Genomic DNA, 230,686 nt, shown 5'->3' with positions numbered 1-230,686 from the left:
CCTCACCTAATTCTGGCGTTAATGTCAGCAATTCAGATTACGATCCATTCGCATAAAAAAGCCCCCAGTTAAGGAGGCTCTTTAATGTGTGATTGTCTGGGTTATTCTTTGTCGCGGATAGCTTTATGTTTTTCACACTCAGCGCCATATTCACAGCATTCAGTGAACCCACCTTCAATCTCTTTATACCAGTAATGCTCACCATCGTGATTAGTGCTGTGCTTATCTGCTGCGAAACCAGCGTGCTTATCTTTTTCATCAGCAACTACAATGTTCGGAATTTTTCCTTGCTTAATTGCATCGTATAACTCGCAGATAGCATCCCAATCACGACCACCATTTGGGAAGTATTCCTGCATTACTGATATTGCTTCATCTTTTTTGTTGCTCATATTTTCACCTTTACATAGTTAAAAAAAAGCCCTCTGGAGTAGAGGGCAAACAGTCCTAAGGTAAAGCACGCTGTCGTGGTAACAATACCGAGAAAAAATGCAGTGGCATTGCATAACCAAAATGGTAGTTATAATTTTCAATATTGTCAAATAACATGTATTATTAATTTAATATGCAATATTGGTTAATTATAAAGGTGTGTCGATATGTGTAATCCATTTGGCAATACTCCAAAAATTACAACTCCTCCTGCTGTTCAGGCAGCACCTCAAGAACAAGATGCGGCAGTAACGGGTAGTCGTGATGATGAAATGCGTCGTCGCCGTGCAGCCGCAGGTCGTAAGTCTACGTTACTAACAGGTGCGCAAGGTGCGACAAGTTCAGCATCCACTAGCGGTAAAACCTTACTTGGTCAATAAGGGGTGACTATGTCAACGCCATTGAAAGAACAGCTACTGCAACAGCTTAATCAGTTGGAAACAGAGCGTAGCTCATTTGAACCGCATTGGCGTGAATTGTCAGATTTCACTCGTCCTCGTAGTACGCGCTTTACTGCATCTGATGTTAATCGAGGTGATCGCCGTAATAGTAAGATCATTGACCCTACGGCATCTTTAGCTTCATCGGTGCTTTCCAGTGGAATGATGTCGGGTATTACAAGTCCTGCTCGTCCTTGGTTTCGTTTAGCAACACCTGATCCTGATTTAATGGATTATGGCCCTGTAAAACTTTGGCTAGAAACCACAGAACAACGCATGAACGAAGTGTTCAATCGTTCTAACCTCTATCAGTCATTACCGTTGATGTATGGCGATTTAGGTACCTTTGGTACTGCTGCAATGGCAGTTGTTGAAGATAGCCAGCGTATTATCCGTACCGTTCATTTCCCTCTAGGTAGTTACTACATTGCGAATAGCCCAAGCCTGAGTGTTGATGTTTGCTATCGCAAATTTACGATGACAGTTCGCCAGTTGGTGATGGAGTTCGGGCTTGATAGCGTCAGCGATACTGTTAAATCAATGTGGAATTCAAGCCAGTACAGCCAATGGGTTGAAGTGGTTCATGCCGTATATGCAAACCTTGAACGACAAACAGGAAAGTTAGAGGCGAAGCATAAGCCTTTTAAATCCGTTTATCTTGAAGTGGCTGGCGATAACGAGAAAGTGTTACGTGAATCTGGCTATGATGAATTTCCTATTATGGCGCCACGTTGGGAAGTGAATGGTGAAGATGTTTACGGTTCATCTTGCCCTGGTATGTTAGCGTTAGGTGGTACTAAAGCGCTTCAATTAATGCAAAAACGTAAAGCGCAGATGATTGATAAGCTGACCAATCCACCTTTACAAGTACCTGCATCATTAAAAAACCAACGGGTAAATACCATACCCGGAGGCATTAACTATCTTGATGAAGCCAATCCCACTAATAAAATTCAAACGATTTTTGATGTTCAACCCGTAGCATTGAAAGCACTACTTGAAGATGTTCAAGATACCCGTCAACTGATTGATACCGCTTACTTTGTTGATTTATTCCGCATGATGCAAATGGTGAATACGCGCTCTATGCCGATTGAAGCCGTTGTTGAAATGCGTGAAGAGAAGCTATTGCAATTAGGGCCTGTTCTCCAGCGTCTTGATTCTGAGTTACTCGACAAGCTGATTAATCGCACTTTCTCAATCTTGGTAAACAAAAATTTACTTCCCGTTGCGCCTGATGAAATGCAGGGAATGGATCTAAAGGTTGAGTACATTTCTGTTATGGCTCAGGCACAGAAAGCGATTGGTGTTGGCAGTATCGAACGCTTTGCTGGCTTTGTTGGCAATCTGGCAAAAGTTAAGCCTGAAGCCCTTGATAAGCTTAATGCTGATGATGCTATTGATAATTATGCGTCTGCTATTGGTGTCTCTCCAACTATCGTTGCAACCAATGAGCAAGTACAAGCCATACGTCAACAACGACAAGCACAGCAACAACAAATGGCTCAGATGCAAATGGCGCAGTCCGCTATTGATGGTGCTAAAACGCTCAGTGATACCAATCTTGATAATGATAGTGCCTTGTCTGCTATGGCGGGTGGAGGTGCTCAATGACACATCCACTCGATGCGTATGAGGACGAGAGAATTGCTCGTACTGAATACGATATTCAACAAAAAAATAGGCAAGAGAAAGAACAACAACAGCTAAAAGAGGTTATGTCCACAGAAGCTGGGCGTGCTGTTATTTGGCGTTTGATTTCTGACTCTGGCGTATTTCGTAACTCTTTTTCTAACGATCCCTATGCAACTGCCTTTAGAGAGGGCGAGCGTAACTATGGGTTAAAAGTTTTCAATCAATTACACCAAGTTTGCCCTGAGCTTTATGCGCAAATGGCAAATGAAGCAGTTACACCAAGCGTTTAACCAAGATTTAAAGAATGGGAGAAACAGTCATGAACTTATGGCAGGAATTAATCATGCGTCGCTTGTATAACGAGCAACACAGCGAGGGAGGTGAAGGTGGTGGCGGTACTACAATGGAACCTACTCAAAAAACATCAGCAACAGATAAAAATGAACCACCAGCAAACAGTGATGATCCTAATAAAAACACTGAAAAAGAGGATGGTGGAGATCAGGGCAAGCCGATTGATAAGAAAAATGATGCCAATAAATCAGATATAGGTGCGCCTGAAAAGTATGAATTTAAAGCACAACAAGAAGGGCAAGAGCTTGATAAAGGTGCATTAGAAGTCTTTGAGCCGATTGCTCGCGAGCTGAATTTAAACAACGAACAAGCGCAAAAACTAGTTGATGTTTATGGCTCTAAAATCATGCCAGCGATTAATAAGCAACTTGCTGAAGGTTGGCAAAAACAGACAGAGCAATGGGCTGAAACTGTTAAAGCAGATAAAGAGCTTGGTTCCGCTGAATCTATCGGTGCGGCACAAAAAGCAATGGATAAGTTCGGTTCACCTGAACTGAAACAGTATTTAGAAGAGTCAGGACTAGGTAACCATCCTGAGCTTATTCGTATCTTTGCCGGTGTTGGCAAAGCAATGTCAGAGGACGGTCTTGTCGCTGGCAACAGTAACGGCAGTAAAAGTGCTGCTGATGTTTTATTTGGATAACAAAGAGGAAATAACATGCCTGCTTTAACTCTCGTTGATTGGGCTAAACGACAAGGCCCTGACAGCAAGCAAGCGAAGATCGTCGAATTGCTGAATCAGTCTAATGAAATTCTTGATGATATGGTTTTCGTTGAAGGTAACTTACCAACGGGTCACCGTACAACCGTTCGTACTGGTTTACCATCTGCAACATGGCGTTTGCTTAACTATGGTGTACCACCAAGCAAATCAACCACAGCACAGGTTACTGATGCGATTGGTATGCTTGAAACCTATTCTGAAGTTGATAAAGATCTTGCTAATTTGAACGGACAAAAGAATGAATTTCTATTGTCTGAATCAATTGCATTCTTAGAGTCAATGAATCAGCAAATGGCTGAAACAGTTATTTATGGTGATGCGACGGTTCATCCTCAGCGCTTTACGGGATTAGCTGCACGCTTTAACGATATGAAAGCAAAGAATGCAGTCAACATCATTGATGCTGGTGGTACTGGCAGTAACTTAACTTCTGTGTGGTTAGTGGTATGGGGTGAAAACACGGTTCACGGTATTTTCCCTAAAGGTTCTAAAGCAGGTTTAGAGCAAAACCATTTAGGCGAAGTTACTTTAGAAGATGAGAACAAAGGTAAATACCAAGGCTTTCGTACTCATTTCCAATGGAAAAATGGTATCTCAGTTCGTGACTGGCGTTATGTTGTCCGTATCGCCAATATTGATTTATCCAAAATTGGTAAAGATCCAGAAAAAGCGGACACACTCGATTTACCAGACTTGTTTATTCAAGCAATTGAGAAGATCCCTAACCTTTCTATGGGGCGTCCTGTTTTTTATTGTAACCAGCAAATCCGTAGCTGGATGCGTCGCCAAATTAAAAACAGCAAAAACGTCAATATTTCTATGGCAGAAGTTGCCGGTAAGAAAGTTGTTTCATTCGATGAAATTCCTGTTCGCCGTGTTGATGCCATCTTAACGACTGAAGATCAGGTGAAATAAGTTATTGCGGTGTCGTTTAACGGCTCCGCTAACTTTCATTTATTTGGAGATAGTCAAAATGATTTTAGATAAAGAAACGCTTTTTTCACTGGATCAGGCGGTTACTGCATCTGCTGTAAGTAAGCAAATTATCGACTTAACGCCAGTGCATGGCGCATTTCGTGATATCGGTATTGGTGAGCCATTAGAGCTGTTTGCACAAGTGACTGAACAGGCTAAAGCAGCAGGTGAAGCGACGGTTCAAATTAAGTTAGAAACCGCGACAGACGATAAATTCTCTGATGCTAAATCTATCTTTGAATCTGTGGCAATGCCAATTGCTGATTTAAATGCAGGTAAACGTATTGTGGCGAAGGTACCTCAAGGCGTTCTGAAGTACCTGCGCCTGCAATATGTTGTTGCAGAAGGTCCATTAACAGCGGGTAAGTTCACTGCGGGCATTAACCTAACTGTTGATGCTCATCCTATTTACGATGCTGTAACTCAATAAGGTGTGACATGTCACGATATAAGGTTTTAAAAAAATCATTTATCGCTGGGCGTCTACTTGAAATCGGTGAAGAGGTTGAGTACGACGGTATAGCTGGCGATAACTTAGCGTTAATTGGTGGCGCTGATGCTCGACTTAATACTCATAGTGTGGCTGATGGGGCTGGTGATAATACTGGTGAAGGCATAAGTAATATTGCTGTAAGCGGTTCTGGTGTGGCGATTGATTCAAGCCTAGATGCGCTTCGTGAGCAATATACCCAGCTATTTGGTAAAGCACCTCATCACAATATGGGCGCAGATAAAATGCGCACTGCAATAGATGAAAAGCGGAAAGAACTTGGGGTTTAACCCCCGATGATAAAGGGGGCGAAAGCCCCTTTTTTATTTTCTACTTGAGCCGAGAGATATCCGATGAAACTAATCAATCTAAAAACCAGCACAGAAACTTATGAAAATGCCAAAGGTGAAAAAGAAACTCGTGAAGAATATCCATACGGGCTACGTATTTCACTTGAAAACGACACAATAGAAAAGCTAGGTGTTTCTATTCCTGATGTTGGTGAAAGTATTGAGCTGTCTGCTGTTGCCAAAATACTGTCTAAATCTATTAATGAACGTGAAGGGAAGAAGTCAGTATATGTAGAGCTACAAATAACCGATCTGGCTCTAGGTGCAGGCGACACAAAATCAACGGCAGATGTTCTTTTCGATGGAGGTGAGTAATGGCCTCAGAAATTGAAATCTGCAATATTGCATTAAGTCGCATTGGTAATAGTCGTTCAATTAATAGCATGACCGAAGCCAGCAAAGAAGCCGTTCAATGCAACCTTCATTATGCGCAATGCCGTGATAGTGTGCTGGCCGATTTTCCTTGGAACTTTGCGACTAAAAAGGTGGCATTAGCCAATACAAATAATCCCCCACCTAATTGGGCGTATGCCTATCGCTATCCTAATGATTGTCTAAAAGCCATTGGTATTGTCGAACCTCATCAAAAGTACCGTAGACCAGATACAGCAATCCATTTTCATGTTGGTTCAGATGAGAATGGCACTGGTCGCTTAATTTTTACTGATCACCCTAGTGCATGGCTTGAGTATGTTGCACGTATTACTGACGTCAATATGTTTGATGCGTTATTTAAAGATGCCCTTGCATGGCGTTTAGCGGCTGAATTGGCTCGTCCATTGGCATCAAATGCGGGTATTGGTGGTGAGGCATTACAAATTTACCAAGGTGTTATTAAAAGTGCGGCCGCACATTCATTAAGTGAGTCAGCAGAGCCAACTGATTATATGGATGAATTCACACAAGCGAGGTTGTCATAATGCCATTTAGTCTTATTCAACCTAGTTTTTCAGGCGGTGAAATTGCACCAAGCCTATATGGTCGTGTTGATCTTGCGAAGTATTCAACTGCACTGCGCAAGTGCCATAACTTTATTGTTCGTCAATATGGTGGCGTTGAGAATAGACCAGGCACACGATTTATTGCTGAAACAAAGTATCAAAATAAGAAGTCTCGCCTTATTCCTTTCCAATTCAGCACCGTACAAACCTATGCGTTAGAGTTTGGTGATCGTTATATTCGCGTATTTAAAGATGGTGGTCAGGTTCTCTATGCTGATGGTGAACATAAAGGCGAAGTGTTTGAGTTAGAGACACCTTATAAAGAAGCTGATTTGTTTGATTTGAAGTATACGCAATCAGCCGATGTTATGACGATTGTTCATACTGATTATCCACCAATGGAGTTACAGCGTTACGATCATGATGATTGGAAGTTAGTCTCCGTTGAAACCAAGAACGGTCCATTTGAAGATATCAATACCGATAAGGTAATGAAAGTTTATGCCAGTGCAAGCACGGGGCAAATTACGTTAACGTCTACGCATGATATTTTTGGTACCGAGCAAATAGGTAAGCAGTTCTATTTAGAGCAACGTGATATTGATGCGGTTCCTGTATGGGAAACAGATAAAACAACCAACCTTAATGATCAACGCCGTGCTGACAGTAACTACTATCGTGCCAATAGTGGCGGTAAAACAGGAACACTAAGACCGTCTCACACGGAAGGAATGAGCTGGGATGGTTGGGGTGGTGATACAGGGATCCAGTGGGAATATCTGCATAGTGGTTTTGGTATCGTAAAAATTGAAACTGTAAGTGAAGATGGTAAAACAGCCACAGGAAAGGTGATCTCTTATATTCCATCCAATGCCGTTGGTGAAGACAACGCCAGCCATAAATGGGCGCGTGCAGTGTGGAATGATGTTGATGGTTATCCAAGCACTGTTGTTTATTATCAACAACGTTTATTCTTTGCTGGCTCTCGAGCCTACCCACAAACGATATGGGCCAGTCGTAGCGGTGACTATAAAGACTTTGGGCGCAACAATCCTATTCAAGATGATGATCGCATTATCTACACGTATGCAGGTCGTCAAGTTAATGAAATTCGCCATTTGATTGATGTAGGTTCGCTGGTGGCATTGACATCTGGCGGTGAATATCAAATCACAGGCGATCAGAACAAAGTACTTACACCTTCCAGTTTTTCAATGTCATCACAAGGTGCTAACGGTTCAAGTGATTTACCGCCAATCTCTGTTGCGAACATTGCGCTTTATATACAAGAGAAAGGTAGTGCTGTGCGTGATTTATCGTACTCCTTTGATGTTGATGGGTATCAAGGCACTGACTTAACTATGTTGGCAAATCACCTATTTCAACGTCACCGCATTGTTGATTGGTCGTTTACTACGGTTCCATATTCTATTGCATGGTGCATACGTGACGATGGGTTAATGCTGGCTTTAACCTATTTAAGAGAACAACAAGTTTTTGCATGGGCGCCACAATCGACAGAAGGGAAATTTGAGTCAACGTGTTCGATCAGTGAAGGCAATGAAGATTCAGCCTATTTTATTGTTCAGCGTACAGTAAACGGCAAACAGGTTCGGTATGTAGAGCGCTTGGCTAGCCGTTTATTTATTCGTACAGAAGATGCTTTCTTTGTGGATTCTGGCTTAAGTTATGACGGTAGAAATACTGATGATGTAAAAACAGCAACCATCACTGGCGGTTCGGGTGAGTGGAACTATCAAGAAAACTATCCATTAGTGATTTCAGGTGATCCGGTCTTTAGTGCTTCTGATATTGGTAGTGCCGTCAATATTCCTTATTTTGAAGATAATGAACACAAAGAGCTTCGCTGTAAGATTGTTCAATATGTATCTGCAAATCAAGTGGTTATTTCTGCTAATCGCAATATTCCACCAGCATTACAAAATACGCCCACTACTGAATGGAGCATTGCCCGCTATCTCTTTGCTGGCTTAAATCATCTTGAAGGTAAGACGGTTAATATTCTTTCTGACGCTAACGTTTCACCACAGGCTATTGTCACCAATGGTGCAGTGGAAATTGATACACCATCAGCCGTAGTACATATCGGACTACCTATTACCAGTGAATTAGAAACGCTTGATATCCATATCAATGGGCAAGAAACATTACTTGATAAGAAGAAACTTATTAAGGTTGCCAGCTTAATTGTAAATAGTAGTAGGGGTATTTGGGCTGGTACTGAAAAAGAACGGCTATATGAGTATCCTCAACGTCAATTCGAGTTTTACGACAATCCTGTTGATGATGCCACAGGCATTGTTGAAATTAATTTAGATGCAGATTGGAGCAAAAACGGACGTGTCTTTATTAGACAGGTTGATCCTTTACCGTTAGCGGTGCTCTCTGTTATTCCGCGTATTGATGCTGGTGGATTCTGATATGAAAAAACATCATGTACAAATTACTCCTGCCACTCATGAACATATTGTTCGTTTATTGCCACATGTAAGACAAGCTGATGTTGATGAGTTCTACGCTATGTCAATGCAAACACCTGAACAGGTATTACGGCATGGCTTATCTGTTTCTACTAAAGCTTATGCCGGCATTATTAATGATGAAGTCGTGACTATTTTTGGTGTTGCTTCTGGCTCATTACTTACTGGCTTAGGTGTCCCTTGGCTAGTGGGGACTGATTTATTAGAGCAACACCAGAAAGCCTTTCTACGGCGCTGTAAACCCATTTTAAAACAGATGTTAGGGCAATACCCAACACTGATGAATTATGTCGATGAACGTAATCATATTGCTAAGGCTTGGCTCCATTGGTTGGGGTTTCAGATTGAAGAAGCAAAGCCAGCAGGTTTACTTCAGTTACCTTTCCATCGTTTTACATTGAGGGCTAAATAATGTGTGAACCAACAACATTAGCGGCTGCAGTGATTGGTACTTCTGCATTGCAAGCATACGGACAATATACCGATGGTAAATTTCAAGCATCAGTGGCCAATCAAAACGCCAAAATTAATGAAGATGCTGCGCTTGATGCAATTAATAAAGGAAACGCTCAGGCACAAGAACAGCGTAGACGTACTCGCCAATTAGCCGGCACACAGGCGGCAACAATGTCAGCCAGTGGCATTGATTTAAGTACTGCAGGTGCTTTAGATATTTTGGGTGATACTGCTGCAATGGGTGAGCTTGATGCGTTAACTATGGTCAATAACGCTTCTCGTGAAGCGTATGGCTATCGTATGCAAGCTGAGAATGATCGCCTTAATGCAAAAATGGCAAGACGTTCAGGCAATATGGGTGCAATGACAACGTTATTAACAGCACCTATTCAAGCTTATGGCGCGTATCAGTTGGCTGGTGGTACATGGAGTCCATTCGGTGGTGGTGGCTCAGGTGCTGCGAAAGCTGGTAAGACATTTGCTAAAGCACCAAAAGGATTTTAATTATGCCAAAGGTTCCTACATACGATAATAGAACGGTTATGCCTGAGCAGTTACCAAATAATGGGTTTTCTGTTCAATCATCACCAGATGCTTTTGGCGCGGGCTTTGGTCGTGTTGGTGAGCAATATGTTGGTTTATTTGCAGAAGCAAAACAAAGAGCCAATGTTGCACTGGCGCAAGATGCCGCATTACAGCTACGACAGAAAGCCAACGAACTGATGACCGATCCACAAAATGGATTACTTTCTCAACAAGGTAAAAATGCGATTGGTAAAGCGTCTGAGTATGAGCAGTCATTTCGTGATTATGCTGGTGAAATATCATCAACATTACCTGACGATATTGTTCGACAAAGCTTTATGCAACAAGCGCAAGAAATGGGTGTTCAGTTTGCATCACAAGCGAATCGTCATGAGATGGGGCAAATCAAAGCTTATGAACAAGATCAGTTTCAATCAACGCTAACATTAAATGCAGAGTCTGCCGCATCAATGTACGGAGATAATCAGGCTTATATCTCTGCACATAAACAAGTGTTTCAGCAAATAGAAGAGTTTGGATTATCACACGGTTGGGGTGAAGAGCAGATCCTCGCCAAGAAACAAGAATTCAAAGTGGCAACTGCTCGTAAAGCGATTGAAAATCAACTCGGTGCTGATTATATGGGGTTCTTAGAACGAAATGGAGAACCTTCAAGCCTTGGTACTGTAAGTAGAGAACCAACCAATGATGCATCAAATAATAATACAAGAGGCGTTAGAAACAATAACCCCGGTAATATTCGACTATCTAGCAATAAATGGGTAGGGCAAACCGGTGATGATGGTGCATTTGCTAAGTTTGCCACACCTGAGCACGGAATTAGAGCATTAGGTAAAAATCTACTTTCTTATGCTCGACAAGGGTTTGTTACACCAGAGCAGATCATTAATCGTTGGGCGCCACCAGAAGATAATAATGATACTCAGGCATACATTGAGTATGTATCTGATTACCTCGGTGTTGCACCTAATCAGCCATTAGACTTAACGAATTTAGATACCTTAACGCATTTATCGACAGCGATAATGTATAAAGAGAATGGGCGTAACCGTGTTAATTACACTGATGAGCAGATAGCAACAGGCATACAGTCAGCACTTGGTTTTGTTGAGTTACAAGCGACATCTGAAGCACCAAAACTATTAACTGGATCTGCCGCTTTCGATGCCTTAGATGAAGCTGACCAAGCAAAATATTTACGACAAGCAGAACAGTTACGTAAGCAAAAACAAGGTGAGTTACAGCAACAATTCGGTACTCGTGTAGCTGACTCTTACGCAGCATGGGAAAGAGGACTTGATGCACCTAATGCGCCTACTCATGATGAGTTAATCTCTGCGTTTGGCTATGACAAAGGTTCTGCTATGTCTGCCGATATGCAAGAAGCTAAGCGTTATGCTGGTTTTATGTCAGCAGCTAAAGAGATGTCTCCACAAGCACAGCAGGCTTTGTTATCTCAAATCAGACCACAAACGGGCGAAGCAAACTACGAAAGCAAAATTCAACGTTGGGAGAAATTTGGTAAGTTCGTTGAAGGTAATATCAAGGAACAAGATAAGCAGTTTGCTGCTAACCGATTACAACTTTCAATACAAAATAACTTTCCGCTTGATCCTAATGATAAGAATAATCAGCAGGCAGCAGATGATTACTTTGAACAACATATTCAGCAGAGCTTTAATTTACGTGATGATAATAGCTTAAATGCCGTTGCTGAACTTACAGCAAGAACAGGGATTATCCCATCACAAGTTAAGTCTGTATTGAATATGGGGGCAACGTCTAAAGATCCTGAAGTTGTTCTTCCTATCGCGAAAATGTATGGGCAGATATTTGATAACAATCCGGCATCAGCGACTGATATTCCATCAAGCACAATGGCGTATTACTCAAAAGTATATAGTTTAAGTCGAGCTGGTATGCCTGATGAGAAAGCGGTAGAAACTGCATTTAAGACGACATTTGAACAAGATGAACGCACTAAGCAAATGATCGCTTCTCAAATCAGGGATAAAGGATATATCAAGGATAGAGATAAAGCAGCGCAATCTAATATCAATGATTTTTACCCTTGGTATAAACCATTTTCTTCACCAAGCGTTAGTAAGCCTGGTACTCAAAATGGCGCTTACTTACGTGACTATCAAACACTGTATGACGCTAACTTTGCTGAAACAGGCGGTGACGCAGAACTAGCCAAGAAAATGACCAACGCTCAAATTAAAAGAACGTGGGCGGTATCTAATATCAATGGCAGTGAAGAGGTTATGCGTTATGCACCCGAAGCCGTATACGGTATTAATGAATCAGGTGCTGGCAACTGGATCGCTGGACAATGGGAAGAAGAGAAAAAGCAATTAATGTCTAAGTCATTTGGTGGCGCTTCTTCTGGCACTGAAATCGTTATTGTCTCTGATGCAGTGACTCCCAGAGATTACAGCTACGGCATAATGATAAAACAAACCGGTAGTGATGATATCCCTATTTATCGCCCATACACGGGAGATAACGGTTTACCTATTCGCTTTAAACCAGAACAGTCATCATCACCAATGTATAAAGAGGTAATGGAAAAACGCCAGCAAAGCGTTAAGGAAGCTCAGGATAAAAGGGAACGAGAAGAAGCATTGGATAAATCGCGCTCAGAATTTGATGAACGTCGTCAAAGTATCCGTGAGCAATATAAAGAAGCTCACAATGAGCGAGTAAATAAATTCAATAATTATTTTTCTTGGGATAAAGACTGATGCCTATTTACGAACAACAACCTGATGATGTTTTATCTGCGGATATTAATGCTGTTCAGCAAACAGAACCTACTTATGGTGATAATGTTTCACCGTCTTGGTATGACCCTATTAATCCGCTTGATGATAGACGGCAAACTAAAGAATTACGTGATGCGGCGTTTCGTATCGATAACTCAGTGGGTAGCTTGATTGCTACTGCACCTTTTAATCAATTTGAAGATGTAGAAGGTTATAACCCATTTGAAGATGAATTAACGCTTTCAGGTTATGAAGACTATGCCGATGCCTTTATTCATTCAAACTCTCCTCAAGAAACCGCAGCAATAAAACAACGCATTGATCGTGAGAAGAACGACAGACAGCAATTAATGGATTCAGGCGGTGCCGGTATTGTGAGTAGCATAGCAATGGGGGTTATTGATCCAATTAATGTTGCTGCAATGATGATACCGGGTGGGGCAATAGTAAAAGGCGGTAGTGTTGGTGCAACCGCAGGTAAGTTTGCATTGGCAAATACTGCTGGTGGCGTAGCTTCTGAAATGGCATTACATAGTACCCAAGAAACACGAACATTAACTGAGAGTGCGATTAACGTTACGCTGGATGCCATGATCGGTGGAACCTTAGGTTCAGCTGCGCAATTAGTTAGAAATCGAGGTGAGTTAATTAATAAAGTTAGAAATGACATTATTGAGCCTCAACCAAGTAATAATCCACCAGCCAATCAATCTGGTGATCGAAGCATTGGTGCTGCGGAAGTTGCTAATACCACACTTGAACAAGAGACACTAAAAGGGCCCTCTTTTGTTAATAGAACAATGATGGTTAGCCCTGTTGGCCGTGTTGCTCAATCACCTTCTAAAACAGCGCGCCAAATTAACCAACAACTTACAGAAAATAACTTTACCTTTGCTAAAAATGAAGAAGGTATTGCGACATTTACCGCTGTTGAAACAAAAGTGAGAGGTTATGAAACACTTGTTTATAAGCAAGTAGAATCGACGAAAGATCACTTTAAACAGTATCGTCAATCTGGTGGCCGTGATATGAGCTATTACCAATTTAGTGAAGCTGTTGGTGACGCTATGCGCAATGGTGATACTCATGCGATACCACAAATTACAGAGGCGGCACGTTCTATTAGACCTATTGTCGAAGCAACCAAAGATAGAATGGTTGAATTAGGGATCTTACGTGAAGGTGTAAAGGTGACAACAGCACAAAGCTACTTCCCTCGTATTTATAAATTCGACAAAATTTTAAATGATCGTACTGAGTTTAAGAAAATCATTGCTGACTGGTTAGAAGAGATTAATCAAACCTCGATAAATAAAGCCAAAGGTAGTCTTGATCGTGCTGAAATTGGTATTGATAAAGCACGTAACGCTTCACCACAAGCTGAACGTTTAGGGCTTGAAATTAAAGAGGCTGAGAGTTGGTCAGGTAAAAAATCCTTGTTGATGGATGATATTAATAAATACCAAAAAATCATTAATGAAAAGAGTGCGGTAGAAGTTGAGTTAAATTCACTTTCTAATCTTGCTAAATTAAATAAAACACAAACAAGAAGACAAGCAACATTACAAAGAAAATTACAGCGTATTAATGATGCTGAGAATAAATTGCCTGCGTTACAACGTAGCGTAGATATTCTTGATAACCCTCGCAAGTTTAGAAATGAACATCGTCGTTTAACACGAACTGCGAATTCATTAACTCGTCATGACAGAATTAGACAATCGGCATTAAATCGCATGACACCTTTAGAGCGTGAAGAGTTAGATGCCGCAGCAGATGATATCGTTAATAAAATTATCGGGGCACCGTCAGGCATTGTACCCAGTGAACTGATCCCCGATGGGTTAGTTAAACGTGCTGGTTTTACAAAAGATAGAACCCTAAACATTCCTGATGAACGCATTAAAGACTATCTCGAATCAGATGTTAACTATGTAATGGAAAACTATATTCGCCAAGTCGCGCCTGAAATTGAACTCACGGCTAAATTTGGTCGTGTTGATATGGATAATCAAATCAAAGCGATTACAGAGGAATACAACCATCTTATTGCTGATGCAACCACACCTAAAGAACGTAGCCGATTAGAAGCGAGAAGAGAGGCTGATTTACGTGATATTCGTGCTATGCGTGATCGTCTATTAGGAACTTATGGCGCACCTAAAGATCCCTCTAGTTTCTTTGTTCGTGCCGGTCGTGTGGCTCGTCACGTTAACTTCTTACGTTTATTGGGTGGCATGACAATATCATCATTACCTGATATGGCTCGTCCGATTATGCAACACGGTTTACGTAGTGCGTTAAAACCATTGGGTAAGATGCTAACTGATATCGGTGCTATGCGTATTGCTAAAGCTGATTTACGTGAAATGGGTATTGGTCTTGAATATGTATTATCCAGTCGTTCTAAGGTGATTGCTGACCTTAATGATCCATATAGCAGACGTAGTTATTTAGAACGTGGGTTACAATGGTCATCACAGAAATTTGGCAACCTTACGTTGATGAATCAATACACCGATACTATGAAAATGTGGTCTGGTGTTATTACTCAATCTAAGGTACTTAGAGCGGCAAATACTTTAGATGCTGGTGGTACGCTAAGTAAACAAGAAATAAAGAAGCTGGCTCATATTGGTATCGATGAATCAATGCTAAAGCGTATAGCAGATCAGTTTAAGCGACACGGTGAAGACTTAGACGGCATGTTAACAGGACATAGCCACTTATGGGATGATCGTGTTGTGCGTGAAACTTTCCAAGCGGCAGTATTAAAAGACGTAAGAACCACGGTTATCACACCGGGCATTGGTGATACACCATTAATGATGAGCAGTGAACTAGGTAAGATAGTTATGCAGTTTAAAACCTTCTTCTTTGCTACTCACAATAGAGCGCTGGTCTCAGGCATACAATCGGGTGATGCATCATTTTATTATGGGGCATTACTTCAGGTAGCACTTGGATCCCTAGTCTATGTTCTCAAGGCCAAAATGGCAGGACGAGATATTAATACCGAACCGGCTAATTTAGTAAAAGAGGGTTTAGACTGGTCAGGAATGATGGGCTGGTTAGGTGAGCCTAACAACGTATTGGAAAACCTGAGCGGTGGTACTTATGGTATGAGTGCCATGTTTGGTGGTCCACCAGCATCACGTTATCAAAGTCGTAATGGGATTGGTGCCTTATTAGGTCCTACATTTGACCTTGGTGGTGATATTAAAAACATTACATCAGGTGTATTAAATGGTGAGTTTGATGATAGAGAAGTGCGATCTGTACGCAAACTATTACCTTTCCAAAACTTGTTTTATTTGTCACCATTATTAAATCAGGTTGAGGAGCAGATGAAGTAGAGAAAACGCCATGTGGAATAAAGATAAGTTATTAAAATTACAGAAAGATTATGATGATGCAATGCTTAATTATAATACAGCAAAATATATTCTTATTGTCTGTATTTTTGGTATGTTTATGAGTTTTCTATTTCCACATGGCGAAACCGTATTATTTGTTTTTGCGACAATAGGTTTATGTTTGTACTTTTTTCACTGCAAAGATAAGCTTAAAAAAGTAGAGCTGGTAATGGATGATGCTTGTAAAAGTCTTTTTGGTAAAAAATATAAAGAATCAAAAAGTGATTTTATTAACGAAATATATAAATAGCACCGCTTAAGCGGTGCATTGTTCTCATTTCTTTAATTCAGCTAAAATACATTCCACTAACGGTATTATATTTTTATTGCCTCTCATCTTTTGAACTATAAAGTTTCTCATTGCTATCAGTTCTACAAGCGGAGCTGATATATCATGACCATCTTCTCCCATCTTTGTTAAAAGCGCTTCAAGGTTTGATTTTGCAATTAACTTTTCAATCCCTTCATCGGTATTCACTACATCTGGATAGTTAGCTGGTGCAGGGTATTTATACTTCTTTTCCATTGCTAAAGTCCTTACTAATGAAAATAATTACGCAAGCTATAATAATGTAAATGTATTAAAATGTTCATCTAAATGGTTAATTTAATTTTCTATTTGATAACCATTATTGCAAATATGGATATATTTTGTAGTTAAACGTATCATATCCTCATCAACACCAGAGGAGATGAGCAATGACGGTATCTACTGAACTAAGCCATGAAGAGTATGTAGGTAATGGCGTAACAACGGATTTTGATTTCCGCTTCCGTATCTTTGAAAGCAAGCATTTGATTGTTGTGGTTGCTGACAGTGAGGGAAATGAAACAACATTAAAGAATGGTACTGATTACACTATTGTTGGAGCCGGTTCTTTTCATGGCGGCAAGGTGGTTTTAAATAAACCTTTAGCTCAAGGCTGGAAGATATTATTAGAACGTGATTTACCCGTTGTACAAGAAACTGACTTACGTAATCAGGGGAAATTCTTTGCAGAAGTACATGAAGATGCTTTTGATTATCTAACGATGTTAATTCAAAAAGCATTAGGTACTTTCTCGTTGAGTCTGCGTAAACCTACTTATTTATCGAACTATTACGATGCAAAAGGTAATCGTATTGCTAATTTGGCACCGCCAAAGTTAGGTACTGATAGTGCCAATAAAGACTATGTTGATAACAGTATTAAAGATATTGATAGTAAGACCTTAAGGGTAAAGGATAAGCCTATTAATGCGTTACCAAATACTGAACAACGCGCCAATAAAATTTTAGCGTTTGATGATAAAGGTCAACCAATAACAGTTTTACCTGAGAGTGGATCGGCTTCTGATGTGTTAATTGAATTAGCAAAACCCACAGGCTCCAAATTAATTGGATTTGGTCAAACAACAGTCGATGAAAAGTTAAAAGAAATCAAATCAGTAATAGATTATGGTGTGAAAGGTGATGGTAGTGATGAATCGTTAAAATTACAAGATGCAATTAATTCTGGTTCAGTTATTGTTCCTGATGGAATCAGAATTAGCGTTTCTGACATTACAATACCAAAAGGAACTATTTTTAAATTTGGTAAAAATTCAGAGTTGCACTGCATGGAAGTAGATAGCATTAAATTTGAGGCTGATAAAAAATATCTTGTAAATCCCAGTGATGTTGGTACTTCAACAGTAATAAAACTACAAGATGCTATACCTAATGACACTAAATTTATTAAAGTCTATCGTCCTTATAATCAATCACAAGCATGGTATGATCAATATTCAACCGACCCTAAAGAATTAGGCTACACTGCGGATATTTATCGTGTTGAGTCGATATCAGGTAATGACGTTACATTACGATCACAGCTTGAATTTACATTGGATAAATCTTCATTTGTTACATTAATTAATGGGAAAACAACAAAATTTTATAATGGACATATTACAAGTAAAGATAAAGGGAATTATATGTTTGCTCATTGGGGCATATCAGATGTTATTTGGTATGGAACTGAGTTTACATTCGGTAGTGGTGGAATTAGATTTAATAACTCAACTAATATTTACTGGTACTACTGTAAGTTTAATAATCCGGTGAAAGGTTATTCTATTTCACTGAATTATGGTACAACGGATTGTCTTGCTAGTAACTGTGTTTTTTATGGTGGTCTTGTATCAGATGCTCAATATGTAACATTTGCAGGTTGCCGTCGGATTAATAGTGTTAGAAACCATTATTATTTAGATAAAGATGAAACAACGTTATCTGGTTTCTATATTGGAGCTAAGTGCATTGATTGTAAATCTATTGATGACACGTTTAATAGCGGACGATATGGAGTATGCATTTATTATGGTGCGCAACATGCACAAGTGATAAGACCCTCTCTAATTAATCAGTCAGTTGCTGGTATACATGGCGAGCGAAGTCAATATTTCCATATTGAAGATCCATATATAAAGTTCTCTGCGTCGTTAGGTGTAAGCGATTTAACATGGGGTGCTATTGTTATTCGTGACTGTGATGAGTATGCAATAGATGCAGAAAAAATACCTATTTTAGCAAAAGAGAGAATGCTCAGTATTCATACAACAACTAGCCGTGGCCAAACAAAAAGTAATATTACTATTATGGTTAAAGGCACGGGTTCTGTTTCTATTAGTTCACTAATGGAAGATTCATACATCCGTATCAATACTGATTCTTATATTAGTATCTATCAAAATGAAGGTGTCATGAATCGGATTCATTTAGATAAATGCGTGGCTAAATATATTCAACTATGGCACATGTCGTACTCTATCATTTCAAAATGTCGAATTATTGGTGATGGAGCTACCACTGCAATCCAATTACAAGGTAATGAATCAAAATGGAACGAGTTTAAAGGAAATTACTTTGATAGGCATAGCAAAGGTATACAATTAGAAGCGACAAATATTGCAAAGTTCACTAATAGTATTCATGATGATAATATGTTTGTTAATGTAGAAACAAAAATAACTAACAAAGTATTATCTACTGATAGCCCTTTAGTGCCTTACACAATATCACGCATTCCGCAGATTGGATTTAAATTATATGTTACTGAACAGTACGACAGCTTCAATTTAGCTCGGTCTATACGTTATTTTAGGCATTCAGGAAAAAATTCAGGAAAAAAATCAGACTGGTTTAAAGTGACAATAGATGAAGTAATAATGTCAGATTAGATGGCATTATATTTTTATATAAGTAATTGTTAAGGCTACTAAAACTATTTAGTAGCCTTTTGATGATTTTTTATTATTTTGTTACATCATTAGCCGGTTGATCTTTCAAACTATTGAATTTAATCATTTCTTTCCAGTTAAAAACTTCAACATCATTATTGTTATTCATTTCTAATATATCAAAATATTCACTATCTTTTTTTGTTTTTATTCCTAATATATTTTCATATATATCTATGAAATTATAGGCACTTATATTTTTATTTATATTAACATGAGAGTTATCTGTTCTATTTATAATAAAAAATGGAACTTCATAATTTTGCTTAAATTTGGAACCGACAACTGGTGTTCCATCTTCTCTAATTTGAGTTCCATGATCTGAAAAGTAGACAATAGAGTAGTCTCTAGGATAATTATCAAGTGTTGATTTTATGTTTTCTATGAAGGAATCAAGCTTTGCAATAGTTGCTATATAACAATCTAAGTCCTCACTGTTACCATATTTAATTAGCGGGAATCCATGTAATCTATAACATGTTTGTGGATGAGAACCCATCATATGAATGAATATAACTTTTCTTTTTTTATTATCTTTCAATACAAGATTTAAAATATTAATTAATTCTAAATCATCTATATTCTTATCTCCATAGTCACCATCTTTTAAAAAATATGGATGTTTACTTCTTAGCGCTATTCTTGTAATTGGAGTATCATAGTAACCAGTAAATCCTTGATTTGATATCCAAAAGGTATCAAATCCAGCAGCATTCGCTAAAGTTACTACGTTGTCTTCTTCTTTTATATTTGAATGATCTACTTTAGCAAGAGTTCGTTGTAATGAATGAGATGTATTTGGTGCAGTGGATATATATCCATCAATGAAATATCCATTTGCTGATTCAAGGAACGGTGTATTTTTATGCTTAAAACCATATAATGACATAAAGTCTTTTCTTACACTTTCACCAATAATTACAATTAAATCTTTATCTTTATTTTCATCTTCATATATTTCCCATGATGGTTTTTTATTTAATGATTCTATAAAACTATCTTTATGTAAGTAATACTGTTTTATTGTTTTAGCTGTTTGTTTTGAAAATAAATAATATGGTGATGTGTAAATTAGCGGTGCTGATATTAATAATATGATAAATAGGTTTGAGTTTTTATTAAATTTGTAACAATTTATCAGGTTTAAAATTATTGATAAATAAAAAATAAAATAAATCAAAATATGTTCATATTTTATCCCAAGAATAAACTCATAAGCTTCCATTAGATTTGTTTCAAACAATGATGCTATATAACCTATATTGGGGAATCCATATATGAAACCAGTATAAAAATAAAATGATAGTATGAAAAGAGATACTGATGACAATATTATTGTCAATTTATTTTTGCTTGTTATATAAACTAATAATATTGAAATTATTAATTTCCAAGAAACTTCACTAAATCCCATGCCATAGTATGATATAACCGAAATTATTATTGATAAAGCTATTGTTATTATATTGTTTTTGTCTAAGATTCTATTTAACATTATTCATCCAGAATACAAAAAATAAAAATTATGTTTATATTTTCGCCAGCGCTTATTATTTTTTTATAAGCGTATAGCTCTACCCACTAATAATAGTAAATGCATTTTATTCATAAATTTAATATAAGGCAATGCATTAAGCAATTTAACTTATATTTAAAATGTTTTAGTTGTTATTATTACCATTGTTTATAATTTAATTTATTACTTATATTATTCTAAAAAGCATTTTTGTCTATCTTTATGGTTATGTAGTATCATGATTATTCATTAATCACTGGTACTACACTCATGCAAGAAGATGTCTACACAAAAGCTGGGATCGGCACTACTGCTTTTCTTGGTTACTTCGCAGGGCTTCCAGCAGAAGTTGTTATGGGTTCACTGTTGGGAGCCATCTTCTTTACCACTGCTGCTACTGAATATAGCTTTAAACGTAGATCGGTATTAGCTTTTCTAAGCTTCGTTTGTGGTCTTATATTCTTTAGCCCCGCAGCAACTATCTTTATTTCTGTTACTGGTCTTTTCGGTGTGAAACCGGAGCAATACGAAATCGAACATATCGATGCCGTAGGTGCTTTTGTTTCCGCTTTGCTTGTGGTTAAGTTAAGCGTAAAAGCATATGGAAGGGCTGATATACCGAAACAAGGAGGGCAACAATGAAATGCGAAACATTGCTCACTATTGTTAATGCCATCATCTGTACCGTCATATTTCTACGTGTGTTCTATTTTAAACGTGACGGCAGACAACACTGTAAAAAAGGTGGATGGTTAGCTTTCCTCATTCTTGCTTACTCTTCAAGCGTACCTATTCGCGCTTACTTCGATCCTAGTTATCACGCTGATATCTACAACATCTTTGCCAATATCCTGATCTGCACAACATTGATGGTCAGTAAAGGCAATGTCATCAAGTTTATAAAGGGGTGAATATGTCATTAGTTGATAAACAAAATACGTTTACAGGTATGGTTGCAAATCTGATCACCTTTGCTCAGCAGAAAGGATATAAATTGACGTTTGGTGAGGCTTATCGTACAGAAGAACAAGCTAAATTAAATGCAAAGAAAGGGTCCGGTATTAGCAACAGTCTTCACACTCAACGTTTAGCAGTTGATTTCAACCTATTTGATGCTAACGGCAAATACCTTACAGCCACCAGCGACTATAAAGAACTGGGTGAGTATTGGGAATCATTGGGCGGAAGTTGGGGCGGTCGTTTTAAAACTCGTCCTGACGGCAATCATTTTTCATTAGAGCACAATGGGGTTCGTTAATGAATAAAACCGTCATAGCGTTAATTGCTTTGGCTGTTTCCTTTACCGCTGGCTTTGTTGCTGGCGGTATTTATTTTGATAACCGATCAATGAATAAACAGATTGCAGGTAATCAATTAGATGAAAAGGATGTGGCCACAAATATTGAACTGCGTAAACACGCAGACAATGAGCAGCAGAATAGGTTGGAGATATATCATGACGCACAACAGCATGATACGATACGCACAGATGCTTTGCTTGATCGTGTTCTTAATCACTTTGACAGGATGCAGCTCTCAACCAGTACCACGCAAACAGAAGTTGCAAGTACCGATAACGCCAATACCTGCCGAGTTGAGAAAGCCAAAGCCAGTGAACTTTCTCGACAACTACGAGAAACACTTGAACGATATGGGCGTGAAGCTCAGCGTGCAGATGAAAATACCAGAACACTCAACCTTTGTATTTCAGAGCTGGGAGCAAAGGAAAAACTCCTCAATTCTTACCGATGAAAAAGTAGACAGATTTCATAATGACGGTATCGGTGACGGTGTTAGTGATATCTAATTTTAATATAATTAATATTTATCAGTGAGTTAAATCACTAGAATATAATTGAGTGGGAATAAAATACCTTTTATCAGCAATAGTTGATAAAGGTTAAAAAACCAATAGCCATCAGTAAGTTACTGGTGGCTTTTTTTCTAACATATGATTTTAATTGAAAAGACAATTAATAGTAGTTAACCATTAAATTTTTCAAATATTTTTTTTCTGTAATATTCCAAATACTCTTGATTCGGCGAAAAACTTTTTGGTTTGCAAAGTTTATCTCCTTTAATCAGGTCGGTAATTTTTTTCAATGATGGATCATTGTTTACTATTTCAGTAACTATAATTTTAAGCTGAGAGTCAAAAGTAATATAGCCTGCATCGAATAATTTATCGTGCATTACACAAAGAGAAATACCATTTGTGGGATCTAATCTAATATCTTTTCTGGTCGCCCATGGAATTATATGTGAACCAATCAATAATGTTTTTGTATTAATTCCGCAAACTGCACATTTGTTTCTATAATTATTTTTAACGGTATTGGAAAATACAATTTGTTTTGAACGACGGGTACTTTCACTTTTTATATCATCAACATAGTAGTTTTTAGTTTGAATATTTTGAAGTGCTTCTGTTGCAGCGTTATTATCATAATCAATTTTAATATCGTCTGTCGCTAGCTGCATTAAAGATACAAAATCTTCTTTAGCAATTTTGTTCATTCCATATTGGTTAAAAAAATTTCCCCACGATCCTTGTTGTTTTTTCTTGAAGTGCCAATTAAATTTTTCGAGTTCTTCAGGATGAATATTATTAATGAATGGATAAGGTTTAGTGATAGTTCCATTTACACTAGTTTTATCATTATTTTTTTACTAATATCTAGAGATGGAGTGATATCTTCTATTTTTCCTGCTCCAAAAAAATAAAATTTTCCTGTTTCGGAAGCTTTACCTGGACGGCGATATATAAATAAATCACCAGGTTTAACTAATCCAAATTTACTAGTTCTCTAGGAATACCTTACAAAATCTACATCATCGTGTACGGCACGACTACCTCTTGTATCCAAGATGAAAAAATTTGTATTCGGGTTATTTAACTCTGTACTATATAAATTTTTATAATTCATTTTTTAGCTTATTAATAAAAGATTAATATAGTTAACGTTACATTTATTAATAAATATTTTAACCATTTTGTATTCTTTATGTAAATAGTCGTTTTTATTGGTTCAGATAGTAAAACAATTCACATGGAAATATTTATTAAATAATGAATTATATTAAAAATAGACAAAATGAAATGAATTTTAAAATCTTGATCAAAATTAAAGTTTTAATTAATATTAACCATTTAAAAACAGATGCTTATAAAATATTTAGTATGAATTTAGTAAGTCTATATACTCATGCTTGTTTTTATTTATATTCTGTATAAATAATAAATAATAAATAATAAATAATAAATAATAAATAATAAATAATAAATAATAAATAATAAATAATAAATAAAAATAGATAGTTATTATTTAAAAATAATAACTTTACTTTTTTATCAGTTATCAGTTATCAGTTATCAGTTATCAGTTATCAGTTATCAGTTGTTAGTTATTAGTTGTTTTTTTATATGCAATTTTTAAATAAGCTCATAACACCAAACTGAAAATCTTTTCTTTATCACCTACAATTATTGATATCTCGTTAAAAAAATCAGTAAAGGAATTATAAATTTTATAAATATTACCATAACTATCAACACCTTGATAGGCATATTCTTGCATTTTATCCTCAGCATGGATGCCTGTGCGATCCCAATAATAAATGCCTTTTTGTTTACCTTGAGTAATTAAAAGATAAAAATTACCACCAGGGTCTTCACCAATTAAAAACGAATTTGAAATATGTGTAATTTCCTCTAAAAACTCGTTATTGATATGTTCTAAACAAAAATTGTCGTTTGTTATTTTTGAACCAAAGAGAACATCAAAAGCAATAAAACCATCATCAACTTTGTTACAAGGTAAATCACAATAATCAGGTGATGAGACCCTATAACCGTTGTAGTATGCTAAAAAAAGCTTGTAGTCATCGGGAAATGAGATTGAATAGGAAGACTCAAGAGCTTTAATTTCCAAGTAGCTTAACCCTGCTGTGTAAATGATAGGCATAATATATTGTTCGTTATTGAAAGATAAAAATATTCTGTACTAAGAAAATGTATATAGCATATTGAGTTAAAAGAAAATATTTATTTTTTCGTAACAAAAGAGCAATTAATAGATTGTAGAAAAACCATGATGAAAAATGCCATTTTATTCTTGTTGTATAAGCGATAATGAGTATGTTAAAAACCTAAGTTAATTAAAAAATAATAAAAATAGGAGATAAGGAAATCATGCATAATGAGATTTTAAAAAAGTTACCACAAATTGAACAAGAGTATCAGGTAAAACTACTCTATGTTGCAGAAAGTGGTAGTCGTGCTTGGGGTTTTGCATCAACAGATAGCGATTATGATGTTCGAGGTATCTTTATACAACCACGTAATGCTTATCTTTCAATAGATAAGCCTAAAGAGACATTTGAATGGATTGAAAATAGTTGGTTTGATGTTGGTGCATGGGATATTACTAAAGCGCTACATTTATTAAGAAAATCTAATTGTATCTTATTAGAATGGTTACAATCACCTATTGTTTATCAGCAATATCCCAATGTACAACAAGAGCTTTTTGAATTAGCCAAACTTTATTATCAGCCCAAAGTTATTGTACATCATTATCGAGGTATTGCGAAAACAACCGGAGAGATTACCAATAATACGATAAAACTAAAAAAGTGGTTTTATTTATTACGTTCACTTTTATCAGCATATTGGACAGTAAAAACAGGTGAAATACCACCAATGAAACTTAATAAGTTAATAAAAATCCTAACTGAAGAACAGCAGGTTAGAATTAATCAATTAGTTGAGTTTAAATCGGATAAAGACGAACATTTTACGTGGTTACCACCAGAAGATATGCAACAACTTATCAGCTTTTTATGGCAAGCAACAGATGTCAAATTTGCTAAAAGAGATGTACCTAGTAATGAAGTATTAAATAACTGGTTTAGGGATAAATTAAATGAAACTGACCATCGATGATATAAAGCCTTACCTGTTATTTGAGAGTATTTCTGGTAGCCGTTCACACAACCTTGCAACTGAAACCTCAGATACCGATATTAAAGGTGTATTCTATTTACCAAAGGATCTTTTCTATGGGTTAGATTATGTCCCACAAGTAAGTAACGAAAGCAATGATATCGTTTATTATGAATTAGGGCGCTTTGTTGAATTATTATGTGCTTCAAATCCGAATATTTTAGAGTTACTAAATTCACCAGAACAGGTTGTTATTTATAAACACCCATTAATTTCAAAACTAAAACCTGAATGGTTTTTATCTAAAGCTTGTGTACAAACTTTTGTACGTTATGCCCAAGGACAAATTAAAAAAGCACAAGGGTTAAATAAAAAGATAGTTAATCCTGTTGATAAACAATTAAAAACAATTTTAGACTTTTGCTACATTATTGAGCAAGGAAGATCAGTTCCAGTTAATGAGTGGTTAGCAATACATGATTGGCAACAAGAGCATATTGGGTTAGTTGATTTAACTCATGCTCAAGATCTTTATGCCGTTTATTATGATAAGTTAGGTCATTATCAAGGCATAATAAAAAAGGAAAAAGCAACAGATGTATTACTAAGCAGTATTCCTAAATCGGCAAAATTAGAGGCCTATCTAAGCTTTAATAAAGAAGGCTATAGTGCTTATTGTAAACAATATCATGAATATTGGCAGTGGGTAGAGTTACGCAATGAAGCCCGTTATCAACAAAATGTTGAGCATGGCCGTAGCTATGATAGTAAGAATATGATGCACACATTCAGATTGCTTTATATCGCCTTAGGTATTGCGCAAGAAGGAAACGTAAAAGTTTGGTGCGATAATCGAGATGAATTATTAAAAATAAAATCAGGAGTATTTAGTTACAAGGAATTACTTTTTCGTAGTGAAGAGCTTATTGAAAAAATTTATAAGGCTTTTGAAACAAGTAAATTACCTGAAGATATTAACTATAAAAAAGCAAAATTAGCATTAGTGAATATTAGAAAAATATTATATCAGGGATAAAAGAGAGAGAAGAATATTAAATAATTAAAATAAAATATTAAAAGGCATCTATAAAACAATTATCCCTTACGCAATGTAAGGGATAAACTGAGGTTATAAATAATTATCGTTAAATAAAAATCTGTCACTATTTATAAAACAGTAAGAGTATTTTGACGTATTATAAGTTATTGACAATATATGCAGGGTAAGCATCAGTCAATTTTAAATATCTACGTTTTTTCTCTGTAGAATTTCTAAAATCTTGCTTTAAGCAGACTTGTGTTGCATTTTTTAGCTCTAAAGGTAGGTTATCCGCTTCTGTAGGGGTAATAATGGATAAACGCACTTTCTTTTTAGACCGACTTAAATTGTAAGGTAAACCTAAAAGACGTCTTGCGACTCTGTTTGTTTTCACAACTCACTCCTTTTTTACATGTAATAGAGAGAAAGCTTAAATAGTATAGCAAAAAACAATAAGGATAAGATGTCGAGATATCTCATTAATTAGCATAAATAGCTATATACTATCTATAATAATTTAAAAACTTTAATTATGATTAAATATATTCTTCAAAAAAATAGTATGAAATAAAATTAAAGAAATTAGAATGTAACTATTAATAAAATTAAGTTGGGCTAAGTTTTTTTGTATAAATCTAGAGTTGAAAATCAGAAGTTATTTTTAATATTTTCGATAATTTACTTGTCTAAATATTTAGATGTTTCAGTTATTGATATTTACGAACGGTTATCATTTTTTATGATATTAGGGATAATTTAAATGAAAAAAGTAATTAACTTATTATTTAAAAGAATTGAGACCCCAATTAAGATAACTATCGAAACAATTTTCTATTGGTATTATAATAACGTCAGGTACATCATAGATATATAATAAGTGTATTGATAAGTGTGGGTTGCTTGGTTACTTCACTTAAAGTTACCATAAACACTTAATTATATTAACTAATTTTTTTATCTTAAAAATATATAGATTTCAAATTAAAAATTATATTGATACAAGCAGCGAGTTTTGTATTTATGCGTTGATATGCCATTTCTTTAGCAATTTTCTCATTGGGGAGAGTTAAATATACAATGATCATCGTTTAGTTCTCATCTATTCATCTATTTTTTACGAATATGATAAGTTTGATTCACTTTAAATGTTATCTAAATAAAACTTTTTAAAACTTAAAGCTATTTTTTTAATTTTTAACCAGATAAAAAAACATTTTCAAAAAAAACTTTCTCGTTATGAATTCTTTACGGCATTATTAAGAGCTTTTTACATATCGCAAAGCTCTCATGTAAAGAAAAATATGTTTTTGCCGATATTATTGGTAGTTTAATGAAATGTATCTATTTGTGTTATAAGAATTTATTTACTTAATAACATTCTTATCTTCAGTAGTATCACTAATATAAAATAAATTAATTAGTAACAACATTTATAAATAAATGTGGGGTTTAAAATGGAAAATAATTCGCTAAAAAATGCGAGTTTATTTGATAATGATCCCGTTCTCTATGCTGCATGGCTTTACTATCAGGACGGACTCAGTCAAAGTGAAGTTGCGAATATTATGGGCGTTTCTAGGGTAACTGTAGTGAAATATTTACATTTAGCCAGAGAAAAAGGGTTCGTAAATATTAGCTTAGATTCATCTGTATTTTCTACGATTGATTATGCGATCAGAATAAAAGCAAAATTTGATCTTAATAATGTGCTTATTTTACCAGATGAAGAAAAGAATAAACCGCAACAAACTTTAAATATGAATAGAGGAAGATTAGCAAAAGCAGGGGCAATGTATCTTTCTCAGTTAATTAATGATGATGATATTTTGGGCGTTGCTTGGGGAAGAACAATTTATAAGTTAGGGAATTACCTTCCACCCAAGTCATTGAAAAATATCACTGTATTACAAATGATTGGCGCAGTTGCACCGCAACCTGATTTTACAACGGCAGAAGCAGCAGCACTGATTGCAAATAAATTCTCAGGATGCAGTATTAATTTACATGTGCCAGCAGTTGTTTCTAGTGCGCGTTTAGCGATGGAATTGCAAGCAGAACCTATTATTCGTCGTAATTTTTCGGCTTTAAATCAATGTAATAAAGCATTATTTGTTGTGGGTAATACGCAAGATGATAATCCGTTAGTCACGACAGGGGTTTTAACAACGGCTGAAATGGCGCAATATCGTGATTTAGGAGCAGTAGGTGTTATCTGTGGTCGATTCTATGATGCACAAGGTAATCCGCTAGTGGCTGATGTTGATCTTCGTATCATGGGAATTAGCCTTGCGCAATTAAGACAAATACCACAGCGATTATTTTTAGCGGGAGGCATTGAGAATATTCAGGCAACAATAGGGGCAATAAAAGGAGGATATGCCACTGATATTGTTATTGATGAAGTAACCGCACTCGCACTATTAGAAATAGATAATTAATAATAAGATCCTCGTGAATACGAGGATCTGTTGATTGATTTCATCATTAGTCTTAGAAAATTAAATCGTATTACTGTTTATTTCACTAAGGCACTTTGCATAAGTTTAGTCCATAAATAAAGTAGTAAAATGATAAACCACTGACATTTTCATCTTTTTTTCTATGAGTAACTTGCCTTAATTTCTTACATCATTCATTATATAAAAAATTATATAACGAATGATTGGTTTAGAGGTTTTTATGGCACGCCGTATATTGGCTAGTTTAGGTATAGCTTTAGGATTATTTTGTCACAACACACTTGCAGCAGAATTACATCTCTATGCTGGCGCAGGATTAAAACAACCTGTAGAGCAGGTTGTTAATGTATTTGAAAAAGAAACGGGTAATAAAGTAATCATTGAGTATGGTGGCTCAGGACAAATATTAACGCGTTTTAATTTAACTAAACAAGGCGATCTATTTTTCCCTGGTTCACAAGATTATGTAGAAAAATTAGATAAAGAAGGACAAGTTGTTAATCAATATTCCATTGTTCGTCACATTCCTGTTATTGCTGTTCGCAAAGATAAAGTAGGTGATATAAAAACGATAGAAGATCTTGCTAATAGTTCTTTAAAATTGGGAATGGGTGATGCTAAAGCCATTGCTTTAGGTCAAAGTGGCGAACAACTTATTGATGCATCTGGTCAAGGTGATAAATTACGAGGAAAAGTAATTGTTCGTACCGCGACTATTAAACAATTATTGATGTATTTGTTAAACGGTGAAGTTGATGCCGCTATCATTGGTTATGCAGATGCAATGAAAAATCAAGACAAACTCGTTTTATTACCTGTTCCTGAAGGCAGCCCTGAAGAAATTGCGACATTAGCAGTATTAAAAACGTCAACAAATCCGCAAGAGGCGCAGCTATTAGCTGATTACTTTACAAGGGCAGAGGGTATCAAGGCTTTTACTGATTATGGTTTTCTCCCTATTATTTCGAAACCATAGATTTTTTTCTCACATAAATTGTGTTTTTTCGCCACCAGCTTACTGGTGGCTTTTTTCATTTATACTGCATAATAATTTTAAGGAACGCGAGTGTTTCGTTGGGCATTAATTCCTCTTTTTTTATTGTTTTTTTTGATTTTAGGATCTTTGGTCGCGTTAATTTGCCAACTCTCTTATGAACAATTGAGAGAGGTTATTTTTGATCCTGAATTTCATTTCGCAATTGGAATGTCATTAAGTACGGCATTAATGTCATTATGTTTAGCTATTTTTTTGGGGGTTCCTGCTGCGTGGGCAATGGCACGTATTTCATTTAAAGGACGACGTTTTGTTGATGTATTATTAGATTTACCTTTAGTGACACCACCATTGGTTATAGGTATAGGATTATTATTGTTGTTAGGGAATCAAGGACCTTTCACATCGATTTTTCCCCAATTAGCTCGCTCTTTATTTTCGCCGTTAGGTATTATTATTGCGCAAACTTATGTTGCTAGTGCAATTATTATGCGTAATAGCTTATCTGCATTTAAAGCAGTTGATCCCGCTTATATTCAAACGGCTCAAAATTTAGGATTAACGCCAACAAAAACATTTCTTTTAATTGAAATTCCACTTTGCTGGCCAGCGTTAATGAGTGGGAGTATTGTTGCTTTTTCTCGAGCATTAGGTGAGTTTGGTGCCACCTTAATGTTAGCAGGAGCCACTCGATTAAAAACAGAAACATTGCCTATGGCAATTTATTTAAATATTGCCAGTGGTGATTTCTCATTAGCAATAGGCTGTGCTTTGGTACTTATTGCCATAGCAATTACATTACTGTTTGCTTTGCATCGCTTACAACGTGAAAGGAAATCCTGATGTTAGAAATTAACTCACTTACAACGGGAATTTTAAATAATATTTCTTTGAATGTGATAAAAGGGGAATGCTTAGGTGTTAGTGGAACTTCAGGTAGTGGTAAAACAACATTATTAAATGCAATAGCAGGCTATACCAACTATTTTGGTGATATTATTCTTGATAATAAAAATATTAATCAGCAGCCAGTGTGGTTACGCTCTTGCCGTTATTTGAATCAACGGCTTTATCTATTTCCATTTATGACAGTAGCTCAAAATCTTTGGCTAGCACAATATGGTGCGAAACAAAAACGTAATAAAGATAGAGAGATTGAGATATTAGAACAAATGGGGATTGCTCATCTTTCTGCACGTTATCCTAATCAGATATCAGGTGGCGAACAACAAAGAGTTGCGTTGGCAAGGGCGCTTATTAGCCAACCCAAACTATTATTACTAGATGAGCCATTTTCAAGTCTGGATTGGGAAACTCGTTATCAGCTTTGGGATATCATCATCGCCTTAAAAACAAAGGAGATGACGATGATTATGGTAACTCATGAACCTCGTGAAATAGAGGCTTTAGCTGATAAAACGATTTTATTGTCAAAAGGACAAATTATTAGTTAAAACTAAAAGGCTAAAATAGACAGCTGATAGAGTATCACCACGCCATCACTGACCAGTGAATAATACGACCCATGATTTTTACTGAGTCAGTTTCTGCAGTTTCATCTGGAAATTCATCTTTGTTATAACTACGAATAATCAGTTTTCCACCAGGTTGGCGATAGAGTAGTTTTATTCTAAATAAAGCATCTTGTTCAATGGCATAGATGCCGCCATCAACAATACGTGTATTGCCTGTGTCTACAGTGACAGTTGAACCATTTGGAATAACGGGGGACATGCTATCGCCATAAACAGAAAAACAGATAACATTTTGAGATGATGCGCCATAACGACGTAATGTGCTTTTTGAAAATCTCAATTTATATCCATTATGATCTTCATTAGTACAGCAACCGTCGCCCGCGGCTAACTCAATACTTTTAAAGTAGGGAATTTCAACTTCATCAGCACTTAATGGAGTATTACTATCCCATTCACTGACTGGGTGCCATTCATTTTCAGGTGGAATTTCTGATATAGATTCATGTTCATCTTCGCCGTTTAATAGCCAAGCTAAATCGCAATTTAATGCTTTAGCTAATTCAGGTAAAAAACGAGGACGTTTAGTTTTTCCACTTTCTAATTGCTCAATGGATTGCTGGGTAGTACCCGCAAGTAGAGCAAGTTCAGATTGTGTTAAAGCTAATGCAATGCGTTTGTCTTTGGTGCGTTTCGCAATAGACATGGTGACTCCTAATACGTGTCCTTACATATTTAAGTACAAGCAGTATATCGTAAAAAGAAAACAATTTAAATTGTATTTTATAGTAATGCTAAAATTAGGATAAAATATATTACTGCGCTCGAAAAACATCATCAGCACTATTAGGTGGAGATTTTAACGGGTTTTCGTCGGTAACTTCAGGATCTCGCAGGACTTGCCCACAAAAAATATAGAGATCAGGTCTTTTCTTTTTTAAGTAATTAAGCCGAGTAGTGCATTCATCTTTAGTATAAATCGTTTCTGTAACAGGGATCGCATCACAAGAATCATGCCCACAAGGACTAACAAGTAAAACATAACCGACCAGCATGAGCTGTGAAGTAAACATAAAATGCCCTTTCATGTTTCGCCATTCAAAATCAGATGAATAGATTACCTATTCGCGATAAAAAATGCAGTTTCTATTTATCTTAAATAACATTAATGATGCAAAAAGTCGTATGTGATCACAAATTTTCTAGTGTTTATTTGTATTTTAGCTGAATGTGTTATAGATAAGTTTATAAAAAATCGAGAAATAAAGCCAGTGTAGTCGCTTAAAAAACAAATAGACTTGTTTTTAATACCTTTTAAAATAGATGAATTGTTATATTATAAATAATAATTTATGTTTTTATTTCTTTTATTATATTGCTGATTCTTTCTTACGTTTAAATAGAAGTTTTAATATTTAAAACATTAACTATTACTATTAAACTAAAATATTATTAAATAATATTTCATATGTATTAAAAATATTTATTGTTTTTAGTCTATAAAATAGATAGTGGTCGTTAAATAAACAGTAGATTTTATTGGTAAAAAGTAAGATTTCTTAATTGTTTGATTTTTAATATAATGCAAACGTATTTTTTTATTAAATTAAAAGTAATTGGATTATTTAAAATAGGAAATACTCATTTTATGATTGGTTGTTCAATGTATTCTAACGGAATTTTAGCTAAGTGATGAAAAGAAATTTTAATTTAAGTTTAAAATAAAAATAATCCATGACTGTTTCTATTCTTATCAAGTATAATTCTGTGGCAGAAAAGAAAAGCTTACTTTTCTACACTTCTACACAGAAAAATTTCAACTAGGCTATAAATAACATAATGCTATTATAAATAGTGTGTTATACAAAATCATTTGGTCAAATTATATATTTAAGGTGATGGTGAATTATGTTTAAAAAGATGATGAGTTTCTTGTTTCTAGCTGTTGCGTTAATGACGTTATCTGCATGTGGCGATAAAACAGATGAAGCAGGGCAAGCAGCAGTTGCATTTGTTGAAGCGGTTGCAGCAGGAGATGGCGATAAAGCTGTTTCATTAATGTACTTTGGTGACTTAGAAAAAGACCCTATGGCAGAGCAAATCACTGGTAAATTTAAAATGATCATTACCGAAGCAGGTAAGCAAATTAAAGAACAGGGTGGTTTAACTAAAGTTGAAGTCGTTAAAGTCGCATATTCAGAAGATAAAAATAGTGCTGTTGTCACATTAAAAACAGTACTTAAAAATGGCGAAGAAAAAACTGAAGACCAACAAATGATTAAGATTGATGGCAAATGGAAAGTTGCTGTTAAGTGATTATTCGCATATTTTTTTCTTTAGCTTTATTTTTAGCGAGCGCAAATAATGCGCTCGCTTTGCCTTATGAATTAAAAAGTGGTGATTTAGTTTTTCGTGATGGTGATGAGGTTATTAGCGATATTATTAAACAAGTAGATAACAGTGGTTTTAGTCACGTAGGAATGTTGTGGATCACTGAAGATGGTATTCAAGTAATACATTCAACACCAAGTGAACATCCTAATATAAAAGACGGTGTCACCATTGATAGTCTTGAGTTTTTTACTAGTAGAGCTAAACCTAATTCTGTTCGATTTTATCAAGTTAAAGGGGATGATGTAGCAAGAGATAAAGCGTTGCATATTGCTTTAAATCGTGTCGGTGAAAATTTTAGTATTTATCCTGAACAAGGTGTTTATTGCACAGAATTAGTCGCTGATGCATGGTTAAAAGCAGGTATTTCTATTTCAACAGGTACGAAAATATTAAATATACCTTTTATTTCAGATAGGCCGCTTATTTTCCCTGATAATCTGATTAATGCTGAAAATGTTGTTCTTTATTCAGACTGATTTTTACTAATCATGGTTCCCACCTTCTAGCACTATAAAAATTAAGAACTAAAAAGTGGGTTTTCTATTGGAATACTTAACCTTTGCCACCTTGGAAAGATGGGTAAAGCGTCATTCCACCATCAATAAAAATTGTCTGGCCTGTAATATAGGCCGATTGCTCTGATGCTAACCAAGCTGCAACATTTGCTACCACTTCAGGTTCCGCTGCGTATTTCATTGGGATCATCTCTTCCAATTCTTTACGTAGTTCATCATCTGCCATTTTTTCTTTATTAATTGGCGTATTGATTGCGCCAGGACCAATAGAATTAATTCTAATACCATGACTCGCATATTCAAGAGCGAGAGATTGTGTCAACATTCTAACGCCACCTTTGCTGGCTGCATAACTAGCAAAAGTAGGCCAAGGAATAATTTCATGAACAGAAGACATATTAATGATATTGCCTTGAATTTTATTTTCTACAAAATATCTTAGAGCAGAGCGAGCCGTAAGAAAATAGCTAGTTAAATTCACATTGATAATTTTATGCCAGTCAGCTAAATCGACAGCATGGGAGGGGGTCTGGGTTTCAATTCCGGCATTATTAATAAGAAGATCAAGTTTACCAAAATGATTTATTGCACAATAAATAAAATTATGTGCGATATCTTCATCACTAATATCACCACCAAAGATAATAGCTTTACCTAAACCTAATTTATTTAAATCATCAGCAAGAGCGTTTGCTTCTTCTTCATCAGAATGATAATTAATTACGACATTCATCCCTTCAGCGACTAATCGTGACACAACGGCAGCACCAATACCTCTTGATGATCCCGTAACGACAGCTACTTTTCCTTGAAGATCGTTGTACATATTTCCTCCGATATTCGATTAAAAAATTAAGTGAAAAGTAATATAAGTAATAAATAGAATTATTTATCTAGCACTCTATTAATCTTATGGTTAATATAGCCACTTATTTATTTTTTCACCTCTTCTTATTGTAGGTTGTTATTATGTAATACGCATTAAGGCACTGATGGAATAGTGCAGATTACAGACGAGTTTACTTGCTGAATAGCTATTTTAGTTTGGCAGGATTTCTGTTACTTAATGAGTAAAAAATAATGAACAATCAATCACAAAAATACGATAGAACGTATCACTATCCTTTTTCACCAGGCACAACGAATGATGATCGTATTAATTCGCAATGGTGGCAGGATATCTGCAATATAAAAACACTTATCCATACAGAAAAACTGGATGGAGAAAATAATTGTTTAAATCAAGCCGGGGTATTTGCTCGCTCTCATGCAACACCAACACAATCAGCATGGACGACACAACTACGCCAACGTTGGCAATTAATAAAGAATGATTTAGGGGATATCGATATCTTCGGTGAAAACCTTTATGCCATTCATTCTATTGAATATACATCTTTAGAAGAATATTTTTATGTGTTTGCGGTGCGCTGTAAAGATAAATGGCTGAGTTGGGAAGAAGTGCAATTTTATGCTGCACTGTTTGATTTTCCTACCGTTCCAGAAATTACGTTGCCCGATTGTAGCGATAAAAATAAATTTGAACAGATGATCGTTTCACAAGCAACCCAGCCAAGCTTTTTTCAGTCTCAAGATGTATCAACAAAAAAAGCGAGTCCAATGGAAGGTATTGTTACCCGAGATGCTCAATCTTTTGCATTAAATGAATTTTCTCATCGGGTGTTTAAGTATGTGAGAAAAGATCATGTTAAAACTGATGTGCATTGGAAAAAAAATTGGCAAAGAGCTCCCTTAAGTTGGGAAAAAGCACAGGAGTCTCGATGATGCTTCATAAAAAATTACATACCGAAATGTCATGGGATGAACTATGTGGCTTATATAGTGAAATAAGTGATATGGCAGGAGTCGTGCAAGATCCCATTCATCATGCTGAAGGCGATGTTGCTATTCATACTCAGCGTGTTATTGCGTCAGTAAAGTTATTGCCTGAGTACAGCTTATTATCAGAACGTGAACAACAAATTTTATGGATTGCGGCGCTGTTGCATGATGTAGAAAAACGATCTACTACACGAGAAGACGTGGGGCGAATTATTTCACCAGGTCATGCCCGTAAAGGTGAATTAACAACACGTCGCTTTCTTTATGAAAAAGTACCAGTTAATTTTATCGATAGAGAACATATTGCGGCATTAGTACGTTATCACGGATTACCTTTATGGGTAATGGATAAGCAGGATCCTAAAAAAGCATTATTATCTGCGTCATTACGCGTTGATTGTTATTTATTAGCACTATTAGCAAAAGCGGATGTATTAGGCCGAGATTGTGAAGATAAGCAAGCTCTATTCGATAAAATAGATTTGTTCTCACTTTATTGTGAAGAGCTAGAATGTTGGCGTAAACCTGCTTTTTTTCCTTCTGAACGAGCATGTTTTCATTATTTTTATACTGAAAATAGTACTGATTGTAATTATGAACCGTATCCTGAAAAAGGAAGTGAAGTCACTATACTTTGCGGACTACCAGGCATGGGAAAAGATACTTTTATTCAGCAGTATTGTGCAGATCGTCCGATAGTTAGTTTAGACGCACTACGCAGACAGCATAATATTAAGCCTGATAATCGAGATGCTAATGGTTGGATCGCTCAGTTAGCAAAAGAGCAAGCAAAGGAATATCTACGTCAGCATAAATCTTTTGTTTGGAATGCGACAAATATAACTCGACAAATGCGAGATCAGCTGATTTCACTGTTTTATCGCTATCAAGCTAAAATTACTTTGGTTTATATTGAAGTGCCTTATATACAGTGGCAAAAACAGAATAACGCAAGAGTTGAGTCAGTTCCTATAAAAGTAATGGAAAGAATGTTAACTAAGCTAGAAGTTCCATCTCCAGAGGAAGCCCATAAAGTTATTTATTGGGTTAATGGTCAATCACAAACGCTACTGTAATAGTTTAAAACCAAGTAACAAGAAAGATAAAATTAAAAAAAGGCTACTTTGTAAGTACAAAATAGCCTTTTAATTATTGGCCTACGAATATGAGAATTTTTACTTCTTAGGCTGGTGAATAATATCAAAATAAACGTTTTTATCGTCCGAATTTGGATAAATTCGATAAGTATATTCATCATTTTTAACTGTGATATTTTCGACACCACGTGTAAATAACACTTTTCCTTCAGTATCTTTCGCAGTTAATGTCCGGGTTTTACCATCTGATGATATTGCCCAATCACCTTGCATTTTTTGTTTGCCTTCAGGTGTAAACATAATAAATGTACCATTAGGATAATACTCTGCTAAACCAAAATAGTTGCTTACTTGAGCATTATCAGCTGAAACTTTGTTTCCTTTTTCATCAATAGCGTCTGTAGTCACCCAGACTTTTTCTATCATAATTTTCTCATAGTCATTTAATTCTTTTTGACTTTGAATAGCGCCTTTAGTCTGCAGTGTTGTAGTATTGGTTTGATTTTCAACTTTTACATCATTGGCAAAAAGAGAAAAACTAGCACTTAATAATGAGATTGCGATGAGTGATTTTATTTTCATTGATATATCCTTATGCAAGTTAAATTGTCATTTTTATCAAATAGCTTTGAATTTTGATTTACCTAAACTTAGCCATTAAATCGGGTAAGTACTAGAAAAGATGTATGTCAAAATGTTTCTAGTGAAAAGGATATTTGACAAAATGTAATGGTGATAAATTTCAATTATTTCACGATAACTACTATAATAGACCATTATATAGGTTGTTGTGGTTATTATATCTACCATTTAATTTATTGATGAGATAAGTCATTGCTACTGAAAGTTTATTATTGTGCTATAGATAGACTGACAATTTACAAAAGTATGCCAAAGCTTGACTTATTAGTTGGTTATATCGACAAAGAATAACCTCAAATAATTTTAGAAGTCGAGTAAAACAACGTTGAAAATAATAAAAAAGGATAAATTTTAGTCAATTCTGTTAAATTGCAGCAACATTGAATGTTATCTAGATCACAAAAATGAAATGCAAAATTTGTGTGTGTTTTATCCTTTTCTTTTGTATTACTTAACTAATGATCTCATTTTCTTTCGACGTTATCGTTTTCTTTTGGTTTTAATCATAAATCCCCCTATATTAATGATAAATTTTATTTAATAAATTTATTAAAAAGATTAATGCTTTGCTCGATTCAATAGCGCTGTCTATTATTTAAGCATGGCGACAGCTATTTAAATGATAGGAAGAAATTATTTTTCCTAAGTGATTAGGTATTAAGATATTTTTAATGAGTTAATTATATTTTTAAAAAAAATCAAAAATAAAAATGAAATATATGATATTAAATTTACTAATGATAATCCAAAGAGTAAATTTTTATTTTCATAATTTGTATTTATAAATATGAATTAAACTCATAATTTTATTTATTAAATAATCTTATCAAAACCATTGCTTATTTCTGTTTATTTTTGTTTTTTATTTTTGTATTTCTGCTTTTTTTTGCTTTTAATAAATAACATATGATTGTAATCACAATCCCATAACAACTATTAAATTAAAGTTGTTGCCATAGAGGTAACATTAAATGAAAGCAGAACGTCATAAAAAAATTATTAATTTGATCAAAGGTAATGGTGCCGTAAAAGTTTCTGTTTTAGCTAAAGAACTTAATGTTACCAAAGAAACTATTCGGTCAGATTTAAATACTCTTTCTGATAAAGGAATTATAAAAAGATGTCACGGAGGCGCTTTTATCGAATTTGAAACCTTAGATAAGGTTGCCAAGAAAGAAATTATACAATTTTTAGAATGTAATGACCAAATTGATAAAATTGATTTAGCAGGTAAAACTGCAATAAATAAGGTGTGTGTACTGGGATCATTTAATGTTGATATGATTAGTTATCTACCTAGATTGCCAGAAGCCGGGGAATCCTTATTATCCAATAAATTTATCTTCTCACCAGGAGGTAAAGGGTGTAACCAAGCTCTAGCTGCCAGTTATGCTGATGCTCAGGTGCATTTTATAACAAAAATCGGCACGGACCAGTTCAGTGATTATGCTGTGAATTTTATATCGTCATCAAGAATAAAAACATCAACGATATATCAAACAGAAAATTTTCAAACAGGAACAGCCTCTATTTTTGTATCAGAAGAGAGTGGGGAAAATATAATTTCTATTTACTCAGGTTCTAATATGGATATTTCTTCTGATGAAGTAAAAATACAGAAAGATAAAATTATTGACGCGGATATTATCTTATTACAATTGGAAACAAATATTGAGGCATTGAAAGAGATTATTTCTATAGGAAATGAAAATAATATTCCAATTATTCTTAATCCAGCGCCTTATAATAAAATTGTTCATAAATTACTTCCAATGGTGGATGTATTAACCCCCAATGAAACAGAAGCTAGTTTATTATCTGGTATCGAAGTATTGGATTTAGAATCTGCAAAAAATGCTGCAGTTTCTATTTATCAAAAAGGCGTAAATAAAGTTGTTATTACGCTGGGTAGTAAAGGTTCGTTAGCTTATGACGGATACAAGTATATTTACTCGCCGGCATACCCGGCCGTAGTAAAAAATACGGCAGGCGCTGGTGATGCTTTTAATGGTGCGCTGGCTGCCTCATTGGCAAAAGGAAAGCAGTTTTCTTATGCGTTACGCTATGCATCAGCTTTTTCATCGTTAGCTGTTGAGACGAGTAATGCTTCAGAAATGCCTGAAGATATTAATGTCATGCATCGCATCAATCAAACAACATATTCACAGATTGTTACGCAATCCCCTGAATAAATATGCTTTTGAAAGAGGAATAAAAATGAAAATTTTATTTATTGGTGAGTCATGGCACATTCATATGATTCACTCTAAAGGCTACGATAGCTTCACTTCCAGCAAATATGAAGAAGGTTCAACGTTTTTACTGAGCTGTTTAAGAGAAAAAGGCGTTGAAGTTGATTATATGCCAGCTCATACAGTGCAAATCGCATTCCCTAAAACAGCAGAAGAATTAGCTCAATATGATGTCATTGTTATCAGTGATATTGGTGCAAATACATTCCTTTTGCAAAACGATACTTTCTATAACATGAAAGTGATCCCAAATGCGTTAGGTTTAATAAAAGAGTTTGTTGTTAATGGTGGTGGCTTATTAATGATTGGTGGTTACCTGTCATTTATGGGTATTGAAGCAAAAGCAAACTATAAAAACACATTACTTGCAGAAGTTCTGCCTGTAGAAATGCTTGATGGTGATGATCGCGTTGAGGCACCAGAGGGTGTATTTGCAAGCGCTGTTAATGCAGAACACGCTTCTGTAAAAGGCTTTGCTCAATGGCCGATGTTCCTTGGTTATAACAAAGTCTCAGCTAAAGAAAATACTGAAACGGTATTAAATATTGGCGAAGATCCACTGCTGGTATTTGGTCAATTTGAGAAAGGTAAAACCGGTTGCTTTATGAGCGATTGTTCGCCGCACTGGGGTAGTAAAGAGTTTTTAGCATGGCCTCATTATGCTGATATGTGGGTCAATATTCTTAAGCAAATCGCACGTTAATCTGACTAAGAATAACAGTAATAAAAGTAGAAAAGCGCAGAGCTGCAACTCTGCGCTAATAAAAAACCGATTACTTGAAAAATAAAAAAAGAAATCACTCATAGCCCATAATCCCAAAGGAACATCTTATGAGTACAAAAAAATTATCAACACCATTTCTAATGTTAGCGACGGTATTAGCCGGTATGCTATCACCAATGCAGTCAGCGGTGAATGGTCAGCTAGGGCATGTTTTAAAAGATGGTAACGCGAGTGCAGTTATCTCTTTTGCTAGTGGTTTAGTCGTGATGTTTTTTATTATTATGTCAAAAAAACAATATCGCCAGCAATTTGCTTCTATTCCAACTTTAATTAAAACGCGCAAAATTCCATTATGGAACTGGTTTGCTGGATTATGTGGTGCAATGGTTGTGTTTTCAGAAGGTGCTTCAGCCAGCGCATTAGGAATTGCTACCTTCCAAACAGCATTAATATCCGCACTATTATTATCAGGTTTATTATGTGACCGTTTTGGTGTAGGTGTTGATGAGAAAAAATACTTTACCCCATACCGCGTTTTAGGTGCTGTATTAGCTGTTGTCGCGACTTTATTTGTAGTTTCGCCACAATGGCATTCAACATCTTTCATCTATTTAGCCATTCTTCCTTTCCTTGCAGGCTTATTAGCAGGTTGGCAGCCAGCCGGTAACTCGAAAGTTGCTGAAGCAACCGGCTCTATGATGGTTTCGATTACTTGGAACTTTATTGTTGGCTTTACTGTTTTAACCATCGCATTGATTGTACGTATGGCGTTAGGTCATATCACGGTTGAATTACCAGCAACTTGGTGGATGTATTTAGGTGGTCCATTAGGCTTAATGTCTATCGCATTAATGGCTATTTTAGTTCGTGGTTTAGGTTTATTGATGTTAGGTGTTGCATCAACAGCAGGTCAATTATTAGGTTCTGTTTTAATCGATACATTATTACCATCATTAGGTAACACGGTTTATTTGGTAACTATTATCGGTACATTATTTGCTTTAGTTGGTGCGATAGTGACGACTATTCCTGAGTTCAGATCTGCTAAGACAGTTAAAAACGTAGGAGCTTAATAATGAAAGGTTATATTCAAACGGTAACAGGTCCTGTTAAGAAAGAAGAAATGGGGCTGACATTGCCTCATGAACATCTCTTTAATGATCTTTCTGGTGTTGTGGATAAACCTTTTTATGAGTTTTCGCATGTGTTAGTTGATAAAAAAGTGAGTGCGGATATTCAGTGGGGACTTAAATACGATCCATATTGTTGTTGCGATAATATGGATAAAAAACCAATTGAAGATGTCATTTTTGAATTAAATAATTTTAAAGAATTAGGTGGACGAACGATAGTTGATGCAACAGGTTCTTCATCTATTGGCCGTGATATTAGAAAACTAAGAGAAGTTGCAGAATTAACGGGTATCAATGTTGTGGCATCTTCAGGCCTTTATATTGAAAAATTTGAAGGTCAGCGCCTTGCTGATGATATTGAAGCAATGGCAAAAATGATTGATGATGAATTAAATATTGGCATTGATGGCACTGATATTCGTGCAGGAATGATTGGTGAAATTGGCGTTTCTCCATTCTTTACTGACGGTGAGAAAAATAGTTTACGTGCTGCGGCACTTGCACAAAATAATAATCCTCATGCTTCTATGAATATTCATATGCCAGGTTGGCAGCGTCGTGGTGATGAGGTTCTAGATATTCTATTAACTGAAATGGGTTGTGATCCTGCTAAGATTTCATTAGCTCATTCAGATCCATCAGGTAAAGATATCGATTATCAATGCAAGATGTTAGATCGCGGTGTATGGCTTGAATTTGATATGATTGGATTAGATATATCGTTCCCGAAAGAGGGGGCCGCACCAAGTGTAATGGATACCGTCAATGCAGTTGCGACACTCATTGAAAGAGGTTATGGCCACCAAATTGTATTAAGTCATGATGTTTTCTTAAAACAAATGTGGGCAAAAAATGGCGGAAATGGCTGGGGTTTTGTTCCTAATGTATTCCTGTCATTATTAGCCCAGCGTGGTATCGAAAAATCAATTATCGATAAGCTTTGTGTTGAAAATCCAGCAAATTTATTAGCGTAAATTGTATTGAGTGTAAAGAGTAAAAAAGTAGGAATATCCCTTGATATTATTTTAGCGGCCCCGATTAAGGCGCCGCTTTTTTTGTATTGTCTTATTAAGATAATATGGAAACAATATGCATTAAAGGGTAGCAATTAACGTAAATGATAATTTTGGATATAGCGTAAAGAGTGTGTAGATCCATTAATGACTAAAGAGTGAGTTTGTATATAATCGGATTGCTCACAAACACCAGATAAAAAGTCGCCTGGAGTAATTGCAGTTGCTGCAAACATTACATCTTGATTACGAACTAATGTTTCTAATGGCAATTTAATATTTACGTCAGTACCCATTTTATGGCAACGAGTAATTTCATTGATTGCCATCTGTCTATTTTCTGCATTATTTCCCTTGGCGATATCTCGAGTAATTAAGCGAGCTTGCATATCACCTCCTAATGCTTTAGCAATAGCAGCACTAATCACTCCCTCAGGTGCGCCACCAATACCGTACATTACATCAATGCTATTATTTGGCATTGTGGCATATAAAGAAGCTAAAACATCACCATCAGCTAATGTAATAACGTTAATTCCTTTTAAGCGCAGATTATTAATAATCTCGTGATGACGGGGCTTATCTAAAATAGCGAGTGATAATTGATGTAATGGCTTACGCAATGTTTGAGCAATGGCATCAAGATTATATTCAAGTGAGCGATCAAGATCGATAATACCGGCAGCTTGCTTTCCTACTACGAGTTTTTCCATGTACATATCTGGGGCTTGTAAAAAACTTCCTTGATATCCTGCTGCTAAAATAGCGAGTGAATTATTTTCACCGGTTGCGACCATACGCGTGCCATCAATAGGATCTACAGCAATTTCTATTTTTTCACCTTTACCATTGCCGACTTGCTCGCCAATATAAAGCATAGGTGCTTCATCAATTTCACCTTCGCCGATAACAATTTCGCCATTAATATTTAGATTATTAAGACGTTCACGCATTGCAGCGACAGCGGCGGCATCGGCAGCGTTTTTATTTTGCTTTCCTACCCAAGGCATTGCAGCAATTGCAGCGGCTTCAGTGACAGAAGCAATAGCATTAGTTAATTCATCGTTTAGTTTCATATTATTAGTGAGTTTTAATGTATCAAGAGAAGCTTAAAAGAGGAGTACGATCATACACTTTTTTTAGAAATGGTGTGTTAGGTTTAAATCAATTGTTATTGAACTTCACTATTTCGGAATAAACTAAGATGAATCAATTAAATTTCAAGTATAACTAGAGCTAAAAGGTTTAATACGTTTGAGCTTTATGGAAAAAAAGGATTGAGGCTATGTGGGAGACGCTAACATTAATTGTTGGTATAGGTGTGATATTTGTCGTGCTATCGCTATATTGGCAATATCAATCTTATATAAATACTAATTCTCTGCTTTATAAATTAAAGGCTTTAGAGAAAACAGTACTTGAACAACAAGAAAAAATACTGAGATTTATTGCAGATGATAATAAAACTGAGAAAAAAACAGAAACTAAGTCTCAAGCAACAACTGTTGAGAATACGTTGTTATCACCTGAATTAGATAAATCAATTATAACTTCGACACCAATAAAAGATAATGCATATTCTGATAGTCATAAATCTCCTATTCATCATGATGTGCAATCTGCAAAACTAGAACAGACGATATATCCAACGTCAGTACCTATTGAGCAATTAGCCAGTAATGAATTAAAAGATGAGTTTAAAAATGAGCAGAAAGAAATTGATGATTACCAACATGCGGTAGCAGCTGTTGAGGAAAAAACATTTGATAAAGTTTCTCCAAATGAAGCAATAAAAGAGATATCTTCTCAGCCAATAGCTGAAAATAAACAAGCTGTGCCAAAAGAAGTGATAATAGCTTCTCAGAGTGCCGCCGCTAAAGAAGAGACTTCACAATATACTCCGAAAACATTAACAAGTCGTTTCTCTCGTCACTATAAAAAAGAGCAAATACTTTCTCCTCAACAACAAATGTCTCAACGCGAAGCCTCTGACGTTGAGGTTTCTCAAAATACGACAACAGTTGCGATAGAGAATATTAAAAGCACAGTTAATCTTAATCATGGGAATGGCAATAAAGCGAGTGTCAAAAAACAGCAAAAAAGTATTACTGAACTTATTTGGCAATGGGTTATTACAGGAAATCCATTAGCTAAAATAGGGATGTTATTGTTGTTCTTTGGATTATCTTATTTGCTGAAGTACAGTATTGAAAACGAGCTTATTTCTGCATCTACGCGTTTAATGATGGCGGGTGGAGGGTGCCTGACTTTATTAGGTATTGGCTGGTGGTTAAGAAAGAAAAACCTTATTTATGCCTTGATATTACAAGGTGGCGGTATCGGTGGTTTATATATTACTATCTTTGCAGCAACTAAAATTTATGACTTTATTCCTATTGGCTTTGCATTAGGGATAATGATATTTATTTGTTTAGTTAGTGTTGCGTTAGCCGTTATTCATCGAGCTATTAGTTTAGCTATTCTCGCTTCATTAGGTGGTTATTTAGCACCTGTTTTACTTTCTACAGGCAGTGGAAACTACGTTGCCTTGTTTAGCTATTATCTTATTTTATCTATTGGCATTCTTATTATTAGCCATTGGCAAGTATGGCGTTTATTAAACTTGATTGGTTTTATATTTACTTTTGGTATTGGCGTGATGTGGGCAATACCAAATTATAGTCATGCCGATTATCTGCCTTGCCAGCTTTTCCTTATTGCAAACTGGTTTATTTTTGGTGTAGCAACAGAGCTTTCAACATTAAAAAATAAGCTAAAATTAAATATTCCATTTGATGCTACTTTGTTATTTGGTACACCGCTTGTTGGTTTTATATTCCAGCATAAATTAGCTTCAGCGTGGCCATATGGTATTGCTATTGCATCATCATTATATGCATTGGCTTATTTTGCTTTAACTTGGTTTACTCTTAAGCGTTATTGTGAAGAGGGTAAATTACTTTCTATTGCGTTCTTTATGTTATCCGCAACATTTGCCACATTGGCCGTTCCGTTTGCATTCTCAGCAGAATGGACATCCATTGTTTGGTCAATTGAAGGTGTAATGATTTTGGCTTTTTCTGTACTACAACAGCAAAAAAAGCCAGCCTTTGCAGGTACAGCTTTAATCGCTATTTCGTTTGTTATATTACTCAATATGAGAATTTACCAATTTAGCGAATGGATAATGTTAATTGTGCAAGTAGTGGTTATTTTTGCTGCAGCTATACTTTGGTTCCGCGCACAATTTACCAAAATTGATAATAAAACAGTTGGTTTTACAGTTTTATTTATTGGCGCAATAAGTTGGATATATAGCGTATTACTTTTAGTTGAAAATGGTCAATATTGGTTAATACCACATGTTAATCTGCTGGCTTTTGCTTTAATTATTATTAGTTGTTGGGCAATGTTTTTTGCTGGTAAAAAGTCACAATTTTCTGAATTGGCAAGTTGTTCAGTTTTATTATGGCCAACGTCAGCACTATTAATGCTGGTTTATTTATCTAAAGCAGATCCTTTAATTGATGGATGGCTAAGTTGCATACTTTGGATCGCCATGTTTGCGAGTGGATTCTATTTGCTTAAATTGAATACACTATTACCAAATCAACGTCTTAATAAACAAATTATTCATGGTTTACATCTTGGTTTTATTGGATTGTTTTTATTAACTGAGATGCTGTGGTTAATTAGAACTTATTACTTATTGATAAGTTTACATTTTACAGCCGCTATTTTTGTCACTAGTTTATTTATTGTATTAAGCTATATATTAAGTACTAAAGTTACTTGGTCAAAACCCTATCAATATGTTTATCAGGCAATGACTATTCCTATTTTAGGTTTGCTCGTATTGCTGTTAATTATGGCAAATTTAAATAGTGGTAATACATTAGGAATGAAATTTATACCATTGCTTAATTTAATGGATGTTATGGGGATTATTGGGTTATGGATCACTTATAAATTTATCTGCCAATTAAAACAGCAGCCAAAATATGAAGAAATATTTCAAACCTATCAGCATGTTATTGCTTATTTTATACCAATTGCCGTATTCTGGTGGGCAAATGGTATTTTATTGAGGGGCTTAGTATTCGTTACTGATATTGAGTGGAATTATTATTTAATTCTTAACTCTAAGGTTATTCAGACTGTATTAGCTATTGTTTGGACTATAACTGCTTTAGTTATGATGGTGACTGCAACCCGTAAAAAATTACGCTCACAGTGGTTTGTGGGAGGAGTATTACTTGCTGTAGTTATTGCGAAGTTATTCTTAATTGACATTACGTTAGGTAGCGGTTTATTAAGAGCTCTTGCTTTTATTGGTGTTGCATTACTTATTCTACTAATTGGTTACTTTTCGCCATTACCACCGAAAAGGCAGCTTGATAATATTAATATGCAAAAATAATACTGCTATTTATATTTTATAAGCTAATATTCAATAAGTTTTTAATTTAACAGTGGCATTCATCATCATAATTGATGAGTGCTGTTGTTATTTTAAATTATATTCTTATATTATATTTATAGATATTCTTTGTTGTTATTTGTTGGTTTTTTTAAGTGCTCAAATCAGGTTATAATAAAAAAGAGTAGCTGGTTGCTGATAATTACAATATTATGCAATTCAATTAATTGACTTGGTTTTTATTAAGAGGGAATTATATTGATTAATACACTACTAATAAGTCAAGTTGAAATATTTAGCTTGGGAATAAAAACATTACTTTGTCAGATTAATAAAATTAATATTCGTAAAGTTATGACTGATGAAAAAGAGGCTTTTCGTTATTGCCGTCAGTTTTCTATTAATCTCATTATTATTTATTCAATTCCTTCTATTTCATTAATTGATACCATAAAACGTATTAAACGTTTTTCACCAACAATTAAAATTATTGTGATTGCACCTAACACAGATTCTATTTTATCAATATCACTTCTTGAGTTAGGTATTGAAGGTTTTGTGGTACTTAGTACCTCTTGCGACAATATTACGCAGGCCATCAGGCAAGTGTGTTCTGGGCAACGTTATATTAGCCAAGAGTTAGCAATGAAAATTGCCTTAACTAAATTACAAACAAATCAAAATCCATTGCATCACCTTTCTGACAGAGAATTACAAATTATGTCTATGATTATTAGAGGAAGAAAGATAGCTCAAATTGCAGATGAACTTAATCTTAATGCAAAAACAGTAAATAGCTATCGTTACCGAATGTTTAGTAAACTTAAAATCTCAGGTGATGTAGAATTAACTCATATCGCTGTACGTTATGGATTAATTCAGATAGAGAGTCATTTAGAAAGTGGAAGACAAATTTGATGCTAAAGCATTCTTAAGCCAAGTAACAGATAGACCTGGTGTTTATCGGATGTACGATGTATCAGAAACGGTGATTTATGTCGGAAAAGCAAAAGATCTTAAAAAAAGACTTTCTAGCTATTTTCGTACACAAGTCAATAGTCGCAAAACAGAAGCATTAGTGAAATGTATTGCTAATATTGATGTCACTATTACACACACTGAAACCGAAGCGCTTTTACTTGAGCATAGTTATATTCAGCGTTATCAGCCACGTTATAATGTTTTACTACGGGATGATAAATCTTATCCTTATATTTATTTAAGTGGAGATAAACATCCTAGGCTAGCCAGTTATCGAGGCGCAAAACATGCCAAGGGCGAGTATTTTGGGCCTTTTCCAAACTCTTTCGCCGTAAGAGAAACATTGGCATTAATGCAAAAGCTATTTCCTATTCGCCAGTGTGAAGACAGTGTTTATCGCAATCGCTCTCGCCCATGTTTGCAATATCAAATTGGCCGTTGCTTAGCTCCTTGCGTAAAAGGTTATGTGACGGATGAAGAGTATGCACAGCAAGTTAATTATGTCCGTTTATTTCTCTCTGGTGATGATTCGCAAGTGATTGATGGATTGGTAAAGCGAATGGAGCAAGCAAGCCAAGATTTGCGTTTTGAAGAAGCCGCGCGAATTAGAGATCAAATTCAAGCGGTTAGGCAAGTAACCGAAAAGCAATTTGTTGCTAATATTGGTGAAGATCTTGATGTGATTAGTGTGGCTTTTAATGGTGCTATAGCTTGTGTTTATGTCCTTTTTTTTCGCCAAGGCAAAGTATTAGGTAGTCGAAGCTATTTTCCTAAAGTACCCGCCAACACTACACTTGATGAAGTGGTTCAAACTTTTATTGGTCAGTTTTATTTGCAAGGTAGTGCTATTCGCACACTTCCAAGTGAAATATTGCTAGATTTTAATCTTGAAGATAAAGCAATACTTTCTGAATCTATTTCTTCTATTGCAGGGAGAAAGATTCAAATACAAACCAAGCCTCGTGGTGATAGAGCGCGGTATTTAAAACTTGCACGTACAAATGCGGCTACAGCATTAGCATCAAAACAAGTAGAACAATCAACAATTCAACAACGTTATGACGCATTAATGTCACTTCTTGGCATGAATGAGATAAAACGAATGGAATGTTTTGATATTAGTCACACTATGGGAGAACAAACTGTGGCTTCATGTGTAGTATTTGACATGAATGGCCCATTAAAATCGGAATATAGACGCTATAATATTAGTGGTATTACTCCTGGTGATGATTATGCAGCGATGAATCAGGTTCTTACCCGCCGTTATGGAAAGTCATTAGAAGAAGATAAAGTACCTGATATTATTTTTATTGATGGTGGCAAAGGGCAGTTAGCTCAAGCAATAGATGTATTTAATTCCCTTGATGTTACTTGGGATAAGTCGCATCCTAAATTGATAGGTGTGGCTAAAGGCAGTGATCGTAAAGCAGGGTTAGAAACGTTGTTCTTTGTTCCTGAAGGTGAAGGAATGGCATTACCTTCAGACTCTCCTGCATTACATTTGATTCAACATATTCGTGATGAGTCGCATCGTCACGCAATAACTGGGCACCGTCAACGTAGGGCTAAAGTAAAAAATACCAGTTCATTAGAATCTATTGAAGGTGTTGGGCCAAAACGTCGACAAATGTTATTGAAGTATATGGGGGGTTTACAAGCTTTACGTGATGCCAGCATTGAAGAAATTGCGAAAGTCCCCACAATTTCGACAGCGTTAGCAGAAAAAATTTTTAATGCGTTGAAACACTAAGTGTATTGATGCACCATACTAATAACTCTCACTTTTCTAGGTCGTGTAGAACGCTATGCAACTAAATATCCCAACTTGGCTGACTTTGTTTCGTGTTGTTTTAATCCCATTTTTTGTTTTGGTATTTTACTTGCCATTTCAAGATGCCCCTATGATATGCGCTATTATTTTTATGGTAGCGGCAGCAACAGACTGGTTCGATGGTTTTTTAGCACGCAGATTGAAACAAACGACACGATTTGGTGCTTTTCTTGACCCAGTCGCAGATAAAGTAATGGTTGCGACGGCATTAGTCCTAATAACTGAGCATTACCATTCATGGTGGATTACATTACCTGCCGCAACTATGATTGCGCGTGAAATTATTATCTCTTCATTAAGAGAATGGATGGCTGAATTAGGAAAACGTAATAGTGTTGCTGTTTCTTGGATCGGAAAAGTGAAGACTACCGCACAAATGGGGTCGTTAGTTGTGTTATTATGGCGACCGACTATTGAAGCCGAGTGGTTTGGATTTGCTTTGTTATATGTTGCAACCGTCCTTACTTTTTGGTCAATGTTTCAATATTTGAGCGCTGCGTGGTCAGATTTGCGCGAAGCTTGATCGAAATGACTGAAAATTCACCGAACAGTCAAAAAGATGCAAATATAGTGTTGACTCGATACAGGAAATCAGTAGAATGCAACGCATCGAAAGGCACAACGGTTTACAGAAATAAATAAGTAAATCAGCTAGTTCGGTAAAGCGGGAATAGCTCAGTTGGTAGAGCACAACCTTGCCAAGGTTGGGGTCGCGAGTTCGAGTCTCGTTTCCCGCTCCAATCTCTTAGAGATTGAGAAGTTGAGGCGCGTTGGCAGAGTGGTCATGCAGCGGATTGCAAATCCGTGTACCTCGGTTCGATTCCGGGACGCGCCTCCATGAAATGCCCAGGTGGTGAAATCGGTAGACACAAGGGATTTAAAATCCCTCGGCCATTAGGCTGTGCGGGTTCAAGTCCCGCCCTGGGCACCATCTTTAATGTTAAGTTAAAGTATGGTGTAAAAGAAAGACCATCAACGATGGCATTGGGAAGCAGTTAAGTCGTCCTTACCAGTAAACTTTTAGCAATAAAATTTACGGACGCACCACAGAATTTAGCCCAGGTGGTGAAATCGGTAGACACAAGGGATTTAAAATCCCTCGGCCATTAGGCTGTGCGGGTTCAAGTCCCGCCCTGGGCACCATATAAAAAGAAGCGGACCTCAATGAGGTCCGTTTTTTTGCAAATAGATTAAGATAAAGAATTACAGTGCTTTTTTACTCGAAACGCGAATAGCTAGTAAAATTTATACCGATAAGTGCTGTTTCACTCGTCGGTATAGATAAAGTCAGATCGTTACCTTAGGTAGATTTAAAAGCACGCTTCTAAAATTTCCAGTACGTCTTTATCTGTTAATTTTTTATAGCCTTTCCCAATAATTGTTGTTGATTTTGCAATTTTAGGTAGCATTTCTTTTGTGGCGCCAAGCTCTTGTAGTGATGTTACAATGCCACATTCGTTAGTGAAGTGCTCTAATGCTGCGATACCTTCAAGTGCAATTTGATCTGAGTTTTTTCCTTCCGCAGAGATGCCCCATACTTGGGTTGCAAATCGTACAAATTTCTCAATACCAAATTTATAAACCAATCGGTAATAAGGCAATGATATTGCTGCAAGCCCCATGCCATGAGCGCAATCAGTATAAGCACCTAATTGGTGTTCAATCATATGAACTTGCCAATCTTGAGTTTTTGATAATCCAGTCATTGTGTTAAGTGCTAATGTTGCATTCCACATTAGATTGCTTCTTGCTTCATAATCATTCGGTTTTTTAAGGGCAATACGCAAATTATCAATAGAAGATTTTAATAAGCCTTCTATTAAATAATCCGTTGTATTCGCGCCTTGGTCAGAAAAGTATTGTTCCATTAAATGAGACATCGTATCAAAAACGCCACTAACCATCTGATACTGAGAAACAGTAAAAGTATATTCTGGGTTTAAGATAGAGAATTTAGGAAAAACTTTAGCTGGAAATGCACGACCTACTTTATATTTGCTCTCTTCGTGAGTGATCACGGAGCCACCATTCATCTCTGAGCCTGTGCCAACCATTGTAAGAATAGAAGCTACTGGTACTATTTTGTTAGTGATTTCTTGATGTTCAACCCAATATTTTTGGAAAGGATCTTGTCCTTCACAATAGGCAGAAACAGAAACGCCTTTAGCGCAGTCAATAACAGAACCACCGCCAACAGCCAAAATCAGGCTTACATTATGCTCACGAACTAGTTTGACACCTTCCATCATTTTTTCATAAGTTGGGTTTGGCATTACACCGGATAATTCAATAACTTTTTTCCCAGCCTTTGCAAGTATTGTTATTACTTCATCATAAAGGCCGTTAGATTTTATAGCGTTACGACCATACATTAGCAGAACGGTATCACCATATTGTGTTAATTCATCATTCAAATTGGTGAGGGAGTTTTTGCCGAAATGTATGGTTGTAGGATTGTAATAAGTGAAATCGAGTTGCATGGTTATACCTCATTTCAAAAGAGAATTTTGCCTCTATAAATAGAGAGACATTTATTGTTGAGGTAAATGCTATCGTTTTAATCGACAAGAATGAATGTCTGATCTTCTCTGTCTCTTGCCTATTTTTCCAAAAATAAAAATGGCAAGAGAGGTTGTTATCGCTAAAGAGTAAAAGAATTTTATAACGAATAAGTAAATTGAGGTTTATTTATAGTGTATTTGATTTTCTCAGCATTTTTATATCTTTAGCAGGAGGAGCTCCAAATAATCGGCAGTATTCACGACTAAATTGTGATGGGCTCTCATACCCAACTCGAAAAGTGGTATTAATCGCTGCTAAATTTTCCGTTAACATTAAACGGCGAGCTTCACTTAATCGTAATTTCTTTTGAAATTGCAGGGGAGTCATCGACGTCATAGTCCGAAAATGTGTATAAAATGCCGATTTGCTCATTCCAGAACATGTTGCTAATTCGCCAATATTTAATGGCTTAATAAAATTATTTTTTAGCCACTCTATCGCTTTAGATATTTGGTGGCTATGGCTTCCTGCGGTTACCATTTGATTTAAACGTGAGCCTTGTTCTGTAAGAAGAAGTCGATAAAAAATCTCTCGTTTAATTCCTTGGGCAAGGATTTTAATACTATCAGGATCTTCGAGCAGATCCATTAAACGAATAAAGGCATTAAGTAATGGTTCTGATAATTCTCCAACGGCAATTCCTTTTTGTGCATTTTTCTGAACACTGAACGATAATTCACCATCTACAATGAGTTGCGAAATTTCTTGTAGATCTAAATCCATAATAAGGCCAAGGAAAGGTTTATTTTTACTCGCCTGTAAAATATTAGAGATAACGGGTAAATCAACAGAAGAAATTAAGAAATGGTTGGCATCATAAATAAAACTCTCTTCACCTAATATAACTCGCTTTTCACCTTGAGCAATCAAGCAAATACTCGATTGATGTGTATGACTGGTGATAGGTGTTGGTGAAGTCCAATGAGTGAGTTTTAGCCCAGGTATATCTGTCTCAAGTAAATTGGTGTTTTGAGTCCATTTTTCAATTTGTTTGGCGAGTGTTTTTGTCGCTGATGCCATTGATTCTGAGCTATTCATTTTTGCTCCATTGTCACTGCCTATTAATGCCAGTATTTGATATTTAAACTAAACTCACTTTGGTATTTTTTGTATTTGATATTAGTTGTAATAAAAGATCATCTGATTATTAGTATTAATAAGATGATCTATATTACTACTAACAAGATGCTGTTAGTTATTCAATATCAGATTGTGGTTTATTTTGAGACTTTGAATGAATGACATGTTCTCGTAATCTAATAAAACGAGTTAGTACATCTTCAACAGTAAGAAGTTCTACATTATTTTCAGGCGCTTCAAGAACTTCATTAGCAATATGCCAAGGTCCCCAAAATTCAGCTTCGCTATTACCAAACATTGCTACCGTTGGTACTCCCACTCCAACTGATATATGTAATGCACCGCCATCACTCGTTAACATTTGGTCACACAGAGACATCCCCGCCATTAATTCGCGAAGATTTTGAGTGGGTACCGGTGTAATAGGAATATCTTTACATTGTTCTAAAATAAATACTGCTTTTTCATCATCACCAGGATGCTGCTTATTATCACTACTACCAGGTGACCAAAAGAGTAAAATCTGACACTTTTCACGTTGTGTGAGTAGATGAGCTAAAGCGATAAATTTTTCTGCTTGCCAACGTTGTTGTGGCTTGCGAGAGCTGATTTGTAGTCCATAAATAGGAATATCATTAGGAATACTTATTCGTTGTCGAATAGTATCAATTTCTTCCTTTTTCACATATAACTTAAGTGGACCAGGTTTACTGTATATACCAAGAGGATGAGCTAATTGACAAAAAAGCTCAGCGATATGGCCTTTGTTTGCAGGGGTAGGTATAGGGTCAGTTACTGATGAAGGCGTGTCATCACCGATAGCAATAATACGCTTAGCACCTGATAATTTTGCCCATTGTAATGCTCTTTTAGCCCAATGATCTCTCGCAATAATAGCGATATCATAGTGTTGTCTACGCATAGCTAGAATAATTTTTAGACGACTAAAAATAAGTTTTAATGCTGATTGGCCTGATTTTTTATGATGTAACTTACTGTAAATATGAACATTTCCTACAGCAGGATTACCTTCTAAAATTGCTTGATTATAAGAATTTACGAGAAGATCGATTTTTGTATCGTATTTTTGGGCAAGGGCATCTATCAGAGGCGTTGTTAGTATTAAGTCTCCGATGTTATCTCTTTGTATTATTAATATCTTTGGCATATTCAAATCTGTTTATATTTAAAATTAGTGAAGTTTGTTGCGGTGATTGATGATAACGGCAATAAACATATGTAATAATTATGATTATAAACGATTCGATAAGTAGAGGCATCTCTATCAATAGATTTGTGTCATTTATTAGGAGATAGCTAGGTCGTGGATGTGATGTGTGCTTTTATTTTGAATCACAGGGTTAGTTTAGGTGAAATTAATTCATAGGATTAAGAGCCATACAATCATGATGGCTCTTAGAGATTAAAAAAATTTAGTAATAAACTTCGAACTGAAATGGCTTATCTACGCAACTTACCATTAATGTACAATAGATGATCACGCTGCTTTTTGAAGCCTCATGTTTTTTTAGTATTGGCTTAAATTCATTTTTTATATTATTAATCGCCGATTTTTGCCGCTCTTCATTATTTTTTCCTTTTATACTCATTACTCCAGTAAATGTAGTTTCATTGATATGTGATTTTATCCACCCCCTTACTTTAGCTATATCGTGACGTACCTTATCGGCTTTATCTCCATCGGTAGGAGCACCATATTTGGCAATAACGGAGTAAGTCAGTAAAAAACTATTCGCCATATATTTTCCTTAATGTATGTTGATATAGTAAAATGAACAAATTAGCTATAAGCCTTATTTACGGTAGATAATTATAAAGGTGTGAGAGATAAAATAAATACAACTAAGATAAAACCAGATTAACTGCAAGGAAATAGAATTTATAACAATATGAATGTAATAATTATTTGTTATTATAATAATGGAGGGTAAAGAATAGGCTGTAATATATTAATAAGTTAAAATTTAAATAAATAATATTTTCTATTTTTAGTAGAAGTGTAGGCCATATTATAATCATATAGCCTACTTATATTAATTATTTTTTGATGTGTTTTTTTTCTAACCATTTTTGCATTTGCTCAATTTCAGGCCCTTGAGCATCAATAATAGCCTGAGCTAGCTTACGCATTTCTGGATCTGTACCATATTTTAATTCAATTTTAGCCATATCAATAGCGCCAAAATGGTGAGCGATCATACCATCAGCAAAAGCGATATCTGCGTTATCTGTATTCATGCCTTTTGCCATGTCAGCATGCATTTTATTCATCGATTCATTTAGTTCTTTATGCATAGGAGAATTGCTTTGTGGCATATCCATATTCATATGCGAAGAATTAGCCATTGCGTTAAAAGAGAACGCACTCATTAAAATTATCGCAGTAGGTAAAATCTTTTTCATAACAGTTTCCTTAATTTTTATGTGGAAGTGTTATAACTTTAAAGATTACCCTAAGGGGAAGGTCAATGTTGTTTCTATAAGTTTAAAGTTCTTTACTTTTGATGACGGATCAATTTTTCAATAAAGTAATGATAACTATTCCCATTAAATGCTTTTTATTATAAGGTGTATTTATAATGCAACTTAATGATTAGCAAATGGTGGGTAGCATGAGTAATCAAACAAAAGTTAGTACAACAATAGAACAAGCAGTGCCTAAAGCAGGGCATACTTTTTTAGCAAGCTTGGGTAAAACACGTTTAAGACCTGGTGGAATAGAAGCTTCAGAGTGGTTAATTAACCAAGCCCAATTTACATCATCACACCATGTATTAGAAATTGCGTGCAATATGGCGACAACAGCTATTGAAATAGCAGGTAAATATGGTTGCCAAATTGTTGCTGTTGATATGGATGATCAGGCTTTAGCTAATGCAAAACATAATATCGATAATGCACAATTAACGCATTTGATCCAGCTAACCAAAGCCAATGCGTTTTCACTTCCTTTTCCTGATGAAACCTTTGATGTTGTTATTAATGAAGCAATGCTAACGATGTATGGTGATAAAGCAAAATCTAAATTAGTACAAGAATACTTTAGAGTATTAAAACCAGGAGGACTTTTATTAACGCATGATATTATGAAGAGCAATGATGAAGTGGATAAAAAAAACTTAGTGGGTGTTGTGCAATCAAATGTAGCCCCTATGTTTAAACAGGAATGGCACGATTTATTTATTGATGTCGGATTCTCTGTAGTAGAAATGAAATTTGGTGCTATGAGCTTGCTTTCGCCAATAGGATTGCTTCGAGACGAAGGCTTATTAACAACGGCAAAAATTATTAAAAATGGACTTAAAAATAAGTCAAATCGTACACGATTTTTATCAATGTTTAAATTTTTTAGATCAAATCGTAAAAACTTAAATTATATTGCTTGTTGTTCTAAAAAATAGTACTTACTTTTTCAAAAATTGAATTTACCTTTAAGTGGCATGTTATATAAAATATTTTAATGTGCCATTTTTATTTATATTATTAATCAAAATGTTATTTTTATCTCTGATGTTTAAGTTAAATAAACTGTATAACAGCGTAATAAAATGTAAAAAATAAAAAGAATCGTAATTCAAATTGAATCACACTTATTTTAATTATATATAACTATATAGCTAATAAGTCTTGTGGAGTAAATGATGAAAAAAATACTGATTATTGCAGGAGGAATGTTGTCGTTAACAATTATACTCGCAATCTTGGTTGCTATTCTTATAGTCACTTTTATAAAAGAGGAAGGGGCCGGAGTTTGGCAGGACAGCCGTGATATAATTCAACGTCAATCAGTGCCAATAACTCAAGTTATCTCTTCGGCTCAAAAGCACAGTGATAGTTTGGTTAATTATTATCAATCATTAGATAACTCTGAAAATTGTCAGCAATTAGCCGCTAAGTTAAGTTCGATAGAAGCTGCTCTTGCAAATGGTAGCTTAGTATTACCCAGAGCTTCTATTGCGCAAATTTTTTCTATTAAAAATCGCCTTAATGGTGTTTCTACATCCGCTAAAAATCTTTCCTGTGAGCAGGCGACTAAAGTAATTGATACATTAAGTTAGTAATCTTCTCTTTTGCTTTATTCTTTTATTCTAAACTCTCTTTTATTTACCTTAATTTCGTTTGTTTGCTGTTTTTTATAAAATATAACCAAATGAATATACTGCTATTTTTTTATAATTAAGAGGGTTATTAAGTTAAACTACTTTCTTTCAATTATTTATTAAATATCTCATTTTTATTTCCTTAAGTACTATCCAAGTTAAAAAGAAGTTATTGATAGGATTTAAAATTATTACATTGATATGCTAAAATTGATTGCTGATCCGTTTTAGCAATATAATTTCGTGAAAATTTGGCTTATTTTTTGTTTTATCAGGATAACTAAATCGTTATCTGATTAGTATTGATTAGAGATAAAGCTACTTAACTAGCCACACGAATATTTATATAAAAAAGCGTAAGTCATTTATCTCTACCACTTTTAAAAAAAGCGTTAATTAACTATGAATATCACTACATCAAATATTAATGAGGTCAGTCGTCAAACCGCGTGGATTAGGGTGATTATTTTATCATTTGCGGCTTTTGTTTTTAATACGACAGAATTTGTTCCCGTTGCATTGTTAAGTGATATTTCTGAAAGTTTTGCAATGGTACCTGCTCAAACTGGATTAATGATCACTATTTATGCTTGGGTTGTGGCTTTAATGTCACTACCACTTATGTTAGCCACGAGTAAAGTTGAACGGCGTAAGCTACTGATTATTTTATTCGCTGTTTTTATCGTTAGTCATATTTTGTCAGGGCTTGCGTGGGATTTTAAATCTCTGATTGTTGGCCGTATCGGTGTTGCTTTTTCTCATGCCGTCTTTTGGTCAATTACAGCTTCATTAGCGATTAGAGTGGCACCTCATGGTAAAAGGGCACAAGCACTAGGATTATTAGCAACAGGTACTGCATTGGCGACAGTGTTAGGTCTACCAATTGGCCGTGTTATTGGTCAATGGTTAGGATGGCGTGCAACATTTATGGGAATTGGTCTCTTGGCGTTAATTACCATGCTCGCGTTAATGCGCTATTTACCCTTATTACCTAGTGAGCATTCTGGTTCATTAAAAAGTGTTCCTGTGTTGTTAAAACGCGGACCATTAATGGGAATATTTTTGCTAACGGTTATTGCTGTAACCGCCCATTTTACCGCTTATAGCTATATAGAACCTTTTGTTGTGGATGTTGCTCATTTAGCGCCAAATTTTGCCACTTTAGTCTTATTGATTTTTGGCGGTGCAGGTATTATCGGTAGTGTTTTATTTAGTCGTTATAGTGCCAAAATGCCAACGTCATTTTTATTTTTCGCTTTGATATTATTAACCTTTTGCTTAGCTTTATTAATGATGAGTAGTCAGAATATCAATACGTTTATTATTTTGGTTATCTTTTGGGGTATCGGTTTTATGTGTATTGGTCTTGGATTACAAGTAAAAGTTATTGATTTAGCTCCCGATGCAACAGATGTCGCAATGTCCATTTATTCTGGTATTTTTAATATTGGAATAGGCGCAGGAGCCTTATTAGGTAATCAAGTTACCCTTCATGTGGGTATGACAAATATTGGTTACGCAGGAACACTATTGAGCATTATTGCGGTAATTTGGTGTGGGTTTATCTTCACTCGTTATCGTATTTCAATGGGTGGTGCACCTCGTAAGAAAAATCAAATTCATCAACATTAAATAAAAAATTATTAAGATAAAGGGCATTTATTTAAAATAAAAAGTGCCCTTTTTTATTTTTATTGGTTTAATGTCATCACTTTAGCTTGTGATAGAATTCACAAAATTGAATGTGTATAAGGTTAAGGCTAAAAAATGAATGGATTTACTTACCTAATGCTGGCAATTATATCTGAGGTTATTGCGACAACGATGCTAAAAGCATCAGATGGTTTTAGTCGTTTGTATCCATCTATTGTTGTCGTTATCGGTTATTGTTTTTCTTTTTGGGCGCTTTCTCAAGTGGTAAGAGTTATGCCGTTAGGTATTGCTTATGCAATATGGAGCGGATTAGGTATTGTATTGGTTTCAGTTGCCGCTATTTTTCTTTATCAACAAAAACTAGACTTACCTGCTATTGTTGGTATGGCATTAATTATTGCGGGTGTATTAGTGATAAATTTACTGTCTAAAAGTGCTTCCCATTAATAAAAACAAAATGAGTAAGTAGGGTATTTTTGATGCAAAAGAAATTTAAAGTTGCGTGTTATTTGATGATGTTTACAGGCTTTGCTTTTCTTGCAGGATGCAGTAGCTCAGTAGATAAACCTAATACCGCGGTACATACTATAAGTAAAAGCAGAACCATTCCAACAACAAGTATTGATATTCCATTAGATGAATCAGCTAAAGCGACTTGCGTATTCTCTGGTGGTATACCTTCTTTAAACTATGAATTACATGGTGGGCAAACACCTGTTTGCCAATTCACCAATGGTAAGCGTTGTAGCGAACAAGCCTTAATTGATGGTGTTTGTATTCCTGGTTAATGATATATTTTTATTAGTTAAATTATTGATGAATAAAAAAAGCGCCTTAGTATAAAACGAAAGGCGCTTTTTTATTTTCTATTTAATAAAAACAATCGCTATTTAGATGAGTTAATGAAATATCATCAAATTAGCATTAATCGTCTTTTGATGCTGTTACTTGGCTTATTAATACTAATAAACCGACTGCAAAATAAGCAGAAAAAATAAATAACATCCATTGTGGCATTTCTAGGGATAAAAATTGCCATTGGCTAACGGAACAATCACCCGTTGCTTGGAATACCGCGGGGAACCAATCTTGTAATGCAAACCAAGAGGGTAAAGTAACGAAAAAATCGCAGGTAGCAAAAGGAGATGGATTAAGAATAAGTTGAGTATGCTCCCAAGCTAGCGCAATACCTCGATATGCAGAGTAAATCCATAAGAATCCACCTGCGATGCGCATTAATGCAAGCTTAGGATTTGCTATACCAATAAATGCAGCAGCAACGATACCTAAGACAGCAATACGTTGGTAAACGCACATAACACAAGGCATTAATTCCATTCCGTATTGAAAATATAAAGCTGTAGCTTCAAGACCAATTGCTGTTAATGCCAGTAGTAGCCAAGAGAAGCGGCTTTGTGACCAGTGACGAAGAGACGCCAGCATAATAATATCCATTTAAATATTGAGATAGTTCTATTTTGCCTAAAACGTAATGGTAAAAAAAGATGAAACTTCTTATTTCACAAATATTTACATTGGAACCTGTTTTAATAAAAAAAATAGGGCTTTTATAAAATAAAAGCCCTATTAATGTAGTGATTATGTATATTCTTTGTTACGGGATCGCAATCAAACCCAGTTCATAAAGCCAGTGGGTTGTAGGAACCAGCCAGAATTCAACCGCGAGCAAACCTAGTAGCGTCATCACAATCGTATATGGCAGAGCCATAATAACCATTCGTCCATAAGATAAGCGAATGAGTGGTGATAAAGCCGAGGTTAATAAGAACAAGAATGCCGCTTGGCCATTAGGCGTTGCAACCGAAGGTAAATTGGTCCCAGTATTGATAGCAACGCCAATATGTTCATATTGTGTTTGGCTAATCAATCCATTTTGTAACGCGGTTAACGCTTCACTAATGTAAACCGTTCCTACAAATACGTTATCTGAAATGGCAGAAAGTAAACCATTAAACAAATAGAACAGTGATAACTGTGATGATTCAGAGGCCTGTAGAACGAATTGAATAATTGGCCCAAAGAGTTGTTGATCAATAATAACCGCAACAATAGAGAAAAAGACGGTTAATAAGGCAGTAAATGGCAGTGCCTCTTCAAACGCTTTACCTAATGCATGTTCCTCTGTAACACCACAAAATGCGGTCGCTAGAATAATTACGGATAAACCGATAATACCAACTTCAGCTAAATGTAATGCTAGCGCTACAATTAACCAAACACCAATCAGTGCTTGAATAATCAGTTGCGCTTTTTCTTGAGAAGTGCGTTTTTCACTGTTTTTCTTATCATATTCAGTGAGAACTTTACGAACTAAATCGGGTAATTCAGCGCCATAACCAAATAGTTTAAAGCGCTCAACGAAATAACAAACGGCTAAACCCGCAAAAAAGACAGGAATAGTAACGGGGGACATTCTAATAAAGAATGTCACAAAATCCCATTCTAGATGTTTTGCGATAATTAGGTTTTGTGGCTCACCAACCATTGTCATTACGCCACCTAATGCAGTACCTATCCCAGCATGCATCATTAAGCTGCGTAAGAACGCACGGAATTGTTCTAAAGTCTGTTTTTTTTCTGTGGTATCAATAAAACCATCATTATTAAGATCAGCACCAGACTGGTTTGATGCAAAATTATGATAAATAGAGTAGAACCCTAAAGAAACACTGATAACAACAGCGATGACAGTTAAGGCATCTAAGAAGGCAGATAAAAATGCACTTGCAAAGCAAAAGGCGATAGAGAGTAATCGCTTAGAGCGAATAGATAATAGCAATTTAGTAAAAGCAAAAAGCAATAATTGCTTCATAAAATAAATACCAGCAACCATAAAGACAAGTAATAAAATAACTTCAAGGTTATTGGCAATCTCATGACCAATTTGTTTTGGGCTAGTCATACCAATAATGACAGCCTCAATTGCAAGTAATCCCCCTGGTTGTAGTGGATAGCATTTTAAGGCCATGGCAAGGGTGAAGATAAATTCAATCACCAGTAGCCAGCCTGCAACAAAGGGGTCTACAAAGAAAAAGAGAAGTGGATTAATAATTAAAAAAGTAATAATAGCAAGCTTATACCAATCGGGAGAGCTACCCATAAAATTCTTTAGTAATGCCTGTCTTATACTCATATCCATTATGTTTTTTATCCTCCAAATAGAGATTTTAAGCACTAGTTTTGTGCAATCGAACCATAATACGCGTTAAGTGCTGTGAAATTAAGCGCATTTGTAATAATAAATTGATAGAACAACATCATGTTTTATGATGCCACTCACTATTTAATGATGGTTGAGCTATATCAAAATTACGCATTCTGATATTATATTTTTCATTATTAGCAGAAAAAACGCGTCGGAAGAAATAAAAATATGGTTATTAAGGCCCAAAGCCCCGCAGGTTTCGCGGAAGAATATATAGTTGAAAGCATTTGGAACAATCGTTTTCCACCCGGATCTATTCTACCAGCAGAACGCGAACTTTCCGAACTCATCGGCGTGACAAGAACGACTCTTAGAGAAGTTTTACAGCGTCTTGCTCGTGATGGTTGGTTAACTATTCAACATGGTAAGCCTACGAAAGTAAACAACTTCTGGGAAACGTCAGGACTTAATATTCTTGAAACTGTTGCTCGCCTTGATCACGATAGAGTACCGCAACTTATTGATAATTTACTTGCTGTAAGGACGAATATTTCAGCTATTTTTATTCGTACAGCATTTAAAAATAATCCTGAAAAATGTGTTGAAGTATTAACTCATGAGCTGTCAATTGAAAACAGTGCTGATGAGTTCAGTGAATTAGATTACAACATTTTTCGTGGTTTAGCTTTTGCGTCAGGAAATCCAATCTATGGCCTGATCCTAAACGGATTAAAAGGGCTTTATACTCGAGTTGGGCGCTATTATTTTTCCAATATTCAAGCTAAAGAGCTGGCATTGTCGTTTTATAAAAAACTAGCGCTGTTATGTACTCAAAAAGATGTTGAGCATGTAATGGATTGTGTTCGCCAATACGGTAAAGACAGCGGAATTATCTGGCAAAGTTTGCAATCACCCGAGCCAAGTGATTTGGCAGAAATAAAGCGTTAATTTATTTTTCTAAGTAAATAATTAGTTATAAAAACCAGCTAACATATCAGATGATTGTGCTGGTTTTTTTATTCCTTTTTGCTCAATTTACTCTCCTCTTTTTTATTGTCTCTTTTTTAGACTGTTCTTCTTATTGATTTTTTTAGCAAAAAAAACAGCAAAACAGCTCTTGTTTTGAAGTTATATATCAACTTATGCACATTTATTGGATTTTTATAAAAAAACATCTTAATGGCTAATTACATTTTATTGTATTTATTACTGATGATAAAAATTGTTAAATTTATCTCAGGAATACTTTATATTTTTATCTATTTGATTTTTAAGTAATATTAATAAGTTGAAAAATTAATTTGCTTCGCAAATGCTTATTAAATGTGATTTAACTCTAAAATTTACGTTTTTCTTACTCTAGATGATTATTCTATATTGGCTTTTTGTGTATAGAATATTATTCTTATGTTATATCAATGTAAATTATTGGAGTCTTGCCATGAAAGTGCTTATCTTAGGTGGCGGCGTTATCGGTGTAACCAGTGCGTGGTACCTTGTACAGCAAGGACACGAAGTTATTGTTATTGATAGACAAAATAGTGCTGCAGAAGAAACAAGTGCTGGCAATGCAGGACAAATTTCACCAGGCTATGCAACGCCTTGGGGAGCGCCGGGTATTCCCCTGAAAGCAGTAAAATGGATGTTTCAAAAACATGCACCTTTAGCAATTAGACCAGATGGTTCGCTTTTTCAACTGCGTTGGATGTGGCAAATGTTGCGTAATTGTGATGCTTCACATTATGTAATGAATAAAAGCCGCATGGTGAGAATTGCTGAATATAGCCGTGATTGCATTCGCCAATTACGTCAAGATACAGGCATTGAATATGAAGGGCGGCAAGGTGGGACGCTGCAACTTTTTCGTAATCAGCAACAATTTGATAATGCAGCCAATGATATCGCGGTATTAAAACAAGAAGGTGTTGCCTATGAGTTGTTAACCGCAGAACAACTTAAATTAGCTGAACCCGCTCTTGAACATGTCAGTTACAAATTAACTGGTGGTTTGCGTTTACCTAATGATGAGACAGGGGATTGTCAAATATTCACCAAAAAACTAGCTCAAATGGCACAAGATGCGGGTGTTACTTTTTTATTTAATAAACAAATTAAACATTTACTGTTTGATGGTGATAAAGTATCGGGCGTTCAATGTCATGATGGTTTGCTAACTGCCGATCACTATGTGGTTGCAATGGGATCTTATTCAACTGAACTTCTAAAAGATAAAGTCTCTATTCCGGTTTACCCCCTTAAAGGTTATTCACTGACGATGCCGATAATTGATGCTTCCAGAGCACCAATGTCCACTATTTTAGATGAAACTTATAAAATCGCAGTGACACGTTTTGATGATCGCATTCGCGTTGGTGGCATGGCTGAAGTGGTCGGTTTTAATTTAAATGTTTTAAAATCACGCTGTGAAACGCTGAAAATGGTGGTGCAAGATTTGTATGAGGGGGGTGGTGATATTGAGCAAGCCTCGTTTTGGACAGGATTAAGACCCATGACACCCGATGGTACGCCGATAGTTGGCCCTACAGCGTATCGCAATTTATCGTTAAATACGGGGCATGGCACATTGGGGTGGACAATGGCATGTGGTTCAGGACAACTGTTAGCCGATTTAATTTCAGGAAATAAACCTGCAATTGCAGCTGATGACTTATCTGTTTTCCGTTATATCGATGGTTTTAATACCAAATTGCTTCGTCCAGGGCAAAAGCTTGACGCTGCTTATTAATTGAGGAAATTCCATGTCTAGACCCGCAAAAGTCACCATTAACCTAGATGCACTGAGCCATAACCTTGCTGTTATTAAAGCAAGGGCAACAGGCAGTAAAGTTTGGTCTGTGGTAAAAGCAGATGCTTATGGACATGGTTTATCTTGTGTATGGCCAGCGCTGAGTCACACTGATGGTTTTGCATTAATTGAATTAGACAAAGCCATTATGTTAAGGGAACAAGGTTGGGTTGGCCCCATTTTATTGTTAGAAGGTTTTTTTAAGCCTGAAGATGTCTATTTACTTGAACGTTATTCTCTTACAACGACCGTGCATTCTGATTGGCAATTCGATGCTATTGAAAAAGCGCAGTTAGATAGACCTATTAATATCTATCTTAAGCTTAATAGTGGAATGAATAGACTGGGATATCGCCCCGAGCACTATCCGCAAGCATTGGCGCGTGCTAAAAACATAAATAATATTGGCTCTGTTATTCAAATGTCACATTTTGCGAATGCTGATACAGGGCTGAATATGGATGCGCAAAAAACGGTAATAAACCAAACGATGGTAAATAGTTTACCGCGTTGTTTAGCCAATTCAGCTGCAACGTTATTTAACCCAGAAACACATCAAGATTGGATCCGTCCTGGTATTATTCTTTATGGGGTATCACCTTCCGGTGTTTGGCAAGATATTGCCGATTTTGATTTACAACCTGTAATGACCTTTAATAGCGAAATATTAGCAGTACAAAATGTTAAACAGGGTGAGCAAATTGGTTATGGTAGCCGATTTACTGCAACGCGCGATATGCGAGTAGGTGTGGTCGCGTGTGGTTATGCTGATGGTTATCCAAGACATGCACCTGATGGTACTCCGATTATGGTAAATGGTCATAAAACACAATTAGTAGGGCGTATATCAATGGATATGTTAACTATTGATGTAACCGATTACCCTGATGTTGTTTACGGAAGTCAAGTAGAGCTGTGGGGGGATCAATTACCTGTCGATGAAGTCGCAACGGCCTGCGGGACTATTGGCTACGAATTATTGTGTGCAATTGCGCCAAGAGTCGCTGTTGAAGTCATGATTAATTTACCTAATTCCACTTTTTCTGATCTAAATGAAAGTTGTTGATAATCACTAAACTAGAATAGGATTAAATTTATTTTGATTTGGTGAACCTATGAGTAACGGCATTGCATTACGTGTGAAGGGCAAAGTTCAAGGGGTTGGTTTTCGTCCATTTGTTTGGCAATTAGCTCATCGCTTTGGTTTACTAGGGCAAGTGAGTAACGATAGTTTGGGTGTATTGATTCATTTAACATTATCTCCTCAAACTAAAGCTTTTATTGAAGCGCTTAACGCAGAATGCCCGCCACTTGCACGTATCGAACGTATAGAGCAAACACCTTATCATTGGGAACAACAGCCTACCGACTTTATTATTGTAAAAAGCGGTGGGGGAGAGATGGATACACAAGTCGTGCCAGATGCAACAACTTGTACGGCGTGTATTAACGAGTTATTCGATCCTGCAAATCGTCGTTTTCATTATCCTTTTATCAACTGCACCCACTGTGGGCCGCGTTTTACTATCATCAAAAAAATGCCTTATGATAGGCCCTTTACTTCAATGTCTGATTTTCCGTTTTGTCCTGAATGTAAGCACGAATATGAAGATCCTGCGGATAGACGTTTTCATGCACAGCCTAATGCATGCCCTGTTTGTGGTCCTCTTATTTGGCTCACTGATACTAAAGGGGCCAAATTAGCAATAAAAGAGTCCGCGTTAGTGCAAGCTTGTGAAGCGTTACTTGCTGGGAAAATTGTTGCAGTTAAAGGCATTGGTGGTTTTCATTTGGTTTGTGATGCGCGTAATAATGAAAGCGTTGCATTATTACGAAAACGTAAACATCGACCCGCAAAACCATTAGCAGTGATGATAACGGATATCGAGCAAATTAAAGAAGATAAACAAGATCCGAATTTTCGCTTGGCTGCAATTAAAGCATTACAAAGTACTGCTGCTCCTATTGTGCTTATTCCTAAATCGGTAGCGCCTACTTTAAGTGAATTAATTGCACCGGGATTGACGGAGATTGGTGTCATGCTTGCGGCTAATCCACTGCAACATCTTTTATCGCGTCAGACAAATATACCACTTGTTATGACATCGGGTAATGCTTCTGGACATACACCCGCGTTATCTAATGAAGATGCGTTATCTCAATTGGGGGATATTGCTGACTTATTTCTAATGCATAACAGAGATATTATACAAAGAGCTGATGATTCATTAGTCCGTATTGAAGATAAGCAGTGTGTGATGATCCGTCGATCACGCGGTTATGTTCCTGATGCGATAGCTTTACCAGAGACCTTTACATCACAACCCTCCATTTTGGCGATGGGCGGGGATCTTAAAAATGTGTTTTGCTTGTTACGACAACATCAGGCGATTATGGGGCCTCATTTAGGTGATCTAGATGATTTAAGTGTTCGACAACAGTTAATTAAGTCATTGGCACTTTTTCAGCAGATTTATCGTTTTACGCCAAAAGCTATTGCAATTGATGCTCACCCTAGCTATATCAGCCATCAATTGGGTAAGCAATTTGCTCAAGAGCAACATATCCCTGTAATTGAAGTTTCACATCATCATGCACATATTGTTTCTTGTTTGGCTGAGCATGGTCATACACACCAACAAGGTGCTGTTATCGGCATTGCGCTTGATGGTTTAGGATATGGACAAGATAATACATTGTGGGGCGGTGAATGCTTGCTGGTGGATTATCAAAAATCAGAACGCCTTGGTGGTTTACCTGCAGTTGCTATGCCTGGTGGTAATTTGGCATCGACTCAACCTTGGCGAAATTGGTTAGCGCATTTATCTGCATTTACGCCAGACTGGCAACGCAGTGCAATAACTCAGTTTATTCCACTACAAGAATTACAGTTATTAAATAAAGCGATAACACGAGGGATTAATTCACCAAAAGCATCTTCTTGTGGGCGATTATTTGATGCAGTTTCAGCATCATTGGGATTATCACCCAAGGTAATTAGTTGGGAAGGAGAGGCCGCGTGTTATTTAGAAACTGCTGCGTTACAGTGTAACGAAAATAAGTATATCGACTTAATTGAAAAATACAGTGATTTAATGCCACTGAAAAACAACGTTGTTGATTTGTCTGTTTTTTGGTCGTCATGGGAATGTTTAGAATTAAATGTAAATGAAAAAGCTTGGTTATTTCATTATTTATTAGCGGAAAGTTTAGGCAATATCGTGTTGCAGGCTGCTGATAAGCATAATATAAATACAGTTGTTCTTTCTGGCGGTGTATTTAATAATCGACTACTTAAACAGATGTTTAAGAAAAAATTAAATAATAAAAATGTATTAACATCTAGACTATTACCTATCGGCGATGGTGGCATCGCATTAGGACAAGCACTAATTGCAACTCATTTAGTTCAGAAATTAGAATAGATACAGGTAGAATATGCCATATCGTAGCTAATGCGCGTTAAAATATGGCTTTGGTTACTACTTTATTAAATACAATATGGAAAATCATCGTGAGTAAGAAGACTATTATTTCTTTAGCCATTATCGCAGGATTAAGTGCACCAACAGCATTTGCTGGTGAGTGGTCTATTGGTGGCTCAGTGTTAGCTCAAGTAACACCTTATAAGGGCGTGAAATCGAAAGATTATTTATTACCTGTTCCAATGGTTAATTATGAATCTGAGAATTTCTATTTCGCTACATTAGCCGCAGGTTACTATTTATGGAATGCACCGAAAGATAAACTTTCTGTCGATCTTCATTATTACCCACAAGCATTTAAACCGGGTGATAGTGATGATGCTCAAATGAAAAAATTAGATCGTCGCCGCGATACGTTGATGGGTGGATTTACCTATAAACACCAAGAAGATTGGGGTAGTTTAAGAGCAATTATTTCTGCCGATTTATTAGGCAAAAGTGACGGTGTTATTGCTGATGCCGCTTATTTATATCCATTTAAAGCAGGTAATTGGTCATTACAACCAGGTTTGGGTGTTGTTTGGGATAGTAAGAAACAAAATCAATATGCTTATGGTGTCAAGCACAGTGAATCTCAACGTAGTGGTTTAGCTGAATATAACCCAAGTGACAGCTGGAGACCTTATGTTGAGCTGTCTGCTAACTATAAAATGACTGATAGCTGGAATTTCTTTGCGATGGGGCGTGTTGATCATCTATCAAGTGAAGTGAAAGATAGCCCAATGGTAAATAAATCCGTTACTGCGATAGTGTGGACTGGCGTCACTTATAAATTCTAATTGCTATCAATATTGCTGTATTGCCTATATGGATAAAAGCTTCGGGTATCAACCGAAGCTTTTTTGTTTTTAATGAATCGTAATATTGATTATTTTTTATTGAATACTTGACTATATTCATATAAAAAAATCTTATTTAATTTATTTCTTATATCTATTCATCCTCCGCTTAATTTTGTATTGACTATTCGTTATCATAAGCATTATTAAACAAATAAGGATGGTGTCGTGAAACAATTGTTTTTAATTTTATTATTGGGAGGGATCCCTTTTACCGTTATATCTGAAGAAAAACTCAGAACAGGATTTGAAATGGTAAATAAAATCAAAGGCAATATATGCCAAGACTCGCGCGATAAAGAACGCTGTGAAAAACAGGTCGTAATTGCAGCAAAGTTAAGCTATATGGAAGGTATAAAAAGTAAATATTGCGCGGTGAATCGAGATACAGCAGAAATAAAAGATGATCCTAAGATTATCGAAAATTGTAAAAAAGCCAGTACTTTTATTGAAGATATGGAAAATACATTGAAATAGAGTGTCAAATAGTGATTTGATTTTGCATGTTAAAAGCTTCGGGTATCAACCGAAGCTTTTTTGTTTTTAATGAATCGTAATATTGATTATTTTTCAGCGATATTTTTACGAACACGTACAACGACAGATAAACGCCCAGGGTGAACGTTGTCGGGTTTTAATGGCTGATGAATACGTGCTGTTTCTACACAGGCCATTTTGCGATAACCTCCTGCATTCATATCTTTCATTGAACTAGCTAATTCAGCGCCAGGATTCCAGCAAACAACATCACTATGGTGATAGTGGTGAACTTCAATTGTGCGATCCCAACCATCATCATGAATAAGATTGAAATCTTCAGGCTCTGTGTAAAGCCTGTCAGTGCGTCCGTTAAAGCGAAGTGAGGCTTCATCTGTGTAAACCTCTTTATCAGCAACAGTATCGATATAGTGGCCTCCTAGGCCTGTTACTGAAACATTATCGATGTCACTAACATTAAAATAAGAGTGAAGGGCTGCGGTTGCTTCATAATCACCATAGGATTCCAACTCGACTTCACAGGTCGCACCTAATTTAAAGCGAGCGATCACTGTAAATTCATGAGGCCAATATTTTTTCGTTTGTTGGCTCTCTTTTAAGGACATGGTAATTAATACGCCATCATCTTGTTCAGAGTGGGCACTAAATTCCCAAGGCAAAATACGCGCAAAACCGTGGCTTGGTGTACCTGCTGAAGCAAACCAAGGCCAACAAATAGGAATACCACCTCGAATTGCGACACCCGGTGTAAATAAGGAATCTTCACTTAACCAAAAAACCGGATGTTCTTGCGCAGGTTGCCATGCAATAAGATGAGCCCCTTGAAGACTAATTGCAGCACGTACTTTCGGATGGGAAATAACAAGGATAGGGAGTTCGTCTAATTGCCGACGACTTAAGTAAGGTGATATCTGTTCAATAATCGGCAAAGAAAAAATTTTCTCATTCATTATCTTATAACCTTATGTCACTGACTATCTCAATACAATAAACTGACTGGGTAAAAAATAAAAGAGCCACCGAAAAGGTGGCTCTAAGAGATATCTTGACTTTCTTAAGCTCTAATTATTTAGAGATATGAGAAATCAGATCAAGAACTTTGTTTGAATAGCCCGCTTCGTTATCGTACCAAGCAACTAATTTAACAAAGTTGTCGTTCAGTGCGATACCCGCTTTAGCATCAAATACAGAGGTCAGAACTTCACCATTGAAGTCAGTAGAAACTACTGCATCTTCAGTGTAGCCCAGAACGCCTTTCAGTTCGCCTTCAGCAGCTGCTTTGATTGCGTCACAGATTTGTGCGTAAGTTGCTGGTTTTTCCAGACGTGCTGTTAAGTCAACCACAGAAACGTTAGGAGTAGGAACACGGAAAGACATACCAGTTAGTTTGCCGTTCAGCTCTGGAATTACTTTACCTACTGCTTTAGCAGCACCAGTTGAAGATGGGATGATGTTTTGAGAAGCACCACGACCACCACGCCAGTCTTTAGCAGACGGACCATCAACAGTACGTTGAGTAGCAGTTGTTGCGTGAACTGTTGTCATCAGTGCTTCAACGATACCGAAGTTGTCGTTGATAACTTTAGCTAAAGGCGCTAAGCAGTTAGTAGTACAAGATGCGTTAGAAACGATATCTTGGCCAGCGTATGACTTATGGTTTACGCCCATAACAAACATAGGAGTGTTGTCTTTTGAAGGTCCAGTCAGAACAACTTTTTTAGCGCCAGCTTGGATGTGTTTACGAGCGGTTTCGTCAGTTAAGAACAGACCAGTTGCTTCTGCAACAACGTCAGCACCGATTTCGTTCCATTTCAGATTTGCTGGATCTCTTTCTGATGTTACGCGGATGGTTTTACCATTAACAACGAGGTGGCCATCTTTTACTTCAACAGTACCGTTGAAACGACCATGAGTTGAATCGTATTTCAGCATGTATGCCATGTAGTCTGCGTCTAACAGATCGTTAATACCTACGATTTCGATATCTGAACGTTCTTGAGCAGCACGGAAAACGATGCGGCCGATACGACCAAAACCATTAATACCTACTTTGATAGTCATATGTATTCCACCAGCTTTATTAGTGAATTAAAAAGTTGCTTCTAAAGTTACCAAAACCGCGCCAATCGTCAAGCGGAATCGTGTCAATAATTGCAAAAAATCAATTAAAAAAACACTTTTTGCTTAAAGATTGGACGTTTTAGCTAAATGTTACGCTGTGTATTATCGGGAACATCGCCGATAAATGAAGTTACCTTTGCTCCGTTATGTGAAATACATCACATTTCAAAAACTAAAGATTACTAGCATTGATTTTAGACCATATTTTTCAGATTTGTTGTTAAATCTTTGTTATTATTTACTGTTGTTTTAAAAAGCTTTTTTGTGTGCATGAGGTTTTTATGTCAGATAATGAAAAGAAAGTGAATATTTCAAGTAATAACAATCACCTTGATTTATCAATGCTCAATGAAATGCAAAAATATGTTACGCAGCAACATGGCACTGAACCCCCTTTTAGTGGCAAGCTGTTACATAATCGTCAAACAGGTATTTATCACTGCTTATGTTGTTCTGCACCCTTGTTTTATTCTGAAACCAAGTTTGATGCAGGATGTGGTTGGCCAAGTTTTTATCAGCCTGTTAGTGATAATGCAATTCGCTATATTGATGATTTTTCACACAATATGAAGCGAACTGAAGTACGGTGTCAGCAATGTAATGCACACTTGGGGCATGTATTTGATGATGGCCCCGCGCCAACAGGACAACGTTATTGCATCAATTCTGCTTCGCTGGCTTTTACGAACAGTGAAACGCAAGAAGTGCAGAAAGGCTAGTGTTTAACCGTGTTCGTTAACAATGTTGAAACAAAAGAAAAAACGATTCAGCTATTAGAAAGAATATTTGACTTATGTGGAGCGATTAATGGAAGTTAATGAGCTAATTTCGATGGTAACACCTGAAATTTATCAACGTCTTTCGACCGCTGTTGAGTTGGGCAAGTGGCCAGACGGTGTCGCATTAACCGATGAGCAGAAAGCGCATTGTATGCAGATAGTTTTATTATGGCAGGCAAAAAATAATCACTCTCCTGAGCATATGACTGTCGGCACTAATGGGCAAATCACGATGAAAAGTAAACAAGAACTTAAAGCCCAATTTCAGTCTGAACGATTAGCAACATTGACGCCAATGGATGATGACTAAGCTATTTTAAAATTAAATTATCTATAAAATTAAATTAGCTATATAAGAGGTGGCAATCTATTAATTATAACGATTAATGGATTGCCATTTTTTGTATGGAAAATTAAAATTGCTAGCTTATCTATTGATATTATTAAGGTAATTTATTGAATTAATTAATTCAGCCCCTTTGTCCTGCATTTCAGCTAAAGCTTGTTTACTATCATCAGGCTGAATATTCACACCGCGACAGCCATCCGTGATAACCGACACCTGATAACCTAATAATAATGCATCTAATGCTGTAAATTTCACGCAATAGTCTGTAGCAATACCTAAAATATAGAGATGCTTAATATTCAGAGTTTGTAAAAGAGTATGTAAGCCAGTTTGGTATTCATGGTCATTATCAAAAAAGGCGCTGTAGCTGTCGATTAAACGATTTTGCCCTTTATATATAATATGATTGATAGCCTCATAATCTAACTCAGGGTGAAATTCTGCACCATGACTTTGCTGTACACAGTGTATAGGCCACCAAACTTGAGGTAATCCATTAAGCTTACCTATTTCGCCAATCACAGTACCTGAGTTCTCAGCGAAGCTTAGGTGATTGGCTGGGTGCCAATCTTTGCTAGCGATAATTGGATTTTTGGTGTGTTTAAAATAAGCGATGAGTTGATTTGCTATTTGAACAACAGCATCGCTCTCGTTGACTGCAAGTGCACCACCAGTGCAAAAATCATTTTGGATATCAACCAGTAACAATGCTGAGTTTTTCACTATCTCACCTTTAATTAATATTAATCGTTATCATCCAGTGTCATTTCACCACGAAGATTTTGCTGCATAAGATGGCAAATTTGATTATAACTATATTGCTGACTCAATAAATAATGCAACTTAGTTAATGTTGCCTCAAAAGTCATATCATAGCCACTTATTACACCCGCCTCAGCCAAGGCTTGTCCTGTTGCGTACCCTTCCATATTAACGCGCCCTGAAATACATTGAGTCAGATTAATGACTACAATGCCTCGTTCTGTGGCATTACGTAACGTTGATAGTAACGCGGGATGCGAAGGTGCATTACCTACTCCATAAGAGCGAAGAATTAATGCTTTAACGGGTTGCATAAGAATATTATTAACAATCTCATCCGAGAGCCCCGGATAAATAGTCACAACTCCAATAGGTTGCGGGGTAATACTGTGAGCAATAAATTCGCCTTTTGTTTTGGGAAATGGATTAATTTTAAATGATTTTATATTAATTCCCGCTTCTAGAAGAGGCGCGCTATTGGGTGAAGCAAATGCATTAAAGCCATCGGCGTGAGCTTTAATTGTTCTATTACCGCGATAAAGAGTGTTATTAAAAAAAAGAGCGACTTCGTTAATAGGATGATGTGCAGCTAAATACAGTGCGTTTAGCAAATTAGTTTGCCCATCAGAACGTAGTGCTTCTAATGGGATCTGAGAACCCGTAACGATAATTGGCTTGCTCAAGTTCTCAAACATAAATGAGAGTGCTGATGCAGTAAACGCCATTGTGTCTGTGCCATGAAGAATAACAAAACCATCATAATTGTTATAGTTTTCGCTAATATCATCAGCAATAGATTGCCAATCTTCCGGTGTAATATTAGAAGAGTCGATAAGCGGTAGATGCTCTTTAATCGTAAAATCAGGCATCTCTTCACGATGGAACTCAGGCATTTTAGCTAGTTGGCGTTGTAGATGTCCTGATACAGGAATATAGCCATGATCAGAATGTTGCATACCAATAGTTCCGCCAGTATAGACAACGTAGATTGATTTCTTTTGCATCAGTCCAAGTACTCTTATTAAGCTGTGAGAAATAACTGATTATAGGGAGTTTGCAGAATAAAAAAAGGAAAGGGCGCTAAAAAATAGAAAATAGAGAATAAGTAATTAATGCTTTAAATCATTGTGTTAAAAAAATATCAACAAAAATGAGTTTAAAAAGTGTAATAGCAGATAATCTGGTTAAAACGATGGATTATTAGAAGTATGCACCTGTTGTTATTAAATGGTATTCAACAGGTACATACAGAATTATACGATTACTGAATATCACCACAAGATAAGCAGTATGAATAACGATTTAGTGGATCATTCATATTGCGATAAAACTCAGTTTGCGCTTTAACTTCTTTGATAACGGGTGCGGGTAAATAAGCTTGTAGCGGATCTGGAATAATCGCTTTTGCATTGGAAGATAAACTCATTAATATTTGTTCAGATAAACTTAACTCAGGTTTCATCCAATCGATAACAGGCTCTTTAATTTTTGCCATTTTTGCAGCAGCATCAATAGCGTCATCAAAATCACCAAATTCATCAACTAAGCCTACTTTTTTTGCATCAATTCCAACCCAAACTCGGCCTTGTGCAATACGGTCAATTTGTTCTGGCGTTTTTTTACGAGATTCAGCAACTAAATTAAGGAAAGTTTTATAGCCACTTTCAATATTTAGTTGTAATAACTCAGCAAACTCTTCAGGTAACTTATTAGTGACAGATAATCCTGCTAGTGGTGAAGTACTTACGCCATCAGAATAAACACCAATAGATTCTAAGCTATTTTCAAAGGTATTAATCACGCCAAAAATACCAATAGAACCCGTTAACGTCGAAGGACTAGCAATAATCTTATTCGCAGGTGTTGAAATCCAATAACCACCTGAAGCAGCCATTCCTCCCATAGAAACAATTACATGGCGTTTTTGTTGTTTAAATGCTGCTATTTCACTGCGAATTTGCTCTGAAGCGGAAACACTACCACCAGGGCTATTTACGCGTAAAACCAGTGCTCGAATATTAGGATTTAAACGCGCTTCACGAATTTGGCTAGCAATGGTTGTACCACCAGCAGAACCGGGAATACTTTCACCATCAATAATGGCACCTTGAACAATAACAACTGCAATATTACCTTCATCATTTGATGGAATATCAGTAGTTAAATTAGCCGCGTAATCATAAATACTAATATTTTTAAATTGGTTAGTTTCGTTATTCCATTGAAATGTTTCTGTCATATCCATTTCAAATTGGCTATAAGAACTTACAGTATCAACTAATTTACGATTTAAGGCGTAAGTTGCACTATCACCATCAGCTTTGCGTAATTGTTCGATCATCTCTTTAGCGCCAGGGAAGATATCTTCGGTGGTGACACTCCGATTCTCAGCAACTTGCGTTAAATAAGTAGACCATAATGAATTAACTAAGCGTAAAGAGGCTTCTCGGGCCTCTGGTGACATATCGCTACGCATTAATGGTTCAACCGCAGATTTATAAGTACCTACACGGAAAATATGTGTGCTGACTTTTAGTTTTTCTAACAATGTTTTGTAATAAAGATTTTGAAAACCAAAGCCATAAATACCCACAGCACCTTGTGGTGTTAAATAAATTTTGTCCGCATAAGAGGCAAGATAATATTGCGGCTGGCTATAATAACCACTCACGGCATAAATAGGTTTACCCGTTTTCTTAAATTCAGTTAAGGCTTTACCGATGTAATTTAAAGAGGGTTGGTCTGCGCCCGCAAACTCATCAAGTTTTAATACCATCCCCTTAATCTTAGGGTCACTTGCTGCTTCACGAAGTGTATCAACAACTTCAAATAATGAGTTTTCTTGTAACTGGCTGCTTGATACGCCAAGAAGCTCTTTACTCATTTGTCCTAATGGATTTTGATTAGTCGTTTGATCAACAATAACACCTTTAAGATCAACCAGTAATGCTCCTTCATAATTAACCGGTTTTTGTGCTTCATTGGCAACAAGATAGATGCCTATTACAGCAAAAAAGAGGAAGAAGAAAACAATGTTTAGAATTAGCTTCCTGATAAAGTTAATGGCTTGCCAACTAAAACGGAAGATTGCACCTATTAACTCCATAATTTTACTCATATTATCTCCACATCATGTAAAGCTAAAAATTAATTCTAAACAGTCATGCTAGAATTATTTGTGAAAAGGCTGGTTAACGTAAATGGGTGGCATACAGATATTGAAGTGAACAATTGCAATAGGAATAGATATTCTGATGCTAAATAGTTTAATGCCATACAGATGAATAACAATTATTTTAGGCATTCTTCCTACGCTTTATTACTCGCTAATCGTGAATCTGAATAGCTAAATTTCACAGCAATAATCTTATGTCGTTTTATGTTTAATACTAAGCCTTTAAACGACTTGAAAGTGACAATTACGAATATTCTAATATAGGCGCTACCGAATGTCTGTCATTGATTTATAACTAGCCTATTATTGCCGCACACTATTAAGCCAATATTAATAATCTATCTTTCAGTCGATAAGTATCTTAAACGAAAAGAATAGCGTTCATTGCAAAGAATAAAAGAAATAACTTGGTCGTTCTGACAGAAAACTTATTTTAGTTGCACGAAATGTTGAACCCAGATAACGCAATGTATGGCATAAAATAAAAAAACATTCATTTTATGAGTAAAAAGCGCATTGTGATAGGAAATGAACTGTTTTTTCGTTAAAAATCCCCGCCTTCATTTGCGGATGATGGTAATATAACAGTTTGTTATACTGAGAATTGATAAGAACTGTTCATCCCTAAAAAAGTAGCAATTTGCTAAAATCAAACGCTGACAGGAGAATAAAAAATGGATGCATTAACACTGCTTTTAAATCGTCGCTCAGCTTCTAGACTCACCACTCCCGCCCCTGATAGTAAAGCACTTGATACTATTTTACAGGCGGGAATGCGGGCACCTGATCATGGCGCATTAAAACCTTGGCATTTTGTTGTTATGCAAAATGAAGGTATTGAGCGCTTTAGCCAACTGCTACATAAAGCCGCAGTCGTGAACAAACTTGGTGCTGATGTTGAAGAAAAAGCAAAAAATGCGCCTTTTCGAGCTCCTTTAATTATTGCTGTTATCGCTAAAGTGAAATCACACCCAAAAGTACCTGAATGGGAGCAAGTTGTTGCCGCTGGTTGTTGTGTTCAGGCTATGCAAATGGCGGCACTCGCTCAAGGATTTGGTGGTATTTGGCGTTCAGGCTCATGGACTCATGATGCAGTGGTAAGAAAAGGTCTTGGCTGTGGTGAGCACGATCAAATTGTAGGATTTTTATATTTAGGAACGCCGACATTAAAAGCGCCAGCAACCGTATCTCCTGCTGACTTAACTGATTTTGTGACCTATTTTTAAGAAAGGATACGTTTTATGTCTGAAGCTATTCGTCTAACACAATATAGTCATGGTGCAGGTTGTGGCTGTAAAATTTCCCCAAAAGTGCTCGAAACAATTTTGCACAGTGAACAAGCTAAATTTCATGATCCTCATTTATTGGTTGGTAATGAAACCAAAGATGATGCTGCAGTTTATGATTTAGGTAATGGCACCGGTATTATCAGTACAACCGACTTTTTTATGCCTATCGTTGATAATCCTTACGATTTTGGTCGTATTGCCGCGACAAATGCAATCAGTGATATTTTTGCCATGGGGGGAAAACCTATTATGGCGATAGCCATTTTAGGTTGGCCAATTGATAAATTGGCCCCTGAAATTGCGCGAGAAGTGATTGAAGGCGGTCGTGCTGCATGTCAAGAGGCGGGTATTTCTCTGGCTGGTGGCCACTCTATTGATGCGCCTGAACCTATTTTTGGTCTTGCGGTAACAGGTGTGGTTCCTGTTAGTAAAGTTAAGAAAAATAGCGCGGCTAAAGCAGGTTGTCAGCTGTTTTTAACTAAACCTTTAGGGATTGGTGTATTAACTACTGCTGAGAAAAAAGGATTGTTAAAACCTGAGCATCAGGGGTTAGCAACAGAAATCATGTGTCGTATGAATAAAGCAGGCGCTGATTTTTCTGATATCGAAGGCGTAACGGCAATGACTGACGTTACAGGCTTTGGATTATTAGGGCATTTAAGTGAAATTTGTGAAGGCTCTGATGTACAAGCTACTGTGCATTTCTCACAAGTTCCTAAATTGCCAGAAATTGAATCTTATATTGAACAAGGTTGTGTACCTGGAGGAACGGGACGTAACTTTGAAAGCTATGGCCATTTAATTGGTGAAATTAGCGAAATGCAACGTAAATTATTGTGTGATCCTCAAACTTCGGGTGGTTTATTATTAGCTGTATTACCAGAAGCAATTGAGCAAGTAAAAGAAGTCGCAGCACGTTTTGATATTGAGTTGACTTCTATTGGTGAGTTAACCGCGCCAGTATCAAACAGAGCGTTAATTGAAGTGATAAACTAACGTAATGAGATTATTTATTGCAGAAAAACCCAGCCTTGCTCGAGCTATTGCTGATGTGTTACCTAAACCTCATAAACGAGGTGATGGATTTATACTTTGTGGTGATAACCAGTATGTGACATGGTGTGTTGGTCACTTACTTGAGCAGGCTGAGCCGGATGCATACGACCCGCGATATGCTCGCTGGTCGTTAGATGATTTGCCGATAATTCCTGAACAATGGCAACTCAAGCCCCGAGCTGATGTCAAAAAACAGTTAGAGACAATTAAAACATTACTTAAGCAAGCTGATGAAGTTATTCATGCCGGAGACCCCGACCGTGAAGGTCAGCTATTAGTTGATGAAGTTCTTAACTACCTTAATATTAGCGCAAAGCAAAAAAAAGAAGCCCGCCGTTGTTTAATTAATGATTTAAACCCCGCTGCGGTGACGCGAGCTATTGATAAGTTACGCTACAACCATGAATTTATTCCGCTATGTGTCTCTGCTTTAGCAAGGGCTAGAGCGGATTGGCTTTATGGTATCAATATGACAAGAGCCTATACCTTATTAGGCCAAAGAAATGGTTATCAAGGTGTTTTATCCGTAGGGCGAGTTCAAACACCAGTGCTAGGATTAGTGGTTCGTCGCGATGAAGAAATAGAAAACTTTATTCCTAAGGATTTTTTTGAAGTTAAAGCGCATATCGTTACGCCAGCAGATGAACGCTTTATGGCGACTTGGCAACCAAGTGAGCATTGTGAAGCCTGGCAAGATGAAGAAGGGCGATTATTAAATCGCAAGCTTGCTGAACATGTTGTTGAAAGAATAAAAAATAAACCCGCGAATGTAACGGATTACCAAGATAAGCAAGAATCTGAAATAGCGCCATTGCCTTTTTCATTATCGGCTTTACAGATTGAGGCCGCAAAACGCTTTGGATTAAGTGCGCAACAAGTGCTTGATACATGTCAGCGTTTATATGAAACCCACAAACTTATTACTTATCCTCGTTCTGATAGTCGTTATCTCCCACAAGAACATTTTGCAGGGCGTCATTCGGTTATTAATGCCATTAGTGTGCACGATAACAGCTTATTACCGCAAGATGCATTAGATATCGATAAAAAGAATCGGTGCTGGGATGATAAAAAAGTTGATGCTCACCATGCTATTATTCCTACAGCCAAAACTGGCAATATTTCGTTAAATGAAAACGAAAAAAATATCTATTATTTAGTGGCTCGCCAATATTTAATGCAATTTATGCCTGATGCGGTGTATCGCAAATGTGTTATTGAACTTGATATCGAAAATGGTAAGTTCATTGCCAAAGCAAGATTTTTAGCACAAGCAGGTTGGCGATTATTATTAGGCAGCAAAGAACAAGATGCTGAAAATGATGGTTTACCTTTGCCTGTGGTAGTAAAAGGTGATGAATTGCTATGTGAAAAAGGTGAGATTGTTGAAAAACAAACTCAGCCGCCAAGGCCTTTTACTGATGCGACGTTGCTGTCAGCAATGACTGGGATAGCTAGGTTTGTGCAAGATAAAGATCTTAAGAAAATCCTAAGAGCAACAGATGGATTAGGAACGGAAGCAACGCGAGCAGGAATTATTGAATTACTGTTTAAGCGTGGATTCTTGCAAAAGAAAGGACGAGCAATTACGTCTACGCCTGCGGGTAGAGCACTAATTAATGTTTTGCCTGAATTGGCCACATTACCAGATATGACTGCGCATTGGGAATCGATATTAACGCAAATAAGTGAAAAGCAATTTAAATATCAAGATTTTATGTTGCCATTAAATAATACGCTTATTGAATTGATAACTCAGGCTAAGCGTCGGCCTAATATTCAGGCCTTTAGAAATTTACCTGCGCCGGCAAATTATAAAAAACGCAAATCAGCAACTAAAAAGAGAAGTGAAACGAAAAGTAGCAAGACTAACAGTGGCGTAAAAAATAAAGACGAAAAAATAGAGAGTTAATTAGTGTGTTTTAATTATCCCCTGTATTTTTCAGGGGATATAATTTCAATATATTCTTAAATCGTCATTACAGTTTAAATTCAGCCCAAACAGGGGCATGATCAGATGGTTTTTCCATTCCACGAATATCATAATCAATACCCGTTGCAATACAATTATCGGCTAAACAGCGACTTGCTAATAATAAATCGATACGTAAGCCTCTGTTATCATCAAACCCTTTAGAGCGATAATCAAACCACGAAAATTTATCTTCAGTTTCAGGATATTTTTCACGAAATGTATCGGTTAAACCCCAGACCATTAATGTCGCGAGCCATTCACGTTCTTCAGGTAAAAATGAACATTTTCCTGTTTTTAGCCAACGTTTCATATTATTTTCGCCAATACCAATATCTTTATCGGTTGGGCTAATATTTAAATCGCCCATAATCAGTACTGGAGATGTAGGTTTTAGGCTTGTCGTAAGGTAATTTTGCAGATCAGCATAGAACTTTTCTTTGGCCGGGAATTTAGTTTCATGGTCACGGCTTTCACCTTGTGGGAAATAGCCATTCATTACAGTAAGTAATCCTGCTGGTGTTTCGATATCAGCCATAATCATACGACGCTGGGCGTCATCATCGTCACCAGGAAAGCCTTTACGTACAGCAATTGGTTTTGCTTTGGTTAACAAGGCAACACCATAATGACCTTTCTGTCCATGATAAAAAACGTGATAGCCCAAAGATCCGACTGATTCTAATGGAAACATATCATCATGAACTTTTGTTTCTTGGAGTCCGATAACATCGGGTTGGTGTTTTTCTATAATAGCTTCAAGTTGGTGAGGGCGAGCACGCAGGCCATTAATATTGAAAGAGACAAATTTCATGTGAATGTTAACCATTTATAAATTGAATAATAGGATTACTTATACTAACAGGAAGCTAGAGCTAATGTAAGTAAATATGATGCCAATAACAGGACTTATCAATGATTAAATAAGAGCAATTTATAGAATATTAAATAACAAATAAAATAATGATGTGATAATTTAATAAAAACAAGCATTCATGTAACAAAAAATATTAACTGAATAAAGTAGAAACATAAACTAATCTTTGATAGAAGAATGTAAGTATTGTCATTCTTTATATATAAAGAAATGTGAAAGAATGAATATAAACTTTCAAGTAATGATCATTTTTATTAGGGGGTGAAAATAAAAAGAATAAATTAACATTCATTTTTTATAAGAATATTTTTTTAAATTAATTAATTGGATTGTTTTCTTCAATATAGCAAAGGAATGGTGAAATATGTTTTTCTCTCGTAAATTAGAAGCCTTTATGGCAGTAGTAGAAAATGGATCTTTAAGTAAAGCAGCTCGTGTGATGAATCGCACTACACCGCCTGTTGCTAAGTCTATCAAGGACTTTGAAGCAGTACTGGGTAAGCGTCTATTTAAACGTGAAAAATTTGGTATGAGCTTAACTCAGGATGGGCTAGAACTATACAATGATCTTAAATCGCTTTATTTACAGGAAAAAGAGATTACTAAAAAACATACATTAGGGGTTATTAATAATAGTATTCATGTGTATTACGATTGGGGGAAAAGTTGTTATTTAACGGAGTTATATAAAGCAGCTAATAAAAATCAATCACATATAAATATTATGAGATTTTCAAAGGAAAATTTTGATGAAATATCTGATTATGATGGTAATACATTAATATTAAGTTCAGATAAAATTATTAGTGAAAAGTTTAGTATGGTACATAAGATAGAAAATAAATATTTAGGTATCTGTTGTCGCCAAGATATGGCTTCAAAATTTGAAGGAAATATAAATAGCTTATTGAGTGATAATATTTGGTTATGTGATCCTGCTCTTTATAAAACATCAAAAATAAAAAATTTGGAGAATGAAATTGCACAAAAAACTAAAGCGGTCAGTATTAGGATGATGGATGATTTAAATTGTTGTTTGAATTTTATACAAACACACGATTCTATTTTATTAACAGATGAAAATCCGCTTAAGTATGATAATGATCAGTCACTGTGCTTTTTGGCGTTAACTCAAACAGAATTACGATACAGTTGTTACATTTATAAATCTAAATATCATTCGAGCGTACTAAATAGGTTTGTTGATTTAATTAAAAATATGCAGTAATAAGAGGTAAAACTTGGAGAAGAGATGGTGGTGGGAGAAGGATTCGAACCTTCGAAGTCTGTGACGGCAGATTTACAGTCTGCTCCCTTTGGCCGCTTGGGTATCCCACCAACATTTAATTGTGCTGCTGTCCGTGACAGCGGGCGCAATAATACCAAATACCGGAGATGTGTAAAGCGCTATTTTATCAAAAATAGATCAATCGCTGTAAAAATGTTCGCTTTGTTTAAGTTTCGTTCGCTATTGTGTTGATTTTAGGCTAAATATTTAAATAGCAAAGTAATTAAATCAGTCTTAGATAAAAATAAAAAGCGGTATAACATTATACCGCTTATCTTTATAACCTAATCAAGGTGTTTAGATTATAAAATGATGGTTCTGTTGCCATAAACAAAAACGCGCTGGGATAAAACCCAATACAGTGCATGGCTTAATACATTTTTTTCAACATCACGGCCGGCTCTCATCATATCTTCAGCAGAGAATGTGTGGTCAACATTAATGACATTCTGAGTGATGATGGGGCCTTCATCTAAGTTATCATTCACATAGTGCGCTGTTGCACCAATAATTTTCACTCCACGCTCATAAGCTTGGTGATAAGGACGAGCACCAATAAATGCAGGTAAAAAAGAATGGTGAATATTGATAATTTGATTAGGATAGTTTTGAACAAATGCGGGGGTTAAAACACGCATGTATTTTGCTAATACAACATAATCAGGTTTATATTGGTTAATTTGAGTTATCAGCTTCTCATCGTGTTGATCACGGGTTAGTCCTTCATGACTAACCAAATGAAAAGGAATACCGAATTGTTCTACGAGGTGTTTTAATGTGTCGTGATTACCAATCACTGCGGCAATTTCAACATCCAAATCACCAAACGCGCTTTTCATGAGTAAATCACCCAAACAGTGCGCTTCTTTTGTCACCATAACAACAATGCGGCGGCGACCTGATGTATTAAGTTCACGCTGAGAGCCTTGTGGTAGTGCATCGTCTAAATCAGCAAGGAATGTCTCATCATTAAAGATACCTTCAAGTTCTGTACGCATAAAAAAGCGTCCAGTGCGGTGATCGACAAATTCACTATTTTGCACGATATTTAATTGATGTTTGTAGCAAATATTCGTGATTTTTGCGATAAGTCCTTTCGCATCAGGACAAATAGTTCTTAGTATTTTCTTTTGTGTATTTTGGTGTTGCATGTACGGATAAATCCTTTAATGATGTCTGTTTGCAATTATTTGTTGTTATTGTTCACAACATTTTTTGTATTTACGTCCTGAGCCACAAGGGCATGGATCGTTTCGACCTACTTTAGGTTTTACACCATCGATATAAAACCAACTATCATCTATTTTTGTAAAACGAGAACGCTCGTGTAGATATTGTTTATCATCGGTATTTATTTCAATAAAGCAAGCCGAGAATTCGACATAAGCTTCATTGTCTTTAGGGGATCCTTGAGAGGAAATAACATTTAGCCCTAGCCATTGCGTATTTGGAAATCCTGCAATTAACTCATCGCGTAATGATTCTACACGACAAGAAGGGTGCCATGTTTTTATTAGATAATCTGCATTATGAAAGACAAAAGCACAATAACGTGAACGCATTAATGCTTGTGCCGTGGGAGCGTTTTTATTGCCGAGCAGATAAGATTCGCAGCATTCACTATAAGGTAACTGGCTATTACATGGGCATAGAATTGACAAAATAGTGTCCTAAATCACGTTTCACTTGACGAAATTACGACGAAAGAGAAAAAAGTAACCTTTGGGAATAATTAACGTCGATGTTGAACTAAACTGATACTAATAATGTAACGCTAATTACGCAGCAAGTGAAATGTTAGTTGCGGGAGCCGCCGATGAACAAGGCATTAGTGGGCAAGAAGATTTTAATAATTGATGATGAGGTTGTTTTTCGCACAATGCTGACGGAATACTTCTCACATGAAAAAGCCTGTGTTTATATGACTGATAATGGTAGTCAGGCACTCTCTTTGCTGGATGAAGGTTTAAAACCGGATCTTATTTTATGTGATATTAAAATGCCGATTATGGATGGCCCTACTTTTTTAACTCAGCTTGAACAACGTAAATGGTCTTTTCCGGTTATTGCTATTTCGTGTACTGATAATATGGCTGAAATTGATGAAATGTTGCGTTTAGGTGCTCAAGAAATATTTCTTAAGCCAGTAACAAATTTAAATAAGCTTAGGCAAAAAGTAATCGAAGTATTGTGTCCCGGCTTTTTTGAATCTGTATTAATTGAAGGCGTTCACTTAGCGCCACTTTGGAATAGTTTACGCCAAGATACTCATTATATTCAGTCGTTCGTTAAACAGATGCAGCCCCAAGTAAAGCAAGTAGTTGCCGGTTATAGCGTTAATTATCGGCAATTAAATGATGCGCAACGAATGGGTTTATTATTTGATATTGCTCCTCTCTCTAATAATCAAATTGTTTTTTATTGTGTTGATATTTCTCATGATGATGAGCATGGGTTACTTGTCGCATTACTCTTGCGAGTTGTATTTAATGATATATTAAAATCATCAGAAAAACATCGCACATTACCAAGCATGTACAATATGCTGAATAGACTCAATAAAATGCTACACGAGATAGGAGTGAAAGGGCCATTTCCTATTATGTTGGGTTATTATCATACTGAGAAAAAAAATATATTATTGGCATCTGCGGGATTACGAGCTGAAATAAAAACTGAAGATAAACGACTAGAGTTAAATAGTGGAATACCATTAGGGACATTACAAGTTTTGTATATTAATCAAATAAAAAGTGAAGGAATAAATTGGCAATGTCGTGTTTGGGATAGCAAAAATCAGATTAAGTTAATGTTTTCTCCTATTCGTGAAAGTTAAATTTAGATTAAATAAAATGGTTTATTGCGCATATATTAAACATATATGAAGAACTATCTCAATTAAGTGTGAGGGCTCTGTTTATCCACAGATATTAACTGATATACTCTGGCGATTATTTTAAAAACGGCGTCATATCATAACAGGAAATATTTATGGCGCTTAACAGTAAGCTGTAGGAGAGTGTAATGTCATCAACTGTACGTAAAGTCAGAAAAGCGGTGATCCCTGTTGCTGGATTAGGAACAAGAATGTTACCCGCAACCAAGGCTATCCCGAAAGAGATGCTGCCAGTGGTTGACAAACCCCTTATCCAATATGTTGTTAATGAATGTATTGCTGCAGGTATTAATGAAATTGTACTTGTTACTCATTCATCTAAAAATTCAATTGAAAACCACTTTGATACCAGTTTTGAACTTGAAGCTATTCTAGAAAAAAGGGTTAAACGTCAATTGTTGGAAGAAGTACAAGGGATTTGTCCTAGTCATGTAACGATAATGCAGACTCGTCAGGGAATAGCAAAAGGATTAGGCCATGCTATTTTGTGTGCCAAACCTTTAGTCGGCGATGAACCTTTCGCTGTTATCCTGCCAGATGTTATTTTAGATAGATACAGTGCTGATTTAACCAAGGTTAATTTAAAAGAGATGCTTTCTCATTTTGAACAAACCGGTGCTAGTCAAATTCTGGTAGAGCCAGTGCCAGAAGATGAAGTTTCTAATTACGGTATCGTAGATTGCATGGGTGCTACATTACAACCAGGAGATAGTAAACCTATTACTCGTGTTGTAGAAAAACCAAAGAAAGAAGAAGCACCTTCTAACTTATCTATAGTTGGGCGTTATGTGTTATCTGAAAACATTTGGCCTTTATTAGCCAAAACGGCACCGGGTGCAGGTGATGAAATTCAGCTAACAGATGCTATTGCTATGCTAATAGAGAAAGAGCCTGTAGAAGCCTATCATTTACAAGGTAAAAGCCATGATTGTGGTAATAAGTTAGGCTATATGAAAGCGTTTGTTGAATACGGTGTACAGCATGAAGAGTTTGGTGAAGACTTTGCTCAATGGATCAAATCATTGAAGATATAAGGTTTCCTGCTGTTCTAGAGATACACTCAAGCAGATAAAGTTTATCGCATCATAATTTTCGTAGATAATTGATGCGATAATTTTTTATTTTTGCTAGAACTCTGGAAAATTAACGTGCGAGCGATTAAGGTATTGACCGCATTCTCTTTGATGTGCGTTAAGCGTTATGATGTTTATGAAGATGATATTAAACATGATAACGTTGAACGTATGAAAATCATTAATCAGGTTCTTTGAGTGGTAATATGAAAATATTGGTAACAGGTGCCGCTGGTTTTATCGGCTCTCATTTAAGTCAGCGATTGGTAAATATGGGTTATCATGTCGTTGGGATAGATAATCTAAATGATTATTATGATGTTCGATTAAAAGAAGCGCGTTTAGCTAAATTGAATGCTCTTGAAAACTTTCAATTTGAGAAAGTTGACCTTGTAGATTCACAAGAAATAGCACAATTATTTGCGACATATAAATTTGATCGCGTTATTCATCTCGCCGCTCAGCCTGGTGTTCGTTATTCTATTGAGAATCCGATGGCATATATTGATGCTAATATTATCGGGCACATTAATATATTAGAAGGGTGTCGTCATAGTAAAGTTGAGCATCTTATTTACTCATCTTCCAGTTCTGTATATGGTTTAAATCAAAAGCAACCTTTTTCCACTGAAGATTCTGTTGATCATCCTGTTTCATTATATGCGGCAACTAAAAAAGCTAATGAGTTAATGTCTCATAGCTATTCACACCTTTATCAATTACCCACAACAGGATTACGTTTTTTCACTGTTTATGGTCCGTGGGGTCGCCCTGATATGGCATTATTTAAGTTTACAAAAGCGATGATCGCAGGTGAAGCTATTGATGTTTATAACGGTGGAAATATGACGCGAGATTTTACTTACGTTGATGATATTGTCGAATCAGTTGTTCGTCTTATTAATATTATTCCACAAAAAGACGATAAATGGACAGTTGAAAAAGGGGAAACATCTTCAAGTTCTGCACCTTATAAAATATATAATGTTGGGAATGGTCAGCCAACTAAGTTAATGGATTTTATTAAGGCGATAGAGAAATCATTAGGTATTAAAGCCAAATTAAATTTAATGCCAATGCAAGATGGTGATGTACTTTCTACTTGTGCAGATTGCGAAGATTTATCTAATAAAACGGGTTTTTCTCCTAATACATCTGTTGAATACGGAGTGAGTCAGTTCGTTGATTGGTATCTAAGTTATTATCATAACAAAAACTAATATACTTTTTGTTATATAAAATAAAAAGGAGCTTTAAAAGCTCCTTTTTCATTATAGATAAATATTTATAACGCATTCATCTATTCTCTATTTTCCTGACTATATCTATTAAGAAAATAACATCAGCACATATTAAAATTAAACACTTGTTTAATAGAAAATAGCCAACAATAAAATACCCTTTTAAATTTTTAAAAGGGTATTTCAAATAGAGAATTGACTTAAATTAGATAAGGAAATCGTCTAATGATTTGCCTTCTTCATCAATAGCACGTTTGATTACAGCTGGTGTACGACCTTGGCCAGTCCAAGTTTTAGTTTCACCATTTTCATCAACGTAAGAATATTTAGCAGGGCGAGCAGCGCGTTTAGCACGGCCAGTCTTATTAACTGCATTTGCTTCTAGAAGATCAGTTGGATCAATTCCAGCTTCTTCTAACATTTCACGGTATTTTTGTAATTTCTGTACGCGCTCTTCTTCAGCTGCTTTTTCTAATGAGAATTCTTCACGACGCTCATTAACGACAACTTCGAGTTTTTCCAGCATTTCTTCTAAAGTTTCTAAAGAAGTTTCTCTTGCCTGTGCGCGGAGAGTACGGATGTTATTTAATATTTTTAAAGATTCGCTCATTTTCCTGGTCTCAAATAAATGTTGTTGGCTGATGTAATACTAATAATAGATTGCTATTTAAATTTCTGCAATAGCTAAATACAAACCTAACGTAAAATTTCTTTTTTCTAAAGTAATATCTTTACAAAAAAAATATTAAAAGTTGAGGCATCTTTAGTCAATAAAGGAAATATTAGTAAGGAAATGCATCTTTTAACTGATGATAACGCTAATGTAAAAGAATAGAAAGCTTTGTTCATTTTTTTATAATAACGGACTTTTTTCTATAAATGCATTAAGACTAACTTTCATACTTTAATAAGCGTATATCAAGGATTGTTTTAATATGTTAAGTACTTATTAAGGCTATTTATTTTTTATACAAAGATTAGGGCTATCTACTATCTACATCTTTTTAAGGTATATTGAAAATACAAATAAAGGTAATAAATAGTTGTTATTGAAAATTTGCAGTTTGTTTATGTTAAACTGTCGCTCGCCATAATAAACACTATTTAGGGAGAGAGCTGATGGCTCAGCTTTACTTTTATTATTCAGCTATGAATGCTGGAAAATCAACATCTTTATTGCAATCTTCTTATAACTATAATGAACGAGGAATGCGGACACTGATTTTCACAGCAGCTATTGATACACGTTTTGCAAAGGGAAAAATCAGCTCAAGAATAGGATTAAGTGCGGATGCATTACTATTTAGCGATGATATGAATATTAGGGATGTTATTGTTACGGAGAATAACAAAGAGGCTATTCATTGTGTATTGATTGATGAATGCCAATTCTTAAGTAAGGCACACGTAGAACAGCTTTGTGAAATAACAGATAGCTATGATATTCCTGTGCTCACTTATGGCTTAAGAACTGATTTCAGAGGCGAGCTTTTCACAGGAAGTGCTTATTTATTAGCATGGGCTGATAAGCTTGTAGAACTAAAAACAGTCTGCTATTGCGGGCGAAAAGCAAATAAAGTATTGCGTTTAGATAATGAAGGGAATGTACTTTCAGATGGTGACCAAGTTGAAATTGGTGGAAATGAAAAATATGTTTCAGTATGTCGTAAACATTATACGCAAGCAACGCTAAAAGGGAGCATCGAACAAGAGTAACCTCCTTATTTCCCCTCTTTTGCTAAATAATAATGACACGAGAGGGGGATAAAAATAACTAATAAATAAAAATCTTTCTCTATCAAAGCTAAAAATAGTTTATCTATTACTTTATTTTAGTTGTTTTATTGCTTCTTTTTATATCAAGTTTATTCGGCAATAATTTCTGGGTGTAAAAAAATGTTAGCTTTTACCTAGAAATGTTTATTTGCTTGAGAAATTTCATTATCTTTAATCAAGAAAAAGATAATCAAATCGATTTATGCTGTTTGTTTTGTGATGCTGATATTGTTTTTTACAAATGATACTAATGATATACATTTGATGTATTCATATTATACATATTATTCATAGTTTAATGAAATTGGATAAAGATAACTATATACACAAATTTTTTGTTTTTTTCCCTTACATTTAATGGTGTGAAATTTTTATATCATTACTTATGTATTCGTTAAATGAATTATTTGGAATGTTCAGTTTTTAAATAAATTTACAAATGTGATAAACATATCTGCTCAAACGCCTCTATTTTTCTACTACTAAAGTGGTATTTAGTAGTAAGGATGGAACAAATAACCTTGTATATTGGTGATGATAAACTTTAAATATAGCGAGAAATTTTTTCGCTAATACATTATTGAAATGTTGTTATTGATGAGAATATGCCACAGCTTATTCCTGAAATTTTTTCGTTAAAATTATTGTTTGTTTTATTTGATTGCACATGCTCATTTTAAAAGCTCATTTTTTAGTGCTAACGCCCTTTGTCGTGGTTTCGGTGTGCTGTTGCCATAAATCAAATATTAAGCCTTATATTGCATAAATTGTGCTCTTAGCTTTATTTTTATAGATAAAATAGAGGATGAATTTGATGAAACAAGAAAGTAACCAATAAGTATGGTCATAAAATTAAGACAGCAAGTCGGTAGCTTAAAGAACTAATAACCGTTAACACATTTTTCATGTTACAGAGTATAAGGAAGTATTATAAAAATAACGGCTATCTAATTACGATGTAAAAAGAATAAAAATTGAATAGTAAATGTAAAATACGACTAGTGAGGGAAGGTAACAACTTACTGTAATCGATTCTATGGCAATTATTGTCATTATCTAGGGCAAAGCTATGGCTTACTCAATAAAGCGTTTAACATTAATTACAACGCTTTTTATCACTAGTGAATTATAGATTGGTAATTATCAATAGATAAAATGCAATTTACATACGTATAAATACTTACCATGAAACAACTATGTAAGATGTCATGCTCGAGATAACTTATTTAGATATAAAAGAAAACCCAGCCTTTCAGCTGGGTTTTTATTAATCAAAAACATGAGGGTATTCTGAACACAGAATCTTTCGATTATTTCTTATTACTTTTTTTCGTAACTTTAGCTTCTTCTTTTACTTCTACGTCTAAATGTTCGCTAAATTCACGGCCATAATAAGTATCAAGTAATAATTGTTTTAATTCAGAAATCAGCGGATAACGTGGGTTAGCGCCAGTACATTGGTCATCGAATGCATCTTCAGATAACTTATCTACTTTCGCTAAGAAATCACTTTCTTGAACACCCGCTTCACGAATAGAAGATGGAATACCTAATGAAGATTTCATCTCTTCTAACCATGCTAATAATTTTTCAATTTTAGCTGCGGTGCGATCTCCCGGTGCTGATAACTCTAAATGGTCAGCAATTTCAGCATAACGACGACGCGCTTGAGGGCGGTCATATTGGCTAAATGCAGTTTGTTTAGTTGGGTTATCATTCGCGTTATAACGAATAACGTTAGAGATAAGTAGGGCGTTTGCTAAGCCGTGTGGAATATGGAACTCAGAGCCCAATTTATGCGCCATTGAGTGACAAACCCCAAGGAATGCGTTCGCAAATGCAATACCTGCAATCGTTGCCGCATTATGAACACGCTCACGAGCAACTGGGTTTTTAGCACCTTCATGGTAGCTTGCTGGCAGATATTCTTTCAGCAATTTCAGTGCTTGCAACGCTTGTCCATCAGAATATTCATTCGCTAATACAGAAACATAAGCTTCTAATGCGTGAGTTACTGCATCTAAACCACCAAATGCACACAGTGATTTAGGCATATTCATCACCAAGTTAGCATCTACAATCGCCATATCTGGTGTTAATGCGTAGTCTGCTAATGGATATTTTTGGCCTGTTTCATCATCAGTAACAACCGCAAACGGAGTAACTTCAGAACCCGTACCCGAAGTGGTTGTGATTGCAACCATTTGTGCTTTTACACCCATTTTAGGGAATTTATAGATACGTTTACGGATATCCATAAAGCGTAATGCTAATTCTTCAAAATGAGTTTCTGGATGCTCATACATAACCCACATGATTTTAGCCGCATCCATTGGTGAACCACCACCTAATGCGATAATCACATCGGGCTTGAAGCTATGCATTTGCTCAGCACCTTTACGTACAACACTTAAGGTTGGGTCTGCTTCAACTTCAAAGAAAATTTCAGTTTCAACACCAAATTTTTTCAGTACACGAGTCACTTCATCAACATAACCATTATTAAATAAGAAACTATCGGTTACGATGAAAGCACGTTTTTTACCGTCACTTGCGATTTCTTCCAGCGCGATAGGTAAACAACCACGGCGGAAATAGATAGATTTAGGAAGTTTATGCCACAACATATTCTCTGCTCTTTTCGCCACGGTTTTAGTGTTGATAAGGTGTTTAGGCCCTACGTTTTCAGAAATGGAATTGCCACCCCATGAACCACAGCCTAGCGTCAGAGAAGGTGCAAGTTTAAAGTTATACAAGTCACCGATACCGCCTTGAGAAGCAGGGGTATTAATTAGAATACGTGAAGTCTTCATTTTGTCGCCAAAATAGGCAACATGTTCAGGTTGGTTATCTTGGTCTGTATATAAACAAGAAGTATGACCAATACCGCCCATCTCAACTAATTTTTCAGCTTTGTGTACCGCACTTTCAAATGTTTCAGCATGATACATCGCTAATAGTGGCGATAATTTTTCGTGAGCAAAAGGTTCTGCTGGCGTTGTTTCTTTCACTTCACCAATCAGAATTTTGGTATTTGCTGGTACAGTGATGCCCGCCATTTCTGCAATTTTTGTTGCCGGTTGACCTACGATAGCGGCGTTTAAGTTACCGTCTTTTAAGATGATATCTTGAACTGCTTTTAAGTCTTTACCCGTTAAAATGTAACCACCATGAGTAGAGAAGCGTTCACGAACTTGTTTATAAACGCTGTCTACCACGATAACAGATTGTTCTGACGCACAAATAACACCATTATCGAAGGTTTTAGACATGAGAATGGAAGCGACAGCACGTTTGACATCCGCAGAATCATCAATAACAACAGGTGTATTACCTGCACCTACACCAATTGCTGGTTTACCTGAGCTATAAGCCGCTTTTACCATACCAGGACCACCTGTCGCTAAGATCAGGTTTATATCGTCATGGTGCATTAATGCGTTAGAAAGAGCGACTGAAGGTTCATCGATCCAGCCAATAATATCTTTTGGTGCACCCGCTGCGATAGCTGCTTTTAATACGATTTCAGCTGCGCGGTTAGTGGCTAATTTTGCACGTGGATGTGGAGAGAAAATAATACCATTACGCGTTTTTAAGCTGATAAGCGCTTTAAAAATCGCGGTAGAAGTTGGATTGGTTGTTGGGACAATACCACAAATAATACCGATAGGTTCAGCAATGGTCATTGTGCCATAAGTTAAATCTTCAGATAAAATCCCGCAGGTTTTTTCATCTTTATAAGCATTGTAGATATACTCAGAAGCAAAGTGGTTTTTAATCACTTTATCTTCGATAATACCCATGCCAGACTCTTCAACAGCCAATTTTGCAAGAGGGATACGAGCATCAGCAGCGGCTAGTGCAGCGGCACGGAAAATGGCATCAACTTTTTCTTGCGAGAAGTTAGCAAATTCAAGCTGAGCTTTTTTTACACGAGCAACCAAATCATTGAGTTCAGTAACGTTAGTTACAGACATAAAGAGACTCCTGATAAAATGTTAAACTTTTTAAGCAAATTAGCTGTTTAAATCAACACTAATAAGAATAGCCCAGATAAGGGGTAATGTACTTATTTATGTAATAATAATTAGCCGCCCTAATTTGCTTAAAAAGCTCAGAAAAAACAATAACCAACGCAAATATATTTTCAAATTGGATTTCTTTTTCCTATTGATAACAGCTTACCATCTTTCTAATTAATTAACGTGATTTAAGTCACAAAAAACACAAGCTGACACCTTTCAGCATGGCTTTTTGTGATAATGATTATCATTTCTTTATAAAGTTGAACTATTTTTTTGTAGTAAGCTTTATTTGAATATAAAATTAAATCACTACAATGAGATCTGTTTGCCAGAGAAAATTTTAGGTAAAAACTTGTTAACTAATAGAATTAACTGGTTTATTGATTTAAAGTAACGCGCATTTTTTGTAGTTATTTTATCGTGAGTAGAATAATACGCATGTTTATTAGCCAAGAAGGGGCTTTTCATGGGGTCATTGCTGGATTTATCCGGTTATATAAAATTTTTTGTTGGTCTTTTTGCTATTGTCAACCCGGTTGGGATCTTGCCTGTCTTTATTAGTATGACAAGTTATCAAACTGATGCAGGACGTAATAAAACTAACTTGATTGCAAATGGCTCCGTTGCCATCATTTTAGTTACCTCTCTTTTAGTAGGGGACTCTATCCTGAATATTTTTGGTATTTCTATCGATTCATTTAGGATAGCAGGAGGAATGCTCATTGTTACTATCGCAATGACTATGATTAATGGGCGTTTAGGAGAAGATAAACAAAATAATCAAGAACGGAATGAATCAGCGGTGCGTAGTAGTGTTGCTGTTGTTCCTCTAGCATTACCCTTGATGGCTGGGCCCGGGGCTATTAGTTCTTGTATTGTATGGAGCTCTCGCTGGGAAGGTTTTACTAACTTTTTAGGATTAGCTGCAACCAGTATCTTTTTCGCATTCTGTTGTTGGTTACTTTTCCGCAGTGCAACATTATTAGTAAAATATTTAGGACAAACGGGCATTAACGTAGTGACTCGTATAATGGGCTTATTATTAATGTCTTTAGGTATTGAATTTATTGTTACCGGTTTACGCTCTATTTTTCCGGGATTGTTAGTCTAAACACTGTGTAGTCGCATAGTCGCATAAAAAAGAGCAGTATAAATCCCATCCATACTGCTCTTATTTTTTCTTTTATTTACTTTTCTTTAATGACTATCAAGGCGATGGATCCCTTGTGACAACGCCTCTCTATCATAATGTCGTGTTAATTCACCATTCTCCATTAATGCGGCTCTATCAGACATATGAGCAATAACATCAGCATCATGGCTTACGAGTAAATAGGTCATATTATGCTGTTTTTTTAGTTCATTAAGCAGATTGAGTATTTCTGCTTGAACAGACATATCCAACGCCGATGTTGGCTCATCCAGTAACAATAATTGCGGCTGCAATAATAAAGCCCTTGCTATTGCAACGCGTTGGCGTTGACCACCAGAAAGTTGATGTGGATAACGACTAACGATATCTGCTGGCAAACCAACTTGCTCTAATGCATGACTAATTGTTGAATGATCAAATGAAATTTGATGGATTTTTAATGGCTCTGAAAATGCGCGTTCAATACGATGTTGTGGATGCAGCGATGCATAAGGATCTTGAAACACCATTTGCACATTACGTCGTAATCTACCTTGAAAACGTTGGTGAGGCTGAATCGATTGTCCTAGTAGCGATATGTCGCCTTGCCATTGGCGCAATAGCCCAGCAATAACCCGTAAAACCGTTGATTTACCACAACCAGAGCGGCCAATAAGACTAAAAGTTTCACCTTGTTTTACTTGCAAATTAATATTATTAACAACCTGCTTAATTTGTCTTCCCTGTTCAAAGCGGACCTGTAAGTTATGAACATCAATTAGCATTATAGAGCCCCTTGAAATTAAGCGTTCTATCTAATACAGGTAACTCAGTACCATAGGTTTTTGCACTGGGTCTACATGTCCAGAGTGTACGCGTGTAGGGATGCGTTGCTTCTGGTAACGCTTTTGCGCTGAGTTCATCAACTTGCTCACCTTGATACATCACCATTACGCGTTCGCAATATTCTGATACCAGCGGTAAATCATGGCTGATTAACAACAATCCCATTTTTCGTTGTTCGCACTGTGTAATGATTAATTCAAGAATTTGGTGGCGTAACTGTGCATCTAGCGCTGAAGTCGGTTCATCAGCAATCAAAATGGTGGGATTATTAATTAGCGCGATAGCAATCATCGCTCGTTGTCCCATACCGCCGGATAATTCACCGGGATAACGATAAATATTTTGCTCAGGTAACCCCACTGCTAACAGTGTTTCGATGATTAATTGACGTCTATCTTGATGAGAGAGCGTTTGATGTAGTTTTACTGATTCATCAATTTGCTGATAGATGGTTTTTACAGGATTAAGTGCGTAACGAGGATCTTGCAATATCATTGAGATTGTTTTGCCGCGCACGTTATTCCATTGTCGAGGAGAATAATTCAGTAAATTCTCCCCCGCTAACATTAATTTATTTGCGCTAACTTTTCCCGGTTTGCGCACTAATCCCATTAGGGATCGTGCTGTCATTGATTTTCCTGAGCCAGATTCACCAACAAGGGCTAAGCGTTCTTGCCCTAATGAAAATGAAACATTATTTACCACTCTTGCGCTTGGATAATCAATACAGAGTTTGTCTACCTCAATTAAAGGAGTATTACTCATTAGCGTCTCCTAATAAATCACGTAAGCCATCACCTAACAGATTAAAAGCAAGGCTACTGATTAAAATGGCCGCGCCGGGGATTGCGGCAACCCACCATTGGTCAAAAATAACCGGCATACCTTCTGCAATCATAGCTCCCCATTCAGCCATAGGCGGGCGAGCGCCTAATCCTAGAAAACCTAATCCAGCCGCCGCAAGAATAATAACCGCAAGATTTAACGCCAGGCGTACTATTGCCGAAGGAAGGCATAGGGGTAATATGTGCCCCCAAAGTAACCGAAAGCCCTTAATTCCCATCATTTCAGCAGCGGCTAGATAATCACTATTACGCAGGTGTTGAATTTCACTGCGAGCTTGTCTGGCATAAGCCGGCCATGCCGTAAGTGCTAAAGCGAGCGCGCCATTAAGCAGACCTGGGCCAAGCATTGCGACAAAAGCAAACGCTAAAATAAGCGAGGGCATCGACATCACAACATCGGTAAAACGCATCAAAATACGTTCTGTCCAACCACCATAGTAACCAGACAAAATACCAATTAATAAACCTAATGGCAGGGTGATAAGCGCAACAAGGCCCACTAGACCTAACATAGGACGAGTACCGTAAATCACACGAGAAAGAATATCGCGACCATAGTTATCAGTGCCCAACCAATGTTGAGCATTAGGAGCCAGTAATCGCTGAGCTGCATTTTGCCAATTGGGATCTTGTGGTGCCAACCAAGGTGCAAATAATGCAATAGCACATAATAAAATCAGTAGTAATAAACCGATTAAGGCTGAAGGAGAACGCGCTATTTTAGTTAGAAATCGAGTTAACATTAGCGAAGCCTCGGATCAGTTAAACGAATAAGCATATCCGTCATATTATTAATAAAAACAAAGCAGAGCCCGATCACCAATGTTCCACCCATAATCGCAGTAGCATCGCCAGCAAATAGCGCTGTTGTGAGATATCGACCAATACCAGGCCAAGAAAATACTGTTTCTGTTAATACCGCACCTTCTAACATGCCAGTGTAAGAAAGGGCAATAATGGTCATTAATACCCCTCGGATATTAGGTAAAACATGAGTAAAAAGAATACGTAATTCACTCACACCTTTTGCTCTAGCTAAAGTGACATACTCTTTATCCATCTCATTTAGACAGGCAGATCGAGTTAATCGCGTAATAGAAGCTAATGCGAAATAGGCAAGCAAAGAAACAGGTAAAATAAGGTGTGAGATAGCATTAAAAAAAGCATCTTTATCGCCCGCAAGCAAAGTATCTATTAATGCAAATCCAGTTACGGGCTCGATAGTGAACTGATAAATATCATCTAATCGGCCGGGGCCTGCTGTCCACTGTAGTGTGGCATAAAAAATAAGTAGTAAAATAAGACCTAACCAAAATACAGGAACTGAACTGCCTAATAACGTAAAAGTACGTAAGATAAAATCGAGTGGAGTGCCGACAAAACGCGCGCACAATACACCAAATAAAATGCCTAAACTCGCCCCAATTAGCAAAGCTACTGTGGCTAATTCAAGAGTCGCTGGAAATGTGGTCAATAGATCGTCGATAACCGGTTGTCCAGTTGAGGTTGCTGTTCCTAACTGCCCCTCTAATAATGCGGCAACATAATGAAAAAATTGACTGTAAATCGGTAAATCTAACCCTAATTCGTGCTTTACCTGATTGTATGTCTCGATACTGGCGTGATCACCAACAATTTGTAGCACAGGATCAACAGGAGAAAATGACGAAAGGGTAAAGGTGATGATAAGTAACCCTAATAGGGTCAGCGTCAGTGTTAATAATCCTTGAGCAAAGGTTATCAACTGGCTTTTTAGGCGAGAAGGTAAAGCAATAGCAGTATTCATACAGCAATAGCCTAATTAAATAACAGAATAAATGACAAAAATAACCACTCGAAATATCACTATAACGAGTGGTTGAGAAAATATTATTTAGTTACTTTGTCATAATAGACCATATCTGCATTAAGACCTTGAGCGTAGCCTTTTACGTTATCACGTAAAACAATCTGGTTTTTACCTTGGTCAATAAACACATAAGGTGAGCTGCGTTGTAGTTCTTTTTGCATTTCAGTGTATAAATTCTGGCGCTTAGTTTTATCTGCTTCATTTAATGCAGCAAGCGTCTGTTTGCTTAATTCAGGGATCTGCCAGCCATTTAACCAAGCAACAGTATTGGATTGTCCATCGTTATAAGCAAAGGCACTCGCATTTGAATGCGCATCAAAATAATCTGGGATCCAAAAACGGATCGCGGCTTGATGCTGTTTAGCACGAACACGAGTATAAACTTGGCTACCCGCGGCAGGTAATAAATCAACCTGTACGCCAGCTTGAGCAAAACTTGCCTGTATAGATTGCGCTACCGTAATATAAGGCACTTTATTTTCAACATCTAAGGTAAAGCGAGCGTTTGTAATTCCGGCTTGCGCCAAAATTGCTTTTGCTTTTTCAGGATCAAAAGTAAAAGGATTATCTTCTAATGCGCCTGGTAAACCGACAGGTAAAAAACTTTGGTGGATAAAATATTGTCCACGCATTAAATCTTCAGTAATACCTTTATAATCGATAAGATAACGTGCTGCTTGCCAAAATGCGGGTTGATTTAAGACCGAATTGCCGCTTGCAGTATTAAACGCCATATAAACTTGTTCAGCTGAAGGGATATTAACAATTTGGATCCCCGCTTTACCCGCTAATGCTGCGGTTTGGTCAGTGCCTAAATCACGAGCAATATCAGCATCACCTTTTTCTATTAATAAACGTCTTGATGCCGGATCAGGCACATTTTTAATAATGATATTGGCTGTTTTAGGTGCACCCGTTGGTGAAAGTGGATTTGCTTCTAATACAATAGCTTGGCGTGGTTGATAAGCGCGCATTTTATAAGCGCCACTGCCAGCTGAATGCATTTTCAGCCAACTATTACCAAAATCATTATTTTTGATATGTGCAGCAATAAGTTTTTCATCAACGATAGAAGCTATCGGAGTAGAGAGGATATTTAATACTACATCAGGGCTAACATCTGCTGTCCAACGTACTTCAAATTCGTTATCACTGATTTTTTTAAGTTGCGAAGCAATATTATCTGCCTTCCAACCTAATACATTTAAAATAAATGCAGGTGATTTATTCATGGTAATTGCACGCTGGTAAGAGAATAAAATATCCTCAGGACGAACAGGATTACCCGAAGCAAATTTCGCCTCCGGCTTTATTTTAAACACGATAGATTTCTGTTGCGGATTTGCTTGCCAGCTTTCAACTAAAATAGGTTCATTTATTTCAGGGTTATCACGATTGGGTTGCACAATACGCTGATATAAGCTGGGTATCGTTTGAATACTCGAAAGCTCGTTACTTTCTGCGGGATCAAGACTGACAAGATCATCTAACCCTTGTACAACAATTAACGTATTTGCGGGTGTTGCTGCAAACGCAGGTGCTGAAAGTGCACCAACAACCAATAGCGACAGTAATTTTGCTTTCATAAGACACTCCCTGAGACGGTATAGCTAAAATCGTTATGCGAATAACTTCTTAGTTATTACTTTGTGAAGTCAACTTAGGTAAAACGTGATTAATTCGCAAAGTTTTAATTACGCTTATATATAACGTAAAGGTATAAGAGAACATTATTCATAATAGTTGAGGAATAATTATTAGGGGAAAAAAAGAAAGTCAGATACTACTTTAGTGGTATTTTTTTAATGGTAATTGACTATTAAGTTGTAGTAGCTGAATTGATTAAGCTGCATTTGATATCCATCAATATATCTTATGAGTAGTCTCGTATTTTAGCTTTAGATATCTTTAAATTTGAGGCGAAAATGAGCAAGAAAACACTCGCGGTTATCGGTAACGGAATGGTTGGCCATCGTTATATCGAAGAGCTAATTGATAAAGGTGGAAGTGAAGAATATCACATCGTTGTTTTTTGCGAAGAACCGCGAGTTGCTTATGATAGGGTTCATCTCTCCTCTTATTTTTCTCATCATACGGCCGAAGAACTCTCTTTAGTAAAAGAGGGATATTATGAAAAGCATCAGGTCGAAGTATTGATAGGTGAGCGTGTTATCACTATCAATCGTGAAGAGAAGCTTGTTCATACTAATACTGGGCGTTGTGTTAGCTATGATAAATTAGTCATGGCAACAGGCTCTTATCCGTGGATCCCCACCATTAAAGGCAATAACTCACCAGATTGTTTTGTTTATCGGACTATTGAAGATCTTAATGCAATTGAATCCTGTGCGCGTATCAGCCGTAAAGGTGCGGTGATCGGCGGCGGGCTATTAGGGTTAGAAGCGGCTGGCGCATTAAAAAGTTTAGGCGTTGAAACCCATGTTATTGAGTTTGCTCCTACTTTAATGGCCGAACAGTTAGATACATTAGGTGGCGAGCAACTTAAACGAAAAATAGAACGAATGGGGGTAAAAGTTCACACGGCTAAAAATACCCAAGAAATCTTATCAACGGGCACACAAGCACGTAAAACGTTACAATTTGCTGATGGCTCCTCCCTTGAAGTCGATTTTATTGTTTTCTCTACAGGTATTCGGCCGAAAGATAAACTCGCTCGCCAATGCAGTTTAGATATTGCCCCAAGAGGGGGTATCACCATAAATGATTACTGCCAGACTTCTGATCCTGACATCTATGCGATAGGTGAATGTGCTTCGTGGCACAATAAAACTTTTGGTTTAGTTGCACCCGGTTATAAGATGGCGCAAGTCGCCGTTGATCATCTGCTAGGTCATAACACAAAGTTCCAAGGTGCTGATTTAAGTGCGAAATTGAAATTATTGGGCGTTGATGTGGGGGGAATTGGTGATGCTCATGGTCGTCAAGCAGGGTGCCGCAGCTATATTTATTTAGATGAAGGTAAAGAAATTTATAAACGCCTGATTGTGAGTGAGGATAACAAATACTTATTAGGCGCTGTGTTGGTCGGTGATACAGAAGACTATGGCAACCTGTTGCAATTATCGTTAAATAGTATCGAATTACCTGATCATCCTGACACCTTAATTTTACCGGCTCATGCTGGGAGTAAGCCCGCGATAGGTGTTGATTCTCTACCGGAAAGTGCTCAAATTTGCTCTTGTTTTGATGTAACCAAAGGCGAGATTATTCAAGCTATTGAACATGGATGCCACACTGTTGCAGCCATTAAATCAGAAACGAAAGCGGGCACTGGTTGTGGTGGTTGCATACCTCTTATTACACAAGTGTTAAATGCTGAATTAGCCAAGCAAGGTATTGAAGTTAATCATCATCTTTGTGAGCATTTTCACTATTCTCGCCAAGAACTCTATCATCTTATCCGTGTTGAAGGGCTGAAAAGCTTTGATGAATTATTAGAAAAGCATGGGCAAGGTTATGGTTGCGAAGTTTGTAAACCAACAGTCGGCTCTTTGTTGGCATCTTGCTGGAATGACTATATTTTACGTGATGACCTTGTTCCCCTACAAGATACGAATGACAACTTCCTTGCCAATATGCAAAAAGATGGAACTTATTCCATTATTCCCCGTTCTCCAGGGGGCGAAATTACACCCGCCGGCATTATCGCCATTGGCCAAATTGCACAAGAATACAATCTTTACACCAAAATTACGGGCTCACAACGTATGGCCATGTTTGGTGCTCATAAACAAGATCTACCTGCGATTTGGCAAAAGCTAATTGCTGCGGGATTTGAAACGGGACATGCCTATGCCAAAGCATTACGCATGGTAAAAACCTGTGTAGGTAACAGTTGGTGCCGTTTTGGGGTTGGCGATAGTATCGGCTTAGGTGTTGCTTTAGAGCATCGCTACAAAGGTATAAGAGCGCCTCACAAAATAAAATTTGGTGTTTCAGGCTGTACTCGGGAATGTTCTGAGGCACAAGGAAAAGATGTCGGGATCATTGCCACAGATAAAGGTTGGAACCTTTATTTCGGCGGTAATGGTGGTATGAAACCTCGACATGGTGATCTATTTGCAGCTGATCTTGATGAAGAAACGCTAGTCCATTATATCGACCGCTTTCTGATGTTTTATATTCGTACAGCCGATAAATTACAACGCACTTCTGTTTGGTTAGAAAACTTAGAAGGCGGTATTGAATATTTACGAGATGTCATTATTCACGACAAATTGGGTTTAAATACACAACTCGGGAAAGAGCTAAAATCCTTACAAGAGCGGGTTGCTTGTGAATGGAAAGAAACGGTTGATTCACCTAATGCATTGAAACGTTTTGCTCACTTTATTAACAATCCAATGCCTGATCCGACTGTTCAAATGGTAAAAGAGCGTTTTCAACATCGCCCAGCGCGTTTAGATGAACGAATTGATATCAAAATGGTAACAGAGGAGGCGCAATCATGAGTCAATGGATAGCAGTTTGCCAATTAGATGATATTACACCGGGAACAGGTATTTGTGCGCTGGTGGAACAAGATCATGTAGCGATATTCCGTCCTTATCATGATGAACGACTATATGCATTAAGTAATATTGATCCCTTTGCGCATTCTAGTGTGTTATCGCGAGGATTAATTGCTGAACATGACAATGAGTTGTATATCGTCAGCCCATTAAAAAAACAGCATTTTCGTTTAACGGATGGTCATTGCCTTGAAGATGAAAACTTCTCGATCAGACAGTTTGATGTCAAAGTCGAAGGCAATATAGTCAGTGTACGCACGGGTAAATAGTCCCAACTAATAAAGAAGGGGGAACGAATATGGATTATTTTCCAATATTCTGCCAGCTAAAAGATAAACCTTGTTTATTAGTCGGTGGCGGTGAAATTGCTGAACGTAAAGCAAGATTACTGATAGATGCGGGAGCCATACTCTCAGTTGTTGCACCTAGCTTTACGCCGCAATTTATACAGTGGCAAACAGAGCAAAAACTCACTTGTATCAAGGCATCATTTAGTGTTGATTATTTACTTGGTAAATGGCTTGTAATTGCAGCAACAGACAATGAACAAGTCAATCAACAGGTTTTTCAAACTGCGAGTGAAAAACAAATCTTTTGTAATGTGGTTGATTCACCAGAGCAAGCAAGTTTCATTATGCCTTCTGTGATTGACCGTTCGCCTATTATGGTAGCGATTTCATCGGGCGGAAAAGCGCCTGTATTAGCCCGTATTTTACGAGAAAAAGTCGAACAATTATTACCTACATCATTAGGTGTTGTTGCTGATATAGCCGGAAAACTAAGATCCAAAGTTAAACAACATTTTACGTCAATAACGGCCAGACGTCATTTTTGGGAGCAATTTTTTGCCGACAAAGCATTACAAGCAGAAATAGAAGCTAAAAGAGATAACGGTATTGAGCAACGTATCAATCAGCTTTTTTCTGCCACAATACCACCTCAGGGCAGTGTGGCATTAGTGGGGGCTGGGCCGGGAGATGCGGGCTTAATGACTATCAAAGGGCTACAACAATGTCAGCAAGCAGATGTCGTGGTTTATGATAGGCTGGTTTCTGATGAAGTGATGGCATTAGTGCGTAGAGATGCGCAGCGTATTTATGTTGGTAAACAAGCGGGTTTTCATTGCGTAGCGCAAGATGAAATCAACCAAATATTGATCAACGAAGCGACAGCAGGAAAACGTGTTGTGAGATTAAAAGGGGGAGATCCTTTTATTTTCGGCCGAGGTAGCGAAGAACTAGAAGCGTTAATAGATAGCCAAATTCCTTTTTCTGTCGTACCTGGAATTACTGCAGCATCAGGGTGTACAACTTATGCGGGTATTCCTTTAACGCATCGTGATTATGCTCAAAGCGTTCGATTTATTACCGGGCATGGTAAAGGGCTTAATGACGCTCAATGGCAATGTATTGCACAGAAAAATCAAACATTAGTATTTTATATGGGACTGGCTAAAGCGGCATTTATTCAAGAAAAGCTATTAAGCCAAAATATGAGTTCAACAACACCTGTGGCTATCATTGAAAAAGGAACGTTAGCTTGTCAGAAAATGATAGCTGGACAGTTGCATCAATTGAGTGAAATGGCCAAAACAATGGAAAGCCCATCTTTAATTATTGTGGGTGATGTGGTGACTTTAAATGAAAAGCTGCAATGGTTTCAGTCAAAAAAATAAAACAGTAGCTAAGTCGTAATAAACACAATTGTTATTGTTGTTATATTAGAACACCTCAATGCTAAATATTAACATTGAGGTGTTTTTATTTAAATCAAAGAGATATTGTAGATAAAAAGGTTTAGCATCATGGTCACTTCAATTAATAGATTAAATTTTAAAAATAAATAATAAAAGTGATTCTTTATTAATCATAAAATATGTGCTGATTTGATTTGTTCTTTATTCTAAAGAGCGATTTAACTATGTTTAAAATTAATTTCATTATGAAATTTCTTACAAATGGAACATAACAAAGTTCTGCATCTAGGGTAAAAGGCGCATTTATTATATTAATTCTGTGAGCTATGTAGGTTTTCTATCTATAAAAGTTGCGCAATGTTAATTAAATGTTTATTTGTTGTTTTATCTATTTGGATAGTATTTTTTTATTTCGATAAGATAGAACATGTCGGGGCTAAATAAAGTTAAGTGAGAAGAATATTGCATTAATTGACAATTTTTACGATAAGTGTAAAAAATGGGAGTATAGCTATCTATTTTATCTGGCCATTATCTGATGTGTTCTATAAAAACGATACTTTTATGTTGCAATAGCAAGACTATCTGCGCTGTTTCAAGAGTGACCCCGCTATAAATATTAATTTATTAGGAGAGGTGCCAGTGAAAAATAACATGATTACTAAAATGACTCTTTCAGCAAGTCTTGTTTCACTTGCGTTAATGTCCTCTTTTTCTTATGCCGCAACCCCTCCTGAGGGTACAGTACTTTCTAAACAGCAGCATATTGTTATTAATAATGGCACTGAAGTTTCTTCGCTTGATCCTCATAAAGTAGAGGGTGCACCTGAAAGTAATATTATTTTAAACCTTCTTGAAGGCTTGGTTTATGTTGGCCCTAATGGTGAAAATATACCGGGTGTTGCTCAACGTTGGGAAACAGAAGATAACAAAATATGGATATTTTATTTGCGTGATGATGCTAAATGGAGTGATGGCACACCTGTTAGCGCAGAAGATTTTGTTTATAGCTGGCGTCGATTAGCCGATCCTAAAACTGGCTCTCCTTATGCAAGCTATCTAGAATATGCCTATGTTGAAAATATCGCAGATATTCTTAATGGCAAAAAAAAACCTGAAACGTTGGGAATAAAGGCAATAGATGAACATACATTACGCGTTACATTAACTCAGCCTATTCCTTATTTAGTGGATATGCTTAATCACACATCATTAAAACCAGTTAAAAAAGACATTGTAGAAAAGTATGGTGTGAATTGGACTCGTCCCGAGAATTTTGTTGGTAATGGCGCTTATTTACTCGATAACTGGGTAGTAAATGAAAAGGTGACGCTAAAACGTAACCCACTCTACTGGGATAATAAAAACACCATTATTGAACAAGCCATATTCTTGCCATTAAGCTCAGAAACCAGCGATATTAATCGTTATCGTAGCGGTGAAATACAAATTACCAATAGCGCAATTCCTCCTGTTTTATATAAAAAAATGAAACAAGAACAGCCACAAAATTTGCATATTACACCTTATTTATGCACTTTTTTTTATGAATTAAATAATAAGCGCGCTCCTTTCGATGATGTACGTGTTCGTGAAGCGGTTAAATTAAGTATTGATCGCCAAATTATTGCAGAGCAAATAATGGGGCAAGGGCAGATACCAGCTTACACTTTTACTCCCTCTTTTATTGGTAACGGTAATTTTAAAGCACCTAAATGGTCTAGTTGGACACAACAACAACGTAATGAAAGGGCGAGAGAGTTATTAAAAGAAGCCGGTTTTGATAGTCAGCATCCATTATCTTTTACGCTGCTCTACAACACATCAGACCAAAATAAACAACAAGCCATTGCTGCGGCGTCAATGTGGAAGAAAAATATTGGCGCTAATGTCACTTTACAAAATCAAGAATGGAAAACAGCATTAGAAAGTCGCAACCAAGGTAATTACCAAGTGGCAAGGGCAACATGGTGCGCCGATTACAACGAACCAACCTCATTCTTAAACTCATTTCTCTCAACAAGCAGCTTAAATACTATTTTTTATGAAAATAAAGAATATGACCAAGCATTAGAGAATGCATTACTTGCTGTCGATAATGGTGCCCGACATCAACTCTATCAACGAGCTGAAGCCTTGTTAGACAAGGACTCAGCGATAGTTCCTATTTATTATCGTGTGAGTGTTAGATTGGTTAGTCCAACCGTTGGCGGATTTACAGGCAAAGACCCCTTTGATTATACGGACTTAAAGCGCTATTTTATAACAGTTGATGACTAAAACTGATAAGTCATAAAGGTTCTATAGCAATATCTGATTTTATTTATCAAAAAGTGGTTTGCAGTTTAGATATTTAAATAAAGTACAGAATAAAAACTACTACACAAAAAATATAACGGCACAAAAATTATAATTACATCATGCGATAACGCATAGATGACAACGTAATAAAATTGAAATATTTATTGTAAAACAATAAGTTGTGTAAAACGTTCTAAAAGCACAACAGTAACATCACAGATAAGGTTGTTGAACAACCAACTCACTAACTGGGAGTATTTTATAAAATGATAAGTTTAAATAAAAAGAGTGCACTGGCGATAGCGATAGGCGCAGTTTTTGGTTTGGCTGCAATCAGTGCTAATGCGGCGGTTGTTCCTAATGGTGTAAAACTTGCTGAAAAGCAAGTGCTTGTACGTAATAACGGTTCTGAACCTCAATCACTTGACCCACATAAAATTGAAGGTGTGCCAGAGTCTGCATTAGCTCGCGATTTATTTGAAGGGATCACTATTGTCGGGCCTGATGGCGAAATTTTACCGGGCTCTGCAACAAGTTGGGAAAACAAAAATTTTACTGTTTGGACTTTTAAAATTCGTGAAGGTGCAAAATGGTCTAATGGTGAGCCCGTTACTGCACAAGATTTCGTTTATAGCTGGCAACGTTTAGCTGATCCTAATACCGCATCACCTTATGAAAGCTACCTACAATATGCACATATCGTTAATATTGATGATATTATTGCAGGCAAAAAGAAGGCCTCAGAGTTAGGTGTAAAAGCGTTAGATAACAATACATTAGAAATTACGCTATCAGAAGCGGTTCCTTACTTACCAAAATTGCTTGCTCACTCATCAATGTCGCCAGTAAACCAAAAAGTTATCGAAAAATTTGGTGAAAAATGGACGCAACCGGCTAATTTTGTCGGGAATGGTGCCTTTGCACTGAAAAATTGGACAGTTAATGAACGTATTGTATTAGAGCGCAGCCCAACGTATTGGGACAATAAAAATACCGTTATTGATAAAGTCACCTTCTTACCTATCTCTTCTGAAGTTACCGATGTAAACCGCTATCGTGCGGGTGAAATCGATATGACATATAGCAATCTGCCGATAGAGTTTTTCCAGAAACTGAAAAAAGAGATCCCCGATGAGCTGCGTGTAAGCCCTTATTTATGTACTTATTATTATGAAATTAATAATGAGAAAGCACCATTTAACGATCCTCGTGTCCGTGAAGCGCTAAAACTCTCAATGGATAGAGATATCATTACTTACAAAGTGAAAAATCAAGGTGATATCCCAGCTTATGGCTTTACACCACCATTTACTGATGGCATTAAAGAGAAAAAACCAGAATGGTTTGCTTCTTGGACACAAGAACAGCGTAATGAAAGAGCACGCCAATTGTTAGAAGAAGCGGGTTACAACAAGGCTAACCCACTGAAATTTAAATTACTCTACAACACCTCTGATTTACATAAGAAAGTAGCTATCGCTGCCTCTTCTATTTGGAAGAAAAACTTAGGTGCTGATGTCTCATTAGAAAATCAAGAGTGGAAAACATTCTTAGATACCCGTCACCAAGGGACTTATGATGTTGCGCGTGCAGGTTGGTGTGCAGATTATAACGAACCCTCTTCATTCTTAAATATGATGTTGTCTTACAGCAGTAATAATACCGTTCATTATAAAAACACAGAATTTGATGCATTGATTAAAGAGTCATTGCGTGTGAAATCTGATGATGAACGTGCTGATATTTACCAAAAAGCAGAAGGCGTATTGGATAAAGATTCAGCCATCGTTCCACTTTACTACTATGTTAACACTCGCTTAGTTAAGCCTTATGTGGGTGGCTATTCAGGTAAAGATCCATTAGATAACGTACATACTAAAGATTTGTACATTATTGCTAAGTAATCGGGCGAGACCTTGCTTATTAATTAGGTAAGGTCTTTTTATCGTCACGCCTGAATAGGTTTGTGTTATAGGAACGGGCAATGCTCAAATTTATTTTTCGTCGCTTTTTAGAAGCGATACCGACTTTATTTATTCTAATAACAATTTCGTTTTTTATGATGCGTTTAGCACCCGGCAGCCCTTTTACCGGTGAACGAAAACTGCCACCAGAAGTGATGGCAAATATTGAAGCAAAATATCACTTAAATGATCCCATTTATAAGCAATACTTCGATTATCTGATTCAGTTATCGAAAGGGGATTTAGGGCCTTCTTTTAAATATAAAGACTACAGTGTAAACACCTTAGTCGGTAAAGCATTCCCTGTTTCAGCAAAATTGGGGCTTTCGGCATTTATCTTTGCGGTAATTTTGGGTGTGGGGGCAGGCGTGATAGCCGCACTGAATCAAAATACCAAATGGGATTATACCGTTATGAGCTTTGCCATGACGGGGGTGGTAATACCGAGCTTTGTTGTCGCGCCATTGTTAGTACTTGTTTTTGCGATCACGTTACGCTGGCTACCTGCTGGTGGTTGGAATGGTGGTCAAATTCAATATATGTTACTGCCAATGATTGCGTTATCACTCTCTTATATCGCCAGTATTTCACGTATTACCCGTAGTTCAATGATAGAAATTCTACATTCAAACTTTATCAGAACGGCAAAAGCGAAAGGTTTGCCGATGAGAAGAATTGTGCTGCGTCATGCATTAAAACCTGCATTACTGCCAGTTATCTCTTATATGGGTCCTGCATTTGTTGGGATTATTACGGGTTCTATGGTAATTGAAACTATTTTCGGGCTTCCGGGTATTGGACAATTATTTGTTAATGGAGCGCTAAACCGTGACTATTCATTGGTATTAAGCTTAACCATTATCGTTGGTGCATTAACGATTTTCTTTAATGCCATTGTTGATATTTTATATGCTGTTATTGACCCGAAAATTCGTTATTAAGAGACACTGGAGCACGTTATGTTATCACTGAAGGAAAACAGCGAAGCTCTGGGAAATTTCTCTGAGCAGCTAGATATTGAAGGCCGTAGTTTATGGCAAGACGCTCGTCGTCGCTTTATGCACAATAAAGCCGCAATCACGAGCTTAGTACTACTTTTTTGTATTCTATTATTTGTGATATTTGCTCCCATGCTATCGCCTTTTGTTTACGACGATACCGATTGGGATATGATGTCGATGGCACCTGATTTTGCTTCATCGCACTATTTTGGCACTGACTCATCAGGTCGCGATTTACTTGTTCGTGTTGCTATTGGTGGTCGTATTTCATTGATGGTAGGTATCGCGGCAGCATTTGTTGCTGTTATTGTGGGCACACTCTACGGTGCAATGGCGGGTTATATTGGTGGACGTACAGACTCCATTATGATGCGTTTGCTTGAAATCTTGAATTCATTCCCATTTATGTTTTTTGTTATCTTACTTGTGACCTTCTTTGGACAAAATATCTTACTGATATTTGTCGCTATTGGTATGGTTTCTTGGTTGGATATGGCGCGTATTGTAAGGGGACAAACACTTAGCTTAAAACGTAAAGAGTTTATTGAAGCTGCGCTGGTTTGTGGGGTTTCATCACGCAATATTGTATTAAGACATATTGTTCCTAACGTATTGGGTGTTGTGGTTGTTTACGCTTCATTATTAGTGCCAAGTATGATTTTGTTTGAATCATTCTTAAGCTTTTTAGGTTTAGGAACACAAGAACCATTAAGTAGTTGGGGCGCATTATTAAGCGATGGTGCAAACTCAATGGAAGTTTCTCCTTGGTTATTACTTTTCCCTGCTGTGTTTTTAGTTATCACGTTATTTTGCTTTAACTTTATCGGTGATGGCTTACGTGACGCATTAGACCCGAAAGATCGTTAAGGAGAACAATATGACAACGACAAATAAGTCACTATTAAGTGTTAAAGATCTTTGCGTTACTTTTGGTACACCCGATGGTGATGTGACTGCAGTTAATAAACTTAATTTTGAATTAGCTGCAGGTGAAACACTGGGTATTGTGGGTGAGTCAGGTTCGGGTAAATCGCAAACCGCCTTCGCCTTAATGGGATTACTGGCTAAAAATGGCCGAACAGCAGGCAGTGCGAGCTTTAATGGTCGCGAAATCTTAAATTTACGCCAAAGTGAATTAAATAAGATGCGTGCTGAAGAGATATCAATGATATTTCAAGATCCCATGACATCACTAAACCCTTATATGAAAGTGGGTTCACAACTGATTGAAGTGCTTATGCTTCACAAAGGTATGAGCAAAAACGATGCTTATGCTGAATCAGTCAGAATGTTAGATGCAGTAAAAATGCCAGAAGCACATAAACGTATGAGTATGTATCCTCATGAATTCTCAGGAGGAATGCGCCAACGTGTGATGATTGCTATGGCACTATTATGTAAGCCTAAATTACTGATAGCCGATGAACCAACGACTGCGCTAGATGTTACTGTGCAAGCGCAAATAATGACACTGCTTAACGAACTAAAAACAGACCTCAATACTGCCATTATCATGATCACTCATGACCTTGGTGTTGTTGCGGGTATCTGCGATAAAGTTTTAGTTATGTATGCAGGGCGTACTATGGAATATGGCAGTGCTCGCAATATCTTTTACGAGCCGACGCATCCTTACTCTATTGGGTTATTACAAGCGGTTCCTCGATTAGACGGCGAAGATGATCGCTTAGCGACTATCCCTGGTAATCCACCCAACTTATTACGTTTACCTAAAGGATGTCCATTCCAACCTCGTTGCCAATATGCAGTAGAGAAATGTTTAAATAGCGAGCCACAATTAGACCAATTTGCACAAGGACGACTGCGAGCCTGCTTTAAAACGGTGGAGGAATTAGTATGACCCAGACCACATTACAAGATAGAAGAGTCATTCTTGAAGTAAATGATTTAAAAGTTTATTTCGATGTACAAGATAATAAACAGTGGTTCTGGAAACCTAAAAAAAGCCTTAAAGCCGTTGATGGTGTCACTTTGCGTTTATATGAAGGTGAAACATTAGGTGTTGTCGGTGAATCAGGTTGCGGTAAATCCACATTTGCTCGCGCTATTATTGGCCTAGTTAAAGCTTCTGGCGGTACAGTTTCTTGGCTGGGCAATGATTTGCTGGGTATGGGAAATAAACAATGGCGTGATATTCGCCAAGATATTCAAATGATTTTCCAAGATCCTCTGGCCTCATTAAATCCAAGAATGACCATTGGCGATATTATCGCAGAGCCACTTAAAACGTATCAGCCTAAAATGAAACAAACAGAAGTGGTTGAGAAAGTAAAAGCAATGATGATGCGAGTCGGATTATTGCCAAACTTAATTAACCGCTATCCTCATGAGTTCTCAGGGGGACAATGTCAGCGTATTGGTATTGCGCGCGCATTAATTTTAGAACCTAAATTGGTTATTTGTGATGAGCCTGTTTCTGCACTGGATGTTTCTATTCAAGCTCAAGTTGTTAACTTGCTTAAAGATATCCAAAAAGAGATGGGATTATCGCTAATCTTTATTGCTCATGATCTTGCCGTGGTAAAACATATTTCGGACCGCGTATTAGTTATGTATTTAGGTCATGCTGTTGAACTGGGTACTTATGATGAGGTTTATCATCATCCACTACATCCTTATACCAAAGCATTAATGTCAGCGGTGCCTATTCCAGATCCAGATAAAGAACGTAATAAGCATATTGATTTATTAGAAGGTGAATTACCGTCACCAATTAATCCACCGTCAGGATGCATCTTCCGTACACGTTGTCCGCTAGCAGATGAAGAGTGTGCTAAAACGCGGCCGCTATTAGAAGGAAGCTTCCGTCATGCGGTGTCGTGCTTAAAAGTGGATCCACTTTAACCTGCAATTAATGATATTTGATCATGAAGCCTGAATTTATTCAGGCTTTTTTTTATAAAAAATTTGTATTACTAATAAATTTAATGTTATTGACAATAAAATGTCTATCCTGCTTAAAAAACAGAGTAATATTGTTCTTATAATAAGGAATAAAGTGATAATAAGTTTTTTAATCCATCTTTTATTTTTCTTCGATTCATTTAATTATCTCTTTGAGATGAAATAGCGTTAGCTTGGCTTAAATATTGATTTTTATCAATATAACGCTTTAAAGCTAAATCATTTCTAGCAAAAAACAAAGAACATATAATATATTTACGGATACTTCCTTAAAGTAATTAATTACTGCGGAAAATTTTAATATTACAGTCAATTCTTCCTAAGGTATGTGTTGAGTTGTGAAAATTTATTAATTTGACACTTGAATTAATTAGCTGAATCGAGACCTCCTTCCAAATATTATTTCTTATTTTCTTAAATATGCGTAACAAATCAGACGTTATCACCATCTAAAAAAGATAATCAAAAAAGGATATCTCATCAACATGCTGATACAGTACGTATGAGGATATTTACGTACACTTATTAAGTGTTTTATTATTGACTAATTAATTGATTAGCTAAATTGAAATATTTGATTTTATTAATCTCATCACGTAAATTAAATAAAAAGAAATGTGAGGAAGAAAGTTTTGGAAATGAATATTTTTTCATTGGATTATGAATATATAAGTGAAAGAAAGATATTTTGTTATTCTATTGGTTATGAACTTTCTCTCTTAAGACAACGTAATTCAATGACAGGTGCTGAATTAGGACAAAAGTTAAGCATTTCCCAACAACAAATATCTCGTTATGAAAGAGGTATAAATAAGATACCTGTTGATATATTATTTTACGTTCTAAATATATTTAATATTTCAATTAATGATTTTTTTGATCGTGTTTCAAATCGTGTAGTTACATTGAAATATAAAATGAAATATGATTCAGAACATAATATCCCTTTTTTTAAAAACATTATTTAACGTGTGGTTATTGAATTAAATAAGATGGCCATTATACATCTCTAGATGATTAAATGTTATATATTAAATATATTACCCTATGATTTAATCTAATGTAAACGTTATTTTTATCATGCTTTTTATTTTTTATTTCTATGAAATATACCCTTTGAAATTAATGGGTATTTACCACCATGTCTTTAATATAAATTAAAGTATTTTTTTATTATTAAGTGTTTATCAAGTGAAGTTGTTATTTATATTTATCTGTAATATAAAAAGGAAAAATCAATGCTTAAAACAAAAATGCTAGTTAAAACAGTATTAGCTGTATCGGTTTTATCACTGAGTGGTTTTGCTTCAGCCGCTACAGTTGTTAATGGCGGTAAAGTTAATTTTACAGGTCAAATTGTTAATGCGGCTTGTGCTGTTAGTGCTAAATCCATGAATCAGACAATTAATATCGGGCAATATCGAACGGCTCAATTTGATAGTTTAGGCAAAACTGCAGGGGATACCGGTTTTTCAATTGATCTGGAAGCATGTGATACAACAGTAGCGCAAAATGCTTCTGCATCATTCTCTGGCGTTAGTGATGCTAATGATAAAACAGTATTAGCCGTTAGAAATATTACTAGTGGTGGTGCTGGCGCTGCTACTGGTGTTGGTGTTGAAATTACGGATCACACAGGTAAAGTACTTACTCCTGATGGTTCGGTTTTTTCTACTGCAAAACAATTAATTGATGGCGCTAATACTCTAGATTTTGTTGCTCGCTATAAATCAACATTAGATACTGTAACTCCGGGTCAAGCTGACGCAGATGTTACATTTAAAATGCAATACGATTAATTCTAATCTAGTTTATTTAGAAGTATGACCTTAATAGGTCATACTTCTATATCGAGGAAAATATGAAATATAGATTAATATATTTTATTATCCTATTTTTTGGTATTGCATTTAATACTTATTCTAATAATAGGAATAATTTTTTTATAGAGGATGGTGTTGTTTATTTTAGAGGAGGTATTGTTGAACCAGCATGTGTTGTTGCTCCCGAAAGCAAAAATCAAATTATTGATTTAGGCTCTTTAAGTAGTAATACATTTCATGGTGTGGGAAGCCATTCAATTAAAATTCCCTTTGTGCTTAAGCTCACGAATTGTAATAAAAATATTAGTGATAAAGTAAGTGTGCTAATTCTAGGTGATGTAAATAGCAAAGATAAACGATTATTTAATATTACAGAACAAAAAAATTCAGCTTCAGGTATCGGTATTGCATTATTTGATTCTGAAGATGAAATAATAATGCCAAATAGAATAAATAAATATAATTTCATTGAAGAGAATGAATCAAAAATAAATTTTAAAGCAAGCTATTTAGCAACAAATGATGAAGTCATTGGCGGTAAAGCAGATGCGACAGTTTGGTTTGTCTTTAATTATAATTAATTAAAAATATTATTAGAGGTTAATATGTATTTAATATATAGAAATTATATAGTCTTATTTTTTCTCTTCTTTTTTTCTGCATGTTCTTATGCCGGTGGTGTTGCATTAGCGGCTACTCGAATAATTTATCCATCGGACGCCAAGCAGACATCAATTACTATTAATAATACAGATAAAAAACTACGTTTTTTAGTGCAATCATGGATTGATGATAGTCACGATCAAAAAACAAATGAATTTATTGTTACGCCACCTCTTTTTGTGAGTAAGCCTGATAGTGAAAATACACTAAGGATTATCTATGCGGGTAAAGCATTGCCGGATGATAAAGAAAGTTTATTTTGGTTAAATACAAAATCAATACCAGAAATTGATCGTGAAGATATTAAAGATAAAAATGTACTTCAATTGGCTGTTTTATCAAGAATTAAAATATTTATTAGGCCTCAAGGGTTAACTTTTAAAACAGAAGATATTCCTAACAGTATAGGGTTTAATATGTCAGGAAAAGATCTAATAATAAAAAATCCATCACCTTATTATGTCACTTTAATTAATTTAAAAATCGGCAATGATAAGTTGAATAGTACGATGATCCCACCGATGGGTTCTATCGAGATGAAAGTGAATAATTTTAACTATAGTCAGGTTTCCTATCAAACTATTAATGATTATGGTGCAAGCACTCCAATCATAATAAAAACAATTGGGAAGTAACATTGTTAGATTAACTAATAATAAGGCTTTTCTTATGCTGAAATCTAAAACGATAATATTTAATCTTTATATTTTCTTGGGATCTTTTTATTCTGGAGTTAGCTATGCAGATAGTTTTTTTAATCCTAACTTAATATCTAGCATTGATAGCGAAGTGGCAGATTTATCACGGTTTGACAAAGGAGAAGGTCAACCTGAAGGAAAATATTCAGTAGAGATTTATATCAATAATGAATATATTGAAACAAAAAATGTTTCCTTTTATGAAAGTGATAAATCTTCTGATGAAACGGGATTATTACCTTGTTTTAATTCTAATGAATTAAAAAACTTCGGAATAAATTTAGAGAGTAATAAAGAAAGTGTAGATAACACCTGTGTTAATATTTTAAATGAAATAGATAAGTCGAATATAAAATTCGACTTTGAAAACCAAAAGTTATTTTTAAGTATTCCTCAAATAATGTTTAAAAATAACATACGAGGTTATATTCCACCAGAAAAATGGGATGATGGAATTAATGCTTTATTGCTAAACTATAATTTTACAGGACGTAATAGTAAAAACTTTAAGGATAATGTTAATAATAATAATTATTTTCTAAGTTTAAATCCGGGTATTAATATAGGTTCTTGGCGATTTAGAAATGAAAGTTCATGGACTTATGCAAGCGGAGAAAGCACTCAAAATAAATGGAGAAATATAAGAACTTATGTGCAAAAACCTATTATCCCATTAAAAGCAGAGTTGACAGTAGGTGATTCATTTTCTAATGGTACAATTTTTGATAGCTTAGGTTTTAGAGGTGCTAAGTTAGAATCAGATGACAACATGCTACCTGACAGCATGAGAGGGTTTGCGCCTACGGTTAAAGGTATTGCAAACAGTAATGCTATTGTAACCGTTAAGCAAAATGGTTTTGTTATTTATCAAATATCAGTTCCACCAGGTGCTTTTGAAATAAAAGATCTCTATGCTACTTCTAGTAGCGGTAATTTAGATATCACTATTCAAGAGAACAATGGGAAAATAACACAATTTGTGGTGCCTTATTCTAACGTGCCTATTTTGCAACGAGAAGGCCGGTTAAAATATGAATTTATTGGTGGAGAATTCAGAAGTGGTTCTGATTTTCAAGATAAACCTAATTTTGGGCAAATAAGCCTGATTTATGGCTTACCTTACAATATGACTCTTTATGGTGGTAGCCAATTCTCAAGTAATTACCAAGCTTATGCTATTGGGCTTGGTGGAAATCTCGGAAATTTAGGTGCGGTTTCAACAGATGTAATTCAAGCTAATAGTATTTTGCCTAACGAAGAACATAAAAAAGGACAATCAATTCGACTACTTTATGCTAAATCTATTAATAGCACAGGAACAAACTTTCAAATTATGGGGTATCGCTATTCAACACAAGGCTACTATACTCTAAATGAAGTTAGTTATAAAAAAATGCAAGGCTATGAAATAAAAACACCAGATGGAATAATATCAAGTGAAGATCAACTATTTGATTATTATAACTTGAATTACTCTAAAAAAGGGCGTTTCCAAGTTAATATCAATCAAAAAATTACTGATAATAGCTCCTTATATCTTTTAGGATCATACCAAAATTATTGGCGAACATCTGAAACAGAACAATTATGGCAAATTGGATATAATGGAAATGTAAAACAAGTTAATTATAATTTAAGTTTTTCTCAATCAAAATCACCCGGAATGAGTGGTGATGATAAAAATATTGCATTTAATATTTCTATTCCGATAAATGATCTTTTTAACCAGAATATGGTTAATGATTTAAAATCAAATCAAAATAGTATGTATGCAGTTTACTCGATGAATAGAAGTAATGATAACACACTAATTCAGCAAGCAGGATTAACAGGAACATTATTGGAAGATAATAATTTGAATTATAATCTTCAACAAGGCTATGCCCATAATGGCTCAGGTTATTCTGGAATGGTATATGGTAATTATAAAGGGAAATATGCCAATGTAGGAAGTGGGTATAATTATAGTAATGATTGGCATGAATTAAATTACAGTTTAAATGGCGGTGTGGTTGCCCATGCTGGCGGAGTGACATTAAGCCAACCTTTAGGTGATACCAATATTCTTATTAAAGCGAATGATGCTGATAATATTAGAGTGGAAAATGCAAATGGTATCTTAACCAATAATAAAGGTTACGCAATTTTACCCTATGCATCTACTTATAAGAATAACAGAGTTTCTTTAGATGTTAATTCATTGGGTGAAAATGTTGAAATAGAAAACTCAATTATTAATATTGTGCCTACCAAAGGGGCATTAGTTCAAGCTGATTTTAAAACAAATATCGGTTATAGAGCCATTGTGAATTTATCCAATAAAAATGGTTCAGCTATTCCATTTGGCGCAATGGTTATAGATGAAGAGCGCGCCGTCAGTGGTATTGTTGGTGATAATGGCAGTGTATTTATTTCTGGATTAGCACCAGTCGGAAGATTAAAAGCTAAATGGGGCCAAATGGAAGATCAGCAATGTTTATTTGATTATGAAATCAATGAACATGTTGTTAAAGAAAAAGGGATTTATTTTATTTCATCAACCTGCCAATCCTATAAATAGTAATTTAGTGAGTTAATTATGATTAGAACATTATTATTTACAATAATAGCTATTACTTCACAGAGTGCTTATTCTGTTTCTTGTTTAAGCGGCTGCAATACCAATGAATACTCAACATTAAGCGGGCAGTTGAGTAAAACTGAAAATAAAGCGGGTGTCACCAAAGATGCATCTGAAATTACTTTAACCAATCGAACCAGCCTTAAATGGAATGCAGGACAAGCGCAAACTTGGGCTACTTATTCTAATGGTAATATTCCTGCGGCTAATACTAATAACAATGATTGGAATTATTCAAAAATAGATGATTATATTTCTGTCGCATTAAGAGTGACTAATAGTTGTAGAACAATATATGTACCTTACAATGTACCTACATTAAGTGTTAGTTGTGGGTCGCGCACATATACAGAGGGTGAAGAAAGTGTTGTATCTACAAGAAAATATCAAACAAAAATAAGAATAGATAAGGCAATAATATCTGGAACCTATGTCAAAAATATATTTGTCGGTGAATTTGGTTTTTGCCAACCGCAAAATTGCTCATCAAAACAAGTGGTATTAACTAAGTTATTTTTAAATCTTTCTATGACTGTACCACAATCATGTGTCATTAATTCTGGTCAAGTACTTAATATTGATTTTGACAATATACCTGCATCAAGTTTTAAAGCAGCAGGGGAAAAGGCCGTAGGTGTTAATACGATATCTCGTAATTTGAATATTCAATGTGACAATATAGAAGCAAGTGCAGATTTAACTATGCGATTACAAGCAGATACAGTGGCAGGAAATGCCATAGTTTCTAATAATAAAAGTGTTGGGTTTGTAGTCGCTAATTCGACCGGTTCAGAATTAACACCAAATGATTTATCAAGTTTTATTCCTTTTAAGCTAAATGGAAATTTAGGTTCTAACGTCACAATTAATATTTATCCTGTCAGTGTTGATGGAAAAACACCGACTGAAGGCGCTGTAACATCAAGTGGCTTTTTACGCGTTGATTTTCCTTAATCGATATAGGCTCACATCATGAATGAGTTACCATATATTTACAAATTAGTACGCTATGTATTATGGGGATTTTTCCTAATAATGGGTTATTCAATATCTTTAATTCAAGGAGCAAAGGCTGACTTAGCCAATACAAATATTGTTATAAAGGCGAATATTGTTGCTAATACCTGTAGAGTGAGTCCAGACTCGATAAATCAATTTGTTGATTTAGGCGTGTGGGCGACGAAAAATTTTAAGCAAAAAGAATCTACCGAACCTGTGAAATTCACGCTGAATTTAACTGATTGTAGTGTCACCACAACAGGTGTAAAAGTGACATTTAATGGTGAGATTGATGGTCAAGATAATACATTATTTAAACTTACAGAAAATGATTCTGCGAAAAATATAGCTATTGCCATATTAGATAAAAATAAAGATAAATTGCTGCCAGGTCAAAGTAGTATTCTATATCCTGTAGGTACTAACAATAATTTAGCGCTCGATTTTTATGCTCAATATACGGCTACAGGCCAGATAGTGACTGGAGGTAGTGCAAATGGAGAGGTATTGTTTGCTTTGGAATACCTTTAAATTATAAAGGGAACACTAAGGTTCCCTTTACTTATTAAAATGCAATAAATTAATAGTGTTCAGATTAAATCCAATCTTTAGCACGAAACGCTTTTAAGGTTGCAACAAAATAGCTCATCTCTTCTGGTGTGCCTAGCGTTAAACGGCTCCAACCATAAGCAGGTGGAAATTCGCGACCAACCATAATATGGGCATCTTTCATTCTATTTTGATAAGTTTTTACATCACCTTTTACTTTATGAAAAATAAAATTGGCATGAGAAGGTGCATATTCAATTTGTAATTCATTTAAAGCATCAACTACCATTTGGCGTGAAACATCGATAGATTTGCGACTATATTCTATATAAGTGTGGTCATTTAATGATGCTAATGCGGCAACCGCGCCAGCGGTGTTGGTATTATCGATAGAAACAAAGGTATCAATACCCTCAATAACGTCAGGTGCTGCAATACCATATCCCACACGAAGACCTGCTAAAGCATAAATTTTTGAAAACGTACGTGCAACAATCAGATTTTTATGACCTTTTTGCACTAATGCAATGGCGCTAGTAAATTCAGGTGTTGATGTAAATTCAGCGTAGGCTTCATCAATAATAAAAAATACATTCTCTTTTGCTGATTTTATCCAATTAGCAAGTGGTGCTGTTGGTGTTAAAGTTGCGGTCGGATTATTAGGATTACATAAATACACCATGCTAATCCCATCAAATGCATCAGCTTTTTTCTGCATAGTTTTTAAATCAAAAGCTAATTTTTCATCGACAGGGATCTTAACGATATTTACCCCTAAAGGTGCTGCATATAATTCGGCATAATTAAAAGTTGGGTCTGGCACAATAAGCTGAACCGCTTTCTGTTCTTTTTGTCCTTTATTCGCGACATATTGCACAGCTGCTTGAATGGTCTCTGATGAACCGTTCCCTAACGTAATATGTTTATCTGATAATTGAAATGTTTTACCTAATTCGCTAATAAGTGCACTGCGTGCATCATCTGGATAACGAAACGCATTAGGTAATGCATCGATAATTGCTTGTTGAGCTTTAGGTGACATTCCTAAAGAGTTTTCATTAAAATTTAATAACAAAGGATTTTCTGCATTAAATATTTGTTTATTGCTGAGTTTTACATCGGCATAGGCGGAGTTAACGAAAGAGCTCAATGACAAGCTACCGATCACTAAGCTTGATGAAGTTAAGAATGAACGACGATTCATGTGATGTTTCCCAAGTGTATTATTTTAAATTTTATTAGTTTGTATAGATTACTAAAAAACAGTACAAAGTAAATAAATATGATAAAAAAATAATTAAATATTCACATGATTTCGTGGTTTATTTCTGATCTTTGTCGTATTAACACATTTTATCTGAGTGATTTACTAGATCCTTTGTTTCAGTTAAACAAGTCTCTATTTCTGCTGTCAGCCAAGTTTTAAATTTATCTTGTTTACTGTTGGGCTTAATTTCAGCTGGTGAAAGCAAATAGTAGCTAGAATTATCTTTAACAAAGCCATTGATTGTGGTTAGTTGCTGATTTTTAAGCTCATCCTGAACCATTAAAAAGGAGGCGATAGTTACGCCAAGACCCGCTTGTGCCGCTTGTAATGCAAGGTAAAAATGTTCATATTGGCTTTTTTCTGTGCTGGTGAGTTGTACACCTGAATAGCGAGTCCAATCAAGCCAAGCTTGTGGTCGTGATAATGTTGATAGCTGCTTAATTGAGTGGTTTTTTATCGGCAGATGGGTAACGGCTGCAATCTGTTCATCACAAATCTTAACTGCATAAATATTCTTGTTCCAATGGAAGTCATCGCGCCTAAATGCTAAATCAACACCCTCTTTATTAAAATCAATAGGCCCACCAGCGGCGACTAAATGTAATGTGATTTCAGAATATTGTGTATAAAAATTAGCAAGGCGAGGAATAAGCCATTTCATTGCTATTGTTGGCTCACAAGATACAACTAAAACATTGTCATTTAATGGTGAACGTAAATGCATAATTGTATCTTCAAGTTGCTCAAAAATAGCCGAAGTAGTCTTATATAAATAACGCCCAGCATCATTAAGATAAACTGCACGATTACGGCGTTCAAATAATGACACACCAAGTTCTTCTTCTAATAAACGTATTTGTCTACTTACTGCACTATGAGTAACGTGAAGTTGTTCTGCTGCACTTACAAAACTCCCCGTTTGTGCTGCACTATTAAAAAAACGTAGTGAGCTTAATGACGGCATTATCATAAATATAAACCTAAAATAGATGATAAAAACTAACAGATATCCTGCAAGATAAATCGCTTTTTATTTTTGGTCAAGTCAGCAAAATAGTGGTTATTAACTAAAGTAAGTAGATTTTTTTATTAAAATAAAAATCTATTTTACGTCATTTTTTATTACCAATAATTGGCTAAGAAATAACAGTAAGGAAAATAATGAGCGAGCTAATAGCGGTTGCAATGATAACGATACTGGCAGTAATTAGTCCTGGTCCTGATTTTGCTATGGTGACAAAAAATAGTTATTCCTATGGTATAAAAACAGGTTTATTGACAGCGCTTGGTATTGCGTTGGGAGTGCAAATTCATGTGTTTTACACCGTGTTGGGACTTTCATTGGTTATCGCAGATTCGCCAACTTTATTTTTAATTATTAAATTGGTGGGAGTAGGGTATTTAATTTATTTAGGTTTTAAATCGCTGACAAATAAAACACAATTAACAATAGAAAACTTGGCAGGCATGGTGCCAACTTATTTTCAGGCACTAGGTGTTGGTTTCTTAACTAATGCATTGAATCCTAAAACAATGCTTTTTGTTATTGCGCTTTATACCCAAGTTATCAATATTAGTAATCCACTTTGGCAAAATCTTACTTATGGTGTATTTATTTCATTTGCCCATTGGATATGGTTTAGCTGTGTAGCACTATTTTTCTCAACGCCGATGTTACGGGCTAAAATACTCTCACAACAAAAAATAGCAGATAGAGTTATTGGTATTTTATTAATTATTTTAGGTATCGGATTGTTATTTATTTCTGCTGATATAGGAAAATCAACACTCTAATTTTATAGCCATTTTTTAATTAACTACTGGATTAGCTTATTTGATAAGTTAACTCAGTAGATTAATACTAAATCAACAAATGATATTTTTTATAGGAAAGGGTTAATTTACGTTTTTAGCTGCTAATTTTTTATCATTTTTTATCATTTTTTATCATTAATTTATCTAAAGAAAGCCCGAATAAAAACATCAATCAAAAAAACCAACTAAATTCAACGTTAATAACGTTTTCCCTCTCTTTTATGTGATGGATGTCAACTCTTATGAATAGATTACTTCCATTAATTATTGTAAACAGATGACGAAAACGTTTGCATATTATTTTGAGGCAGATAGAATGCGGCAGATTTTTTGGCCTAGTGAAATTAAAAGGGGGTTAAAGTGTCTCAGGACAACAATTATAGTCAGGGCCCTGTGCCCATATCCGCACGAAAGGGTGGAATAGCGTTAACCTTTGTGATGTTGGGATTAACGTTTTTTTCAGCCAGTATGTGGACCGGAGGCGCTCTCGGTACGGGTCTTTCTTTTAATGATTTCTTCCTCGCAGTTCTTATTGGTAATCTTCTTCTTGGTATCTACACCGCATTTCTTGGTTTCATTGGTTCTAAAACAGGTCTTACTACTCATCTCCTCGCTCGTTACTCTTTCGGTATTAAAGGTTCTTGGCTTCCTTCTCTTTTACTCGGTGGTACTCAAGTTGGTTGGTTTGGTGTTGGCGTCGCAATGTTTGCCATTCCAGTTGGAAAAGCAACTGGCATTGATATCAATTTATTAATTGCTATCTCGGGTATCTTAATGACGGTTACCGTCTTCTTCGGAATTTCTGCACTAACTCTCCTTTCTATTGTCGCTGTTCCCGCTATCGCCATATTAGGTTGTTACTCCGTTTATTTAGCTGTACATGATATGGGCGGGTTTTCTGCATTAATGGCAATAAAACCGGTTGAAAAGCTCGATTTTAATTTAGCACTGGCAATGGTGGTGGGATCGTTTATTAGTGCTGGCACATTAACTGCAGATTTTGTACGGTTTGGACGTAATCCTAAAATTGCTGTTATTGTGGCAATTATCGCTTTCTTCTTAGGGAATACCTTAATGTTTGTTTTTGGTGCAGCAGGTGCCGCATCATTAGGTATGGCAGATATTTCAGATGTAATGATTGCTCAAGGCTTATTATTACCAGCAATAGTGGTGTTAGGATTAAATATTTGGACAACCAACGATAATGCACTTTATGCATCAGGATTAGGTTTTGCCAATATTACGGGTTTATCGAGTAAAAAACTCTCAGTAATAAATGGCATCATTGGTACATTGTGCGCATTATGGCTTTATAATAACTTTGTAGGTTGGTTAACCTTTTTATCTGCGGCAATTCCACCTGTTGGTGGGGTTATTATTGCAGATTATCTGATGAATAAAGATCGCTACAACACATTCTGTGTTGAGAAAATGCAATCGGTAAATTGGATTGCACTATTAGCTGTCGCTATTGGTATCGCTGCAGGGCATTGGTTACCAGGTATTGTGCCTGTTAATGCTGTATTAGGTGGCGCAATAAGCTATGCGGTATTAAATCCAATATTAAATCGTCGTACAGCGCAACAAGCGGAGATAAGTCATGCTGGATAAAAACATCGAACAAATTAATCATGCTCGTTTAGCTGGAAAAGAAGGCTTATGGCGCATTACGCTTAGCAATAATAAAATTGAAACGATAGAACCTCAACCAAAAGGAGACTTTCATCCTAATGCATTAGATGCTCAAGGGGGGTTAGTACACGCACCTTTTGTAGAACCACATATCCACTTAGATACAACACAAACAGCGGGTCAGCCTAATTGGAATCAATCTGGCACCCTATTTGAAGGCATCGAACGTTGGGCTGAGCGTAAAGCATTATTAACACATGACGATGTAAAACAACGCGCATGGCAAACATTACAATGGCAAATTGCCAATGGTATTCAGCATGTCAGAACACATGTTGATGTTTCTGACGCTTCATTAACGGCATTAAAAGCAATGCTAGAAGTAAAAGAAGAAATTAAACCTTGGATTGATTTGCAAATAGTCGCTTTCCCGCAAGAGGGTATTTTATCTTACCCAAATGGTGAGGCTTTATTAGAAGAAGCGCTAAAATTAGGTGCAGATGTGGTGGGGGCTATTCCTCATTTTGAATTTACGCGTGAGTATGGTGTTGAGTCATTACATAAGACATTTGCATTAGCACAAAAATATAATCGTTTAATCGATGTACACTGTGATGAAATTGATGATGAGCAATCGCGCTTTGTTGAAACTGTAGCGGCTTTAGCTCATAAAGAAAATATGGGCTCAAGAGTAACCGCCAGTCATACAACAGCAATGCACTCTTATAATGGGGCTTATACTTCACGATTATTCCGATTACTAAAAATGTCAGGTATTAACTTTGTGGCCAACCCATTAGTTAATATTCATCTGCAAGGTCGCTTTGATACTTATCCTAAACGTCGTGGTATTACTCGCGTAAAAGAGATGTTAGAGAGCAATATTAATGTCTGTTTTGGCCACGATGATGTATTTGATCCTTGGTATCCATTAGGTACTGCTAATATGCTGCAAGTACTGCATATGGGATTGCATGTTTGCCAACTAATGGGTTACGGCCAAATTGATAATGGTTTGAATTTAATTAGCCATAATAGTGCTAAGACATTGGCATTAACCGACTACGGTGTAGCAGTAGGAAATAGTGCAAACTTTATCATTTTACCCGCAGATAGTGGGTTCGATGCATTACGTCGTCAAGTACCTGTGCGTTATTCCATTCGTCAAGGTCGAGTCATTGCTCAAACACAACCAGCAAAAACAGAAATTATGTTAGATAAACCAACAATTATTTCTTATAAATAATTTTTTAATACAGTTTGATAATAACGGACAGATTAATAAACAATCTGTCCGTTATTTTAGCGAATAAATAACTAAGTCGTATATTGCTTTAAATCTACTGAATATCTTACCTACGAAATAAAATTTAAATGACTTTGCTGTGTACAAAAATAAGTCATTGCGATTTAACAGTATTCAATTAAAATAACACCTGTTAGATACTCTCCGTATTACTGCGGCTGCTATCCGTTTAATCTGAGAGGTTTTATGTCTATACAACGTTCACGAGCTTGGCGCCAATGCGTCAATCGTAAAAATAAACATCAAGAAATGGGTAGTGCGCAGTTTGCTTTTAAGCCAGAAAAAAAATGGCGCAATTTGTATACTCGATCACTAAAAATGACAAGAGCTGAACAGCTGGGAATTGAATATCCAAGAATTTCTCGCAGCCAGCGCCGTTTAAATGCGTTATTAGATATTAGTGAGTCATAATGAATATCTTATTTATTTGCAGTAAAAATCAATGGCGAAGCCCTACAGCAGAGTTATTGTTTGCAAATAGAAATGGCATTGAGACTTTGTCGGCAGGAACACGACGAGATGCAAAATGTGTGGTAGATAATGAATTACTTAAATGGGCTGATTTAGTCTTAGTGATGGAATCAAAACATTTAAATCGATTATCTGCTCAATTTCCTGGGGCAATGCGATATAAAAAAGCGCATGTGTTGGATATTCCTGATAACTATCAGTTTAACGATCCCGCACTTATCACACTGCTAGAACATAAAGTTCAAGCTTATTTACCAATGAAAGCAAGACTTACTGTTGATTAAATAAGCCATTTTATTGATAAAAAAACGCTCAGCATAATTAAATCTGGGCGTTTTTTTTATTTAACGAGCCATGCTATATACAAAAAGTAAAAGTGAATTATTTACTGTTTTTCCGAATAAGTGTCGCTAATTCAGCAAGCTCTTTATCATCTGCTCGCTCAAAATCATGAGATGAAAGATAACCGGGATATTTATCGAAGAAAATTTTCTGTTTATTTTCGATAGCAGCCCATTTTGTCATATCACCCGTTCCATGCATTGGACTAAGTTTGCTATGAACATGGTCTACACCAAAACCTTCAAAAAACATACCTGAGCGAGAAACATCAGGGAAGGTTTTATCTAAAATTTTTGCTACTTTTTTGGTGGCAATAACTAATAAGGCGAGAGCTTCATCACTTAAGTCAAAAGCATAGCTAGGGTAATGTTTTTTAGGAATAACAACAGTAAAGCCTTTGGTATTAGGGAAAATAGACAAAAATGCAAGATGGTGATCATCTTCCCAAATTTTATGGCAAGGTGCTTTACCCGCAACAATCTGACAGAAAATACAGTTATCCATATTCGCCTCATAGCAAAAAGTGAGGCTCTATATCATCAAAAATGACTGAAAAAAGAAAGTGTAATTATAGCCAGCTAAAGCGAATAGAAGCGGAGGGAGCAAAAAAGATTATGGCAATAATATCAATAGACCTTATCAACAGAAAACTGGCACTGTTATAAGGTCTATTACTTGTACTGTCAGATAAAATGCAAATATTGCCTTTTGTCTAAGGTAAATTATTAAAGTAAGTTTCTTTCTGCTAGATCAAGTGCAAAGTAAGAAAGAATTAAATCGGCACCTGCACGTTTAATTGAGCCTAAGGTTTCCATTACGACGCGATCTTCATCAATAGCGCCTGCTAATGCAGCAAATTTAATTTGTGCATATTCGCCACTAATTTGGTAAGCCGCCAAAGGCAACAATGTGCGTTCGCGTACATCGCGAATGATATCTAAATAAGCACCTGCTGGTTTTACCATTAACATATCAGCGCCTTCTTGCTCATCAATTAGTGATTCGCGGATTGCTTCACGGCGGTTCATTGGGTTCATTTGATAGGTTTTACGGTCGCCAATTAAACGAGAACCCGCTGCATCACGAAATGGACCATAAAGTGCAGAAGCAAATTTAGTGGAATAAGAAACGATGCCAGTATCAACAAAACCCGCTTTATCTAGTGCCGCACGGATAGCCGCAACTTGTCCATCCATTGCAGCAGATGGTGCAATAAAATCGGCGCCAGCTTGGGCAGCAGCAACAGCTTGAAGACCTAAATTATAAATAGTTTCGTCGTTATCAACATGTTCACCATGCAGTACACCGCAATGACCATGAGAGGTGTATTCGCAAAAACAGGTATCCGACATAACAATCATTTCAGGTACGGCATCTTTACAAATACGCGACATACGAGAGACTAGACCATCGCTTTTCCAAGCATCACTACCTGTTTCATCGAGGTGGTGTGAGACACCAAATGTCATAACAGTTTTAATACCCGCTTTTGCAATACGCTCAATTTCATAAGCAAGGCGTTTTTCAGGAATACGAACGACACCTGGCATACTTTTAATTGGCTGATAATCATCCAACCCTTCCTCAACAAAAATAGGGAGTGCTAGATCATTTTTGCTTAGGGTTGTTTCTTGAAAGAGTGCGCGCAGGTTTTCTGACTGGCGTAGTCTTCTTAAACGCTGGATGGATTGTTCGTTGCTCACAATATCTCCTTTTTATGGCCAGTTCTAATAAATATTTACGATAGTATTATAGACCTTTAAACAAGGAGATAGATACTCTGATTCGTGATAAAACAGGAATAAGCAGAAGAATGACAGTAAGAAAAATGATGTGAAACTTAATTTAAGAAAGAAAAATAAAATGGTGTTTCAGTTGTTTATTATTAAATTATAATAATAAAAAAACAAAAAAAGAGCAGGTTAATTTCCGCTCTTTGGTTTCAATAACAAACTTAAATAAAGCCTTTTTAGGCTATTATTTTTTCTGTTCGTTTAACACATCAACCATTTGAATTTTACATGCAGCAACGATTTGCGTTAAACCTGCTTGAAATTCTGCACGAGAACCAATTTCAGCTTTTGCATCACGCAGAGATTTAACAACTTCTACGGTACCTTGGGAGAAATCAGCTTCAGTTGCTTCTAATTTAGCTAAATCAAATTTCTTTGCTTTTAAAGCAGCTAATGCATCTTTTGCGATTGTCTCTGGTGAATCATTGGTGTCGTAAGCTCGAACTGAAATATCTTTAAATGTATCGCAATAGTCATCTGCCATTTTTGTTGGGTTAGCAAATGCGACAGCAGGTAATAGGAGCAGAGAGAAAAGAAGTGGTTTCATTATAAAGCCTCATGGTTTATTTTTTAGTGCATACCATTTCAGTGTAACATACAAACCCTTATCACGTTAAATCAGAATAGGTGTAAAAATAAGCTAAGATAATGCATTTAATGCTTGTCTAGCATTTATTGTTAGTCTTTATTTTAAAAACAGTGAGTGATTTTATTGATTTTTTATTAAGAGAATTAATAACGTTAAACTAAGTGATATTAATTATATTGTTATTTATAGAGCTTAATTAAGCTAATGTTTAATCAGATTTACATCAATAGACAAGATTATTTGCTGTTAAAACGTACAATAAAAAGGAAAGATAAAAACCATTAAGGATAATATAACTAACACATTAATAAATAAGATAAAAAAATCCCCTCTATAAAAATAGAGGGGTAGCTAAATGAATAAAGAATGGTTTATTTCGAGACTGAGTATATAGAAGTTTAAAACATATCTTTTGTTTATTTGTGCAGCACAAAAAGTCCAGAAAATAGAATAAAACTATGAGCAAACACTCAATTAGAAATAGAATAAAACTATTGACGATATGCAGTCTTAATTTGAGTTATTGTATTTCGGAATGTCTCTGCTTGTTTCTCATCATCAACTTCATCAATAGCACGTTGAATATTTAAAATAACGCGCCCTGCATCTGCTTGGCCTAGCGCTTTTAACATATAAGTGACTAACGTTTTTAAACAAGCAACTTCTTGGGCTAAGGTTTCGACATCAGCTTCAGTTTTAAACTTCTCGTTCATGGGGCAATTTCCTTTGTATAGTGTTTATAATTTAAGCTTCAATTACTAATAGGATAGCATTGTCTGAGGTTGGTATGAATAGCTGTAACAAAAGAGCTATTCACCGTTGTTAGTTATCTTAATAAAAGGCTCATAAAGTGATAATACTTAATACGTTAAAAATAAAGCTCAACTAATTTCTCAGTTTATTTTTGGAAGTAACGTTATACTTTTACCGGTGATGTTATTCTGCGGATTTAATTTTTTAACTATCAGATTAATAGTAATAAATTGTGTAATAAAGGAACGATAAATGAAAAAAGAGCAATTACTAAACGCGATGTCTCATTATCCAGCACTTTATCAACGCAAATCAGGAGATACTCATAAAGGATCATTTGGCACATTAGCGATTATTGGTAGCACTGAAGGAATGAGTGGTGCCATTGTATTAGCAGGTAAAAGTGCGTTAAAAGCGGGATGTGGTAAAGTTTTTCTTGGTTTTGCTCAACAAAAGTTACCTGTTCCATATATCGATAGTGCACCTGAAATTATGCTACAAACAGCGACAACATTATTAAAACAAAAAAATGTCTCGGCATGGGCTATTGGCTGTGGATTAGGATTATCGGTAGATTCAGAGCAACTTTTATCATCAGTACTTACCCAACGAAATAAAAATACACCTTATGTGTTTGATGCTGATGCCTTGGTATTAATGGCAAAAATAAAACCAATACAGCAGTTGGACTCTTATTGTGTATTAACCCCACACCCTAAAGAAGCTGCTATTTTACTTAATTGTACTATTGCAGATATACAAAATAATCGAGAACAGGCAACTATTGAAATTGTTCGTCAATATGGATGTTGGAGCATATTAAAAGGACAAGGAACAATTATTGCTTCGCCCGATGGAAAAACGATAAAAAATAGTACAGGTAATAGTGGATTATCAACAGCAGGGAGTGGAGATGTATTAACCGGAGTAATGGGGAGCTTTTTAGCACAAGGTATGTCGATGTTTGATGCCGTTTGTAGCGCGGTGTGGATCCATGGTATGGCTGCTGATATTTTAGTCGAAAAAGGTATCGGGCCTATAGGATTAACTGCTTCTGAATTAATAGATACTATTCGCACTATTCGTAATCAAATGTGGCGAATAAAAGAACAGCATAGAGATATTTTATTTTAAATGCAGATTTTTAATCGGAATTTTTACTAGTCTAATGAACGTTAATATTAAAAAGTTTCTTTATTATCAGCGTTAAGGTATTAATAATTAAAGTTGGTTTATAATTGATATTAGATTGCTTTTAGTTAATTCACTCACAGTAATCTTGGAGTTATTGCGATAGTATTAGGGCAAATGGAGAGTTGAGAGGAGTTATTATGTATAAAACAATTTTAGTACCTATCGATATTGTAGAAGAAGAGCTAACCAGCAAGGCTGTTCGACATGCACTGTATTTAGCGAAAGAAACCGGAGCTAATTTACATTTAATTCATGTTCTTCCTATCTCTTCGGCAATCATTAATGCTTATTCTCTGGGATATCCAGAAATTAAAGATAAAGCGACAGTAAAAGCTGAAAATGATATGCAAATGTTAGTGGACTCCATTGATTTACCTGCCGAAAAAGTCGCTTATACGGTAACTTTTGGCTCACCACGCGATGAAATATTAGTTACAGCAAAAGATATTAATGCAGACTTAATCGTGATCGGTTCACGCAGACCAAATATCAGTACTCATTTATTAGGTTCAACGGCAGCTGGTGTTGTTCGTTATGCTGATATTTCAGTATTAGTTGTTCGTTAATATATTCATTAATATGCTATGAGGTTTTCTCATGGCATATTTTTTGCCATTCTTACACAGTGTTATCTTATTTATAAAATATGCTGTTTATCAAGTAAACCGTCTATAGAGTGAATAAGAATGGAAAAATTCACAGAAGAACTTTTAAGGCTTGATCATTTTATTCTACGCATCTTACGCTATTATTTAATAGGGCTTATCTTCTTTTTTTTAGGATTATTGCCAGGTGTGTTGGGATTTTATTTAATTGAAGGTCATTCAATTATGGAATCTTCATTAAATGCAATATCCATGCTTAGTGGACAACCGGTAGAGCCTGCACCAGTCACACCGACTGGGCGCTTTTTCATTGCAATTTATGGCTTATTTCTTCAATGTGTATTTATTTTATCCATTGGGCTTGTCGTGACTCCGTTTATACACCGGCAACTCCATAAATGGCACCTTGAAGAAGATTAAACGAGAATGTTGTTATTTTAGGCTACAATAATAAACAGATTATAATCTAATAACGAGGAGTCACTATGTATAAAACTATACTAGTACCTGTTGATATCGCAGAAGATGAATTGACAACCAAAGCATTGCAACATGCGGTATATATTGCAAAACTTGAAGGTGCAAAATTACATTTATTCCACGCTATTCCTGATATTTCCCGTTTCTCTATTAGTTATAGCTACCATTACGATATGTTAAGTTCATTTGCTAACAAAGCAATTGAACGAGTTCAAGAACAATTAAAAGAACTGGTTGATTCTGTTGATTTACCAACAGAGCAAATTGAATATTCTGCTGCTTTTGGCTCCGCAAGAGATAAAGTATTAGAACTCGCTGAAAAAATTAACGCAGATTTAATTATTGTGGGTTCTCGTCGTCCAAGTATTTCAACGCATCTATTAGGATCTAACGCATCAGGTATTGTTGCTTATGCGAAACAATCTGTCTTAGTAGTACGCTAGTCTTTTATAAAGCCCCTAATGCTGTAGTAAGGGGCTTTTTTTGTGCTATTTTCTTGCTACTTCTACTAATCATTCGTAAATTATTTTTTAATACGATAGTTATTTAATAATGATAATTATTACTGGCGAGAGAATGTGCTTAGCTTAAAGTATTTGATATCAATTTATAGATTAGAGATAAGATAATATTATGAATAATAAACATTTTTAATTTATGAATATTACACAGTTTCCTATTGTGACAATGCAAGTTTTTTCTCAAACATTAGCGCATGCTAATAGCTAGTCTTCTGAAATGGATTTAGTTTATCGTCCTATTAATAGGAAAAACGAAAAAGAAGATATGGAGGGAATGAAAGCAGTAGAGCGCTGGTTAAAAAGGTAAATTTTTATTGAGTGAATATTGTGCTGGTATGATTATGACTGTAAACCCACAAACTGATGACAAAGTACAATTAACGCAATTATCTTCAGTCATTTTTGCAGTATATGGTACAACTGTTTTTGTCGCAGAAACACGAAATGATGTTTATGTAAAAGCAGGGGGGTTGTAAGATAATAAATCTTAATAATGCATTATATGAGGCACTTAATTTAAGATGTCTTTATTGTAGATATATTATTAACTCTCTATGCTTGCTAAAAAAGGCATTTATCTTTATCAATTTAATGTCTAATAAAAACTTGATCTACTTACAGCCTTAAATCTTTTAATTGTTCATAATAGTCCACGAAGTTTATAAAGCAGAGAGTGAGCTATACTGATAAACTTTACATAAGTATTGCTCATTTTTTATTAATACTAAGGCGTAGCATGGACAATGAAATAATGGCAGAACACTATGCCATTTCAGAAGATAAGCAGCGTGAAATTACTAAATTATGTATCCAAACAGCCTTGTTGTTATTACAACATGGGGCTGAGAGTATGTTGGTTGAACAATTATCAACCCGCTTAGGGCTTGCGTTAGGTGTCCATCAAGTAGAGAGCGCAATCTCGGCCAATGCGGTGGTGTTAACCACTATTGTGAATGGACATTGTCAAACCTCGACACGAAAAATAGTAGATCGCGGCATTAATATGCACGTAGTTACTGAGGTTCAGCATATTGTTATTCTTGTTGAACACCATCTCGCTGATATTGTTGAAGCCAGAAAACGTTTTGAACATATAAAACCGCTAAGATATCCCCGTTGGGTAATTATATTTATGGTGGCGCTCTCTTGTGGGTGTTTCTCTAAATTAAATGGCGGTAATTGGGATGGATTTTTAGTTTCTGCAATGGGGGGTGGTTTTGGAATGTTTGTTAGACAAATATTAACGCATCGCCAAATGAACCCGTTAATTAATTTCTGTATTACTGCATTTGTTGCGACTTCTGTTTCTGGTTTTCTATTAAAATTGCCATATTTTCAAACAACGGCGACTATTTCCATGGCCGCTAGTGTCTTATTATTAGTTCCCGGATTTCCTTTAATAAATGCAGTTGCTGATATGTTTAAAGGTCATGTAAATACGGGATTAGCACGTTGGGCAATGGCGACAATGTTAACCTTGGCAACTTGTCTAGGTGTAATTTTAGCGATGGCAGTATGGGAGTTAAGAGATTGGGCATAATAAATATTATCCTCACGCTTATTGAAGATATGATTTTAGCGGCCATCCCAGCTGTTGGTTTTGCGATGGTGTTTAATGTGCCATTACGAGCACTAAAATACTGCGCTGCATTAGGTGCAATAGGGCACGGTTCGCGCACATTATTAATAATGAGTGGTATGAATATCGAGTGGGCGAGTTTTTGTGCTGCAATTTTAGTTGGGTTTATTGGTATTCAATGGTCACGTTGGTGGTTAGCACATCCTAAAGTCTTTACTGTGGCCGCGGTTATTCCAATGTTCCCCGGAATAAATGCATATATCGCGATGATCTCAGTGGTTAAATTAACGCAAGTGGGATATAGCGCGGAAATTTTTGAAGCTTTAGTTACTAATTTCCTTAAAGCTTCATTTATTGTCGGTGCGCTTTCTATCGGGCTATCCTTGCCGGGATTATGGTTATATCGTAAGCGTCCGAGTGTGTAATTAGACAGCGTGTTGTAGTGAATTTAGAGTAATATCCAGCTCATTTTTATCAGAGATAATAATTTGGATCCGCAGTTTATTTTCAGACTCTAAACTAGCATGCGCTTTAACATCTTCGTTATTCGCATGCTTTTTTGTAATTTCAACTAACTCATCCATTAAATTCAGCATATTCTCATTCATTTTTTGAATCTCTCTAAATTAGTAATGGCTAAACCATAGCAAATCCCTTTTTGGTTAATGACATGAATAACGCCTTTTTCTATCATCTTTCACGCTTATTGTTTTATTTTTTGATTAATTAATTGTAATAAAAATAAAAAGAAAGGTAGTCCAAAAGTAATCAAAAAAGGTTAATATAAAGGAAAATAAAGATAGGATTATTAGTTAGTTAATAACCATTAACCTTATTTGTATTAATTAAATAGAGAGTAAGGCAGATATCACTTTGAGAAAAATAATACACCAGTTCACAATATTGTTAGGTTTGTTTTTTATTGTTCTGAGCGTGCAAGCGCAAGCGCCAGAAAATTTTTCTAAAGCAAAAGAGATAGCAAAAAAAGAGATTTATCATGATCGAAATCAACAAAAAGAAGGCACAATTTATTGTGGCTGTGATTGGGAATGGACGGGTAAGTCAGGTGGACAAGTTAATTTAGCCAGTTGTGGTTATAAAGTAAGAACACAGCAAACTAGAGCAATGCGTATTGAATGGGAACATATTGTTCCTGCTTGGGTTTTTGGGCATCAGCGCCAATGTTGGCAAAATGGTGGGCGTACTAACTGTGTAAAAACAGATCCTGTATTTAGAGTGATTGAAGCTAACTTACATAATTTAGCGCCGTCTATTGGCGAAGTTAATGGGGATCGTAGCAACTTTAGTTTTGGTCAATTATCTGGATCGGCTCCTTATCAATATGGGCAATGCCGTAGTCGGGTTGATTTTGCTTCTCGTACTTTTGAACCACGAAATGAAGTGAAAGGGCAAGTGGCAAGGGTTTATTTCTATTTGCACGACCGCTACAACCTTTCTATGTCTCGTCAGCAGCAACAACTTTTTATGGCATGGGATCGTTCTTATCCGCCTTCAGCGTGGGAAATTGAACGAGATAATCGAATCGCCAGAATTATGGGGCATCATAATCCTTTTGTTACAGGACAAGTCAAATGGCAATTAGGCCATAAAAATAGTGGGGCAGGATTAACTGTAAATAGTTCGGTACCGACAAACCGAGTCGCAACAAATACATCTCAACCTGTTTCTAGCAGTACTGCTAATAAAGGGCAGGCTCAAAATGGTGAAATTAAAGGTAATATAAATAGCAAAATTTATCATTTTTCCCACTGTTCGGGTTATAAAAATATGTCTGATAAAAATGCTGTTTATTTTGTAACGGAAAGCGAAGCAACTAAAGCTGGTTATCGATTAGCGAATAATTGTAAACAGCCTTAACAGTTAATTAATTAGATCCAACGACGAACGTGGCGACAATATTGTTGCCACGCTTGTGGAAACAATTCACTTAATAGTTTTTCTTCTTTCACTATTGTGTAGCGATCAGTAATAAAAAAGAACGCTACTGCAGCACCTAAAAATCCCCAATTACCAAAAATAAAAAATAACCCAATACTGATATCAAGAAAACCCAGATACATAGGATTTCGGCTAATTTTATAAGGGCCACTTGTTACCAATTGTTGTGGCGTGTGATTAGGATTCGGTGAGGTTTTTTGTTTGATAAAAAATGAAAGGCAATAAAAAAGCCAAATACCAGAAGTTATTACGGTTAATAAACCTAAATAGAAAAAGGATCCTGTTTTAATGGTGCCAGAATGAAGTTCAAAACCAACAAATGGAATAGCATTAAGCAATAGCCAATAAATAAAAGGTAAACGTAAAAATTTCATTATTCCTCCTTAAATAACAAAATATGTTATTTAAATGTTAACCATCTTTCGTTATTACCCACTATCTTATTGAAAAAAAATTATCTTTGTCATTATACTGTCATATAGCTTCGTTAAATTTCACTTTAACTCCATGATGGGGAATATGAATGACAGAAGCAATGAAAATAACGCGCCTTGCGTATGAAACCGGTAACAATCGATTATTAGTTGCTAATAATCTGAATTGCGACCGGTTTTTTATTTTCAATAACTTGTTTTTTATAACTAGAGTCTAAAAGGGGACTCACCTTGTGATCACATGGAATGCAGATTGATGTCTATAACTTTTTGAAGACTAACAAGGGTAAATACCACTATGAGTAGACAAAAAGCAGCAACACGTTTACGTCGAGAAAATAAACGTACATCACGCAAAGAACAGCGTAATGGTTCTTATCAAGATAACGTTACTGTGTTACCCGGATTTCAAGCTATTGATACTATTGGTATGGCGCGGGAAAAACGTGATGAAAGAGTACTTTCACCTCGAACAGAAGCGCAACGCGAATATATGAATGCCATACGGCATCAACATCTTGTATTTGCAACAGGAGAAGCAGGATGTGGAAAAACGTTTCTTAGTGCAGCAATGGCAGCAGATGCGCTTATTAATAAAGAAATAGAGCGTATTATTGTCACTCGACCTGTATTACAAGCTGATGAAGATTTGGGATTTTTACCCGGCGATATTGCCGAAAAATTCGCACCTTATTTTCGACCTGTCTACGATGTGTTAGTTAAGCGTTTAGGCGCATCATTTTTACAATACTGTTTACGTCCTGAAATTGGCAAAGTAGAAATAGCGCCATTTGCTTATATGCGGGGGCGTACTTTTGAAAATGCATTTGTTATTTTAGATGAAGCGCAAAATGTGACTATTAATCAAATGAAGTTGTTTCTTACTCGAATGGGAGAAAATGTCACAGTTGTAGTTAATGGCGATATTACACAGTGCGATTTATCGACAAATGTTGCTTCTGGTTTAGCTGATGCACTAACGCGTTTTGAGGCAAATAATCGAGTTGGTGTAATCCGATTTACAGAAAAAGACTGTGTCCGTTCAACCTTATGTCAGCATGTATTAGCGGCTTACCACAATTAATTTTTTAATAAAAAAGATAAATTAGGTTCATCTGCACTAAATAAAAAGGCTGTATATTGTCGAGGGAAACAATATACAGCCTGTACAACCAACTCAATATGCTTAATTAGCTTACATCTTCGTTATCCATAACATGATGGCGCTCAGCATGATAACCTTCTTCGTTATAACCAAAACGCCAGTAAGGGATAGCGTAAATTTGGCTACGATCATAACCTTTATCGCGGCGAATATGACGTCTTAAAGCACGAATAATCTTGTCTTCACCAGCAATCCAAAATGCCACATCTTCTTGTGGTAACTGCCATGAAATAAATTCGTCGATTAAATTTTGCGTCTGTTCTTCAACAGAACCCATTAACCAAATTATTTCTAAATTTTTAGGTGCTTGAATTACTTGGCGATCAGATTCATTATCTACCCGAATAATGACTTTACCTTGTATATCAGGTGCCATTGTTTCAATTAATGCTATTAATGCCGGTAATGAGCTAGGGTCGGCAGCCATATAGTAATGAGATGCAGGTGCTAATAAAGGGTCTGGCCCACCTGGGTTGGTAATACCAATATAGTCACCTACTTTTGCATTCATCGCAAAATTAATGGCGGGACCTGCATCGTCATGCACTGCAAATTCGATATCAATCTCTTTTTGTTCAGGACGAATTGCACGAACACTATAAGTACGCACAATGGCTCTTGGCTCATTCTCTGGCCAAGCAGGCCCTTTTTCTGAGAATGTAGGCATTGTTGGTTTGATTTGACCATCTACAGGTAAGAATATTTTTAAATGTGCACCACCCGTGTTATCAGGATAGGTATCTAGATCATCACTAGTAAAAGTTATCGAGCGCATACCCGGAGTAATATCAGTAATACATTTTACTTGAACTAAGCGCGGTGGGGCTGGACGATAAATGTTTTTCTCTTGAGTTGTTTCTTTATTACTCACTTTCTTTTACCTGACTCATTTAGTTGAATTATTTATCGTAGATATTATCATTTTTAATTAATAATGATAGTCATTATCAATAGTAACTGTGATTTTGATCGTGAAAAAATAGGCAAAACAACACAAAAAATCAAAGAATAGAATGCACTATAACATGCTGATTTTATTTTGATTTAACTATCTATTTAGGTGAGTGATAGTGAATAACTATTATAAGATACTTTCAATTTATAACGATTAAAACATTTTAAATATGTTTTATTTATCTGTTTTTTTATAAATAAAATTTTAAATTATTTATAATTATTTTAATTTAATGATTATTTTTAAAATAAAAACTAATTATTAATAGATTAATAATGATAATCACATAAGAATATAATAAAGATATAAAAATATATTTTAATCTTATCGTAAATAAAAAAATTAAAACATTAATATATTAAATAGTTCTATATTGACCAATTAATTTGACTTAAGTCACGCTCGCAAAAAAATAATTAAAATAACTGGCAAGCTTATTTTTGTGTATCTAATATAAAAATGACTAGAGTTCTCTTTAGTCACCTTTAGTTAATGATGGCAATAATAAAAGCTTATTCTTGCTAATTGAATGCTAATCTATTCTCGGAGTTAAATATGTTTAAAAATAAACTCCCACTGTCATTATTATCAGTGGCTATTTTATCGGCGTCAGCTTTTGCTACAACTAATAGCGCGGGTGGTATTATTTCTTTCTCTGGTGCTATTAGTGATACGACATGTACTATTAATGGAGGCAATAGTGCGGATTTTTCTATTCTATTAGATCCAATTACGGTGACAGATGCAGGAACAACTGCAAGTACAGTGATTACAAAGAATCAAAAGGAGTTTGCATTAACATTCTCTGACTGTGCTCCAGCTTCAACACCAAGTGGTAGCAATTTAAAAATACATTTCTCTTCTGCAAATAATATTTCTACAAACGGATTATATTTAATTAATGATACTGTTAATGAGAATGATCCTTTGGTGGCTAAAAACGTAGGCTTTAGTTTATCTACAACAGCAGCTCCAACGGTTGCTATTCCTTTAAATGCGACATTTGATACAGGTATTAAAGGTGATAAAACAGCACCTGATTCAGATACCTTACGTTTAATTGCAAGCTATTATAAAACAAATGCGACAGCGGCTAAAACAGGTCCTGTACATTCTAATGTTATCTATACAGTCTCATATTTATAATATTTAAAGCCAGACTCATTTGAGTCTGGCTTTTTAGGACTATAATGATGAAAAAATTAATCTCATTTATAATACTCTTTTTTTCCTCAATAAGTGTCTATGCGAATGTTATTATTAACGGTACTCGGATTATCTATAATGAAGGTACAGAAAGCATTAATATTCAACTAACGAATAATGGAAATTTAGCTTCTCTTATTCAAAGTTGGATAGATAATGGTGATGTTGACTCAACGCCAGAAAATGCCATATCCCCTTTTTATTTATATCCACCAATAGTAAAAATTGCAGGAAAACAAGGTCAACTACTAAAAATTAAAATATCAAATGAGCAATTACCAAATAATACTGAACAGGTTTATTATTTAAATGTATTAGATATTCCAGAAAATGCAGAGGCAATGAATGGAAAAAGCTATCTGCAATTAGTAATGAAAACAAGAATAAAAATTTTTTATCGCCCTAAAGCATTAACAGATGATCCAGCCTTGGTTAATGAAAAAATAACTTATCAATTAATAGGTAATAAAGTTTTAGTCAAAAATAACTCACAATATCATTTTACAATAGCTTCTATTTCAACAGAGGGAACTCCTCGTATAACCCTTACTGAGGCTGAAATGATACCTCCGTTATCTTCGCGTGAGTTACCATTAATTAATAAACTAAAAAATAATTCAGTTGTTGTTATTTATGTTGATGATTTTGGTGTTTATAAATCACAGAATATTAAACTCTAATTGAGATAACATCGTGAAAAATAAAAAGTATCTCTCAATTCTTATTTTTATAGGAATGCAAAACTACACACAAAATCTGTATGCAGAGGGATTTGATACGTCTTTATTAGTAGGAAAATCAAAGCATGGAGATATATCCAGATTTTATATAGAAGATAAAGTGCCTGAAGGAAAGCAATTGGTTGATATATATGTTAATCAAGTGTGGAAAGGTCAGTTTGAAATTAATATTAGTGGAGAAAAACCTAATATTAGCCTTGGCGCTAAGGATGTAAATAAATTAGGCCTGAATCTTTCTTTAGAAGCTAAACAGCAAATAGATAAAGATGAACCCATTTTAGTTGATAACTTAGCTAAAGGTGTTAGTGCAAAATTAGATATTAATAATTTAAGATTAGATGTTATAGCACCTCAAATTTCGGTTAAACAATCAGAAGTCGGTTATGTGGATGCAAGTTATTGGCAACAAGGAATATCTGCATTAATCCTAGCATATAATATAAATTACTATAATTACAAAGAAAAAAATGGCAATAAGAGTAATAATGAAAATTTTTTTGCAAATATAAACTCGGGTATTAATTTGGGTTCATGGCAGTTTCGTGATGAATCTAACTATTCTTATTATTCACATGGAAAGCATCAGTGGAAAAATAATACTCGATATATTTATAAAGCATTAAGTGAAATAACGGCAGGGCTAACAATTGGTGATTTTTATACACCAGCCGCACTTTTTAATAGTATTTCATTTCGAGGTATTTCTCTTTCAACTGAAATGGGGATGTTACCCAATTCAAGCCAAGGGTTTGCCCCTATTATTAGAGGGGTTGCACAAACAAATGCTTTAGTTAGTGTTTATCAAAATGAAAACTTAGTTTTTCAAGAGAATGTTCCACCTGGTGAATTTTCATTTAGAGATATTCAGCCTACCGCTGGTGGTGGAGATCTTCTAGTCGTAATTCAAGAAGCAGACGGACGAAGGGAGTCATTCACTGTACCATTTTCTGCTGTGCCCGATATGCTAAAAGAAGGGGTTTATCGCTATAATGTGATGATGGGTGAATCTAGAATTAATAATACCGATTATCGGCCTAAATTTGCGCAAGGTGAAATTCATTATGGTGTAAATAATCTGGTTACTGTATATGCAGGAGGTATTGTTAGTGAAGATTATTATTCTGCATTAATTGGTAGTGGTTGGAATTTTAAATTTGGTGCGATATCTGCTGATATAACGCATGCAAGTGCAGATTTGCAAAGTGGAAAAAAGACTGGGCAAAGCTTTCGCCTTGCTTATAGTAAATATATGGATGCAACACTAACCAATTTAACGTTAGCTGCTTATCGATACTCTACCAGTAATTATTACAGTTTTGTAGATTCAATATACTCTCATGATAATTATCAAGCTTGGAAAGATTATCAAAATGAGATTGCTAAACAGCAAGATAATAATAATACAGTTTCAGATTTAGATTTAACAACATTTGATGCGCTGAGAGGTTCTAGAGCAAAAAACACCTTTACGATAAATTTAAATCAATATTTGGGTGGTCAGCGAGGCGCTATTTTTCTTTCAGGAACACATCGTAATTATTGGAATACGCAGGGTAATAACCGAGAATACCAATTAGGCTATTCAAATAACTATAAAGATATTGCTTACAATTTTTCGGTATCAAAATTAAGAAATTATGATAACGAAGACGAAACTCGTTATTATCTAAATGTCAGTGTGCCGATTTCATTTTTTGATAAAAGAGCCAATATTAATACTTCTATTTATGCTGCTGATTCACGTTATCAGCAATCTACATTAAGTTTGAGTGGCACAGCCGGTAAAGATGATTTGATGAATTATACTTTAACGACTTCTAATCAAACAGGCGGAAATAATTTAGTCGGTGCAAACGTTAGTTATCGTCATCCTTATAGTACATTATCGGCATCTTATACTGAAGCAAATGATTATCGCCAAGGTGGATTAGGTACCAGAGGCACTATTGTTGCTATTCCTAATCATATTGTTTTTTCAGGTGATACAGGAAAAACTTACACTATTATTGATGCGCCTATGGCGAATAATATGATGGTGAATGGGAATAAAGCTACGTTAACTAATAATCAAGGTGTTGTGTTAGTGGCAAACACTATTCCTTATCGTACTAATACTTATACGCTAACCAATACTGAAAAGCCGTCTAATGCTGAAATGGTAGGGAATATAACGCACGTAACACCTTATTTAGGTGCTGTTAATTATCTCACTATTGCGACCGATCAACGGCAAACTTTTATTATCAAAGCTTCTTTAGAAAATAATGAGAGCCTGCCTTTTGGTACAGAGGTTTTAAATAATAAAAAACAAAGTATTGGATATGTAGGGCAATCGGGCGTGCTTTATTTAAAGAGCGACACATTGCCATCTTCTGTATATGTAAAATTAAATTTAGCAGGAAAAAAAGAGTGCGTAATTAATAATTTAATAAATACGATGGATGTAAATCGTAATATCTGTCGATAAAGGAAAGTATCATGAAATCATCTACCTTTATGTTTTTACTCTTATTAGGAACAATAAGTCAACAAGCCATGGCAAATTGCAAGCCAGATAGTACCATAACTGCACCTAATATTAATTTTGACTTATCAACTGATTTAAATAGCACTTCAACAACGGCAACAAGAACAAGTAGAACAATATTTCCAGGGACATTTAAATGCACGGCAAGGGGATTGTTTCCTAATACAGTAGGTATTGCTTCCCCCTTTGCAGATAATCGGGTTGGAACAATAGGGTTTAATGGTGGAAAGCAATTTGTATCTATTACGCTGACATATTTGGAAAAGGATAGAGTGACCGACATTACAGCAGGGACACATCCTGCATCTGATTTGGATACTAATTTCACCTTAAAATTTACCTTAGTTAATAGCAAACCTTCTTCTAATTATACTGAGGTGAGTGGAAATACAGCGGTTGTAACACCGGTTATTTTAGCCTCTGATGCTTCTAGTTTAGGGATTATACAATGGTTAATTAACATTGTTGTGAAGTTGGTACAATTTTTATTAACTTGGCAATGGCCTGTTGATCAGAATGATATATTTTTGCAGCCGATGCAGATTACCTATAATCCTGTAATGACAACTTGTAATTTTTCTAATGCGGGATTAACTGTCGCATTACCATTAGTCAGTATTAAAGATGCTAAAACTGTAGATAAAGCGGGTTATACACCTTTTACATTAAATTTTACTTGCCAAGATTTCTTAAGCGGTTCAAAAGCATCTCGCGATATTAGTATGTTTTTATCTAGTCAAAATTTATTAGCTAATGATAAGTCAGTATTAACTAATACAAGGGTGCAAGGCGCAAGTGGCGTCGGATTTCGTGTAGTAAAAAGTGATAACACAACTAGTCCACTTATTTTTTCTGATAGTGTAAGTACTCAAGGAAGTGCAACAAGTATATTTAGTGTTATAAAAGGAAATACTATCTCACCTACATTCTCGATAAATATGGCAGCCTATTATTATCCTTATAATATTAATGCAGTAACGCAAGGAAAAATAGAAAGTACTGCAACTGTTGTGATGTCATATAACTAGAGAAGAAAAAATGAAAAGCATAATACGTACTTATTTTATTTTAATGCTTATTTTTTTCACCCATTTAACTTATGCAAGTGTTGTGCTTGAACGTACTCGTTTAATATTTTCATCAGATAATCCGATAGTTTCATTACAAGTTTTTAATCATAGTGAGCAACCGACACTCATTCAGAGTTGGATTGATGAAGGCAATATTGAATCGACGCCAGAAACAACCTCTGCGCCTTTTTTGGTTATTCCGCCTATTGCGAAAATAACAGCCAATGACGGACTACAGATAAAAATAAAGCAATTTGAAAATCAACTCCCCCAAGATAGAGAATCTATTTTTTATTTAAATGTATTAGATATTGCACCAAAATCATCGAATAAATTGAATCAAAATACATTACAGTTAGCGTTACAAACTAGAATTAAGCTTTTCTATCGACCAATCCAAATTGATATAAAGCCTGATGAAATTGTTGATGACATAAAAATAAATCAGCAAGGAATAAATTTAGAAATAAGCAACCCAAGTGCCTATTTTTTTACTATATCAAAAATATACGCTGAAGATAAAGAAGATAAACCATTTGTAGGTACAACAATGATAGCGCCTTTTTCTAAACAACAAATTCAATATCAAGGCGCGATTACACCTAACCAGCTAGTGACAATTATTTATATTGATGATGATGGTAATTATTTACAAAGTAAGAAAAATATTAATTAATATGATATTTTTTATGTAAAAGAAAAGGGCTGAAAATAACTCAGCCCTTGATTTTTATTATTATATTGCTGTGTGTATCTATTGCCTACTTCACTTTCATTCCGGCTGCTGTCATTAAAAATCGAAAGAGAGAAGAAACCGCAAACAAGGCAATTACACTACAAAACCAAATGGTAATAAGCCATCCCCATTTTTTAAGTAATGAGGGTTTGCTTTCTGTTGCTGGATCAGTGATAGCCTTCTTCATGAGTTTTTCCTCTAAATACGTAGTAACTCCAGAATGTGTAAACAAGAATAATTGGAATAATAAATAGTGCGCCCACTAGCATAAAACCTTGGCTTTCTGGCGGTGCAGATGCGTCGACAAAACTGATTGCCGGTGGAATAATATTTGGCCAAATGCTAATGCCTAATCCAGCAAAGCCTAAGAAAATAATCGCTAATGCACCAAAGAAAGGCAGGTAATGTCCCTTTCTTTTTACTGAGCGAATAATTAGCCATGCACTATATAAAACCAGTAATGGCACAGGTAAAAAGAAGAAAATATTAGGTAAAGAGAACCAACGTTCAGCAATAGCGGGTTGAGCTAATGGTGTCCATGCACTGACAATGACAACAATCGCAAGCATTACTAAGGTTAATGGTTTGGCAACTTTATATAAACTTTGTTGTAAGTGACCTTCGGTTTTCATAATCAACCAGCCACAACCCAATAATGAGTAGGCAATAACTAAACCAAGACCGCAAAAGAGAGGGAATGGTGTTAGCCAATCAAGGTAGCTGCCCGCGAAAGTACGATTAACCACGGGTAACCCTTGAACAACACTACCGACAACAATACCTTGTGTGAATGTTGCTAATACTGATCCGACAATAAAGGCTTTATCCCAAAAAGATTGGTGGTTATCATCCGCTTTAAAGCGGAATTCAAACGCAACCCCTCGGAATATCAGTGCAACAAGCATTAACGTTAAAGGCATTGCAAGTGCATCGAGGATCACGGAATAAGCCAGAGGAAAGGCACCAAAAAGTGCAGCGCCACCAAGTACTAACCATGTTTCGTTGCCGTCCCAAACTGGAGCAACAGTATTCATCATTAAATCACGATCTTGTCTATCTTTTATAAAAGGATAGAGCATACCAATACCGAGATCGAAGCCATCCATAACGATGTACATCAGTGTACTAAATACGATTATGATGAACCAAATGACTGGTAAATCAATTCCCATTTTGAACCTCCGGTGTACCTTTACGGATCAGTTTTAACATATAGGCATATCCGATACCGAACACAGAACTATAGACAACAAAGAAGATCAGCAAACTAATGCTCATATGCATTTCACCATGAGCTGAAACCGCATCTCGTGTTCGTTGTATGCCATAAACAACCCAAGGCTGACGGCCAACTTCTGTGGTAAACCAGCCAGCAAGGATAGCGATAAGACCCGATGGCGCCATTAAAAATGTTAAGCGTAAGAAAGCTTTTGATTGATATAGTTTATTTCTATAACGCAACCATGTTCCCCAAACGCCCACTAAAATCATTAACATGCCAAGACCAACCATAATGCGGAATGACCAGAAAACAATAAGTGAATTGGGTCTATCTTCTTTAGGGAACTCTTTAAGTGCGGGTACTTGTTTATCTAAACTATGCGTTAAGATAAGACTGCCAAGATAAGGAATTTCTAACGCATATTTTGTCTTTTCAGCATCCATATCAGGCATACCAAAAAGAATAAGAGGTGTTGCTTCGCCAGGTTTATTTTCCCAATGCCCTTCAATTGCAGCTATTTTTGCTGGTTGGTGTTTTAAGGTATTTAAACCATGCACATCACCAATTAATGCTTGAATAGGCGCAAGAATAAGGATCATCCATAAAGACATCGAAAGCATTTTTTTCATTGCCGATGAGGTATTACCTTTAAGCAGATGCCAAGCTGCAGAAGCCGCAATAAAGAAGGCAGAAGCAAGAAAAGCAGCAACACCCATATGTGCAAGGCGATAGGGAAATGAAGGGTTAAAAATGACAGCAAGCCAGTCAGTTGGAACAACTTGGTTATTAATGATTTCAAATCCTTGTGGTGTTTGCATCCAGCTGTTTGATGCCAAGATCCAGAATGTGGACATCAATGTACCTAGCGCAACCATACAAGTGGTAAAAAAGTGGAGTTTTTCACCGACTTTATGCCAACCAAATAACATAACGCCTAAAAATCCCGCTTCTAAGAAGAAGGCGGTAAGGACTTCATAAGTCAGTAACGGGCCCGTTATGGAGCCTGCAAAATCCGAAAATAAGCTCCAGTTTGTACCAAACTGATAAGCCATAACCAGACCTGATACAACGCCCATAGCAAAGTTAACAGCAAATATTTTTGACCAAAAATGGAATAGCGCTAAATAGTCCTTATTGCGGGTTTTTAACCATAAACCTTCCAATACCGCTAAAAAGCTAGCAAGTCCGATAGTAATAGCAGGGAAGATAATATGAAAAGAAACTGTAAACGCAAATTGGATACGCGCCAAATCAAAGGCACTTAACCCAAGCATAAAAAACCTCGTTATTAATATGTAAATTGCAGGTAAATCGTGTGGATTAGTAGACCATATGAAAGTAGACTATAATAGTGACAATAAGTTTAAAAATGACTATAACAGTTTTGAGGTAAACAGTTTTATATGACTCGATATGAACAGCTTGCAGCGCAAATTCGTCAACAGATTGAAGATAATATCTGGCAATCAGGCGACCGTTTACCTTCATTGCGAGATACGGTTAAACAATCCGGCTTAAGTTTAATGACGGTTTTACAATCGTATCAATTATTAGAAAGTCAGGGATGGATAACTGCTCGGCCACAATCCGGTTATTATGTTGCACATCGTAATACACGTTTTGGTCAGGTAACCGCCAGTAAAGGGCTGCATATGAGCGAAAATGTTGAAATAAGTACCTCTATTTTCAATGTGCTCCAAGCCTGTAAAGATCCTGATATTATTCCTTTTGGTTCGGCATTTCCTGATCCTAGTCTTTTTATTCAACCAAAATTAAGTAGCGCATTAGCGGCAGCAGCAAGGCATTTAGCACCTCAAAGCTCAGTAATTAACTTACCACCGGGTAATGAAAAGTTACGGCGTAACATTGCTCAACGCTATGCTTTACAAGGAATTCATGTCTCACCTGATGAGATTGTAATCACAGCAGGTGCAATGGAATCGCTGAGTTTTAGCTTGCAAGCCGTGACAGAACCGGGTGATTGGGTTGTGATTGAATCACCCGCTTTTTATGGTGCATTACAAGCGATAGAACGTTTACGCTTGAAAGCTATTGCTATTAAAACAGATCCCGTAACTGGTATCTGCTTAGATGAGCTGGAGAAAGTTGTTGAGAAATACGATATCAAAGCATGTTGGTTAATGAGTCACTGTCAAAATCCATTAGGTGGAACTATGCCTGATGAAAATAAAATTAAGCTGGTAGATATTTTAGCGAAAAATCAAATCACTTTAATTGAAGATGATGTGTATGGCGAACTGTATAACAGTCCAAAAGCACCGATGCCTGTAAAAGGTTTTGATAAATCGAATAGCGTATTGCATTGTGCTTCGTTTTCTAAATGTTTAGCACCAGGTTTTCGGGTGGGCTGGGTTGCAGCAGGTAAACACGCAACAAAAATTCAGCAATTGCAGATGATGAGTACAGTATCGGCAAGTATGCCAACACAACAAGCTATTGCTGATTATCTTTCCCAGGGCGGTTATGATACACACCTTCGTCGTTTAAGATTATTGCTAGAACAAAGACGTTATCGTATGTTGCAAGCAATACAAACGCATCTTCCTGATGATGTAAAAGTTAATATTCCTATTGGTGGCTATTTTTTATGGGTTGAATTTGAATCAGAGTTTGATGCGAATAAACTTTATCATTTCGCCTTAGAACGAGGGGTGAGTATTGCACCGGGTTCTATGTTTTCAACCAGTTGCCAATTTAATCATGCCTTTCGTTTAAACTCTTCGTTTCAATGGAATAATCGTACAGAACGTGGAATGGAAATTATTGGTGAAGGATGCCGCAAACTACGCCGAAAATAGCGTAGAAATAGCCGATGTTGGCGCACATTTTTAAAAGTTATTTATTGATTTATGAACGGTAATCTCCAATGATTGATCCTTGACCTCACTATCAGACTAATTAGCCAGATATTGTAGGAGGAGACAATGAAATTACGTTGTTTTGATCAACAAGAGTTACCGTTTATTTCATGGAGTAATCAACGAGGAACAACACAAGAAATTGTTTGTTGGCCGGTTAATAATGATTTTTCATGGCGCGCATGTTTAACATCGATTGATGATAATAGTTCACTAGGCCAATTCCCAGATATAGAACGGCAAATGGTATTGTTAGAAGGTAAGGGTGTTAATTTAAATAGTCCTGGTTTTTTTAATCACTCTGTGACGACCTCTTATCAACCTTTCGATTTTTCAGGTGATATACATGTACGCTCTGAATTAATCGAAGGGGCGGTTAAATGTTTAAATATTATGGTGCGTCGAACCTGTTGGAAAGCAGAAACAACGTTAGTGACACAACCCTTAATTTTGCCGAGCTCTCATGCTGGTTTAATTTATGTAATAGAGGGACAATGGACATTAACAGGTGCTACTTGCCAACATATTTCCAAAGGACAAGGTGCTTGGTGGCTACCTGATATTCGGGAAGGAGAAATTAGCCCATTAACCGCAAACAGCCAACTATTATGGGCGGATATTCGACCACTGAAATAGTCAATTAATAAAATAGTCAACATCAGTGGTCAAATAAGGTGAAATACTTTTTGTATGTATATTGATGCTAATTTAAGGCGAGATTGACAGCTGCACAGGTGAGTAATCCACCAGCAATGCCATCATTATAGCGACGACGTTTATCAGACAAGCCACCTTTTAAGCCTATATAAGCAAAAACTGAACCTAAAATACCGTAAATTACCAAGCAAGTAGTAATAAATATTGTTGATAACAGTATAGATTGCAGAGCTATATCATTATGACTATCAATAAAGTTTGGTAAAATAGCTAAATAGACTAGCAATCCTTTAGGATTAAGAAAACTGGTTAAAAAACCTTTACGAAAAATATGAGAGGTTTTATTTGCAGAAATGACTAAATTACCTTTTTTACATGCAGATAACAGCATTTTAATAGCAAGATAGGCGATATAAGCAACACCTATCCATTTAAGTAAGTTAAATAAAATAGGTGATGCAGCAACGATAGTGGCAAGACCTAATGCACTGAAAAGGGCATGAGTAAGATACCCACTAATTACGCCAGCATTGGCTATCCATGCGGTTCTCATTCCACTGGCAAGACCTTGTGATGAGATAAATAAAATATCAGGCCCTGGAGTACAAATAAGTGGCAATACTGTCAGAGCAAATAATAATAAAGTGTTAAATTCCATCTTTTTCACCTGATATAAATATGTTGGGTTGAACATTGTTTTTGCTGTGAAATTTAGCTGAAAAATTATATGATGTTTTCGAAAAAATCGGGTTGCTTTGTTGCTAACAAAAATAATTAATTGGCAATAAAATTCCATAAATAGAGCTAAGGTTAATCTTTGATGTCAATAAAATTGGATAAGATAGATAAACATATTTTGCAGGTGCTTCAGCGCGACGGCAAAATCCAGAACATTGAATTAGCAAAAGAAGTTGGACTTTCACCATCCCCGTGTTTAAGACGTGTGCGCTTACTAGAAGAATCTGGCGTTATTACTCGTTATGTTGCGGTTTTAGATGGTAGTAAAATTGATGCTGGGTTGTCTTTATTTGCACGTATCTGGTTTAGAGCACAAGATGCTGAAACCATTGAAGAGTTTGTAAAAGCAATAAAAGTATTACCAGAAGTGGTTGAATGTCATTTAATGGCGGGTGAATGTGATGCACTGATCCGCATCGTGACAAAAGATTTAGCGACTTATCGTCGTTTTCATGCCGATTATTTAACACAAATCCCAAGTATCCAAAGCATAAAAACAGAAGTACCAATGGAAACCGTTAAAGTTAGTTTTGCTCTGCCGCTTTAAGTTTTTTATAAAAATTTAGATGTAAGTAAATTTAAACAATCACACAACATTACTTTTCAATATAAAAGCCTCTTAGTTCTTAATAAGAGGCTTTTTAATATGATGGATTAATTAAATTATCTAATTTTATTGAATCGATATATTTCAGGCATATAAAGATATATGCAAATAAATAAAGATGCCCTTATATAATAGAGATTAAATGTTGGTGCGAATCAACAGGCTATTATTGTTATAAAAATATTAATTAATACTTAAACTTAATTTTGTTTAATAAACGGTTTTGTTACAATTTCAGTGGCTTTAACAATGATATCTTTACGTGGTTTTGCATTTTTTTCTTGCTGGGTAAAATAAATGACTAATATAAGTGGTGCCTGATTTTCACGCCAAATTACAGCAATATCATTGGTGGTGCCATAATCACCGCTTCCTGTTTTATCACCTACAATCCACTGTTTTGGTAAACCGGCTTTTATGCTGTTATCACCCGTTGTATTGCCTTTTAACCAAGTTATTAATTGATTACGTTGATATTGACCTAGCGCATCACCCAAAGTTAGCGTCTGAAGACTTGTCGCCATCGCTAATGGCGATGTTGTATCTCGAGGATCACCATGTATTGCCGTATTTAATTCTGGCTCAGAACGATCAAGGCGATAAGTTATATCATTAATCGAACGAGCAAATTGAGTGACTTTTTCTGGGCCACCTAAATGCGCTAAGATTTTATTCATTGCTGTATTATCACTATATTGCAATGTTGCAGCGCTGAGTTGGGCTAATGTCATTCCTGTCGTTAAATGCTTTTCAACTATTGGGCTATAAGCGACTAAATCTGATTGTTTTATGCTGATATTCTTATCTAATAAATCTGCTTTTTGCTCGCTTTCTTTTAATAATGCCGCTACTGCCATTACTTTGCTGGTACTTGCCATAGCAAAGCGTTCATTACCACGATAAATTATTTGTGAATTATCTGTAGTATTAATTAAAGCAACACCTAAACGACCTTGACTACTTTTTTCAAGTGCCGCTAATTGTTGTTCGATAGCACTATTATCTTGCGCCCATAAAGTTGATGAAGCTAAAAGTGATATTAATGAAACTGCTATCATTGCGGAACGACGAAAATATTTTTTAAACATAGTCATAAAAGCCTAGATTAATTTAATAAAGGAAATCTCAATGTAGATAATGGGTTATAACTAAATTAAGAGTTATAATTATCACTGTAGCGCAATATCCTATTAAATCACTTTATTGACAATCGATAATAAATCACCTTAGCCTAGAGAAAATCTATTGGCTAAGAATATTATGCGCACACATCTTCCTCTTAATGCATTAAGAGCATTTGAAGCATCAGCAAGACATCTTAATTTTACCAAAGCTGCGTTAGAGCTGTATGTCACTCAAGGCGCTGTCAGTCAGCAAGTTAGAATGCTCGAGAACCGTTTAAGTGTAGTACTTTTTAGACGATTACCTCGTGGATTGGAAATGACGGATGATGCCCAAATTTTATTTTCAGTATTAACCAATGCATTTAGTGATATCGAGCGCGCTTTTAAACAATTTGAACGCGGTGAATATCGTGAAGTAGTCTCAATTGCGGCGGTTGGTACATTTGCAGTAGGGTGGTTATTACCTAAATTAGCAGAATTTAAACAGCAACACCCTGCAATTGAAATAAGTTTAAGAACCAATAACAACATTGTTAATTTAGCAACCGAAGGACTTGATTTTGCGATTAGATTTGGTGAGGGTTTATGGCCATTAACGCATAATAAGGTGTTATTTTCAGCACCATTAACGGTATTATGTTCACCAGAAACAGCAAAACGTTTACATCATCCCAATGATTTAATTAATGAAAATCTATATCGTTCTTATCGAGAGGATGAGTGGGAAAAATGGTGCTATGCTGCCAATATTTCAACATTCAAAGTTTCTGGCTCAATATTTGATTCTTCGCGATTAATGGTTGAAACAGCTATTTATGAGGGTGGTATTGCATTAGCGCCAGCAAAAATGTTTTCACGTGAAATCGCAAGTGGTCAATTAGTTCAGCCTTTTCCCATTGAGATTGAAATAGGAAAATATTGGTTAACGTATTTAAAATCTAAACCAGTTACGACTTCAATGGAGATATTTCAGCAGTGGTTAATGGATGAGGCGTTAAAAGAGTGCGGTAATTAATTTACTAAAAGCACTGAATAAATAAAATACAGTGCTTTTTATTTTATTCACAAATAAAAACAGATAATTATTATAATAAAAAGTGTTCTCTTACTATTTCTCTACCAATTTCAATAGAAGCGGTTGCTGCCGGTGAAGGCGCATTGCACACGTGTAATGAACGCTTTCCTTTTACAAAATGAAAATCATCTACGAGCTTTCCATCTTGTGTGAGTGCTTGAGCACGAACACCAGCAGGGCCGGGATGAATATCTGCTTCACGTAAATCAGGAATTAGTTTTTGTGCGTTTTGAGTAAAAAGTTTGCGAGAATAAGAACGGCGTAATTCAGCCATTCCTTCACCAAAATAATTTCCGGCTATTTTCCAAAAACCTTTATAAGTTAATACCTCAGCCAAATCTTTTAAGTTGATATCGCTCTTTTTATAACCTTCACGTTTAAAGGCGAGTACAGCATTAGGGCCTACATCGCGATGCCCGTTATACATACGAGTAAAATGCACGCCTAAAAAAGGAAAATCAGGGTTAGGAACAGGGTAAATTAAGTGATTCACTAAGTAGTTTTTATTATTATTAAGCATGAAATATTCACCACGAAAAGGGACTATTTTCATTCCGGTATTGTATCCTGCCATTTTTGCAATACGGTCACTAAATAATCCAGCGCAATTAATTAGCCATTTACCTGTAAATTGATTATTTGATGTAGTCACTGAAACAACATCATCAGTTTCATTGATAGCAGTAACAGCTTGATTAAACGCGAATTCACCATTGCGTGATTGGATGATTTCTACATGCTTGGCGGCAATTTCAGGGTAATTTACAATACCAGCATCTGGTACTAATAAAGCGGCAATGCCATTCACATAAGGTTCTCTGGCTTTGAGTTCGCTTTGTGTCATTTTTATTACTTCAAGCCCATTTTCAATACCGCGCTGATAAATCTTTTCTAATGCTTGTAACTCACTTTCATTAGTTGCAACAATGACTTTACCACAACGATCATAATAAAGATTATGCTGTTGGCAAAATGCATAAGTAGTGATATTACCTTGTTTGGCAAGTTTCGCTTTTAAGCTACCAGGTGTGTAATAAATACCTGAATGAACAACATTACTGTTATGGCCACTTTGATGAATAGCAGGGCCAGATTCTTTATCAATCACCAGTAATTTAAGTTCGGGCTGACTCTCTTGAAGTGCACTTGCAACCCCTAATCCGACTAATCCTGCACCGATGATAATAACGTCATAAGTCATAATATTATCCATTTTGCTAAATATATTGTTAACGTTTCTCTTGCTGTAAACGATTTAATTTGCCACGTACATTGGTTAAATGAAGGCGCATTTTATGACTGGTTTCATCACCATCTTGTTGACGTATTGCCTCAACTATCGCTTCATGTTCAGCGATAACACGTTCAGTTTCTGCCTCTCGTCCTTTATTTTGGCTTAATGAATACATTAGCACTCCAAGATAAAGTTCATGCATATTATCTAAAATACGAACAAAAAATGGGTTATGAGAAGCCACCATTATGGTGCGATGAAACTGATAATCTTCTTTATGGCCAATATTTTTATTTTGTGTTGTGGCTAAAATAAATGCTTGATGCGCATTTTCAATAGCCACTAGTTCCTCTGGTGTTCGGCGCAAAGCGGCAATTGCAGCCGCTTCATGTTCAATGACCTCACGCATTTCAAGCAACGCATCGATTTCTTGAGGACAAGCTACTTCCATTACTATCGGTTCGTATTTACTCAGTATTGAATGGTCGATAACTCTTCTACCTCCACCTTGACGTGAGGTAATAATGCCACTCGCTTCTAATACACCTAATGCTTCTCTGATTGGAACCCGACTAACACCAAAGGCATCAGCGAGAACATTTTCAGAAGGTAATTTTTCACCAATAGGATAAGTACCGTCCGAAATACTTTGCTTTATTTGGTCAAGGATCTGATGTGACGCTTTTTGGCGTGAGATCTTTTGTATCATCTAGTTTTCTCCGGGAATATGCCCCATATTATTTAATTGCTTTTTAGACCGCAGAATATGGAATGCACCAGTAAGTATAATTAAGCCGATCCCCATTAGGTCAGTATAAAGGCCCGGTTTGATCATCAAAATAGCCGCACCAGCAAATGCAATGCGTTCAAACCATGTTGTTTTCACCATCCAAAAATTAGCGGTAGCAATACTTAATGCATAAATTCCTATTAATGCAGTAATAATCATTAATCCAATAGAGAATATACCTAAGTTATCGCCTTGCATTAATAATGCAGGGTTATAAACAAGAATGAACGGAATAATAAAGCCGGGTAGTGCTAAACGAACAGCATCCCATGACGTTTGCATTGGATCTGCTCTTGCTATACTCGCGGCAGTATAACTGGCTAATGCTACTGGTGGTGTAATATTAGAAAGAGCACCAAACCAAAATACAAAGAAATGCGCGGCTAAAGGTAATACACCCGCTTTAATCAATATAGGTGACACTGTAACGGCAACAACAATATATAATGCAGTTGAAGGCAAACCCATACTTAATACAATACACACCAACATAACGACTAATAAGATCATCCATAATGTATTGTCAGTCATCGAGACAATATTAAAGGCTAATGTGGCGCCAATACCTGTCATGGTAACAACACAAATAATGACACCAATGGCAGCACAAGCGATGGTAACTTGTACAGAGCCTCTTGCGGCTTCAGCTAAGGCATCAGCGACTTTGCTTAATGTCATTCGAACAGTTTTATCCGGCGTAATCCAACTGGCGACAATAATGGTTAATATGCCTAAAAATCCTGCATAAATTGGCGTTTTTCCGACAAGTAATGTGCCAATAACAATCACCAGGGGTAATAGTAATAAACCACGGGCTTTTAATACGGCTTTAACTCGAGGAATATTTTCTTTACTTAATCCTTTTAATCCTTGTTTTTTGGCTTCAATATCTATTGCCATAATTAATGCGGCGTAATAAAGCAGTGCTGGAATAATGGCGGCAATAACAATAGTGGTATAAGAAATACCCAAAAAGCCCGCCATAATAAAGGCCGCTGCACCCATAATTGGCGGCATTATCATTCCACCCGTTGAGGCAGTTGCTTCTACTGCGCCAGCAAAACGTGGCGTTAATCCGATGCTTTTCATTAAAGGAATGGTGAATGTTCCCGTTGTTGCTACGTTAGCAACAGCACTACCACTTAATGAACCCGTTAATGCAGATGAAATAACCGCAACTTGTGCAGGACCTCCACGACGGCGACCTGCAATGGCTAATGCTAAATCATTAAATAGTGCTGTAGCCCCGCTGACACTTAAAAATGATCCAAATAAAATAAATACCACAATAGCGGTTGATGCTGTTGATAGGGTAATACCAAATATGCCTTCACTGGTCATAAATAAGCGGTATAACAATCTTTCTACTGAAAATCCCGCATGACCAAAAATCCCCATAAAATACTGACCAAATAGGGCGTAAATAATAGCGAAAGTTGCAAGGCCAGGAATAAAGTAACCTGTAGTACGACGGGCGGCTTCAAAAAGGACAATAATACCAAGTATCGCCATTACATAATCAGTCGTATTAGGAATACTTTTTCTGACTACATGTAAATCAACGTAATTAAGGAAAAAATAACCATAACTAATTAATGTTAAGGCAATAAAAAGATAATCCCAGAGATTAAACTTAGGTGTTGAAAAACGCTTAGAAAACGGGAAAAGAATAAATCCTAGAATTAAGATCCCACTAAGAAAAATAGTATTACGATAAAACTCTTGTGTATTTGATAACGCATTAGAGTAAATAGCATACAGCGAAATTAAAATGGCAAGGGTTGTAGTAATTTTAAGGTAAATACCTGCAAGCTGACGACTACCAGAGCCGGCTTCTTTATCTAGTGCAGGGGGTTCTACCGGAGTTAAATGGTCATTATTTATTGTCATAACTCACTCCTGTTATTTATTATTAATCTGCATTTGGGCTTCTGGAGGAATAAGATAATCGGGGATCTCTAACCCAATTTCTTTGTAATAACGATAAGCACCAAGATGGAGTGGCACAGAAACACCTTTTAATGCATTCTCTGTGGTGATGTATTTCGCAGCACTATGTACTTGATGAACCTCTGGTAGGTTTTCAAACATGGTTTTGGTGAGTTCATAAATTAACTCATCATCCATTGCGGTGGTGGTCATCAAAATATTAGGTTGAGCAATAGTGTCTACTTTTTCAGTTTGGCGAGGATAGGTATCCGCGGGTATTTCAAAGCGAAACCAGGAGTTGGCAATATTATTGATATCGTCTAATTGCTTGTCGGTGACTTCAAGTAATTTTGCACTTACACCACTTGCATACATATCTGTTACCGCAGAAGCAGGAACACCCGCAGGTAACGCACCACCATCAAGGCGACCATCACGCATAGCTGAAACGGTATCTCCATAACCAAGATATTCAGGTGTGATATCTTTTTTGGTTAAATTGACACCTTGTAAAATAATTATCGTAGATTGTTCTGTACCACTGGCTTGTGGGCCAACAGAAAAGCTGGTTGAGCGAATATCCTCTAATGTGCCAGTTTTCACTTTATTATCCATCAAAACAAAGTGCTCTACGTTAGGCCATAACATTGAAATAGAACGCAGATTTTTTTCTGGTTTACCTTCAAAATTACGCACGCCATCGTAAGCTTCTACTGCTAATAAGCTTTGTAAAATGGAAAGCTGAGCTTCATTTTTCTGCATTAGATAGATATTTTCTATCGATCCTGCAGAGGATTGCCCTGTAACTTGCACGCCTCTATCTTTTAAATGTGTACTCCAAACATTGGCCAAACCGACCCCCATTGGATAATACGTTCCTCCTGTTGATGCAGTTGCTACAGAGAGAAATTGTTTATTCGCATTCTCTTTTTTGCCGATCACTGCTAATGAAATAACAGCAATAACAGCAACAAGACCAATGGCGAGCTTTGTTTTTTTTATTCTCATGATGTTGTTGTTCCTGTACATAAAAATGCAGGTGAATGTTTCACACTAACTTGTATACAACATGACAACTTCAATAGGTAAATAAAGGTTAGAAAATTGTGAACTAACTTGATTAATTTAAAACAAAAAGATAACAAACTGTGATCATCTTTGTGATTATGTAAAATTTAATCATATTTATGGTGTTAACTAGGGAAGACGACAGAAAATATCGATAAGAAAATAAGCAGTGAGAAAAAACACTAAAAGTAAGGTAAAAATCCGAGGAATTAGACAAATAAGTCATAAAAAGACTAATTAAGATGAATAATAAGAAAAATAGTTAAGAAATATGAAAATAGATAAGCTAATCATGTTAAGTGAACAGCTAAAATATGCGTGTGGGATAATGGAAAAGTGGTAGCAAAAGAAAAAGTCGCTGAATAGTAATGGGTTGAGTCGTCAGCTTGTTATAACGTGATGTTAAGCACTCCAGTTGCAATTAAAACAAAAAGTGCAGACCAAACTAATGCAGATATTGCGCTGGTTATATAAATACCATAGGCGGGTAGTTTTAATAACCCTGCGCTAAACGGCGTTAAATAACGCAATACTGCAAGAAAGCGTGAAATAAAAATAATGCAATAGGTTTTGCTTTTTAATAATTGCTGTAGACGATTAATTTTCGATTGATAACGAGATACTCTTTTTTCAAGGCGAGGAAAACGATAAATAAAGCGGCCAAGTTTATAGCTCATAATAGAGCCTAATAAAGCGCCACAACCAGCTGCAAGCCAAAGAAAAATAGGTGAATAAGTGGGTAAATAAAGACTAAATATTAATAACAACATAAGTGATGCTGGTGGTAAAAAGGAAGAAATACCTATCGTCGATTTACCGGCTGTTAATAAAGTAATAGAGACAAATAACGTTATTGGAGATAAATGATTTAATGAATCAATAATGAAATTAAATATCTCCATTTTTATTTTCTCCAGTTATTCTTAATCTATATAAATAATATTTATGTTCACTGAGTTTTAATTTTTCAATGAAATTTGTTTTTTGCACCATATGCTAACAAAACTTAGAGATATAAAGCAATTATTTCAATAACAGCTATGCTAAATAAGTATGATTTCAGATATTTTTTAATTTTTTATTAATATATAGGGGAATTGTTTAAATGGTAAATAAGATCCTTGGCTATGCTGCTAAATCACCATCAGCTCCTTTAGCCCCTTATCAATTTGAAGTGCGTTCGTTACGTGAAGATGATGTCGCTATTGATATTCTTTATTGTGGCGTTTGCCATTCAGATTTACACCAAGCACGTAATGATTGGAATGCAAGTATCTATCCTATAGTACCAGGGCATGAAATTATTGGTCATGTAACCGCGGTAGGAAATAAAGTAAATAAATTTAAAGTAGGTGATTTAGTTGGTGTTGGATGCATGGTGGATTCTTGTCGCCATTGTTCTGCGTGCCAACAAGGATTAGAACAATATTGTGAAGAGGGATTCACCTTTACTTATAATAGCCATGATCGTCATGATAATCGAGTAACTTATGGTGGGTATGCGCAAGCTATTTTATGTGCTGAAGATTTTGTACTTCATGTTCCTAATAATTTAGCACCTGAAGGTGTTGCGCCTTTATTATGTGCAGGAATTACGACATGGTCGCCATTGCGCCAATGGGGAGTCACTAAGGGGAGTAAAGTTGCCATTATTGGGTTGGGTGGTTTGGGGCATATGGCGTTAAAATTTGCCCATGCACTCGGTGCTGAAGTGACATTATTTACACGTTCAATTGATAAAGAAGCTGATGCGCGTCGTTTAGGTGCACATCATGTTGTATTATCTACCGACAAAGCACAAATGGATGCTGTAAAAAATGAGTTTGAAGTCATTATTGATACAGTACCTTACTCCCATGATATTAACCCTTATTTACCAACATTAATGATTGATGGCACATTAGTTTTTGTTGGTTTAATTGGTGATATTGAGCCAACAATTAATACGAGTGCTATGATATTTGGGCGCAGAGCTGTTGCAGGATCTTGCATTGGTGGAATAGCAGAAACCCAAGAGATGCTGGACTTTTGTGGTAAACATAGTATTACGGCAGATATAGAGTTAATTGATATTAAAAATATTAATCAAGCATTTGAGAGAATGATAAAGAGTGATGTGAAATATCGCTTTGTTATTGATATGAAAACGCTACCTAAAAATTAAAGTAAATTTTAAATATTATATTCTGAGATGTAAATTTTAGAACAATTTAGCCGTAAGCTAAATTACGGCTAATGTTTTAATTAATAGTAATTAAATTTTAATATTTAATAATTTATTATCTCAATCATTTATTATAATGCAGATTTTCTAGCAATTAACATTTTAGCCCATTGTGTTGGGTTGTTTTTAATAGGTAAACCTAATCTCTTACTTAACGAATAAAGTGTTGGTGCTGGTAATACAGAGGGTGGCTGAAGTGTTGGATTAATTAATACTTGTTCTGGTACACCATCAGCAATTAATTGACCCGCAGATAAATGAATAATACGGCGGAAATGTCGAGCAGAAAAATCAAGATCGTGGCTAATTGCCAGCACTGATGTACCTTGTTTTTTTTGTATATTCAGCCAATATTCAAATTTTTTTAACCAGTAAGCGTCAAAATCACGTGTTGGTTCATCTAATAATAATAACTGAGGAGAAACGATACTTAAGCTGGCGACGGCAACCATTCGACGTTGGCCTGCATGTAAATCGAGAGGATGAATATTAGCCACATCTGCTAATCCACAAAGTTCAAGTGTTTCGTTTAATAGATGTTCTTTTTCTACTTTAGGAATTTTACGTTGTTTTAAGCCAAAAAGAATTTCATCTTTTACTGTGCTATGAAAAATTTGACGTTCAGGCTCTTGAAATAACACACCAATCTGACAAGCACGTTGAGCTGCTTTAATATGAGATAAGTTTTGTCCGTTTAATTGAACGGTGCCTTGCTCAGGTTTTAATAACCCAGCGGCTAGGCGTAATAATGTAGATTTTCCTGCTCCATTATCGCCAACTAATGTTACCCATTCACCTTTATTTAGTGTTAAAGATAGTTGTGATATACAAGGTGGCTCATCTTCACTCCAACGATAAGTAATTTTATCAAGCTGTAGCATAAGACTCCTTAAATGCTTTAAGTAATGCTTGGTCATTATCAACAATGGGCTGTTTCCAATGACCTTGTTCAACCAACCAAGCAAATGCTTGCCACGCATCAGGTGCATTAACTGTTGAAATAGCCATAGGAAAAACTTGCTGCAATAAGCCCTGAGATTTTACTTTTCCGGCTTCTAATAATAAAAAGTGATCACTTAAGCTAATTGCTGGAAGTAGATTGCGTTCAAATACAATTACGCTGCAATTATATTCTTTAGCATAACGCTTAATTTGTTGCTGCAATTGCTGTGTAGCATTAGATGTTAAACGACTAAAGGCTTCATCTAATAATAAAAGCTGGGGATGCATAGCAAGTGCACTAGCAATAACGACACGTTGAGCTTCTCCACCTGATAGTGTGGCAGGGTGACGAAAGCGTAGTTTTTCACATTGTGTTATTGCTAACGCTTCCTTTATACGAAACCTAATTTCATTGGCACTTAACCCTATATTTTCAGGGCCAAAAGCCACTTCTTGTTCAACAGTAAAAGCACAGCCAGAGAGTTGTAATTGCGGGGATTGTTGTACTAATTGACGTCCAGGGGCTAAAGAAACTAATCGGCTTTTGTCTAAACCAATTTCTTGCACAATACCTGAACCTTGAATTGTGCCGCTAAGTAAATCAGGAAACCAGCCAGCGATGAGTTGAGCTAGTAGACTTTTTCCGCTGCCATTGCCGCCTAATACGACTAACCATTCACCTTGATAAAGTTGAAGGTCAATAGGTCCTATAATTGGCCGTTCTTCATTTTTAGGTGTAAAGCTGAGTTGCTGTAAATTTACCACCATAACCAAATCCCCCCTTCAATAAGGATTATTAATAAAATGGCATAACGAAGAACTACTTGAAGTGAGCTATCAGTAGGTGGTGATAGCGTGGTTCTTTTAGCAATAATCCGAAATCCTCGCATATCTAATGCTGCGCCACGAATAGCTAATTCACTTAGGGTATGACTTATTAAAGGAAAAATAACAGCAGGTAAAGCGCTTAAACGCTGATAAAAGTTACCATCAAGGGGAACACCTCTTGCTAATTGTGCTTCTTTTATATTTTGCAGTTGCTGATTTAATTGTTCTACAAGTAATAATGGTCCAGCTAAGAGATAAGAAAAGCTAACAGGTAAACGGCTCGCAAAAAGCGCTTTTATAAATTGTTCAGTAGTTGTGTATTGTAGCCATAATTGTGCGGCGCTTATTATGGCTAATAATCTTAACCAAAGCGCAGTAGCAGCATGTTGGTTACTGGTATTTAAAGGCGCATTGGTTATCCAATGGGCAAGCCATCCACTGTGAACTAGCCATAATCCGATAGCCATTGGGATCATTAACCATGCGATAAAGCGCCACCGCCAGCGTGACGCTTTCCAGATTAATACGCTAATAAAAACGCCATTGCTGATAAGTAGCAATGGCAAATCTAAAGGTAGATAAATAACACTCGCACTAAGCCAAAACCAGAGTGCAAGTGAGGTAAACGGGTGCATTGTCAACTAACCTTTGCCATCGATGGAAAATTACGTTGTGCTCGTTGTGGTAATCGACGTACTAAAATCCATGCAATAATGGCGGATAATATTTTATCGGCAAGATTAGCGCCCAACACAGTAATAGCAACAGATTCAACTAATCCTTCGCCAACAGCATGGAAATAAGCAACAAAGAAATCAGCACCACTTCCGGTTGTACCGGCGAATAAATAAGTACGAATTGGCACAGCGACCAACATTAAAGCCAAAGTGATAAGGATCCCAGAGCCAATAACGCGAGTAAGAGAGCGGAAACCACCAACACGAGCCAGTAAACCTGCACTTAATCCGATCATCATGGCAACAGGAGCAAAAGCAGCTGCTATAGGACCACTAATTAATCCCCACAATAGATTTGTCAATAAGCCAGTAAATAAAGCAACCCAAGGGCCACCTAATAATGCACAAATTAATGTGCCAATAGAATCTAGAAAAATGGGGAGTTTAAGCATCGAGGTAATTTGACCACCGATCATATTAATTGCGATAGAGACCACAATAAGAACTAGAGTACGACTCGATATAAGGGGAGTTGTAGACATAATTAAAAAACCTTTGTAAAAGAGTAGTTATTATTGGTTTTATTACAGATGCGTAAATATATTCTCTTATCTGCGGGATTTTATTTACGCGGCGTGATGACTAACTCTTCATAACCAGAGTGTTTACAAGGTTGACGGCTAAAAGTCACTTGCTCTAACTCACCAATAACGAGCTCTAGCGTTGTGCGCACTGTACAACCTGGCATCATATGTCCACCACACATTAATCCATTTTCATCTGAAACCGCTAAATGAAGATGTTCACTTGAGGCATCTAATGTGCCAATGAGTGAAACAATTTCAAACTTACCTGTAATATAACGATTTTCTTCACGACCTGCGAAACGTAATACCACATCTGTTAAACTCCCCACACAACCCGCAATAAATGCCGATTTCAGATTTTGTTCTTTAATAATCTGTCGTAATGCCATAATCACATCCTCATTAGGGAGAAGGCGAAGAGCAATAAATCGAGCATGAGAAGAAAGTGATGAGGTGTGAGACATGATGATTATCCTAATCTGAAAGTCTATATTTAATTTATTATAGTTATTGTAAGCACTAAAATGACTGTGTCAGATAAGATAAAACTTAGTTTATTTGTATTATCTACTTTCATTTTTATGCACAAAACTCGCATAACGTATTATTAATAAAAAAATGAAAGAAGAAATAACGAATAACCTTTTATTAATAATGAAGTTGCTTTGTATCAAAACAAGAAGGTATGAAGAAAAACAAAAAGGGCAAAGGATGAGTGGAAAATGCTCACCCTTATTTTTTAAATACGGCGGTAAGATAACTAAATAATTATATTATAATTGATGTGTTCCATTAATTTTGCATTATCCCGATAATCGACAGGAATAGCGAGAACAGCGGGTCCCTCAACAGCCATTGCTTCATGTAAAACGGTACGTAACTGAGACGCACATGCTACATCAAAGCCTTTAGCGCCAAATGATTCAGCATAGTGTTTGAAATCAATGGCACCAAATTTCACGCCCGAATAACGTCCATATTTTTCCTGCTCTTGCATCTCAACCATATTATAAGCGTTATCCACCCAGATTATATGCAAGATATTGGTGTTTAGACGAACAGCCGTTTCTAATTCCATAGACGATTGCATAAAGCCACCATCACCAGAAACTGAAATAATCTTATCCGATGGGCGAACAAAAGAGGCACCAATTCCCCAAGGTAGGGCAACCCCCATTGTTTGCTGACCATTAGAAATCAGCATTTGTCTTGCTCTAAAGCTATAAAGATAACGTGCAAGCCAAATATGGAAACTTCCCATATCGATGCAGAGCGTTACATCATTATTAATAATATCCTGCATTTCATGAATAATGGTTAAAGGGTGAATAGGGCTACCTTGTCTAAAATAACTATTCTGTTGCAGTGTTTCTCTTTGTTGGCGAATTTTTTCTAAAACCTGACGAGTGTTATTTGAGAGTGTAATTTGAGATGTGGATTGTTTAGCGAAACGCTGAGTTAAATTATCGAGGGTTAACTTAATATTGCCTATCAATTCTAAATCAGGACAGTAAGCTAAATCTATTTCAGCCGGAATTTCATCAATATGAATAATATTGGCGTTGTGGTGATTCCACAATGAAGGCTCGTATTCAATAGGGCTATAACCTAACGTAATGACTAAATCTGCATGGGAAAGTAGTTCATCTCCCGGTTGGTTATTAAATAAGCCAATTCGCCCTGCAAATAAAGAGAAATGGCGATGAGCAATAGCACCTGCTGATTGATAAGTTTCCACAATTGGAAGGGGGCAAATATCAAGTAGTGATTGTAATGCTAGCGCATTATCAGGAAAACTTGCCTGTAAACCTAATAAAATAACAGGACTTTTTGCCGTTAATAATAATCTAACTGCTTCATTTATCGCATCATTATTAGCGCTACCTATATTAGATTTAGATTTTGGTACTAATATTGGGCTATCAACGGCATTGTTTAAAATATCCATTGGAAACGTTAAGAATGCAGAGCCGGGTCTTCCTGATTCTGCATGGCGAAACGCATTGACCATGGTTTCAGAAATAGATTTTGCAGAATCAATTTCTGCACAAAATTTTGTAATTGGATTAAACATGGTAACCGTATCCATGCTTTGATGAACCAGTTTTAATCTATCAGCCGATTTTACTGAACCCCCTAATGCAACTAATGGATCACCTTCGGAAGTTGCCGTTGCAATGCCTGTTGCCAGATTAGAACATCCCGGTCCTGAGGTTGCAATTGCAACGCCTGCCTTACCTGTTAAACGCCCAACGGCAGCAGCCATAAAGGCAGCATTAGCTTCATGACGAACAACCACGGTTTCAATACTGGAATCAACAAGCGAATCGAATACACGATCAATTTTTGCACCCGGAATACCAAACACCTGTTTAATGCCATGTCGTTCTAATTGTTTGACGACTAAATCTGCACCACATTTCCAATTATGAGTGTTCATATAACCTTCTTTTATTTTGCAAGTGAATAAAATACGAGCTGGTAATAAAACTAAGGGGGTTCTAGATTAATTTTCGGCTTGCTTTATTGCCTGATGCAGATTATCTGGCATTAAGTTCGCTTGGAGGAAAGTTGAATGACTAGGTAAATCAATGGTAAAGCGGGAAATTACACCTATTTTTAAAGTGCCATATTTTAAATAGTAATCAAGAACATGGCCGCCACCTTGGCGTTGTTGATTAATATAATGTTCATGAAATCCAGCAACATTTATACCTTGCGTAAATTGTGGTGAGCGAAAGCCAGCAATAATACCGATTTCATTGTGAAAGGTGAAAATAGGTTGATTTTTTATCGCCTCTAACATAGGAGAGTAAGGAGGTTCTTGGCGAGGAACAGTACGTGTTTTAACTAATTCAAATTCGCCTTCAATTTTAATTGCGCAAAAAAGATTATCGGAAGGAACATATTGATTGATGGTATTATGTATTTCTTGCTGTGAGGCACCATAAGAAAACGAATGTTCAATATCAGAATTAAAAAAGGTCATCACAGCAAAAGGGGATTTTTGAGAATATAATGCTCTACGGGCACTACCATCAGAACGCAATTGGAAAACGTTGTTATCAAAAGCAACTAATTCACCATCAAGTTGATCAAAGGTGCCTAAACCAAAATCACCTTGTTTTAATAAATCAGCAATAGTCACATCACTATCATAAACGCCGGCAATTAAACTGCTCATTAATGAATTTTGATAAATGGTACATTCAGGATGATTATTAATATAATTATTTAGATTGGTTATTATTTCTTGGCTACATTGACAACTACTGTTTTTATTATTGGCTATATCGCTATTATCTCGCATATTATGGTTTAAATTATCATTCATAATGAAACTGCTCCTTATTGGATAAAAATGGTCATTAATTGACTATCAATTTAATTATTAGTCCCGTTGATAAAAAATTCAAATGTTTTTATTGTTATTAAAATATTGATGATAATTCCTCATTTTTTAGATTTGTATAGTTACTATTTTATAAAGTTATTTGAATGTTTTTTTTAAAATCATTAGGATGGTGGTTGCTTTATTAAAGTAGTACTTATAAATAGTTTTTATAGTGGGTTTAAATACATAATTAATTAATTATATAGGCGACCATTATGAATATAGTATTTACATATCTAAAGGCTCATTTGGCTAAGGATACTACAGCCGCTGTTGATCTGGCAGATTATAATCCTTCTGTTAATAACTTAGTTTTTGCAAGAAAGATATTGAATCTTAAATTAACAAACACTGAAATGAAATTAAAGAAATGTTCTGGTAAAGATTTAACTGAACAGAATAAATTTAATAAATATACTTTATTGTCCAATAAATTAAAAGAAATTAAGAAAGAAAAATCGTGTGAGCTAAATAGTAGATTAAATATTAATGAAAAACGTTATTTATTTAAGAGAATTAGAGATTTTAAATATATCAATGATCCTAGGAATAAAGATCTCAGTAATAAATTTTTAATGAGAGGGTATTTTAAAAATAGAGATCTTAGAATGTTTTACTTTAAAAATGCAAATGAAAATATTAAGAGCGTTGCGGAGGAAAGAGTGAACTTCTCAGGTTCTAATCTTATGGGGGTTGATTTAAGTAGTGCACGCCTGGAGGGTTCAGAGTTTATAAATAGTAATTTGAGTGAAACTAAAATCAATATAAATAAAGCTGATTTCACAAATGCTAATCTTGATAATGCAACCATAGATAGTCATCCTTCATTTAGGAGTAAGATGACAATCGCTGAAGATATAGATGAAAGTTTTAGTGGAAATACGATATTCCATACTATCAAAACTATAGATGATAGATATAATAAAATAAAAATAAAACTTATGAAAAATATAAAAGAAGAAATAGAATGTGAAATAAATAAAAAAAGTGAATGTAAGATTGATATTGACTCATTTCCTTTGGATTCAATAGTTAATAATATTACATCTAAAAAGTATTATATGGAAGATAAGGAACTTAATAAATTTGCTAAATTTTTATTAGACTCTAATAATGTAAAAGAAAAAGAAAAAATATTTAGCAAGAGGCTTTCTCCTGAGTGTTTATCTTTTTGTTTGGATCTATTTTTAGATTATCCTAAAAAAGAACAAATGAATAATTTTATGATTAAGGATAATAAGGCTTTTATTAAATTAATTGCAATCTCTGTTTATCATGATGACTCAAGCATTAAAGAAAAAGCAAGAATGTTATATAATAAATACTTCCACTCAGATGAAGTTCAATCTTATATTAATAAAACAGTTTTCGATAATGATAGACCTGTTCTCAATTGGGATGAGAAGGATAAATTTAATTACATTCTTATTAATGATGATAAAGCCATGGTGATTAATCATAAGAATTTGACAACGATGTTATTTACTGGCGATATAGAATCTGAGATGCCTTGGTTAAATTTTTCTCTTTATATAGATAATAAAAAGAAAAGTGTAAATGAATCTGAATGTCACAGTATATTCAATAACGATTTTACGATATTTAAAGATAGTTATAATAGATTTATCAACAAACATAGAATTGATAAAATTTTATCTTTATATAATTTAGGTGATTATTATAATCGATTTTTCTTCACTTCTATGGGAGAACCTATGATATATGAAGAGAGAATATATAAGAATAGAAATGATGTAAACTTAGTCCCAATTTTTAACGAATTATTAATTATTCCAACTAAAGACAATGAAGAAACTTCACTAAAAGATGAACACTATCAAAAAATCTGTAAGCACTTTGAATTGACATCATTGAGTAATGAAGAAAAATCTCGATATTTATTGAGTCTTGTTGATATATTTATTTACTATTCTTTCAATTTTGTACCTGGTTCAGTAGAGGAGTCACGAAAAATATTAAAATTATATGCTTATGCATTAATGAATAAAGCAAGAGAATTAAATCCAAATTTAATAACAAATAAAAATCAATTAGATGAGTGGACTTCGCTATTATTAGATAAAAAGTATTTAGATACATATTCCACTACTGAACAATCATTATTTTCAGATATTAACAAGTATGGAAAAGAACATTTCGGTGATGCTTTCAGTAGTATAATACCGTTACATTGGAATTGATTATTTAAAGTAAAACAATAAAAAACCCCAAAAATTGGTCTTCAACTTTTGGGTTTTAATTTAAGAAAATGTAGCTTTTGTAATCAAGAGACTTTATACGTTAAACAAGAAGTTCATCACATCGCCATCTTGAACAATATATTCTTTACCTTCGGCACGCATTTTTCCGGCCTCTTTTGCGCCTTGCTCACCGCCATAAGTGATAAAATCATTATAAGCAATAGTTTGAGCGCGGATAAAGCCTTTTTCAAAGTCAGTGTGGATTTTACCTGCGGCTTGTGGCGCTGTTGCACCCACAGGAATTGTCCATGCACGGACTTCTTTTACGCCAGCCGTGAAGTAGGTTTGTAAGTTTAGTAATGAATAACCTGCGCGAATAACACGGTTTAAACCCGGCTCTTCGATACCTAAATCTTGCATAAACTCTTCACGTTCAGCATCTTCTAACTCAGCAATATCGGCTTCGATAGCGGCACAAACAGGAACAACCACAGAGCCTTCTGCTTGTGCAATTTTGCGAACGGTTTCAAGGTAAGGGTTATTTTCAAAACCATCTTCATTAACGTTTGCAATATACATGGTTGGTTTTAAGGTTAAGAAGCTTAAGTGGCGGATAGTTGCTTTTTCTTCTTCGCTTAAATCAAGCGCGCGTAACATGCCTGCGTTTTCTAAATGTGGTAAACATTTTTCTAACACTTCAACTTCTGCTTTAGCAATTTTATCGCCACCTTTAGCTTTTTTCTGGTTACGATGAATTGCACGTTCACAGGTATCTAAATCAGAAAGCGCTAATTCGGTATTGATAGTGTCAATATCTTCTGCAGGATCAACTTTACCTGCAACGTGAATAATATTGTCATTTTCAAAACAACGAACCACATGACCTATTGCTTCAGTTTCACGAATATTAGTCAGAAATTGGTTACCTAAACCTTCACCTTTAGAGGCACCTTTCACTAAACCTGCAATATCAACGAATTCCATCGTTGTTGGTAAAATACGCTGAGGCTTTACAATCTCGGCCAGTTTATCGAGGCGAGGATCAGGCATTGGTACAACACCTGTGTTTGGTTCAATAGTACAGAATGGGAAGTTGGCTGCCTCAATACCTGCCTTAGTTAAGGCATTAAACAGTGTAGATTTCCCTACGTTAGGCAGACCGACGATACCACATTTAAATCCCATAAACGTTCACCTTGTCACAAAAAAACGACAGGGAGGAGAGTCCCTGTTGTGCTGTTAAAAAAAATTTGGCGCCATTATAGAACAAATCCCTGTTTGATTAAATCATCAGGGATTAATTGCGCGAAAGAGGGCAAAAACGATTTCACCCATTGGATATTTATGGCTATTAAAACCAATATTAATAATTAGGCTTTAAAGCTATGCAACCGATTTATGGCTTTTTCGAAACCATCTCGCATTAAGATATCTGTGCAAGAAAGTGCTTCATCAATTGCATCGTCAATTAATTTTTGTTCACTCATTGGCGGTTTCCCTAATACAAAGCCAACGACTTTATTTTTATCGCCGGGATGGCCAATACCAATACGTAAACGATAGAAATTAGGGTTATTACTAAATTTACTTTGGATATCTTTCAAGCCATTATGGCCACCGTTACCGCCACCTAATTTCATTTTCACAACGCCAGGAGGTAAGTCGAGTTCATCGTGAGCCACTAAAATTTCATTCAGCTCAATACGATAGAAATTCGCCATTGCCTGTACCGCTTTACCGCTAAGATTCATAAATGTTGTAGGTACTAATAAGCGAACATCTTCACCAGCTAAATTAATACGCGCAGTATAACCAAAAAATTTACTCTCTTCTTTTAGAGATTGCTGATGACGTTGAGCCAATAAATCTACATACCAAGCACCCGCATTATGACGAGTCTGGGCATAATCTGCACCGGGGTTTGCTAACCCGACGATAAGTTTAATTTTACTCACAATAGCCTTTCACTGTTATCGTCTTAAAAGAAAGGACATAGTTTACCTGTCTAAGACCCGAAGCACAAAATAGATTGCAGAGATTGTTTTTAGTTAAAACACGCAAAGGAATATTTATCATTTAATGTAGCAAAAAGAGCTAAAAAAGGAAAAATAGCGCCGTAGACGATTTTTTAGAGCAAGAAAACACATTTTTTGCAAAGAATTGTCAGCATTTTTCAGGACATGTGATCACTTCGACAATAACTTTGTGATATTTATGGCTATAATAACTGCAAAGAAAAAGAGGTTATCCTTTCTGTATTTTGGTGTTGAATCGTCTGACGACGCGCTTGGAGGTGCAACATGAAATATAAACATGCATTTGCAGTTGGTAATTTATGTATGGCTATCGGGATGGTTGTTATGCTCGGTAGTCTTGGTTATACGCTAATTAGCCATATTTTTCCGTTAGGTCTTCCAGAGTTTTTATCTGATATTTCTTTAATGGGAATTTTTATTGGTGCATTGGTGTGGTTAGCTGGTGCACGTATTGGTGGCAGAGAAACAATAGCAGAAAGATATTGGTGGTTACGTAATCATGATGAACGTTATCGTCGCCATGATAACCATCGTTATCCATAGTAAATTTCAATTTTTATCAGAAGCAATTAGTTATTATAAAAATTGAGTTTAAATAATTACAGATAATGAGTTAATGGTTTTTCATTCTTGATTATCTTAAGTAAATTATAATGATACATGCCTATAAACCCGTTTTTTCTGTAACGGGTTTTTTATTGCCTAAATTTTACACCATCTCTTTATTTTTCTTTTGTTAGGATGTAAAAAACCCGCCATAACACAATGTAATACAAAGGTTATAACGGGTTTAGTTATCTCATACTACGATGAGTTTTTAACAAATTAATGTTCAAACATCGCAGAGATTGATTCTTCATTGCTGATGCGGCGAATTGCTTCTGCCAGCATGCCTGAAAGAGTCAATGAACGGACTTTATTTAATGCTTTGATTTCTGCTGACAGTGGAATTGTATCGCAGACAACCACTTCATCAATAACAGAGCTTTTGATGTTTTCAACAGCATTACCAGAGAAAATAGGGTGAGTTGCGTAAGCAAATACGCGTTTAGCACCACGTTCTTTCAGAGCTTCTGCCGCTTTGCACAATGTACCACCAGTGTCAATCATGTCATCAACTAGGATACAGTCGCGATTAGCAACGTCACCAATAATATGCATAACTTGAGAAACGTTAGCACGAGGGCGACGTTTATCAATGATAGCCATATCAGTGTCATTCAGAAGTTTAGCGATAGCACGTGCGCGAACAACACCGCCAATATCTGGAGAAACAACAATAGGGTTGTCCAAATCTTTTTGAAGCATATCTTCTAAAAGGATTGGGCTGCCGAAGACATTATCAACCGGTACATCAAAGAACCCTTGGATTTGTTCTGCGTGTAAGTCGCAAGTTAAAACACGGTCTACGCCTACACTAGATAAGAAATCCGCAACAACTTTTGCCGTGATAGGAACACGGGCTGAACGAACACGGCGATCCTGACGGGCATAACCGAAGTAAGGAATAACCGCAGTGATACGACCAGCGGAAGCTCGACGTAATGCGTCAACCATGACCACTAATTCCATTAAGTTATCATTAGTTGGTGCACAAGTTGATTGAATGATAAATACATCACCACCACGTACGTTTTCGTTGATTTGCACACTGACTTCACCGTCGCTAAAACGACCTACAGCAGCGTCTCCTAAGCTAGTGTAGAGTCGGTTGGCAACACGTTGAGCCAGTTCCGGGGTTGCGTTACCAGCAAAAAGCTTCATATCGGGCACGAGAAAAACCTCAGGCTTGCGTCCAGAGAGAGATATTGTTGACCTGTAAAGAACGTGTTTATGGACATAGCGTTTTTAAACATCATATTACGGGTGCAATAACACAGGTATCCTTGAGCGGAATAAATGCACAGGAGAAATGTTAACGCCTTGCGCTACAAATCCATGCACCCACTCAGGGGCGTTAATTAACACTTCACTAGCGGCAACTTGTGATTCGAACTCGCCGAACACACAGGCACCTGTCCCAGTTAAGCGTGACGGAGCATATTCTAACAGCCACGAAAGCAGATATTCAACCTTACGAAAACGTTTTCTTGCAATCATTTCACAGTCATTTTCAAACGGAGCCTGTAATAATGCGCCAAGAGAGCGGATAGGAGAGTTACGTTTTAATTCTGGATCTGTGAAGATTGTCGGAGTTGAAATCGAAATTCCGGGGTGTGCGACTAAATACCATTGCTCTTTTGGTGAAGCAGGGGTCAAAATTTCACCAACACCTTCTGCAAAAGCAGCGTGGCCTTTTACAAAAACGGGGACATCAGCACCTAAGGTTACGCCTAAATTGGCTAATGTTTCATCGCTTAATCCTGCTTGCCAATGCCAATTAAGTGCAATTAGTGTGGTTGCGGCATTAGAAGAACCGCCACCTAACCCACCACCCATTGGTAATTTCTTGTCGATGCTGATATCAGCACCTTGATATTGCAATGCAATATTATGTTTTTGGCAATAATTACGTAACAAAAGTGCTGCTTTGATGATTAAGTTATCTTCATCTTTAACCCCTTCAACAGGAGTTAAAATATTTAACTGTGCATCTTTGCGTGGCGTAAATGTGAGCGTATCGCCATAATCAAGAAACTGAAAAAGCGTTTGTAGATTATGGTAACCGTCGGCTCGTCGCCCTGTAATGTAAAGAAAAAGGTTTAATTTAGCAGGAGAAGGCCAGCTGAGTGTCATTGCTGTATATCCCAGTTATCCATTTTTAATTTAATAAGGCGGTCACCTTGGCGTAATTCAAGGCGTTGTGGCAGATTCGGTATGATATTTGAATCGTAGGCTTGATAAGTGATAATCCAATCGCCCTCGGGTGCAGGCCATGTCACTGATTTTAAAAGGTGATGAGCATCTAGCTCAAAAATAGTTGCATCACCCGGCAAGCCAATTAGCCAAGCTCGTAGGTTTTTCAGTGGAATAACCATGCCTGTTAGCTGATAAATCATTTCGACAGGATCATCGCTATAATATTTTTTGCCTTTGTTATCGGTGACTTCAATAACACTGGGCATCACATTTAAATCTAGTTCTGTAGTGCCTAACGGATTAGTTAATAACAAGCGATAACGATCTTCATCTCGGTCTTGCCAATAAAAACGGGCATAAACTTTATGGCTTTGCTCAATGTAGGCAAAAGCACCTCGAGTTTCATATTGTGAAATCTTTTTTAAGGCTTGTTGGCGCTCTTGCCATTGAGCATCATTATTAGAGCCTGAACCCTGAGTATTAATTTGATTAAGGTTACAGGCACTCAGCAACAGCACCGTTAACGGAAGAAGGCGCAATAATTTGGTTGGAGAAAAGCGTGAGCGCATAGCTGAGATATTCCTTAAATTCGTTATCAGTTAAAAAAAAGAGTATCATAAACCCCATGATATAACGATATTTCATTAAATTGTGTATAGAAATCTCGTATCAAACAAGTAAGCTCTTTTATTGGATGTATTCATCAAGTAGAATGGCGGCAATGAAAAGTCCATACTAAATGCGCTGTTTTAGGTTTGCACTAAGTCAGGTCGCGGGGCGGTATTTATTCATAACTCGATATAGTTGATATGACGTTATTAGCACTAGGTATTAATCATAAAACAGCCCCCGTTGCTTTGCGTGAGAAAGTCTCTTTTTCTCCCGATACTATGGGTGATGCCTTAAATAATCTCCTACAGCAACCCGCTGTCAGGGGTGGGGTTGTGCTGTCTACCTGTAACCGTACTGAGCTCTATCTTAGTATGGAAGACAAAGAAAATAGTCATGAACAGCTTATTCATTGGCTGTGTCAATATCACCAAATAGAGCCAAATGAATTACAAAGTAGTGTTTATTGGCATCAAGATAATCAAGCAGTTAGCCACCTAATGCGCGTTGCTAGTGGTTTAGACTCTCTTGTACTGGGTGAACCGCAAATATTAGGTCAAGTTAAAAAAGCTTTTGCAGATTCTCAAAATTATCACTCGCTCTCTTCAGAGCTGGAACGACTTTTCCAGAAATCTTTTTCAGTTGCGAAAAGAGTGAGAACGGAGACTCAAATTGGTGCAAATGCGGTATCTGTTGCTTTTGCTGCTTGTACTTTAGCGCGTCAAATTTTTGAATCACTCTCTTCTTTAACTATTTTACTTGTTGGTGCGGGTGAAACTATTGAGTTAGTTGCTCGCCATTTACGCGAGCATCAAGTTAAGAATATTGTCATTGCTAACCGAACTAAAGAGCGTGCACAGCGTTTAGCAAATGAAGTTGATGCAGAAGTAATTACATTAACGGAAATCGATGAACGCCTTGCTCAAGCTGATATTGTGATCAGTTCTACGGCAAGCCCTTTACCTATTATTGGTAAGGGAATGGTTGAACGCGCACTAAAAAAACGTCGAAACCAGCCTATGTTGCTGATTGATATTGCAGTTCCTCGTGATATCGAGCAAGATGTCGAAAAACTTAACAACGTTTATCTTTATAGTGTTGATGATTTAGAAGCCATTATTCAGCATAACCGTGAACAACGCCAAGCCGCAGCTGTTCAAGCAGAACACATTGTTCAGCAAGAGAGCGGTCAGTTTATGGATTGGTTAAGGGCTCAGGGTGCGGTTGGTGTGATAAGAGAATATCGTGATAGTGCTGAAGTATTGCGAGCAGAAATGACCGAAAAAGCCATCAGTCTCATTCAAAATGGTGCTGATGCAGAAAAAGTGATCCAGCAACTTTCTCATCAGTTAATGAATCGTCTTATCCATACACCAACAAAATCTCTTCAACAGGCTGCCAGTGATGGTGATATTGAACGCCTGAATCTATTACGTGAAAGTTTGGGTATTACCCATAATTAACTTTGTCTAACAGGATCTTAATCTACGAATGAAGCCTTCTATTGTCGCTAAGTTGGAAGCTCTACAAGAGCGTTATGAAGAAATTCAGGCACTTCTGTCAGAAGCCGATGTTATTGCCTCTCAGGATCGTTTTCGTGCGCTTTCAAAAGAATATTCTCAATTAACCGATGTCACGGCTTGTTTCAGCCAATGGCGTAGTGTTCAAGATGATATTGAAACGGCTCAAATGATGCTTGATGATCCTGAAATGAAGGAGATGGCACAAGAAGAGCTCAAAGAAGCACAGGCTTTAAATGATGACTTAGAAAATCAATTGCAATTACTGCTATTGCCTAAAGATCCTGATGATGAGTTTAACTGTTTCCTTGAAATTCGTGCCGGAACCGGTGGCGATGAAGCCGCATTGTTTGCTGGTGATTTGTTCCGTATGTATAGCCGCTATGCAGAATCTCGCCGCTGGCGTATTGAAGTCATGAATGCTAACGAAGGCGAACATGGTGGTTACAAAGAAGTGATCGCTAAAGTGATTGGTGATGGCGCTTATGGCGTATTAAAATTTGAATCTGGTGGGCATCGTGTTCAACGTGTGCCAGAGACAGAATCTCAAGGTCGTATTCATACCTCAGCTTGTACTGTTGCTGTATTAGCTGAAGTGCCAGAGGCAGAATTACCTGATATCAGCCCAAGTGATTTGCGTATCGATACTTTCCGTTCATCAGGTGCGGGTGGTCAGCACGTTAACACCACCGATTCCGCTATCCGTATTACGCATATTCCTACGGGGATTGTGGTGGAATGTCAGGATGAGCGTTCACAGCATAAAAATAAAGCCAAAGCGATGTCGGTGTTAGGTGCGCGTATTCGTGCTGCTGAAATGCAAAAACGTCATGAAGCAGAAGCTTCGGAGCGTCGTAATCTATTAGGTTCAGGTGATCGTTCGGACCGCATCAGGACATATAACTTCCCACAAGGTCGTGTTACTGATCACCGAATCAACTTAACATTTTATCGCTTAGATGAAGTAATGGAAGGTAAGTTAGACCCACTTATTCAACCTATCGTTACTGAATATCAAGCAGATCAGCTTTCTGCACTTTCTGAGTTAAATTAATGAATTATGAACAATGGCTGCAACAAGCAGCCTTGCAATTAATTGAAAGTGACAGCCCAAAGCGCGATGCCGAAATACTTCTTGGGCACGTAACAAAACGTGCTCGTACTTATTTAATTGCTTTTAATGAAACGCAATTATCAGAAATAGAATTAGAACAACTGGCACAATTATTGGCGCGCCGAATTATGGGCGAGCCAATTGCTTATTTGGTTGGTGAACGAGAATTTTGGTCATTGCCGTTAAAAGTCTCTCCTGCAACGTTAATACCTCGCCCTGATACAGAATGCCTGGTTGAAAAAGCGCTAGAAAAGCTTATATCAACCCCTGCAAAGATCCTTGATTTAGGTACCGGAACAGGCGCTATTGCGTTAGCTATCGCTTCAGAACGTCCTGATAGCCATATTATTGGTGTGGATCTTCAGCCAGAAGCCGTGGCATTAGCTCAAGAGAACGCTAAAAATTTAGCGCTGAACAACACAGAATTTATGGAAAGTTGCTGGTTTAGTTCACTCTCAGGTCACCAATTTGATATGATAATTAGTAATCCTCCTTACATTGATGAATGTGATGAGCATATTTATCAAGGCGATGTCCGTTTTGAGCCATTAACGGCGTTGGTGGCGGGTAAAAATGGCTTTGCTGATATTGAAACAATCATCACAACTGCAGATCGGTTTTTAACTGATAAAGGCTGGGTATTAATAGAACACGGCTGGCAGCAAGGTGAGGGTGTACGCAAAATTTTTGCTGATAAGGGTTACTGCTGTGTGGAAACTTTCCGTGACTATGGCGGTAATGAGCGAGTGACAGTAGGTCGTTGGAATTATGATAGAAACCATAGCTGATTACGAATTTAATAAAGCCCCTTTGGTAAAAGGGATGATCCTTATCTCTCAGGCTATTCGGCCTGATTTCCCTACTCATTCAGTTAGCTATCAATTAGCTCAGTTAGTGGAACAGGCAGAAGCTGAAATTCCTCGAAACACAAGTGTGCGAGAACAAATTGAAGCGCTATTAACACTATTTTATAAACAGTGGCATTTTAGTGGTGCGAGTGGAAAATATTGCCTATCAGATACCTTATGGTTGGATAAAGTATTATCTACACATATTGGTTCTCCTGTTTCATTAGGTTCAATTTTAATTTATATCGCACAGGCGTTAAATCTGCCATTAGCTCCGGTTATTTTTCCTACACAATTAATTATTAGAATAGATATTCCCAACGAAAAGGCTATATTTTTAAATCCAATTAATGGTGAATATTTATCTCAACATACATTAGAAGTATGGTTGAAAGGAAATATAGGAAATAACTCGATACTTATTGATGCTGATTTAGAAGAATCAGAATATAGCTCAATAATACGAAAGCTATTAGACACATTAAAAGTTTCGTTGATGGAAGAAAAAAATATGGAACAAGCATTAAAAGCGAGTGAAACGGTTTTAATGTTTGACCCAGAAGATCCTTATGAAATACGTGATCGCGGATTAATTTATGCTCAATTAGAATGTAATCATGTGGCGCTTTCTGATTTAAATTACTTTGTTGAGCAATGCCCTGAAGATCCAATTTCAGAAATGATTAAAATCCAAATTCATTCGATAGAACAAAATCCTGTTGTTCTACATTAAAATTTAAAAACGTACTTAATTAAAACAGTACATTACAAACAGTATAGGTATAAATATGCAACATAAAGTGGTGAATATTGGTGATATCAAGGTAGCAAACGACCTACCATTTGTGCTTTTTGGTGGCATGAATGTATTGGAATCGCGCGATTTAGCCATGCGTATTTGTGAGCATTACGTCACTGTTACCCAAAAATTGAATATTCCTTATGTATTCAAAGCCTCTTTTGATAAAGCAAACCGTTCTTCTATCCACTCTTATCGTGGGCCTGGTTTAGAAGAAGGAATGAAGATTTTCCAAGAATTAAAAGAAACTTTTGGCGTTAAAATTATCACTGATGTTCATGAGGCTTCACAAGCTCAGCCTGTATCTGAAGTGGTTGATGTTATCCAATTACCGGCCTTCTTAGCGCGTCAAACAGACTTAGTTGAAGCAATGGCTAAAACAGGTGCGGTGATTAATGTGAAAAAACCACAGTTTGTCAGCCCAGGCCAAATGGGTAATATCGTTGATAAATTTATAGAAGGCGGTAACGACAAAGTTATTCTATGTGATCGCGGAAGTAACTTTGGTTATGACAATCTTGTTGTCGATATGCTTGGTTTCCATGTCATGATGCAAGCTTCTCAAGGTGCCCCAGTTATCTTTGACGTAACACATTCACTGCAATGCCGTGATCCATTTGGTGCTGCTTCTGGTGGACGTCGTGCTCAAGTTGCGGAATTAGCACGTGCAGGTATGGCAGTTGGCTTAGCCGGATTATTCCTTGAAGCGCATCCAGATCCAGACAACGCTCGTTGCGATGGTCCTTCAGCGCTTCCATTAGCTAAACTAGAGCCATTCTTAGCACAAATTAAAGCCATTGACGATGTGGTAAAAAACTTTCCTGAGTTAGATACCAGCAAATAATTGTTATGCAACTGCATACTGTTGTGAATATGTTCGGCGCTGATCTACAGCGCCGTTATCACGAAAAAATTCATAAAATCAACCTACACGGCGGTTTTAGCTGTCCTAATCGTGATGGTACATTAGGGCGAGGGGGTTGTACGTTTTGTAATGTCTCCTCATTTGCTGATGAACAAACGCAATATCACTCCATTGAAGAACAAGTCGCTGAACAAGCCAAAAATATTAATCGCGCCCGCCGTTATCTTGCCTATTTTCAAGCCTATACCAGCACTTATGCCGAAGTAGAATATTTGCGTACTTTGTATGAAACCGCATTATTACAAGCGAATATGGTTGGTTTATGTGTCGGCACTCGACCTGATTGTGTGCCTGTTAGTGTATTAGATTTGCTACAAAGCTATCAAGATCAAGGTTATGAAGTGTGGTTAGAATTGGGTTTACAAACGGCACATAATAAAACGTTAAAACATATTAATCGCGGTCATAATTTTCAATGCTATCAAGCAACAACACGAGAAGCACGGCGACGGGGTTTAAAAGTGTGTACGCATCTTATTGTGGGACTGCCTCGTGAAGATCATCAGCTAAATATGCAAACGCTACAGCATGTTATTGAATCCGGTGTTGATGGGCTTAAATTACATCCTTTACATATTGTTGAAGGAAGTACGATAGCGAAAGCTTGGAAAGCAGGGCGTATAACGCCATTAACCCAAGAACAATATGTTTATACTGCTGGTGAAATGATCCGTCATACACCTCCAGACATTATTTATCACCGAGTTTGTGCCAGTGCGAGAAAACCTACGTTATTAGCACCAGAATGGTGTGAAAATCACTGGTTAGGAATGAATGCACTTTATCAATATTTATTAGAGAATGGGGCTCAGGGAAGTGGAATAAATAAGCCGTTTATTCGTTATATTGATAATATTATAAAAGAATAAGTTTATAAAAATAGGATAACTTTTCTTTTATAAGTAGATTTATATTTAAATTAAACAGGAGTTATAAACTTTATTATAACCTTTTTGAATTATAGGATGTATAAACATATTTATTGCTCTAGCGTTAATAATAGAAGAGATTGTCTAAGCAAAAATAGATGGTTTTTATTATATATATATTTATTTTTAAAATAACGTTAATAATAAACTTAACCTATAATCATTTAATTAAATAGAGATTAAAGGCTAAGTTTATTATTGTTTAAATGGAATGCTTAATGAATCAGCTCCATATCATCTAATGCTTTCTGTAGTGAAGGATAAAAATTAAGCGCGCCTTCAATCGGGGCAACTCTGGCTCTTGCTAATGTTTTTAATGGCTGGAATGGAATATCGCAAACAATGACATGAGTATCTTTCTTTACATCATTAATAAAATGTTGGAAAGCATGTAAACCACCGGCATCAAGTACAGGTACTGCATCCCACTGCATAATTACTGTTTTATAACCTTTACTACGTTCACGTAATTCATTAAAAATACGTTCAGCAGCGGCAAAGAATAATGGGCCATTAACACGTACGACTAATAACTGTTTATCATCATCAGTATAAGAGGACTCTGTTATTTTCGTCATATTAGCAATACGGCGCATAAATAATAACGAAGCCAGTACTATACCAATAGTAATCGCAATCACCATATCAAACAGTACAGTAAGTGATAAGCATAAGACTAATACGATAATATCGTCTTTTGGGGCATGACGAATAAGGTCAATAACTTTACGAGCTTCACTCATATTCCATGCAACAATTAATAGTAATGCAGACATTGCTGCTAATGGTAAATAAGAGAGGAAGGGGGCGAGAACTAATAACGTTAATAAAACTAATAACGAGTGAACAATAGCAGAAACAGGTGATGTTGCACCTGCGCGCACATTAGCCGCAGAACGGGCAATTGCAGCTGTTGCTGTAATACCACCAAAGAATGGTGCAACAATATTACCCACACCTTGACCAACAAGTTCATCATTAGAGTGATGTTTTTTACCTGTCATACCATCAAGAACAACTGCACATAATAACGATTCTATAGCGCCTAGCATTGCCATTGAAAATGCGGCTGGCAACAATGCAGAAACGGTGCTCCAATTCAGTGCTAAAGATCCACCGGTACTCGGTAAATTCCAAGGCAGAACGAACTGAGGCAATATAGGAGGAATACCTTGTCCGGTTGTGCCATTAGGCAGCATATAACTAAATTGTGAGCCAATAGTTGCAACATCATGCCCCAGTAAATTAACAATTCCCATCACCGCGGTACCAGCAATTAAAGCGGGTAAGTGGCCGGGTAAGCGTAAATTTAATTTAGGCCAATAGATAAGAACCAAAAGAGTTGTAAGTCCAATTAAGGTATCACCGATATGAATAGTCGGTAATGCAGCACCTAATGCAATAACTTTATCAATGTAGGTTTCTGGCACATGTGTCAGTTCAAGGCCGAAAAAATCTTTTATTTGCATTGTTGCAATGGTGATAGCTATCCCAGACGTGAACCCTAAGGTTACAGAAACAGGAATGTACTCGATTAGCTTACCAAAGCGAGCTAACCCCATAACCACTAAAATAACACCAGACATTAATGTGGCAATTAACAAGCCACTTAAGCCAAATTGCTGTGATACGGGATAAAGAATAACAACAAACGCAGCGGTGGGACCTGAAACACTGTAGCGAGAGCCACCAGACACTGCGATAACAATACCGGCAATAGCTGCGGTATAAAGACCGTATTGCGGAGGAACACCGCTACCAATAGCTAATGCCATAGCTAGAGGTATCGCGATAATACCTACGGTGATCCCTGCAATAATATCTTTTAATAAACGTGCAAAAGAATACGGTTCTTTCACACATGCATCAATAAATGCACTAAAAGGGCGAACCCGGTTAACTTTATGAGTTTTCATTTAGGATCAAACCAAAATAAGAAGTCAGATGCCGAATAATGGCGATAAGGAAAAGAGAGGATATCGCTTTTATTCGCTGATAATAATGTGATATATCAAATTATTAATGTATATCTTAAGGCTTAAAGAAATAAAAATCAATTAAACTAATAAGTTAAGCTAAAATGGTAACATTATGTTTCTGATTGTATTTATTCTGTTGCCTCATTGAAAATGAAGGTTGAATTTTATTTTAAAACTATAAAAATAGTTTTATTTTAGATTAAATGTCATTAATAAAGAAAATCAAATAAAAAACATCAAAAATTGATAATAACTGTATGAGTAAAAATAAATTATAATCAATAAAATTAATAAAAAATAGCTATTGAAAATAGTAAAAATAATATATTTAAACGATTAAGAAAAATAAAAAAATATTATTCCTTATACTAAGGCCTATACTAATAGGTAAAGAAATTAATATTTTAAACTATTTTTAAGCCTAAAAAAGGTAATGTAGAAATCAATGTAATGTAAAAATATAAAAGATAGCCTAAGTAGGAAAATTGAGCAAACAAGCAACTTAGCGAGGGCTATGTTAGTCTATTTTAAACATAAAAAAATAGAGCCTAACTGAAAGCTAGGCTCTATCTTAGAAGATGGCGGTGAGAGAGGGATTCGAACCCTCGATACGTTGCCGTATACACACTTTCCAGGCGTGCTCCTTCAGCCTCTCGGACATCTCACCGTTTTTTGTTGAGTATGTTATTGAACATAGCTTTTATTGAACACAGATATATCACATCTCAACGGGGCGCTACTATAGGGAAAAGGAGCATAAGCGTCAACAGCTAAATGTATTTTTTTCTTAACTTTTCCATCAAGCAGCCAAATAAAAAACAATATGAGCAAATGCTAAACAAATTATGCAGTAATCAAATTTGCAGTGTTGATTTAATGGTTCATATTTTCGTTAACTGGTTAACATTCTCAACATTTTTATTAACAACTTTTTCAAAGAGACTTGAAATTAACCTCTAACCCTCGCACCCTATAATAAAAATGCTGGAGGAAGGCAAAATGAATATTATTTATTATCATCCTTTTTTTGACGCAGATACATGGATAAACGGTATGAAGGCGCGTTTACCTGATGCCAACATTAGAGCTTGGAAACCGGGAGACGACAAACCCGCTGATTATGCTATGGTCTGGCTTCCTCCTTATGAGATGCTAGCGGGTCGTAATCATCTAAAAGGTATTTTTGCTTTAGGTGCTGGGGTTGATGCTATTTTAAAACAAGAACAGCAAAAACCTGGCACATTGCCTGCGGGTGTACCGGTTATGCGTTTAGAAGACACCGGAATGGGACTTCAAATGCAAGAATATGCTATTGCTAAGGTAATGTATTATTTTCGTCGCATGGATGATTATAAACGTCAGCAATCGCAACGGCTTTGGAAACAACTTCCATCTCATAGTTACGATAATTTTGTTATTGGAGTACTTGGTGCTGGGGCGTTAGGTAGCAGCGTTGCAACAAAGCTTGCGCAATTAGGTTTTAAAGTGCGTTGTTGGAGCCGTAGTGCCAAGCAAATTGAGAATGTAGACAGTTTTCATGGTAAAGAGCAACTCAATGACTTTTTAATCGAGTGTAATTTACTGATTAACTTATTACCTTATACACCAGAAACTCATGGTATTCTTAATTTCTCACTCTTTGAGCAACTGAAACCTTCTTCTTATTTAATAAACCTTGCTCGAGGTGCTCATTTAGTTGATCAAGATTTATTAGAAGCAATAGATCAAGGATACATTGCTGACGCAACCCTTGATGTTTTTGCTCAAGAGCCGTTAGCAGGAATGCATCCATTCTGGACTCATCCCCGCATTTCTATTACACCGCATATCGCGGCTTTTACCTTACCTAATATGGCAATGGACACGATTAAAGAGAATATTGAACGTATTGAAAAAGGTGAAATCCCATTCGGTGTTGTTGATATGAAAAGTGGTTATTGAGTCGAATAATTAATACTTTTATTTTGATAAGAGACGATAATGTTAAAACTATCGTCCCTTTTTTTATTATTACTTTCAAATAACATCACTTTTTCTTCTTTTTATATAATGTAATAAAATTCTGGTTATAAATAGATATCTATTGCAGTTTATCTTATTGATGATACTCCCATTATTTTAATGTAATTGGAGTGAGCGATGAGTAATAGTGTAAAAATAGATCATCCAAGTAAATTAATTTCTTCAACTATCTATAAGGATATAAAATTCAAAGAGAAAGGGCAGATACTTAATGTAGATAATAGTAATAATTCATATGCTAATAATATTAGTGGTAATGAAAAAGAGAAAAAACATTTTAGCCTAAATAAGGCTAATAATTATGTTTACTTGGGTTCAACTAATACTTCTTTGCTAAATAACATGGGTATTACTCTTGAAGAAGATGGCTCTTTATTATTAATTAAAGGAAGGAGTTATGATTTATTCGCAGGTTTATACCATAAATATTTAAAGGGTGGATTTAAATATGAGGGGTTTAATATAGTATCAAAAAATAGAGAAAGTATAAAATTCAAGGAGATTTATGTAGATCTTGATGGTTTTTTAATTGGTAGGCAAAGAGATAACAATTCAGCATCTGAAAAAGATATTTTTTATAAGATTAATTTTAAAAAAATTGAAAAGGAATATGATTTAGAAAGCTTGAAACAAGAAAATATCAATAGCAATTTTCTTGTTGAATATGAAGAATATATTCCTAAGGAAAATGAAAAGCATGACTTATCAAGTGTTAATAATATTGTTGAAAAAAAAGAAAAAAATATTTTAAAAATAAATAGAGAAGGAATGAGAATTGAGATAAAGCTAAAAGACAACCAACTTTTTGCTAAAGGTTTACCTACTATATTAGAATCAAAATGGGATGAAGTTGATAGTGAAGTAAAAGAATATAAAATTAAATTACCGTTAAAAGGAAAAGATAAAATATTGGCGATAAAACCGGTTTTAAATAAAATTCAGTTGGTTGTTGATAAAGGAAATAAGATAAAAATTTACTATTTAGATCCTTTAAATATATTCTCAATTAAAGACTATCAATATGAAGTAACAAGATTAACGCAAGAGCCACCATTATCATTTTATTCAATGGTAGGTGAGAATAATTTTAAAAACTATCATTCTGGGCAGCCATTTTCGACTCAGACTATAGGAAATTTTAGTAGTCGACACATTCCTTTTTTTTCATCGCTTATAGATAACTCAAGGGTTTATATTGATAAGGCGAAACAACAATATGCTTTAAAAAAATATAATGCCATGATGCTGAATATTGCTAAAAGTGTTGACCCAGGATTTAGAGGTTTATTTTCTAATATAAAACAATTAGTTAACTCTTCAGTATCACCTTATAAAAATAAAAACATAGCACTTGATGGAGTGAAAAAAAACATAACCAAAAGTTATGCTGTATTAAATAAAGTGGTTAAGGGTATTAATAATGGAAAAACTCAAGGTGAGGTTATCTATTCTGTTGTTAAAGAATTAAAAGAAAAAGAGAGTATAACTATTAATCATTATAATGACATGCGAGCATTTTTTGGTATTAATGCATTTAATTTACCAAAGAATATTGGTGTTAATGCCTTTTTATTAGCGAGTTATGCAAAAACACATTCGTGTACACTTTCAAAAGCTGAAGAAGTTAAAGAAGAAACTAAGGAACCTGAAGTAATATTTTCATTTGTTAATAAAAATAATACGGATGTATCTGCGGGACTATCTGCTGGTGTTGGTGCATATAATCAAAGGTGGGGAAATGATAGTATTAATTACGGTGTTATTACCCCTGCAATGGCAAGTGTGATCCTTAATATCAATCATGAAAAACAATCTAATTTTTCATTCAAAATTGCATTAAATGATGTTGTTGAGTGTATTGATAAAGGATTAAATATTACCAAGGATAGATTGGAATACCATTCAACACTTAAAGAAAATAGAAATATTAATGCATCACTGGGTGTTGAATTAAGAAGTGAAGCAAGTTTTGATGTTGGTGTTAGTGTAGGTTCAAATACAGAGGTAACAATACCAAGGAATGCAATAGGGGCGAATTTTATCGCCAATATTTTAAAACTAAATATAAATATCAATAAATTTCTTGACTATGGACAATTAGAGTCAGACGAGTCTAAAAGAGAAGTTAGTCTTAAATTACTTGATTTTAGTTTTGAATTATACCGAGATTTAAAGTTCACACCTTCATCGACAAGCTCTACAAATGAAATACAATGGTATCCATTAACCACAGTAAAAAACTTTGAATTAATGATTCAAAAAAAAATAAATGCACTTTTAGGTTTTTCATTATTTAATAGTGAAGAACTAAAGAGTAAAGAAGAAATTGAAAAGAGTAATAGTAATCGTAAAGGAATATATAAACGTATTTTAAAAATCAATAAATTATTTGATAGTTATCCTAACCAGCATGAAGTATCAAAAAGTATCGATAAATTAGATAAAGTATATTTAAATTTGTTATCTGGGAAAGAGTTTAAAAATAAATTGGTATTAAACAAGAAAGAGAGAAAGGATGACTATCAAACTAAAAATACTAAAGATAATGCAAATATAATCAATGAAAATCCAGAAATACAACAGTTTTTATCTGATTTAAAAGAAAGAAAAGAAACATTGTCATCTCAAACAAAAAGTAATATGAATGAAAAGTTTAAACCTTATGTAGTTTCAAAGTACCGATTGAATGAAAAAAGTAAAAAACTCTATAGTGATGCTAAAGATAAGTTAAATAAGTTAAATGATTTAATTAATGAAATAAAGAGTAATAAAGAAGTTAAGCTTGATGAAATTAAAGAGAAGTTAGATCAATTATATATTGAATGTACTCAGGAACTAAAAGAAGTTGAATATAATCTTGATTCTATTGATGTGATGTCAATAAGTGAATTAGCTGATAAAGAAAAATCGTTGCCGATGGTTTTTGTACGATTAGGAAGCCAAAAGTCAATTATTCACCATCAAGTCAAAGGAGAGATTAAATTTGAATATGACTCAAATGGTAGTCAGTTGAATAAGATATTAACTGAGTATTATTTCTAGATAAATCATTCGTATTGCTTATGTTTTTTGATAGCATAATGATAAATTTTTTTCATAAAAATCATTTTTTATTCTTTTTTCGTATTTGTATTGAAAGGTAAATTTTGTTTTTTCTTATCATTATTGATTTTAATAGAGTTTATCTCTAATAAATTGATATTATCAAAAAGATAAATTTATTAAATTGTAATTTTACTAAGCTTGGTGCTATAAAGTAGTTCCCCATGTTAATCAGACAATATGACTAATGAATATAGCAAATCTTCTTGAGCAAATTGCAGAGAAAGGATGGTGTGTCTGGGATGATTTCCTCACACCTGAAGCTGTTCAACAACTTAAAGCTTGTTTTGGCGAAAATGCCCAACAAGCACGTATAGGTCGTAATGAAAATTTATTATCAGAAACAACGATACGCAGTGATAAAATTAGTTGGCTAGAACCCACAATGGGTGAGCCTGTACAGCATTATTTAATGCAGATGGAAAGTATTCAGCGAGCTGTTAATCGAGAATTTTTTTTAGGGTTATTTGAATATGAAGCGCATTTTGCTTGTTATGAAAAGGGCGCTTTTTATAAAAAACATCTTGATGCATTTAAAGAAAATGCTAGCCGTCGATTAACAACAGTACTTTATCTTAATGATGAATGGACAGAGCAAGATGGTGGTGAATTAAAAATTTACGATCTTGATGATAATGAACTTGCAACCGTTGCACCTAAAGGTGGGCGATTAGTTGTTTTTCTATCAGAACAGTTTCCTCATGAAGTATTACCAACAAATAAAGAGCGAATAAGTATTGCTGGTTGGTTTAGAGTAAACGGTGTACGAGATAATTTTTTAGATATCGCTAGCTAGTTAATGAGTAAAATAATTGCTGTTTGAAAAGATAGCATGGGATTAGGCGCGTTTCTTATTTTAAGTATTAGACTTAAAACTAAGAGCGCGCTTTTTCTGTTTTTATGTCGATGAAATAGAAAAAAGTTGATTTTCCTATTGTTCAACGCACAATAGCATCAAAATTTACTGAATAGAAAAATGATGATGAATGAGTTTTCAATGGTATGCCGTTTATTAGGCACTATATTTCAACGTGAACCCGCAGATCCTATTTTATCGCCTATTATTGCGATGATTGGTGACGGGAAACTGAGTGCACTTTGGCCTCTTGAACAAGATGAATTATTTAATACTTTAAAAAATAGCGTAAAAGACTTGGCGCTGGTAAAGACGGATTATCAAACTCTTTTTGGTGGTGAAACGCCCGCAGTCTCTATGTATGCTCATGATTATGGGGATATAAAAGAAGAAGATATCCGCCAATTTTTGGTCGCAAGAGGTATGCCTGTTACTGAAAGTGCAACTGATAGCTTTGGTGCATTATTATTAGCCGCTTCATGGCTTGAAGATAATTCTGCGCAAGATGAAGTATTAGCTCAAACGCTGTTATTTGATGAATACTTACTTCCTTGGGCTGGTGCATTTTTGGGCAAAGTAGAAGCTCATGCGACGAGTGGTTTTTATCGAACAATTGCCGTAATTACACGCGGTGCATTATCTGCCTTGCATGAAGAGCTGTTAGATGATGAAACTAATGATGTAGAAGAAGAGTAATATCATTTTATTATAGAAGACATTGTTTTAAACGTATAAAAAAGGCAAACCATTCCGCTTGCCTTTTTATTAACTTCGATAAAAATTTTTAATCGAGCTATGTCACTTTTATAGTTGGATGATAAATTTTCCCGGCTTAACTTCAATGCCTTTTGCTAATTTAAATGCAGCTGCTTCAGCACTGTTTTTTTCAGGGTTTAATACGTAAACAGGTTGATTATCAAAATAAGTGGCTATCGAGCTATCAAGATAAGGTTTTAATGCAATAACAACGGCTTCCATTTTTTCTGGTGAAACCTTATAACTCTCAATACTCATTGATTTAATATAAATAGCGCCTTGTTCTGGCTGATAAACAGGTTGGCCACTTAAGACTAAATTAACTGTTGCTCCTGTTTTACCAAAAAGAGAATCAATTTTAAGTTCGGCTTTACCTGAAAGGCTTATTTTCCCTGGTTCAGTACGAGCTATTTGAATAGAAAGTTCACCTAATTTGATATCAGCAGAAATAACCCCATCTTCGCCAATATGTTTTTGAAGACCGGTTTTTGTCGTGAGATAGTCATTAATTAGCTTCTCACTGACATCAAATTGTTTTAGTTGATCACAGCCTACAACCAAGCTCGTTAATGCCAATGTTGCAGCCAGAAGAATTGCTCTCATATAAACTCCTTAATCATTGATAAAAGAAAGTTTACCTGAACTCTAAGGAGTAAGCATGGCTGTTTCGACTTTTTTACGATTAAATTGGCGGTGCAGGGCGTAAAGGGTGATAAATCCTGTGATACCTAATAAAAACCAAGGTAACTCAGGCATATCGAATTGTTTCCCTAAGTCGTACATCCATCCACCTCCTGTATAACCAATTGCACCACCAAAGGCTAATCCTAAGCGACTAAATCCCATATAGCTGCCTCTTGCTCTAGGATCAGCTAAAGAAGCGCTTAAGGTTTCACGAGCAGGTTCGGCAGTAATGGTGCCAAGATAAAATAGGCCTATAATTAGGAAGATACCTTGTAATGAGTGGATCATACCAACTGGGAACATGCTGATGCTCATTAAAAAGAGCCCCGCCATTAAGCGTTGTTCTAATCTAAAACGTTTTTCACTCCAACGCGCAATCGGGTATAGCAAAGTTAATGAAAGTAATGCTTCAATGGCATACATCCATTTTACCGCTGTAGGTGAGCCGGCAATATCATTAACAATGATAGGGAACATCAACATTACTTGTACAGATAAAATAAAATAACCCGTTAGCGTGAGAACATAAGTTACAAAGCGTTTATCAACCATTACACGCTTTAGCCCTTCTTTAATAGGCGTACGTGTTGTAGAAATACGATAAGCAGGTAACAGCCAAGCATTAAAAATAGCAGCAATAACGAAAACGCCAGCACCAACCCAGCAAACTAAATGAAAATCATAAAGCAGTAACCAGCTACCAATTAGTGCGCCAATAACGGCACCTGCGCTATCTTGCATTAAAAGTAGTGAATAAAAACGGCCTCGTTCATAAGGGCGCGTTAGTTTAATAACAAGCGCTGTACGAGGCGGATCAAATAATGTGCCACCTAATGCAGATAAAATGCAAGATAGCCAAAGTATCCACGGTTGGTCCGCCATTGCCATTAGCGCAAATCCTAATGCTCGTAATAGCATACCTGTAATGATCATGGGTTTGGCACCAAAACGGTCTGCGATAGCGCCGCCAAAAATACCTAGCCCTTGTTGTACCAGTTGGCGTAGACCTAATGCAAAGCCAACGATAACACCAGCCCAACCCAGCTGTTCAACAAAGCGAATAGAAATAAGTGGAAAAACGACGAAAAAACCTAAGACGACTAACATATTGTCGACTAGCAGAAAGTATTTACCCAAGGTACGGGCTTGTGTTACCAGCGCCATTACTCACCATGATAAGCAAATGATTTAAATAAAATAGGGGGGATAATAAAGTCATTTATTATTGTCTATTCTGTATCTTATCGTCAGTAATTCATAGCAGATTAAAGATGATATTTTTTTATTGAGGTTAATGGCAGAATAAGTAGTATTGCTTCAGATTAGCCTCATTTTTATCAAGGACAATAGTACTGTAATGTTTGGTTATCGTAGTGGGATACCTAAAATTCGTTTTGAAACGAAAAGAATGATAATTCGGCTTGCTTATGAGCGAGATGCCGAAAGGTTGGCAAATTACTATACTTTAAACCGTCGTTTTTTAATTCCCTGGGAACCTTTAAGAGATAAATCTCATTATTTGCCTTCAGGGTGGGAATATCGATTGCAATATATGAGTGAATTGCATCGTCAAGAAAGTGCTTTCCATTTTCTTTTGCTTACACCTTCAGAAAATGAAATTATTGGTGTCGCAAATTACAGCAATGTGATGAGAGGCGCTTTTAATGCCTGTTTCTTGGGATATTCAGTTGGAGAGAAATGGCAAGGACAAGGATATATGTCTGAAGCATTGCAAGAGACACTACGTTATATGCAGCGTCAGCAGGGTATGCATCGCATCATGGCTAATTATATGCCCCATAATTTACGCAGCGGAAATTTACTGGCAAAACATGGTTTTGAGCGAGAAGGTTATGCAAAAAATTACCTGCAAATAAATCAAGAGTGGCGAGATCATGTATTAACGGCATTAACGACACGAAATTTTTCTTTGCGTAAATAAGTGCTGTTTTAAATTCTGAATATTGTTTTATTGATATGTAATTAACATTATATAATAACAATATTCAGAGCTTTTGACTCATATAGTACCACTGCTTTATATTAAAAACAGATTGCGTAATTAATGATGACTCTTTCTTTTTAATATTGAAGCCACTCTTTTTATAAAGATGAATAGCACCCGTATGTTTTGTATCCACATACAGTGATAAATAATTTTTTTTCAGATTATTTTTACTGTATTGGATAATCCATTTAAGGATTAAAAAGGCAAGACCTTTTCCTTGGTAAGCTGGCGAAACAACAATATGAGATAAATAAGCTTCTTGCTTGTTAGGTTCATAATTAAACAATGAAAAGAAAATCTGCTGCTTTATATAATTTATTATTCCGTATTCCCAGTGTTTGCTAATAGGTGTTTTAGTAAATTCAGATGTTTTAAAGTGGGACTCTTTAATTGCAAGGCAAAAAGTTGCCACAATAGCATTAGCATCAGTTACCACAAATTGCACTTGATTGGGTTTACGAGCCTGTTCATTCCAAATAGCTTCTAGTTGATGTTGTTGATTAGGAATAGTGCTATCAATATGAAAAGCGTGTAATTTATGGCTAAAAGCAAGCGTAAATAACTGAATAATTTCAGCCGTATCCTTTTGAGTTGTGGCTCTAAGCATATAGTGTTCGTTAAGTGATTGCATGATATCTTGACTTAATAATAGTATGTCTAACTTTAATTTAGACTGATTGGTCTATAATTTTATTAGACTATGTAGTCTAATAAAAAATGTCTAGAGATTTTTATCGTTATGAGTAAAGCAATAACTGAAAAACAGAAAACAAAAATGAGGCATATTGTTGATGCTGCAATACGCTGTTTTGCCGTCAAAGGTTTTCATTCCACATCAACAGCTGAAATATGCCGAGAGGCAAATATGAGCCCGGGGAATGTGTTCCATTATTTCCCCACTAAAAATGCGATAATTGAAGCGATAGCATTAGAAGATGCTGGAGTCTTTGATGATATGTTTTGTCGTTATGAGAAGCTGGAAGATAGTATTCAGGCAATTATTGGTTTGATGTTAGAAATTATCGAGCTATATAACCATACAGAATATGCCCGTATTAGTATTGAAATTTTTGCTGAAGCTTCGCGTAATGCTACCATTCATCAAATATTTATTGAGAATGAACAAAAGAATAAACAGCGCTTAATCAGCATCATTGAAAAAGGTATAAGAAAAGGGCAAATAGACTTTTTACTTAAACCAGAAAAAATCGCCACTTGGTTATTGGTGATCGCAGACGGCTCTATGGGGCGTAATGTAGTGGATCCTCAATTTAATGAAGTAGATTATCGAAGCATGTTAGAGATGATGCTAAGAAAAATGCTAACTAAATAGCGTCTGTATTAATAAAAAGATCAATAAAGTCAGTCTATTCTTAGCATATTGATGATTGATTTTTCTGCGTTAGAGACGGACTATAGTCCCTTTCTTTTTCCTCACACAACAAAAACTAGAATGACTTATGAATTTACTTAAATCACTGGCCGCAGTGAGTTCAATGACGATGTTTTCACGGGTGCTGGGTTTTATTCGTGATGCTATTATTGCGCGCATTTTTGGTGCGGGGATGGCAACAGATGCCTTCTTTGTTGCTTTTAAACTTCCTAATCTATTGCGAAGAATTTTTGCTGAAGGGGCATTCTCACAGGCGTTTGTGCCTATTTTAGCTGAATATAAAAATCAACAAGGTGAAGAGGCAACACGTACTTTTATTGCCTATGTCTCTGGTATGCTGACATTGATCCTTGCTGTTGTTACTGTCATTGGTATTGTTGCTGCACCTTGGGTTATTTATATTACAGCGCCGGGCTTTGCAGACTCACCAGATAAATTTCAGCTAACAACAGATTTACTACAAGTCACATTCCCTTATATTTTGCTTATTTCTTTGGCTTCATTAACGGGTTCAATTCTAAATACATGGAACCGTTTTTCTGTTCCTGCTTTTGCACCGACTTTATTGAACGTCAGTATGATCTTTTTTGCCTTAGTGGTTGCACCTTACTGTAACCCTCCCATTATGGCATTAGCATGGGCAGTGGTTGCTGGTGGTGTATTACAATTGGTTTATCAATTACCGCATTTGAAAAAAATCGGTATGTTGGTGTTGCCACGTATCTCTTTTAGAAATAGTGGTGTGTGGCGAGTCATGAAATTAATGGGGCCTGCTATTTTAGGGGTTTCGGTAAGCCAAATTTCCCTTATTATTAATACCATTTTCGCCTCATTTCTGGTCTCCGGCTCAGTATCTTGGATGTATTATGCAGACCGTTTGATGGAGTTACCAACAGGTGTATTAGGGGTGGCGTTAGGGACGATTTTATTACCCTCACTATCAAAAAGCTTTACAAGTGGGAATACACAAGAATATAGAAAGCTAATGGATTGGGGCTTAAGACTGTGCTTTTTATTAGCCTTACCTTGTACTATTGGTTTGGCCGTATTATCAGGCCCTTTAACAGCATCATTATTTCAATATGGTAATTTTAACGCGCATGATGCGTTAATGACTCAACAAGCTTTAATGGCTTATTGTGTTGGCTTAATGGGGCTTATTATCGTAAAAATCTTAGCTCCTGGTTTTTATTCTCGCCAAGACATTAAAACACCAGTCAAAATAGCTATCGCAACTTTAATACTGACTCAGTTAATGAATTTGGCATTTATTGGTAGCTTAAAACATGTTGGATTAGCATTATCTATAGGTATTGCGGCATGTTTTAATGCGGGAATGCTATTTTGGCAAATTCGTAAACAAGATATCTATCAGCCATTAGCGGGTTGGCCTGTTTTCTTATTAAAGCTTGCTATTGCGCTAGCCGTAATGGGCGCAGTATTAGTCGGTATGCTTTGGATAATGCCTAGCTGGGATGTAGGAAGTATGTTGATGCGCATTCTACGTTTATTACTGGTTGTCGTGGTGGGTGCGGGGAGTTACTTTGTTGCTTTGTATGTCTTAGGTTTTAGGCCACGTCATTTTTCGTTACGAGCTTTGTAACAAATAAATTTTACTCCTCGTTTTTTTCATAAAGGCGAGGAGTCTTCAGTTAACAAAACCTTTTTGTAAAAAACCTTCCGTTTTAGAGCCTTTTTCTATTTTTAGAAAATTTATAATGATACCTAGCTCACACTTTTGGTAATCTATCTCGCTAATTTCCACTGTCTTATACAGAGAAAAATACAGCCAAATATCGAAATGATTTTTTTCTTACTATTTTTTTATTAAATTTATTTTCTAATTATTAGCTAATTTCCACAGCTTTTCGGCATTAAAAAGTATTTTTATGTTGTTATATATTAATTATATTTAATATTAAGCGGCGTGTATATCATTAGACAATTTGTTGATTGAAAGAACCATTCTACATAAAGTAAAAGAATAGACACTATATTCTAAGGACTTACGGTTTGACGAATTATCTTTTTTTAGATAAACTCTCTTACGTCTTCTACGTTTATAAATTGACACATCTGTTAAATATTTCTTACTTAATGATGAAATATTACGAATATTTCAAAAAATTGCAGTACATATTAAAATATTTAGATTCTTTGATTTAAGACATATTATTATTTCTCTAATCAGGTAGATTAACCGTGACTGTAAAGTTATTTGCTTGTTATCGTTCAGTACTACTGAAAGTAATCATATCTATTTTGTCTGCGCTTCAAATAGGTAAACACGATTGCTGGGGATAAACAGTAAACGGTGAGTTGTGTAAATAATGAAAATTAATGCTGAAGGTGTTATCAATAATTAATTGAAAATACTTAAATATCAGTGTGTAATATTATTGTTGCTTTCATTTATCTCGCATTTGTTTTCTGTTTTTCCCTCCCTTTTCTAATTCCTTTCATATTTATTATTCTTTTATTAATAGCTCAATAACTCAAATATTTCTTCATTAATTCGCTATACTAAGAATAGTTACAAAGGCTTATGGTATTTTATCTTTTATTCTGGAGACTATTAAATAACCAATAAGTGTTTTTTAGTAACAATAAAAATAAGAATGTTTAAGGAGCTACTATGAAAAAAGCAATTATCCTTTCTGTATCATTAGCAACATTATTTCTTGCTGGCTGTACTGCTGACGGAAAAATTAAAACCTCAAAACTTACTCCAGTAAACTGTGTCGGTGTTTTTAATAAAACTAATGAGAGAGTAAGCTTTACTGCAAAAGATGTCGACCAACGCTTATATAGTCCAGATAAACCTATTGATAGTGTAGATGGTTGGATTGAACAGAAAGATATTACAGATTTGCTGTGCCAAGACGTTATTAGTGCTAATGAAGATTAATCGCTGAGTAGCATTGGAAATTAGACTGTGTAAATTGTTTTAAGTGTAAATTGCTTTAAATAGTTTAATTCGCTATATGAATAAGATATAACAAATAAATAAAAACCGATGGTGTATACCATCGGTTTTTTTGTCTGCATAAATTATGGTTGAATATGTGTGTTACATTCTATCAACGGTTTCAATGCCCAGAGTGTCTAGACCTTGTTTTAAGGTTCTTGCTGTTAAGCGAGCGAGTTTAAGACGGCTTTGGCGCACATTTTCATCTTCGGCAGATAAGATAGGGCAGTTTTCGTAAAAACCGGAGAATGCCTGTGCTAAATCATAAAGGTAAGCACACATAACATGTGGTGTACCTTCACGTGCAACTTGCATAATGGTTTCTTCAAATTGAACTAAACGAATAGCGAGTTGTTTTTCATGCTGTTCAATGAGATTAATTGGCTGAGTCAGTGTGCTTTCATCTATATCAGCACGTTTAAAGATAGATGCAACGCGAGTATACGCATATTGCATATAAGGCGCTGTATTACCTTCAAAGCTTAACATTAGATCCCAGTCAAAAATGTAGTCCGTTGTACGGTTTTTTGATAAATCTGCATATTTTACAGCACCTATACCAACAACGCGGGCTACGTTATTTAACTCTTCGTCATCCATATCAGGATTTTTTTCACGAATTAAGATTTGAGCTCTTTCATAAGCTTCATCAAGTAAATCCGTTAAACGAACAGTACCGCCTGAACGAGTTTTAAATGGTCGACCATCTTTACCTAACATCATGCCAAACATATGGTGTTCAAGTGACATAGATTCAGGGATGTAACCTGCTTTGCGTACGATAGTCCAAGCTTGCATTAAATGTTGATGCTGACGAGAGTCGATATAATAAAGGGAGCGATCTGCGTGTAGCACTTCGTGACGATATTTAGCACAGGCGATATCGGTTGTGGTGTAGAGGTAACCACCATCTTTTTTCTGAACGATAACACCCATTGGTTCGCCATCCTTGTTTTTAAATTCATCAAGGAAAACAACAGTTGCACCTTCGCTCTCAACAGCAAGGCCTTTTGCTTTTAGATCAGCAACAATACCCGGTAACATCGGGTTATAAAGACTCTCACCCATAATGTCATCTTCTGTTAATGTGACATTAAGACGTTGATATGTTTCTTGATTTTGTTGCATGGTGATATCAACAAGTTTGCGCCACATAGCACGACAATATTCATCACCACTTTGTAGTTTTACTACATAGCTACGGGCACGTTCTGCGAATACTTCATCTTCGTCATAGCATTTTTTAGCTTCACGATAAAACTCTTCAAGATCGGCTAATGCCATATCTGCGGCATTTTCATTTTGTTTTTTCTCTAAAAACGCAATGAGCATCCCAAATTGTGTTCCCCAATCACCTAAGTGATTAGCGCGGATAATATTATGACCTAAATAAGATAATGTGCGCGCACTTGCATCCCCAATAATAGTTGAACGCAAATGACCGACGTGCATTTGCTTAGCAACGTTAGGAGAGGAATAGTCAATAACGATAGTTTCAGGTTTAACCTTGGTGATATTAAGGTGTTCATCAACTAATGCATTCTCTGCCTGTTGCGCAATCCAATCAGGCGATAAAAAGATGTTGATAAAACCAGGGCCTGCAATCTCAACTTTATTTGCAATACCTGTAAGATCAAGCTGTTCCAGAATTTTTTCTGCGAGTTGTCGGGGTGGGATCCCCATTTTTTTTGCTGCTCCCATGACACCATTCGCCTGATAGTCACCAAATTGTACTTTTGCTGACTGACGGACAAGTGGTTCGCTATCAGCGGGAGCGCCAGCAGCGCACATTGCCACACTGATTTTTTCTGAAAGAAAAGCCTGAATATTCACCGGGTTACCTTAAATTAATGAGAAAATAAAACCTGACAAAAAAACGGCGACAGGTTTTTATAGAAAATTAGATTTAGCCTTGGATTTATAACATATTCTGGCTAGAACATGCTACTATCTGCGCCTTATCTTTAAGGGTTTTTCTCTGCTTTTTCATTAAGGTTACTCAAAATGGCGTTATTTTCTTCAATTCCACAATTAAAAGATTTATTTAATGAACTTCCATTATTTGAAGAAAAAATGATTCAATTGGCGAACACACTCAATATTGACTTGAGTTGTTATCCTACGGATCATATTTCGTTACGTTGTCACGAGTTAGTGTTGGCAGAACAATGGCGAGAGGGATTAAACCAGTGTGGAACCTGTATTTCTGCTAATGAGATTAATGGACGTCCTATCTATTTATTTAAATTAGATATCCCATTAATAGTATTAAATCAGCCAGTATTTATTGTGGAATTACCTTTCCCAACACATAAAACGTATTTATATCAAGGTTGGGAACATATAGAACAAGTAATTTCTATAAAACCAGATTTATTAATTAATACGGTACGGTCTTTATTACCAAATCCTTTACCTGAAACATTAAAATTAAAAATTAGTGAACCGAAAGGTGATAAAGAGCGTCTACCTAATCCAACAGTAGCTGTGACTAATGGACAGGTTACGTTGAAGTATCATCCTTATTCGTTACAAAAAATCGTAGAAAGTGAGTGTTGAGCGACATATTCAGAAAATAGTTTGTATGTGTCAGCACAAAACTCTGATGGTGGAATTGAATGAATAACGATATTCGACAACTATTGTTCTTAATCGCTAAGAAATGATATTTATTTTCTGATTGCTTTCTTCATAAAGGATAGAGAGGGATGATATGACAAAGTTGGAGATTTGTTGTTTTGGTGCGGAATGCGCTCTAGTAGCAGAACGAGCGGGTGCTGACAGAATTGAATTATGTACAAGTCCATCTGAAGGTGGTGTCACACCAAGTTACGGAATGTTAAGACAAGTCAGAGATTTAGTTCGTATTCCTGTTCATCCTATTATCCGTCCACGTGGTGGTGATTTTTGTTATGGACAAGCCGATTTTGCTGCCATGAAAAATGATATCAGCCTTATTCGAGATATGGGATTTTCTGGAGCAGTAGTGGGTATCTTAAATGAAGAAGGACATATTGATCTACCTAAAATGGCGATATTGATGGAACTTGCAGGGCCATTAGCAATTACTTTTCATCGTGCTTTTGATATGTGTATTAATCCGTTATTAGCACTGGAACAACTGACGCAATTAGGTGTGTCACGTATTTTAACTTCAGGACAACAAGCAAACGCAGAATTAGGCTTACCACTTTTGCGTACTTTAAATGAAAAAACACAAGGTCCTATCATTATGGCGGGTGCCGGTGTTCGTTTAAGTAATATGCAAAAATTCTTAGAGGTGGGATTAAAAGAAATTCATAGTTCGGCAGGTAAAGTTGCACCTTCTACTATGAATTATCGCAAAGCTGGCGTAACGATGAGCTCAGATAGTGAAGTTGATGAATTTACACATTATTGTGTTGATGAAGATACTGTTGAAGCGATGAAAGATATTATGAGTATTCATTCAGCAATGGTTTCTTAAATAAATACGTCATTTTATAAAAATAGCGTAGTGATCATATTTTTTTAATTTATTCCTAATGATAGGAATAACTAAAAGTTGTTATGAATATATTTCTGTAGATTCAAGCCGTGCCATTATTGGCGCGGCTATTTTTATTTTAAATCGCTAAGTTAAATAAAATAATAATATGTCAGTTACTGCTAGCTACAATTAATTCGTAAATTATTTAATCAATATCTTCTAATAATAATGTATGGGTAATAACACATTGCTCAACGAATGTATTGTCATGTGACACCAATAATAATGTGCCTTGATATTGTGCTAATAAATTCTCTAATAACTGCTTAGATTCTATATCAAGATGATTATCTGGTTCATCTAGTAGTAAAACGGCAGGTGGTGTTGGGCTATGCGTTAATGCGAGTAAAGTTGCTTTTAATTGCTCACCACCACTAAGTTTTTCAAGTGGCAGCATTGATTTATCTCCTCGAATTCTTAACATACCAAGACGGGTTCGCCATTGTTCAATAGAAATTTCAGATTGATAATTATGCAGAGCTTGTGAAACAGGTATCGTTTTATCAAGTAAAGCAAGGTTTTGATCCAAATAACAAAAATCTTTATTCAAGCGATATTCACCCGATAATGGTGATATGGCGTCAATTAAACATTTTAATAATGTCGATTTGCCACATCCATTTTTACCTTTAATATGCCAGTGTTCTCCGCTATAGGCTGAAAATGAGATAGGTTTTTGATAACCAAAAGGTAAACAGAGATCTGAAACAAAAACATGCAAGCGTTGACCACTGCATTGGTAATTTAGCGTTATTTTTTGCTGATGAATATGCGCTTTTTCTTCTTCTAATGTTTGGCGTTGAGATTGCATATCATCCATTATACGCTGATGACGCTTAGCAACGGCAGATAAGCGTTGTTCAGCACGATTTTTTTGCATATCAAGTAATAGCAAACATTGTGATCCACTTTGTCTAATCGATTCGCCTTGTTGACGCCTTTGAGCTGTTTTTTGTTGAGTTACTTGTTGTTGACGTTTTTCACTTTTAATTTGGCTAGTAATTCGCTCGGTTGCAGCCTCTAAAGAGGCTGTTTCAGCGCTTTTTTGTGTCTCATAAAGTGTATAGTTGCCACCATATTCAGCCAGTCCTTTATCAGTTAATTCGAATATAGCGTCCATATGAGATAAAAATTGACGGTTATGACTAATAATTAATGAACCTGATTTATGTTGCGCGAGTTGCTTAACCAGCCATTGCTGTCCTTCAATATCAAGGTGATTATCGGGCTCATCTAATAAAAGAAAGCTATTTTTATGTAACAACGCACGACAAAGCGCTAAGCGGGTTTGTTCTCCACCACTTAAATGAGCAATAGATGTATCCATTGAAATAGGTAACTGAGCTGAATGAAGTAAGCTTTTCCATATCACAGGCAGCTGCCATTTTCCATCAAGTAATTCGATATCTTGCATTGAAGCAATACCCGCATCTACACGTTGAAAAGCGTGGTACAGAGGATTTATTCCTAATGCTTCAGCGATAGTATTACCGGTTAGTCGTGTTAATTGATCTACGTGAATAAAGGGTATGTTCCAGCTTATATTCCCTGATGTTGGTGTTATTTTTTGTGCTAATAATCTTAATAGTACTGATTTACCTTTTCCGTTATGTCCAATTAATGCGTTTTGCTGACAAGTCAGTGAACGGCTCAATGGTGGAAATAGTAGAGTTTGATTAAATTCGATAGTTAGCTGTGAAAAATGACAAGCTATAGTCATAAATATACCTCCTAAGAGAGATAGGTGGCAGACAGCCGAGATCTTTTGTAGCAAAGAGGCGCGATATAAACCATTGTCTGCCAGTAACAGAAAATAAATACTCAAAAGTATTTTGAAATAATTTTCTGGCAGAATTTAGTTCATCGTAGGGAAATGCCTTTTAAAATAGGAAATTAAATAAAAAGTGAAATAAGATTAATACCTGAGCATTATAAACATGAGCTAAGCAGAACAACAATAGAGATATTTAGCATTCTGTGCGCTATTACTTAGTTTTTATTTGGTAATTTATATTTTTTCAATTTTAAACGTAATTTTTTATAAATCATTTTTATTTGAATTGTCGCCATACAAATAAAAGGAATACCATAGAACAATGTACCGTAAGCCATGCCAATATGAGGAACGTTAAAATAATCACTGTGCTGTGGGATCAAATAGAGATAGTTGATTTCATTTAAATATTTGGGGGTTAAACCACCATAAGGGACTAGGAATTGAAGAATAAGCACAGAAAATAGACTAAACATAAAGTTAATAACTAATAATGCGCTATAAAGTAAATTTTTTCCGAACTCTTCTTGAGTTTTTACCTGATACCCTCCAATAATGCGATTGGCGATAATCACGGCATAAAGCCAAATAATTAGATTTTCTTCTCCCATAATCATGCTGTTAATAATTAAGGCAAATATTCCATAGATAGGAATTAACGCAAAAACAAATTTAGTGCGAGAAAATGCCGCCATAAATACGCCTGAGTGCACTAAAATAAACTCAAATAAAAAAAGAACAGTAAGGTTATAAATTGTTTGTACAGAAAAATGCTCTGGAAACCACCATACGGTAATAATAAAAGCGATATATAAAAATTGAGTAGCATAATCAAATAATGAAAAGAAGATTTTTATTACATGTTGTAATGGCGTTAATGCAAAAGGCGTGGCTGAATTACTTTCAACAAATGAAGATAGTTCAATAAGCTGCTTATTTGCTTGTTTTTCTTTTAGTTGTTTATGTTTTGACAATAAAGATTGTTGTTTTTGTTGCGTTACTTTTTTTTGTGTAACCTGCTTGCTCTTATTTATATTTGCCATTGTTTATTTACAATCATTATTAACGGTATGATTTTTTAACCCAAGTAAAATCTAAAATAATAAGCTTATATTATGTAGAAAAGGGATATGCAAAAAATTGATATCCCTTTAGATTTTAGAAAATAGTGATGTTAAATTTTGCTTATGGCTTAGTGGCAATTAATATTGCACGTTTTGGTGCGGGATAACCTTCAACCGTTTTACTATGGTCATTAGGCTCTAGAAAAGCTTCTAATGAATCCGTTACCATCCATTCTGTTTTGCGTTGCTCATCCAATGATGTGATATTCTCATCAACAATACGAACATCTTTAAAACCACATTTTTCTAGCCAAACTTTTAGCATTTTTGCTGATGGAATAAAATATACATTACGCATTTGTGCATAACGTTCACCAGGAATTAAGCATTGGAATTCATTACCATCAATTACCAAGCTTTCTAATACTAATTCACCACCAGAAACTAATTGGTGTTTTAATTGCCATAGATGATCAAGTGGTGAACGGCGGTGATAAAGTACACCCATAGAAAATACGGTATCAAACGCATTTAGCTCTGGCATCTGTTCTATTCCAACAGGAATAAGATGGGCACGTTGATCATTACCTAATAATTTTCTTACTGCTTCAAATTGGCATAAGAATAACTGAGTAGGGTCAATGCCAACCACCATGTCTGCGCCTTCGCCTAACATGCGCCACATGTGATAGCCACTGCCGCAACCCACATCTAACACTAAACGACCTTCAAGCGGTGAAAGGTGTGGTAAAACGCGATCCCATTTCCAATCTGAACGCCATTCTGTATCTATATTCACGCCATACAGTGAAAAAGGGCCTTTGCGCCAAGGCATCAGGGATTTTAAAATATTATTTAATCCAAGTTGCTCACCTGCGCTGAGTGCAGGCGTTTTCGTGGCGATAACACCCTTTTTTAAATCACATTCAGTTGGTGTTATTTCGGGTAAGTTTTCTAGCATTCTTTCCCATGAAGCAAAATGTCCATGTAATGCGTGCGAACGCCATTCTGAAAGCTGTGCTGGTAATGTGTCTAACCAATGAAATAAACGTTCATCTTGAGCAATACGTTGATAAAACGAGCTGAAGTTAATCATTATTTATCGTCCTTAATTGCTAATAATGAGCCGAAATTAAAACATTGAAACCAAACTTCAGCATGAGGAAACCCTGCGTTATGTAAGCGAGCTTTATGTGTTTCAACGGGATCAGTTAGCATCACATTTTCTAACATACTGCGTTTTTGGCTAATTTCTAATTCACTGTATCCGTTAGCACGTTTGAAATCGTGGTGCATATTAAAGAGTAATTCACCAATTTGAGTATCTTCAAAACTGAATTTTTCAGAAAGTACTAACACACCGCCGGGATTCAAACCTTGGTAAATTCGGTTGAGTAATTGTTGGCGATGGTTTGGTGCTAAAAATTGCAGTGTAAAATTAAGCACAACCATTGAGGCGTTTTTAATTTCAATATCAAGAATATCACCTTCAATAATTTCAACAGGCGTATCCGCTTTATAGGCATCGATATGACGCTGACAACGTTCTACCATTGCGGGAGAATTATCAACGCCGATAATTTTGCATCCTGCCGCATTAATATTTCGGCGCATAGAAAGTGTTGCTGCCCCCAGCGAACAGCCTAAGTCATACACTTGGCTATTTGGTGTGACAAAGCGACCAGCCAGCATGCCTATCATCGAAATAATATTTGAATAGCCTGGCACAGAGCGCTTTATCATATCTGGAAATACTTCAGCGACTTTTTCATCAAAATGCCAATCACCAAGATTGGCAATAGGTGCGGCAAATAAGCTGTCTTGTTGTGGTGATTTTTGATTAGACATAACTAAAATAAGTTTAAGGAATAAAAGAAGTGAGCATTCTACCAGAAGCGACGGTGCTCACAAAGTTGCATTATTCAGAAAGAAATTAGAAAAAATAGATAAACCTTTTCGATACCTTGCCGTTATTAATCACAACAGCAAGGATGTCGGTATTGATCAAGGATGATCATGTTATTCCAGCGAGGACTTAATAATAGAAGGAAAAGATTTGGATCCAAGGAAGGAAATAAATATTAGCAATGATCATCAGTAGCATAGACAAAAAAGTTGCAGCCATTCCAGAGCGGCGCCAACGAAGTTCGCGATGTTTTAAACCATAGGCATGTAGGATGCGGCCTGTGATTAAAATAGAGCCACAGATGTGTACCATCCATACAAATGCGCCATTCATTTCCATGACAAGTAATAAAATCATGGAAATGGGGATGTATTCTACCGCGTTACCATGAACACGGATGGCTGTTTGTAATTCATAAAAGCCACCGTCACCATAAGCTACCCGATATTGAGTTCTGAGTTTTACGACATTTAGGGACAATTTAATCAATAATAGTGCGCCCAATACGATATAAAGCGAGCTAACCATCTTTTCTCCATTGCCAAAACCAAAAAACGGCGAATTTAATGATAAACCTCAAAGCGACTTCTGTCGCTATAAATAATTATTATTAATAAATTGTTTAGGGATTAGCAAATCCTTGAAAAGATGTATCATATAAACTAGGTCTATACTCTTATCGCCGGGAAGAATTTTCGTTATAATGTCTGCCTTTTTTTTGACACTACTCGAAAAAGACTATTGCCAAAATTTCCGCAGCAGAAAGCACAACAAGCTGAGTAAAAGGATATTGTATGCGTACTAATTATTGTGGGCAGTTGAATAGCGCCCATGTGGGCCAAAAAGTGACTCTTTGTGGTTGGGTTAATCGTCGTCGTGATTTAGGTGGATTAATTTTCATCGATATGCGAGATCGCGAAGGTATTGTTCAAGTTTTCTTTGACCCAGAGCAGAAAGAGGCATTTTCTCAGGCTTCAGAGCTGCGTAATGAATTTTGTATTCAAGTCACAGGAACAGTACGTGCTCGCCCAGATAGCCAAGTAAATAAAAACATGGCCACTGGGGAAATTGAATTAGCAGCAGAGTCGCTGTCTATTTTTAATCGTTCTGAAGCTTTACCGTTAGATAGCAACCAAACAAACACAGAAGAACGTCGTTTAACTTACCGTTATTTAGATTTGCGTCGCCCTGAAATGTCAGGTCGCTTGAAAACACGCGCAAAAATTACCAGTTTTGTGCGTCGCTTTATGGATGGCGAAGGTTTTCTAGATGTTGAAACCCCAATGCTGACAAAAGCAACCCCAGAAGGGGCTCGTGACTATTTAGTACCAAGTCGTGTTCATAAAGGTAAATTCTACGCACTGCCACAATCACCACAGCTTTTCAAACAGCTGCTAATGATGTCTGGTATTGATCGTTATTATCAAATCGTTAAATGCTTCCGTGATGAAGACTTACGTGCTGACCGCCAACCTGAATTTACTCAAATCGACGTTGAAACATCATTTATGAGCGCAGATCAAGTGCGTGAAGTGATGGAACGTATGATCCACGCATTGTGGTTAGATATTTTAAACGTAGACTTAGGCACCTTCCCAGTAATGACCTTTGCTGAAGCAATGCGTCGTTATGGTTCTGATAAACCTGATTTGCGTAACCCAATGGAACTGAAAGATATCGCTGACTTAGTCAAAGATGTTGAATTCAGTGTCTTCGCTCAAGCGGCTAACGACGAAAAATCTCGTGTTATCGCATTGCGTGTGCCAGGTGGTGCGGCATTAACTCGTAAAAACATCGATGAATATACGCAATTCGTTGGCATTTATGGTGCTAAAGGTCTTGCGTGGATGAAAGTTAATGAAAGCGCGAAAGGCATCGAAGGCGTACAAAGCCCAATTGCAAAATTCTTAACAAATGATGTCGTTAATGCAATTTTAGCTACAACAGGCGCAACTGATGGTGACCTGATTTTCTTTGGTGCTGGCCGTCAAGGAACCATGAGCGATGCAATGGGTGCATTACGTCTGAAAGTTGGGCGTGATCTTGAATTAACTGATCTGAAAGCATGGAAACCACTGTGGGTCATCGACTTCCCTATGTTTGAAGAAGATGAAGAAACGGGCAGTTTAAGTGCGATGCACCATCCGTTTACTTCGCCTAAAGATTTAACCCCCGCTGAGCTTACTGCACATCCTGTTGGTGCGGTTGCAAATGCTTATGATATGGTTATCAACGGTTATGAAGTGGGTGGCGGTTCTGTTCGTATTCACCGCAATGAGATGCAACAAGCAGTATTTAGCATCTTAGGTATTAGCCCTGATGAGCAACAAGAAAAATTCGGTTTCTTATTAGATGCGCTTAAATTTGGTACGCCACCACACGCTGGTTTAGCATTTGGTTTAGACCGTTTAGTGATGTTAATTACGGGAACAGATAATATTCGTGATGTTATCGCATTCCCTAAAACAACCGCTGCGGCTTGCTTAATGACTAATGCACCAAGTTTTGCTAATGATGATGCATTAAAAGAATTAGCCATTCAGGTGACTCAAAAAGAAAGCGAAGACAAAGAGTAAATCATGAAATATAAGCGCCCGATATCTGTTTTAGTAGTGATTTATGCAAAAGAGACTAAACGGGTGCTTATGCTGAAGCGTCGAGATGATCCAGATTTCTGGCAATCAGTGACAGGTAGCTTGGAAGAGGATGAAACGCCTTTACAAACTGCATTACGTGAAGTGCGCGAAGAAGTTGGAATTGATATCATAAAAGAAAATCTTGAGCTGGTGGATTGCCATCGTACGATTATTTATGAGATTTTTGCACATTTTCGCCATCGTTATGCGCCTGAGATCACTCATGGCCAGGAACATTGGTTTGTGTTAGCACTTCCCTCTGAACGGGAAATTGAACTGACTGAACACACGCAATATCTTTGGTTAGATGCGCCACTGGCAGCTGACTTAACAAAGTCAGCCGGTAATCAGCAAGCGATACGAGAATTTGTTATTTAATTATTAGACCACGTTTGGAGAAATTTTCATGGCAGGTCATAGTAAATGGGCCAACACTAAACACCGTAAAGCAGCGCAAGATGCAAAACGCGGTAAAATTTTCACTAAAATCATCCGTGAGTTGGTAACAGCTGCGCGTTTAGGCGGTGCAGACCCAGCAACTAACCCACGTTTGCGTGCAGCAGTTGATAAAGCGTTATCCAACAACATGACTCGCGATACATTAAATCGCGCCATTGCTCGCGGTGCGGGTAATGATGAAAACGATAATATGGAAACTATTATCTATGAAGGTTATGGTCCTGCGGGTACTGCTGTTATGGTTGAATGCTTAAGTGACAATCGTAACCGCACTGTTTCTGATGTTCGCCATGCATTTACCAAGACTGGTGGTAATTTAGGAACAGATGGTTCGGTATCTTACTTATTCACCAAAAAAGGTGTTATTTCTTATGCACCAGGTGTTGATGAAGATGCAGTAATGGAAGCAGCATTAGAAGCGGGTGCTGATGATGTTGAAACTTATGATGATGGTGCTATTGATGTTTACACTACACCAGAATCATTTGGTGAAGTGAAAGATGCTATGGATGCCGCGGGCTTTGTTGCCGAGTCAGCTGAAGTTTCAATGATCCCTTCTACAAAAGCTGAATTAGATATCGAAACCGCGCCAAAATTATTACGTCTGATTGACATGTTAGAAGACAGTGATGATGTGCAAGAAGTTTATCACAACGGTGATATTTCTGATGAAGTAGCTAAATTATTGGAAGATATTCTGTAATTTAACCAATAAATTTTGCAAATAACAGCAAGTAAATTGCGCTGTTGTTGAAAGTGCGAAGAGAAGAGCAGAGCAACATGTCTTGCTCTTTTCTCTCGCCATTGTCCATATCGGCCACAGGAATAGATATGGCTATCATTTTAGGTATCGATCCTGGCTCTCGGATCACAGGATATGGCGTTATTCGTCAGCAAGGACGGCAACTTATCTATTTAGGAAGTGGGTGTATTCGCACACAGGTTCCTGATCTTCCCAATCGACTGAAACGTATTTATGCGGGTGTGAGCGAGATAATTACGCAATTTTCACCCGATGTATTTGCTGTCGAGCAAGTTTTTATGGCGAAGAATGCCGATTCTGCGCTGAAGTTAGGGCAAGCTCGTGGTGTCGCAATATTAGCCGCTGTTAATAATGATTTACCTGTATTTGAATATGCGGCGCGGCAAGTGAAACAAAGTGTGGTAGGAACAGGGGCTGCGGATAAAAGCCAAGTGCAACATATGGTGCGATCAATATTAAAATTATCTGCTGCACCTCAAGCTGATGCTGCTGATGCGTTAGCAATAGCTATTACACACTGCCATTTTAACCAAAACTTACTGCGTGTTGGTGATCCTCGATTAGTCTTAACTCGTGGACGCTTAAGATAAGCAATAGCTGAGATAAATGTTTTTGGTTTTACACAGGCTGGATATACGTCCAGCTTTTTTTATGTTATAAACTTGGCGTAATTAATTTTGCGGAGGTGCTAGCGTGATAGGTCGTATCAGAGGAATTGTTCTTGAAAAACAGCCACCCGTTGTGCTGATAGAAGCGGGTAATGGGGTTGGTTATGAAATTAATATGCCGATGACCTGTTTTTATGAATTACCTGATATCGATCAGGAAGCCATTATTTATACACAATTTATTGTGCGTGAAGATGCTCAACTCCTTTATGGGTTTAATCAAAAACAAGAACGTGCATTATTTCGTGAATTAATCAAAGTTAATGGCGTTGGTCCTAAACTCGCCTTGGCGATTTTATCTGGCATGTCTGCTCGCCAATTTGTCACTGCAATTGAAAATGAATCTATCTCTTCACTGGTGAAATTACCTGGTGTTGGTAAAAAAACAGCGGAACGTTTAGTGGTTGAAATGAAAGACCGCTTTAAAGGCCTTAATGGCGATTTATTTGACCAAACAAGTGATATTGAATTACCAGCGAGTCGTTCGCCTAAAGCACCAACGGCAGCTGATATTGAATCAGAAGCATCAGCTGCACTGATAGCATTAGGTTATAAACCACAAGAAGCAGCTAAAATGATTAGTCGAGTCGCAACTCCGGGAGCTGATAGCGAAACCCTGATTAAAGAAGCATTACGCGCGGCTATTTAGGAGTAACACATTGTGATTGAAGCAGATCGCCTGATTTCAGCAGATATTCAACAACCTGAAGAAGAAATAATTGATAGGGCGATCCGCCCTAAGTCTCTTGCCGAATATGTGGGGCAGCCACAAGTTCGTGAACAAATGGAGATTTTTATTCAGGCAGCTAAATTGCGTAATGATGCTCTTGATCATCTGCTTATCTTTGGCCCTCCTGGTTTAGGAAAAACCACATTAGCAAATATTATTGCCAATGAAATGGGCGTTAATTTACGCACTACATCTGGGCCTGTATTAGAAAAAGCAGGTGATTTAGCAGCAATGCTCACCAACCTTGAGCCTCATGATGTGTTGTTTATTGACGAAATTCATCGTCTATCACCAGTGGTTGAAGAAATTCTCTATCCTGCAATGGAAGACTATCAACTCGATATCATGATTGGCGAAGGGCCAGCGGCTCGTTCTATTAAAATTGATTTACCTCCTTTTACCTTAGTTGGTGCCACAACGCGTGCAGGCTCTTTAACTTCGCCATTGCGTGATCGTTTTGGCATTGTGCAACGTCTTGAATTTTATAATGTTGATGACCTGCAGCATATTGTCTCTCGTAGTGCCCATTTTATGGGGCTTGAAATGACTAGTGAAGGCGCTCGGCAAATAGCGATGCGTTCACGAGGCACACCTCGTATTACCAATAGATTATTACGTCGAGTAAGAGACTTTGCCCAAGTTAAAGGCAATGGTGAAATTGACGAAGAAACTGCATCTAAAGCACTTGATATGCTGAATGTTGATGCCGCAGGTTTTGATTATTTAGACCGTAAGCTGTTGTTTGCGATAATTGATAAATTTATGGGTGGCCCTGTTGGGCTTGATAACCTTGCAGCGGCAATAGGTGAAGAGCGAGAAACTATTGAAGATGTATTAGAGCCTTATTTAATACAGCAAGGTTTTATACAGCGCACGCCAAGAGGGCGCGTTGCAACTAATCATGCTTATCGCCACTTTAATCGCATTATGGAATAACCCTAATATTTATTTCAGTATGTGTTGGTCTTATTAAAGAGGTGATTTAAATGATAGAGCTTACGCGCGGTGACCTTTTAAAAGCCAATACAGAAGCTATTGTTAATGCAGTTAATTGTGTTGGTGTGATGGGGCGAGGTATTGCCTTACAATTTAAAAAGAAATGGCCTGACAATTTTAAGGCCTATGCATTAGCATGTAAAAATAAAGAATTACAACCTGGCAACATGTTTATTTATGAAATAGGACAAGCTGGACATCCTCGTTTTATTGTGAATTTTCCAACAAAACGACACTGGAGAGAAGCAAGTCGTATTGAAGATATCGAAACAGGATTAATCGCACTTGTTGATGAAATAAAACAGCACAATATTAAATCTATTGCCATCCCGCCTTTAGGTGCTGGTTTGGGTGGCTTAGCGTGGTCTGTTGTTTATGAAAAAATAAAAAATGCCATGGAACCTTTAATAGATGTACATATTTTAATTTATACCCCTATTGATGAATCGGAATTGCTAAATAAATAATCGCTACTGATTTTGTATTAATAAAAGTCTTAATAAGAAGAACACTAAAAATAAACCCCAATAACAAGTGATTTGCTATTGGGGTTTATTTTATTGAGTATTAACTCGTATTATTGTTTTGAAGGTGCAAATAAACTTAAAATAAATAAGCTACTTGCCGCTAATACAACTGATGGGCCTGCTGGTGTATCGTAGAAAGCCGAGAAGGTTAAACCACCGGTAATCGCTAGCATTCCAACACCCACAGCGATAATTGCCATTTGTTCTGGTGAGCGAGCAAAACGACGCGCTGTCGCAGCGGGAATAATAAGCAATGAAGTGATAATTAAAGCCCCCACAAATTTCATTGCTAATCCGATAGTTAATGCGGTGATCATCATCAGTTTTAAACGTTCACGTTGAATATTAACGCCATCAACATAAGCCATATCTTGATTAATCGTCATCGAAAGCAAAGGACGCCATGAGCGAATAATCACAAACAACACAATTACTACCCCAATAAAAATACTGATAACGTCTTGATAGTTTACTGATAACAGATCACCAAATAGATACGCCATTAAATCTACACGCACATTTGACATTAAACTAACGACAACAAGCCCTAAAGAAAGCGCACTATGAGCCATAATGCCTAATAAGGTATCAACAGAAAGCTGCGGTTTTAATTCTAACCAAACCAATAAAATAGCTAAGAGAAGGGTAACGATAATCACGGCATAAAATGGCTCAATATTAAATAACAAGCCAAAAGCCACACCTAATAAAGAAGCATGTGCTAGTGTATCGCCAAAGTAAGACATTCGACGCCAAACAACAAAAGACCCCAAAGGACCTGCTGCCATTGCTAAGAGCATACCGGCAATCCAGCCCGGTAATAGCAACTCAATCATGACGGCACTCCTTATTGTGTTGATGATGGTGACGATAAATACCTAATTGCTCAGCACCTCGGCTGCCAAACATGGCAATAAATTCAGGATGTGATGAAACAACATCAGGAGCGCCAGAGCAGCAAATATGCCCATTGAGGCAAAGTACTTCGTCTGTTTTTGCCATGACTAAATGCAAATCATGAGACACCATTAAGATTGCACAGCCAAGTTCATTGCGAAGCTGATTAATTAAATCATATAGGGCAAGTTGCCCATTAACATCAACGCCTTGAGTGGGTTCATCTAACACTAACAGCTGTGGCTGATTAAGAAGTGCTCTTGCAAGTAATACTCGCTGAGATTCGCCCCCTGATAATTTTTGCATTGGTTGATTAATCAGTTTTGCTGCGTTAACCCGTTCTAATGCAGGTAGAATATCTTTATCGTGAACACCTGGTTTTAAGGTCATAAAACGTTTTACCGTTAATGGCATTGTCGGGTCGAGATAAAGTTTTTGTGGTACATAGCCAATACGTAATGTGCGCTGGCGTATAATTTCGCCAGAAGAGGGATTTAGTAATCCTAACACTAAACGAATAACGGTTGATTTTCCGGCACCATTAGGGCCGAGCAAGGTGAGAATACGGCCTTCTTTTAAATCAAAAGAGATATCTTTTAATATTTCTCTTTCACCAAAAGAAACACAAACCGATTTTAAACGAATCAAGTCAGACATAAAATTAGCACTTGCAGAATCATTGAAACGTTATAATATAACATTTCCAATGATGATTCACGGGATTTCTCTCTATGTTACATAAAAACAACAAATTTGCGCATCGTTTTTTATTGAAATCATTTCTAGCGACAGCGATCATAACAACATTCAGTGCTTCAGTTCAGGCTGATGTGGTAGCTTCGATTAGACCAATAGGATTTATCGCAGCTGCGATTGCTGATGGAGTAACACCAACGCAAGTATTATTGCCAGATGGTGCATCTCCACATGATTACGCACTAAAACCGTCTGATTTGAAAAAAATCACTTCCGCAGACCTAATGGTATGGGTTGGTCCTGATATGGAAGTGTTTTTAGATAGACCATTAAATAGACTTAGTGACAATCATAAGCTTGCTTTAGCAGAAACTAACGAAATAAAGTCACTTTTCTTGAAAGATGATGATGACAATGTGCATAAACATGAGGAAAATCACGAACATCATTCTCATGGTGGTTATAATATGCACATATGGTTATCACCAGAAATTGCGTTGTCGTCTGCAAAACAGATCCATCAACGGTTAATTACGCTGTATCCAGACAAGAAAGAACTTTTGGACGTAAACCTTGGTAAATTCAGCGAACAACTCAAGCAAACTGATAAAAATATTGCTAATATTCTGTCGCCCGTGAGAAATGAGGGTTATTTTGTCTTTCATGATGCTTATGGCTATTTCGAAAAACATTATAATTTAAAGCCGTTAGGTCATTTTACGATTAATCCTGAAATACAGCCGGGCGCTCAGAAATTACATCAAATACGAACACAATTGGTTGAGCAAAAAGCATCATGTATTTTTGCTGAGCCACAATTTAGGCCGACAGTGATAGAAACAGTGGCGAAAGGCACTGGGGTTAAAATGGGTGTATTAGATCCCCTTGGAAGTGGAATTACTCTAAATCAAGAGAGTTACACAACATTCCTTACCCAACTAGCTAACCAATATGCGAGCTGCCTAAATGAGACAAAATAAGGAATTGAGAAGGTGCAGCAGAAGACGAAATCCATTGCACAGGTATATTTAAATTTACCACTACCCCATAAAATAATGCTTGGCTCGTTAACTGCAGCAACATTGGTCGTTGCAATATGGCGGCCAATAGTGCTTCAAACGGAACAAAGCAGAGAAGTTCCTATCAGTATTCAAGCACCTTTAGTGGTGCAAAATGAAAATACTGATGACATTATTACAGACAGTAGTGATCAACTTACCGATGAAGGACTTGTAGGTGCAGAAGATGGCACAGATACCAGCACTGCGGTAGCGCAAGTACCTCACACCTATATTGTTTCTAGCGGCGACTCTCTAAGTACCATTCTGACCCAGTTTGGTATTGATTCTGCTGATATTGCGACGATATCAAACCAAAATAAAGATTTAAGAAATCTGAAAATAGGGCAACCTATTAGCTGGAAACTTGATGATGATGGTTTGTTACAAGAGTTAAGCTGGGGTGTCTCTCGTCGTGAAACACGCGTTTATACCCGCACAGAAACGGGGTTCCAAGAAACAAAAGAATTCCAAAAAGGTGAGTGGAAAAACAGCGTAACATCAGGTGTTATCCGTGGTAGTTTCTCGACCAGTGCCACAAATGCAGGATTGACCAATTCAGAAGCACGGGCTGTTACTAAAGCGCTGCAATGGCAGTTAGATTTTAGAAAGTTGCAAAGTGGTGATCAATTCTCAGCTCTATTTTCTCGTGAAGTGTTAGATGGCCGTACTGAACAAAGTGAACTAATTGGCGTGCGTTTACGTAGTGCGGGTAAAGATTACTATGCATTTTTAGCGCAAGACGGACGTTTTTATGATAGTCAAGCTGGTGGGTTAGAACGCGGTTTTATGCGATTCCCAACGATTAAGCAATTTAGAGTCTCCTCACAGTTTAATCCACGTCGTGTTAACCCTGTTACAGGTCGTGTTGCACCACATAAAGGTGTTGATTTTGCTATGCCAGTAGGGACACCGGTTCTTGCTACGGGTGATGGTGAAGTTATTGTCGCAAAATACAGTGGCGCAGCGGGTAACTTTATCGCTATTCGTCATGGTAGCCAATACACCACGCGCTATATGCACTTACGTCAATTGCTGGTTAAACCAGGCCAACGTGTTAAACGCGGTGACCGCATTGCATTATCGGGTAATACAGGACGTTCCACAGGGCCTCATTTGCACTATGAGCTGTGGATAAACCAACAAGCAGTAAATCCATTAACGGCTAAATTACCACGTGCCGATGGTTTAACGGGCAAAGAAAAACAAGAATATCTGGCTAAAGTAAAAGAGATAATGCCTCAGTTAACGCTAGATAATTGACTGTAAACACTAATTTAAAGACATAAAAGCGGATGATTGATATCATCCGTTTTTGTTTTATCGATTTTTACGCCTATTAGGGGTGTCAGTTCAGAGAGTTATCTGATGAATAAAGAAAAAGATACCGATAGTAAAGCAGGTTATGTGCCTACTTTTCACCGTGCTTATTTGCATCCTCGCCATTGGGGAACATGGTTTGGCGCGGGAGTATTAAGTGCATTGGCATATATGCCAGTAAAATGGCGCGATCCATTTCTTGCTTCTATTGGTCGTTTTGTTGGGCGTAAAGCGAAAAGTGCAAGACGTCGTGCAGATATCAATTTGAGGTACTGTTTTCCTCTGTGGGATAAAACACAACGTGAAGTTGTGTTAGATAAGATGTTTGAAACCGCACCACAATCATTTGTTATGCTTGCTGAGCTATGTTTAAGAGGGCCAGAGCGAATATTACAACGCACATCTTGGGAAGGGATAGGCGTCATTGAGCGCTTAAAACAAGAAGGACGCAATGTGATTTTTATGGTACCTCATGGCTGGGCTGTGGATATTCCGGCGATGTTATTAGCTGCTAATGGGCAAAAAATGGCTGCAATGTTTCATCACCAAAAAGATCCTGTTGCTGACTATTTATGGAACAAAGCGCGCCACCATTTTGATGGACGACTACATTCTCGCGAGGCAGGAATTAAACCGTTTATTTCAACCGTTCGACAGGGTTTTTGGGGATATTATTTACCCGATCAAGATCACGGTGCTGAACATAGTCAATTTGTTGACTTTTTTGGTACTTATAAAGCGACCTTGCCCGCCATTGGGCGCTTAATGAAAGTATGCCGCGCAGCTATCGTGCCGTTGTTTCCGGTCTATTGCCATAAAACGCATCAATTAAAAATAATCATTCGTGAACCAATGGATGATATTGATGGGCAGGATGATTTGTATATAGCCCGTCGAATGAATGAAGAACTAGAAGCATTAGTTTCACCGACGCCAGAACAATACACGTGGATCTTAAAATTATTGAAAACACGTAAAGAAGGCGAAATAGAGCCTTATTCACGTCACGATTTTAAAGATTAAAATCGACATTGAGATTTTTATTAGGTAATAAAAAATGGGCTTCCAATTGGAGGCCCATTTTATTTAATCAGATCTATCGAGAAATTTATTCAACTTCAAGAATACGACAGGTATTTGTGCTACCTATGGTACCCATTTGGTCACCTTGAGTAACTAACACTAAGTCACCAGAAACTAAGAAACCTTTATCACGTAAACGAGCAATGGCTTCGTTAGCAGCGGCAATACCATCAGTATGAGTGCTGCAATAAACGGGTGTGACTCCACGGTAAAGTGCAGTTTGGTTAAGGGTTTTCTCATGACGAGACATTGAGAAAATCGGTAGGCCTGTGCTAATGCGTGACATCATACGCGCTGTACGACCTGATTCTGTCATTGCGATAATCGCATTAACACCTTTCATATGGTTAGCAGCGTACATTGTTGACATCGCAATAGCTTCTTCAGCAGTATCAAACACCATATCTAAACGATGCTTAGAGACATTTGCGGCTGGCATTTTTTCGGCGCCTAAACAGACCTGAGCCATTGCAGCAACTGTCTCTGCTGGATATTGTCCTGCTGCTGTTTCTGCCGACAACATTACAGCATCAGTACCATCTAATACAGCATTGGCCACATCCATTACTTCTGCACGTGTCGGCATTGGATTGGTAATCATCGACTCCATCATTTGTGTTGCTGTTATCACAACACGATTAAGCTGACGAGCACGACGAATTAATTTTTTCTGAACACCCACGAGTTCTGGGTCACCAATTTCAACACCAAGATCACCACGAGCAACCATAACAACATCAGATGCAAGGATGATTTCATCAATAATTTCATCGTTGGCAACGGCTTCTGCACGTTCAACTTTAGAAACAATTTGGCACTCACAACCCGCATCGCGGGCTAAGCGGCGAGCAAGATTAAGATCTTCACCCGTTCTTGGAAAAGAAACTGCAAGATAATCAACGCCAATTTTGGCAGCAGTAATAATATCTTGTTTATCTTTTTCAGTTAATGCGTCAGCGGAAAGTCCGCCTCCGAGTTTATTAATTCCTTTATTATTCGATAAAGGGCCACCGACAGTCACTTCTGTAAATACTTTTAACCCATCTACTTTAAGTACTTTTAGTTGAACACGGCCATCATCAAGCAGCAAAATGTCGCCCGGAACTACATCAGCAGGCAAACCTTTATAATCAATGCCGACTTTAGTTTGATCCCCTTCGCCTTTTTCTAAATTGGCATCTAATAGGAATTTATCACCAACATTCAGGAAAACTTTTCCGTCTTTAAATGTAGAAACACGGATTTTAGGACCTTGTAAATCCCCAAGAATAGCAACATGGCGACCAAGTCTTGCAGCAATTTCGCGAGTACGATTCGCTCGAGCGAGGTGATCTTCTGCAGAACCATGAGAGAAATTTAATCGAACAACGTTTGCACCAGCAGTAATGATTTTTTCTAGGTTATTATCACGATCTGTTGCTGGGCCTAAGGTGGTAACAATTTTTGTTCTTCTGAGCCGTCTGGACATGTAATACTCCGTTGACCTTGAACGAAAGGTGTTGGCTATCAGATAAAATAGAAATAAATATTATTTTATCCAATATGTTAAGTGAAACGCTTCAAGCTAATTGTAACATACTTGGCTGTTTTCATCATATGCGAGAGTTAGCTCGCAGATATGCTACCATTTTTCAAAAACTTATCTAGTCAGACGCACGATAGGAAGTGTGACAATTCTAACAGAACCATTAAAAATGGTTACTTATCAAATCGTGAATCACGTAATGCTTCTTTGACACGCTTCAAGTTATCTCTGAATTTTGGTCCTCGACGTAAAATAAAACCCGTTGCCAGAACATCGATAACAGTAAGCTGTGCAAGGCGAGAAATCATTGGCATGTAGATATCAGTATCTTCAGGCACATCAAGCAAGATAGGTAAGGTGGCTTCGTTCGCTAAAAGAGACCCCGGTGTCGTAATTGCAATAACTGCGGCATCGTTTTCACGCGCAATTTTTGCCACCCCAACTAAATTTTTAGTTCTTCCTGTATGCGATATCACAACAACTACATCGCCATCACTACTATTTATACAACTCATACGTTGCATAATAATATCGTCGAAGTAGGTCACAGGAATATTAAAGCGAGAAAATTTATTCATCGCATCATGTGCTACTGCAGCAGATGCACCCAAACCAAAGAAAGAGATTTTTTTAGCCTGAGTTAAAATATCGACAGCTCGATTTATTGCCGCGATATCAATATTGTTTTTTACATTTTCTAACCCCGCCATTGCTGATTCAAATATCTTATTTGTATAAGAAGAGACTGTATCAGAATCATCAATATTACGGTTTACATAAGGTGTGCCGTTGGCAATACTCTGAGCCAAAAGTAGTTTAAAATCAGGAAATCCTTTTGTTGCCATACGACGGCAAAAGCGGTTAACCGTAGGTTCACTGACATCAGCAGTTTTAGCCATTAGAGCAATACTTGAATGGATCACAGTTTGTGGCGTCGTTAGCACAACTTCGGCGACTTTTTTTTCTGATTTGCTCAAGATGTCCAGATTAGACTGAACCCTTTCCAATATATTCATTAAATATACAGATCCTTGGCTTTGCCAATTTCAATAAAAGGAGAAATCTATAACGGTTTTATGAAAATATACTACGCATAGAACAAGGCTTGCAGTGTTAACAACGCGTAAGTAGGGCTTTTTTCGTTAAAGTATGAGCTGTGTCTAACTTTCAGTGCTGAAAAATAGAAACAAAATCGTAATAAACTTACAAGAATAGCGAAGTAATGAGATAGAAAACGATGCATTAGCAAAAACATCATTATAGGTTAAAGAGTAAAATGCGTATGTGTATTTACTGAATACATCCAAAAGAGTACATTAAGACAAAATTCTGTAACAAAATTACAAAATCTCATCATGAGGAGACGTACTATGGCAGCGATATCGACTGCTCAGGCCTGTGATCTGGTTATCTTCGGTACGAAAGGGGATCTGGCACGCCGTAAGCTTATTCCATCATTATATCAATTAGAAAAGGCGGGATATATTCACACTGATACTCGTATTATTGGTGTGGGTCGTGCAGATTGGGATGTTGAGGCATATAAAAATGTTGCCCATGAAGCTTTAAAAACCTTTTTAAAAGAAGATATTAATCCTGAAATTTGGCAACGTTTAAGTGATCGTCTCGATTTTTGTAATCTTGATGTCAATGAAACCGACCATTTCATTGAGTTATCAAAACACCTAAAACAAGACAAATTACCTGCTATCTACTATTTTGCAATGCCACCAAGTACCTTTAGTGCGATGTGTCAGGGATTAGGACATGCAAAATTAAATAAAGAACCTAATCGTGTCGTGATGGAAAAACCATTAGGGACTGATTTGGCTTCTTCAGTTTCTATCAATGATAGCGTGGCGAAATATTTTAAAGAGAGTCAAATTTATCGTATCGACCATTATCTTGGTAAAGAAACGGTTTTAAACTTATTAGCACTGCGTTTTGCAAACTCCCTGTTTATTAATAACTGGGATAACAGAACTATTGATCACGTACAAATTACGGTAGCTGAAGAAGTCGGTATTGAAGGGCGTTGGGGCTATTTTGATCAAGCGGGACAAATGCGTGATATGGTGCAAAACCATCTTTTACAAATTCTAACGATGATTGCAATGGCACCGCCTGCTGATTTAACCGCAGATAGCATTCGCCAAGAGAAAGTAAAAGTTCTGCGTTCGTTACGTCGTATTGATAACACCAATATTCGCGAAAAAACAGTTCGTGGGCAATATACGGGTGGCTTTGTACAAGGTAAAAAAGTCCCCGGCTATCTTGAAGAAGACGGCGCAAATAAAACCAGTAATACTGAAACCTTTGTTTCAATTCGTGTTGATATTGATAACTGGCGTTGGGCTGGGGTTCCTTTCTATTTAAGAACAGGTAAACGTCTACCGAGTAAATGTTCAGAAGTTGTGGTTTATTTTAAAAAACCAGCACTAAATATTTTTAGTGAAACTTATCAGGAATTGCCTCAAAACAAACTGACTATTCGTTTGCAGCCTGATGAAGGTATTGATATTGAAGTGCTGAATAAAGCGCCAGGACTCGATCATAAGCACCGATTACAAACCACAAAACTAGATTTAAGTTTCTCTGAAACCTTTAATCAAACACATCTTGCTGATGCTTATGAACGTTTGTTACTCGAAGCAATGCGAGGTATTCAAGCATTGTTTGTGCGTCGTGACGAGGTTGAAGAAGCGTGGAAATGGGTTGACTCAATTATTAATGCATGGGAATGCGATAATGAACTACCTAAGCCTTATCAAGCTGGCACATGGGGCCCAGTTGCTTCCGTTGCTATGATCACGCGAGATGGTCGTTCTTGGAATGAAATTGAATAATCAATAAGTGTATTTATTCATTTTTAATCGTTACGCATACCCAGCTAATGCTGGGTATTTTTTATTATTTGTTTAAGCATAATTACAACGCTTTCGATGAATAAAACCCATAATGAATCGCAAAAGTGTTGATTAATTATTCATAACGGTATCGGCTAGAAACTAAAACTTAAATAAAACCAACTAATTAAGTTAAAAAATTTCTCTGAAAGTCGTTGCTTTAAATAATTCGGCATGATAGAAATATCATGTAACATTTAACCATCTTATATGAGGGTTCGGAGTATATCGTGCGGATGGTCTGTGCGATGAAAGAATAAATAATCATGACTAGCGCCAAAAGCGTCAAAGTTAAACGTTCTACCTATAAGTTATTCCTTTCTGCTATTTTATCCAGCGAACACTACTGGTGTGGCGCATTATAGAAATCTCTCATCTTAATTCCTGACGCTATCAGGAAATGACGTTGCCTTAACGTTCGGCACTATTGCCGCCAGAAAGACTATCTACATGTTCTCTATCTTCTGCGCAAGAAACGTTTCGGCGTATTTCAAATGTGTATGAGAGATGAAAAATGATTTATTGGATATTTTTAGCTTTAGCTATTATTTGTGAAGTGATCGGTACTTTATCAATGAAGTACGCCAGTGTGAGCGGTGGTTACACAGGTATGATCGTTATGTGGCTAATGATTGCCACTTCCTATATCTTTTTAGCCATTGCAGTTAAAAAAGTGGCATTGGGTGTTGCATACGCCTTATGGGAAGGTATTGGAATTGTCATTATTACTGCATTTAGTGTTGTATGGTTTGGTGAATCATTATCACCATTAAAATTAGGTGGGCTTGCAATGCTAATTGCGGGGATCACTCTTATCAAATCCGGTACTAAGAAATCAGCTGTTGCTAAGAAAACAACAGACTCGGTGAAAAGTATTGCTGGAAAAGCCAAGCATGTTGCCAGTGCTGTAAAAGGAGCTAATAAGCCTATTTCTGTGAAGAATATCAAGGAGGCTTAATATGTTAGCTCAATTTGAATGGTGGCATGGTGCCTTTCTTCTTCTTGCTGTAGTGCTTGAAATTATTGCCAATATATTCCTGAAAATGTCGAATGGTTTTAGTCGATTAGGATTAGGAATAACATCACTTATTTGTGTACTCGGTGCTTTTAGCGCACTTGCAATGGCAGTAAAAGGTATCGAGCTTTCTGTGGCTTATGCACTTTGGGGCGCATTCGGTATTATTGCAACTATAGCTGCTGGCTGGATCTTATTTAATCAACGACTCAATTATAAAGGATGGGGCGGAATTATATTATTACTGGTTGGTATGGTGATGATTAAGTTTGCTTGACGCTAATTAACCTAATAACTCGTAGTAAATAAGAAAATAATGTTTATTGCACCACAGCAAAAGTAAAAAATTAAAAGGCTGAGTTCAAAATGAATTCAGCCTTTTTGTTTAACGTTTATAGCAAATAGCCATATCGGAGAGACTTATGGAAATGAACATCTTTCAGATTATTATGTTGAATTAACTAACAAAATAAATGTAAAAAATAAAAATTAGCACCTGCAAAATAGGGGGCTAATCTAGACTTAGTTACAGTGCTGCAATAATTTTAATTTCTACTTTATATTCAGGGATCATTAATTGGGCTTGAACAGTACAGCGTACAGGTGCGCTACCTTTAGCAACCCATGCATCCCACGCTTTGTTCATTCCTGCAAAATCAGCTTTATCGGCTAAAAAAATAGTGGCATCAAGAATTTTGGTTTTATCGGAACCAACGCGTTGTAATAACATATCAATGGCCGCTAATGTATCTGCAGTTTGTTCAATAATATCACCCGATAAATTTTCAGGGACACTGGTGTAATAAAGCGTGTCGTTATGAATAACAGCTTCAGACCAGCGATCTTCTGGGTCGATACGTTTAATTGTCATTATTGCTTCTCCTTTGTATGAACTGCGTGGGTGGCACTTTTTGTTATCCACTGGCATAATTTACGTCTTATTTTATAAAAAGAGTATGCCTGTGTCAGACGATTTTGCAGAAAACGGGATTTTAACCCGAACCGTTCCAGGATTTCATCCCCGTGAAGCACAGAGACAAATGGCTCAATCAGTAACAACAATTATTGATAACCAAGGCGTACTTATTGCTGAAGCGGGAACGGGAACAGGAAAAACTTATGCTTATCTTGTTCCTGCGTTGCGCTCAGGTAAAAAAACTATCATATCAACGGGGTCTAAGGCACTACAAGATCAACTCTATAGTCGCGATTTACCCACAATTACTGAAGCTATCGAATACCAAGGCGTTACAGCCTTATTAAAAGGTCGCTCTAACTACTTGTGTTTAGAGCGGCTTGATCAGCAAATGCTAAGTGGGGGTGATCTCGAAGCTGAAGTGTTATCGGATGTGATGCATATTCGTCATTGGTCAACGCAAACTGAAGATGGTGATATCAGCCATTGCCATTTAGTCGCTGAAGATAGTCGAGTGTGGCCATTAGTGACAAGTACTAATGATAATTGCTTAGGAAGTGATTGCCCACGATATAAAGAGTGTTATGTTTCTAGTGCGCGTAAAAAAGCGATGGATGCTGATATTGTGGTGGTGAATCATCACCTTTTTATGGCGGATACAGTAGTGAAAGACACCGGATTCGGTGAGCTTATTCCAGAAGCTGAAATTATGATTTTTGATGAGGCTCATCAAATTCCTGATATCGCTAGCCATTATTTTGGTCAGCAACTGACTAGCCGACAGCTTTTTGATCTGGCAAGAGATATGACAATTGCATATCGCACTGAAGTCCGTGATCAAGTTCAATTGCAAAAAAGTGCAGATAGATTAACACAAATGGTAATGGATTTTCGTTTAGCGTTAGGCGAAGCAGGGTATCGAGGCAACTTACGTGAACTTTTGCAAGGAGCCGAAACGAAAAGATTTCTTACCTTGTTAGATGATGCATTAGAATTAAGTTATGACGTTATCAAACTCTCTTTAGGACGAAGCCAGTTACTTGATAGCGCATTTGAGCGCGCTACGATTTATCGTAATAGGCTAAAACGCTTAATTGATACCTCTATCCCCGGTTATAGCTACTGGTTTGAAAGTTATGGTCGTCATTTTCTTTTAGCCGTCACACCGCTTTCTGTCGCTGATAAATTTCGTGAGTTAATTAAATCTCATAAAAGTAGCTGGATTTTTACTTCGGCTACGCTTTCTGTCGATGAAAAAATGTCTTATTACACCGATAGACTGGGTTTAGAAAATGCCACGACATTAATTTTAACTAGTCCTTTTGATTATCAAAATCAGACGTTGCTTTGTGTACCTCGTTATCTGCCGCCGCTCAATCAGCCAAATACTGCAAAACGCTTAGCTGCAATGCTCTCGCCTGTGATTTTAAAAAACCAAGGCCGTTGTTTCTTTCTTTGTACCTCTCATGCCATGATGCGCGGGTTAGCGCAAGAGTTTAAAGCAAGTTTACCACTACCTGTTTTAATGCAAGGGGAGATGGGGAAAACGCAACTGTTACAGAAATTTGTTTCATCAGGAAATGCTCTCTTAGTGGCTACCCAAAGTTTTTGGGAAGGTGTTGATGTTCGTGGTGATACATTATCTTGCGTGATAATAGACAAGTTACCCTTTACTGCGCCTGATGACCCATTGTTAAGAGCTCGTATTGAAGACTGTGAATTGCGCGGTGGTGATGCTTTTCGTGATGTGCAAATTCCGGATGCGGTTATCAGCTTAAAACAAGGTGTGGGACGACTTATTCGTGATGTGAATGATTATGGCGCGATTATTATTTGTGATGACAGATTGGTATCTCGCCCTTATGGCGAAGTATTCTTAAGCAGTTTACCTCCATCACCAAGAACGCGGTCGCTACAAAAGACAGTCGATTTTTTGCAACATCGAACGCAACATAATGAAACTAAATAAATATCGGGATCATAATAGTTATCGCACATAATGTGTGTTTATTCTGTTTAACACTATTATGATACAATTCTCTCTCTTTTAATTATCGAATTTGCCGGAGTTATGGCGTGTCACTGCGAATTTTAGCAATTGATACTGCAACAGAATCATGTTCTGTTGCAGTCTGGAACGAAGGTGTTGTTGCTTCACGTTTTGAGATTTCACCTCGTGAACATACACAAAAAATTTTACCAATGGTAAAAAGTGCACTGGAAGAAGCGGGTTTAACATTACAAAATTTAGACGCTCTGGCATTTGGTCAGGGGCCAGGCAGTTTTACCGGAGTACGAATTGGTATTGGCGTTGCACAAGGTATCGCACTTGGTGCTGAACTACCGATGATTGGTGTTTCTTCTCTTGCAACAATGGCTGAAGGTGTTTTTAGAACAACTGGCAAAAAACAAGTGCTGGTGGCTATTGATGCTCGAATGGGGGAGATTTATTGCGCTCAATATCACCGTAATGAAGAAGGTAAATGGCAGGGTGAAGAAACTGAAGCGGTTATGAAACCAGAACAGTTTCTTGAAAGTGTGGCTCATATCGAAGGTGAATGGGCTATTGCTGGTACTGGTTGGCAAGCTTACCCTGAGATGCAAAAAACGTTATCTCAACACATAATAGAAACAGAAATTACATTACCTGCGGCGCAAGATATGTTGCCTTTAGCGGTTTATCGCTGGCAAGAAGGTAAAGCGACCAAAGTAGAGGATGCAGAGCCTGTTTACTTACGCAATGAAGTGACATGGAAGAAACTACCAGGGCGTGAATAGCTTGTAATCAGTCTCTATTAGAAATGGTAGAGTACGACTATAATAATATTAGAGAGTCATGCTTATTATCACTTGTACGAGGTGGTTTATGAAAAGACAATTAAACTACCGTTTAGTCAACAAAGCGCTATTTTTATCGGGTGCTTTGTTGCTAACCGGATGCGTCTCTATACCTGAATCTATTCAAGGCACAACAGCAGAACCTGTAACAAATTTAAATGTCGTGCTCGTGGCACCTGAACTATACATAGGCCAAGAAGGACGTTTTGGTGGAAGAGTGATAAATGTTAAAAATTTAACCTCATCTACCCAGCTTGAAATAGCAGTAATGCCTTTATCTAAATATGATGCAGCACCTGAGTTGCAACAGCCATCTATTGGTCGTCTTTATGCTAATGTACTGCATTTTCTTGATCCCGTAGATTATGAAAACCAATACGTTACCGTTGTTGGCACTATTAAAGGTGTAGAAAAAGGTAAAGTGGGCGAGGCGACTTATCCATTTTTAAAAATGGATGTAACGGGTATTAAACGTTGGACATTAACACAGCAAGTGATAATGCCGCCTCCAACAATGTCATGGGGGTATGGCTATTATGGCGATGCACCATTCTGGGGATATCACTATGGATATGGTGGTTACCCAACAGGGCCAGGACAAGTTGTTACTGTTTTAGAATAAAATACTAGATTTTAACACAATGATAGCATGATATTTTTATTCCATTTGTGCGAAACGGTGTATAATCGGGGGCTATGATTTATTAGGTAACTATCTAATAGAGTTATTAAAGTTAAATAAAAGAGAGGGCGGTCTTGACCGCCTTCTTTTTTATCAGCTTAGAAAAATAAATATTTAGTGACACACTTCGCATCTTTACAACAGAAAATTGTTTGTGCTGGTAGGATGAGTTAATACTTTGTTAAAAATAAACATAATATTAACCAAGAAGTGCGATTAATCAGGAGTACTACTTTGGAAAAAGTCTGGCTTAAACGTTATCCGGCAGATGTACCGGCTGAGATTGACCCGGACCGTTTTGCATCCCTAGCTGAGATGCTTGAAAACGCTGTCGCAAATTTCGCAGATCAACCCGCCTTTATTAATATGGGCGAGGTCATGACTTACCGCAAACTTGAAGAACGCAGCCGTGCTTTTGCGGCTTATTTGCAAAATGGCCTAGGTTTAAAAAAAGGTGATCGAGTCGCCTTAATGATGCCTAATTTATTACAGTATCCCATTGCACTTTTCGGTATTCTCCGCGCGGGTATGGTGGTGGTTAATGTCAATCCCCTTTACACACCCAGAGAACTCGAACATCAGCTCAATGATAGTGGTGCAAGTGCCATTATTATTGTTTCTAACTTTGCTCATACGCTGGAAAAAATCGTTTTTAATACTAACGTTAAGCACGTTATTTTAACTCGAATGGGTGATCAACTTTCACGTCCCAAAGCGACTTTAGTTGATTTCGTTGTTAAATATATTAAACGGTTAGTGCCTAAATATAACTTACCTGATGCCATTTCATTTCGTAGAGCAATGCATTTTGGTTATAGAATGCAATATATCAAACCTGAAATTACAGGTGGCGATCTTGCATTCTTACAGTACACCGGTGGCACAACAGGTATTGCTAAAGGCGCAATGTTAACGCATCGCAATATGTTAGCAAACCTAGAACAAGCTAAAGCGGCTTATGTACCTGCTATGAATATCGGCAAAGAGTTAGTCGTTACTGCCTTGCCGCTTTATCACGTTTTTGCATTAACAGTAAACTGCTTATTATTTTTGGAAATTGGTGGTAAAAATTTACTCATTACCAATCCAAGAGATGTTAAAGGTACGATTAAAGAATTAGGGCGTTACCCTGTCACGGCAATTACTGGGGTAAATACGTTATTTAATGCATGGTTGCAAAATCCAGAATTTCATCAGCTTGATTTTTCTAAACTTAACCTTTCTGTTGGTGGCGGAATGCCAGTTCAAAGTAGTGTTGCTAAAGAATGGGAAGCGCTAACAGGTAAACACTTATTAGAAGGTTATGGATTAACGGAATGCTCACCATTAGTGACTGGAAATCCTTATAACCTGAAAAAATACAGCGGTAGTATTGGGTTACCAGTTCCTTCAACAGATGTAAAATTTATGGACGATGAAGGTAATGAGGTAGATCGCACTGTCGGCGGCGAAATGTGGGTACGTGGTCCACAAGTCATGAAAGGTTATTGGAATCGACCTGATGCGACTGAAGAAGTCATGCATGATGGTTGGGTTGCCACGGGCGATATCGCAACAATGGATGATGAAGGTTTTATTCGTATTATCGACCGTAAAAAAGATATGATTTTAGTTTCAGGCTTTAATGTATATCCAAATGAGGTGGAAGAGGTTGTTGCTTCACATCCTAAAGTATTAGAATCTGCCGCAATTGGTGTGCCAAGTAAAAATTCAGGTGAAGCAGTTAAAATATTTGTGGTAAAAAAAGATCCATCGTTAACAGAAGATGAGCTAAAAACGCATTGCCGCCGCTATTTAACAGGTTATAAAGTACCTAAAATAATTGAGTTTCGTGATGAGTTACCAAAATCGAATGTTGGTAAAATTTTACGCAGAGAACTAAGAAATGAAGAAAAACAGTTGAAAACTCCAACTGAATCTTGATACAACACAACACAACCTTAGATAAATTCGCCGGTTTATACCGGCGTTTTCGTCATTAAATAAAAAGTCTTTAGACATAAAAAACAAGAGAAACCTGTTTTGAATTATCAATTGATTACGACAGACACTGCATTAGATATCGCATGCCAGGCTGCTTCCACCGTTTCACAAATCGCCTTAGATACAGAGTTTGTCCGCATACGCACATATTACCCAC

General features: G+C 36.3%; 217 protein-coding genes, 6 tRNA genes and 1 pseudogene (2 of these 224 running past the window's edge). 142 read left to right on the top strand and 82 right to left on the bottom strand.

What is annotated here, in order from left to right; translation table 11 throughout:
- A protein-coding gene (locus tag PH4a_RS17210) for a terminase (protein ID WP_129041529.1) crosses the window boundary here: on the top strand, window positions 1-56 show its end. Its footprint begins 1,429 nt before the window's first position; the window shows 56 of its 1,485 coding nt (coding positions 1,430-1,485); its start codon lies beyond the left edge, outside the window; its stop codon occupies window positions 54-56.
- 45 nt (window positions 57-101) lie between these two features.
- On the opposite strand, the gene PH4a_RS17205 is transcribed toward PH4a_RS17210, so the two are convergent.
- Entirely contained in the window at window positions 102-392 is a 291-nt protein-coding gene (locus tag PH4a_RS17205; RefSeq protein ID WP_129041527.1) for a hypothetical protein, read from the bottom strand.
- Between the two features lie 207 nt (window positions 393-599).
- On the opposite strand from PH4a_RS17205, the gene PH4a_RS17200 reads away from it, so the two are divergent.
- From PH4a_RS17200 to PH4a_RS17130, 15 genes are all read left to right on the top strand, one after another.
- Window positions 600-812 (top strand): hypothetical protein, encoded by a 213-nt coding sequence (locus PH4a_RS17200; RefSeq protein WP_004243356.1) that lies wholly within the window; start codon window positions 600-602, stop codon window positions 810-812.
- Window positions 813-821: 9 nt separating this feature from the next.
- Complete coding sequence (locus PH4a_RS17195) at window positions 822-2,486, top strand: portal protein (RefSeq protein ID WP_129041525.1); 1,665 nt, start codon at window positions 822-824, stop codon at window positions 2,484-2,486.
- Window positions 2,483-2,797: a Bbp19 family protein gene (locus PH4a_RS17190; RefSeq protein WP_129041523.1), complete on the top strand. Its 315-nt coding sequence runs from the start codon at window positions 2,483-2,485 to the stop codon at window positions 2,795-2,797. Before PH4a_RS17195 ends, PH4a_RS17190 begins: the two co-directional genes overlap by 4 nt.
- 29 nt (window positions 2,798-2,826) lie before the next feature.
- Window positions 2,827-3,504, top strand: a complete 678-nt coding sequence (locus tag PH4a_RS17185) for a peptidase (RefSeq protein ID WP_129041521.1) — start codon at window positions 2,827-2,829, stop codon at window positions 3,502-3,504.
- 15 nt (window positions 3,505-3,519) lie between these two features.
- Entirely contained in the window at window positions 3,520-4,500 is a 981-nt protein-coding gene (locus tag PH4a_RS17180; protein ID WP_004243350.1) for a major capsid protein, read from the top strand.
- Between the two features lie 58 nt (window positions 4,501-4,558).
- Window positions 4,559-4,990, top strand: a complete 432-nt coding sequence (locus PH4a_RS17175) for a Bbp16 family capsid cement protein (RefSeq protein WP_129041519.1) — start codon at window positions 4,559-4,561, stop codon at window positions 4,988-4,990.
- 8 nt (window positions 4,991-4,998) lie between these two features.
- Window positions 4,999-5,340: a hypothetical protein gene (locus PH4a_RS17170; protein WP_020945807.1), complete on the top strand. Its 342-nt coding sequence runs from the start codon at window positions 4,999-5,001 to the stop codon at window positions 5,338-5,340.
- Between the two features lie 63 nt (window positions 5,341-5,403).
- A complete protein-coding gene (gp10, locus tag PH4a_RS17165) occupies window positions 5,404-5,715 on the top strand; it encodes a capsid staple protein (RefSeq protein WP_004243343.1) in 312 nt (103 codons plus the stop codon).
- Window positions 5,715-6,320 carry a phage connector family protein gene (locus PH4a_RS17160; protein WP_004243342.1) on the top strand — a complete coding sequence of 202 codons (606 nt, stop codon included), beginning with the start codon at window positions 5,715-5,717 and terminating at the stop codon, window positions 6,318-6,320. Before gp10 ends, PH4a_RS17160 begins: the two co-directional genes overlap by 1 nt.
- Window positions 6,320-8,782, top strand: a complete 2,463-nt coding sequence (locus tag PH4a_RS17155) for a phage tail protein (RefSeq protein WP_129041517.1) — start codon at window positions 6,320-6,322, stop codon at window positions 8,780-8,782. Before PH4a_RS17160 ends, PH4a_RS17155 begins: the two co-directional genes overlap by 1 nt.
- Window position 8,783: 1 nt before the next feature.
- Window positions 8,784-9,254: a hypothetical protein gene (locus tag PH4a_RS17150; protein ID WP_244212912.1), complete on the top strand. Its 471-nt coding sequence runs from the start codon at window positions 8,784-8,786 to the stop codon at window positions 9,252-9,254.
- Window positions 9,254-9,802, top strand: coding sequence for a hypothetical protein (locus tag PH4a_RS17145; RefSeq protein ID WP_004243338.1), 549 nt, complete (start codon window positions 9,254-9,256; stop codon window positions 9,800-9,802). The genes PH4a_RS17150 and PH4a_RS17145 overlap by 1 nt, the downstream gene beginning before the upstream one ends.
- Before the next feature lie 2 nt (window positions 9,803-9,804).
- Complete coding sequence (locus PH4a_RS17140) at window positions 9,805-12,591, top strand: hypothetical protein (protein ID WP_129041513.1); 2,787 nt, start codon at window positions 9,805-9,807, stop codon at window positions 12,589-12,591.
- A complete protein-coding gene (locus tag PH4a_RS17135) occupies window positions 12,591-15,968 on the top strand; it encodes a hypothetical protein (protein WP_129041511.1) in 3,378 nt (1,125 codons plus the stop codon). The genes PH4a_RS17140 and PH4a_RS17135 overlap by 1 nt, the downstream gene beginning before the upstream one ends.
- 10 nt (window positions 15,969-15,978) lie before the next feature.
- The gene (locus tag PH4a_RS17130) at window positions 15,979-16,278 is read left to right on the top strand and encodes a hypothetical protein (RefSeq protein WP_129041509.1); all 300 of its coding nucleotides are present in this window, start codon (window positions 15,979-15,981) and stop codon (window positions 16,276-16,278) included.
- A 24-nt stretch (window positions 16,279-16,302) separates the two neighbouring features.
- Here PH4a_RS17130 and PH4a_RS17125 read toward each other — a convergent pair whose 3' ends face one another.
- Window positions 16,303-16,554, bottom strand: coding sequence for a hypothetical protein (locus PH4a_RS17125; RefSeq protein ID WP_129041507.1), 252 nt, complete (start codon window positions 16,552-16,554; stop codon window positions 16,303-16,305).
- A gap of 173 nt (window positions 16,555-16,727) precedes the next feature.
- On the opposite strand from PH4a_RS17125, the gene PH4a_RS17120 reads away from it, so the two are divergent.
- Window positions 16,728-19,229: a hypothetical protein gene (locus tag PH4a_RS17120; protein WP_129041505.1), complete on the top strand. Its 2,502-nt coding sequence runs from the start codon at window positions 16,728-16,730 to the stop codon at window positions 19,227-19,229.
- A gap of 73 nt (window positions 19,230-19,302) precedes the next feature.
- Here the strand turns inward: PH4a_RS17120 and PH4a_RS17115 are convergent, their stop codons facing one another.
- Window positions 19,303-20,784, bottom strand: coding sequence for a phosphoethanolamine transferase (locus PH4a_RS17115; protein ID WP_129041503.1), 1,482 nt, complete (start codon window positions 20,782-20,784; stop codon window positions 19,303-19,305).
- A gap of 291 nt (window positions 20,785-21,075) precedes the next feature.
- On the opposite strand from PH4a_RS17115, the gene PH4a_RS17110 reads away from it, so the two are divergent.
- The 4 genes from PH4a_RS17110 to PH4a_RS17095 are packed head-to-tail and all read left to right on the top strand — an operon-like array spanning window position 21,076 to window position 22,557.
- Window positions 21,076-21,447, top strand: coding sequence for a putative holin (locus PH4a_RS17110; RefSeq protein WP_020945795.1), 372 nt, complete (start codon window positions 21,076-21,078; stop codon window positions 21,445-21,447).
- Entirely contained in the window at window positions 21,444-21,716 is a 273-nt protein-coding gene (locus tag PH4a_RS17105) for a phage holin family protein (RefSeq protein WP_109391150.1), read from the top strand. The genes PH4a_RS17110 and PH4a_RS17105 overlap by 4 nt, the downstream gene beginning before the upstream one ends.
- A gap of 2 nt (window positions 21,717-21,718) precedes the next feature.
- Window positions 21,719-22,063, top strand: coding sequence for a M15 family metallopeptidase (locus PH4a_RS17100; protein ID WP_129041501.1), 345 nt, complete (start codon window positions 21,719-21,721; stop codon window positions 22,061-22,063).
- Window positions 22,063-22,557: a hypothetical protein gene (locus PH4a_RS17095; protein WP_129041499.1), complete on the top strand. Its 495-nt coding sequence runs from the start codon at window positions 22,063-22,065 to the stop codon at window positions 22,555-22,557. The genes PH4a_RS17100 and PH4a_RS17095 overlap by 1 nt, the downstream gene beginning before the upstream one ends.
- A 231-nt stretch (window positions 22,558-22,788) precedes the next feature.
- On the opposite strand, the gene PH4a_RS17090 is transcribed toward PH4a_RS17095, so the two are convergent.
- Both PH4a_RS17090 and PH4a_RS17085 read right to left on the bottom strand, forming a co-directional pair.
- Entirely contained in the window at window positions 22,789-23,322 is a 534-nt protein-coding gene (locus PH4a_RS17090) for an HNH endonuclease (RefSeq protein ID WP_129041497.1), read from the bottom strand.
- Between the two features lie 926 nt (window positions 23,323-24,248).
- Complete coding sequence (locus PH4a_RS17085) at window positions 24,249-24,770, bottom strand: SMI1/KNR4 family protein (RefSeq protein WP_129041495.1); 522 nt, start codon at window positions 24,768-24,770, stop codon at window positions 24,249-24,251.
- Window positions 24,771-24,997: 227 nt separating this feature from the next.
- On the opposite strand from PH4a_RS17085, the gene PH4a_RS17080 reads away from it, so the two are divergent.
- Together PH4a_RS17080 and PH4a_RS17075 are read left to right on the top strand one after the other, a co-directional pair.
- Window positions 24,998-25,750: a nucleotidyltransferase domain-containing protein gene (locus PH4a_RS17080; protein WP_129041492.1), complete on the top strand. Its 753-nt coding sequence runs from the start codon at window positions 24,998-25,000 to the stop codon at window positions 25,748-25,750.
- A complete protein-coding gene (locus PH4a_RS17075; RefSeq protein ID WP_129041490.1) occupies window positions 25,731-26,786 on the top strand; it encodes a DNA polymerase beta superfamily protein in 1,056 nt (351 codons plus the stop codon). Before PH4a_RS17080 ends, PH4a_RS17075 begins: the two co-directional genes overlap by 20 nt.
- 160 nt (window positions 26,787-26,946) lie before the next feature.
- Here PH4a_RS17075 and sra read toward each other — a convergent pair whose 3' ends face one another.
- Together sra and PH4a_RS18385 are read right to left on the bottom strand one after the other, a co-directional pair.
- The gene (gene sra / locus PH4a_RS17070) at window positions 26,947-27,183 is read right to left on the bottom strand and encodes a stationary-phase-induced ribosome-associated protein (protein ID WP_129041488.1); all 237 of its coding nucleotides are present in this window, start codon (window positions 27,181-27,183) and stop codon (window positions 26,947-26,949) included.
- A gap of 565 nt (window positions 27,184-27,748) precedes the next feature.
- Complete coding sequence (locus PH4a_RS18385) at window positions 27,749-27,826, bottom strand: divalent-cation tolerance protein CutA (RefSeq protein WP_244212980.1); 78 nt, start codon at window positions 27,824-27,826, stop codon at window positions 27,749-27,751.
- A gap of 417 nt (window positions 27,827-28,243) precedes the next feature.
- Between PH4a_RS18385 and PH4a_RS17060 the strand changes: the two genes are divergently transcribed.
- From PH4a_RS17060 to PH4a_RS17045, 4 genes are all read left to right on the top strand, one after another.
- Complete coding sequence (locus PH4a_RS17060; protein WP_129041486.1) at window positions 28,244-29,227, top strand: sugar-binding transcriptional regulator; 984 nt, start codon at window positions 28,244-28,246, stop codon at window positions 29,225-29,227.
- Between the two features lie 241 nt (window positions 29,228-29,468).
- A complete protein-coding gene (modA, locus tag PH4a_RS17055) occupies window positions 29,469-30,224 on the top strand; it encodes a molybdate ABC transporter substrate-binding protein (RefSeq protein WP_129041484.1) in 756 nt (251 codons plus the stop codon).
- A gap of 90 nt (window positions 30,225-30,314) precedes the next feature.
- The gene (locus PH4a_RS17050) at window positions 30,315-31,085 is read left to right on the top strand and encodes an ABC transporter permease (protein ID WP_129041481.1); all 771 of its coding nucleotides are present in this window, start codon (window positions 30,315-30,317) and stop codon (window positions 31,083-31,085) included.
- Window positions 31,085-31,696 (top strand): ABC transporter ATP-binding protein, encoded by a 612-nt coding sequence (locus tag PH4a_RS17045; protein WP_129041479.1) that lies wholly within the window; start codon window positions 31,085-31,087, stop codon window positions 31,694-31,696. Before PH4a_RS17050 ends, PH4a_RS17045 begins: the two co-directional genes overlap by 1 nt.
- Window positions 31,697-31,730: 34 nt before the next feature.
- On the opposite strand, the gene PH4a_RS17040 is transcribed toward PH4a_RS17045, so the two are convergent.
- Both PH4a_RS17040 and PH4a_RS17035 read right to left on the bottom strand, forming a co-directional pair.
- Window positions 31,731-32,423: an XRE family transcriptional regulator gene (locus PH4a_RS17040; RefSeq protein WP_129041478.1), complete on the bottom strand. Its 693-nt coding sequence runs from the start codon at window positions 32,421-32,423 to the stop codon at window positions 31,731-31,733.
- A gap of 109 nt (window positions 32,424-32,532) precedes the next feature.
- Window positions 32,533-32,790, bottom strand: coding sequence for a hypothetical protein (locus PH4a_RS17035; RefSeq protein ID WP_129041476.1), 258 nt, complete (start codon window positions 32,788-32,790; stop codon window positions 32,533-32,535).
- An 835-nt stretch (window positions 32,791-33,625) separates the two neighbouring features.
- Between PH4a_RS17035 and PH4a_RS17030 the strand changes: the two genes are divergently transcribed.
- Window positions 33,626-34,033: a DUF4878 domain-containing protein gene (locus tag PH4a_RS17030; RefSeq protein WP_129041474.1), complete on the top strand. Its 408-nt coding sequence runs from the start codon at window positions 33,626-33,628 to the stop codon at window positions 34,031-34,033.
- Window positions 34,030-34,587 (top strand): YiiX/YebB-like N1pC/P60 family cysteine hydrolase, encoded by a 558-nt coding sequence (locus PH4a_RS17025; RefSeq protein WP_129041472.1) that lies wholly within the window; start codon window positions 34,030-34,032, stop codon window positions 34,585-34,587. Before PH4a_RS17030 ends, PH4a_RS17025 begins: the two co-directional genes overlap by 4 nt.
- 76 nt (window positions 34,588-34,663) lie before the next feature.
- Here the strand turns inward: PH4a_RS17025 and PH4a_RS17020 are convergent, their stop codons facing one another.
- Window positions 34,664-35,452 (bottom strand): glucose 1-dehydrogenase, encoded by a 789-nt coding sequence (locus PH4a_RS17020; RefSeq protein ID WP_129041470.1) that lies wholly within the window; start codon window positions 35,450-35,452, stop codon window positions 34,664-34,666.
- 254 nt (window positions 35,453-35,706) lie between these two features.
- Between PH4a_RS17020 and PH4a_RS17015 the strand changes: the two genes are divergently transcribed.
- Window positions 35,707-36,411, top strand: a complete 705-nt coding sequence (locus PH4a_RS17015; RefSeq protein ID WP_129041468.1) for an RNA ligase family protein — start codon at window positions 35,707-35,709, stop codon at window positions 36,409-36,411.
- On the top strand, window positions 36,408-37,544 hold the full coding sequence (locus tag PH4a_RS17010) for an AAA family ATPase (protein ID WP_129041466.1): 1,137 nt from the start codon (window positions 36,408-36,410) through the stop codon (window positions 37,542-37,544). Before PH4a_RS17015 ends, PH4a_RS17010 begins: the two co-directional genes overlap by 4 nt.
- Before the next feature lie 99 nt (window positions 37,545-37,643).
- On the opposite strand, the gene PH4a_RS17005 is transcribed toward PH4a_RS17010, so the two are convergent.
- The gene (locus tag PH4a_RS17005; protein ID WP_129041464.1) at window positions 37,644-38,147 is read right to left on the bottom strand and encodes a DUF4822 domain-containing protein; all 504 of its coding nucleotides are present in this window, start codon (window positions 38,145-38,147) and stop codon (window positions 37,644-37,646) included.
- A gap of 1,031 nt (window positions 38,148-39,178) precedes the next feature.
- On the opposite strand from PH4a_RS17005, the gene PH4a_RS17000 reads away from it, so the two are divergent.
- The 4 genes from PH4a_RS17000 (at window position 39,179) to PH4a_RS16985 (ending at window position 43,290) form a co-directional block, all read left to right on the top strand.
- Entirely contained in the window at window positions 39,179-40,399 is a 1,221-nt protein-coding gene (locus tag PH4a_RS17000) for a PfkB family carbohydrate kinase (protein ID WP_064720196.1), read from the top strand.
- Between the two features lie 25 nt (window positions 40,400-40,424).
- On the top strand, window positions 40,425-41,162 hold the full coding sequence (locus PH4a_RS16995) for a glutamine amidotransferase (RefSeq protein ID WP_129041462.1): 738 nt from the start codon (window positions 40,425-40,427) through the stop codon (window positions 41,160-41,162).
- Window positions 41,163-41,290: 128 nt separating this feature from the next.
- A complete protein-coding gene (locus PH4a_RS16990) occupies window positions 41,291-42,256 on the top strand; it encodes a DMT family transporter (protein WP_129041460.1) in 966 nt (321 codons plus the stop codon).
- A 2-nt stretch (window positions 42,257-42,258) separates the two neighbouring features.
- Window positions 42,259-43,290, top strand: coding sequence for a methylphosphonate esterase (locus PH4a_RS16985; protein ID WP_129041458.1), 1,032 nt, complete (start codon window positions 42,259-42,261; stop codon window positions 43,288-43,290).
- A 134-nt stretch (window positions 43,291-43,424) separates the two neighbouring features.
- Here PH4a_RS16985 and glpX read toward each other — a convergent pair whose 3' ends face one another.
- The gene (gene glpX / locus PH4a_RS16980; protein ID WP_129041456.1) at window positions 43,425-44,405 is read right to left on the bottom strand and encodes a class II fructose-bisphosphatase; all 981 of its coding nucleotides are present in this window, start codon (window positions 44,403-44,405) and stop codon (window positions 43,425-43,427) included.
- 209 nt (window positions 44,406-44,614) lie between these two features.
- Between glpX and PH4a_RS16975 the strand changes: the two genes are divergently transcribed.
- The 8 genes from PH4a_RS16975 (at window position 44,615) to PH4a_RS16940 (ending at window position 51,707) form a co-directional block, all read left to right on the top strand.
- Window positions 44,615-47,749, top strand: a complete 3,135-nt coding sequence (locus tag PH4a_RS16975) for a DUF2339 domain-containing protein (RefSeq protein WP_129041454.1) — start codon at window positions 44,615-44,617, stop codon at window positions 47,747-47,749.
- A gap of 258 nt (window positions 47,750-48,007) precedes the next feature.
- Complete coding sequence (locus PH4a_RS16970; RefSeq protein ID WP_129041451.1) at window positions 48,008-48,667, top strand: LuxR C-terminal-related transcriptional regulator; 660 nt, start codon at window positions 48,008-48,010, stop codon at window positions 48,665-48,667.
- Window positions 48,651-50,483 (top strand): excinuclease ABC subunit UvrC, encoded by a 1,833-nt coding sequence (gene uvrC / locus PH4a_RS16965; protein ID WP_129041449.1) that lies wholly within the window; start codon window positions 48,651-48,653, stop codon window positions 50,481-50,483. The genes PH4a_RS16970 and uvrC overlap by 17 nt, the downstream gene beginning before the upstream one ends.
- Window positions 50,484-50,538: 55 nt before the next feature.
- Window positions 50,539-51,087, top strand: a complete 549-nt coding sequence (gene pgsA, locus PH4a_RS16960; protein ID WP_064720188.1) for a CDP-diacylglycerol--glycerol-3-phosphate 3-phosphatidyltransferase — start codon at window positions 50,539-50,541, stop codon at window positions 51,085-51,087.
- Window positions 51,088-51,228: 141 nt separating this feature from the next.
- A tRNA-Gly gene (locus PH4a_RS16955) sits at window positions 51,229-51,304 on the top strand.
- A 24-nt stretch (window positions 51,305-51,328) separates the two neighbouring features.
- A tRNA-Cys gene (locus PH4a_RS16950) sits at window positions 51,329-51,402 on the top strand.
- Between the two features lie 6 nt (window positions 51,403-51,408).
- Window positions 51,409-51,495 (top strand) — tRNA-Leu (locus tag PH4a_RS16945).
- A 125-nt stretch (window positions 51,496-51,620) separates the two neighbouring features.
- Window positions 51,621-51,707: transfer RNA gene (locus PH4a_RS16940), tRNA-Leu, on the top strand.
- A 167-nt stretch (window positions 51,708-51,874) separates the two neighbouring features.
- On the opposite strand, the gene PH4a_RS16935 is transcribed toward PH4a_RS16940, so the two are convergent.
- The 5 genes from PH4a_RS16935 to copM all read right to left on the bottom strand — a co-directional run bounded on the left by PH4a_RS16935 (window position 51,875) and on the right by copM (window position 56,630).
- Window positions 51,875-53,044 (bottom strand): iron-containing alcohol dehydrogenase, encoded by a 1,170-nt coding sequence (locus PH4a_RS16935; RefSeq protein ID WP_129041448.1) that lies wholly within the window; start codon window positions 53,042-53,044, stop codon window positions 51,875-51,877.
- A gap of 208 nt (window positions 53,045-53,252) precedes the next feature.
- On the bottom strand, window positions 53,253-54,164 hold the full coding sequence (locus PH4a_RS16930) for an AraC family transcriptional regulator (protein ID WP_129041447.1): 912 nt from the start codon (window positions 54,162-54,164) through the stop codon (window positions 53,253-53,255).
- 157 nt (window positions 54,165-54,321) lie between these two features.
- Window positions 54,322-55,374 (bottom strand): glycosyltransferase family 9 protein, encoded by a 1,053-nt coding sequence (locus PH4a_RS16925; protein ID WP_129041444.1) that lies wholly within the window; start codon window positions 55,372-55,374, stop codon window positions 54,322-54,324.
- A gap of 265 nt (window positions 55,375-55,639) precedes the next feature.
- The gene (locus tag PH4a_RS16920) at window positions 55,640-55,966 is read right to left on the bottom strand and encodes a hypothetical protein (protein ID WP_129041441.1); all 327 of its coding nucleotides are present in this window, start codon (window positions 55,964-55,966) and stop codon (window positions 55,640-55,642) included.
- 298 nt (window positions 55,967-56,264) lie between these two features.
- A complete protein-coding gene (copM, locus tag PH4a_RS16915; protein ID WP_129041439.1) occupies window positions 56,265-56,630 on the bottom strand; it encodes a CopM family metallochaperone in 366 nt (121 codons plus the stop codon).
- Window positions 56,631-56,839: 209 nt separating this feature from the next.
- Between copM and PH4a_RS16910 the strand changes: the two genes are divergently transcribed.
- The 5 genes from PH4a_RS16910 (at window position 56,840) to PH4a_RS16890 (ending at window position 60,768) form a co-directional block, all read left to right on the top strand.
- Window positions 56,840-57,628, top strand: a complete 789-nt coding sequence (locus PH4a_RS16910; RefSeq protein ID WP_129041437.1) for a class I SAM-dependent methyltransferase — start codon at window positions 56,840-56,842, stop codon at window positions 57,626-57,628.
- Between the two features lie 237 nt (window positions 57,629-57,865).
- Window positions 57,866-58,285: a hypothetical protein gene (locus tag PH4a_RS16905; protein WP_244212911.1), complete on the top strand. Its 420-nt coding sequence runs from the start codon at window positions 57,866-57,868 to the stop codon at window positions 58,283-58,285.
- 444 nt (window positions 58,286-58,729) lie between these two features.
- Window positions 58,730-59,959, top strand: coding sequence for a sugar transporter (locus PH4a_RS16900; protein ID WP_129041435.1), 1,230 nt, complete (start codon window positions 58,730-58,732; stop codon window positions 59,957-59,959).
- Between the two features lie 135 nt (window positions 59,960-60,094).
- The gene (locus PH4a_RS16895; protein ID WP_129041433.1) at window positions 60,095-60,427 is read left to right on the top strand and encodes an SMR family transporter; all 333 of its coding nucleotides are present in this window, start codon (window positions 60,095-60,097) and stop codon (window positions 60,425-60,427) included.
- A 32-nt stretch (window positions 60,428-60,459) separates the two neighbouring features.
- The gene (locus PH4a_RS16890; protein WP_129041431.1) at window positions 60,460-60,768 is read left to right on the top strand and encodes a putative hemolysin; all 309 of its coding nucleotides are present in this window, start codon (window positions 60,460-60,462) and stop codon (window positions 60,766-60,768) included.
- A gap of 136 nt (window positions 60,769-60,904) precedes the next feature.
- On the opposite strand, the gene dsbB is transcribed toward PH4a_RS16890, so the two are convergent.
- The gene (gene dsbB, locus PH4a_RS16885) at window positions 60,905-61,423 is read right to left on the bottom strand and encodes a disulfide bond formation protein DsbB (RefSeq protein ID WP_129041429.1); all 519 of its coding nucleotides are present in this window, start codon (window positions 61,421-61,423) and stop codon (window positions 60,905-60,907) included.
- Between the two features lie 172 nt (window positions 61,424-61,595).
- Window positions 61,596-63,140 (bottom strand): sodium/proton antiporter NhaB, encoded by a 1,545-nt coding sequence (gene nhaB, locus PH4a_RS16880; protein ID WP_064720165.1) that lies wholly within the window; start codon window positions 63,138-63,140, stop codon window positions 61,596-61,598.
- A 234-nt stretch (window positions 63,141-63,374) separates the two neighbouring features.
- Between nhaB and fadR the strand changes: the two genes are divergently transcribed.
- The 6 genes from fadR to PH4a_RS16850 all read left to right on the top strand — a co-directional run bounded on the left by fadR (window position 63,375) and on the right by PH4a_RS16850 (window position 70,753).
- On the top strand, window positions 63,375-64,094 hold the full coding sequence (fadR, locus tag PH4a_RS16875) for a fatty acid metabolism transcriptional regulator FadR (protein ID WP_129041427.1): 720 nt from the start codon (window positions 63,375-63,377) through the stop codon (window positions 64,092-64,094).
- Window positions 64,095-64,587: 493 nt separating this feature from the next.
- A complete protein-coding gene (locus tag PH4a_RS16870) occupies window positions 64,588-65,892 on the top strand; it encodes a D-amino acid dehydrogenase (RefSeq protein ID WP_129041425.1) in 1,305 nt (434 codons plus the stop codon).
- 13 nt (window positions 65,893-65,905) lie between these two features.
- Window positions 65,906-67,018 (top strand): alanine racemase, encoded by a 1,113-nt coding sequence (alr, locus tag PH4a_RS16865; protein ID WP_129041422.1) that lies wholly within the window; start codon window positions 65,906-65,908, stop codon window positions 67,016-67,018.
- 49 nt (window positions 67,019-67,067) lie between these two features.
- Entirely contained in the window at window positions 67,068-69,377 is a 2,310-nt protein-coding gene (gene hypF, locus PH4a_RS16860) for a carbamoyltransferase HypF (RefSeq protein ID WP_129041420.1), read from the top strand.
- A gap of 44 nt (window positions 69,378-69,421) precedes the next feature.
- Window positions 69,422-70,216 carry a MipA/OmpV family protein gene (locus PH4a_RS16855; protein WP_064720160.1) on the top strand — a complete coding sequence of 265 codons (795 nt, stop codon included), beginning with the start codon at window positions 69,422-69,424 and terminating at the stop codon, window positions 70,214-70,216.
- A 228-nt stretch (window positions 70,217-70,444) separates the two neighbouring features.
- Entirely contained in the window at window positions 70,445-70,753 is a 309-nt protein-coding gene (locus PH4a_RS16850; protein ID WP_129041418.1) for a hypothetical protein, read from the top strand.
- 86 nt (window positions 70,754-70,839) lie between these two features.
- Here the strand turns inward: PH4a_RS16850 and PH4a_RS16845 are convergent, their stop codons facing one another.
- Window positions 70,840-71,724 (bottom strand): D-hexose-6-phosphate mutarotase, encoded by an 885-nt coding sequence (locus PH4a_RS16845; protein ID WP_129041416.1) that lies wholly within the window; start codon window positions 71,722-71,724, stop codon window positions 70,840-70,842.
- Between the two features lie 115 nt (window positions 71,725-71,839).
- Window positions 71,840-72,835, bottom strand: a complete 996-nt coding sequence (gene gapA / locus PH4a_RS16840; protein WP_064720157.1) for a glyceraldehyde-3-phosphate dehydrogenase — start codon at window positions 72,833-72,835, stop codon at window positions 71,840-71,842.
- Between the two features lie 341 nt (window positions 72,836-73,176).
- Here gapA and msrB point away from each other — a divergent pair, with 341 nt between their 5' ends.
- Together msrB and PH4a_RS16830 are read left to right on the top strand one after the other, a co-directional pair.
- A complete protein-coding gene (gene msrB / locus PH4a_RS16835; RefSeq protein ID WP_129041414.1) occupies window positions 73,177-73,614 on the top strand; it encodes a peptide-methionine (R)-S-oxide reductase MsrB in 438 nt (145 codons plus the stop codon).
- 88 nt (window positions 73,615-73,702) lie between these two features.
- On the top strand, window positions 73,703-73,984 hold the full coding sequence (locus PH4a_RS16830) for a YeaC family protein (RefSeq protein ID WP_064720155.1): 282 nt from the start codon (window positions 73,703-73,705) through the stop codon (window positions 73,982-73,984).
- Between the two features lie 117 nt (window positions 73,985-74,101).
- On the opposite strand, the gene pncA is transcribed toward PH4a_RS16830, so the two are convergent.
- From pncA to sppA, 3 genes are all read right to left on the bottom strand, one after another.
- Window positions 74,102-74,746: a bifunctional nicotinamidase/pyrazinamidase gene (gene pncA / locus PH4a_RS16825; RefSeq protein WP_129041412.1), complete on the bottom strand. Its 645-nt coding sequence runs from the start codon at window positions 74,744-74,746 to the stop codon at window positions 74,102-74,104.
- A gap of 20 nt (window positions 74,747-74,766) precedes the next feature.
- Window positions 74,767-75,789, bottom strand: coding sequence for an asparaginase (gene ansA / locus PH4a_RS16820; protein WP_129041410.1), 1,023 nt, complete (start codon window positions 75,787-75,789; stop codon window positions 74,767-74,769).
- A 257-nt stretch (window positions 75,790-76,046) separates the two neighbouring features.
- Window positions 76,047-77,903: a signal peptide peptidase SppA gene (gene sppA / locus PH4a_RS16815; protein WP_129041408.1), complete on the bottom strand. Its 1,857-nt coding sequence runs from the start codon at window positions 77,901-77,903 to the stop codon at window positions 76,047-76,049.
- A gap of 731 nt (window positions 77,904-78,634) precedes the next feature.
- On the opposite strand from sppA, the gene PH4a_RS16810 reads away from it, so the two are divergent.
- Genes PH4a_RS16810 through PH4a_RS16800 form a run of 3 tightly spaced genes read left to right on the top strand, consistent with a single transcriptional unit; the run spans window position 78,635 to window position 82,217 of the window.
- A complete protein-coding gene (locus tag PH4a_RS16810) occupies window positions 78,635-79,186 on the top strand; it encodes an NAD(P)H nitroreductase (RefSeq protein WP_064720151.1) in 552 nt (183 codons plus the stop codon).
- 15 nt (window positions 79,187-79,201) lie between these two features.
- Window positions 79,202-80,245 (top strand): selenide, water dikinase SelD, encoded by a 1,044-nt coding sequence (selD, locus tag PH4a_RS16805; protein WP_129041406.1) that lies wholly within the window; start codon window positions 79,202-79,204, stop codon window positions 80,243-80,245.
- A gap of 4 nt (window positions 80,246-80,249) precedes the next feature.
- The gene (locus PH4a_RS16800) at window positions 80,250-82,217 is read left to right on the top strand and encodes a DNA topoisomerase III (RefSeq protein WP_129041404.1); all 1,968 of its coding nucleotides are present in this window, start codon (window positions 80,250-80,252) and stop codon (window positions 82,215-82,217) included.
- Between the two features lie 67 nt (window positions 82,218-82,284).
- Here PH4a_RS16800 and xthA read toward each other — a convergent pair whose 3' ends face one another.
- On the bottom strand, window positions 82,285-83,091 hold the full coding sequence (xthA, locus tag PH4a_RS16795; protein WP_129041402.1) for an exodeoxyribonuclease III: 807 nt from the start codon (window positions 83,089-83,091) through the stop codon (window positions 82,285-82,287).
- Window positions 83,092-83,518: 427 nt separating this feature from the next.
- Between xthA and PH4a_RS16790 the strand changes: the two genes are divergently transcribed.
- Window positions 83,519-84,382 carry a LysR family transcriptional regulator gene (locus tag PH4a_RS16790; protein WP_064720147.1) on the top strand — a complete coding sequence of 288 codons (864 nt, stop codon included), beginning with the start codon at window positions 83,519-83,521 and terminating at the stop codon, window positions 84,380-84,382.
- A 25-nt stretch (window positions 84,383-84,407) separates the two neighbouring features.
- Here the strand turns inward: PH4a_RS16790 and PH4a_RS16785 are convergent.
- The 3 genes from PH4a_RS16785 to PH4a_RS16775 all read right to left on the bottom strand — a co-directional run bounded on the left by PH4a_RS16785 (window position 84,408) and on the right by PH4a_RS16775 (window position 86,103).
- Window positions 84,408-84,492 (bottom strand) — tRNA-Tyr (locus PH4a_RS16785).
- A gap of 252 nt (window positions 84,493-84,744) precedes the next feature.
- Window positions 84,745-85,593, bottom strand: a complete 849-nt coding sequence (purU, locus tag PH4a_RS16780; RefSeq protein WP_064720146.1) for a formyltetrahydrofolate deformylase — start codon at window positions 85,591-85,593, stop codon at window positions 84,745-84,747.
- 45 nt (window positions 85,594-85,638) lie between these two features.
- A complete protein-coding gene (locus tag PH4a_RS16775) occupies window positions 85,639-86,103 on the bottom strand; it encodes a YchJ family protein (RefSeq protein ID WP_129041400.1) in 465 nt (154 codons plus the stop codon).
- 155 nt (window positions 86,104-86,258) lie between these two features.
- Here PH4a_RS16775 and rssB point away from each other — a divergent pair, with 155 nt between their 5' ends.
- From rssB to PH4a_RS16760, 4 genes are all read left to right on the top strand, one after another.
- Entirely contained in the window at window positions 86,259-87,278 is a 1,020-nt protein-coding gene (rssB, locus tag PH4a_RS16770) for a two-component system response regulator RssB (RefSeq protein ID WP_129041398.1), read from the top strand.
- A 188-nt stretch (window positions 87,279-87,466) separates the two neighbouring features.
- Entirely contained in the window at window positions 87,467-88,372 is a 906-nt protein-coding gene (gene galU, locus PH4a_RS16765; RefSeq protein ID WP_129041396.1) for a UTP--glucose-1-phosphate uridylyltransferase GalU, read from the top strand.
- Between the two features lie 114 nt (window positions 88,373-88,486).
- The gene (locus PH4a_RS18440; protein ID WP_275658103.1) at window positions 88,487-88,609 is read left to right on the top strand and encodes a hypothetical protein; all 123 of its coding nucleotides are present in this window, start codon (window positions 88,487-88,489) and stop codon (window positions 88,607-88,609) included.
- Window positions 88,610-88,617: 8 nt separating this feature from the next.
- Window positions 88,618-89,631, top strand: a complete 1,014-nt coding sequence (locus PH4a_RS16760; protein WP_129041394.1) for an NAD-dependent epimerase — start codon at window positions 88,618-88,620, stop codon at window positions 89,629-89,631.
- A gap of 226 nt (window positions 89,632-89,857) precedes the next feature.
- On the opposite strand, the gene hns is transcribed toward PH4a_RS16760, so the two are convergent.
- Entirely contained in the window at window positions 89,858-90,262 is a 405-nt protein-coding gene (gene hns, locus PH4a_RS16755; protein ID WP_064720138.1) for a histone-like nucleoid-structuring protein H-NS, read from the bottom strand.
- Window positions 90,263-90,771: 509 nt separating this feature from the next.
- On the opposite strand from hns, the gene PH4a_RS16750 reads away from it, so the two are divergent.
- On the top strand, window positions 90,772-91,368 hold the full coding sequence (locus tag PH4a_RS16750) for a thymidine kinase (RefSeq protein WP_129041392.1): 597 nt from the start codon (window positions 90,772-90,774) through the stop codon (window positions 91,366-91,368).
- A gap of 1,370 nt (window positions 91,369-92,738) precedes the next feature.
- On the opposite strand, the gene adhE is transcribed toward PH4a_RS16750, so the two are convergent.
- Window positions 92,739-95,405, bottom strand: a complete 2,667-nt coding sequence (adhE, locus tag PH4a_RS16745) for a bifunctional acetaldehyde-CoA/alcohol dehydrogenase (RefSeq protein ID WP_129041390.1) — start codon at window positions 95,403-95,405, stop codon at window positions 92,739-92,741.
- Window positions 95,406-95,919: 514 nt separating this feature from the next.
- Between adhE and PH4a_RS16740 the strand changes: the two genes are divergently transcribed.
- Window positions 95,920-96,564 carry a YchE family NAAT transporter gene (locus PH4a_RS16740; protein ID WP_064720135.1) on the top strand — a complete coding sequence of 215 codons (645 nt, stop codon included), beginning with the start codon at window positions 95,920-95,922 and terminating at the stop codon, window positions 96,562-96,564.
- Between the two features lie 86 nt (window positions 96,565-96,650).
- Here the strand turns inward: PH4a_RS16740 and PH4a_RS16735 are convergent, their stop codons facing one another.
- The 5 genes from PH4a_RS16735 to PH4a_RS16715 all read right to left on the bottom strand — a co-directional run bounded on the left by PH4a_RS16735 (window position 96,651) and on the right by PH4a_RS16715 (window position 101,711).
- Window positions 96,651-97,373: an ABC transporter ATP-binding protein gene (locus PH4a_RS16735; protein ID WP_208730501.1), complete on the bottom strand. Its 723-nt coding sequence runs from the start codon at window positions 97,371-97,373 to the stop codon at window positions 96,651-96,653.
- Window positions 97,360-98,196 (bottom strand): ABC transporter ATP-binding protein, encoded by an 837-nt coding sequence (locus PH4a_RS16730; RefSeq protein ID WP_129041386.1) that lies wholly within the window; start codon window positions 98,194-98,196, stop codon window positions 97,360-97,362. The genes PH4a_RS16735 and PH4a_RS16730 overlap by 14 nt, the downstream gene beginning before the upstream one ends.
- A complete protein-coding gene (locus PH4a_RS16725; protein ID WP_129041384.1) occupies window positions 98,189-99,019 on the bottom strand; it encodes an ABC transporter permease in 831 nt (276 codons plus the stop codon). The genes PH4a_RS16730 and PH4a_RS16725 overlap by 8 nt, the downstream gene beginning before the upstream one ends.
- Window positions 99,019-100,062: an ABC transporter permease gene (locus PH4a_RS16720; protein WP_129041382.1), complete on the bottom strand. Its 1,044-nt coding sequence runs from the start codon at window positions 100,060-100,062 to the stop codon at window positions 99,019-99,021. The genes PH4a_RS16725 and PH4a_RS16720 overlap by 1 nt, the downstream gene beginning before the upstream one ends.
- An 83-nt stretch (window positions 100,063-100,145) precedes the next feature.
- Window positions 100,146-101,711, bottom strand: coding sequence for an ABC transporter substrate-binding protein (locus tag PH4a_RS16715; protein ID WP_129041379.1), 1,566 nt, complete (start codon window positions 101,709-101,711; stop codon window positions 100,146-100,148).
- A gap of 339 nt (window positions 101,712-102,050) precedes the next feature.
- Here PH4a_RS16715 and nirB point away from each other — a divergent pair, with 339 nt between their 5' ends.
- The 16 genes from nirB (at window position 102,051) to PH4a_RS16635 (ending at window position 121,878) form a co-directional block, all read left to right on the top strand.
- Complete coding sequence (gene nirB, locus PH4a_RS16710; protein WP_129041377.1) at window positions 102,051-104,597, top strand: nitrite reductase large subunit NirB; 2,547 nt, start codon at window positions 102,051-102,053, stop codon at window positions 104,595-104,597.
- The gene (gene nirD, locus PH4a_RS16705; RefSeq protein ID WP_129041375.1) at window positions 104,594-104,926 is read left to right on the top strand and encodes a nitrite reductase small subunit NirD; all 333 of its coding nucleotides are present in this window, start codon (window positions 104,594-104,596) and stop codon (window positions 104,924-104,926) included. The genes nirB and nirD overlap by 4 nt, the downstream gene beginning before the upstream one ends.
- A gap of 29 nt (window positions 104,927-104,955) precedes the next feature.
- The gene (cysG, locus tag PH4a_RS16700; protein ID WP_129041373.1) at window positions 104,956-106,332 is read left to right on the top strand and encodes a siroheme synthase CysG; all 1,377 of its coding nucleotides are present in this window, start codon (window positions 104,956-104,958) and stop codon (window positions 106,330-106,332) included.
- Between the two features lie 675 nt (window positions 106,333-107,007).
- Window positions 107,008-108,633: an ABC transporter substrate-binding protein gene (locus PH4a_RS16695; protein WP_129041964.1), complete on the top strand. Its 1,626-nt coding sequence runs from the start codon at window positions 107,008-107,010 to the stop codon at window positions 108,631-108,633.
- 287 nt (window positions 108,634-108,920) lie between these two features.
- The gene (gene oppA, locus PH4a_RS16690; protein ID WP_129041370.1) at window positions 108,921-110,558 is read left to right on the top strand and encodes an oligopeptide ABC transporter substrate-binding protein OppA; all 1,638 of its coding nucleotides are present in this window, start codon (window positions 108,921-108,923) and stop codon (window positions 110,556-110,558) included.
- Window positions 110,559-110,638: 80 nt separating this feature from the next.
- The gene (oppB, locus tag PH4a_RS16685) at window positions 110,639-111,559 is read left to right on the top strand and encodes an oligopeptide ABC transporter permease OppB (RefSeq protein ID WP_064720125.1); all 921 of its coding nucleotides are present in this window, start codon (window positions 110,639-110,641) and stop codon (window positions 111,557-111,559) included.
- A gap of 18 nt (window positions 111,560-111,577) precedes the next feature.
- Window positions 111,578-112,486: an oligopeptide ABC transporter permease OppC gene (gene oppC / locus PH4a_RS16680; protein ID WP_129041368.1), complete on the top strand. Its 909-nt coding sequence runs from the start codon at window positions 111,578-111,580 to the stop codon at window positions 112,484-112,486.
- A gap of 10 nt (window positions 112,487-112,496) precedes the next feature.
- Window positions 112,497-113,480, top strand: a complete 984-nt coding sequence (gene oppD / locus PH4a_RS16675) for an ABC transporter ATP-binding protein (protein WP_129041366.1) — start codon at window positions 112,497-112,499, stop codon at window positions 113,478-113,480.
- Complete coding sequence (gene oppF, locus PH4a_RS16670) at window positions 113,477-114,484, top strand: murein tripeptide/oligopeptide ABC transporter ATP binding protein OppF (RefSeq protein ID WP_064720122.1); 1,008 nt, start codon at window positions 113,477-113,479, stop codon at window positions 114,482-114,484. Before oppD ends, oppF begins: the two co-directional genes overlap by 4 nt.
- Before the next feature lie 698 nt (window positions 114,485-115,182).
- Window positions 115,183-115,512, top strand: coding sequence for a helix-turn-helix domain-containing protein (locus PH4a_RS16665; RefSeq protein ID WP_164971572.1), 330 nt, complete (start codon window positions 115,183-115,185; stop codon window positions 115,510-115,512).
- Between the two features lie 270 nt (window positions 115,513-115,782).
- Window positions 115,783-116,343, top strand: coding sequence for a type 1 fimbrial major subunit FimA (gene fimA / locus PH4a_RS16660; protein WP_129041363.1), 561 nt, complete (start codon window positions 115,783-115,785; stop codon window positions 116,341-116,343).
- Window positions 116,344-116,405: 62 nt separating this feature from the next.
- Window positions 116,406-116,948: a fimbrial protein gene (locus tag PH4a_RS16655; RefSeq protein ID WP_129041360.1), complete on the top strand. Its 543-nt coding sequence runs from the start codon at window positions 116,406-116,408 to the stop codon at window positions 116,946-116,948.
- Window positions 116,949-116,972: 24 nt separating this feature from the next.
- Window positions 116,973-117,665: a fimbria/pilus periplasmic chaperone gene (locus PH4a_RS16650; protein ID WP_129041358.1), complete on the top strand. Its 693-nt coding sequence runs from the start codon at window positions 116,973-116,975 to the stop codon at window positions 117,663-117,665.
- A 34-nt stretch (window positions 117,666-117,699) separates the two neighbouring features.
- Window positions 117,700-120,288, top strand: coding sequence for a fimbrial biogenesis usher protein (locus PH4a_RS16645; protein ID WP_129041356.1), 2,589 nt, complete (start codon window positions 117,700-117,702; stop codon window positions 120,286-120,288).
- An 18-nt stretch (window positions 120,289-120,306) separates the two neighbouring features.
- A complete protein-coding gene (locus PH4a_RS16640; protein WP_064720115.1) occupies window positions 120,307-121,302 on the top strand; it encodes a fimbrial protein in 996 nt (331 codons plus the stop codon).
- An 18-nt stretch (window positions 121,303-121,320) separates the two neighbouring features.
- Window positions 121,321-121,878, top strand: a complete 558-nt coding sequence (locus PH4a_RS16635; RefSeq protein WP_064720114.1) for a fimbrial protein — start codon at window positions 121,321-121,323, stop codon at window positions 121,876-121,878.
- Between the two features lie 64 nt (window positions 121,879-121,942).
- On the opposite strand, the gene PH4a_RS16630 is transcribed toward PH4a_RS16635, so the two are convergent.
- Entirely contained in the window at window positions 121,943-123,100 is a 1,158-nt protein-coding gene (locus tag PH4a_RS16630) for a pyridoxal phosphate-dependent aminotransferase (protein ID WP_129041354.1), read from the bottom strand.
- Window positions 123,101-123,239: 139 nt separating this feature from the next.
- Entirely contained in the window at window positions 123,240-124,133 is an 894-nt protein-coding gene (locus PH4a_RS16625; RefSeq protein ID WP_129041352.1) for a LysR family transcriptional regulator, read from the bottom strand.
- A gap of 191 nt (window positions 124,134-124,324) precedes the next feature.
- Between PH4a_RS16625 and PH4a_RS16620 the strand changes: the two genes are divergently transcribed.
- From PH4a_RS16620 to PH4a_RS16600, 5 genes are all read left to right on the top strand, one after another.
- The gene (locus PH4a_RS16620; protein ID WP_129041350.1) at window positions 124,325-124,957 is read left to right on the top strand and encodes a LysE family translocator; all 633 of its coding nucleotides are present in this window, start codon (window positions 124,325-124,327) and stop codon (window positions 124,955-124,957) included.
- Window positions 124,958-125,338: 381 nt separating this feature from the next.
- On the top strand, window positions 125,339-126,589 hold the full coding sequence (codB, locus tag PH4a_RS16615) for a cytosine permease (protein WP_064720110.1): 1,251 nt from the start codon (window positions 125,339-125,341) through the stop codon (window positions 126,587-126,589).
- On the top strand, window positions 126,579-127,856 hold the full coding sequence (locus PH4a_RS16610) for a cytosine deaminase (RefSeq protein ID WP_129041347.1): 1,278 nt from the start codon (window positions 126,579-126,581) through the stop codon (window positions 127,854-127,856). Before codB ends, PH4a_RS16610 begins: the two co-directional genes overlap by 11 nt.
- Before the next feature lie 246 nt (window positions 127,857-128,102).
- The gene (locus PH4a_RS16605; RefSeq protein WP_082918426.1) at window positions 128,103-128,327 is read left to right on the top strand and encodes a hypothetical protein; all 225 of its coding nucleotides are present in this window, start codon (window positions 128,103-128,105) and stop codon (window positions 128,325-128,327) included.
- Complete coding sequence (locus PH4a_RS16600; protein ID WP_129041345.1) at window positions 128,327-128,671, top strand: low molecular weight protein tyrosine phosphatase family protein; 345 nt, start codon at window positions 128,327-128,329, stop codon at window positions 128,669-128,671. The genes PH4a_RS16605 and PH4a_RS16600 overlap by 1 nt, the downstream gene beginning before the upstream one ends.
- Window positions 128,672-128,768: 97 nt before the next feature.
- Here the strand turns inward: PH4a_RS16600 and PH4a_RS16595 are convergent, their stop codons facing one another.
- From PH4a_RS16595 to PH4a_RS16580, 4 genes are all read right to left on the bottom strand, one after another.
- The gene (locus PH4a_RS16595; RefSeq protein WP_129041343.1) at window positions 128,769-129,233 is read right to left on the bottom strand and encodes an HIT family protein; all 465 of its coding nucleotides are present in this window, start codon (window positions 129,231-129,233) and stop codon (window positions 128,769-128,771) included.
- 221 nt (window positions 129,234-129,454) lie between these two features.
- Window positions 129,455-130,432: a porphobilinogen synthase gene (hemB, locus tag PH4a_RS16590; protein ID WP_064720105.1), complete on the bottom strand. Its 978-nt coding sequence runs from the start codon at window positions 130,430-130,432 to the stop codon at window positions 129,455-129,457.
- Window positions 130,433-130,706: 274 nt separating this feature from the next.
- The gene (locus PH4a_RS16585) at window positions 130,707-131,069 is read right to left on the bottom strand and encodes a hypothetical protein (protein WP_129041341.1); all 363 of its coding nucleotides are present in this window, start codon (window positions 131,067-131,069) and stop codon (window positions 130,707-130,709) included.
- A gap of 533 nt (window positions 131,070-131,602) precedes the next feature.
- A complete protein-coding gene (locus tag PH4a_RS16580) occupies window positions 131,603-131,824 on the bottom strand; it encodes a DUF2594 family protein (RefSeq protein ID WP_129041339.1) in 222 nt (73 codons plus the stop codon).
- Window positions 131,825-132,116: 292 nt separating this feature from the next.
- On the opposite strand from PH4a_RS16580, the gene PH4a_RS16575 reads away from it, so the two are divergent.
- From PH4a_RS16575 to PH4a_RS16545, 7 genes are all read left to right on the top strand, one after another.
- Window positions 132,117-132,998: an NAD(P)H-hydrate dehydratase gene (locus tag PH4a_RS16575; protein WP_129041336.1), complete on the top strand. Its 882-nt coding sequence runs from the start codon at window positions 132,117-132,119 to the stop codon at window positions 132,996-132,998.
- A 197-nt stretch (window positions 132,999-133,195) separates the two neighbouring features.
- A complete protein-coding gene (locus tag PH4a_RS16570; RefSeq protein WP_064720101.1) occupies window positions 133,196-133,624 on the top strand; it encodes a universal stress protein in 429 nt (142 codons plus the stop codon).
- 120 nt (window positions 133,625-133,744) lie between these two features.
- On the top strand, window positions 133,745-134,083 hold the full coding sequence (locus PH4a_RS16565) for a hypothetical protein (RefSeq protein ID WP_064720100.1): 339 nt from the start codon (window positions 133,745-133,747) through the stop codon (window positions 134,081-134,083).
- 65 nt (window positions 134,084-134,148) lie between these two features.
- Window positions 134,149-134,586 carry a universal stress protein gene (locus PH4a_RS16560; RefSeq protein WP_064720099.1) on the top strand — a complete coding sequence of 146 codons (438 nt, stop codon included), beginning with the start codon at window positions 134,149-134,151 and terminating at the stop codon, window positions 134,584-134,586.
- A 419-nt stretch (window positions 134,587-135,005) separates the two neighbouring features.
- Window positions 135,006-135,140, top strand: coding sequence for a hypothetical protein (locus tag PH4a_RS18435; RefSeq protein ID WP_279634835.1), 135 nt, complete (start codon window positions 135,006-135,008; stop codon window positions 135,138-135,140).
- Between the two features lie 260 nt (window positions 135,141-135,400).
- Window positions 135,401-136,204, top strand: a complete 804-nt coding sequence (locus PH4a_RS16550) for a threonine/serine exporter family protein (RefSeq protein ID WP_064720098.1) — start codon at window positions 135,401-135,403, stop codon at window positions 136,202-136,204.
- Entirely contained in the window at window positions 136,195-136,668 is a 474-nt protein-coding gene (locus tag PH4a_RS16545) for a threonine/serine exporter (RefSeq protein WP_064720097.1), read from the top strand. The genes PH4a_RS16550 and PH4a_RS16545 overlap by 10 nt, the downstream gene beginning before the upstream one ends.
- Here the strand turns inward: PH4a_RS16545 and PH4a_RS16540 are convergent, their stop codons facing one another.
- On the bottom strand, window positions 136,669-136,851 hold the full coding sequence (locus PH4a_RS16540) for a hypothetical protein (RefSeq protein WP_064720096.1): 183 nt from the start codon (window positions 136,849-136,851) through the stop codon (window positions 136,669-136,671).
- Between the two features lie 277 nt (window positions 136,852-137,128).
- Here PH4a_RS16540 and PH4a_RS16535 point away from each other — a divergent pair, with 277 nt between their 5' ends.
- A complete protein-coding gene (locus tag PH4a_RS16535) occupies window positions 137,129-138,121 on the top strand; it encodes an endonuclease (protein ID WP_425273738.1) in 993 nt (330 codons plus the stop codon).
- An 11-nt stretch (window positions 138,122-138,132) separates the two neighbouring features.
- Here the strand turns inward: PH4a_RS16535 and PH4a_RS16530 are convergent, their stop codons facing one another.
- Window positions 138,133-138,576 carry a methyltransferase family protein gene (locus PH4a_RS16530; protein ID WP_129041329.1) on the bottom strand — a complete coding sequence of 148 codons (444 nt, stop codon included), beginning with the start codon at window positions 138,574-138,576 and terminating at the stop codon, window positions 138,133-138,135.
- 358 nt (window positions 138,577-138,934) lie between these two features.
- Between PH4a_RS16530 and phoH the strand changes: the two genes are divergently transcribed.
- A complete protein-coding gene (gene phoH / locus PH4a_RS16525) occupies window positions 138,935-139,720 on the top strand; it encodes a phosphate starvation-inducible protein PhoH (RefSeq protein ID WP_129041327.1) in 786 nt (261 codons plus the stop codon).
- Between the two features lie 106 nt (window positions 139,721-139,826).
- Here the strand turns inward: phoH and PH4a_RS16520 are convergent, their stop codons facing one another.
- Window positions 139,827-140,672, bottom strand: a complete 846-nt coding sequence (locus PH4a_RS16520; RefSeq protein WP_129041325.1) for a siderophore-interacting protein — start codon at window positions 140,670-140,672, stop codon at window positions 139,827-139,829.
- Window positions 140,673-141,311: 639 nt separating this feature from the next.
- On the opposite strand from PH4a_RS16520, the gene PH4a_RS16515 reads away from it, so the two are divergent.
- The 5 genes from PH4a_RS16515 to PH4a_RS16495 are packed head-to-tail and all read left to right on the top strand — an operon-like array spanning window position 141,312 to window position 146,975.
- Window positions 141,312-141,902 carry a fimbrial protein gene (locus PH4a_RS16515; RefSeq protein WP_129041323.1) on the top strand — a complete coding sequence of 197 codons (591 nt, stop codon included), beginning with the start codon at window positions 141,312-141,314 and terminating at the stop codon, window positions 141,900-141,902.
- Between the two features lie 44 nt (window positions 141,903-141,946).
- On the top strand, window positions 141,947-142,642 hold the full coding sequence (locus PH4a_RS16510) for a fimbrial biogenesis chaperone (protein ID WP_244212910.1): 696 nt from the start codon (window positions 141,947-141,949) through the stop codon (window positions 142,640-142,642).
- Window positions 142,643-142,655: 13 nt separating this feature from the next.
- Window positions 142,656-145,169, top strand: a complete 2,514-nt coding sequence (locus PH4a_RS16505; protein ID WP_129041321.1) for a fimbria/pilus outer membrane usher protein — start codon at window positions 142,656-142,658, stop codon at window positions 145,167-145,169.
- Between the two features lie 11 nt (window positions 145,170-145,180).
- The gene (locus tag PH4a_RS16500; RefSeq protein ID WP_129041319.1) at window positions 145,181-146,257 is read left to right on the top strand and encodes a fimbrial protein; all 1,077 of its coding nucleotides are present in this window, start codon (window positions 145,181-145,183) and stop codon (window positions 146,255-146,257) included.
- A gap of 10 nt (window positions 146,258-146,267) precedes the next feature.
- Window positions 146,268-146,975 (top strand): fimbrial biogenesis chaperone, encoded by a 708-nt coding sequence (locus tag PH4a_RS16495; RefSeq protein WP_129041317.1) that lies wholly within the window; start codon window positions 146,268-146,270, stop codon window positions 146,973-146,975.
- Window positions 146,976-147,060: 85 nt separating this feature from the next.
- Here the strand turns inward: PH4a_RS16495 and PH4a_RS16490 are convergent, their stop codons facing one another.
- The 3 genes from PH4a_RS16490 to PH4a_RS16480 are packed head-to-tail and all read right to left on the bottom strand — an operon-like array spanning window position 147,061 to window position 149,531.
- A complete protein-coding gene (locus tag PH4a_RS16490; RefSeq protein ID WP_074379352.1) occupies window positions 147,061-147,222 on the bottom strand; it encodes a DUF2474 domain-containing protein in 162 nt (53 codons plus the stop codon).
- Window positions 147,203-148,207: a cytochrome d ubiquinol oxidase subunit II gene (gene cydB, locus PH4a_RS16485; RefSeq protein ID WP_129041315.1), complete on the bottom strand. Its 1,005-nt coding sequence runs from the start codon at window positions 148,205-148,207 to the stop codon at window positions 147,203-147,205. The genes PH4a_RS16490 and cydB overlap by 20 nt, the downstream gene beginning before the upstream one ends.
- A complete protein-coding gene (locus PH4a_RS16480) occupies window positions 148,197-149,531 on the bottom strand; it encodes a cytochrome ubiquinol oxidase subunit I (protein ID WP_129041313.1) in 1,335 nt (444 codons plus the stop codon). The genes cydB and PH4a_RS16480 overlap by 11 nt, the downstream gene beginning before the upstream one ends.
- Before the next feature lie 129 nt (window positions 149,532-149,660).
- Here PH4a_RS16480 and PH4a_RS16475 point away from each other — a divergent pair, with 129 nt between their 5' ends.
- Window positions 149,661-151,076: an aminotransferase-like domain-containing protein gene (locus PH4a_RS16475; RefSeq protein WP_129041311.1), complete on the top strand. Its 1,416-nt coding sequence runs from the start codon at window positions 149,661-149,663 to the stop codon at window positions 151,074-151,076.
- Between the two features lie 126 nt (window positions 151,077-151,202).
- Window positions 151,203-151,772, top strand: coding sequence for a HutD/Ves family protein (locus PH4a_RS16470; protein WP_064720084.1), 570 nt, complete (start codon window positions 151,203-151,205; stop codon window positions 151,770-151,772).
- A 67-nt stretch (window positions 151,773-151,839) separates the two neighbouring features.
- On the opposite strand, the gene PH4a_RS16465 is transcribed toward PH4a_RS16470, so the two are convergent.
- Complete coding sequence (locus tag PH4a_RS16465) at window positions 151,840-152,451, bottom strand: LysE family translocator (protein ID WP_129041309.1); 612 nt, start codon at window positions 152,449-152,451, stop codon at window positions 151,840-151,842.
- A gap of 162 nt (window positions 152,452-152,613) precedes the next feature.
- On the opposite strand from PH4a_RS16465, the gene PH4a_RS16460 reads away from it, so the two are divergent.
- A complete protein-coding gene (locus PH4a_RS16460) occupies window positions 152,614-153,078 on the top strand; it encodes an Lrp/AsnC family transcriptional regulator (protein ID WP_129041307.1) in 465 nt (154 codons plus the stop codon).
- A 260-nt stretch (window positions 153,079-153,338) separates the two neighbouring features.
- Here the strand turns inward: PH4a_RS16460 and bla are convergent, their stop codons facing one another.
- Window positions 153,339-154,226, bottom strand: a complete 888-nt coding sequence (bla, locus tag PH4a_RS16455) for a class A beta-lactamase (protein WP_129041305.1) — start codon at window positions 154,224-154,226, stop codon at window positions 153,339-153,341.
- Window positions 154,227-154,398: 172 nt separating this feature from the next.
- Between bla and PH4a_RS16450 the strand changes: the two genes are divergently transcribed.
- Window positions 154,399-155,277 (top strand): LysR family transcriptional regulator, encoded by an 879-nt coding sequence (locus tag PH4a_RS16450; RefSeq protein ID WP_129041960.1) that lies wholly within the window; start codon window positions 154,399-154,401, stop codon window positions 155,275-155,277.
- Window positions 155,278-155,347: 70 nt separating this feature from the next.
- Here the strand turns inward: PH4a_RS16450 and lhgO are convergent, their stop codons facing one another.
- The 5 genes from lhgO to PH4a_RS16425 all read right to left on the bottom strand — a co-directional run bounded on the left by lhgO (window position 155,348) and on the right by PH4a_RS16425 (window position 161,260).
- Window positions 155,348-156,550: an L-2-hydroxyglutarate oxidase gene (lhgO, locus tag PH4a_RS16445; protein ID WP_129041303.1), complete on the bottom strand. Its 1,203-nt coding sequence runs from the start codon at window positions 156,548-156,550 to the stop codon at window positions 155,348-155,350.
- A gap of 16 nt (window positions 156,551-156,566) precedes the next feature.
- Window positions 156,567-157,280 (bottom strand): FadR/GntR family transcriptional regulator, encoded by a 714-nt coding sequence (locus tag PH4a_RS16440; protein WP_129041301.1) that lies wholly within the window; start codon window positions 157,278-157,280, stop codon window positions 156,567-156,569.
- A complete protein-coding gene (locus tag PH4a_RS16435) occupies window positions 157,281-159,251 on the bottom strand; it encodes a TRAP transporter permease (protein WP_129041299.1) in 1,971 nt (656 codons plus the stop codon).
- Between the two features lie 12 nt (window positions 159,252-159,263).
- Window positions 159,264-160,298, bottom strand: coding sequence for a TAXI family TRAP transporter solute-binding subunit (locus tag PH4a_RS16430; RefSeq protein WP_129041297.1), 1,035 nt, complete (start codon window positions 160,296-160,298; stop codon window positions 159,264-159,266).
- A 449-nt stretch (window positions 160,299-160,747) separates the two neighbouring features.
- Window positions 160,748-161,260 carry a DedA family protein gene (locus PH4a_RS16425; RefSeq protein WP_129041295.1) on the bottom strand — a complete coding sequence of 171 codons (513 nt, stop codon included), beginning with the start codon at window positions 161,258-161,260 and terminating at the stop codon, window positions 160,748-160,750.
- A gap of 203 nt (window positions 161,261-161,463) precedes the next feature.
- Here PH4a_RS16425 and PH4a_RS16420 point away from each other — a divergent pair, with 203 nt between their 5' ends.
- Window positions 161,464-162,522 carry an NAD(P)-dependent alcohol dehydrogenase gene (locus tag PH4a_RS16420; protein WP_129041293.1) on the top strand — a complete coding sequence of 353 codons (1,059 nt, stop codon included), beginning with the start codon at window positions 161,464-161,466 and terminating at the stop codon, window positions 162,520-162,522.
- 272 nt (window positions 162,523-162,794) lie between these two features.
- On the opposite strand, the pseudogene PH4a_RS16415 reads toward PH4a_RS16420, so the two are convergent.
- The 7 genes and pseudogenes from PH4a_RS16415 to budA form a co-directional block, all read right to left on the bottom strand.
- Window positions 162,795-163,463, bottom strand: a pseudogene (locus tag PH4a_RS16415) (energy-coupling factor ABC transporter ATP-binding protein); the annotation flags it as partial.
- Window positions 163,450-164,292, bottom strand: coding sequence for an energy-coupling factor ABC transporter ATP-binding protein (locus PH4a_RS16410; RefSeq protein WP_129041289.1), 843 nt, complete (start codon window positions 164,290-164,292; stop codon window positions 163,450-163,452). The gene PH4a_RS16410 and the pseudogene PH4a_RS16415, both read right to left, overlap by 14 nt.
- Complete coding sequence (locus PH4a_RS16405; protein WP_129041287.1) at window positions 164,283-164,987, bottom strand: energy-coupling factor transporter transmembrane component T; 705 nt, start codon at window positions 164,985-164,987, stop codon at window positions 164,283-164,285. Before PH4a_RS16405 ends, PH4a_RS16410 begins: the two co-directional genes overlap by 10 nt.
- A 2-nt stretch (window positions 164,988-164,989) precedes the next feature.
- The gene (locus PH4a_RS16400; RefSeq protein ID WP_064720071.1) at window positions 164,990-165,571 is read right to left on the bottom strand and encodes an ECF transporter S component; all 582 of its coding nucleotides are present in this window, start codon (window positions 165,569-165,571) and stop codon (window positions 164,990-164,992) included.
- An 80-nt stretch (window positions 165,572-165,651) separates the two neighbouring features.
- The gene (locus PH4a_RS16395) at window positions 165,652-166,080 is read right to left on the bottom strand and encodes a PPC domain-containing DNA-binding protein (RefSeq protein ID WP_129041285.1); all 429 of its coding nucleotides are present in this window, start codon (window positions 166,078-166,080) and stop codon (window positions 165,652-165,654) included.
- Window positions 166,081-166,376: 296 nt separating this feature from the next.
- Window positions 166,377-168,056: an acetolactate synthase AlsS gene (gene alsS / locus PH4a_RS16390; protein WP_129041283.1), complete on the bottom strand. Its 1,680-nt coding sequence runs from the start codon at window positions 168,054-168,056 to the stop codon at window positions 166,377-166,379.
- A 66-nt stretch (window positions 168,057-168,122) separates the two neighbouring features.
- A complete protein-coding gene (gene budA / locus PH4a_RS16385; RefSeq protein WP_129041281.1) occupies window positions 168,123-168,950 on the bottom strand; it encodes an acetolactate decarboxylase in 828 nt (275 codons plus the stop codon).
- A 275-nt stretch (window positions 168,951-169,225) separates the two neighbouring features.
- On the opposite strand from budA, the gene PH4a_RS16380 reads away from it, so the two are divergent.
- On the top strand, window positions 169,226-171,211 hold the full coding sequence (locus PH4a_RS16380) for a pentapeptide repeat-containing protein (protein WP_129041279.1): 1,986 nt from the start codon (window positions 169,226-169,228) through the stop codon (window positions 171,209-171,211).
- 93 nt (window positions 171,212-171,304) lie between these two features.
- On the opposite strand, the gene ychF is transcribed toward PH4a_RS16380, so the two are convergent.
- A complete protein-coding gene (ychF, locus tag PH4a_RS16375) occupies window positions 171,305-172,396 on the bottom strand; it encodes a redox-regulated ATPase YchF (protein WP_129041277.1) in 1,092 nt (363 codons plus the stop codon).
- 185 nt (window positions 172,397-172,581) lie between these two features.
- Window positions 172,582-173,166, bottom strand: coding sequence for an aminoacyl-tRNA hydrolase (gene pth, locus PH4a_RS16370; protein ID WP_129041275.1), 585 nt, complete (start codon window positions 173,164-173,166; stop codon window positions 172,582-172,584).
- Window positions 173,167-173,511: 345 nt separating this feature from the next.
- Here pth and ychH point away from each other — a divergent pair, with 345 nt between their 5' ends.
- Complete coding sequence (gene ychH / locus PH4a_RS16365) at window positions 173,512-173,790, top strand: stress-induced protein YchH (RefSeq protein WP_064720064.1); 279 nt, start codon at window positions 173,512-173,514, stop codon at window positions 173,788-173,790.
- Between the two features lie 282 nt (window positions 173,791-174,072).
- Here the strand turns inward: ychH and prs are convergent, their stop codons facing one another.
- From prs to lolB, 3 genes are all read right to left on the bottom strand, one after another.
- The gene (gene prs, locus PH4a_RS16360) at window positions 174,073-175,020 is read right to left on the bottom strand and encodes a ribose-phosphate diphosphokinase (RefSeq protein ID WP_036912921.1); all 948 of its coding nucleotides are present in this window, start codon (window positions 175,018-175,020) and stop codon (window positions 174,073-174,075) included.
- Between the two features lie 87 nt (window positions 175,021-175,107).
- Window positions 175,108-175,983 carry a 4-(cytidine 5'-diphospho)-2-C-methyl-D-erythritol kinase gene (gene ispE / locus PH4a_RS16355; RefSeq protein ID WP_129041273.1) on the bottom strand — a complete coding sequence of 292 codons (876 nt, stop codon included), beginning with the start codon at window positions 175,981-175,983 and terminating at the stop codon, window positions 175,108-175,110.
- Window positions 175,980-176,615 (bottom strand): lipoprotein insertase outer membrane protein LolB, encoded by a 636-nt coding sequence (gene lolB / locus PH4a_RS16350; protein WP_129041271.1) that lies wholly within the window; start codon window positions 176,613-176,615, stop codon window positions 175,980-175,982. Before lolB ends, ispE begins: the two co-directional genes overlap by 4 nt.
- A 240-nt stretch (window positions 176,616-176,855) precedes the next feature.
- Between lolB and hemA the strand changes: the two genes are divergently transcribed.
- Genes hemA through mnmL form a run of 6 tightly spaced genes read left to right on the top strand, consistent with a single transcriptional unit; the run spans window position 176,856 to window position 182,730 of the window.
- Window positions 176,856-178,118, top strand: coding sequence for a glutamyl-tRNA reductase (gene hemA / locus PH4a_RS16345; protein ID WP_064720061.1), 1,263 nt, complete (start codon window positions 176,856-176,858; stop codon window positions 178,116-178,118).
- Between the two features lie 28 nt (window positions 178,119-178,146).
- Complete coding sequence (prfA, locus tag PH4a_RS16340) at window positions 178,147-179,229, top strand: peptide chain release factor 1 (RefSeq protein ID WP_064720060.1); 1,083 nt, start codon at window positions 178,147-178,149, stop codon at window positions 179,227-179,229.
- Window positions 179,229-180,077 carry a peptide chain release factor N(5)-glutamine methyltransferase gene (gene prmC, locus PH4a_RS16335; protein WP_129041269.1) on the top strand — a complete coding sequence of 283 codons (849 nt, stop codon included), beginning with the start codon at window positions 179,229-179,231 and terminating at the stop codon, window positions 180,075-180,077. The genes prfA and prmC overlap by 1 nt, the downstream gene beginning before the upstream one ends.
- Window positions 180,061-180,870 (top strand): invasion regulator SirB1, encoded by an 810-nt coding sequence (sirB1, locus tag PH4a_RS16330; RefSeq protein ID WP_164971571.1) that lies wholly within the window; start codon window positions 180,061-180,063, stop codon window positions 180,868-180,870. Before prmC ends, sirB1 begins: the two co-directional genes overlap by 17 nt.
- A 55-nt stretch (window positions 180,871-180,925) precedes the next feature.
- Window positions 180,926-181,780, top strand: a complete 855-nt coding sequence (gene kdsA, locus PH4a_RS16325; protein ID WP_064720058.1) for a 3-deoxy-8-phosphooctulonate synthase — start codon at window positions 180,926-180,928, stop codon at window positions 181,778-181,780.
- Window positions 181,781-181,785: 5 nt separating this feature from the next.
- Complete coding sequence (mnmL, locus tag PH4a_RS16320) at window positions 181,786-182,730, top strand: tRNA modification radical SAM protein MnmL/YtqA (protein WP_129041265.1); 945 nt, start codon at window positions 181,786-181,788, stop codon at window positions 182,728-182,730.
- Between the two features lie 275 nt (window positions 182,731-183,005).
- On the opposite strand, the gene dauA is transcribed toward mnmL, so the two are convergent.
- The gene (gene dauA, locus PH4a_RS16315) at window positions 183,006-184,706 is read right to left on the bottom strand and encodes a C4-dicarboxylic acid transporter DauA (RefSeq protein WP_129041263.1); all 1,701 of its coding nucleotides are present in this window, start codon (window positions 184,704-184,706) and stop codon (window positions 183,006-183,008) included.
- Window positions 184,707-185,348: 642 nt separating this feature from the next.
- A tRNA-Ser gene (locus PH4a_RS16310) sits at window positions 185,349-185,436 on the bottom strand.
- 332 nt (window positions 185,437-185,768) lie between these two features.
- Between PH4a_RS16310 and ghrA the strand changes: the two genes are divergently transcribed.
- The 4 genes from ghrA to PH4a_RS16290 all read left to right on the top strand — a co-directional run bounded on the left by ghrA (window position 185,769) and on the right by PH4a_RS16290 (window position 191,445).
- A complete protein-coding gene (gene ghrA / locus PH4a_RS16305; RefSeq protein ID WP_129041261.1) occupies window positions 185,769-186,710 on the top strand; it encodes a glyoxylate/hydroxypyruvate reductase GhrA in 942 nt (313 codons plus the stop codon).
- A 198-nt stretch (window positions 186,711-186,908) separates the two neighbouring features.
- Entirely contained in the window at window positions 186,909-189,833 is a 2,925-nt protein-coding gene (locus PH4a_RS18185) for a hypothetical protein (RefSeq protein ID WP_208730472.1), read from the top strand.
- A gap of 247 nt (window positions 189,834-190,080) precedes the next feature.
- The gene (locus PH4a_RS16295) at window positions 190,081-190,689 is read left to right on the top strand and encodes a 2OG-Fe(II) oxygenase (protein ID WP_129041259.1); all 609 of its coding nucleotides are present in this window, start codon (window positions 190,081-190,083) and stop codon (window positions 190,687-190,689) included.
- A 186-nt stretch (window positions 190,690-190,875) separates the two neighbouring features.
- On the top strand, window positions 190,876-191,445 hold the full coding sequence (locus PH4a_RS16290; RefSeq protein ID WP_129041959.1) for a TorD/DmsD family molecular chaperone: 570 nt from the start codon (window positions 190,876-190,878) through the stop codon (window positions 191,443-191,445).
- Between the two features lie 108 nt (window positions 191,446-191,553).
- On the opposite strand, the gene PH4a_RS16285 is transcribed toward PH4a_RS16290, so the two are convergent.
- The gene (locus tag PH4a_RS16285; RefSeq protein ID WP_129041257.1) at window positions 191,554-192,108 is read right to left on the bottom strand and encodes a lipoprotein; all 555 of its coding nucleotides are present in this window, start codon (window positions 192,106-192,108) and stop codon (window positions 191,554-191,556) included.
- A 42-nt stretch (window positions 192,109-192,150) separates the two neighbouring features.
- Window positions 192,151-193,353, bottom strand: coding sequence for a multidrug efflux MFS transporter MdtH (mdtH, locus tag PH4a_RS16280; protein ID WP_129041255.1), 1,203 nt, complete (start codon window positions 193,351-193,353; stop codon window positions 192,151-192,153).
- 193 nt (window positions 193,354-193,546) lie between these two features.
- On the opposite strand from mdtH, the gene rimJ reads away from it, so the two are divergent.
- A complete protein-coding gene (gene rimJ / locus PH4a_RS16275) occupies window positions 193,547-194,131 on the top strand; it encodes a ribosomal protein S5-alanine N-acetyltransferase (protein WP_129041253.1) in 585 nt (194 codons plus the stop codon).
- A 64-nt stretch (window positions 194,132-194,195) separates the two neighbouring features.
- On the opposite strand, the gene PH4a_RS16270 is transcribed toward rimJ, so the two are convergent.
- The gene (locus PH4a_RS16270) at window positions 194,196-194,828 is read right to left on the bottom strand and encodes a GNAT family N-acetyltransferase (RefSeq protein ID WP_129041250.1); all 633 of its coding nucleotides are present in this window, start codon (window positions 194,826-194,828) and stop codon (window positions 194,196-194,198) included.
- A 108-nt stretch (window positions 194,829-194,936) separates the two neighbouring features.
- On the opposite strand from PH4a_RS16270, the gene PH4a_RS16265 reads away from it, so the two are divergent.
- From PH4a_RS16265 to PH4a_RS16255, 3 genes are all read left to right on the top strand, one after another.
- A complete protein-coding gene (locus PH4a_RS16265) occupies window positions 194,937-195,530 on the top strand; it encodes a TetR/AcrR family transcriptional regulator (protein WP_129041247.1) in 594 nt (197 codons plus the stop codon).
- A 127-nt stretch (window positions 195,531-195,657) separates the two neighbouring features.
- Window positions 195,658-197,193: a murein biosynthesis integral membrane protein MurJ gene (gene murJ, locus PH4a_RS16260; protein ID WP_129041245.1), complete on the top strand. Its 1,536-nt coding sequence runs from the start codon at window positions 195,658-195,660 to the stop codon at window positions 197,191-197,193.
- Between the two features lie 1,032 nt (window positions 197,194-198,225).
- On the top strand, window positions 198,226-198,498 hold the full coding sequence (locus PH4a_RS16255; protein ID WP_064720047.1) for a hypothetical protein: 273 nt from the start codon (window positions 198,226-198,228) through the stop codon (window positions 198,496-198,498).
- A 162-nt stretch (window positions 198,499-198,660) separates the two neighbouring features.
- On the opposite strand, the gene argS is transcribed toward PH4a_RS16255, so the two are convergent.
- A complete protein-coding gene (argS, locus tag PH4a_RS16250; protein ID WP_129041243.1) occupies window positions 198,661-200,391 on the bottom strand; it encodes an arginine--tRNA ligase in 1,731 nt (576 codons plus the stop codon).
- 171 nt (window positions 200,392-200,562) lie between these two features.
- Here argS and PH4a_RS16245 point away from each other — a divergent pair, with 171 nt between their 5' ends.
- Both PH4a_RS16245 and cutC read left to right on the top strand, forming a co-directional pair.
- Entirely contained in the window at window positions 200,563-201,117 is a 555-nt protein-coding gene (locus PH4a_RS16245) for a VOC family protein (RefSeq protein ID WP_129041241.1), read from the top strand.
- Between the two features lie 154 nt (window positions 201,118-201,271).
- Window positions 201,272-202,024 carry a copper homeostasis protein CutC gene (gene cutC / locus PH4a_RS16240; protein ID WP_129041239.1) on the top strand — a complete coding sequence of 251 codons (753 nt, stop codon included), beginning with the start codon at window positions 201,272-201,274 and terminating at the stop codon, window positions 202,022-202,024.
- 208 nt (window positions 202,025-202,232) lie between these two features.
- On the opposite strand, the gene PH4a_RS16235 is transcribed toward cutC, so the two are convergent.
- The 5 genes from PH4a_RS16235 to PH4a_RS16215 form a co-directional block, all read right to left on the bottom strand.
- Complete coding sequence (locus PH4a_RS16235) at window positions 202,233-203,807, bottom strand: ATP-binding cassette domain-containing protein (protein ID WP_129041237.1); 1,575 nt, start codon at window positions 203,805-203,807, stop codon at window positions 202,233-202,235.
- A 269-nt stretch (window positions 203,808-204,076) separates the two neighbouring features.
- The gene (locus PH4a_RS16230) at window positions 204,077-204,904 is read right to left on the bottom strand and encodes a hypothetical protein (protein ID WP_129041234.1); all 828 of its coding nucleotides are present in this window, start codon (window positions 204,902-204,904) and stop codon (window positions 204,077-204,079) included.
- Window positions 204,905-205,046: 142 nt separating this feature from the next.
- A complete protein-coding gene (gene cmoB / locus PH4a_RS16225; RefSeq protein ID WP_129041232.1) occupies window positions 205,047-206,021 on the bottom strand; it encodes a tRNA 5-methoxyuridine(34)/uridine 5-oxyacetic acid(34) synthase CmoB in 975 nt (324 codons plus the stop codon).
- Entirely contained in the window at window positions 206,021-206,773 is a 753-nt protein-coding gene (cmoA, locus tag PH4a_RS16220) for a carboxy-S-adenosyl-L-methionine synthase CmoA (RefSeq protein WP_064720040.1), read from the bottom strand. Before cmoA ends, cmoB begins: the two co-directional genes overlap by 1 nt.
- Before the next feature lie 187 nt (window positions 206,774-206,960).
- On the bottom strand, window positions 206,961-207,359 hold the full coding sequence (locus tag PH4a_RS16215) for an MAPEG family protein (protein WP_129041230.1): 399 nt from the start codon (window positions 207,357-207,359) through the stop codon (window positions 206,961-206,963).
- Between the two features lie 266 nt (window positions 207,360-207,625).
- Here PH4a_RS16215 and aspS point away from each other — a divergent pair, with 266 nt between their 5' ends.
- The 7 genes from aspS (at window position 207,626) to PH4a_RS16180 (ending at window position 213,550) form a co-directional block, all read left to right on the top strand.
- Window positions 207,626-209,407 (top strand): aspartate--tRNA ligase, encoded by a 1,782-nt coding sequence (gene aspS, locus PH4a_RS16210; protein ID WP_064720038.1) that lies wholly within the window; start codon window positions 207,626-207,628, stop codon window positions 209,405-209,407.
- A 3-nt stretch (window positions 209,408-209,410) separates the two neighbouring features.
- A complete protein-coding gene (gene nudB, locus PH4a_RS16205; protein ID WP_129041228.1) occupies window positions 209,411-209,845 on the top strand; it encodes a dihydroneopterin triphosphate diphosphatase in 435 nt (144 codons plus the stop codon).
- Window positions 209,846-209,873: 28 nt separating this feature from the next.
- Window positions 209,874-210,629 (top strand): YebC/PmpR family DNA-binding transcriptional regulator, encoded by a 756-nt coding sequence (locus tag PH4a_RS16200; protein ID WP_129041226.1) that lies wholly within the window; start codon window positions 209,874-209,876, stop codon window positions 210,627-210,629.
- A gap of 128 nt (window positions 210,630-210,757) precedes the next feature.
- Window positions 210,758-211,279 carry a crossover junction endodeoxyribonuclease RuvC gene (ruvC, locus tag PH4a_RS16195; protein WP_064720035.1) on the top strand — a complete coding sequence of 174 codons (522 nt, stop codon included), beginning with the start codon at window positions 210,758-210,760 and terminating at the stop codon, window positions 211,277-211,279.
- A gap of 103 nt (window positions 211,280-211,382) precedes the next feature.
- Window positions 211,383-212,006 carry a Holliday junction branch migration protein RuvA gene (gene ruvA, locus PH4a_RS16190; protein ID WP_064720034.1) on the top strand — a complete coding sequence of 208 codons (624 nt, stop codon included), beginning with the start codon at window positions 211,383-211,385 and terminating at the stop codon, window positions 212,004-212,006.
- Window positions 212,007-212,018: 12 nt separating this feature from the next.
- Window positions 212,019-213,023 (top strand): Holliday junction branch migration DNA helicase RuvB, encoded by a 1,005-nt coding sequence (ruvB, locus tag PH4a_RS16185; protein WP_129041224.1) that lies wholly within the window; start codon window positions 212,019-212,021, stop codon window positions 213,021-213,023.
- 50 nt (window positions 213,024-213,073) lie between these two features.
- A complete protein-coding gene (locus tag PH4a_RS16180) occupies window positions 213,074-213,550 on the top strand; it encodes a macro domain-containing protein (protein WP_129041222.1) in 477 nt (158 codons plus the stop codon).
- 110 nt (window positions 213,551-213,660) lie between these two features.
- Here the strand turns inward: PH4a_RS16180 and znuB are convergent, their stop codons facing one another.
- The gene (znuB, locus tag PH4a_RS16175; protein ID WP_064720031.1) at window positions 213,661-214,446 is read right to left on the bottom strand and encodes a zinc ABC transporter permease subunit ZnuB; all 786 of its coding nucleotides are present in this window, start codon (window positions 214,444-214,446) and stop codon (window positions 213,661-213,663) included.
- A complete protein-coding gene (znuC, locus tag PH4a_RS16170; protein WP_064720030.1) occupies window positions 214,439-215,164 on the bottom strand; it encodes a zinc ABC transporter ATP-binding protein ZnuC in 726 nt (241 codons plus the stop codon). Before znuC ends, znuB begins: the two co-directional genes overlap by 8 nt.
- 74 nt (window positions 215,165-215,238) lie before the next feature.
- Between znuC and znuA the strand changes: the two genes are divergently transcribed.
- The 3 genes from znuA to lpxM all read left to right on the top strand — a co-directional run bounded on the left by znuA (window position 215,239) and on the right by lpxM (window position 218,604).
- Window positions 215,239-216,183 carry a zinc ABC transporter substrate-binding protein ZnuA gene (gene znuA / locus PH4a_RS16165; protein ID WP_129041220.1) on the top strand — a complete coding sequence of 315 codons (945 nt, stop codon included), beginning with the start codon at window positions 215,239-215,241 and terminating at the stop codon, window positions 216,181-216,183.
- Between the two features lie 12 nt (window positions 216,184-216,195).
- On the top strand, window positions 216,196-217,524 hold the full coding sequence (gene mepM / locus PH4a_RS16160) for a murein DD-endopeptidase MepM (RefSeq protein ID WP_129041218.1): 1,329 nt from the start codon (window positions 216,196-216,198) through the stop codon (window positions 217,522-217,524).
- Window positions 217,525-217,629: 105 nt separating this feature from the next.
- Window positions 217,630-218,604 (top strand): lauroyl-Kdo(2)-lipid IV(A) myristoyltransferase, encoded by a 975-nt coding sequence (gene lpxM / locus PH4a_RS16155; RefSeq protein ID WP_129041216.1) that lies wholly within the window; start codon window positions 217,630-217,632, stop codon window positions 218,602-218,604.
- A gap of 85 nt (window positions 218,605-218,689) precedes the next feature.
- On the opposite strand, the gene pyk is transcribed toward lpxM, so the two are convergent.
- Together pyk and PH4a_RS16145 are read right to left on the bottom strand one after the other, a co-directional pair.
- Window positions 218,690-220,132, bottom strand: coding sequence for a pyruvate kinase (gene pyk, locus PH4a_RS16150; RefSeq protein ID WP_064720026.1), 1,443 nt, complete (start codon window positions 220,130-220,132; stop codon window positions 218,690-218,692).
- 230 nt (window positions 220,133-220,362) lie between these two features.
- Window positions 220,363-221,205: a MurR/RpiR family transcriptional regulator gene (locus PH4a_RS16145; protein ID WP_129041214.1), complete on the bottom strand. Its 843-nt coding sequence runs from the start codon at window positions 221,203-221,205 to the stop codon at window positions 220,363-220,365.
- 354 nt (window positions 221,206-221,559) lie between these two features.
- Here PH4a_RS16145 and zwf point away from each other — a divergent pair, with 354 nt between their 5' ends.
- From zwf to mdtI, 3 genes are all read left to right on the top strand, one after another.
- On the top strand, window positions 221,560-223,035 hold the full coding sequence (gene zwf, locus PH4a_RS16140; RefSeq protein WP_064720024.1) for a glucose-6-phosphate dehydrogenase: 1,476 nt from the start codon (window positions 221,560-221,562) through the stop codon (window positions 223,033-223,035).
- Window positions 223,036-223,609: 574 nt separating this feature from the next.
- Window positions 223,610-224,053 (top strand): multidrug/spermidine efflux SMR transporter subunit MdtJ, encoded by a 444-nt coding sequence (mdtJ, locus tag PH4a_RS16135; RefSeq protein ID WP_064720023.1) that lies wholly within the window; start codon window positions 223,610-223,612, stop codon window positions 224,051-224,053.
- 1 nt (window position 224,054) lies between these two features.
- The gene (gene mdtI / locus PH4a_RS16130; protein ID WP_064720022.1) at window positions 224,055-224,387 is read left to right on the top strand and encodes a multidrug/spermidine efflux SMR transporter subunit MdtI; all 333 of its coding nucleotides are present in this window, start codon (window positions 224,055-224,057) and stop codon (window positions 224,385-224,387) included.
- A 249-nt stretch (window positions 224,388-224,636) separates the two neighbouring features.
- Here mdtI and PH4a_RS16125 read toward each other — a convergent pair whose 3' ends face one another.
- On the bottom strand, window positions 224,637-224,981 hold the full coding sequence (locus PH4a_RS16125) for a RidA family protein (RefSeq protein ID WP_064720021.1): 345 nt from the start codon (window positions 224,979-224,981) through the stop codon (window positions 224,637-224,639).
- 85 nt (window positions 224,982-225,066) lie between these two features.
- Between PH4a_RS16125 and yoaA the strand changes: the two genes are divergently transcribed.
- The 5 genes from yoaA to rnd form a co-directional block, all read left to right on the top strand.
- On the top strand, window positions 225,067-226,995 hold the full coding sequence (yoaA, locus tag PH4a_RS16120) for a DNA repair helicase YoaA (RefSeq protein WP_129041212.1): 1,929 nt from the start codon (window positions 225,067-225,069) through the stop codon (window positions 226,993-226,995).
- Between the two features lie 113 nt (window positions 226,996-227,108).
- Entirely contained in the window at window positions 227,109-227,804 is a 696-nt protein-coding gene (gene tsaB / locus PH4a_RS16115; RefSeq protein ID WP_244212978.1) for a tRNA (adenosine(37)-N6)-threonylcarbamoyltransferase complex dimerization subunit type 1 TsaB, read from the top strand.
- Window positions 227,805-227,892: 88 nt separating this feature from the next.
- Entirely contained in the window at window positions 227,893-228,486 is a 594-nt protein-coding gene (locus tag PH4a_RS16110) for a Slp family lipoprotein (protein ID WP_129041208.1), read from the top strand.
- A gap of 294 nt (window positions 228,487-228,780) precedes the next feature.
- The gene (fadD, locus tag PH4a_RS16105; protein ID WP_129041206.1) at window positions 228,781-230,469 is read left to right on the top strand and encodes a long-chain-fatty-acid--CoA ligase FadD; all 1,689 of its coding nucleotides are present in this window, start codon (window positions 228,781-228,783) and stop codon (window positions 230,467-230,469) included.
- 99 nt (window positions 230,470-230,568) lie between these two features.
- On the top strand, window positions 230,569-230,686 hold the 5' portion of the coding sequence (gene rnd, locus PH4a_RS16100; protein ID WP_129041204.1) for a ribonuclease D. It continues 1,001 nt past the right edge of the window; only the first 118 of its 1,119 coding nucleotides appear in the window; the start codon lies at window positions 230,569-230,571; its stop codon lies off the right edge, out of view.

The organism is Proteus hauseri (assembly GCF_004116975.1).
In the GTDB taxonomy this organism is placed as follows: Bacteria; Pseudomonadota; Gammaproteobacteria; order Enterobacterales; family Enterobacteriaceae; genus Proteus; species Proteus hauseri.
Note: the sequence above shows the minus strand (reverse complement) of the source record. Positions and strands in the feature narration are given on the sequence as shown.

Bases quoted from the DNA above. Each gene is read 5' to 3' on its own strand.
- PH4a_RS17205 (WP_129041527.1), bottom strand. From the start codon at position 392: ATGAGCAACAAAAAAGATGAAGCAATATCAGTAATGCAGGAATACTTC.
- PH4a_RS17200 (WP_004243356.1), top strand. From the start codon at position 600: ATGTGTAATCCATTTGGCAATACTCCAAAAATTACAACTCCTCCTGCT.
- PH4a_RS17195 (WP_129041525.1), top strand. From the start codon at position 822: ATGTCAACGCCATTGAAAGAACAGCTACTGCAACAGCTTAATCAGTTG.
- PH4a_RS17190 (WP_129041523.1), top strand. From the start codon at position 2,483: ATGACACATCCACTCGATGCGTATGAGGACGAGAGAATTGCTCGTACT.
- PH4a_RS17185 (WP_129041521.1), top strand. From the start codon at position 2,827: ATGAACTTATGGCAGGAATTAATCATGCGTCGCTTGTATAACGAGCAA.
- PH4a_RS17180 (WP_004243350.1), top strand. From the start codon at position 3,520: ATGCCTGCTTTAACTCTCGTTGATTGGGCTAAACGACAAGGCCCTGAC.
- PH4a_RS17175 (WP_129041519.1), top strand. From the start codon at position 4,559: ATGATTTTAGATAAAGAAACGCTTTTTTCACTGGATCAGGCGGTTACT.
- PH4a_RS17170 (WP_020945807.1), top strand. From the start codon at position 4,999: ATGTCACGATATAAGGTTTTAAAAAAATCATTTATCGCTGGGCGTCTA.
- gp10 (WP_004243343.1), top strand. From the start codon at position 5,404: ATGAAACTAATCAATCTAAAAACCAGCACAGAAACTTATGAAAATGCC.
- PH4a_RS17160 (WP_004243342.1), top strand. From the start codon at position 5,715: ATGGCCTCAGAAATTGAAATCTGCAATATTGCATTAAGTCGCATTGGT.
- PH4a_RS17155 (WP_129041517.1), top strand. From the start codon at position 6,320: ATGCCATTTAGTCTTATTCAACCTAGTTTTTCAGGCGGTGAAATTGCA.
- PH4a_RS17150 (WP_244212912.1), top strand. From the start codon at position 8,784: ATGAAAAAACATCATGTACAAATTACTCCTGCCACTCATGAACATATT.
- PH4a_RS17145 (WP_004243338.1), top strand. From the start codon at position 9,254: ATGTGTGAACCAACAACATTAGCGGCTGCAGTGATTGGTACTTCTGCA.
- PH4a_RS17140 (WP_129041513.1), top strand. From the start codon at position 9,805: ATGCCAAAGGTTCCTACATACGATAATAGAACGGTTATGCCTGAGCAG.
- PH4a_RS17135 (WP_129041511.1), top strand. From the start codon at position 12,591: ATGCCTATTTACGAACAACAACCTGATGATGTTTTATCTGCGGATATT.
- PH4a_RS17130 (WP_129041509.1), top strand. From the start codon at position 15,979: ATGTGGAATAAAGATAAGTTATTAAAATTACAGAAAGATTATGATGAT.
- PH4a_RS17125 (WP_129041507.1), bottom strand. From the start codon at position 16,554: ATGGAAAAGAAGTATAAATACCCTGCACCAGCTAACTATCCAGATGTA.
- PH4a_RS17120 (WP_129041505.1), top strand. From the start codon at position 16,728: ATGACGGTATCTACTGAACTAAGCCATGAAGAGTATGTAGGTAATGGC.
- PH4a_RS17115 (WP_129041503.1), bottom strand. From the start codon at position 20,784: ATGTTAAATAGAATCTTAGACAAAAACAATATAATAACAATAGCTTTA.
- PH4a_RS17110 (WP_020945795.1), top strand. From the start codon at position 21,076: ATGCAAGAAGATGTCTACACAAAAGCTGGGATCGGCACTACTGCTTTT.
- PH4a_RS17105 (WP_109391150.1), top strand. From the start codon at position 21,444: ATGAAATGCGAAACATTGCTCACTATTGTTAATGCCATCATCTGTACC.
- PH4a_RS17100 (WP_129041501.1), top strand. From the start codon at position 21,719: ATGTCATTAGTTGATAAACAAAATACGTTTACAGGTATGGTTGCAAAT.
- PH4a_RS17095 (WP_129041499.1), top strand. From the start codon at position 22,063: ATGAATAAAACCGTCATAGCGTTAATTGCTTTGGCTGTTTCCTTTACC.
- PH4a_RS17090 (WP_129041497.1), bottom strand. From the start codon at position 23,322: ATGAACAAAATTGCTAAAGAAGATTTTGTATCTTTAATGCAGCTAGCG.
- PH4a_RS17085 (WP_129041495.1), bottom strand. From the start codon at position 24,770: ATGCCTATCATTTACACAGCAGGGTTAAGCTACTTGGAAATTAAAGCT.
- PH4a_RS17080 (WP_129041492.1), top strand. From the start codon at position 24,998: ATGCATAATGAGATTTTAAAAAAGTTACCACAAATTGAACAAGAGTAT.
- PH4a_RS17075 (WP_129041490.1), top strand. From the start codon at position 25,731: ATGAAACTGACCATCGATGATATAAAGCCTTACCTGTTATTTGAGAGT.
- PH4a_RS18385 (WP_244212980.1), bottom strand. From the start codon at position 27,826: ATGGCATATCAACGCATAAATACAAAACTCGCTGCTTGTATCAATATA.
- PH4a_RS17060 (WP_129041486.1), top strand. From the start codon at position 28,244: ATGGAAAATAATTCGCTAAAAAATGCGAGTTTATTTGATAATGATCCC.
- modA (WP_129041484.1), top strand. From the start codon at position 29,469: ATGGCACGCCGTATATTGGCTAGTTTAGGTATAGCTTTAGGATTATTT.
- PH4a_RS17045 (WP_129041479.1), top strand. From the start codon at position 31,085: ATGTTAGAAATTAACTCACTTACAACGGGAATTTTAAATAATATTTCT.
- PH4a_RS17040 (WP_129041478.1), bottom strand. From the start codon at position 32,423: ATGTCTATTGCGAAACGCACCAAAGACAAACGCATTGCATTAGCTTTA.
- PH4a_RS17035 (WP_129041476.1), bottom strand. From the start codon at position 32,790: ATGTTTACTTCACAGCTCATGCTGGTCGGTTATGTTTTACTTGTTAGT.
- PH4a_RS17030 (WP_129041474.1), top strand. From the start codon at position 33,626: ATGTTTAAAAAGATGATGAGTTTCTTGTTTCTAGCTGTTGCGTTAATG.
- PH4a_RS17020 (WP_129041470.1), bottom strand. From the start codon at position 35,452: ATGTACAACGATCTTCAAGGAAAAGTAGCTGTCGTTACGGGATCATCA.
- PH4a_RS17015 (WP_129041468.1), top strand. From the start codon at position 35,707: ATGAACAATCAATCACAAAAATACGATAGAACGTATCACTATCCTTTT.
- PH4a_RS17010 (WP_129041466.1), top strand. From the start codon at position 36,408: ATGATGCTTCATAAAAAATTACATACCGAAATGTCATGGGATGAACTA.
- PH4a_RS17005 (WP_129041464.1), bottom strand. From the start codon at position 38,147: ATGAAAATAAAATCACTCATCGCAATCTCATTATTAAGTGCTAGTTTT.
- PH4a_RS17000 (WP_064720196.1), top strand. From the start codon at position 39,179: ATGAAAGCAGAACGTCATAAAAAAATTATTAATTTGATCAAAGGTAAT.
- PH4a_RS16995 (WP_129041462.1), top strand. From the start codon at position 40,425: ATGAAAATTTTATTTATTGGTGAGTCATGGCACATTCATATGATTCAC.
- PH4a_RS16990 (WP_129041460.1), top strand. From the start codon at position 41,291: ATGAGTACAAAAAAATTATCAACACCATTTCTAATGTTAGCGACGGTA.
- PH4a_RS16985 (WP_129041458.1), top strand. From the start codon at position 42,259: ATGAAAGGTTATATTCAAACGGTAACAGGTCCTGTTAAGAAAGAAGAA.
- glpX (WP_129041456.1), bottom strand. From the start codon at position 44,405: ATGAAACTAAACGATGAATTAACTAATGCTATTGCTTCTGTCACTGAA.
- PH4a_RS16975 (WP_129041454.1), top strand. From the start codon at position 44,615: ATGTGGGAGACGCTAACATTAATTGTTGGTATAGGTGTGATATTTGTC.
- pgsA (WP_064720188.1), top strand. From the start codon at position 50,539: ATGCAACTAAATATCCCAACTTGGCTGACTTTGTTTCGTGTTGTTTTA.
- PH4a_RS16935 (WP_129041448.1), bottom strand. From the start codon at position 53,044: ATGCAACTCGATTTCACTTATTACAATCCTACAACCATACATTTCGGC.
- PH4a_RS16930 (WP_129041447.1), bottom strand. From the start codon at position 54,164: ATGAATAGCTCAGAATCAATGGCATCAGCGACAAAAACACTCGCCAAA.
- PH4a_RS16925 (WP_129041444.1), bottom strand. From the start codon at position 55,374: ATGCCAAAGATATTAATAATACAAAGAGATAACATCGGAGACTTAATA.
- PH4a_RS16920 (WP_129041441.1), bottom strand. From the start codon at position 55,966: ATGGCGAATAGTTTTTTACTGACTTACTCCGTTATTGCCAAATATGGT.
- copM (WP_129041439.1), bottom strand. From the start codon at position 56,630: ATGAAAAAGATTTTACCTACTGCGATAATTTTAATGAGTGCGTTCTCT.
- PH4a_RS16910 (WP_129041437.1), top strand. From the start codon at position 56,840: ATGAGTAATCAAACAAAAGTTAGTACAACAATAGAACAAGCAGTGCCT.
- PH4a_RS16905 (WP_244212911.1), top strand. From the start codon at position 57,866: ATGATGAAAAAAATACTGATTATTGCAGGAGGAATGTTGTCGTTAACA.
- PH4a_RS16900 (WP_129041435.1), top strand. From the start codon at position 58,730: ATGAATATCACTACATCAAATATTAATGAGGTCAGTCGTCAAACCGCG.
- PH4a_RS16895 (WP_129041433.1), top strand. From the start codon at position 60,095: ATGAATGGATTTACTTACCTAATGCTGGCAATTATATCTGAGGTTATT.
- PH4a_RS16890 (WP_129041431.1), top strand. From the start codon at position 60,460: ATGCAAAAGAAATTTAAAGTTGCGTGTTATTTGATGATGTTTACAGGC.
- dsbB (WP_129041429.1), bottom strand. From the start codon at position 61,423: ATGCTGGCGTCTCTTCGTCACTGGTCACAAAGCCGCTTCTCTTGGCTA.
- nhaB (WP_064720165.1), bottom strand. From the start codon at position 63,140: ATGGATATGAGTATAAGACAGGCATTACTAAAGAATTTTATGGGTAGC.
- fadR (WP_129041427.1), top strand. From the start codon at position 63,375: ATGGTTATTAAGGCCCAAAGCCCCGCAGGTTTCGCGGAAGAATATATA.
- PH4a_RS16870 (WP_129041425.1), top strand. From the start codon at position 64,588: ATGAAAGTGCTTATCTTAGGTGGCGGCGTTATCGGTGTAACCAGTGCG.
- alr (WP_129041422.1), top strand. From the start codon at position 65,906: ATGTCTAGACCCGCAAAAGTCACCATTAACCTAGATGCACTGAGCCAT.
- hypF (WP_129041420.1), top strand. From the start codon at position 67,068: ATGAGTAACGGCATTGCATTACGTGTGAAGGGCAAAGTTCAAGGGGTT.
- PH4a_RS16855 (WP_064720160.1), top strand. From the start codon at position 69,422: ATGGCTTTGGTTACTACTTTATTAAATACAATATGGAAAATCATCGTG.
- PH4a_RS16845 (WP_129041416.1), bottom strand. From the start codon at position 71,724: ATGAATGAGAAAATTTTTTCTTTGCCGATTATTGAACAGATATCACCT.
- gapA (WP_064720157.1), bottom strand. From the start codon at position 72,835: ATGACTATCAAAGTAGGTATTAATGGTTTTGGTCGTATCGGCCGCATC.
- msrB (WP_129041414.1), top strand. From the start codon at position 73,177: ATGTCAGATAATGAAAAGAAAGTGAATATTTCAAGTAATAACAATCAC.
- PH4a_RS16830 (WP_064720155.1), top strand. From the start codon at position 73,703: ATGGAAGTTAATGAGCTAATTTCGATGGTAACACCTGAAATTTATCAA.
- ansA (WP_129041410.1), bottom strand. From the start codon at position 75,789: ATGCAAAAGAAATCAATCTACGTTGTCTATACTGGCGGAACTATTGGT.
- sppA (WP_129041408.1), bottom strand. From the start codon at position 77,903: ATGAGTAAAATTATGGAGTTAATAGGTGCAATCTTCCGTTTTAGTTGG.
- PH4a_RS16810 (WP_064720151.1), top strand. From the start codon at position 78,635: ATGGATGCATTAACACTGCTTTTAAATCGTCGCTCAGCTTCTAGACTC.
- selD (WP_129041406.1), top strand. From the start codon at position 79,202: ATGTCTGAAGCTATTCGTCTAACACAATATAGTCATGGTGCAGGTTGT.
- PH4a_RS16800 (WP_129041404.1), top strand. From the start codon at position 80,250: ATGAGATTATTTATTGCAGAAAAACCCAGCCTTGCTCGAGCTATTGCT.
- xthA (WP_129041402.1), bottom strand. From the start codon at position 83,091: ATGAAATTTGTCTCTTTCAATATTAATGGCCTGCGTGCTCGCCCTCAC.
- PH4a_RS16790 (WP_064720147.1), top strand. From the start codon at position 83,519: ATGTTTTTCTCTCGTAAATTAGAAGCCTTTATGGCAGTAGTAGAAAAT.
- purU (WP_064720146.1), bottom strand. From the start codon at position 85,593: ATGCAACACCAAAATACACAAAAGAAAATACTAAGAACTATTTGTCCT.
- rssB (WP_129041398.1), top strand. From the start codon at position 86,259: ATGAACAAGGCATTAGTGGGCAAGAAGATTTTAATAATTGATGATGAG.
- galU (WP_129041396.1), top strand. From the start codon at position 87,467: ATGTCATCAACTGTACGTAAAGTCAGAAAAGCGGTGATCCCTGTTGCT.
- PH4a_RS16760 (WP_129041394.1), top strand. From the start codon at position 88,618: ATGAAAATATTGGTAACAGGTGCCGCTGGTTTTATCGGCTCTCATTTA.
- hns (WP_064720138.1), bottom strand. From the start codon at position 90,262: ATGAGCGAATCTTTAAAAATATTAAATAACATCCGTACTCTCCGCGCA.
- PH4a_RS16750 (WP_129041392.1), top strand. From the start codon at position 90,772: ATGGCTCAGCTTTACTTTTATTATTCAGCTATGAATGCTGGAAAATCA.
- adhE (WP_129041390.1), bottom strand. From the start codon at position 95,405: ATGTCTGTAACTAACGTTACTGAACTCAATGATTTGGTTGCTCGTGTA.
- PH4a_RS16740 (WP_064720135.1), top strand. From the start codon at position 95,920: ATGGGGTCATTGCTGGATTTATCCGGTTATATAAAATTTTTTGTTGGT.
- PH4a_RS16730 (WP_129041386.1), bottom strand. From the start codon at position 98,196: ATGAGTAATACTCCTTTAATTGAGGTAGACAAACTCTGTATTGATTAT.
- PH4a_RS16725 (WP_129041384.1), bottom strand. From the start codon at position 99,019: ATGTTAACTCGATTTCTAACTAAAATAGCGCGTTCTCCTTCAGCCTTA.
- PH4a_RS16720 (WP_129041382.1), bottom strand. From the start codon at position 100,062: ATGAATACTGCTATTGCTTTACCTTCTCGCCTAAAAAGCCAGTTGATA.
- PH4a_RS16715 (WP_129041379.1), bottom strand. From the start codon at position 101,711: ATGAAAGCAAAATTACTGTCGCTATTGGTTGTTGGTGCACTTTCAGCA.
- nirB (WP_129041377.1), top strand. From the start codon at position 102,051: ATGAGCAAGAAAACACTCGCGGTTATCGGTAACGGAATGGTTGGCCAT.
- nirD (WP_129041375.1), top strand. From the start codon at position 104,594: ATGAGTCAATGGATAGCAGTTTGCCAATTAGATGATATTACACCGGGA.
- cysG (WP_129041373.1), top strand. From the start codon at position 104,956: ATGGATTATTTTCCAATATTCTGCCAGCTAAAAGATAAACCTTGTTTA.
- PH4a_RS16695 (WP_129041964.1), top strand. From the start codon at position 107,008: ATGATTACTAAAATGACTCTTTCAGCAAGTCTTGTTTCACTTGCGTTA.
- oppA (WP_129041370.1), top strand. From the start codon at position 108,921: ATGATAAGTTTAAATAAAAAGAGTGCACTGGCGATAGCGATAGGCGCA.
- oppB (WP_064720125.1), top strand. From the start codon at position 110,639: ATGCTCAAATTTATTTTTCGTCGCTTTTTAGAAGCGATACCGACTTTA.
- oppC (WP_129041368.1), top strand. From the start codon at position 111,578: ATGTTATCACTGAAGGAAAACAGCGAAGCTCTGGGAAATTTCTCTGAG.
- oppD (WP_129041366.1), top strand. From the start codon at position 112,497: ATGACAACGACAAATAAGTCACTATTAAGTGTTAAAGATCTTTGCGTT.
- oppF (WP_064720122.1), top strand. From the start codon at position 113,477: ATGACCCAGACCACATTACAAGATAGAAGAGTCATTCTTGAAGTAAAT.
- PH4a_RS16665 (WP_164971572.1), top strand. From the start codon at position 115,183: ATGAATATTTTTTCATTGGATTATGAATATATAAGTGAAAGAAAGATA.
- fimA (WP_129041363.1), top strand. From the start codon at position 115,783: ATGCTTAAAACAAAAATGCTAGTTAAAACAGTATTAGCTGTATCGGTT.
- PH4a_RS16655 (WP_129041360.1), top strand. From the start codon at position 116,406: ATGAAATATAGATTAATATATTTTATTATCCTATTTTTTGGTATTGCA.
- PH4a_RS16650 (WP_129041358.1), top strand. From the start codon at position 116,973: ATGTATTTAATATATAGAAATTATATAGTCTTATTTTTTCTCTTCTTT.
- PH4a_RS16645 (WP_129041356.1), top strand. From the start codon at position 117,700: ATGCTGAAATCTAAAACGATAATATTTAATCTTTATATTTTCTTGGGA.
- PH4a_RS16640 (WP_064720115.1), top strand. From the start codon at position 120,307: ATGATTAGAACATTATTATTTACAATAATAGCTATTACTTCACAGAGT.
- PH4a_RS16635 (WP_064720114.1), top strand. From the start codon at position 121,321: ATGAATGAGTTACCATATATTTACAAATTAGTACGCTATGTATTATGG.
- PH4a_RS16630 (WP_129041354.1), bottom strand. From the start codon at position 123,100: ATGAATCGTCGTTCATTCTTAACTTCATCAAGCTTAGTGATCGGTAGC.
- PH4a_RS16625 (WP_129041352.1), bottom strand. From the start codon at position 124,133: ATGATAATGCCGTCATTAAGCTCACTACGTTTTTTTAATAGTGCAGCA.
- PH4a_RS16620 (WP_129041350.1), top strand. From the start codon at position 124,325: ATGAGCGAGCTAATAGCGGTTGCAATGATAACGATACTGGCAGTAATT.
- PH4a_RS16610 (WP_129041347.1), top strand. From the start codon at position 126,579: ATGCTGGATAAAAACATCGAACAAATTAATCATGCTCGTTTAGCTGGA.
- PH4a_RS16605 (WP_082918426.1), top strand. From the start codon at position 128,103: ATGTCTATACAACGTTCACGAGCTTGGCGCCAATGCGTCAATCGTAAA.
- PH4a_RS16600 (WP_129041345.1), top strand. From the start codon at position 128,327: ATGAATATCTTATTTATTTGCAGTAAAAATCAATGGCGAAGCCCTACA.
- PH4a_RS16595 (WP_129041343.1), bottom strand. From the start codon at position 129,233: ATGGATAACTGTATTTTCTGTCAGATTGTTGCGGGTAAAGCACCTTGC.
- PH4a_RS16585 (WP_129041341.1), bottom strand. From the start codon at position 131,069: ATGAAACCACTTCTTTTCTCTCTGCTCCTATTACCTGCTGTCGCATTT.
- PH4a_RS16580 (WP_129041339.1), bottom strand. From the start codon at position 131,824: ATGAACGAGAAGTTTAAAACTGAAGCTGATGTCGAAACCTTAGCCCAA.
- PH4a_RS16575 (WP_129041336.1), top strand. From the start codon at position 132,117: ATGAAAAAAGAGCAATTACTAAACGCGATGTCTCATTATCCAGCACTT.
- PH4a_RS16570 (WP_064720101.1), top strand. From the start codon at position 133,196: ATGTATAAAACAATTTTAGTACCTATCGATATTGTAGAAGAAGAGCTA.
- PH4a_RS16565 (WP_064720100.1), top strand. From the start codon at position 133,745: ATGGAAAAATTCACAGAAGAACTTTTAAGGCTTGATCATTTTATTCTA.
- PH4a_RS16560 (WP_064720099.1), top strand. From the start codon at position 134,149: ATGTATAAAACTATACTAGTACCTGTTGATATCGCAGAAGATGAATTG.
- PH4a_RS18435 (WP_279634835.1), top strand. From the start codon at position 135,006: ATGACTGTAAACCCACAAACTGATGACAAAGTACAATTAACGCAATTA.
- PH4a_RS16550 (WP_064720098.1), top strand. From the start codon at position 135,401: ATGGACAATGAAATAATGGCAGAACACTATGCCATTTCAGAAGATAAG.
- PH4a_RS16540 (WP_064720096.1), bottom strand. From the start codon at position 136,851: ATGAATGAGAATATGCTGAATTTAATGGATGAGTTAGTTGAAATTACA.
- PH4a_RS16530 (WP_129041329.1), bottom strand. From the start codon at position 138,576: ATGAAATTTTTACGTTTACCTTTTATTTATTGGCTATTGCTTAATGCT.
- phoH (WP_129041327.1), top strand. From the start codon at position 138,935: ATGAGTAGACAAAAAGCAGCAACACGTTTACGTCGAGAAAATAAACGT.
- PH4a_RS16515 (WP_129041323.1), top strand. From the start codon at position 141,312: ATGTTTAAAAATAAACTCCCACTGTCATTATTATCAGTGGCTATTTTA.
- PH4a_RS16510 (WP_244212910.1), top strand. From the start codon at position 141,947: ATGATGAAAAAATTAATCTCATTTATAATACTCTTTTTTTCCTCAATA.
- PH4a_RS16500 (WP_129041319.1), top strand. From the start codon at position 145,181: ATGAAATCATCTACCTTTATGTTTTTACTCTTATTAGGAACAATAAGT.
- PH4a_RS16495 (WP_129041317.1), top strand. From the start codon at position 146,268: ATGAAAAGCATAATACGTACTTATTTTATTTTAATGCTTATTTTTTTC.
- PH4a_RS16490 (WP_074379352.1), bottom strand. From the start codon at position 147,222: ATGAAGAAGGCTATCACTGATCCAGCAACAGAAAGCAAACCCTCATTA.
- cydB (WP_129041315.1), bottom strand. From the start codon at position 148,207: ATGGGAATTGATTTACCAGTCATTTGGTTCATCATAATCGTATTTAGT.
- PH4a_RS16480 (WP_129041313.1), bottom strand. From the start codon at position 149,531: ATGCTTGGGTTAAGTGCCTTTGATTTGGCGCGTATCCAATTTGCGTTT.
- PH4a_RS16475 (WP_129041311.1), top strand. From the start codon at position 149,661: ATGACTCGATATGAACAGCTTGCAGCGCAAATTCGTCAACAGATTGAA.
- PH4a_RS16470 (WP_064720084.1), top strand. From the start codon at position 151,203: ATGAAATTACGTTGTTTTGATCAACAAGAGTTACCGTTTATTTCATGG.
- PH4a_RS16465 (WP_129041309.1), bottom strand. From the start codon at position 152,451: ATGGAATTTAACACTTTATTATTATTTGCTCTGACAGTATTGCCACTT.
- PH4a_RS16460 (WP_129041307.1), top strand. From the start codon at position 152,614: ATGTCAATAAAATTGGATAAGATAGATAAACATATTTTGCAGGTGCTT.
- bla (WP_129041305.1), bottom strand. From the start codon at position 154,226: ATGTTTAAAAAATATTTTCGTCGTTCCGCAATGATAGCAGTTTCATTA.
- PH4a_RS16450 (WP_129041960.1), top strand. From the start codon at position 154,399: ATGCGCACACATCTTCCTCTTAATGCATTAAGAGCATTTGAAGCATCA.
- lhgO (WP_129041303.1), bottom strand. From the start codon at position 156,550: ATGGATAATATTATGACTTATGACGTTATTATCATCGGTGCAGGATTA.
- PH4a_RS16440 (WP_129041301.1), bottom strand. From the start codon at position 157,280: ATGATACAAAAGATCTCACGCCAAAAAGCGTCACATCAGATCCTTGAC.
- PH4a_RS16435 (WP_129041299.1), bottom strand. From the start codon at position 159,251: ATGACAATAAATAATGACCATTTAACTCCGGTAGAACCCCCTGCACTA.
- PH4a_RS16430 (WP_129041297.1), bottom strand. From the start codon at position 160,298: ATGAGAATAAAAAAAACAAAGCTCGCCATTGGTCTTGTTGCTGTTATT.
- PH4a_RS16425 (WP_129041295.1), bottom strand. From the start codon at position 161,260: ATGGAGATATTTAATTTCATTATTGATTCATTAAATCATTTATCTCCA.
- PH4a_RS16420 (WP_129041293.1), top strand. From the start codon at position 161,464: ATGGTAAATAAGATCCTTGGCTATGCTGCTAAATCACCATCAGCTCCT.
- PH4a_RS16410 (WP_129041289.1), bottom strand. From the start codon at position 164,292: ATGGTGGTAAATTTACAGCAACTCAGCTTTACACCTAAAAATGAAGAA.
- PH4a_RS16405 (WP_129041287.1), bottom strand. From the start codon at position 164,987: ATGCACCCGTTTACCTCACTTGCACTCTGGTTTTGGCTTAGTGCGAGT.
- PH4a_RS16400 (WP_064720071.1), bottom strand. From the start codon at position 165,571: ATGTCTACAACTCCCCTTATATCGAGTCGTACTCTAGTTCTTATTGTG.
- PH4a_RS16395 (WP_129041285.1), bottom strand. From the start codon at position 166,080: ATGTCTCACACCTCATCACTTTCTTCTCATGCTCGATTTATTGCTCTT.
- alsS (WP_129041283.1), bottom strand. From the start codon at position 168,056: ATGAACACTCATAATTGGAAATGTGGTGCAGATTTAGTCGTCAAACAA.
- budA (WP_129041281.1), bottom strand. From the start codon at position 168,950: ATGAATGATAATTTAAACCATAATATGCGAGATAATAGCGATATAGCC.
- PH4a_RS16380 (WP_129041279.1), top strand. From the start codon at position 169,226: ATGAATATAGTATTTACATATCTAAAGGCTCATTTGGCTAAGGATACT.
- ychF (WP_129041277.1), bottom strand. From the start codon at position 172,396: ATGGGATTTAAATGTGGTATCGTCGGTCTGCCTAACGTAGGGAAATCT.
- ychH (WP_064720064.1), top strand. From the start codon at position 173,512: ATGAAATATAAACATGCATTTGCAGTTGGTAATTTATGTATGGCTATC.
- ispE (WP_129041273.1), bottom strand. From the start codon at position 175,983: ATGACACTCAGCTGGCCTTCTCCTGCTAAATTAAACCTTTTTCTTTAC.
- lolB (WP_129041271.1), bottom strand. From the start codon at position 176,615: ATGCGCTCACGCTTTTCTCCAACCAAATTATTGCGCCTTCTTCCGTTA.
- hemA (WP_064720061.1), top strand. From the start codon at position 176,856: ATGACGTTATTAGCACTAGGTATTAATCATAAAACAGCCCCCGTTGCT.
- prfA (WP_064720060.1), top strand. From the start codon at position 178,147: ATGAAGCCTTCTATTGTCGCTAAGTTGGAAGCTCTACAAGAGCGTTAT.
- prmC (WP_129041269.1), top strand. From the start codon at position 179,229: ATGAATTATGAACAATGGCTGCAACAAGCAGCCTTGCAATTAATTGAA.
- kdsA (WP_064720058.1), top strand. From the start codon at position 180,926: ATGCAACATAAAGTGGTGAATATTGGTGATATCAAGGTAGCAAACGAC.
- mnmL (WP_129041265.1), top strand. From the start codon at position 181,786: ATGCAACTGCATACTGTTGTGAATATGTTCGGCGCTGATCTACAGCGC.
- dauA (WP_129041263.1), bottom strand. From the start codon at position 184,706: ATGAAAACTCATAAAGTTAACCGGGTTCGCCCTTTTAGTGCATTTATT.
- ghrA (WP_129041261.1), top strand. From the start codon at position 185,769: ATGAATATTATTTATTATCATCCTTTTTTTGACGCAGATACATGGATA.
- PH4a_RS18185 (WP_208730472.1), top strand. From the start codon at position 186,909: ATGAGTAATAGTGTAAAAATAGATCATCCAAGTAAATTAATTTCTTCA.
- PH4a_RS16295 (WP_129041259.1), top strand. From the start codon at position 190,081: ATGAATATAGCAAATCTTCTTGAGCAAATTGCAGAGAAAGGATGGTGT.
- PH4a_RS16290 (WP_129041959.1), top strand. From the start codon at position 190,876: ATGAATGAGTTTTCAATGGTATGCCGTTTATTAGGCACTATATTTCAA.
- PH4a_RS16285 (WP_129041257.1), bottom strand. From the start codon at position 192,108: ATGAGAGCAATTCTTCTGGCTGCAACATTGGCATTAACGAGCTTGGTT.
- mdtH (WP_129041255.1), bottom strand. From the start codon at position 193,353: ATGGCGCTGGTAACACAAGCCCGTACCTTGGGTAAATACTTTCTGCTA.
- rimJ (WP_129041253.1), top strand. From the start codon at position 193,547: ATGTTTGGTTATCGTAGTGGGATACCTAAAATTCGTTTTGAAACGAAA.
- PH4a_RS16270 (WP_129041250.1), bottom strand. From the start codon at position 194,828: ATGCAATCACTTAACGAACACTATATGCTTAGAGCCACAACTCAAAAG.
- PH4a_RS16265 (WP_129041247.1), top strand. From the start codon at position 194,937: ATGAGTAAAGCAATAACTGAAAAACAGAAAACAAAAATGAGGCATATT.
- murJ (WP_129041245.1), top strand. From the start codon at position 195,658: ATGAATTTACTTAAATCACTGGCCGCAGTGAGTTCAATGACGATGTTT.
- PH4a_RS16255 (WP_064720047.1), top strand. From the start codon at position 198,226: ATGAAAAAAGCAATTATCCTTTCTGTATCATTAGCAACATTATTTCTT.
- PH4a_RS16245 (WP_129041241.1), top strand. From the start codon at position 200,563: ATGGCGTTATTTTCTTCAATTCCACAATTAAAAGATTTATTTAATGAA.
- cutC (WP_129041239.1), top strand. From the start codon at position 201,272: ATGACAAAGTTGGAGATTTGTTGTTTTGGTGCGGAATGCGCTCTAGTA.
- PH4a_RS16235 (WP_129041237.1), bottom strand. From the start codon at position 203,807: ATGACTATAGCTTGTCATTTTTCACAGCTAACTATCGAATTTAATCAA.
- PH4a_RS16230 (WP_129041234.1), bottom strand. From the start codon at position 204,904: ATGGCAAATATAAATAAGAGCAAGCAGGTTACACAAAAAAAAGTAACG.
- cmoB (WP_129041232.1), bottom strand. From the start codon at position 206,021: ATGATTAACTTCAGCTCGTTTTATCAACGTATTGCTCAAGATGAACGT.
- cmoA (WP_064720040.1), bottom strand. From the start codon at position 206,773: ATGTCTAATCAAAAATCACCACAACAAGACAGCTTATTTGCCGCACCT.
- PH4a_RS16215 (WP_129041230.1), bottom strand. From the start codon at position 207,359: ATGGTTAGCTCGCTTTATATCGTATTGGGCGCACTATTATTGATTAAA.
- aspS (WP_064720038.1), top strand. From the start codon at position 207,626: ATGCGTACTAATTATTGTGGGCAGTTGAATAGCGCCCATGTGGGCCAA.
- nudB (WP_129041228.1), top strand. From the start codon at position 209,411: ATGAAATATAAGCGCCCGATATCTGTTTTAGTAGTGATTTATGCAAAA.
- PH4a_RS16200 (WP_129041226.1), top strand. From the start codon at position 209,874: ATGGCAGGTCATAGTAAATGGGCCAACACTAAACACCGTAAAGCAGCG.
- ruvC (WP_064720035.1), top strand. From the start codon at position 210,758: ATGGCTATCATTTTAGGTATCGATCCTGGCTCTCGGATCACAGGATAT.
- PH4a_RS16180 (WP_129041222.1), top strand. From the start codon at position 213,074: ATGATAGAGCTTACGCGCGGTGACCTTTTAAAAGCCAATACAGAAGCT.
- znuB (WP_064720031.1), bottom strand. From the start codon at position 214,446: ATGATTGAGTTGCTATTACCGGGCTGGATTGCCGGTATGCTCTTAGCA.
- znuC (WP_064720030.1), bottom strand. From the start codon at position 215,164: ATGTCTGACTTGATTCGTTTAAAATCGGTTTGTGTTTCTTTTGGTGAA.
- znuA (WP_129041220.1), top strand. From the start codon at position 215,239: ATGTTACATAAAAACAACAAATTTGCGCATCGTTTTTTATTGAAATCA.
- lpxM (WP_129041216.1), top strand. From the start codon at position 217,630: ATGAATAAAGAAAAAGATACCGATAGTAAAGCAGGTTATGTGCCTACT.
- pyk (WP_064720026.1), bottom strand. From the start codon at position 220,132: ATGTCCAGACGGCTCAGAAGAACAAAAATTGTTACCACCTTAGGCCCA.
- PH4a_RS16145 (WP_129041214.1), bottom strand. From the start codon at position 221,205: ATGAATATATTGGAAAGGGTTCAGTCTAATCTGGACATCTTGAGCAAA.
- zwf (WP_064720024.1), top strand. From the start codon at position 221,560: ATGGCAGCGATATCGACTGCTCAGGCCTGTGATCTGGTTATCTTCGGT.
- mdtJ (WP_064720023.1), top strand. From the start codon at position 223,610: ATGATTTATTGGATATTTTTAGCTTTAGCTATTATTTGTGAAGTGATC.
- mdtI (WP_064720022.1), top strand. From the start codon at position 224,055: ATGTTAGCTCAATTTGAATGGTGGCATGGTGCCTTTCTTCTTCTTGCT.
- PH4a_RS16125 (WP_064720021.1), bottom strand. From the start codon at position 224,981: ATGACAATTAAACGTATCGACCCAGAAGATCGCTGGTCTGAAGCTGTT.
- yoaA (WP_129041212.1), top strand. From the start codon at position 225,067: ATGCCTGTGTCAGACGATTTTGCAGAAAACGGGATTTTAACCCGAACC.
- PH4a_RS16110 (WP_129041208.1), top strand. From the start codon at position 227,893: ATGAAAAGACAATTAAACTACCGTTTAGTCAACAAAGCGCTATTTTTA.